General features: G+C 64.3%; 200 protein-coding genes, 1 rRNA gene, 3 other RNA genes, 2 pseudogenes and 2 riboswitches (1 of these 208 running past the window's edge). Of the genes and pseudogenes, 100 read left to right on the plus strand and 106 right to left on the minus strand.

What is annotated here, in order from left to right; genetic code table 11:
* Nucleotides 1-768, plus strand: the 3' portion of a protein-coding gene (pncB, locus tag ACZ2IA_RS03700; RefSeq protein WP_470291223.1) for a nicotinate phosphoribosyltransferase. Its footprint begins 444 nt before the window's first position; the window shows 768 of its 1,212 coding nt (coding positions 445-1,212); its start codon lies off the left edge, out of view; it ends in the stop codon at nucleotides 766-768.
* A 107-nt stretch (nucleotides 769-875) separates the two neighbouring features.
* On the opposite strand, the gene ACZ2IA_RS03705 is transcribed toward pncB, so the two are convergent.
* Entirely contained in the window at nucleotides 876-1,748 is an 873-nt protein-coding gene (locus ACZ2IA_RS03705) for a Rossmann-like and DUF2520 domain-containing protein (protein WP_470291224.1), read from the minus strand.
* A 196-nt stretch (nucleotides 1,749-1,944) separates the two neighbouring features.
* Nucleotides 1,945-2,559 (minus strand): TetR/AcrR family transcriptional regulator, encoded by a 615-nt coding sequence (locus tag ACZ2IA_RS03710; RefSeq protein ID WP_470291225.1) that lies wholly within the window; start codon nucleotides 2,557-2,559, stop codon nucleotides 1,945-1,947.
* Between the two features lie 310 nt (nucleotides 2,560-2,869).
* On the opposite strand from ACZ2IA_RS03710, the gene ACZ2IA_RS03715 reads away from it, so the two are divergent.
* From ACZ2IA_RS03715 to ACZ2IA_RS03735, 5 genes are all read left to right on the plus strand, one after another.
* Nucleotides 2,870-4,018: an ABC transporter substrate-binding protein gene (locus ACZ2IA_RS03715; RefSeq protein ID WP_470291226.1), complete on the plus strand. Its 1,149-nt coding sequence runs from the start codon at nucleotides 2,870-2,872 to the stop codon at nucleotides 4,016-4,018.
* A 79-nt stretch (nucleotides 4,019-4,097) separates the two neighbouring features.
* On the plus strand, nucleotides 4,098-5,108 hold the full coding sequence (locus tag ACZ2IA_RS03720; protein ID WP_470291227.1) for an ABC transporter ATP-binding protein: 1,011 nt from the start codon (nucleotides 4,098-4,100) through the stop codon (nucleotides 5,106-5,108).
* A gap of 9 nt (nucleotides 5,109-5,117) precedes the next feature.
* On the plus strand, nucleotides 5,118-6,056 hold the full coding sequence (locus tag ACZ2IA_RS03725) for an ABC transporter permease (RefSeq protein WP_470291228.1): 939 nt from the start codon (nucleotides 5,118-5,120) through the stop codon (nucleotides 6,054-6,056).
* Complete coding sequence (locus ACZ2IA_RS03730) at nucleotides 6,046-6,864, plus strand: ABC transporter permease (RefSeq protein ID WP_470291229.1); 819 nt, start codon at nucleotides 6,046-6,048, stop codon at nucleotides 6,862-6,864. The genes ACZ2IA_RS03725 and ACZ2IA_RS03730 overlap by 11 nt, the downstream gene beginning before the upstream one ends.
* Nucleotides 6,865-6,890: 26 nt before the next feature.
* Nucleotides 6,891-8,321 carry a gamma-aminobutyraldehyde dehydrogenase gene (locus ACZ2IA_RS03735; RefSeq protein ID WP_470291230.1) on the plus strand — a complete coding sequence of 477 codons (1,431 nt, stop codon included), beginning with the start codon at nucleotides 6,891-6,893 and terminating at the stop codon, nucleotides 8,319-8,321.
* Between the two features lie 79 nt (nucleotides 8,322-8,400).
* On the opposite strand, the gene ACZ2IA_RS03740 is transcribed toward ACZ2IA_RS03735, so the two are convergent.
* The 7 genes from ACZ2IA_RS03740 to gluQRS all read right to left on the minus strand — a co-directional run bounded on the left by ACZ2IA_RS03740 (nucleotide 8,401) and on the right by gluQRS (nucleotide 15,973).
* Nucleotides 8,401-8,476: non-coding RNA, sX9 sRNA (locus ACZ2IA_RS03740), on the minus strand.
* A 62-nt stretch (nucleotides 8,477-8,538) separates the two neighbouring features.
* Nucleotides 8,539-11,400, minus strand: coding sequence for an aminomethyl-transferring glycine dehydrogenase (gene gcvP, locus ACZ2IA_RS03745; protein WP_470291231.1), 2,862 nt, complete (start codon nucleotides 11,398-11,400; stop codon nucleotides 8,539-8,541).
* A gap of 122 nt (nucleotides 11,401-11,522) precedes the next feature.
* Entirely contained in the window at nucleotides 11,523-11,909 is a 387-nt protein-coding gene (gene gcvH, locus ACZ2IA_RS03750) for a glycine cleavage system protein GcvH (protein WP_470291232.1), read from the minus strand.
* Nucleotides 11,910-12,035: 126 nt separating this feature from the next.
* A complete protein-coding gene (gene gcvT / locus ACZ2IA_RS03755) occupies nucleotides 12,036-13,127 on the minus strand; it encodes a glycine cleavage system aminomethyltransferase GcvT (protein ID WP_470291233.1) in 1,092 nt (363 codons plus the stop codon).
* 45 nt (nucleotides 13,128-13,172) lie between these two features.
* Nucleotides 13,173-13,280: riboswitch (glycine riboswitch) on the minus strand.
* Nucleotides 13,281-13,298: 18 nt separating this feature from the next.
* A riboswitch (glycine riboswitch) is annotated at nucleotides 13,299-13,401 on the minus strand.
* A 171-nt stretch (nucleotides 13,402-13,572) separates the two neighbouring features.
* The gene (locus tag ACZ2IA_RS03760) at nucleotides 13,573-14,418 is read right to left on the minus strand and encodes a DUF1700 domain-containing protein (RefSeq protein WP_470291234.1); all 846 of its coding nucleotides are present in this window, start codon (nucleotides 14,416-14,418) and stop codon (nucleotides 13,573-13,575) included.
* Nucleotides 14,418-14,780 (minus strand): PadR family transcriptional regulator, encoded by a 363-nt coding sequence (locus tag ACZ2IA_RS03765; protein WP_470291235.1) that lies wholly within the window; start codon nucleotides 14,778-14,780, stop codon nucleotides 14,418-14,420. Before ACZ2IA_RS03765 ends, ACZ2IA_RS03760 begins: the two co-directional genes overlap by 1 nt.
* A gap of 314 nt (nucleotides 14,781-15,094) precedes the next feature.
* Entirely contained in the window at nucleotides 15,095-15,973 is an 879-nt protein-coding gene (gluQRS, locus tag ACZ2IA_RS03770) for a tRNA glutamyl-Q(34) synthetase GluQRS (RefSeq protein WP_470291236.1), read from the minus strand.
* Between the two features lie 112 nt (nucleotides 15,974-16,085).
* Between gluQRS and fdxA the strand changes: the two genes are divergently transcribed.
* The gene (fdxA, locus tag ACZ2IA_RS03775; protein WP_470291237.1) at nucleotides 16,086-16,409 is read left to right on the plus strand and encodes a ferredoxin FdxA; all 324 of its coding nucleotides are present in this window, start codon (nucleotides 16,086-16,088) and stop codon (nucleotides 16,407-16,409) included.
* A gap of 144 nt (nucleotides 16,410-16,553) precedes the next feature.
* Here the strand turns inward: fdxA and ACZ2IA_RS03780 are convergent, their stop codons facing one another.
* A complete protein-coding gene (locus ACZ2IA_RS03780; RefSeq protein WP_470291238.1) occupies nucleotides 16,554-17,729 on the minus strand; it encodes a sensor histidine kinase in 1,176 nt (391 codons plus the stop codon).
* Between the two features lie 178 nt (nucleotides 17,730-17,907).
* Here ACZ2IA_RS03780 and ACZ2IA_RS03785 point away from each other — a divergent pair, with 178 nt between their 5' ends.
* Genes ACZ2IA_RS03785 through ACZ2IA_RS03825 form a run of 9 tightly spaced genes read left to right on the plus strand, consistent with a single transcriptional unit; the run spans nucleotide 17,908 to nucleotide 26,199 of the window.
* Nucleotides 17,908-18,849 carry a chemotaxis protein gene (locus ACZ2IA_RS03785; protein ID WP_470291239.1) on the plus strand — a complete coding sequence of 314 codons (942 nt, stop codon included), beginning with the start codon at nucleotides 17,908-17,910 and terminating at the stop codon, nucleotides 18,847-18,849.
* A gap of 54 nt (nucleotides 18,850-18,903) precedes the next feature.
* Nucleotides 18,904-19,839: a chemotaxis protein gene (locus ACZ2IA_RS03790; protein ID WP_470291240.1), complete on the plus strand. Its 936-nt coding sequence runs from the start codon at nucleotides 18,904-18,906 to the stop codon at nucleotides 19,837-19,839.
* A gap of 49 nt (nucleotides 19,840-19,888) precedes the next feature.
* Nucleotides 19,889-20,281 (plus strand): chemotaxis response regulator CheY, encoded by a 393-nt coding sequence (gene cheY, locus ACZ2IA_RS03795; RefSeq protein ID WP_470291241.1) that lies wholly within the window; start codon nucleotides 19,889-19,891, stop codon nucleotides 20,279-20,281.
* Between the two features lie 38 nt (nucleotides 20,282-20,319).
* On the plus strand, nucleotides 20,320-21,051 hold the full coding sequence (gene cheZ / locus ACZ2IA_RS03800) for a protein phosphatase CheZ (protein WP_470291242.1): 732 nt from the start codon (nucleotides 20,320-20,322) through the stop codon (nucleotides 21,049-21,051).
* Nucleotides 21,052-21,093: 42 nt separating this feature from the next.
* Nucleotides 21,094-22,986, plus strand: a complete 1,893-nt coding sequence (locus tag ACZ2IA_RS03805) for a chemotaxis protein CheA (protein ID WP_470291243.1) — start codon at nucleotides 21,094-21,096, stop codon at nucleotides 22,984-22,986.
* A 5-nt stretch (nucleotides 22,987-22,991) separates the two neighbouring features.
* On the plus strand, nucleotides 22,992-24,224 hold the full coding sequence (locus tag ACZ2IA_RS03810; RefSeq protein ID WP_470291244.1) for an EAL and HDOD domain-containing protein: 1,233 nt from the start codon (nucleotides 22,992-22,994) through the stop codon (nucleotides 24,222-24,224).
* A gap of 36 nt (nucleotides 24,225-24,260) precedes the next feature.
* Nucleotides 24,261-24,938, plus strand: a complete 678-nt coding sequence (gene tsaB / locus ACZ2IA_RS03815) for a tRNA (adenosine(37)-N6)-threonylcarbamoyltransferase complex dimerization subunit type 1 TsaB (RefSeq protein ID WP_470291245.1) — start codon at nucleotides 24,261-24,263, stop codon at nucleotides 24,936-24,938.
* Complete coding sequence (gene rimI, locus ACZ2IA_RS03820) at nucleotides 24,935-25,381, plus strand: ribosomal protein S18-alanine N-acetyltransferase (RefSeq protein ID WP_470291246.1); 447 nt, start codon at nucleotides 24,935-24,937, stop codon at nucleotides 25,379-25,381. Before tsaB ends, rimI begins: the two co-directional genes overlap by 4 nt.
* Nucleotides 25,378-26,199 (plus strand): uracil-DNA glycosylase, encoded by an 822-nt coding sequence (locus ACZ2IA_RS03825; protein WP_470291247.1) that lies wholly within the window; start codon nucleotides 25,378-25,380, stop codon nucleotides 26,197-26,199. Before rimI ends, ACZ2IA_RS03825 begins: the two co-directional genes overlap by 4 nt.
* 163 nt (nucleotides 26,200-26,362) lie before the next feature.
* Here ACZ2IA_RS03825 and rpmG read toward each other — a convergent pair whose 3' ends face one another.
* Together rpmG and rpmB are read right to left on the minus strand one after the other, a co-directional pair.
* On the minus strand, nucleotides 26,363-26,518 hold the full coding sequence (gene rpmG / locus ACZ2IA_RS03830) for a 50S ribosomal protein L33 (protein WP_289830123.1): 156 nt from the start codon (nucleotides 26,516-26,518) through the stop codon (nucleotides 26,363-26,365).
* A gap of 27 nt (nucleotides 26,519-26,545) precedes the next feature.
* Nucleotides 26,546-26,779 carry a 50S ribosomal protein L28 gene (gene rpmB, locus ACZ2IA_RS03835; protein WP_289830170.1) on the minus strand — a complete coding sequence of 78 codons (234 nt, stop codon included), beginning with the start codon at nucleotides 26,777-26,779 and terminating at the stop codon, nucleotides 26,546-26,548.
* A 278-nt stretch (nucleotides 26,780-27,057) separates the two neighbouring features.
* On the opposite strand from rpmB, the gene pyrG reads away from it, so the two are divergent.
* From pyrG to ACZ2IA_RS03860, 5 genes are all read left to right on the plus strand, one after another.
* Entirely contained in the window at nucleotides 27,058-28,695 is a 1,638-nt protein-coding gene (gene pyrG, locus ACZ2IA_RS03840; protein ID WP_470291248.1) for a CTP synthase, read from the plus strand.
* Between the two features lie 47 nt (nucleotides 28,696-28,742).
* Entirely contained in the window at nucleotides 28,743-29,594 is an 852-nt protein-coding gene (kdsA, locus tag ACZ2IA_RS03845) for a 3-deoxy-8-phosphooctulonate synthase (protein ID WP_470291249.1), read from the plus strand.
* Between the two features lie 94 nt (nucleotides 29,595-29,688).
* Complete coding sequence (gene eno, locus ACZ2IA_RS03850) at nucleotides 29,689-30,972, plus strand: phosphopyruvate hydratase (RefSeq protein ID WP_470291250.1); 1,284 nt, start codon at nucleotides 29,689-29,691, stop codon at nucleotides 30,970-30,972.
* 3 nt (nucleotides 30,973-30,975) lie between these two features.
* A complete protein-coding gene (gene ftsB / locus ACZ2IA_RS03855; protein WP_470291251.1) occupies nucleotides 30,976-31,260 on the plus strand; it encodes a cell division protein FtsB in 285 nt (94 codons plus the stop codon).
* Nucleotides 31,261-31,389: 129 nt separating this feature from the next.
* Nucleotides 31,390-33,204: a sensor domain-containing diguanylate cyclase gene (locus tag ACZ2IA_RS03860; RefSeq protein WP_470291252.1), complete on the plus strand. Its 1,815-nt coding sequence runs from the start codon at nucleotides 31,390-31,392 to the stop codon at nucleotides 33,202-33,204.
* A gap of 68 nt (nucleotides 33,205-33,272) precedes the next feature.
* On the opposite strand, the gene ACZ2IA_RS03865 is transcribed toward ACZ2IA_RS03860, so the two are convergent.
* Entirely contained in the window at nucleotides 33,273-33,590 is a 318-nt protein-coding gene (locus ACZ2IA_RS03865) for an RnfH family protein (protein ID WP_470291253.1), read from the minus strand.
* Complete coding sequence (locus tag ACZ2IA_RS03870) at nucleotides 33,583-34,020, minus strand: type II toxin-antitoxin system RatA family toxin (protein ID WP_470291254.1); 438 nt, start codon at nucleotides 34,018-34,020, stop codon at nucleotides 33,583-33,585. Before ACZ2IA_RS03870 ends, ACZ2IA_RS03865 begins: the two co-directional genes overlap by 8 nt.
* Before the next feature lie 156 nt (nucleotides 34,021-34,176).
* Between ACZ2IA_RS03870 and smpB the strand changes: the two genes are divergently transcribed.
* Genes smpB through guaA form a run of 3 tightly spaced genes read left to right on the plus strand, consistent with a single transcriptional unit; the run spans nucleotide 34,177 to nucleotide 36,604 of the window.
* Nucleotides 34,177-34,623, plus strand: a complete 447-nt coding sequence (smpB, locus tag ACZ2IA_RS03875; RefSeq protein ID WP_470291255.1) for an SsrA-binding protein SmpB — start codon at nucleotides 34,177-34,179, stop codon at nucleotides 34,621-34,623.
* 3 nt (nucleotides 34,624-34,626) lie between these two features.
* On the plus strand, nucleotides 34,627-34,980 hold the full coding sequence (locus ACZ2IA_RS03880) for a hypothetical protein (RefSeq protein WP_470291256.1): 354 nt from the start codon (nucleotides 34,627-34,629) through the stop codon (nucleotides 34,978-34,980).
* A gap of 49 nt (nucleotides 34,981-35,029) precedes the next feature.
* The gene (gene guaA, locus ACZ2IA_RS03885; protein WP_470291257.1) at nucleotides 35,030-36,604 is read left to right on the plus strand and encodes a glutamine-hydrolyzing GMP synthase; all 1,575 of its coding nucleotides are present in this window, start codon (nucleotides 35,030-35,032) and stop codon (nucleotides 36,602-36,604) included.
* 705 nt (nucleotides 36,605-37,309) lie between these two features.
* Here guaA and ACZ2IA_RS03890 read toward each other — a convergent pair.
* Nucleotides 37,310-38,380 (minus strand): porin, encoded by a 1,071-nt coding sequence (locus ACZ2IA_RS03890; RefSeq protein WP_470291258.1) that lies wholly within the window; start codon nucleotides 38,378-38,380, stop codon nucleotides 37,310-37,312.
* A 568-nt stretch (nucleotides 38,381-38,948) separates the two neighbouring features.
* Here ACZ2IA_RS03890 and ACZ2IA_RS03895 point away from each other — a divergent pair.
* The 6 genes from ACZ2IA_RS03895 to ACZ2IA_RS03920 all read left to right on the plus strand — a co-directional run bounded on the left by ACZ2IA_RS03895 (nucleotide 38,949) and on the right by ACZ2IA_RS03920 (nucleotide 41,942).
* Nucleotides 38,949-39,263, plus strand: coding sequence for an ElaB/YgaM/YqjD family protein (locus tag ACZ2IA_RS03895; protein ID WP_470291259.1), 315 nt, complete (start codon nucleotides 38,949-38,951; stop codon nucleotides 39,261-39,263).
* 6 nt (nucleotides 39,264-39,269) lie between these two features.
* Complete coding sequence (locus ACZ2IA_RS03900; protein WP_470291260.1) at nucleotides 39,270-39,659, plus strand: phage holin family protein; 390 nt, start codon at nucleotides 39,270-39,272, stop codon at nucleotides 39,657-39,659.
* Nucleotides 39,656-39,931, plus strand: a complete 276-nt coding sequence (locus ACZ2IA_RS03905; protein WP_470291261.1) for a hypothetical protein — start codon at nucleotides 39,656-39,658, stop codon at nucleotides 39,929-39,931. Before ACZ2IA_RS03900 ends, ACZ2IA_RS03905 begins: the two co-directional genes overlap by 4 nt.
* An 87-nt stretch (nucleotides 39,932-40,018) precedes the next feature.
* Nucleotides 40,019-40,753, plus strand: a complete 735-nt coding sequence (gene tadA, locus ACZ2IA_RS03910) for a tRNA adenosine(34) deaminase TadA (protein WP_470291262.1) — start codon at nucleotides 40,019-40,021, stop codon at nucleotides 40,751-40,753.
* A 113-nt stretch (nucleotides 40,754-40,866) separates the two neighbouring features.
* Nucleotides 40,867-41,523, plus strand: coding sequence for a L,D-transpeptidase family protein (locus ACZ2IA_RS03915; protein ID WP_470291263.1), 657 nt, complete (start codon nucleotides 40,867-40,869; stop codon nucleotides 41,521-41,523).
* Nucleotides 41,524-41,534: 11 nt separating this feature from the next.
* Nucleotides 41,535-41,942: a DUF2721 domain-containing protein gene (locus tag ACZ2IA_RS03920; protein ID WP_470291264.1), complete on the plus strand. Its 408-nt coding sequence runs from the start codon at nucleotides 41,535-41,537 to the stop codon at nucleotides 41,940-41,942.
* A 71-nt stretch (nucleotides 41,943-42,013) separates the two neighbouring features.
* On the opposite strand, the gene ACZ2IA_RS03925 is transcribed toward ACZ2IA_RS03920, so the two are convergent.
* The 5 genes from ACZ2IA_RS03925 to ACZ2IA_RS03945 all read right to left on the minus strand — a co-directional run bounded on the left by ACZ2IA_RS03925 (nucleotide 42,014) and on the right by ACZ2IA_RS03945 (nucleotide 47,936).
* Complete coding sequence (locus ACZ2IA_RS03925; protein WP_470291265.1) at nucleotides 42,014-43,675, minus strand: methyl-accepting chemotaxis protein; 1,662 nt, start codon at nucleotides 43,673-43,675, stop codon at nucleotides 42,014-42,016.
* Between the two features lie 289 nt (nucleotides 43,676-43,964).
* Nucleotides 43,965-44,930, minus strand: a complete 966-nt coding sequence (locus ACZ2IA_RS03930) for a patatin-like phospholipase family protein (protein ID WP_470291266.1) — start codon at nucleotides 44,928-44,930, stop codon at nucleotides 43,965-43,967.
* A 211-nt stretch (nucleotides 44,931-45,141) separates the two neighbouring features.
* Nucleotides 45,142-45,609 carry a VOC family protein gene (locus ACZ2IA_RS03935; RefSeq protein ID WP_470291267.1) on the minus strand — a complete coding sequence of 156 codons (468 nt, stop codon included), beginning with the start codon at nucleotides 45,607-45,609 and terminating at the stop codon, nucleotides 45,142-45,144.
* A 228-nt stretch (nucleotides 45,610-45,837) separates the two neighbouring features.
* A complete protein-coding gene (gene ompA, locus ACZ2IA_RS03940) occupies nucleotides 45,838-46,878 on the minus strand; it encodes a porin OmpA (RefSeq protein ID WP_470291268.1) in 1,041 nt (346 codons plus the stop codon).
* 440 nt (nucleotides 46,879-47,318) lie between these two features.
* On the minus strand, nucleotides 47,319-47,936 hold the full coding sequence (locus ACZ2IA_RS03945; protein ID WP_470291269.1) for a 3'-5' exonuclease: 618 nt from the start codon (nucleotides 47,934-47,936) through the stop codon (nucleotides 47,319-47,321).
* A gap of 454 nt (nucleotides 47,937-48,390) precedes the next feature.
* On the opposite strand from ACZ2IA_RS03945, the gene ACZ2IA_RS03950 reads away from it, so the two are divergent.
* Nucleotides 48,391-49,635, plus strand: a complete 1,245-nt coding sequence (locus ACZ2IA_RS03950; protein ID WP_470291270.1) for a DUF937 domain-containing protein — start codon at nucleotides 48,391-48,393, stop codon at nucleotides 49,633-49,635.
* An 82-nt stretch (nucleotides 49,636-49,717) separates the two neighbouring features.
* Here the strand turns inward: ACZ2IA_RS03950 and ACZ2IA_RS03955 are convergent, their stop codons facing one another.
* Together ACZ2IA_RS03955 and ACZ2IA_RS03960 are read right to left on the minus strand one after the other, a co-directional pair.
* Nucleotides 49,718-49,918 carry a hypothetical protein gene (locus ACZ2IA_RS03955; protein WP_470291271.1) on the minus strand — a complete coding sequence of 67 codons (201 nt, stop codon included), beginning with the start codon at nucleotides 49,916-49,918 and terminating at the stop codon, nucleotides 49,718-49,720.
* A gap of 180 nt (nucleotides 49,919-50,098) precedes the next feature.
* Nucleotides 50,099-51,625 (minus strand): fumarate hydratase, encoded by a 1,527-nt coding sequence (locus tag ACZ2IA_RS03960; RefSeq protein ID WP_470291272.1) that lies wholly within the window; start codon nucleotides 51,623-51,625, stop codon nucleotides 50,099-50,101.
* Nucleotides 51,626-51,804: 179 nt separating this feature from the next.
* Here ACZ2IA_RS03960 and ACZ2IA_RS03965 point away from each other — a divergent pair, with 179 nt between their 5' ends.
* The 4 genes from ACZ2IA_RS03965 (at nucleotide 51,805) to ACZ2IA_RS03980 (ending at nucleotide 54,686) form a co-directional block, all read left to right on the plus strand.
* On the plus strand, nucleotides 51,805-52,086 hold the full coding sequence (locus ACZ2IA_RS03965; protein WP_470291273.1) for a BufA1 family periplasmic bufferin-type metallophore: 282 nt from the start codon (nucleotides 51,805-51,807) through the stop codon (nucleotides 52,084-52,086).
* Nucleotides 52,087-52,166: 80 nt separating this feature from the next.
* Nucleotides 52,167-52,763, plus strand: coding sequence for a TetR/AcrR family transcriptional regulator (locus ACZ2IA_RS03970; protein WP_470291274.1), 597 nt, complete (start codon nucleotides 52,167-52,169; stop codon nucleotides 52,761-52,763).
* A gap of 89 nt (nucleotides 52,764-52,852) precedes the next feature.
* Entirely contained in the window at nucleotides 52,853-53,947 is a 1,095-nt protein-coding gene (locus tag ACZ2IA_RS03975) for an alkene reductase (protein ID WP_470291275.1), read from the plus strand.
* 58 nt (nucleotides 53,948-54,005) lie between these two features.
* Nucleotides 54,006-54,686 carry a type 1 glutamine amidotransferase domain-containing protein gene (locus ACZ2IA_RS03980; RefSeq protein ID WP_470291276.1) on the plus strand — a complete coding sequence of 227 codons (681 nt, stop codon included), beginning with the start codon at nucleotides 54,006-54,008 and terminating at the stop codon, nucleotides 54,684-54,686.
* Between the two features lie 70 nt (nucleotides 54,687-54,756).
* On the opposite strand, the gene ACZ2IA_RS03985 is transcribed toward ACZ2IA_RS03980, so the two are convergent.
* Nucleotides 54,757-55,452 (minus strand): hypothetical protein, encoded by a 696-nt coding sequence (locus ACZ2IA_RS03985; protein ID WP_470291277.1) that lies wholly within the window; start codon nucleotides 55,450-55,452, stop codon nucleotides 54,757-54,759.
* Between the two features lie 387 nt (nucleotides 55,453-55,839).
* Here ACZ2IA_RS03985 and ACZ2IA_RS03990 point away from each other — a divergent pair, with 387 nt between their 5' ends.
* From ACZ2IA_RS03990 to ACZ2IA_RS04015, 6 genes are all read left to right on the plus strand, one after another.
* Entirely contained in the window at nucleotides 55,840-56,100 is a 261-nt protein-coding gene (locus ACZ2IA_RS03990; RefSeq protein WP_470291278.1) for a BufA1 family periplasmic bufferin-type metallophore, read from the plus strand.
* 170 nt (nucleotides 56,101-56,270) lie between these two features.
* The gene (gene bufB, locus ACZ2IA_RS03995; protein WP_470291279.1) at nucleotides 56,271-57,116 is read left to right on the plus strand and encodes an MNIO family bufferin maturase; all 846 of its coding nucleotides are present in this window, start codon (nucleotides 56,271-56,273) and stop codon (nucleotides 57,114-57,116) included.
* Nucleotides 57,113-57,853, plus strand: coding sequence for an HvfC/BufC N-terminal domain-containing protein (locus ACZ2IA_RS04000; RefSeq protein ID WP_470291280.1), 741 nt, complete (start codon nucleotides 57,113-57,115; stop codon nucleotides 57,851-57,853). The genes bufB and ACZ2IA_RS04000 overlap by 4 nt, the downstream gene beginning before the upstream one ends.
* A 13-nt stretch (nucleotides 57,854-57,866) precedes the next feature.
* Nucleotides 57,867-58,322: a DoxX family protein gene (locus ACZ2IA_RS04005; RefSeq protein ID WP_470291281.1), complete on the plus strand. Its 456-nt coding sequence runs from the start codon at nucleotides 57,867-57,869 to the stop codon at nucleotides 58,320-58,322.
* A 52-nt stretch (nucleotides 58,323-58,374) separates the two neighbouring features.
* Nucleotides 58,375-59,226, plus strand: a complete 852-nt coding sequence (gene serB / locus ACZ2IA_RS04010; RefSeq protein WP_470291282.1) for a phosphoserine phosphatase SerB — start codon at nucleotides 58,375-58,377, stop codon at nucleotides 59,224-59,226.
* Between the two features lie 10 nt (nucleotides 59,227-59,236).
* A complete protein-coding gene (locus ACZ2IA_RS04015) occupies nucleotides 59,237-59,749 on the plus strand; it encodes a PilZ domain-containing protein (RefSeq protein WP_470291283.1) in 513 nt (170 codons plus the stop codon).
* Between the two features lie 112 nt (nucleotides 59,750-59,861).
* On the opposite strand, the gene ACZ2IA_RS04020 is transcribed toward ACZ2IA_RS04015, so the two are convergent.
* Together ACZ2IA_RS04020 and ACZ2IA_RS04025 are read right to left on the minus strand one after the other, a co-directional pair.
* The gene (locus ACZ2IA_RS04020) at nucleotides 59,862-60,368 is read right to left on the minus strand and encodes a GNAT family N-acetyltransferase (RefSeq protein ID WP_470291284.1); all 507 of its coding nucleotides are present in this window, start codon (nucleotides 60,366-60,368) and stop codon (nucleotides 59,862-59,864) included.
* Nucleotides 60,369-60,408: 40 nt separating this feature from the next.
* Entirely contained in the window at nucleotides 60,409-61,785 is a 1,377-nt protein-coding gene (locus ACZ2IA_RS04025; protein ID WP_470291285.1) for an MFS transporter, read from the minus strand.
* Nucleotides 61,786-61,925: 140 nt separating this feature from the next.
* Between ACZ2IA_RS04025 and ACZ2IA_RS04030 the strand changes: the two genes are divergently transcribed.
* Nucleotides 61,926-62,831 carry a LysR family transcriptional regulator gene (locus ACZ2IA_RS04030; RefSeq protein WP_470291286.1) on the plus strand — a complete coding sequence of 302 codons (906 nt, stop codon included), beginning with the start codon at nucleotides 61,926-61,928 and terminating at the stop codon, nucleotides 62,829-62,831.
* A 77-nt stretch (nucleotides 62,832-62,908) separates the two neighbouring features.
* On the opposite strand, the gene mpl is transcribed toward ACZ2IA_RS04030, so the two are convergent.
* Nucleotides 62,909-64,282 (minus strand): UDP-N-acetylmuramate:L-alanyl-gamma-D-glutamyl-meso-diaminopimelate ligase, encoded by a 1,374-nt coding sequence (gene mpl / locus ACZ2IA_RS04035; RefSeq protein WP_470291287.1) that lies wholly within the window; start codon nucleotides 64,280-64,282, stop codon nucleotides 62,909-62,911.
* A gap of 216 nt (nucleotides 64,283-64,498) precedes the next feature.
* Here mpl and ACZ2IA_RS04040 point away from each other — a divergent pair, with 216 nt between their 5' ends.
* Nucleotides 64,499-64,825, plus strand: coding sequence for a cupin domain-containing protein (locus ACZ2IA_RS04040; RefSeq protein ID WP_470291288.1), 327 nt, complete (start codon nucleotides 64,499-64,501; stop codon nucleotides 64,823-64,825).
* A 49-nt stretch (nucleotides 64,826-64,874) separates the two neighbouring features.
* On the opposite strand, the gene ACZ2IA_RS04045 is transcribed toward ACZ2IA_RS04040, so the two are convergent.
* Nucleotides 64,875-66,284 (minus strand): sodium:proton antiporter, encoded by a 1,410-nt coding sequence (locus ACZ2IA_RS04045; RefSeq protein ID WP_470291289.1) that lies wholly within the window; start codon nucleotides 66,282-66,284, stop codon nucleotides 64,875-64,877.
* Nucleotides 66,285-66,662: 378 nt separating this feature from the next.
* On the opposite strand from ACZ2IA_RS04045, the gene ACZ2IA_RS04050 reads away from it, so the two are divergent.
* A non-coding RNA gene (locus ACZ2IA_RS04050) (sX9 sRNA) lies at nucleotides 66,663-66,737 on the plus strand.
* A gap of 14 nt (nucleotides 66,738-66,751) precedes the next feature.
* Here ACZ2IA_RS04050 and gloA read toward each other — a convergent pair.
* From gloA to ACZ2IA_RS04135, 17 genes and pseudogenes are all read right to left on the minus strand, one after another.
* On the minus strand, nucleotides 66,752-67,141 hold the full coding sequence (gene gloA, locus ACZ2IA_RS04055; protein ID WP_470291290.1) for a lactoylglutathione lyase: 390 nt from the start codon (nucleotides 67,139-67,141) through the stop codon (nucleotides 66,752-66,754).
* Between the two features lie 57 nt (nucleotides 67,142-67,198).
* A complete protein-coding gene (locus ACZ2IA_RS04060) occupies nucleotides 67,199-67,849 on the minus strand; it encodes a M48 family metallopeptidase (RefSeq protein WP_470291291.1) in 651 nt (216 codons plus the stop codon).
* A 7-nt stretch (nucleotides 67,850-67,856) separates the two neighbouring features.
* Nucleotides 67,857-68,624, minus strand: coding sequence for a lysophospholipid acyltransferase family protein (locus tag ACZ2IA_RS04065; protein WP_470291292.1), 768 nt, complete (start codon nucleotides 68,622-68,624; stop codon nucleotides 67,857-67,859).
* 43 nt (nucleotides 68,625-68,667) lie between these two features.
* Entirely contained in the window at nucleotides 68,668-69,210 is a 543-nt protein-coding gene (gene gmhB / locus ACZ2IA_RS04070; protein WP_470291293.1) for a D-glycero-beta-D-manno-heptose 1,7-bisphosphate 7-phosphatase, read from the minus strand.
* Nucleotides 69,211-69,279: 69 nt separating this feature from the next.
* Entirely contained in the window at nucleotides 69,280-71,340 is a 2,061-nt protein-coding gene (glyS, locus tag ACZ2IA_RS04075; protein ID WP_470291294.1) for a glycine--tRNA ligase subunit beta, read from the minus strand.
* 63 nt (nucleotides 71,341-71,403) lie between these two features.
* Nucleotides 71,404-72,294, minus strand: coding sequence for a glycine--tRNA ligase subunit alpha (gene glyQ, locus ACZ2IA_RS04080; protein WP_470291295.1), 891 nt, complete (start codon nucleotides 72,292-72,294; stop codon nucleotides 71,404-71,406).
* 337 nt (nucleotides 72,295-72,631) lie between these two features.
* Nucleotides 72,632-73,657 (minus strand): L-threonine 3-dehydrogenase, encoded by a 1,026-nt coding sequence (gene tdh / locus ACZ2IA_RS04085; RefSeq protein ID WP_470291296.1) that lies wholly within the window; start codon nucleotides 73,655-73,657, stop codon nucleotides 72,632-72,634.
* A 67-nt stretch (nucleotides 73,658-73,724) separates the two neighbouring features.
* Nucleotides 73,725-73,810, minus strand: a non-coding RNA gene (locus ACZ2IA_RS04090) — sX9 sRNA.
* 122 nt (nucleotides 73,811-73,932) lie between these two features.
* The gene (locus ACZ2IA_RS04095; protein ID WP_470291297.1) at nucleotides 73,933-75,138 is read right to left on the minus strand and encodes a glycine C-acetyltransferase; all 1,206 of its coding nucleotides are present in this window, start codon (nucleotides 75,136-75,138) and stop codon (nucleotides 73,933-73,935) included.
* A 257-nt stretch (nucleotides 75,139-75,395) separates the two neighbouring features.
* Nucleotides 75,396-76,397, minus strand: coding sequence for a porphobilinogen synthase (gene hemB / locus ACZ2IA_RS04100; protein WP_470291298.1), 1,002 nt, complete (start codon nucleotides 76,395-76,397; stop codon nucleotides 75,396-75,398).
* A gap of 92 nt (nucleotides 76,398-76,489) precedes the next feature.
* On the minus strand, nucleotides 76,490-76,675 hold the full coding sequence (locus ACZ2IA_RS04105; protein ID WP_470291299.1) for a hypothetical protein: 186 nt from the start codon (nucleotides 76,673-76,675) through the stop codon (nucleotides 76,490-76,492).
* Nucleotides 76,676-76,959: 284 nt separating this feature from the next.
* Nucleotides 76,960-78,096, minus strand: coding sequence for a molecular chaperone DnaJ (gene dnaJ / locus ACZ2IA_RS04110; protein WP_470291300.1), 1,137 nt, complete (start codon nucleotides 78,094-78,096; stop codon nucleotides 76,960-76,962).
* Nucleotides 78,097-78,218: 122 nt separating this feature from the next.
* Nucleotides 78,219-80,129 (minus strand): molecular chaperone DnaK, encoded by a 1,911-nt coding sequence (dnaK, locus tag ACZ2IA_RS04115; RefSeq protein WP_470291301.1) that lies wholly within the window; start codon nucleotides 80,127-80,129, stop codon nucleotides 78,219-78,221.
* Nucleotides 80,130-80,241: 112 nt separating this feature from the next.
* Complete coding sequence (grpE, locus tag ACZ2IA_RS04120) at nucleotides 80,242-80,790, minus strand: nucleotide exchange factor GrpE (RefSeq protein WP_470291302.1); 549 nt, start codon at nucleotides 80,788-80,790, stop codon at nucleotides 80,242-80,244.
* 184 nt (nucleotides 80,791-80,974) lie between these two features.
* Nucleotides 80,975-82,319, minus strand: a pseudogene (locus tag ACZ2IA_RS04125) (nucleobase:cation symporter-2 family protein).
* A 332-nt stretch (nucleotides 82,320-82,651) separates the two neighbouring features.
* Nucleotides 82,652-84,001 (minus strand): nucleobase:cation symporter-2 family protein, encoded by a 1,350-nt coding sequence (locus ACZ2IA_RS04130; RefSeq protein ID WP_470291303.1) that lies wholly within the window; start codon nucleotides 83,999-84,001, stop codon nucleotides 82,652-82,654.
* A 457-nt stretch (nucleotides 84,002-84,458) separates the two neighbouring features.
* Nucleotides 84,459-84,725 carry a hypothetical protein gene (locus ACZ2IA_RS04135; protein ID WP_470291304.1) on the minus strand — a complete coding sequence of 89 codons (267 nt, stop codon included), beginning with the start codon at nucleotides 84,723-84,725 and terminating at the stop codon, nucleotides 84,459-84,461.
* Between ACZ2IA_RS04135 and aceA the strand changes: the two genes are divergently transcribed.
* The 7 genes from aceA (at nucleotide 84,724) to ACZ2IA_RS04170 (ending at nucleotide 92,314) form a co-directional block, all read left to right on the plus strand.
* The gene (gene aceA, locus ACZ2IA_RS04140; RefSeq protein ID WP_470291305.1) at nucleotides 84,724-86,019 is read left to right on the plus strand and encodes an isocitrate lyase; all 1,296 of its coding nucleotides are present in this window, start codon (nucleotides 84,724-84,726) and stop codon (nucleotides 86,017-86,019) included. The two genes, ACZ2IA_RS04135 and aceA, sit on opposite strands and share 2 nt — an antisense overlap.
* 135 nt (nucleotides 86,020-86,154) lie before the next feature.
* On the plus strand, nucleotides 86,155-87,756 hold the full coding sequence (gene aceB, locus ACZ2IA_RS04145; protein WP_470291306.1) for a malate synthase A: 1,602 nt from the start codon (nucleotides 86,155-86,157) through the stop codon (nucleotides 87,754-87,756).
* Between the two features lie 241 nt (nucleotides 87,757-87,997).
* A complete protein-coding gene (locus ACZ2IA_RS04150) occupies nucleotides 87,998-88,978 on the plus strand; it encodes an ABC transporter substrate-binding protein (protein WP_470291307.1) in 981 nt (326 codons plus the stop codon).
* Nucleotides 88,979-89,079: 101 nt separating this feature from the next.
* Entirely contained in the window at nucleotides 89,080-90,006 is a 927-nt protein-coding gene (locus ACZ2IA_RS04155) for an ABC transporter permease (protein ID WP_470291308.1), read from the plus strand.
* Nucleotides 89,993-90,787 carry an ABC transporter ATP-binding protein gene (locus ACZ2IA_RS04160; RefSeq protein ID WP_470291309.1) on the plus strand — a complete coding sequence of 265 codons (795 nt, stop codon included), beginning with the start codon at nucleotides 89,993-89,995 and terminating at the stop codon, nucleotides 90,785-90,787. The genes ACZ2IA_RS04155 and ACZ2IA_RS04160 overlap by 14 nt, the downstream gene beginning before the upstream one ends.
* 147 nt (nucleotides 90,788-90,934) lie before the next feature.
* On the plus strand, nucleotides 90,935-91,627 hold the full coding sequence (locus ACZ2IA_RS04165; protein ID WP_470291310.1) for an SIMPL domain-containing protein: 693 nt from the start codon (nucleotides 90,935-90,937) through the stop codon (nucleotides 91,625-91,627).
* A gap of 75 nt (nucleotides 91,628-91,702) precedes the next feature.
* Entirely contained in the window at nucleotides 91,703-92,314 is a 612-nt protein-coding gene (locus ACZ2IA_RS04170) for a glutathione S-transferase (protein WP_470291311.1), read from the plus strand.
* Nucleotides 92,315-92,452: 138 nt separating this feature from the next.
* Here ACZ2IA_RS04170 and ACZ2IA_RS04175 read toward each other — a convergent pair whose 3' ends face one another.
* From ACZ2IA_RS04175 to rpsT, 3 genes are all read right to left on the minus strand, one after another.
* Nucleotides 92,453-93,595: a porin gene (locus ACZ2IA_RS04175; protein ID WP_470291312.1), complete on the minus strand. Its 1,143-nt coding sequence runs from the start codon at nucleotides 93,593-93,595 to the stop codon at nucleotides 92,453-92,455.
* 317 nt (nucleotides 93,596-93,912) lie between these two features.
* Nucleotides 93,913-95,814, minus strand: coding sequence for a molecular chaperone HtpG (gene htpG, locus ACZ2IA_RS04180; RefSeq protein WP_470291313.1), 1,902 nt, complete (start codon nucleotides 95,812-95,814; stop codon nucleotides 93,913-93,915).
* Nucleotides 95,815-96,071: 257 nt separating this feature from the next.
* A complete protein-coding gene (gene rpsT, locus ACZ2IA_RS04185) occupies nucleotides 96,072-96,338 on the minus strand; it encodes a 30S ribosomal protein S20 (RefSeq protein WP_470291314.1) in 267 nt (88 codons plus the stop codon).
* Between the two features lie 186 nt (nucleotides 96,339-96,524).
* On the opposite strand from rpsT, the gene murJ reads away from it, so the two are divergent.
* The 3 genes from murJ to ACZ2IA_RS04200 all read left to right on the plus strand — a co-directional run bounded on the left by murJ (nucleotide 96,525) and on the right by ACZ2IA_RS04200 (nucleotide 99,388).
* The gene (murJ, locus tag ACZ2IA_RS04190; protein ID WP_470291315.1) at nucleotides 96,525-98,060 is read left to right on the plus strand and encodes a murein biosynthesis integral membrane protein MurJ; all 1,536 of its coding nucleotides are present in this window, start codon (nucleotides 96,525-96,527) and stop codon (nucleotides 98,058-98,060) included.
* A 107-nt stretch (nucleotides 98,061-98,167) separates the two neighbouring features.
* Nucleotides 98,168-98,593, plus strand: a complete 426-nt coding sequence (locus tag ACZ2IA_RS04195; RefSeq protein WP_470291316.1) for a DUF2799 domain-containing protein — start codon at nucleotides 98,168-98,170, stop codon at nucleotides 98,591-98,593.
* A gap of 84 nt (nucleotides 98,594-98,677) precedes the next feature.
* Nucleotides 98,678-99,388, plus strand: a complete 711-nt coding sequence (locus ACZ2IA_RS04200; protein WP_470291317.1) for an alanyl-tRNA editing protein — start codon at nucleotides 98,678-98,680, stop codon at nucleotides 99,386-99,388.
* A gap of 95 nt (nucleotides 99,389-99,483) precedes the next feature.
* Here the strand turns inward: ACZ2IA_RS04200 and ACZ2IA_RS04205 are convergent, their stop codons facing one another.
* The 13 genes from ACZ2IA_RS04205 to ACZ2IA_RS04265 all read right to left on the minus strand — a co-directional run bounded on the left by ACZ2IA_RS04205 (nucleotide 99,484) and on the right by ACZ2IA_RS04265 (nucleotide 115,329).
* Nucleotides 99,484-102,609 (minus strand): efflux RND transporter permease subunit, encoded by a 3,126-nt coding sequence (locus tag ACZ2IA_RS04205; RefSeq protein WP_470291318.1) that lies wholly within the window; start codon nucleotides 102,607-102,609, stop codon nucleotides 99,484-99,486.
* Nucleotides 102,610-102,622: 13 nt separating this feature from the next.
* Nucleotides 102,623-103,714, minus strand: coding sequence for an efflux RND transporter periplasmic adaptor subunit (locus ACZ2IA_RS04210; protein ID WP_470291319.1), 1,092 nt, complete (start codon nucleotides 103,712-103,714; stop codon nucleotides 102,623-102,625).
* A gap of 34 nt (nucleotides 103,715-103,748) precedes the next feature.
* Nucleotides 103,749-105,008: a murein transglycosylase A gene (gene mltA / locus ACZ2IA_RS04215; RefSeq protein WP_470291320.1), complete on the minus strand. Its 1,260-nt coding sequence runs from the start codon at nucleotides 105,006-105,008 to the stop codon at nucleotides 103,749-103,751.
* Nucleotides 105,009-105,195: 187 nt separating this feature from the next.
* Complete coding sequence (locus ACZ2IA_RS04220; protein ID WP_470291321.1) at nucleotides 105,196-105,783, minus strand: glutathione peroxidase; 588 nt, start codon at nucleotides 105,781-105,783, stop codon at nucleotides 105,196-105,198.
* Between the two features lie 162 nt (nucleotides 105,784-105,945).
* Nucleotides 105,946-106,956: a hypothetical protein gene (locus ACZ2IA_RS04225; protein WP_470291322.1), complete on the minus strand. Its 1,011-nt coding sequence runs from the start codon at nucleotides 106,954-106,956 to the stop codon at nucleotides 105,946-105,948.
* Between the two features lie 168 nt (nucleotides 106,957-107,124).
* On the minus strand, nucleotides 107,125-107,481 hold the full coding sequence (gene trxA / locus ACZ2IA_RS04230) for a thioredoxin (protein WP_470291323.1): 357 nt from the start codon (nucleotides 107,479-107,481) through the stop codon (nucleotides 107,125-107,127).
* 139 nt (nucleotides 107,482-107,620) lie between these two features.
* Nucleotides 107,621-108,568: a class I SAM-dependent methyltransferase gene (locus tag ACZ2IA_RS04235; RefSeq protein ID WP_470291324.1), complete on the minus strand. Its 948-nt coding sequence runs from the start codon at nucleotides 108,566-108,568 to the stop codon at nucleotides 107,621-107,623.
* A gap of 161 nt (nucleotides 108,569-108,729) precedes the next feature.
* Nucleotides 108,730-109,257: a pantetheine-phosphate adenylyltransferase gene (coaD, locus tag ACZ2IA_RS04240; protein ID WP_470291325.1), complete on the minus strand. Its 528-nt coding sequence runs from the start codon at nucleotides 109,255-109,257 to the stop codon at nucleotides 108,730-108,732.
* A gap of 106 nt (nucleotides 109,258-109,363) precedes the next feature.
* Nucleotides 109,364-110,338 (minus strand): peptide ABC transporter ATP-binding protein, encoded by a 975-nt coding sequence (locus ACZ2IA_RS04245; RefSeq protein WP_470291326.1) that lies wholly within the window; start codon nucleotides 110,336-110,338, stop codon nucleotides 109,364-109,366.
* Nucleotides 110,335-111,333: an ABC transporter ATP-binding protein gene (locus tag ACZ2IA_RS04250; protein ID WP_470291327.1), complete on the minus strand. Its 999-nt coding sequence runs from the start codon at nucleotides 111,331-111,333 to the stop codon at nucleotides 110,335-110,337. The genes ACZ2IA_RS04245 and ACZ2IA_RS04250 overlap by 4 nt, the downstream gene beginning before the upstream one ends.
* 10 nt (nucleotides 111,334-111,343) lie before the next feature.
* Nucleotides 111,344-112,252, minus strand: a complete 909-nt coding sequence (locus ACZ2IA_RS04255; protein ID WP_470291328.1) for an ABC transporter permease subunit — start codon at nucleotides 112,250-112,252, stop codon at nucleotides 111,344-111,346.
* An 18-nt stretch (nucleotides 112,253-112,270) separates the two neighbouring features.
* Nucleotides 112,271-113,299, minus strand: a complete 1,029-nt coding sequence (locus tag ACZ2IA_RS04260; RefSeq protein WP_470291329.1) for an ABC transporter permease subunit — start codon at nucleotides 113,297-113,299, stop codon at nucleotides 112,271-112,273.
* A 434-nt stretch (nucleotides 113,300-113,733) separates the two neighbouring features.
* Nucleotides 113,734-115,329, minus strand: a complete 1,596-nt coding sequence (locus ACZ2IA_RS04265) for an ABC transporter substrate-binding protein (RefSeq protein WP_470291330.1) — start codon at nucleotides 115,327-115,329, stop codon at nucleotides 113,734-113,736.
* Between the two features lie 1,150 nt (nucleotides 115,330-116,479).
* Here ACZ2IA_RS04265 and ACZ2IA_RS04270 point away from each other — a divergent pair.
* Together ACZ2IA_RS04270 and ACZ2IA_RS04275 are read left to right on the plus strand one after the other, a co-directional pair.
* Entirely contained in the window at nucleotides 116,480-117,403 is a 924-nt protein-coding gene (locus tag ACZ2IA_RS04270; RefSeq protein ID WP_470291331.1) for a LysR substrate-binding domain-containing protein, read from the plus strand.
* 98 nt (nucleotides 117,404-117,501) lie between these two features.
* Nucleotides 117,502-117,747: a DUF2889 domain-containing protein gene (locus ACZ2IA_RS04275; RefSeq protein ID WP_470291332.1), complete on the plus strand. Its 246-nt coding sequence runs from the start codon at nucleotides 117,502-117,504 to the stop codon at nucleotides 117,745-117,747.
* Here ACZ2IA_RS04275 and ACZ2IA_RS04280 read toward each other — a convergent pair.
* A complete protein-coding gene (locus ACZ2IA_RS04280) occupies nucleotides 117,711-118,832 on the minus strand; it encodes a beta-ketoacyl-ACP synthase III (RefSeq protein ID WP_470291333.1) in 1,122 nt (373 codons plus the stop codon). The two genes, ACZ2IA_RS04275 and ACZ2IA_RS04280, sit on opposite strands and share 37 nt — an antisense overlap.
* A gap of 268 nt (nucleotides 118,833-119,100) precedes the next feature.
* Here ACZ2IA_RS04280 and iscR point away from each other — a divergent pair, with 268 nt between their 5' ends.
* From iscR to udk, 11 genes are all read left to right on the plus strand, one after another.
* Nucleotides 119,101-119,589, plus strand: a complete 489-nt coding sequence (gene iscR, locus ACZ2IA_RS04285; protein ID WP_470291334.1) for a Fe-S cluster assembly transcriptional regulator IscR — start codon at nucleotides 119,101-119,103, stop codon at nucleotides 119,587-119,589.
* A 23-nt stretch (nucleotides 119,590-119,612) separates the two neighbouring features.
* Nucleotides 119,613-120,830: an IscS subfamily cysteine desulfurase gene (locus ACZ2IA_RS04290; protein ID WP_470291335.1), complete on the plus strand. Its 1,218-nt coding sequence runs from the start codon at nucleotides 119,613-119,615 to the stop codon at nucleotides 120,828-120,830.
* A 72-nt stretch (nucleotides 120,831-120,902) separates the two neighbouring features.
* Nucleotides 120,903-121,289 (plus strand): Fe-S cluster assembly scaffold IscU, encoded by a 387-nt coding sequence (iscU, locus tag ACZ2IA_RS04295; RefSeq protein WP_470291336.1) that lies wholly within the window; start codon nucleotides 120,903-120,905, stop codon nucleotides 121,287-121,289.
* 63 nt (nucleotides 121,290-121,352) lie between these two features.
* Nucleotides 121,353-121,676 (plus strand): iron-sulfur cluster assembly protein IscA, encoded by a 324-nt coding sequence (gene iscA / locus ACZ2IA_RS04300; RefSeq protein WP_470291337.1) that lies wholly within the window; start codon nucleotides 121,353-121,355, stop codon nucleotides 121,674-121,676.
* Nucleotides 121,677-121,747: 71 nt separating this feature from the next.
* Nucleotides 121,748-122,284, plus strand: a complete 537-nt coding sequence (gene hscB, locus ACZ2IA_RS04305) for a Fe-S protein assembly co-chaperone HscB (RefSeq protein WP_470291338.1) — start codon at nucleotides 121,748-121,750, stop codon at nucleotides 122,282-122,284.
* A gap of 104 nt (nucleotides 122,285-122,388) precedes the next feature.
* Nucleotides 122,389-122,649 (plus strand): hypothetical protein, encoded by a 261-nt coding sequence (locus ACZ2IA_RS04310; protein ID WP_470291339.1) that lies wholly within the window; start codon nucleotides 122,389-122,391, stop codon nucleotides 122,647-122,649.
* A 2-nt stretch (nucleotides 122,650-122,651) separates the two neighbouring features.
* Nucleotides 122,652-124,508: a Fe-S protein assembly chaperone HscA gene (gene hscA, locus ACZ2IA_RS04315; protein WP_470291340.1), complete on the plus strand. Its 1,857-nt coding sequence runs from the start codon at nucleotides 122,652-122,654 to the stop codon at nucleotides 124,506-124,508.
* 12 nt (nucleotides 124,509-124,520) lie between these two features.
* Nucleotides 124,521-124,862 (plus strand): ISC system 2Fe-2S type ferredoxin, encoded by a 342-nt coding sequence (fdx, locus tag ACZ2IA_RS04320; RefSeq protein ID WP_470291341.1) that lies wholly within the window; start codon nucleotides 124,521-124,523, stop codon nucleotides 124,860-124,862.
* A 25-nt stretch (nucleotides 124,863-124,887) separates the two neighbouring features.
* Nucleotides 124,888-125,082 carry a Fe-S cluster assembly protein IscX gene (gene iscX / locus ACZ2IA_RS04325; RefSeq protein ID WP_470291342.1) on the plus strand — a complete coding sequence of 65 codons (195 nt, stop codon included), beginning with the start codon at nucleotides 124,888-124,890 and terminating at the stop codon, nucleotides 125,080-125,082.
* A gap of 147 nt (nucleotides 125,083-125,229) precedes the next feature.
* Nucleotides 125,230-125,874, plus strand: a complete 645-nt coding sequence (locus ACZ2IA_RS04330; RefSeq protein WP_470291343.1) for a glutathione S-transferase family protein — start codon at nucleotides 125,230-125,232, stop codon at nucleotides 125,872-125,874.
* Nucleotides 125,875-126,113: 239 nt separating this feature from the next.
* Entirely contained in the window at nucleotides 126,114-126,728 is a 615-nt protein-coding gene (udk, locus tag ACZ2IA_RS04335; RefSeq protein ID WP_470291344.1) for a uridine kinase, read from the plus strand.
* 79 nt (nucleotides 126,729-126,807) lie between these two features.
* On the opposite strand, the gene ACZ2IA_RS04340 is transcribed toward udk, so the two are convergent.
* Together ACZ2IA_RS04340 and ACZ2IA_RS04345 are read right to left on the minus strand one after the other, a co-directional pair.
* A complete protein-coding gene (locus tag ACZ2IA_RS04340) occupies nucleotides 126,808-127,374 on the minus strand; it encodes a BPSL1445 family SYLF domain-containing lipoprotein (protein WP_470291345.1) in 567 nt (188 codons plus the stop codon).
* A 272-nt stretch (nucleotides 127,375-127,646) separates the two neighbouring features.
* On the minus strand, nucleotides 127,647-127,829 hold the full coding sequence (locus ACZ2IA_RS04345) for a hypothetical protein (protein ID WP_470291418.1): 183 nt from the start codon (nucleotides 127,827-127,829) through the stop codon (nucleotides 127,647-127,649).
* On the opposite strand from ACZ2IA_RS04345, the gene ACZ2IA_RS04350 reads away from it, so the two are divergent.
* The 3 genes from ACZ2IA_RS04350 (at nucleotide 127,744) to ACZ2IA_RS04360 (ending at nucleotide 129,849) form a co-directional block, all read left to right on the plus strand.
* Nucleotides 127,744-127,974 (plus strand): DUF2798 domain-containing protein, encoded by a 231-nt coding sequence (locus ACZ2IA_RS04350; RefSeq protein ID WP_470291415.1) that lies wholly within the window; start codon nucleotides 127,744-127,746, stop codon nucleotides 127,972-127,974. The genes ACZ2IA_RS04345 and ACZ2IA_RS04350 overlap by 86 nt on opposite strands.
* 143 nt (nucleotides 127,975-128,117) lie before the next feature.
* Nucleotides 128,118-129,338, plus strand: coding sequence for an NO-inducible flavohemoprotein (gene hmpA / locus ACZ2IA_RS04355; RefSeq protein WP_470291346.1), 1,221 nt, complete (start codon nucleotides 128,118-128,120; stop codon nucleotides 129,336-129,338).
* Between the two features lie 67 nt (nucleotides 129,339-129,405).
* Entirely contained in the window at nucleotides 129,406-129,849 is a 444-nt protein-coding gene (locus tag ACZ2IA_RS04360; RefSeq protein WP_470291347.1) for an RrF2 family transcriptional regulator, read from the plus strand.
* Nucleotides 129,850-129,931: 82 nt separating this feature from the next.
* Here the strand turns inward: ACZ2IA_RS04360 and hemN are convergent, their stop codons facing one another.
* The gene (gene hemN, locus ACZ2IA_RS04365; RefSeq protein ID WP_470291348.1) at nucleotides 129,932-131,338 is read right to left on the minus strand and encodes an oxygen-independent coproporphyrinogen III oxidase; all 1,407 of its coding nucleotides are present in this window, start codon (nucleotides 131,336-131,338) and stop codon (nucleotides 129,932-129,934) included.
* A gap of 106 nt (nucleotides 131,339-131,444) precedes the next feature.
* Here hemN and fnr point away from each other — a divergent pair, with 106 nt between their 5' ends.
* Nucleotides 131,445-132,188: a fumarate/nitrate reduction transcriptional regulator Fnr gene (gene fnr / locus ACZ2IA_RS04370; protein WP_470291349.1), complete on the plus strand. Its 744-nt coding sequence runs from the start codon at nucleotides 131,445-131,447 to the stop codon at nucleotides 132,186-132,188.
* Between the two features lie 752 nt (nucleotides 132,189-132,940).
* Here fnr and ACZ2IA_RS04375 read toward each other — a convergent pair.
* Nucleotides 132,941-133,564 (minus strand): hypothetical protein, encoded by a 624-nt coding sequence (locus ACZ2IA_RS04375; RefSeq protein WP_470291350.1) that lies wholly within the window; start codon nucleotides 133,562-133,564, stop codon nucleotides 132,941-132,943.
* Nucleotides 133,565-134,204: 640 nt separating this feature from the next.
* On the opposite strand from ACZ2IA_RS04375, the gene ACZ2IA_RS04380 reads away from it, so the two are divergent.
* From ACZ2IA_RS04380 to ACZ2IA_RS04405, 6 genes are all read left to right on the plus strand, one after another.
* Complete coding sequence (locus ACZ2IA_RS04380) at nucleotides 134,205-134,687, plus strand: FapA family amyloid fibril periplasmic chaperone (RefSeq protein ID WP_470291351.1); 483 nt, start codon at nucleotides 134,205-134,207, stop codon at nucleotides 134,685-134,687.
* Between the two features lie 59 nt (nucleotides 134,688-134,746).
* Nucleotides 134,747-135,376, plus strand: coding sequence for a FapB/FapC family functional amyloid domain-containing protein (locus ACZ2IA_RS04385; protein ID WP_470291352.1), 630 nt, complete (start codon nucleotides 134,747-134,749; stop codon nucleotides 135,374-135,376).
* A gap of 53 nt (nucleotides 135,377-135,429) precedes the next feature.
* Nucleotides 135,430-136,494: a FapB/FapC family functional amyloid domain-containing protein gene (locus ACZ2IA_RS04390; protein ID WP_470291353.1), complete on the plus strand. Its 1,065-nt coding sequence runs from the start codon at nucleotides 135,430-135,432 to the stop codon at nucleotides 136,492-136,494.
* Between the two features lie 68 nt (nucleotides 136,495-136,562).
* The gene (locus tag ACZ2IA_RS04395) at nucleotides 136,563-137,267 is read left to right on the plus strand and encodes a C39 family peptidase (RefSeq protein ID WP_470291354.1); all 705 of its coding nucleotides are present in this window, start codon (nucleotides 136,563-136,565) and stop codon (nucleotides 137,265-137,267) included.
* 155 nt (nucleotides 137,268-137,422) lie between these two features.
* Complete coding sequence (locus tag ACZ2IA_RS04400; protein ID WP_470291355.1) at nucleotides 137,423-138,145, plus strand: hypothetical protein; 723 nt, start codon at nucleotides 137,423-137,425, stop codon at nucleotides 138,143-138,145.
* 344 nt (nucleotides 138,146-138,489) lie between these two features.
* A protein-coding gene (locus ACZ2IA_RS04405) for an IS3 family transposase (protein WP_470291356.1) occupies nucleotides 138,490-139,610 on the plus strand; the annotation gives its coding sequence in 2 pieces (ribosomal slippage) (nucleotides 138,490-138,742 and nucleotides 138,742-139,610; 1,122 coding nt in all).
* Nucleotides 139,611-139,720: 110 nt separating this feature from the next.
* Here ACZ2IA_RS04405 and ACZ2IA_RS04410 read toward each other — a convergent pair.
* Complete coding sequence (locus tag ACZ2IA_RS04410) at nucleotides 139,721-142,057, minus strand: glycosyltransferase family 2 protein (RefSeq protein WP_470291357.1); 2,337 nt, start codon at nucleotides 142,055-142,057, stop codon at nucleotides 139,721-139,723.
* 341 nt (nucleotides 142,058-142,398) lie between these two features.
* Between ACZ2IA_RS04410 and ACZ2IA_RS04415 the strand changes: the two are divergent.
* Nucleotides 142,399-143,138, plus strand: a pseudogene (locus tag ACZ2IA_RS04415) (IS5 family transposase).
* A gap of 122 nt (nucleotides 143,139-143,260) precedes the next feature.
* Here the strand turns inward: ACZ2IA_RS04415 and ACZ2IA_RS04420 are convergent.
* The 4 genes from ACZ2IA_RS04420 to ACZ2IA_RS04435 all read right to left on the minus strand — a co-directional run bounded on the left by ACZ2IA_RS04420 (nucleotide 143,261) and on the right by ACZ2IA_RS04435 (nucleotide 148,171).
* Nucleotides 143,261-144,598, minus strand: coding sequence for a sigma-54 dependent transcriptional regulator (locus ACZ2IA_RS04420; protein WP_470291358.1), 1,338 nt, complete (start codon nucleotides 144,596-144,598; stop codon nucleotides 143,261-143,263).
* Between the two features lie 22 nt (nucleotides 144,599-144,620).
* Nucleotides 144,621-145,922, minus strand: coding sequence for a transporter (locus ACZ2IA_RS04425; protein WP_470291359.1), 1,302 nt, complete (start codon nucleotides 145,920-145,922; stop codon nucleotides 144,621-144,623).
* A 571-nt stretch (nucleotides 145,923-146,493) separates the two neighbouring features.
* On the minus strand, nucleotides 146,494-147,408 hold the full coding sequence (locus ACZ2IA_RS04430) for a DUF1853 family protein (RefSeq protein ID WP_470291360.1): 915 nt from the start codon (nucleotides 147,406-147,408) through the stop codon (nucleotides 146,494-146,496).
* Nucleotides 147,409-147,412: 4 nt separating this feature from the next.
* Nucleotides 147,413-148,171, minus strand: a complete 759-nt coding sequence (locus ACZ2IA_RS04435) for an RNA methyltransferase (RefSeq protein WP_470291361.1) — start codon at nucleotides 148,169-148,171, stop codon at nucleotides 147,413-147,415.
* A 142-nt stretch (nucleotides 148,172-148,313) separates the two neighbouring features.
* Here ACZ2IA_RS04435 and ACZ2IA_RS04440 point away from each other — a divergent pair, with 142 nt between their 5' ends.
* The 3 genes from ACZ2IA_RS04440 to ACZ2IA_RS04450 all read left to right on the plus strand — a co-directional run bounded on the left by ACZ2IA_RS04440 (nucleotide 148,314) and on the right by ACZ2IA_RS04450 (nucleotide 152,495).
* Entirely contained in the window at nucleotides 148,314-149,105 is a 792-nt protein-coding gene (locus ACZ2IA_RS04440; protein WP_470291362.1) for an inositol monophosphatase family protein, read from the plus strand.
* 196 nt (nucleotides 149,106-149,301) lie between these two features.
* Entirely contained in the window at nucleotides 149,302-151,824 is a 2,523-nt protein-coding gene (gene mutS, locus ACZ2IA_RS04445; RefSeq protein WP_470291416.1) for a DNA mismatch repair protein MutS, read from the plus strand.
* A 233-nt stretch (nucleotides 151,825-152,057) separates the two neighbouring features.
* On the plus strand, nucleotides 152,058-152,495 hold the full coding sequence (locus ACZ2IA_RS04450; protein WP_470291363.1) for a hypothetical protein: 438 nt from the start codon (nucleotides 152,058-152,060) through the stop codon (nucleotides 152,493-152,495).
* Nucleotides 152,496-152,549: 54 nt separating this feature from the next.
* On the opposite strand, the gene aceK is transcribed toward ACZ2IA_RS04450, so the two are convergent.
* The 3 genes from aceK to ACZ2IA_RS04465 form a co-directional block, all read right to left on the minus strand.
* Nucleotides 152,550-154,310: a bifunctional isocitrate dehydrogenase kinase/phosphatase gene (aceK, locus tag ACZ2IA_RS04455; protein ID WP_470291364.1), complete on the minus strand. Its 1,761-nt coding sequence runs from the start codon at nucleotides 154,308-154,310 to the stop codon at nucleotides 152,550-152,552.
* A 39-nt stretch (nucleotides 154,311-154,349) separates the two neighbouring features.
* The gene (locus tag ACZ2IA_RS04460) at nucleotides 154,350-155,012 is read right to left on the minus strand and encodes a pseudouridine synthase (protein ID WP_470291365.1); all 663 of its coding nucleotides are present in this window, start codon (nucleotides 155,010-155,012) and stop codon (nucleotides 154,350-154,352) included.
* Nucleotides 155,013-155,232: 220 nt separating this feature from the next.
* Entirely contained in the window at nucleotides 155,233-155,502 is a 270-nt protein-coding gene (locus ACZ2IA_RS04465) for a hypothetical protein (protein ID WP_470291366.1), read from the minus strand.
* On the opposite strand from ACZ2IA_RS04465, the gene ACZ2IA_RS04470 reads away from it, so the two are divergent.
* Together ACZ2IA_RS04470 and icd are read left to right on the plus strand one after the other, a co-directional pair.
* The gene (locus ACZ2IA_RS04470) at nucleotides 155,477-157,714 is read left to right on the plus strand and encodes an NADP-dependent isocitrate dehydrogenase (RefSeq protein ID WP_470291367.1); all 2,238 of its coding nucleotides are present in this window, start codon (nucleotides 155,477-155,479) and stop codon (nucleotides 157,712-157,714) included. The two genes, ACZ2IA_RS04465 and ACZ2IA_RS04470, sit on opposite strands and share 26 nt — an antisense overlap.
* Before the next feature lie 290 nt (nucleotides 157,715-158,004).
* Nucleotides 158,005-159,249 (plus strand): NADP-dependent isocitrate dehydrogenase, encoded by a 1,245-nt coding sequence (gene icd / locus ACZ2IA_RS04475; protein ID WP_470291368.1) that lies wholly within the window; start codon nucleotides 158,005-158,007, stop codon nucleotides 159,247-159,249.
* Between the two features lie 159 nt (nucleotides 159,250-159,408).
* On the opposite strand, the gene ACZ2IA_RS04480 is transcribed toward icd, so the two are convergent.
* A complete protein-coding gene (locus tag ACZ2IA_RS04480; RefSeq protein WP_470291369.1) occupies nucleotides 159,409-159,612 on the minus strand; it encodes a cold-shock protein in 204 nt (67 codons plus the stop codon).
* A gap of 226 nt (nucleotides 159,613-159,838) precedes the next feature.
* Here ACZ2IA_RS04480 and clpS point away from each other — a divergent pair, with 226 nt between their 5' ends.
* Together clpS and clpA are read left to right on the plus strand one after the other, a co-directional pair.
* Complete coding sequence (gene clpS, locus ACZ2IA_RS04485; RefSeq protein WP_470291370.1) at nucleotides 159,839-160,147, plus strand: ATP-dependent Clp protease adapter ClpS; 309 nt, start codon at nucleotides 159,839-159,841, stop codon at nucleotides 160,145-160,147.
* Entirely contained in the window at nucleotides 160,147-162,426 is a 2,280-nt protein-coding gene (gene clpA, locus ACZ2IA_RS04490) for an ATP-dependent Clp protease ATP-binding subunit ClpA (RefSeq protein ID WP_470291371.1), read from the plus strand. Before clpS ends, clpA begins: the two co-directional genes overlap by 1 nt.
* Before the next feature lie 78 nt (nucleotides 162,427-162,504).
* Here the strand turns inward: clpA and xerD are convergent, their stop codons facing one another.
* The 7 genes from xerD to ACZ2IA_RS04525 form a co-directional block, all read right to left on the minus strand.
* Nucleotides 162,505-163,422 carry a site-specific tyrosine recombinase XerD gene (gene xerD, locus ACZ2IA_RS04495; protein WP_470291372.1) on the minus strand — a complete coding sequence of 306 codons (918 nt, stop codon included), beginning with the start codon at nucleotides 163,420-163,422 and terminating at the stop codon, nucleotides 162,505-162,507.
* On the minus strand, nucleotides 163,419-163,913 hold the full coding sequence (locus ACZ2IA_RS04500; RefSeq protein WP_470291373.1) for a methylated-DNA--[protein]-cysteine S-methyltransferase: 495 nt from the start codon (nucleotides 163,911-163,913) through the stop codon (nucleotides 163,419-163,421). The genes xerD and ACZ2IA_RS04500 overlap by 4 nt, the downstream gene beginning before the upstream one ends.
* Before the next feature lie 43 nt (nucleotides 163,914-163,956).
* Nucleotides 163,957-164,328 carry a 50S ribosomal protein L19 gene (rplS, locus tag ACZ2IA_RS04505; RefSeq protein ID WP_289831197.1) on the minus strand — a complete coding sequence of 124 codons (372 nt, stop codon included), beginning with the start codon at nucleotides 164,326-164,328 and terminating at the stop codon, nucleotides 163,957-163,959.
* A 1-nt stretch (nucleotide 164,329) separates the two neighbouring features.
* The gene (trmD, locus tag ACZ2IA_RS04510) at nucleotides 164,330-165,100 is read right to left on the minus strand and encodes a tRNA (guanosine(37)-N1)-methyltransferase TrmD (RefSeq protein WP_470291374.1); all 771 of its coding nucleotides are present in this window, start codon (nucleotides 165,098-165,100) and stop codon (nucleotides 164,330-164,332) included.
* A complete protein-coding gene (rimM, locus tag ACZ2IA_RS04515; RefSeq protein WP_470291375.1) occupies nucleotides 165,100-165,606 on the minus strand; it encodes a ribosome maturation factor RimM in 507 nt (168 codons plus the stop codon). The genes trmD and rimM overlap by 1 nt, the downstream gene beginning before the upstream one ends.
* A 34-nt stretch (nucleotides 165,607-165,640) precedes the next feature.
* Nucleotides 165,641-165,889, minus strand: coding sequence for a 30S ribosomal protein S16 (rpsP, locus tag ACZ2IA_RS04520; protein WP_470291376.1), 249 nt, complete (start codon nucleotides 165,887-165,889; stop codon nucleotides 165,641-165,643).
* 219 nt (nucleotides 165,890-166,108) lie between these two features.
* Entirely contained in the window at nucleotides 166,109-168,814 is a 2,706-nt protein-coding gene (locus tag ACZ2IA_RS04525) for a bifunctional acetate--CoA ligase family protein/GNAT family N-acetyltransferase (RefSeq protein ID WP_470291377.1), read from the minus strand.
* A gap of 527 nt (nucleotides 168,815-169,341) precedes the next feature.
* Here ACZ2IA_RS04525 and nadA point away from each other — a divergent pair.
* The 6 genes from nadA to ACZ2IA_RS04555 all read left to right on the plus strand — a co-directional run bounded on the left by nadA (nucleotide 169,342) and on the right by ACZ2IA_RS04555 (nucleotide 175,114).
* On the plus strand, nucleotides 169,342-170,259 hold the full coding sequence (gene nadA, locus ACZ2IA_RS04530; RefSeq protein ID WP_470291378.1) for a quinolinate synthase NadA: 918 nt from the start codon (nucleotides 169,342-169,344) through the stop codon (nucleotides 170,257-170,259).
* Between the two features lie 128 nt (nucleotides 170,260-170,387).
* A complete protein-coding gene (surE, locus tag ACZ2IA_RS04535; protein WP_470291379.1) occupies nucleotides 170,388-171,131 on the plus strand; it encodes a 5'/3'-nucleotidase SurE in 744 nt (247 codons plus the stop codon).
* On the plus strand, nucleotides 171,116-171,787 hold the full coding sequence (locus tag ACZ2IA_RS04540; RefSeq protein ID WP_470291417.1) for a protein-L-isoaspartate(D-aspartate) O-methyltransferase: 672 nt from the start codon (nucleotides 171,116-171,118) through the stop codon (nucleotides 171,785-171,787). Before surE ends, ACZ2IA_RS04540 begins: the two co-directional genes overlap by 16 nt.
* 75 nt (nucleotides 171,788-171,862) lie before the next feature.
* The gene (locus ACZ2IA_RS04545) at nucleotides 171,863-172,957 is read left to right on the plus strand and encodes a peptidoglycan DD-metalloendopeptidase family protein (RefSeq protein ID WP_470291380.1); all 1,095 of its coding nucleotides are present in this window, start codon (nucleotides 171,863-171,865) and stop codon (nucleotides 172,955-172,957) included.
* Nucleotides 172,958-173,011: 54 nt separating this feature from the next.
* A complete protein-coding gene (gene rpoS / locus ACZ2IA_RS04550; RefSeq protein WP_470291381.1) occupies nucleotides 173,012-173,959 on the plus strand; it encodes an RNA polymerase sigma factor RpoS in 948 nt (315 codons plus the stop codon).
* A gap of 195 nt (nucleotides 173,960-174,154) precedes the next feature.
* Nucleotides 174,155-175,114 carry a histone deacetylase family protein gene (locus ACZ2IA_RS04555; RefSeq protein WP_470291382.1) on the plus strand — a complete coding sequence of 320 codons (960 nt, stop codon included), beginning with the start codon at nucleotides 174,155-174,157 and terminating at the stop codon, nucleotides 175,112-175,114.
* 66 nt (nucleotides 175,115-175,180) lie between these two features.
* Here the strand turns inward: ACZ2IA_RS04555 and plsY are convergent, their stop codons facing one another.
* Nucleotides 175,181-175,810, minus strand: a complete 630-nt coding sequence (plsY, locus tag ACZ2IA_RS04560; protein WP_470291383.1) for a glycerol-3-phosphate 1-O-acyltransferase PlsY — start codon at nucleotides 175,808-175,810, stop codon at nucleotides 175,181-175,183.
* Between the two features lie 73 nt (nucleotides 175,811-175,883).
* Between plsY and folB the strand changes: the two genes are divergently transcribed.
* Nucleotides 175,884-176,243 (plus strand): dihydroneopterin aldolase, encoded by a 360-nt coding sequence (gene folB / locus ACZ2IA_RS04565; RefSeq protein WP_470291384.1) that lies wholly within the window; start codon nucleotides 175,884-175,886, stop codon nucleotides 176,241-176,243.
* A 16-nt stretch (nucleotides 176,244-176,259) separates the two neighbouring features.
* Here the strand turns inward: folB and ACZ2IA_RS04570 are convergent, their stop codons facing one another.
* From ACZ2IA_RS04570 to mutY, 13 genes are all read right to left on the minus strand, one after another.
* The gene (locus tag ACZ2IA_RS04570; protein WP_470291385.1) at nucleotides 176,260-176,568 is read right to left on the minus strand and encodes a hypothetical protein; all 309 of its coding nucleotides are present in this window, start codon (nucleotides 176,566-176,568) and stop codon (nucleotides 176,260-176,262) included.
* A 114-nt stretch (nucleotides 176,569-176,682) separates the two neighbouring features.
* The gene (locus tag ACZ2IA_RS04575) at nucleotides 176,683-177,054 is read right to left on the minus strand and encodes a group II truncated hemoglobin (protein WP_470291386.1); all 372 of its coding nucleotides are present in this window, start codon (nucleotides 177,052-177,054) and stop codon (nucleotides 176,683-176,685) included.
* 110 nt (nucleotides 177,055-177,164) lie between these two features.
* Nucleotides 177,165-177,965, minus strand: a complete 801-nt coding sequence (locus ACZ2IA_RS04580) for a hypothetical protein (protein WP_470291387.1) — start codon at nucleotides 177,963-177,965, stop codon at nucleotides 177,165-177,167.
* Entirely contained in the window at nucleotides 177,959-178,294 is a 336-nt protein-coding gene (locus ACZ2IA_RS04585; RefSeq protein ID WP_470291388.1) for a hypothetical protein, read from the minus strand. Before ACZ2IA_RS04585 ends, ACZ2IA_RS04580 begins: the two co-directional genes overlap by 7 nt.
* Nucleotides 178,215-178,544, minus strand: a complete 330-nt coding sequence (locus ACZ2IA_RS04590) for a hypothetical protein (protein ID WP_470291389.1) — start codon at nucleotides 178,542-178,544, stop codon at nucleotides 178,215-178,217. The genes ACZ2IA_RS04585 and ACZ2IA_RS04590 overlap by 80 nt, the downstream gene beginning before the upstream one ends.
* Nucleotides 178,545-178,664: 120 nt before the next feature.
* Nucleotides 178,665-179,921 carry a D-amino acid dehydrogenase gene (locus tag ACZ2IA_RS04595; protein WP_470291390.1) on the minus strand — a complete coding sequence of 419 codons (1,257 nt, stop codon included), beginning with the start codon at nucleotides 179,919-179,921 and terminating at the stop codon, nucleotides 178,665-178,667.
* 86 nt (nucleotides 179,922-180,007) lie between these two features.
* Nucleotides 180,008-180,859 carry a CheR family methyltransferase gene (locus ACZ2IA_RS04600; RefSeq protein WP_470291391.1) on the minus strand — a complete coding sequence of 284 codons (852 nt, stop codon included), beginning with the start codon at nucleotides 180,857-180,859 and terminating at the stop codon, nucleotides 180,008-180,010.
* 64 nt (nucleotides 180,860-180,923) lie between these two features.
* Entirely contained in the window at nucleotides 180,924-181,274 is a 351-nt protein-coding gene (erpA, locus tag ACZ2IA_RS04605; protein WP_470291392.1) for an iron-sulfur cluster insertion protein ErpA, read from the minus strand.
* A 153-nt stretch (nucleotides 181,275-181,427) separates the two neighbouring features.
* Entirely contained in the window at nucleotides 181,428-182,471 is a 1,044-nt protein-coding gene (gene argC, locus ACZ2IA_RS04610; protein ID WP_470291393.1) for an N-acetyl-gamma-glutamyl-phosphate reductase, read from the minus strand.
* A gap of 204 nt (nucleotides 182,472-182,675) precedes the next feature.
* Nucleotides 182,676-183,068, minus strand: a complete 393-nt coding sequence (gene rpsI, locus ACZ2IA_RS04615; protein ID WP_470291394.1) for a 30S ribosomal protein S9 — start codon at nucleotides 183,066-183,068, stop codon at nucleotides 182,676-182,678.
* Nucleotides 183,069-183,084: 16 nt separating this feature from the next.
* A complete protein-coding gene (gene rplM / locus ACZ2IA_RS04620; protein ID WP_289831178.1) occupies nucleotides 183,085-183,513 on the minus strand; it encodes a 50S ribosomal protein L13 in 429 nt (142 codons plus the stop codon).
* Nucleotides 183,514-183,989: 476 nt separating this feature from the next.
* A complete protein-coding gene (locus tag ACZ2IA_RS04625) occupies nucleotides 183,990-186,197 on the minus strand; it encodes a RelA/SpoT family protein (RefSeq protein ID WP_470291395.1) in 2,208 nt (735 codons plus the stop codon).
* Between the two features lie 92 nt (nucleotides 186,198-186,289).
* Nucleotides 186,290-187,330: an A/G-specific adenine glycosylase gene (gene mutY, locus ACZ2IA_RS04630; RefSeq protein ID WP_470291396.1), complete on the minus strand. Its 1,041-nt coding sequence runs from the start codon at nucleotides 187,328-187,330 to the stop codon at nucleotides 186,290-186,292.
* 105 nt (nucleotides 187,331-187,435) lie between these two features.
* Here mutY and ACZ2IA_RS04635 point away from each other — a divergent pair, with 105 nt between their 5' ends.
* From ACZ2IA_RS04635 to ACZ2IA_RS04665, 7 genes are all read left to right on the plus strand, one after another.
* A complete protein-coding gene (locus ACZ2IA_RS04635; RefSeq protein ID WP_470291397.1) occupies nucleotides 187,436-188,611 on the plus strand; it encodes a THUMP domain-containing class I SAM-dependent RNA methyltransferase in 1,176 nt (391 codons plus the stop codon).
* 75 nt (nucleotides 188,612-188,686) lie between these two features.
* Nucleotides 188,687-189,298, plus strand: coding sequence for a MarC family protein (locus ACZ2IA_RS04640; protein ID WP_470291398.1), 612 nt, complete (start codon nucleotides 188,687-188,689; stop codon nucleotides 189,296-189,298).
* 135 nt (nucleotides 189,299-189,433) lie between these two features.
* Nucleotides 189,434-190,240 (plus strand): TOBE domain-containing protein, encoded by an 807-nt coding sequence (locus tag ACZ2IA_RS04645; RefSeq protein ID WP_470291399.1) that lies wholly within the window; start codon nucleotides 189,434-189,436, stop codon nucleotides 190,238-190,240.
* A gap of 37 nt (nucleotides 190,241-190,277) precedes the next feature.
* The gene (gene modA, locus ACZ2IA_RS04650) at nucleotides 190,278-191,033 is read left to right on the plus strand and encodes a molybdate ABC transporter substrate-binding protein (RefSeq protein ID WP_470291400.1); all 756 of its coding nucleotides are present in this window, start codon (nucleotides 190,278-190,280) and stop codon (nucleotides 191,031-191,033) included.
* A complete protein-coding gene (locus tag ACZ2IA_RS04655) occupies nucleotides 191,030-191,452 on the plus strand; it encodes a TOBE domain-containing protein (RefSeq protein ID WP_470291401.1) in 423 nt (140 codons plus the stop codon). The genes modA and ACZ2IA_RS04655 overlap by 4 nt, the downstream gene beginning before the upstream one ends.
* Nucleotides 191,442-192,122 carry a molybdate ABC transporter permease subunit gene (modB, locus tag ACZ2IA_RS04660; protein ID WP_470291402.1) on the plus strand — a complete coding sequence of 227 codons (681 nt, stop codon included), beginning with the start codon at nucleotides 191,442-191,444 and terminating at the stop codon, nucleotides 192,120-192,122. The genes ACZ2IA_RS04655 and modB overlap by 11 nt, the downstream gene beginning before the upstream one ends.
* Nucleotides 192,119-193,006, plus strand: a complete 888-nt coding sequence (locus tag ACZ2IA_RS04665; protein ID WP_470291403.1) for an ABC transporter ATP-binding protein — start codon at nucleotides 192,119-192,121, stop codon at nucleotides 193,004-193,006. Before modB ends, ACZ2IA_RS04665 begins: the two co-directional genes overlap by 4 nt.
* A gap of 67 nt (nucleotides 193,007-193,073) precedes the next feature.
* On the opposite strand, the gene ACZ2IA_RS04670 is transcribed toward ACZ2IA_RS04665, so the two are convergent.
* The 10 genes from ACZ2IA_RS04670 to ACZ2IA_RS04715 form a co-directional block, all read right to left on the minus strand.
* Nucleotides 193,074-194,078, minus strand: a complete 1,005-nt coding sequence (locus ACZ2IA_RS04670) for an NAD(P)H-dependent glycerol-3-phosphate dehydrogenase (protein WP_470291404.1) — start codon at nucleotides 194,076-194,078, stop codon at nucleotides 193,074-193,076.
* A gap of 118 nt (nucleotides 194,079-194,196) precedes the next feature.
* Nucleotides 194,197-194,637, minus strand: coding sequence for an SH3 domain-containing protein (locus ACZ2IA_RS04675; protein ID WP_470291405.1), 441 nt, complete (start codon nucleotides 194,635-194,637; stop codon nucleotides 194,197-194,199).
* Between the two features lie 4 nt (nucleotides 194,638-194,641).
* The gene (gene secB, locus ACZ2IA_RS04680; protein ID WP_470291406.1) at nucleotides 194,642-195,088 is read right to left on the minus strand and encodes a protein-export chaperone SecB; all 447 of its coding nucleotides are present in this window, start codon (nucleotides 195,086-195,088) and stop codon (nucleotides 194,642-194,644) included.
* 86 nt (nucleotides 195,089-195,174) lie between these two features.
* Nucleotides 195,175-195,432, minus strand: coding sequence for a glutaredoxin 3 (grxC, locus tag ACZ2IA_RS04685; RefSeq protein WP_470291407.1), 258 nt, complete (start codon nucleotides 195,430-195,432; stop codon nucleotides 195,175-195,177).
* Nucleotides 195,433-195,509: 77 nt separating this feature from the next.
* Complete coding sequence (gene dacB, locus ACZ2IA_RS04690) at nucleotides 195,510-196,889, minus strand: D-alanyl-D-alanine carboxypeptidase/D-alanyl-D-alanine endopeptidase (protein ID WP_470291408.1); 1,380 nt, start codon at nucleotides 196,887-196,889, stop codon at nucleotides 195,510-195,512.
* 1 nt (nucleotide 196,890) lies between these two features.
* Nucleotides 196,891-199,059: a primosomal protein N' gene (locus tag ACZ2IA_RS04695; protein WP_470291409.1), complete on the minus strand. Its 2,169-nt coding sequence runs from the start codon at nucleotides 199,057-199,059 to the stop codon at nucleotides 196,891-196,893.
* Nucleotides 199,060-199,474: 415 nt separating this feature from the next.
* Entirely contained in the window at nucleotides 199,475-200,539 is a 1,065-nt protein-coding gene (gene hemE, locus ACZ2IA_RS04700; RefSeq protein ID WP_470291410.1) for a uroporphyrinogen decarboxylase, read from the minus strand.
* A gap of 158 nt (nucleotides 200,540-200,697) precedes the next feature.
* Nucleotides 200,698-201,912, minus strand: a complete 1,215-nt coding sequence (locus ACZ2IA_RS04705) for an MFS transporter (protein ID WP_470291411.1) — start codon at nucleotides 201,910-201,912, stop codon at nucleotides 200,698-200,700.
* 144 nt (nucleotides 201,913-202,056) lie between these two features.
* Complete coding sequence (gene parE / locus ACZ2IA_RS04710) at nucleotides 202,057-204,021, minus strand: DNA topoisomerase IV subunit B (RefSeq protein ID WP_470291412.1); 1,965 nt, start codon at nucleotides 204,019-204,021, stop codon at nucleotides 202,057-202,059.
* 121 nt (nucleotides 204,022-204,142) lie between these two features.
* Complete coding sequence (locus ACZ2IA_RS04715) at nucleotides 204,143-204,679, minus strand: RNA pyrophosphohydrolase (protein WP_470291413.1); 537 nt, start codon at nucleotides 204,677-204,679, stop codon at nucleotides 204,143-204,145.
* A gap of 456 nt (nucleotides 204,680-205,135) precedes the next feature.
* Between ACZ2IA_RS04715 and ACZ2IA_RS04720 the strand changes: the two genes are divergently transcribed.
* Entirely contained in the window at nucleotides 205,136-206,236 is a 1,101-nt protein-coding gene (locus ACZ2IA_RS04720) for a polyamine ABC transporter substrate-binding protein (RefSeq protein ID WP_470291414.1), read from the plus strand.
* A 265-nt stretch (nucleotides 206,237-206,501) separates the two neighbouring features.
* Here the strand turns inward: ACZ2IA_RS04720 and rrf are convergent.
* Nucleotides 206,502-206,616, minus strand: a 5S ribosomal RNA gene (gene rrf / locus ACZ2IA_RS04725).
* Between the last annotated feature and the right edge of the window lie 152 nt (nucleotides 206,617-206,768).

Genomic DNA, 206,768 nt, shown 5'->3' on the forward strand with positions numbered 1-206,768 from the left:
GGCCAGAGCCGCCTCACCGACAAGATCGCCCGGCTGCTCAAGTTCGAGGCGGAACAGGTCCACCGGCACAACGGGCCGCTGTTGCTCGCCGATTTCGGCACCCGACGCCGCTTCAGCCGCCACTGGCACCACCAGCTGGTCGCCCAGCTGCACGCGGCCGTGCCGGCCATCTTCCGCGGCACCAGCAACGTCTACCTCGCCTGGAAACTCGGCGTCACGCCGATCGGCACGATGGCGCACGAGTTCATGCAGGCCTATCAAGGGCTCGGCGTGCGGCTGCGCGACTTCCAGAAGGCCGCGCTGGAGGCGTGGGTGCAGGAGTACCGCGGCGACCTGGGCATCGCGCTGACCGATGTGGTCGGCATGGACGCGTTCCTGCGCGACTTCGACCTGTACTTCGCCAAGCTGTTCGACGGCCTGCGCCACGACAGCGGCGACCCGTTCGACTGGGGCGAGAAGGCAATCCGTCACTACAAGACGCTGCGCATCGACCCGATCACCAAGATGCTGACCTTCAGCGACGGCCTCGACATCGACAAGGCGATCGAGCTGTACCGCCACTTCGACGGACGGATCCAGACCAGCTTCGGCATCGGCACCAACCTGAGCAACGACATGGGGCTGGAGCCGCTGCAGATCGTGATGAAGCTGGTCAGCTGCAACGGCCAGCCGGTCGCCAAGCTGTCCGACAGCCCGGGCAAGTCGATGTGCCGCGACGAGACCTTCCTCGCCTATCTGCGCCAGGTGTTCAACGTGCCGGAGCTGTAAACAGCCATCCCGGAAACGACAACCCCACGCCGCGACGTGGGGTTTGTGTTTCCGCCCTAGGGCGAGCAAAGCTTGGCCGACGCCTCACAGTGCTTCGGCCAAGCTCGCTAGCCGACGACACCGTTTTGCAACACGCCCAACAGCGTCGCCCGTTGGGTAGCGTCGAGCCGCGAACCGGCCAGCTCGACGGTACGCTCGCCGAGCCGCCGGTAGACCGCTTGCGCATCGTCGGCCAGCACCGCCAGGTGCCGTGCCACCGTGCCGGCGTCGCCGCGCACGATCGGCCCGGTCAACGCCGCGGCCGGCCCGAGTACCAGTGCGTTGTCGAGCGTCTGGCGCATCAAGGGGCCGATCAGCCCGGCGACCTCCTCGTCCGGCACCCCGGCCTGGCGTGCCAGCTGGCCGGCCAGCTCGGTCAGCGTCACCAGGTAGTTCGACGCCACCGACAGGGCCGCATGGTAGGCCGCCTTGCCGCCGACGGCCAGCCGAAACGGCCGGCCGCCGATCGCGTCGGCCAGGTGGGCGAGCCGCGCGCAGGCCGCCTCGCCGCCGTCGAGCGCACACGGCGTGCCGGCAAAACCGGCCACCGCCCGCGCCGGCTCGGCGAACGAGAACGCGGGGTGCAGGCCGCCGGTGGCGACACCGCCTTCGGCCAGCGCCGCCAGCAGGTCCAGTTCGCCGGCGCCGCTGGCGTGAAACACCAGCGAGTCCGCGCCGAACCGGCCGTCGCGCGCCAGCGCGTGCGCCACCTCGGCGATCGCGCCGTCCGGCACCGACAGCAGCGTGTAATCCGCCACCGGCAGCGCGGCGATGGCGGTGACCACCTCGCCCTGGCCGATGAACGCCACCGCCCGCGCCGCCGACGCCGGATGCGCCGACAGCACGCCGGCGATCCGGTAACGGCCCGAGTCGGCCAGCAGCCGGCCTAGGCTCTGCCCCAAGCGGCCGGCGCCGACGATATTGATGGTTTCGCTGATCATTCCTTCTCTCCCGACCAAAACAGGGCGGCATCTCGCCCGCATGGCGGCGACTCTACAACGCCGCCGCACCGACCACAACGTGAAGGTGGTGGGCGTCGACATGACTCCCAATGCCTAGGAATCCGTCAGCGCGACGACAAAGGGCTACCCGAAGGTAGCCCTTTGTCTAGCGAACCGCCAACGTTGGCCGAATCCCTCAGCCCTGCTGGTTGCGCGCCAGCTGTTCGTGAATCTGCCGGCTGATCCAGGCGAGCCGGCTCGGGTCGGCCGGCGCACGGCGCTCGCCGCCGGCGCTGAAATGGAAGAACGCCATGCCGTGGAACAGCGAGATCAGCGAATACACCAGCCCACGGCCCTGCTCGTCGTCGAGCGCGCCCGGCATCAGCGTGTCCATCAGCTCGAGGAAGCGGTCGCGATAATCCATGCCGATGCCGGACAGCCGCTCGCGCAATTCGTCCGAGTAGCGGATCGCCAGGAAGATCTCGAACAGCACCGCCTCCTTGTCCGAGTAGCACAGCAGTTCGGCCAGGATCGCCACCGCCTCGTCGGGGTTGCGCGCCTTGGTGAGCTCCGCCCGCGCGGTCGCGAACAACTCGTCGACCAACTTCACCGCCAGCGCGGCGACCAGGTCGTTCTTGGTCTTGAAGTGACGGAACAGCGCCCCCTGCGACACCCCGGCGCGGTCGCAGATCATCTGGACGCCCGCCTGGCTGAAGCCGACCTCGACGAAACAGGCTTCGGCGGCGTCGATCAGCTTGGCGATAGTGCCTTCGCGGCGGCTTTGCTGGGTACGGCGAGGCAGGTCTGGCATGACGGCAGGAAGGCGTAAAGAGTTAGAAAGCACTTACATTACATTATGCCACCGGCCTTGCCCACCCCTGCAACGACGACCATATTGCGCCGGCCAAGCTCTTTCGCAAACGGCGGGTGTGCCCGTTCAGCCTACCCCGCTCTTCAGCACCCTAAAGTCAGAAAAACGCCAAGCCGGCCCGAAGCCACGCCGTTACCCGATTTGAATTAGCGGCCGATATCGCCAATAACTTGAACGAATACCCCCCCCAACGATAAGAAGGCCGCCGTTCGGCCGACCTTCGCCGCCCGATCGAGAGAGGAGCCAGACCGTGAGAGCCACCACACCGCTGCTGTCCATTTCACTCGCCGTTTGCTGTAGCACCGCGCTCGCCGCGCCACCGACCAAGCTCGGCGCCCCCGAAGGGCGGCTCGACATCATTGCTTGGCCGGGCTACATTGAGCGCGGTGACAGCGACAAGAAGTACGACTGGGTCACCGACTTCGAAAAGCAGACCGGCTGTAAGGTCAACGTGAAGACCGCCGCTACCTCGGACGAGATGGTCGCGCTGATGAACCAGGGTGGCTACGACCTGGTGACCGCCTCCGGTGACGCCAGCCTGCGCCTCGTCTATGGCAAGAAGGTGCAGCCGATCAACACCACGCTGATCCCCAGCTTCAAGAACATCGACCCGCGGCTGCAGAAGGCACCGTGGTACTACGTCAACGGCCAGACCTTCGGCGTGCCCTACCAGTGGGGACCGAACGTGCTGATGTACAACACCCAGGTGTTCAAGAGCCCGCCGAGCAGCTGGTCGGTGGTGTTCGAGCCGCAGAACCTGCCCGACGGCAAGCCGAACAAGGGCCGCATCCAGGCCTATGACGGGCCGATCTACATCGCCGACGCCGCTCTGTATCTGATGAGCAAGAACCCGGCGCTCGGCATCAAGGACCCGTACGAACTGAACGACAAGCAGTACGCCGCCGCGCTGGTGCTGTTGCGCCAGCAGTACCAGCTGAAGCACCGCTACTGGCACGACGTGACGGTGCAGATGAACGACTTCAAGAACGAGGGCGTGGCCGCGTCGAGCTCCTGGCCCTATCAGGTGAACGCGCTCAAGGGCGAGAAGCAGCCGATCGCGTCGGTTATCCCGAAGGAAGGGTCCACCGGCTGGGCCGACACCACGATGATGCACGCCGACGCCAAGCACCCGAGCTGCGCCTACAAGTGGCTGGAGCACTCGCTCAACCCGAAACTGCAGTCGGCGCTGTCCGAATGGTTCGGCGCCAACCCGGTGGTGCCCGCCGCCTGTAAGAGCGCCGCACCCGGCGGCAGCAACTTCTGCCAGAGCAACGGCTTCGAGCGCTTCACCCAGGTGCGCTTCTGGAAGACCCCGCAGGCCAAGTGCGCGAGCCAGGGCAGCTGCGTGCCGTACAGCGTCTGGACCCGCGACTACATCGCGATCATGGGCGGCAAGTAAGCCGGTTCGGCCAACATAACGACTAGACCCCGGCGTTCCAGAGCCGGGGCGATGCCGCACGATCAGTCCAGGGGGACGCATGGACACGGCAGTGCAATTCGAGCAGGTCAGCCGGGTGTATGGCAACGTGCGCGCGGTCGATGCGGTATCGCTGGCCATCCGCGAGGGGGAGTTCTTTTCGATGCTCGGGCCGTCCGGCTCGGGCAAGACCACTTGTCTCAGGTTGATCGCCGGCTTCGATCTGCCGAGCAGCGGCCGCATCCTGATCCACGACCAGGACGCCACCGGCACCCCGCCCTACGAGCGCGACGTCAACACGGTATTCCAGGACTACGCGCTGTTCCCATTTCTGAATGTGCTCGACAACGTCGGCTACGGCCTGCGGGTGAAGGGCGTTGGCCGCGGCGAGCGCGAGCGGCGCGCCCGCGAGGCGCTCGAGCTGGTCGCACTCGGCGACTTCGGCGCGCGCAAGCCCGGCCAGCTGTCCGGTGGGCAACGCCAACGGGTGGCGCTGGCGCGCGCCATCGTCAACCGGCCGCGAGTGCTGCTGCTCGATGAACCGCTCGGCGCGCTCGACCTGAAGCTGCGCGAACAGATGCAGGGCGAGCTGAAGGCACTGCAGAAGCAGTTGGGCATCACCTTCGTGTTCGTCACCCACGACCAGAGCGAGGCGCTGTCGATGTCCGACCGGGTGGCGGTGTTCGCCAGCGGCCGGATCGAACAGCTCGACACGCCGGAGCGGCTGTACGCCGAGCCGGCCACCCGCTTCGTCGCCGACTTCGTCGGCACCAGCAACCTGATCGACGCCGAGTTGGCCGAACGGCTGACCGGGCGCGCCCAGGCGTTTTCGGTGCGGCCGGAACGCATCGGCCTCGCCAGCGACGCCGCACCGGACGACATCCGCGTAGCCGGGCGGCTGCGCGACCGGCAGTTCCTCGGCGCGCAGCACAAGCTCGAGGTCGATCTGGACGCCGGCCAGCGGCTGACCGCCACGCTGCCGAGCTACCCACCGCGCGTCGACCGCCTGCAGCCCGGCGACAGCGTCACGCTTAGCTGGCCGGCCAGCGCGATGCACTGGTTCGAGCGCTAGGAGCCCATAATGACCGCGTCGCTGCAGCCCACCACCCGCCAGCCGGTGCGCACGCTGCTCGGCGCGCTCTACCGTCGCCCGACGCTATGGCTGGCGCTGCTGCTCGGCCCGCCGCTGGCGTGGTTCCTGGTCGTCTACCTCGGCGCGCTGCTGGCGCTGTTGCTGCAGAGCGTCTACACCTTCGACGACTTCACGATGGCGGTCACCCCGGAGTGGACGCTGGCCAACTACCGCGCGCTGTTCGATTCGGCCAACCTCGACATCGTGCTGCGCACCCTCTCGATGGCCGTCGCGGTGACGCTGGCCTGCGCGATCACGGCGTTTCCGATCGCCTACTATATGGCGCGCTACGCGCGCGGCTGGGAGAAGGGCTTCTTCTACGTGGCGGTGATGCTGCCGATGTGGGCGAGCTACATCGTCAAGGTGTACGCCTGGACGGTGGTGCTGGCCAAGGGCGGCATCGCCTGGTGGTTCATCCAGCGGCTCGGCCTCGTGCCGCTGTACGACGCGCTACTGACCTTGCCCGGCGTCGGTGGCACCACGCTCGCCACCTCCCACTTCGGCCGCTTCCTGGTGTTCAGCTATATCTGGCTGCCGTTCATGATCCTGCCGATCCAGGCGGCGCTGGAGCGGGTGCCGGACAACCTGCTCGCCGCGTCGGCCGACCTCGGTGCCCGGCCGGCGCAGACCTTCCGGCTCGTGGTGCTGCCGATGGCGATACCGGGCGTGGTCGCAGGCTCAATCTTCACCTTCTCGCTGACGCTCGGCGACTACATCATCCCGCAGCTGGTCGGGCCGAGCGGCCTCTACATCGGCACGATGGTCTACACGATGCAGGGCTCGGTCGGCAACATCCCGCTCGCCGCGGCGTTCACCGTGGTGCCGATCGTGCTGGTCGGGCTGTATCTGGCCTGGGCGAAACGGATGGGGGCTTTCGATGCGCTCTGACGACGCCGCGCCGCGCGCGCCCTGGCTGCTGCGGCTCGCCGCCTACGGCGGCCTGCTGTTCCTGCACTTCCCGATCGCGGTGATCATCGCCTACGCATTCAACACCGAGGAGAGCGCGTTCTCCTTCCCGCTGCAGGGCTTCACGCTGCACTGGTTCGCCGACGCCTGGGCGCGCGACGACATCTTCGCCGCCGCCTGGCTGTCGGCCAAGGTCGCGCTGATCGCCACTGCGCTCGCGCTACTGCTCGGCAGCATGGCGGCAGGCGCCCTGTACCGGCGCCACTTCTTCGGCAAGGAGGGCATCACGCTGCTGTTGATCCTGCCGATCGCGCTGCCCGGCATCATCACCGGCATCTCGCTGCTCGCCGCGTTCCGCAGCGCCGACCTGACGCCGGGCGTATTCACCATCGTGATCGGCCACGCCACCTTCTGCGTGGTGATCGTCTACAACAACGTGATCGCGCGGCTGCGCCGGATGCCGCCGTCGCAGCTCGAGGCGTCGATGGACCTCGGTGCCGACAGCCTGCAGACCTTCCGCCACGTGGTGCTACCGAATATCGCCACCGCCCTGCTCGCCGGCGGCATGCTGGCGTTTGCGCTATCGTTCGACGAGATCATCGTCACCACCTTCACCGCCGGCCACGAGAAGACCCTGCCGATCTGGCTGCTCAACCAGTTGGGCCGGCCGCGCGACGTGCCGATCACCAATGTGGTCGCGATCATGGTGATGCTGTTCACCAGCCTGCCCATCCTCGCCGCGTACTTCCTTACCCGAGACACCACCGACACCGCCGGCGCGGGCAAGTAGCCGGCCCCGAACCGAAAGGAACTGCCATGCCATTTGCCAATGCAATGCTGATCAACGGCCAGCTGGTCGAGGGCCACGGCGCAGCGACGCCGGTGCTAAATCCGGCCAGCGGCGAGGAGATCCTCACCATCGCCGAAGCGGACGAGCAGCAGGTCGCGTCCGCAGTGGCCGCCGCCGAGGCGGCATTTCCCACCTGGCGGCTAAGCGCGCCGAAGGATCGCGCCGCGCTGCTGTTGCAGCTGGCCGACCGGATCGAGGCGAACGCCGAACTGCTCGCCGGCCTTGAGTCGCTCAACTGCGGCAAGCCGTACGCGGCGGCGCTCGGCGACGAGATCCCGGCGATCGCCGACGTGTTCCGCTTCTTCGCCGGCGCGGCGCGCTGCCCAACCGGCTCGGCCGCCGGCGAATACCTGCCCGGCCACACCAGCCTGATCCGCCGCGACCCGATCGGCGTGGTCGCATCAATCGCGCCATGGAACTACCCGCTGATGATGGCGGCGTGGAAGCTCGGCCCGGCGCTGGCGGCCGGCAACACCGTGGTGCTGAAGCCGTCCGAGCTGACGCCGCTGACCACGCTGCAGCTGGCCGAATGGTTGGCCGAAAGCGTGCCACCCGGCGTGGTCAACATCGTGCACGGCCGCGGGCAGAGCGTCGGCAGCCCGCTGATCAACGATGCGCGGGTACGGATGATCTCGATCACCGGCAGCCCAGCCACCGGCCGCAAGGTGATCGAGGCGGCGGTCGCGACGATGAAGCGCACCCACCTGGAACTCGGCGGCAAGGCGCCGGTGATCGTGTTCGACGACGCCGACCTGCCCGCCGCGATCGACGCGATCCGCGCGTTCGGCTTCTACAACGCCGGCCAGGACTGCACCGCCGCCTGCCGGATCTACGTGCAGCAGGGCGTGTACGAGTGCTTCGTCGCCGACCTGTCCGCCGCGGTGTCGTCGATCAGGGTCGGCGCGCAGCGCGACGACGGCGTGGAGATGGGGCCGCTGATCAGCGCCGAGCATCTGGCGCGGGTCGAAGGCTACGTCGAGCGCGCCCGCTCCCTCGCGCACATCCAGTGCGTCAGCGGCGGCAGCCGCCTCACCAGCCCCGGCTTCTTCTTCGCGCCGACGCTGCTGGCCGGCGCACGGCAGCAGGACGAAGTCGTGCAACGCGAGGTGTTCGGCCCGGTGGTCAGCGTCACGCCATTTCGCGACGCCGACGAGGCGATCCGGCTCGCCAACGACAGCGACTACGGCCTCGCGTCCAGCGTCTGGACCAGCCATCTCGGCCAAGCGATGCAGGTGTCGGCGCAGCTGCAGTACGGCTGCTGCTGGATCAACACCCACTTCATGCTGGTCTCGGAAATGCCGCATGGCGGACTGAAGCAGTCGGGCTACGGTAAGGACATGTCGGTGTACGCGATGGAGGACTACAGCGTGGCGCGCCATGTGATGATCAAACACTGAGCGTTCCGCCACGACGCAAAAAAACGGCTCCCCAAAGGGAGCCGTTTTGCCGTGCCGAGTTGGCCGAATGCGTAGAACCTGTCCTCAAAGTGTAGCGAGCGGGCGTCAGCGAGGGGCGGACGGAGCGCAGGAACCGGAATGTACATGGAGTACATGAGGATTCCGAGCACCGCCCAACCCGAGATCACGTCCGCGCAGTAACTTTGAGGGCCGGTTCTTACAGATACGCGTCAGTACTCGGGCAGCTGCACACCAGGTTGCGGTCGCCGTACACGTCGTCGATGCGGTTCACCGACGGCCAGAACTTGTTCTCGGCCACGTACGGCAGCGGGAACACCGCCTCCTCGCGGCTGTACGCGCGGTTCCACTCGCCGTGGATCACGTCGGCCTGGATGTGCGGCGCGTTCTTCAGCGGGTTGTCGTCCGCCGGCCACACGCCCTGTTCGACCTTGGCGACCTCCGCGCGGATCGCAATCATCGCGGCGATGAAGCGGTCAAGCTCGACCTTCGACTCCGACTCGGTCGGCTCGATCATCAGCGTGCCCGGCACCGGGAAGCTCATCGTCGGCGCATGGAAGCCGTAGTCCATCAGGCGCTTGGCGATGTCGACCTCGGTGATGCCCGACGATGCCTTCAGCGGGCGCAGGTCGATGATGCACTCGTGCGCGACGCGGCCGTTCTTGCCGGTGTACAGCACCGAGTAATGGCCGGCGAGCTTGGTGGCGATGTAGTTGGCGTTGAGAAGCGCCGCCTCGGTCGCCTCGCGCATACCGTCGGCGCCCATCATCGTGATGTACATCCACGAGATCGGCAGGATCGACGCCGAGCCGAACGGCGCGGCCGACACCGCGCCCTCGCCCGGCTGCGCGCCCGGCACTTCGGCGACCACGTGGTTGGCCATGAACGGCGCCAGATGCGCCTTCAGGCCGATCGGGCCCATGCCCGGGCCGCCGCCGCCGTGCGGGATGCAGAAGGTCTTGTGCAGGTTCATGTGCGACACGTCGGCGCCGATGTCGGCCGGACGGCACAGGCCGACCTGCGCGTTCAGGTTGGCACCGTCCATGTACACCTGGCCGCCGTGGCTGTGCACCAGGTCGCAGATCTCGCGCACCGCCTCCTCGAACACGCCGTGCGTCGACGGGTAGGTCAGCATCAGCGCGGCCAGATCCGCGGCGTGCTCCTCGGTCTTCGCCTTCAGGTCGGCGATGTCGATGTTGCCGGCGTCGTCGCAGTCGACCACCACCACCCGCATCATCATCATCTGCGCGGTGGCCGGGTTGGTGCCGTGCGCCGAGCGCGGGATCAGGCAGACGTCGCGCTGGCTCTCGCCGCGGCTGTCGTGGTAGCGGCGGATCGCCAGCAGGCCGGCGTACTCGCCCTGCGCGCCGGAGTTCGGCTGCATCGAGATCGCGTCGAAGCCGGTGATCGCCTTCAGCTGCTCGGCCAGGCCGTCGATCATTTCCAGGTAGCCGACCGTCTGCTCGCGCGGCGCGAACGGGTGGATCTCGGAGAATTCCGGCCAGGTGATCGGCAGCATCTCGCTGGTCGCGTTCAGCTTCATTGTGCAGGAGCCGAGCGAGATCATCGAGTGATTCAGCGCCAGGTCCTTGTTCTCGAGCTTCTTCAGGTAGCGCAGCATCTCGTGCTCGCTGTGGTGCGTGTTGAACACCGGGTGCGTCAGGATCGCGCTCTCGCGGCGCAGGCCGGCGAGGAACGCGTCATCGCGCACCGACTGCTCGAGCGCCGGCAGATTGGCCGGGGCACCGGTGACGAGTTCGATCAGCTTGATCAGGTCCGCCTCGGTCGCCTGCTCGTGGAACGCGACGCCGAGCACGCTGCCGTTGACGCGACGCAGGTTATAGCCGGCGGCGATCGCGTCGTTGTAGACCTTGTCGACCTTGGCGCCCAGCTCGACCTGCACGGTGTCGAAGAAGCGGTGGTACGCCAGCTTGAAGCCGGCATTCTTCACCGCGTGCGCGAAGATCGCGGCCAGGCGGTGGATGCGCTCGGCGATGCGCTTCACGCCGGCGGCGCCGTGATAGACGGCGTAGAAGCCGGCGATATTGGCCAGCAGCACCTGGGAGGTGCAGATGTTCGAGTTGGCCTTCTCGCGGCGGATGTGCTGTTCGCGGGTCTGCAGCGCCATGCGCAGCGCCGGCCGGCCCTTGGCGTCGACCGACACGCCGATGATGCGGCCCGGCGCCGAGCGCTTCATCTCGTCCTTGAACGCAAAGTAGGCCGCGTGCGGGCCGCCGAAGCCCATCGGCACGCCGAAGCGCTGGGTCAGGCCCACCGCCACGTCGGCGCCCATCTCGGCCGGCGATTTGAGCAGCACCATCGCCATGATGTCGGCGGCGACGATCGCCACCGCGCCGCGCGCCTTGGCGGCGGCGATGTGCGGGGTCAGGTCGACCAGATCGCCCGCTTCGCCCGGGTACTGGAAGATCGCGCCGAAGTAGTCACCGTTGCCGGCCTCTTCCGGGTGGCCCAGCACCAGCTCGAAGCCGAAGTGCGCGGCGCGGGTCTTGATCACGTCGAGCGACTGCGGCAGCACGCGGCTGTCGACGAAGAACTGGTTGGACTTCGTCTTGGACACGCGGCGCGCCATTGCCATCGCCTCGGCGGCGGCGGTGGCCTCGTCGAGCATGGAGGCGTTGGCGACGTCCAGGCCGGTCAGGTCGATCACCATCTGCTGGAAGTTCAGCAGCGCTTCCAGGCGGCCCTGCGCGATCTCGGCCTGGTACGGGGTGTAGGCGGTGTACCAGCCCGGGTTTTCCAGCACATTGCGCAGGATCACGGTCGGCAGGCGGGTCGGGTGGTAACCGAGGCCGATGTACGACTTGTTGACGGTGTTCTTCCTGGCGATGGCTTTGAGCTTGGCCAGCGACTCGATCTCGGACAGCGCGTCCGGCAGCGCCAGCTTCTTGCCGAAGCGGATGTCGGCCGGCAGGGTCTGGTCGACCAGTTCGGCGCGGGTTTTCAGGCCCAGTTCGGCCAACATCGCGGCCGCGTCGGCGTCGTCGATGCCGATGTGGCGCGATACGAATTCGTTGTGATTAAACAGTTCAGAGAGCGTCATGGTGCGTGCGTCCGGTGATTCCAGAGGGCGAGCAAACCAGGTCTACGAAACCGGTGTCTCAGCCACTCCAACAACATGGCAAAACGCCCCGTGCGGACACAGGGCGTTTGACTAAATCTGGCTCAGGCGCCGATTTCCTTGGCGTACTGTTCGGCGGTCCACAGGCCGTCCAGGTCGGCGACGTTGGCCGGCTTGATCTGGAAGAACCAGCCATTGCCGTACGGCGCTTCGTTGGCCTGCTCCGGCGCGGCTTCCAGGCCTTCGTTGACGGCCACGACTTCACCGGCGATCGGACAGTACACGTCCGAGGCGGCCTTCACCGACTCGACCACGCCGGCCTGCTCGTCGCGGGCGAGCGAGGCGCCGACCTTCGGCAACTCGACGAACACCACGTCGCCGAGCAGCTCCTGCGCGTGGTGGGTGATGCCGACGGTCACGGTGCCGTCAGCTTCGAGACGCAGCCACTCGTGGCTTTCGACGTATTTCAGTTCGGCGGGGATCTGGCTCATGGATAGTTTCTCTCTCTCTCAAGATGACGGAACGGTCCGACCGAATCCGGCAACCTTGAAAAGCCTGCCTCACGGCGGTTTTTCAAGGTTTCCTGCGGTGTTCGGCCAACCTCGGTTCGATCGGGATTATTCGTAGACTTTTTTGCCGTTGCGCACGAACGGCAACTTGACGACACGCACCGGCGTCAGCGTACCACGCAGATCGACCGCGGCGACATCGCCGGTCGCCTTCGGCACGCGGGCGATCGCGATCGACAGCTTCAGCGTCGGCGAGAAGGTGCCGCTGGTGATCACGCCTTCGCCGGCGCCATCCACCACTACGCGCATCCCTTCGCGCAGCACGCCGCGGCTTTCCATCACCAGGCCGACCTGCTTCATCGCCACGCCGGCGGCCTTCTGCGCTTCCAGCGCCTTGCGGCCGATGAAGTCGCGATCAAGAGGTTCCCACGCCACCGTCCAGCCCATGCCGGCTTCGAGCGGCGAGACGCCTTCGTCCATATCGTGGCCGTACAGGTTCATGCCGGCCTCGAGGCGCAGCGTGTCGCGGGCGCCTAGGCCGGCCGGGGCGACACCGGCACCGATCAAGGCGGTGAAGAAGCCCGGCGCCTCATTGGCCGGGATCATGATTTCCAGGCCGTCTTCGCCGGTGTAACCAGTGCGGGCGACGAACCATTCACCGAACGGCAGGCCCTGGAATACCTTCAGGCCACGGATCTGTTCGGCCCAGTCGGGGTTCACCGCGCAGACCTTGTCGATCGCGTTCGGGCCCTGCACCGCCAGCATCGCCAGGTCGTCGCGCACGGTAAGCGTCACGTCGCGGCCTTCGCTGGTCTCTTTCAGCCAGGCGATGTCCTTGTCGCGGGTGCCGGCGTTGACCACCATGCGGTAGCCGTGTTCGGCCAGGTAGACGATCAGGTCGTCGATCACGCCGCCCTGTTCATTGAGCATGCCGGAATAGAGCGCCTTGCCGACGAAGCCGAGCTTGGCGACGTCGTTGGCGAGCAAGCCGCGCAGCCAGTCGCGCGCGTCGGAGCCAGTGATGTCGAGCACCACCATGTGCGAGACGTCGAACATGCCAGCGTCGCTACGGACGATTTCATGTTCTTTGAGTTGGGAGCCGTAATGGATAGGCATAGACCAGCCGGCGAATTCGACGATCTTGGCGCCGGCATCGACGTGCGACTGGAACAACGGGGTACAGCGGGGTGCTTGTGTCATCGGGGCAGATCCTTGGGCAGCCTATGGGTGCGTGCGTTTCCCTCAACACACCCCTCTGTCCTTGGCCACCTGAGATTTTCAGGTGGCGCTCGCCACCCTTAGCCCCTTCGGTGGGCGCCGTGTTGCCACGCGCCGCTCTCCAGAGTTTGGTCGGTCGGCCGAATGGCCACCGGGTCCCATACAGTCCTTTTGCCTGAGCGATTGCGGGTGCGCTTGCGCCTTCGGCGGCCGCCTATTCCTTCGAGAAAAGGCGGCTCTCTCCTGCATGTTGGCCGGATTATCGTGGCTGGCCGGCCGAATGGCAAGCCGGTTTTAGCTTCGTGTCAAGCGACATCCCGGCAGATTGCCGGCTTGTCATTCGGCCTCGATCAAGCCGCCGACGAACGGCGGCCATCACGGCGCCAAGCTTGGCCGAAACCGCCCTGCTTCGGCCAACCTTGCCCTGTCAGGCCCGCGCCAAACCGTCGCGCTCGCCCGACAGCAGCGCCAGCTGGTAACGACCGAAGCGCGCCAGCGCCCGCCAGGTCGCCCGCGCCAGCACCACCACGATCAGCAGGCCGACCCCGCCGGCCAGCAGCAGCCCCAGGCCGGTCATCAACAGCGCCGAGCGGTCGGAAATCCCGCCCAGCCCCTGCAGCTCGACCACGCCGTCCTCGCCGGACAACTGCAGCCGGCTGACCGAGCCGTCTGCGCTGCGCTCCAGCCGCACCGAACCGTCGGCGCCGGACGCCTCGACCAGCGTCTTGCCGGTGCTCGGGTCGCGGAGGATCACTACCTTGTCGCCCTGCCCGCCCTGGATGTTGACCAGCGGCCGGCCGCTATTTGGTGCACCGACGATCAGCGCCGGGCCGGCGCCCTGGTTGAACAGGATAGGCTCGATCGTCGGCCAGCCGAACAGGCTGTTGCTGACCCATAGCCCGGTCAACAGCACCCCAGCGAACAGCAGCGAACCCGACACCACGAAACCGAGCGTCAACACACCCAGATAGACCATGAACGGGATCGCCAGCACGAAGTTGAGCACGCCCAGCCCCGCCATGGCACCAACCACGCCGAACAGATTGCCGACCGAGCGGCGCGACTCCCACGCCTGCAGCCGCGCCTTCGCCTGCAGCTCGCGGGCCAGGCGCTGCGGGTCGCCGAGCGACGCGGCCACCTCCTCCTCGCTGCGGCCATCGGCCAGCGCGTCGCCGAAATACTCCGCGTAGTCGGCGAGGATCTCCTGCCTCTCGGCGGTCGGCAGCCCGGCCAGCGCCGCCTCCAGTTGCTGCATGAACGTCTGCTGATTCATCACACCTCTCCCTGCGGATTGTTCTGTCTGGCGCGCTGCGCGTCGTTCGCCGCGTGCGGCGCCAGCACGCTGTTGACTTCGCTGACGAACTCCTGCCACTCGGCCTGCATCTCGACCAGGCTCTGCCGCCCGGCCGCCGTCAGCGCGTAGTACTTGCGCGACGGCCCGCTCGGTGACTCGACCAGATAGGTCGTCACCCAGCCCTCGGCCTGCAGCCGGCGCATCAGCGGGTAGATGGTGCCCTCGCTGATTTCCATGCAGTCGGCCAGCCGGCTGACCAGCTCGTAAGCGTAGCTGTCGGCGCGGGCCAGCAAGGCCAGCACGCACATCTCCAGCGTGCCCTTCTTCAATTGTGTCTTCACTCGCCTTTCCCGGTTTGGCTGTCGCTGCCGTGTTGCCATACTACCTTGCACTACACGATAGTCGGCCGGAATCACGACGCGGGTTCACTGACAGCAGCAGTATATGAACAGGTACCTTGCATTGCAATACACCATTTTCAGCGACGCCCTGCAAGGTTGGCCGAAGCATGCCTGTCGAGCCATCTAAAATCCCCGCTAGTGCGGGAAACATTCCTCGGCGGCGGCCTTGACGGTTTCGCCGACGGAGTGGTTCAGCCGCCGATCAGGTGTTCGGCCAGTCACGCCGACGTTCAATCGGGTCGGGGGGCGCCGACTTACGCCACCACCGGCGCCGGCGCCACCTGTGCCAACTGCCAGTGAGCCCTCGCCCACTGCCACAACTCGGCGACGCTCTGGCAGGTCGGGTCGGGCTCGTGGCCCAGCCGGCTCAGCGCCAGACGCAATTCGGCAGCGGCGCCGGCCGGCTCGATCGCCGGCGCCAACGTCTGTTTCGACAACTTCTCGCCGGCGGCGTTGACCAGCAGCGGCAGGTGGCAGTAGCCCGGCGTCGCCACGCCCAGGCAACGCTGCAGCCAGATCTGCCTCGGCGTCGACACCAACAGGTCGGCGCCGCGCACGATGTCGGTGATGCCCTGCTCGGCGTCGTCGACCACCACCGCCAGCTGATAGGCCCAGAAGCCGTCGGCGCGCAGCAACACGAAGTCGCCGATGTCGCGCGCCAGGTCCTGTGCATAAGGCCCTTGCAGGCGGTCGACGAAGCCGGTTTCGCCGGACTCGACCTTGAGCCGCCAGGCGCGCCCCTCCCGGCCCGGCGGCAGGCCGTGCCGGCAAGTGCCCGGATAGACCGGGCCGTCGACACCCGGACGCGCCGCCAGCGCGATCTCGCGCCGGGTGCAGGTGCAGGGATAGGCCAGCCCGCGTTCGGCCAACGCCTGCAAGGCATCGCGGTAGCGATGATGGCGCCGGCTCTGGTACACCACCTCACCATCCCATTCGAAACCGAACGCCGCCAGCGTGGCGAGGATGTGCTCGCTCGCGCCGGGCTGCTCGCGCGGCGGGTCGAGGTCCTCGATGCGCACCAGCCACTCGCCGCCGCGGCAGCGCGCCTCGAGGTAGCTGCCGACCGCGGTCGCCAAGGAACCGGCGTGCAGCAGACCGGTCGGGCTGGGGGCAAACCGGCCACGGTACGGCATCGTGAAAAGGGGGTCAGAAACGGCAGCAGCGTCGACGGTCATGAAAAGCAGGGGCAAACTTGGCTAAAATTGGGGTCGAGACCACGACACCATTACATACAGAGGGAAAACCATGGCCTACGTTGTAACCGAAGCCTGTATCAAATGTAAATACACCGACTGCGTCGACGTCTGCCCGGTCGACTGCTTCCACGAGGGGCCGAATTTCCTGGCGATCGACCCGGACGAATGCATCGACTGCACGCTGTGCGTCGCCGAGTGCCCGGTCGAGGCGATCTACGCCGAGGAAGACGTGCCGGCCGGTCAACAAGAATACATTGAGCTCAACGGCAAACTCGCCAAGGTCTGGCCGGTGATCGTGGCCCGCAAGGACCCGCTGCCGGATCACGCCGACTGGGCCGAGGTCACCGACAAGCGGCAGTACCTGGAAGAATAAGAGCCGCTAACAAAACCCTCCCGGCGTAGTTCGCTGCCTTGCCGTACGACTTGTACTGTCTGCGACAGCGCGCCTAGCCGGGATCGCTTCGCTGGGTTTTGTCAGCGACGCTAAGTCTGCACGGGGCGCTGCCAGGCCGCCGGCTCACATCGGTTCGCAGGCCAGCGGCAACGCCAACTCGAACAGTGCCCCGCCCTGCGGCCGGTTGCCACAGGCGACCCGCCCGCCCAGCTCCTCGGCCACCTTCTTCACGATCGCCAGCCCCAGCCCGGTGCCGCCGGGACGGCGGGTAAAGAACGGCTCGAACACCTGATCCAGCACATCGTCGGGCAGGCCCGGCCCCTGATCCGCCACCTGCCAGACCACCTCGCCCCCCACCTGTCGCACCCGCAGTTCGACCACGCCGTCGGTCGGCGAGTGCTGCAACGCATTGTCGAGCAGATTGGACAGCGCCCCGCTCACCGCCTTGCGGTCACCGTGGATCTGCGCGGCCCCGGCCAGCTCGGACACGCCCTGCAGCAGCACCCCGTGCGCAGGCGGCGGCAGCGCCTGCAGCGTTTCCTCGGTCAGCGTCGCGACGTCGAGCTGCTCGCGCCGCGTCACCTGGCCGCGCACGAAATCGAGCATATTGTGGATCAACCCCTCCAGCGCCCGCAGCCGGTCCAGCGACTTGTCGGCAAAGCGCGCCCGCGCCTCCGGCGTCAGGCCGCCCTCGCGCAAGTTGGCCGCATACAACATCGCGGCCGACAACGGGGTGCGCAGCTGATGCGCCAGCGACGCCGCCATGCCGCCCATCGCCGCCAGCTTCTGCTGGTGGGCGAGTTCCGCAGTCAATTCGTACTGGCGCGTCACGTCGTGCACCAGCACGATCCGCCCGCCCAGCTCCGGCAAGTCCTGGTATTGCAGCACCACCCGTGCCCCCGGCTGGCCGTCCACCAGCAAACGGTAGCTGTGCTCCAGCGAGCCCGGCTCGCAATCGGCCAGCACCTCCGCCCAGCGCTGTCCGACTAAGGGACGGCCAAACAACGCGCTGGCGGCCGGGTTCTCACGCCTCACCACCCCGTCCGCGTCCAGCTCCACCACCCCGCCGGGTAGTGCCGCCAGCAACTGGCCGAGCCGTTCGGCCAAAGCCGCGTTTTCCGCCCCCTGCACCCGCAAGCGCTGATTCGCTTCTTCCAGCTGCTGGTTGAGTTGCGCCGCCTGTTGCTCGAGCAGATGGTAGGCTTCGATCAGTTGCCCGGACACGGTATTGAACTGGGCAAACGCAGCGGTCAGCTGCTGGTGATCATGCTCAGATGCAATTAGGGAATGATTTGCCATACTGTAGCGATTTGTAAAAAGATTCTTAAACGGTATGATAGATACAAAATGTTCCACTTACAGGCTCGTGACGATGCTTTTGCTTCACGCAATTGTCATGACTACACTTGCATAGTGGCGACGTTTGACTGGCAGCCCATCGCACTTCGATACATGAACAGGTTTCCTGGAGGTAACCGTGTCCGAGCTCCTGAAAAAAATTGACGCCCGTACCAAACTGGCCGGTACCAACAATCTCGAGATTCTGTTGTTTACCCTGGGGCACGACCAGCGCACTGGACGCAAGGAAACCTTCGGTATCAACGTGTTCAAGGTGCGTGAGGTGATGCGCACCCCACCGATCACCTCCGCGCCGGAAATGCCCGACACGGTCGAGGGCATGGTCAGTCTGCGCGGTGCGCTGGTGCCGGTGATCGACCTGGCCAAGTATGCCGGCATTGTGACCGAGAAGACGCCGGAAATCATGATCGTGACCGAGTATAACGGCCACACTCAGGGTTTCCTCGTCGAAGCGGTCGACACCATCCTGCGTCTTGACTGGTCGGCGATGCGCGTCCCGCCCGACATGATCAACCACCGCATGGGCGGCCTGGTCACCGCCGTCACCGAGCTGGAAAACAACACTCTGGTGATGATGATGGACGTGGAGAAGGTGCTTGCCTCGACCACGCCGATCGACGACTCGCACTTCTTCGTCAATATCGAGCCGGTCAAGGAAGAGCGCATGGTGTTCTTCGCCGACGACTCGGCCGTTGCCCGCAAACAGATCGAGCGCACCCTTGACGCGATGCAGATTCGCCACATGTCATCGGCCAACGGCCTGCGCGCCTGGGAAGACATCCAGCGCCTCGCCACCCAGGCCGATCTTGCCGGCAAGAAGCTCAAGGACTCGCTGCACCTGGTGCTCACCGACGTGGAAATGCCGGAGATGGACGGCTACATGCTCACCCGGATGATCAAGTCCGACCCGCGCTGCGAGGGCATTCCGGTGCTGATGCATTCATCGCTGTCCGGCCAGTCCAACCAGAAGCTCGGCGAGTCGGTCGGTGTCGACGCCTACGTCTCGAAGTTCGAACCGCACAAGCTCTCGAGCAAGGTGCGCGAACTGCTCAAAATATAAAAAAACAATCCTACAGAACAACGCAGAACGACCTGTCGCTAAGGTAAACAGACCATGACGGCAACCAACGCCTCTTTGCTCGCCTCGGTGGACGGCCGCACTATGCTCGCCGGCTCCAACAAGATGGAAATCCTGCTGTTCTCGCTGGGCACCCGTGAGACCTTCGGGATCAACGTATTCAAGGTACGGGAAGTCTCGCAGACCCCGAGCATCACCCGTTCGCCCAATATGCCGTTTGGTGTCGAAGGGGTTCTGTCGCTGCGCGGCAACATCATCCCGGTCATCTCGCTCGCCAAATTCATCGGCGCCGAAACCCAGGGCCAGCGTTACGAAACCATGATCGTCACCGAGTTCAACAAGAGCTCGCAGGCCTTCCTGGTCGAATCGGTCGACCGCATCATCCGGGTCGACTGGGACAAGGTTCGCGCGCCGGAAAACATGGCCGGCGGCGCCAATCAGACGCTGATCACCGCCATCACCGAACTGGCGAACGGCAAGCTCGTGTCGATCCTCGACGTCGAGCAGATCCTGTCGAGCGTGGTCGGCGACCCCCACGTGCCGGACATCCCGACCGCCTCGCTCGAAGCCGACCAGTACGTCTACTTCGTCGACGACTCGGTGGTGGCGCGCAAGGAAATCACCATGGTGCTCGACAAGATGAGCGTCAAGTACCAGCAGGCCAACAACGGTCGCGAGGCCTGGGATCGCTTGCAGATGCTGGCCGCCCGTCACCGCGAAGACAGCAACCCGCTCAGCAATACGCTCAAGTTAATCCTGGTTGATGCCGAAATGCCGGAGATGGACGGATACGTGCTCACCCGACTGATCAAGGCCGAACCTGCCTTCCGCGGCATTCCAGTAGTGATGCATTCTTCGCTGTCGTCCAACGCCAACCGGGCGATGGGCGCCAGCGTTGGGGTGGACGCCTACGTCGCCAAATTCGACCCGGCCGTACTGGCCGAAACTCTGATCCCATTCCTGCAGCGTTAACCGCCGGCCGGCGCTGTAGCCTCAGGGATTACATTAGGAATCACGTTTCATGGCAGAAAAAAACCTCCGCTTTCTTGTGGTCGACGACTTTTCCACAATGCGACGCATCGTGCGAAACCTGCTGAAAGAGCTCGGCTACACCAACGTCGACGAAGCCGAAGATGGCCAGGTAGCGCTGCACAAGCTGAAGACGCAGCACTTCGACTTCATCGTGTCCGACTGGAACATGCCGAACATGACCGGCATCGAACTGCTGCGTGCCGTACGTGCCGATGCCCAGCTGCGCACGCTGCCCTTCCTGATGATCACCGCGGAAGCCAAACGCGAGAACATCATCGAAGCGGCCACCGCCGGCGCCAGCGGCTACATCGTCAAGCCGTTCACCGCCGCCACGCTGGAAGAGAAGCTCAACAAGATCTTCGCTACCCTGACTACCGCCTGAGTCCCCCCTCGGGTTTTTAGCATTGCAGGAGACGTATTGTGCCGGATCACTTACTGGAAAGCGGCGACTCGCCCGAACTGGAAGCCCTGTTCAACAGCATTTTGTCCCAGCAGCCCATGGTCAACGCGGCGGGCCCCGTTGCGGCCGAACCGGCTGCGCTCGCCCCCGGCGGCGATATCTATCGCCAGGTCGGCCAGCTGGCGCGCAAGTTACACGACACGCTGAGCGAGCTGGGCTACGACAAGTCGCTGGAAAAAGTGGCCGAAGCGATCCCCAATACCCGCGACCGTCTCGCCTACATCGCCGAGCTGACCGAGAAAGCCGCCGAGCGGGTGCTGAACGCCGCCGATATCGCCAAGCCGCTGCAGAACGATCTGGAACACCAAGCTACCGGCCTGGCGGCACGCTGGGAGCAGCTCTACGCCAATCAGCTCAGCCCCGAGCAGTTTGCCCAGCTCGCCGGCGAAACCCGCCAGTACCTGCAGAAAGTGCCGGAGCGCACCCAGGCCACCAATAGCCAGCTGATGGAAATCATCCTGGCCCAAGATTTCCAGGATCTGACCGGCCAGGTGATCAAGAAGATCATGGACGTCGCCAAGGTGCTGGAAAGCGAATTGCTGGCCCTGCTGATCCAGCACCTGCCGTCGGACAAGAAGGCCGAGCTCGACCCGAGCCTGCTCAACGGCCCGGTCGTCAACGCCCAGGGCAAGAACGACGTCGTGACCGACCAGGCGCAGGTTGACGAACTCCTGGGAAGCCTCGGCTTCTGAACGCCGAACAGCCCTTGATCCCCACAGTGAAACGAGCCGAACATGAGTGAATTCGCGGGAATGGAAGAACTGCTGCAGGACTTCATTCTGGAGTCCTGCGACCTGTTATCCGATGTCGACAACAAGCTGGTCGAACTCGAGAAGCAGCCGAACAACCCTGCCCTGTTGAACGACATCTTCCGTGGTTTTCACACCATCAAGGGCGGGGCCGGCTTCCTCAACGTCAAGGCGATGGTCACCTTGTGCCACCGCACGGAAAACCTGTTCGACCTGCTGCGCAACGGCGAGCTCACGCTGAACAGCCGCGTGATGGACGTGATCATGGACGCGACCGGCGTCGTGCGCGACATGTTCGGCCCCTTGTCGCAGCGCCAACAGCCGGTGTCGGCCGATCCGGCGCTGCTAGCCGCGCTCGACGAAGCGCTGGCCGGCTCCATCGAGCCGCAGAGTGCCGCTCCGGCGGCCCCGATGACGGCCGTCACCAATACAGTCGCGGCAGCGACTCCGGAGGTGGCCAGCAGCGCCACACCGGATTGGGCCACACTGATGCAGGTCATCGTGCCGGCCGCCACTGCCGCCGCGCCGAGCAGCGCCAGCTCCCCGGCGGTCAGTCAGCCGGCTCCGACCGCCATCAGCGGTGAGGTTCTACCCGCCGTCACCGCCCAAGCCAAGTCGCCGGCCAAAGCGGCTCCGGCCAAGGCCAACACGCCGGTCAGCAGCGGCCAGCAGGAAAACACCATCCGGATCGATACCAATCGTCTCGACATGGTGCTCAACCTGTCGGGTGAAATCGGCCTGACCAAGAACCGCCTGACCACGCTGCGTACCGAAATCCTGCAAGGCCACAGCGACCCGAACACCCTGCGTTCGCTCGACGAGGCGGTCAGCCAGCTCGACCTCTTGGTTAGCGACCTGCAGAACGCGGTGATGAAGACCCGCATGCAGCCGATCGGCCGGCTGTTCCAGAAGTACCCGCGCCTGGCCCGCGACCTGGCCCGCCAGCTCAATAAGGAAGTGGAACTGATCATCGTCGGCGAGGAAACCGAGCTCGACAAGACGATGATCGAAGACCTCAATGACCCGCTGGTGCACCTGGTCCGCAACGCGGTCGACCATGGCATCGAACTGCCGGAGGAACGCCTCGCGGCCGGCAAGCCGGCCAAGGCGGAGGTACACCTCACCGCCGAACAGGTCGGCGACCACATCCTGATCGAGATCCAGGACGACGGCAAAGGGATGAACCCCGACGCGCTGCGCCGCAAGGCGATCGACAAGGGGCTGATCGATCCGGAAGCGGCCAATGCGCTGGACGAGAAACAGTGCCTGCAGCTGATCTTCCTGCCGGGCTTCTCGACCAAGGACCAGATTTCCAGTGTCTCCGGCCGCGGCGTCGGCATGGACGTGGTCCGCACCAATATCCAGAAGTTGAACGGCCGCATCGACATCAACTCGGTGCCGGGCGAAGGCACCCGGATCAGCATTTCGCTGCCGCTGACGCTGGCCATCCTGCCAGTACTGGTGGTGCGTGCCTGCAGTCAGGCATTTGCCGTACCGCTAGCCATGGTGCGCGAGATCATTCCGATCGACCCGAACGTGATTCAGGAAGTCTCCAATAAGCCGACCATCGTCGTGCGCGATGAAATCCTGCCGCTGAAGTCGCTATCGCACCTGCTCGGCTGGGAGCCGACCGACAAACCGGCGTTCGGTGTGTTGATGCAGTCGGCGGCGCACTCGTTCATCCTGGCGATCGACTCGTTTGTCGGCCGCGACGACGTGGTGATCAAACCGCTGCAGAACATCCGCCCGAAAGGCGTCGCCGGCGCCACCCTGTCCGGCGATGGGTCGGTGGTATTGGTCCTCGACATGGAAGATCTGATGAACAACAAGGACGTCGCGGCAACCGCAGTGCGTGCTGCCGAGTTCTACCCAGGGTAAGCCAGATGGAGGATGTGACAGCGAGCGACGCCTATATCGGACGACAAGCGGTACTGAACCGCAACCAGCAACTGATCGGCTATGAGCTGTTCTTTCGCGCCGGCTCCCACAGCGGCTCGGCCGAGCAGCATGCCCAGCTGGACGCCGACACCCAGGTGCTGCTGAACACCCTCAACCACATGGGCACCCAGTGGCTGGTCGGCAACCGTCTCGCCTTCATGAACGTTGGTGAGGCGATGCTGACCAGCGACTTTCTCGAGCTATTGCCGGCCCGCCGCGTAGTACTGGACATCCCGTCGACACTGGTGCCAACCGGCGAGCTGGTCTCGCGCATCCGTCACCTGCGCGCCCTCGGTTTCAGTATCGCCCTCGACGACTTCAGCTTCGACGCCCCGTCCGCCTCGCTGCTGGAGCTGGCCAGCTACGTGAAGCTCGACGTCCAAAGCAATGATGCCACGACCTTGCGCGCCATCAACGCCCGGTTGCGGCACCATCCGGTACTGCGGATCGCCGAGCGGGTCGAGGAGCACGAGCACTACCACCGTTGTCGCGAGCTCGATCTCGACGGCATGCAGGGCTTCTACTTTGCCCGGCCGGAGACGCTGTCGGCCAAGGTGATCGACCCGAGCTTCTCTAACACCCTGACCCTGCTCAACCTGCTGCGCCAGGACGCGCCGATCGGCGAGGTCGAAGAGGTGCTGAAACACGACGTGGCGCTGTCGTACCAGCTACTGCACTTCGTCAACTCGGCCGCCGCCGGTCTCAACACCACCATCGGTTCGTTCGGCCATGCGGTGACCGTGCTCGGCTACCAGAAGCTCTACCGCTGGCTGATCCTGCTGCTGATCAGCCGCAAGCCGGGCAGAGACAGCAGTTCTGCACTGGAAAAGACCGCCCTGACTCGCGGCCGCTTGATGGAGCTGGCCGGGCGCGAAGCCGGCCTGACCGGCGAAAGCCTCGACAACCTGTTCATCGTCGGCCTGTTCTCCCTGCTCGATGCGGTATTTGACATGCCGATGGACGCGGTGCTGCAACACTTGCACCTGCCGGACAACATCACCGCGGCGCTGATCGATGCTACCGGCCCGTGCGCCGCCTTCCTGCAGCTAGCCCGGGCCTGCGAAACCAGCCAACTCGACGGGGTTGAACGACTGTGCAACGAGGTCGGCATCGGTCCGATCGCGCTCAACCACGCCCACGTCGCCGCGCTCGCCTGGGCAGAACAACTGCGCGTATAATTCGGCGCTTTCCCGCCCCTGCCGTTACGCCCCTCGATGAAGCTGCTCGCCCTCGACACCTCGACCCAGGACCTATCCCTCGCCATCCAGAACGGCGAGCAACGGGTCGAATTCCACGAGACCGTCGGCCAGCAACACGCCGAGCGTGCCCTGCCCGAGCTGCAGCGTCTGCTCGACGCGGCCGGTCTCAAGCTCACCGAGCTCGACGCCATCGTCTACGGCCAGGGTCCCGGCTCGTTCACCGGCCTGCGCATCGGTGCCGGCCTCGCCCAGGGGCTGGCGGTATCGGCCAAGCTGCCGCTGATCGGCATCCCGACCCTCGACGCGGTGGCCTCACAGGCCCCGGCCACCGAGCGGCTACTGGTCTGTCTCGATGCCCGGATGCAGCAGATCTATCTCGGGCATTACGACACCCGACACGGCGTACGACGCCTGGGGCCGATCGAACTGCTCGACCCGGCAGAGCTGCTGCTGGAAGGCCGCGACTGGATTGCCGCCGGCAACGGCCTGTCCGTCTACGCCGACCGCCTGCCGGCCGGCTTGGCCGCCCAGCTGACCCAGCAGTGGCCAGCGTTGCGACCGAGCGCGTCGGCTTATCTCGATCTCGCCATCAGCGGCACCTACCCTAGCCACGACGCGGCGTCCGCCGAGTTGCTCTATGTACGCAACAAGGTGGCGCTGACCGCGCGCGAACAACAGGCGCAGCGCCGATGAGCACGCTGACGCTGCGTGCCGCCTCCGGAACCGATCTGTCCTTGATGGCAGCACTGGAGTCGCGCAGCACCGCTCACCCCTGGAGCGAGGGCCAATACCGCGGCTCCTTCGAGTCCGGCCACCAGTTGATCATCGCCCAGCGCGGCGCCGAGGTCATTGGCCTGGCCGTGATCATGCAGGTACTCGACGAGGCGCACCTGTTGAACATCGTCATCGATCACGACTGCCAGGGCCAGGGGCTGGGCCGCCAGCTGCTGGGCGAACTGATGCAGCAGATGCGCCAGCAGGGCGCCTTGCGCATGTTCCTCGAAGTGCGCGAGAGCAATACTGTCGCGCGCGCGCTATACGAATCGATGGGGTTCAGCGAGTGCGGCATCCGCAAGCACTACTACCGCGCCGAACAGGGCCGCGAGCACGCGATCCTGATGGAGGCGTCGCTGTGAGCCGGTCGTGGCAACGACTCGAGGCGATGGGGCTGGGGCCGCTGTGGCAACGGCGCTCGCTACCGCTGCCTAGCGTTCACAGCGTAGCTCCAGCGGCCTTGGTCGACGCCGTCGTCTCGCCATCGGCCACCCCGCCCGCCCGCCCCGTTCGGCCGACCTTGGCCGAACGCCCGGCTGTTGCACCAACTCCGACGCCGCCTGTCGAGCCGCGCCCTATCGTGCCGCCGGTCCAACTGCCCGGCGCCGGCGAGCTGCTGCCGTGGCCGGAGCTGGAAGCTGCCGTTGCCGCCTGCCGCCGCTGCCGGCTGTGTGAAACCCGCACCCATACCGTATTCGGTCGTGGCCGGCCGGGCGCACGCTGGCTGCTGGTCGGCGAGGCGCCGGGCGAGAACGAGGACCGTCAGGGCCTCGCCTTCGTCGGCCGGGCCGGTCAACTGCTCGACAGCATGCTGGCCGCGATCGGTCTCGACAGCGAGACCGATGTCTTCATCACCAACGTGCTCAAATGCCGACCGCCGGGCAACCGCAATCCGTCCGGAGACGAAATCGCCGCCTGCCAGGATTATCTGCTGCAACAGATCGCGCATCTGCAACCGACGCTGATCATCGCGCTCGGCCGCTTCGCCGCGCAGACGCTGCTGCAGAACAGCGATAGCATCGCCCGACTGCGTGGCAAGGTGCACCGCTACCACGACATCCCGCTGATCGTCAGCTTCCACCCGGCCTATCTGCTGCGCAACCTGCCAGACAAGGCCAAGGCCTGGCAGGACCTAGTGCTGGCGCAGCGCACCCAGCGTGCGCGGGAACAAACGCACTGAGTCCTCCTGACAAGAAACAAAAAAGGTTGGCCTTTCGGCCAACCTTTTTGCTATCTGCTATCTGTTATCGCCCGGCCACCAGCTCACACCCTGGCACCGGACAACAAAAAACCCTTCGCCGTGCACCAGCGAAGGGTTCTTTGGACCAGAACTCGGAAACCGCTTATTTCAGCTTGGTTTCTTTGTAGATCACGTGCTTGCGGACGACGGGATCGTACTTCTTGATCTCCATCTTTTCCGGCATCGTGCGCTTGTTCTTGGTGGTGGTGTAGAAATGACCGGTACCAGCGGTCGATTCCAGTTTGATCTTGTCGCGCATGATCTTTTATACCTCGTTACTCGTCGCTTAGATTTCGCCGCGGGCGCGCAGATCGGCCAGCACTGCTTCGATACCGACTTTGTCGATAGTACGCAGGCCGGCGTTGGATACGCGCAGACGAACCCAGCGGTTTTCGCTCTCTACCCAGAACTTGCGATATTGCAGGTTCGGCAGGAAACGACGTTTAGTCTTGTTGTTGGCGTGGGACACATTGTTCCCGGTCACCGGACGTTTGCCAGTGACTTTGCAAACACGCGCCATGGTTGAACTCCCAAAACCGGATAAAAGGGGCTTTATAACACAAAAACAGCAGGATACTCAAGTCGACCACGCTCCGCCCCCTGCCCGGCGAGACGCAGGACGCGCATCATACCGGAGCCGGACCGGCTTGTGGCAAGCTTCGTGGCGACAACGGCAGCGACTGTGGCCATAACACCACCATTCGGCGCGGCGACACGCCGACAAGCGGCGAGATGTCAACGGTTCAAACTGGACCGGTTTCGGGTTAAAATCCCGGATTCCCACGGATCAATATTCCCATGACCAAGTACATCTTCGTGACTGGCGGCGTGGTGTCCTCTCTCGGCAAGGGCATCGCCGCTGCGTCCATTGCGGCCATTCTTGAATCGCGCGGGCTGAAAGTCACCATGCTGAAGCTCGACCCCTACATCAACGTCGACCCGGGCACGATGAGCCCGTTCCAGCACGGTGAAGTGTTCGTCACCGAAGATGGCGCCGAAACCGACCTGGACCTTGGCCACTACGAGCGCTTCATCCACGCCAAGATGAAGAAGTCGAACAACTTCACCACCGGCCAGGTGTATGAGGCGGTGATCACCAAGGAACGTCGGGGCGACTACCTCGGCGGCACCGTGCAGGTGATCCCGCACATCACCGATGAAATCAAGCTGAAGATGGGCGAAGGCGCCGGCGACGCCGATGTGGCGATCGTCGAGATCGGCGGCACCGTTGGCGACATCGAGTCGCTGCCGTTCCTGGAAGCGATCCGCCAGATGCGCTCCAACCTCGGCCGCAAGAACACCCTGTACGTGCACCTGTCCTACGTGCCGTACATTGCCACCGCCGGCGAGATCAAGACCAAGCCGACCCAGCACTCGGTGAAGGAGCTGCGCGAGATCGGCATCCAGCCGGACGTGCTGCTGTGCCGGATGGACCGCGAGCTGCCGGAAGACGAAAAGCGCAAGATCGCGCTGTTCTGCAACGTCGAAGAAAACGCCGTGATCGGCTGCTACGACTCGGACAGCATCTACAAGGTGCCGGCAATGCTGCACGCGCAGGGCATCGACGAGATCATCTGCGAACATCTGCAGCTTCAGTTGCCGCCGGCCGACCTGTCGGTGTGGAGCCGCATCATCGACGCGATCGAGCACCCGGACCACGAGATCAACATCGCGATGGTCGGCAAGTACGTCGACCTGACCGAGTCGTACAAGTCGCTGTCCGAAGCGCTGAAGCATGCCGGCGTGCACACTCGCAGCCAGGTCAACATCCACTACGTCGACTCGGAAGAAGTCGAGCGCGACGGCTGTGCCGTGTTGAAAGGCATGGACGCGATCCTGGTGCCGGGCGGCTTCGGCAAGCGCGGCGTGGAAGGCAAGATCAAGGCGGTGAAGTTCGCCCGCGAGCACAACATCCCGTACCTGGGCATTTGCCTCGGTATGCAGATCGCGCTGATCGAGTACGCCCGCGACGTGGCCGGCCTGACCGGCGCCAACTCGACCGAATTCGATCTCGAAACCGAATACCCGGTGGTGGCGCTAATCGACGAGTGGGTCAACCACGACGGCAAGATCGAGACCCGCGACGAAAACTCCAACCTGGGCGGCACGATGCGCCTGGGCGGCCAGGCCTGCGACCTGGAAGCGGGCTCCCTGGCCGCGGATATCTACGGCGCCGCACAGATCGTCGAGCGTCACCGTCACCGCTACGAAGTGAACAACTACTACGTACCGCGACTCGAAGCCGCCGGCCTGACCATCAGCGGCCGCTCGGCCGGCCACGAGAAGCTGGTGGAAACCGTCGAGCTGAAGGACCACCGCTGGTTCTTCGCCTGCCAGTTCCATCCGGAATTCACCTCGACCCCGCGTGACGGCCACCCGCTGTTCATCGCCTACGTCAAGGCGGCGCTCGCCCATCAGGCCGAGAAGGCCCAGTAATCACCAGCACGGGCGGCTTGCCGCCCGTTTTTGCTAGGGAGCAGAACATGAAACTGTGTGGATTCGACGTCGGTATCGACCAGCCGTTCTTCCTGATCGCCGGCCCGTGCGTGATCGAGAGCGAGCAGATGGCGCTGGATACCGCCGGGGCGCTGAAGGAAATCACCAGCGAACTCGGCATCAACTTCATCTACAAGTCGAGCTTCGACAAGGCCAACCGCTCGTCGGGCAAGTCGTTCCGCGGCTTCGGCATCGACGAAGGCCTGCGCATCCTGTCGGAAGTGCAGCGCCAGATCGGCGTGCCGGTGCTGACCGACGTGCATACCGAAGAGCAGGTGCCGGACGTGGCATCGGTGGTCGACGTGTTGCAGACCCCGGCCTTCCTCGCCCGCCAGACCGACTTCATCCGCGCGGTGGCGATGTCCGGCAAGCCGGTCAACATCAAGAAGGGCCAGTTCATGGCGCCGGGCGACATGAAACACGTGATCGACAAGGCGCGCGACGCGGCCCGCGAAGCCGGGCTCGATCCGGACAGCTTCATGGCCTGTGAACGCGGCGCCTCGTTCGGTTACAACAACCTGGTGTCGGACATGCGCTCGCTGATGATCATGCGCGAGACCGGCTGCCCGGTGGTATACGACGCGACCCACTCGGTGCAGCTGCCCGGCGGCCAAGGCACCAGCTCCGGCGGCCAGCGCGAGTTCGTGCCGGTACTGGCGCGCGCCGCGATCGCCTCCGGCGTCGCCGGGGTGTTCATGGAGACCCACCCGAACCCGTCCGAAGCGCTGTCCGACGGCCCGAACGCCTGGCCGCTCGGCCGGCTGAAAGAGCTGTTGACCACGCTGAAGGCGCTCGACGCGCTGGTCAAGGCGCAACCGCTGCCCGAACATTCGTTGTAAGCTTTGCTAGACCCTTTCGGCCAACCTTCCCGGATTGGTCGAAAGCGTAACGCCCTACACTGACGATATCCTGAGACTAATAAGGGGAGATGGAATGAGTTCGATCATCGACGTAGTCGCGCGCGAGATTCTGGATTCGCGTGGCAACCCGACCGTGGAAGCCGACGTGCTGCTGGAATCCGGCGTGATGGGCCGTGCGGCCGTGCCGTCCGGTGCGTCCACCGGCGAGAAGGAAGCGCTGGAGCTGCGTGACGGCGACAAGGCCCGTTACCTCGGCAAGGGTGTGCTGCAGGCGGTGGAAAACATCAACACCGAAATCTGCGAAGCGATCATCGGCCTCGACGCCGCCGACCAGGCGTTCATCGACAAGACCCTGATCGAGCTGGACGGCACCGAGACCAAGAGCCGCCTTGGCGCCAACGCGCTGTTGGCCGTGTCGATGGCCGTGGCCCGTGCCGCCGCCGAAGACGCCGGCCTGCCGCTGTACCGCTACATTGGCGGTGCCGGCCCGATGAGCCTGCCAGTGCCGATGATGAACGTGATCAACGGTGGCGAGCACGCCAACAACAGCCTGGACATCCAGGAATTCATGATCATCCCGGTCGGTGCCCCCACCTTCCGCGAAGCGCTGCGCTGCGGCGCCGAGATCTTCCACGCGCTGAAGAAGCTCTGCAACGACAAGGGTTACTCGACCACCGTCGGCGACGAAGGCGGCTTTGCGCCGAACCTGGCTTCGCACGAAGACGCGATCAAGCTGATCCTGGAAGCGATTGACCAGGCCGGCTACGTGGCCGGTGAAGACGTGATGCTGGCGCTCGACTGCGCCTCGAGCGAGTTCTACAAGAACGGCCAGTACCACCTGTCGGCCGAAGGCCTGTCGCTGTCGAGCGAGCAGTTCGTCGACTACCTGGAAACGCTGGTCAACAACTACCCGATCATCTCGATCGAAGACGGCATGAGCGAGCACGACTGGGCCGGCTGGAAGATCCTGACCGACCGTCTGGCCGGGCGCGTGCAGCTGGTCGGCGACGACCTGTTCGTGACCAACCCGACCATCCTGGCCGAAGGCATCAAGGCCGGCCTCGCCAACGCGCTGTTGGTGAAGGTAAACCAGATCGGCACGCTGTCCGAAACGCTGAAAGCCGTCGATCTGGCCAAGCGCTCGGGTTACACCAGCGTGCTGAGCCACCGCTCCGGCGAAACCGAGGACAGCACCATCGCCGACCTCGCCGTCGCCACCAACTGCATGCAGATCAAGACCGGCTCGCTGTCGCGTTCGGACCGCATGGCCAAGTACAACCAGCTCCTGCGCATCGAAGAAGAGCTCGGCGACGCCGCGTTCTACCCGGGCAAGGGTGCGTTCTACCAGTTGAAGTAAGCGATGCGCTGGCTCACCCTGACCCTGGTTGTCCTGATCCTGGCCTTGCAGTACCCGTTGTGGTTCGGCAAGGGCAGTTGGTTCAGGGTGTGGCAGCTCGACCGCCAGGTCGCCGAACAGCACATCAGCACGCAACAGTTGCTGGCGCGCAACGGCGCGCTGTCGGCCGAAGTGCGCGATCTGAAGCTGGGTAACGACGCCATCGAGGAGCGGGCCCGCAACGAGCTGGGGATGATTCGCAACGGCGAAGTATTCTTCCAGCTGCTCGAGCCCGCCCGCGCCGGCTGACCGGCATTATCGACAAACGACGAGTGGGCCGCTGGCCCACTTGTTTTTGCCAACCTCCGATTTCACCCCGTCCGGCCCCTCCTCCGGAACCGTTCCGGCCAGATGGGCCCGACCTACCAGTCCATACCGATGGCACGCACAAAAGGTCTTTCCCGCGTCTGGTCGCCCCCTCCGCACAACCCGACCGAGGTTGCCCGCGAGACACTCAAGCAGTTAGCGCTGCAGAGGCTGACGCCGACCCCGGACAACTACGCCCGCGTCTACCATGAGATCCTGCAGATGCCGGCCGATCCGGAGCTCAAGCTCGCCGGCGAGCTGTACCGCGCGCTCGAGGCGCTGCCCGGCCAGGCGCCGAGCCAGCAGGCGTTGCTGACCCGGTTCCGCCAGGAGACCGACAAGGGCCATTGGGACACGCTGCCGGCCATCGCCATCGACTACGTCACGCTCAGCCGCAACGGCACCGCGCTGGCCGAGCCATGGGGCGCGTTGCTGCAGCAGCTGATCAAGCAATGGGACGTGGAGCACTGGGATCGCGGCCACCTCCACCGCCGCGCCGCCTTGGAACGGGTACTGCTCGCCTTCGGCAACCAGCCCGAGGAGCTTAACCGCACCCTCGGCAATCTGGTCAAGCAGTGGGCCAGCCAGTCCGGCGGCGACGACGACGCCCGTTCGGCCAACCCGCCGGCCCCGCCGGGTGCCGACTGGCAGCAGCTGCGCCGCCTCCTGCAGCTGAGCTTCAAGTACGGCATCGAGCCGCGCGTGCAACTGCACCCGGCGCTTGCCGAGCCGTATCAGGCGCTACTCGCCGACATCGCCGAACTCGACGACGACCTCGCCCTCGACAGCTTTACCACCCGGCTGCGCAGCTTCTTCTTCAGCCTGGAGCTGCACAACAAGGGCGAGGAGAGCCTCGCCGCAGCGCTGCGCGGCGTGCTCGGCCTGCTACTGGAAAACATCGCCGAAATCTACCGACCGGACAGCTACCTGACCGGCCAGATCAGCGCGCTGCAGGGCCTGCTCGCCGACGAGCCGCTGACCCTCGACAGCGTCGGCCGGCTCGAAGCCAGCCTGAAGGAAGTGATCTACCAGCAGGGCATCCTGAAGAGCTCGCTCGACGAGGCCGCCAACGAGCTGCGCAGCTTGCTCGACCGCTTCATCGACCGGCTGTCGATGATGACCGAAAGCGCCGACAGCTTCCAGGAAAAGCTGACGCAGCACCGCACCCAGATCAGCCAGGCCGGCGACATGAGCGAGCTGACCCATATCGTCGCCGCGCTGATGGACGACACCACCAGTCTGCAGCTGAACCTGGCCGAGTCGCGCGACGAACTCACCGCCACCCGCACCCAGATGCAGGCGGCCGAACTGCGCATCTCCGAACTGGAAGCGGCGCTGGCCGCCGCCAGCAGCCGGGTGCAGGAAGACCAGCTGACCGGCGCGTTCAACCGCGACGGGCTGGCCGAACGGCTGGAGCAGGAAATCCTGCGCGCCGAACGCAACGGCCAGCCGCTGTGCCTGGCGCTGCTCGATCTGGATGACTTCAAGAAGCTGAACGACAACTACGGCCACCTGGCCGGCGACGAGGCGCTCAAGCACCTGGTCGATACGCTGCGCCGCGAAACCCGGCCCTGCGACGTGGTCGCCCGCTTCGGCGGCGAAGAGTTCGTGCTGGTGCTGCCGTCCAGCGCCGAGCACGAGACGCTGCGCACCATCCAGCGGTTGCAGCAGTCGCTGGCGCGCGCCCCGCTGCCGGTCGGCCAGGAGCGGGTGGTGATGACGTTCAGCGCCGGCGTGGCGCGCTGGCAGCCGGGCATGCTCGACGTCGAACTGATCGACCGCGCCGACCGGGCGATGTATCTGGCCAAGCTGGCCGGCAAGAACCGGGTGTTCCTCGCCGATGACGGCAATGCACCGACTATCTCGGACGAGGTGCCGCTCGGCTGAGCACGCCGACACGCCATGCAAACAGGCCGCTTCCGCGGCCTGTCTTGTGTCCTACGGGTGGGCAATGTTCACTCCTCGAGCGAACCGCCGCCTTTCTTCAGCACCTTGCCGGCCTCGGCGCGCCGCCGGCGCACCTCTTTCGGGTCGGCGATCAACGGCCGGTAGATTTCCACCCGGTCGTGCTCGCGCAGCACCGTGTCGGGCTTCACCGCCTTGCTGAAGATGCCCAGCTTGAGGTCGGCGAGGTCGATGTCTGGAAACTGTTCGGCCAACTTCGACAGCTGCACCGCCTGGAGGGCACTGGTGCCGGATGGCACGGTCAGCTTCACGATCAGCTGGCGTTCCGGTCGGGCGTAGGCCACCTCCACCTCGATCACCTCAGTCATCGCCGTAGACCCGGTCCGCTTCCTTGATGAAGGCGTCGACCAGCGTCCCGGAAATATGGCCGAACACCGGGCCGATCAGCTTCTCCAGGATCTTGCTGGAAAACTCGTAGGTCAGCCGAAACTCGATCTTGCAGCCGAAGTCGCCGACCGGGTGGAACTGCCACACCCCTTTCAGGTGCTGGAACGGCCCCTCGACCAGCTCCATGGTGATCTTGCGGTCGGCGACATTGCTGTTGCGGGTGGTGAAGTGTTGGCGGATCTTCAGGTAATCGATGGTCAGGCTCGCCACCACCTCGGCGCCGTCGCGCGAATGCACCTCGGCCTTGCCGCACCACGGCAAGAAGCGCGGGTAATGCGGCACGTCGTCGACCAGCGCGAACATTTGCGCCGGCGTGTGGGTAACCAGAACGTTCTTTTCTACTACGGACATGGCGATAGGCTAGGGATCAGGTTGCCCGGCGGGCCGGGCAAACCGCCATTGTGCCATCGCCCGCCCCGCGGGTCACCCGCCCGGCGAGCGCTGCGCGGACAGTCGGCCGGCAAATCTGGTAAAATTATTGATTCCCCGCACAAACTCGCCGCTTCCATGAGCATTTCGCAAAACCGCAAGGCCTTCCACGACTACTTCATCGAGGACAAGCTCGAGGCCGGCCTGGTGCTGGAAGGCTGGGAAGTGAAAGCCATCCGCGCCGGCCGGGTGCAGCTCAAGGAAAGCTACGTCAACTGGAAGAACGGCGCGTTCTGGCTGGTCGGCAGTCACATCACCCCGCTGCCCACCGCCTCCACCCACATTCATCCCGACCCGGTTAGGCCGCGCAAGCTGCTGATGAACCAGTCGGAGATCGACAGGCTGATCGGCAAGGTGGAACGCGCCGGCTACACCATCGTGGCGCTCGATCTGCACTATACCAAGGGCCGGATCAAGGCCGAAGTCGGCCTCGCCCGCGGCAAGAAGCAGCACGACAAGCGCCAGAGCGAGAAAGAGCGCGAGTGGGATCGCGAAAAGCAGCGCCTGATGCGCGACAAGGGCTGAGCGATGCGTAGCGCCGCCCTGCCACTGCTGCTGATCCTGCTCGGTGCCCTATGGTTTCTGAAAACCACCGCGCTGCTACCGAATACCAGCACCCTGCTCGCCTTGCTGCTGGTGGTCGCCGGGATCGCGCTGTTGCTGCTCGACGGCGTCAACAAGTCGTCACTGGTTAGTTCACCGCTGTTGATCTATAGCGGCGCGGTGGTCTACCTCTACGACGCCGCCGAGTGGCGACTGACACCGCTGCTGGCGCTGGGCATGGTGCTCGCCGGCGTACTGATGCTGATTGCCCGCAGCCCGCGCATCCCGGAACGACGCCTACAGCTGCCGCACCGAACCGATCACCCCCCCTCCCCGTAACGGCCTGGCCGGCAGCTCACGACGCCGGCTGAGGACACAAAGGACGAACATGGACAAAATCCTCATTCTCGACTTCGGCTCCCAGGTGACCCAGCTGATCGCCCGCCGTGTGCGCGAAGCACATGTCTACTGTGAATTGCACCCGCACGACGTCGATGACGACTTCATCCGCACCTTCGCCCCGACCGGCATCATCCTGTCCGGCGGCCCGAGCTCGGTGTACGAAGACGACACCCCGAAGGCGCCGCAGGCGGTGTTCGAGGCCGGCGTGCCGGTGTTGGGCATCTGCTACGGCATGCAGACGATGGCCGAACAGCTCGGCGGCAAGGTCGATATGGGCCACGTGCGCGAGTTTGGCAGCGCCGAAGTGGCGACCATCGCCAGCCGGCTGTTCGACGGCATCGTCGACCGTATCTCCGACAACGGCGAACACCTGATCGAAGTGTTGATGAGCCACGGCGACAAGGTCATCAAGCTGCCGGACGGCTTCCACGTGATTGGCAGCAACGACGCCTGCCCGGTCGCCGCAATGGCTGACGAGAAGCGCCACTTCTACGGCGTGCAGTGGCACCCGGAAGTGACCCACACCAAGCAGGGCCGCGCGATGCTGAACCGCTTCGTGCTGGAGATCTGCGGTGCCAAGCCGTCGTGGACCATGCCGAACTACATCGACGAAGCGGTGGAGAAGATCCGCGAGCAGGTCGGGGACGAGGAAGTGATCCTCGGCCTGTCCGGCGGCGTCGACAGCTCGGTGGCCGCCGCGCTGATCCACCGCGCGATCGGCGACCAGCTCACCTGCGTGTTCGTCGACCATGGCCTGTTGCGCCTTAACGAAGGCAAGATGGTGATGGAGATGTTCGCCGACAACCTCGGCGTCAAGGTCGTCCACGTCGACGCGTCGACCGAGTTCATGGGCAAGCTCACCGGTGAAACCGACCCGGAGAAGAAGCGCAAGATCATCGGCGCCGAGTTTGTCGAAGTGTTCCAGGCCGAGTCGCAGAAGCTCAGCAACGCCAAGTGGCTGGCGCAGGGCACCATCTACCCGGACGTGATCGAGTCGGCCGGCAAGGGCAAGAAGGCCGCGCACACCATCAAGAGCCACCACAACGTCGGCGGTCTGCCGGAAACGCTGAACCTGAAGTTGCTCGAGCCGCTGCGCGAGCTGTTCAAGGACGAGGTGCGCGAACTGGGCGTGGCGCTCGGCCTGCCTCACAGCATGGTCTACCGCCACCCGTTCCCGGGCCCGGGCCTGGGCGTGCGCATCCTCGGCGAAGTGAAGCAGGAGTACGCTGAACTGCTGCGTCGTGCCGACGCGATCTTTATCGAAGAGCTGCGCAACACCCGTGACGAAAAAGGCGTGTCCTGGTACGACAAGACCAGCCAGGCGTTCGCTGTGTTTCTGCCGGTGAAGTCGGTCGGCGTGATGGGCGACGGCCGCACCTACGACTACGTGGTCGCGCTGCGCGCCGTGGTGACCAGCGACTTCATGACCGCGCACTGGGCGGAACTGCCGTACAGCCTGCTCGGCCGCGCGTCGAACCGCATCATCAACGAAGTGCGCGGCATCAACCGCGTGGTCTACGACGTGTCGGGCAAGCCGCCGGCCACGATCGAGTGGGAGTGATCATCACGACGTGGTGACAGCATTTATCGAACCCCGGTCCACAGACCGGGGTTTTTTGTTCCCACGGCGAGTTCGGTTCCGCACATTGGCTGCCCAACGCGGGCGTCGGCAACCAATTCGAATTCAAACAGAGGTAAGCGTACACTTCGACGTCGGCGTGGGCGTAGGCCGGGAACGCCGGCGTCTATTTCCAGCTTTCAATGAGACGTTCTGAGGTCAGCGTGCCGTAGCGGCACGCTCTATCGCACCATCTTCGCCCCGACTTCCTCCCCACCGTCCGGCCGTATCCAATAGCCAACCTATCGTTCCAAGCACTTGAATCTGCCCCGCACAGCGGTGGCTCGACCCATATCGGGCTCAATCTCCCATACTGCCAAGTGCCTCGTCCTATTATATTAATTGAAGCGCGACAAGAAAATGATATTTGGGCAAAACCACCAGGTACTTGAACTAGATATCCATATTCCAATGCGAGCACAACTAATAGGCATTTTCATATTGAATATCTTCCGAAAGAGAGGTTTTTTTATTATTCATAATATGAAAAACATCATATTAAAATTATTCGGAACAGAATTTAAATATGCCTGCCAATGTTAATTTTCGAACCAACCTTGCGTGTCACTATTTTCGGAACAAAAAAAAAGCCGCTGGTTCCCCAGCGGCTCAACGACTGAATGATTGGAAATCGCGTGATGAGGCGATTTAGAAGTTGGTCTTCATGTAGACGCCGAAGCTGTTCGACTTGTCGGTGGCGTTACCGTTAGCCACTTGGAAGCCGTGGTTATCCTTGATCTGTGCGTACTGTGCGCCGACCAGTGTGCGCTTGGACAGCGAGTAGTCGAGGCCGACGGCCACCTGCTTGCGGCCGAAGTCGACGGTCTGGCCGTCCAACTTCGGGTTCTTGTACTGCGAGTAGGTCAGCTTAGGCTTGAACGCGCCGATTTCGTAGGACCCGGTCACCGCCCAGGTCTCGCTCTTCAGCTCGGCATTGGTGTTGGTGCTGCCAATGCCAAGACCGGTGGCATCGCCATAGCCTTTGAACCAGTTGTAGGTCGCGGCCAGGTACAGGTTGTTGGCGTCGTAACCGGCTTCAATCCGGTTGATCGTACTGGTCTTGTCGTTGTTCGCACCCTGATGCTGCTTGGCCTGGTAGGCGTAGGCACCGAAGAAGCCGGAGTAAGTGTAGCCCAGACGCGCGCCCAGCTGGGTCGCCTTCGGCTTGCCAGCAGTGGCGGTCTCGTCCGCGCCGTACTGCAGGACGCCGCTGAAGCCGGCCAGGTCCGGGGTGTCGTAACGGATCGAGTTCTTGTAGCGGCCGTCACCGAAGGAGCCGATCACGTCGCTCTGACCTTCGTACAGCGGGAAGGTGTAGCCTGTCTGGCGCGAGTCGTACCAGATATCGGTCGCTTCCGTATCGTTGGTCACGTCGTTCAGGAAGCCGAGGCGGACCTTACCGAAGCCGCTATCCAGGCCGACGAAAGTTTGACGGTTGGCGAAGGTGCCGGACGAGGAGCCGGTGGCCTTGCCGGTGCCATCGATAGCGAAGCCGTTTTCGACCTGCCAGATGGCCTTCAGGCCATTGCCCAGATCCTCGTTACCCTTGAAGCCGATACGGCTGGAGTAGTCATCCACGCCGGTGATGGACTGGTTAGTGTGCGCGTCTTTGTACCAGTTCACACCGCCACGGATCGAGCCGTAAATGGTGACGTCGGCGTGAGCGAGCATCGGAGCCGCAGCAGCGACCAGAGCAGCAATGAGCTTCAGCTTTTTCATTCTTTCCCTCGGTATATAGGCAAGCTTTTATTTGATGTGACGCAGCACTGCCATGAATTAAACCAGCCGGATTTTGTCCAATCGATTTATAAAGCGGCATGCACGTGGGAAAAGAGTTTGCAAACCATCCGTGACACTGTCAAAAAGCCAACACACCAGCTCAAATTGGTAGTAAGCGAAAAAGCGACTGGTATTTTTGTATTGCATACAGATAATAAATTGCGTTACAAAAAATAGAAACGCAGAACATTGATTTATATACAGAAATCTTTCTGCAATAAGCACGTAACTTGCATTTGTCAAAAAAATACATGTTGTAGATTCGTCACAGAAACACAACTGGTATTATCTACGACAGACGAATTTATGTTGTCTACAATCATCAAATTGCATGCCGCAGGCATTTTCATGGCATGCGCACGCTCGTGACGGGCCAAGCCACGCCGCGGTTTGACGCCAGTTGCATCACCCTGCTAGGGTTCAGCTAGCATGCTGTTTCTTTAAGAACTAAAGAACGTAGCTGGCCTGACGCCAGCCCTCTTGATGTCTCAACCACGAAGGAGGTCCTATGCCCGAAAATACATTCGCTGCCGAAAAAGAACGGTTGTTGCAAGACGTTCGTCAGGTGCTGTCCAGCACCGAAGACCTGCTGTCCACCGCCAGCGACGAGGGTGGCGAGAAGGCCCGCGTGCTGCGTCAGAAGGTCGCGGAAAATCTCAAGCTCGCCAAAGATCGGCTCTACGATGCCGAACAGGTCGTCGTCGGCAAGGCCAAGGAAGCCGCCAAGGTCACCGACCAGTACGTACACGACAATCCCTGGAAGTCGATCGGCGTCGCCGCCGGCGTCGGTCTGTTGTTGGGTCTGTTGATTTCCCGTCGCTGATCCTGCATGGCTGACCACACCACTTCACCCCGCCCGGGTTCGCTCCGTTCGCTCCTGGGCGGTCTGGTATCTCTACTGCTGACCCGTGCCGAGCTGCTCGGTCTGGAGGCCCAGGAACAGCAAGAAGCACTGCTCTATAACGTGCTGTCCGGTGTCGCCGCGCTGGTCGCGCTGCTGGTCGGCCTGCAGGCGTTGCTGCTGTTCATCATGGTGCTGTCCCCGGAACCATGGCGCGCGCTGGTGCTCGGCCTGTTGGCGCTGTTCTTCTTGTTGGGCGGGATGCTTGCGCTGTACCGGATGCGCCGCCGTCTGCACTACCAGCCGGCCCCGTTTGCGGCCAGCCTGGCCGAAGTGCGCAAGGATTGGGACTGCCTGAACGGAAAGGGACCGCAATGAGCCCGCACGAGCGTGCCGTCAAGAAAGAGCTGCTGCTGATGAAGGGCGAGGCGCTGCGGGTGAAGCTGCGCATGGAGCTGAACCTGCTGCAACGCCCGCTGAGCAAGGTCGCCGACGACATCGATGCCTGGAAGAAGGCCGGCAACTGGCGGCTGCTGAGCGGCGTACTGGCAACCGTCCTGCCCAGTCATCGGCTGCGTGGCGTGCTGCGCAACGCCAGCCGCGCATTCATCGTCTGGCAAGCCGCCCGGCGAATCTGGTCGCATCGCTGATCGCCTGGCTCCCCTGATCGCCCCAACCCTGCCCGCCATTCCCCGTCGGCCGTTCGGCCAAGCCGGGGACGACGCTATAATCGCGCCATGACGCCGCTGACCTCCCCCCCTCTGCCGCCCAGCGCCATCGCCGCGCTGGCCGAACTCGGCATCGGCAGCCGTGAGCAGCTCGCCGCGACCGGCGCGGTCAGTGCCTTCCTGCTCATGAAGGCCGCCGGGCAGACCGCCACCGAGCGGCTGCTGTTCGCGCTGGCCGCCGCCGAGAGCGGCCTCCACTGGCAACAGCTAACCGACCACGACCGCGCATTGCTGCGCCATGCGCTGCGCGCGCATCCGCCGGTGCGACTGGCGCCGCCGCTGGCCGAGCAACAACGCTATATGGACGAGGCGCTGGCCTTGGCCGAACAGGGAGCCCGCGAGGGTGAGGTGCCGATCGGCGCGGTGGTGGTCTACCGGGGCGATATCGTCGGGCGCGGCTACAATCAACCGATCGGCCGGCACGACCCGTCGGCGCACGCCGAGATGCTGGCGCTGCGCGAGGCGGCAGCGACACTCGGCAACTACCGGCTGAGCGGCTGCGACCTGTACGTCACGCTCGAGCCGTGCCCGATGTGTGCCGGCGCGATCGTTATGGCGCGGTTCGACCGGCTGCTGTACGGCACGCGCGAGCCGAAAACCGGCGCGGCCGGCAGCCAGCTCGACCTGTTCGCCAACCGCCAGCTCAACCCACACACCGCGGTGTTCGGCGGGTTGGCCGCCGAACGCTGCCGCCAGCAATTGAGCGACTTCTTCCGCTTGCGGCGCCAGCAGGACGAGGAATGAGTTGGCCCCTCTGCCCTGTTCGGCCAAGCCTTTTATCTTCGACACCACCGCCCTATGGATCGGCGATACTGGAAGCAGCTCCTACCTGTCGTTACTTCATGCGAGCCTTCTCCATGCTCCCCCGCTCTGACTACCGGCTGATCCTGGCCGGTCTGATCGCGTTGCCGTTGGCCGCGTTCGCCACCCCAAGTTACAACCCGCTGGCCGTCGCCGACTGGCTGCAGGCCGAACAGCGCGCCGCACCGCTGATCCCGACCCACCCCAACCCGTTCGCCTATGGCAAACCGTGGCTGCTGGTCGGGGTGAAGAGCCAGACGCTGACCTACTACGACGGTTACGGACTGCCGGAACGGCAATACTCGGTATCGACCGCGAAGTACGGCGTCGGTGAGCAGAAGAACAGTTACCAGACGCCGCGCGGCTGGCACCGGGTGTGCGAGAAAATCGGCGACGGCGCCGAGAAGGACACGATCATCTTTCGTCAGCAGGTGACGCCGTGGAAGTACACCGAGGCACTGCACCAGCAGTACCCGAACAAGGACTGGATCCTGACCCGGATCCTGTGGCTGTGCGGGATGGAGCCGGGCCGGAACCAGGGCGGCGACGTCGACAGCTTTGAGCGTTTCATCTACATTCACGGCGCCGGCACCCACGTGCCGTTCGGCTTCCCCAGCTCGCTCGGCTGCGTGCGGATGAAGAACGACGACGTGATCGAGCTGTTCGACCAAAGCGCGATCGGCACCGACGTCTACATCGACGAAAATTCCTGATCCATTGATCCATGAACGAACTGTCACTAACGACTCCCGCCCTGCTGTTTCCCGCCGTGTCGCTGCTGCTGCTCGCCTACACCAACCGCTACCTCGGCCTCGCCGCGATCATCCGCCGTCTCTACGACGATCACCGGGCCAGCCCGAGCGCCAACCTGCTCAAGCAGATCGGCTCGTTGCGCCAGCGCATCCGGCTGATCCAGTGGATGCAGAGCGCCGGGGTGCTGAGCCTGTTCCTGTGCGTGCTGGCGATGTTCGAGATCTACGTCGGCGCGCACCAACTGGCCGGCTTGACCTTCGGCATCAGCCTGGTCGGCATGATCCTGTCGCTGGCGCTGTCGCTACTGGAGCTGAAGAACTCCAGCGAGGCACTCAACATCCTGCTGTCCGACCTGGAACGCGAGTCGGCCGAACGCTGAACGACTTGGGCCGACCCGCCAAAACAGACAGGCCGCCCGAAGGCGGCCTGTTGTCATGTCCGGAGTAGCGCTTACACCCGGAAGCGGGCCAGGGCGCTGGTGACGTCGCTCGCCAGCTGGTCGAGCTGGCGCGAACTGTGCGCCGCGCTGCCCGAGGCGGCGTGATTGTCCTCGGCCATCCGCGAAATCGTGCCGACGTGGCCGGCGATATCGTGGCTGGCGGCGCTTTGCTGACGCAGCGAGGTGGTGATCTCGGCCACCGCGTCGGCGACCTTCACCGAACGGTCGCGGATGTCGCTCATCCGGCTGCCGGCGTCGCTGGCCAGCGTGCGACCGCCACCGACCCGCTCGACCACCTGCTGCATCTCGGCCACCGCGCCCTGCGCCGCCTGCTGGATCTTCGCCACCATCTGGCCGATGTCACCGGTGGACGAGGCGGTGCGTTCGGCCAACTTGCGCACCTCGTCGGCCACCACCGCGAAGCCGCGCCCCTGCTCGCCGGCGCGCGCCGCCTCGATCGCGGCGTTCAGCGCCAACAGGTTGGTTTGCTCGGCGATCTCGCGGATCACCTGCACCACGCTGGAAATCTGCTGCGATTCCTGGCCGAGCACCTCGATTACCTGCGCCGCTGCGCTGACGCTGCCGGCGATCTGGTCCATGCCGTCGACTGTCTGCACGATGATCTCGCCGCCTTGCTGCGACACGTCGCCGGCATCGCGCGACAGCGCCATCACCGAATTGGCGTGACTGGCGATGTGGTTGATGCTGGCGGTCATCTGCTCCACTGCCGCGGCCATCGACTCGGTCGAGCCGCGCTGCTGCGCCGAGCCCTGGGCAACGTTCTCGGAGGCGCCGGCCAGTGTGCCGACCGCGCCGCGCACCGTGTCCATGTCGTCGCGGATGCGGCGCAGTGTGTCCTGCAACCGGGCGAGCAGCGCGTTCAGCGCCCCGACCATGTCGCCGACCTCGTCCTTGCCGGCGGCGTCGATGCGCAGCGTGAAGTCGTTGTGCTCGGCGATCTGCAGCACGGTGTGACGGGTGCGCAGGATCGGCCCGAGCACCGCCCGATACACCGCCACGCCGACCAGCAGCAGCAGCAGCGCCGCCAGCGCGATCACCGCCACGATCGCCAGCTGCGCGCGCTCACCGTCGGCGTGCGCGCCGGCGACGCTCTCCTTAGCTAGGCGTTCGTTTTCCTCGACCAGCTGCCAGAGCTGGGCATCCAGGCGCTCGACCAACTGCTGCTCGCTCAGCAACTGCTGTTCGAGCTGGTGAAACAGTAGCTCCTGCTGGTTGCCACCGGCGCCCTGCGCAAGCCGGGTCAGGATCTCGGTCAGCTGGGCGTCGTGCTGCAGCCACTGCTCGGACAGGCCGCGGAAGCCCTGCCAAATCCGCGTCTCTTCCGCTCCCTGCGGGTAGCCGGCGTACTGCTTGATCGCCGCCTGGTAGAAGCCGAGCGCGGCCTGCTTGCTCTTCAACAGCTCGGCAAAGAACTGCACCGTCTCGGGGCCGCCGTCGCGTTGGTGCAGCAGCGCCTGGGTGTTCCACAGCCTCGCCCGGTTGAAGTTGGAGCGCGCGTCGAGCAAGGCCACCACCGACGGCATGTTATTGCCGCCGATTTCGTCGATCGCCACGCGGCTGCTGGCGATCCCCCGATAGCCAAAGAAGCCGACAGACAGCAAGGCAAGTACAGCACAGCCGATCAATAGGATCAGCTTGGCGCGGATGGTCATGACGTTGTTCCCCGATACGCATTGGTTTTGTTAGGTGATGGCAGGCGAACTCGCCGGGCCCGTTCCGGACGGAGTTCTCGCCGTCGGTCGACCCACTAGATTGCTATCAACTCGCTTGAAGAAAAATTAACAGAAGTAAAGATACTGTTAATGCTCGACATGAAGAAATCACCACCGACCAAGTGGTCGAGCGACGGGAAATACAACAATGAGGACTTTATTGGCATCGAATGATGCCAGCAGGTAGGTGGCCGCGACGGTCAGCCGCGTCCCGCGGGGCGATCGCCGTTCAGGCGGCGATGGTGTCGGACTCGTGCCGCTCGGCCATCTCGTGACGGGGCTGCAACAGCGGGGCGATGTGTTTCAGGAAGCGCTGGCCGTACTGGCGGCCGATCCGGTAGTCGCGGAGCAGCGCGTCGGGCGAACTGCCCAGCAGCTTGCTCGCCAACGGGGTACTCGGCGCGATTTCCAGGATGCGCAGTCCCTCGGGCGGCTGGTCGATGAAAGCCTGGGTGGCGAGATAGCTCGACTCGTGCGTTTCCACCACGTCGACCATCTCCTTCAGCCGGCTCTGCGACAATAGCTGCTGCATCCGGCGCCGCCAAGGCGGCGGCTCGTCGAAACCGGACGGCATGGTGCGGATCACCACGATCAGGTCCGCGCCGCGCCGGTACGCCTCGCGGACCGGGATCGCGTCGCGCACCCCGCCGTCCAGATACCGCACGCCGTCGAGCTCGACGCCGTTGCGATAGAACAACGGGATCGCGCTCGATGCCTTGATCGCGTCCAGCCAGTTGTCCTGTGCCGCCGGAAAGTACACCGGCTGGAAGTCGTCGCTGCGGCAGGCGCACAGCAGCAGCTCACGACCGATCAGCCGCTCCCGCGCCCGCGCCATGTCGAGCGGAAAGTCGCGCGAGGTTGCCTCGACCAGCCAGTCGAGGTCGATCAGATGGCCGCCGCGCAGGAAGCGCATCGGGTTGAAGAATTCGGGCGAGGTCGTGAAACGGGTGATGACGTGACGTCCGTAGCCCTTCTGCCCGCAGGCGTAGGCCGACAGGTTGTGCGCGCCGGCCGAGCTGCCGATCATCAACTGGAACGGGAAGAAGTCGGCGCGAATAAATTCGTCGAGCAGGCCGGCGGTGAAGATGCCGCGCTGGCCGCCGCCCTCGCACACCAGCGCGATCTTGTTGTATTCGAGCGGATGCGGGTTGGCGAGCACCTTGGACCCCGCCGCAAAGGAAATCTTGTAACCCATTAGCACCGCCTCGGGAACGTCGAGTAAAACGGGGAAACTGGGGCACAAGCCGACGCCGCTCGCATTCGCAAGCGCCTGCCATCCCACGCTCCAGATACTATGGCAAGATAATAACAAGCGAGATAATTCGCCGATTCACTATATAGATTCTAGAAGAAAACCACCGCCGCCTGTACAAAAATGCGACGGTTTTGACCGCTGTTTCGCACACTTAGTCGCCGCCGTACAACGCCTCGGCACGACGCTGGATCTCGTCTTCGGCGACGTCCTCGATGTGGCTTGCCAGCCACCAGTCATGGCCGAACGGGTCGCGCAGCTTGCCGCCGCGGTCGCCGTAGAACTGGTCTTCGACCGGACGCATCAGCGTTGCACCGGCCGCCAGCGCCCGTGCAACTACCGCGTCGACATCGTCGACGTACAGCATCAGGCAGACCGGTGAGCCACCGATCGTGTGCGGCCCGCGCACGTTCATCTCCGGAAATTCATCGGACAGCATCAGCGGCGCGCCACCGAGCAACAGCTCGGCGTGGCCGACCTTGCCGGCGGTGGCGATGCGCATCGTCTCGGTAGCGCCGAACACTTGCCGGTAAAACGCGATCGCCGCGTCGGCGTCGCTGACCGTCAGGTACGGCGTTACGCCACGGTAGCCGGGCGGAATGGGATGGACCGGGGTCGCCATGAGGCCTCCTAAACATAGGGCGGGAAAAACAGTTCCAGCATAGAAGAACAGGCCGTGCGCCACCCGTCGGCTTAGCCCGGCACGCCGTGCCGGTGACACTCAGGCAGCGGCACCTGGGCGGTCCGGCACAAGCAGGCACAATCGGCAAAAACAACTTGGCCGAAAGCGCCCACGGCGCTTTCGGCCAAGCAGGAGCCGCGGCGGCGGCTCCGTTTCCATCCCGATGACTTACTGCGGCTTCGGTGCGGCCTGCCCGCTCACCTTCACCACCACGCGGCGATCCGGCGCCAGGCAGCTGATCAGCTGCGCGCGCTTCTTGATGCCGTCGCACTGGCTGCCGGTGACCGGCTCGGCCTTGCCGACCCCCTCGACGCTGACCAGGTTGGCCGGCACGCCATGGCCGATCAGGTAGTTCGCCACGGTCTGGGCACGGCGCTTGGACAGGGCGAGGTTGTACTTCTCGGCGCCGAGCTTGTCGGTATGACCGACCACGTTGATATTGGCATCCTTCGGCGTTTCGGCCTGCAGCTGCTTGAGCAGATCAGCCAGCGCGGTCTGCCCGCCTGGCTTCAGCGTGGCCTTATTGAAGTCGAACAGCACGTCGGAGCTCAGGTTGAACTCGCGCGGCGCCGCCGGGGCCGGCGCCGGGGTCGGCGCCGGTGTCGCTACAGGCGCGGGCGCCGGGGCACCGCCGAACTTGTAGAGCAGGCCCAGGCTCACCAGGTTGTTGTCGGCGCGGACGCCCACCTTGTCCTTGTCGCCGATGTTACCGGCCCACTGGTACTCGAGGCGGGACGCCCAGTTGCGGTTGAACGCGTACTCGAGGCCGAGGGCGGCCAGCGGCGAGAAGCCGTTGTCGGTGTTGCCTAGGCCCTTGGCGCGGGTGCCCATCCCCCCCAACCGGGTGTAGAGGTCCAGCCCTTCAGTAAGCGGCAGGCCGAGCTTGGCGGTCAGCTGGATGCCCTGGCCGGTGAAATCCTGGCGGCCGGAGAGATTGCTGGCATCGTACTTGAGCTTGTCGAGGTAGTCGTAACCGCCCTCGATGCCCAGCCACTGGTTGATCTGGTAACCGAGGAGCAGGCCGCCGCCCACTGTGTTGCGATCCAGGTTAGTCGGGTTCTGCACCCCGCCTCCGAACTCCTCGCTGCGCCATCCCGACCAGCCCACCTTGCCACCCACGTACCACGGCTCATCGGTCGATGCCGCCATCGCGGCGGGAACACTCACCAGCCCCGCCACTACCAATGCAATCTGGATGCTTTTGTGCATGATTCACTCCGTTTGTCGAAACCGTGGCGCGGTCGCTGCCGGCCGTGTTGCAACCTGGCCAACGCTAGGGAGAGCAGGGTTTTGCTCTGTGTCTCAATTCACACAGTCGGCAGCAACCCCGGAACCAGCGAGGTTGAACTGTGGCGTAGATGGCCCTGGCACCATTTCGGTCTAAGCAAGTTTTGCGCGCTGTTCAAGGGAATCTGGTAGCGCAATATGCAACACCATTGGTGTCAGTTCATGCAAATAGGCAGCAGGTGCCAGTCGCCCGGCTACTAGCTATGGCGACAGCCAATCCATCTGCCGGCTTATTTGCCATTTTATGATGCTGATGCGCCAAACCAATAAAGCCGGAAATATGTCGTGGATTGGCCACAGAAAAAGCGGCGGAGTGGGAGCGCAGCAAGCCCGAGCGTGGCTCCGGCAAGCGAAGCGGTCGATTAGCGCAACGGGAGCCGACCGGCGACGTGCAGCGCCTCGTAGACCTGCAGCGCGACGTGGGCGTCGTTGGCGGCGTAGAGCTGCTGCGCGTCGGAGAGCTGGGCACTCGCCCAGTTCGAGGTCGACACCCGTTTCGACTTGCGAAAATGTTGGCCGAACACCCGCGCCACCGCCTGCACCGCGCCGACGGTATGGTGCTCGTCCTCTTCGCGGCACAGGTCGCCGACGTCGACCAGCCCGGCGCATTCGATGCCGAGCTTGTCGCGCAGCCGCCGGGTGTCCGACTTCAGGTCGAAGCCGACCTTGAGGATGGTGGCCGACTCGAGCAGCGCCTTGAGCGGCGCGACGTCGCCGAGCAGCGCCACCGGGATCAGCCAGGCGCGCTCGCGGCTGGCGAGCTGGATCAGGTGCGGGCCGCTCGACTCCTCACCCTTGCGGAAGGTGGGGCGCGATTCGGTATCGAAACCGACCGTGCCGGCGGCGCTCAGCGCCTGGCAGGCGCTGGCCAGCGTGGCCGGGTCGCTGACCACGTGCACGGCGCCGAGCCCCAGGCCCGGATACGATGGCAGGGTCTTGATGGTGTCCTTGGACAGCTGGGAACGGGAGGTTCTGGTCATCGGTGATACGCGGCAAGTGGCAACAGCCGCCATGGTGACAGCAATCGGCCCGGCCACGCCACACCGGCTTTCGGCAAGCCCCCCGTTCGGCTCGGCCCGGTACTGCCAGCTGATAACGGGCGACGTACCAGGGGTGGGCCAACCAATCGGCCGCTTCGCATAACACGGCGGCGACCCGCTTGGTTTCGGCCGACGTGGCCATTTCGATACACACGTGGATGAACGCCTCGTAGTGCTGGGTACCGCGCCATCGCAGCCCGGTTTTTCACGCATCAGACATTTTCGCCGCACCCGCCGTTTTCCGGCCTTTCCCTGCCAATTGCGGCCGCTTGCGGAGAACGGATTCCCGGTACAAAACAATCAATTGAAAAAACACTGCCTATACTGCGCCTGAACAGGCCACCGCCTTGTCAGCGCTATCTCACTGTCCCGGCAACATGTACGGAGGAAGGGTATGAGCATCAATCTGCTTGAGTTGACCAGCAGTGCGCTGGGGGGCGACTTCGTCCAGCAGGCGAGTTCTCTTTTTGGCGAAGACCCCGGCAAGATCGGCAAGGGCATCTCCGCCCTGGTGCCGGCGGTGCTGGGCGGGATCGCGCAGAAGGGCGCCACGACCGATGGCGCGCAAAGCCTGCTCGGAGCGCTGGACAACGTCCCGGCCGACAGCCATCTGCCCGAGCAGTTCGGCAAACAGCTGGCCACGCCGGAAAGCCGCGACGAACTGCAGCAGATCGGGCACGGCCTGCTGACCCAGCTGTTCGGCGACAAGGTCGACGCGCTGGCCGATGCGATGTCGTCGATCAGCGGTATCGGCCGGACGGTATCGGGCCACGCCGGGGAACAGGCGGCGATCGCCACCGGCAACGGCATCAGCCACGAGGTATCCGGCGGACTGCTGGCACTGGTGACGCCGGCGATCGTCTCGGTGCTGAAGAAAGTGATCGCCGACAACAAGCTCGACGCCGGTGGCCTCTCCACCCTGCTGTCCGGCCAGCTCGGACAGCTGCAGGAAGCGCTCAGCCCGCAGCTAACCAGTGCGCTCGGCTTCGCCAGCCCGGCAGCCTTCCTCGGCGGCCTGGCCGGCAAGCTCGGCGACGCGGGTGCGGCGGTCAGCAAGGCGGCAGCGCCGGTGGCGGACCCCGTCAGCACCGTCGTCGCCGAGGCCAGCACCACGCGCCGCTGGTGGCCGTGGCTATTGTTGGCGGTCGTAGCGCTGGCCGCGTTCCCGCTGCTGCGCACCAAGCCGCCGGTAGAGAAAGCGAGCCCCACGCTGGACGAAAACGCGTCGGCCGGTAACGGCAGCGCTGCGGTCACCACCAGCAGCACCTCGGCACCGGCGGCGGCGGTCACCGCGTCGGCAGCTTCGGCTCCGGTCGGCGCAACAGCGGCCGGGCCGGCCAAGGTCTACTTCGCCACCGGCAAGGCCGACATCGACGCCGATGGTCAGCAGGCGATCAAATCGGCCGTCGACGCGGCCAAATCCGGCGGCGGCGGGGTCGACGTGACCGGCTACACCGACAAGACCGGCGACCTGCACGCCAACGAGGAGCTGGCCAAGAAACGCGCGTTGGCGGTGAAGGACGCACTGCTGGCGGCGGGCCTCGCCGATGACAAGATCCACATGAAGCCGCCGCTGAGCACCACCGGCGCCGGCAACGACAGGGAAGCGCGCCGCGTCGAGATCAGCCCGGCGCACTAGCCATGCCTCCCTGAAACGACAACAGGCCAGCCCGAACGGGCTGGCCTGTTTGTTTGGGTCGTGCCGACGAGCGGCGCGGCGCTCAGTGCAGCTTTTTCGGCGCGAGCTGCTGCTTTTCGCTGGCGGCCAGCTTGGTCTGCTTGTCCATATAGGCGCGAAACTCGGCCTCGACCGGCCAGCGGGCGCGCAGCATCGCGATCACCTGCTCGCGGTTCATGCCGGAGCTTTTGCCCTCGGGGCTGAACAGGAACAGGTCGGCGGCAATTTCGTAGATGGAGCGCATGGCGATGACAACGGAAGGTGGAAATGCGCCCTTTATACTGGCCCCACCGGCGGCTGTAAATCACGCTCGCGACAGGCGGTGGCGCGATGCCCCCCGTCACTCATGAAAAAGCCGGCCTCGTCGAGACCGGCTGTTTTTGCCCAGTGGCCGTTCGGCCAACCCTAGATGATCAGAAGGTGATCAGGCGACGTTGATCGAGATCTTGGCGATTCGTTCGCGCCATTCGGCCGGACCGGTGTTGTGCACCGACACGCCACAGGAGTCGACCGCCACCGTCACCGGCATGTCCTGCACGTCGAACTCGTAGATCGCCTCCATGCCCAGGTCTTCGAACGCCACCACTTTGGACGCCTTGATCGCCTTGGACACCAGGTAGGCCGAGCCGCCCACCGCCATCAGGTACACCGCCTTGTTGTCGCGGATCGCCTCGATCGCCGTAGGTCCCCGTTCGGCCTTGCCGATCATGCCGAGCAAGCCGGTGGTTTCCAGCATCTGGCGGGTGAACTTGTCCATCCGCGTCGCGGTGGTCGGGCCGGCCGGGCCGACCACTTCATCGCCGACCGGATCGACCGGGCCGACGTAGTAGATGAAGCGGTTGGTGAAGTCGACCGGCAGATTTTCACCCTTGTTCAGCATGTCGATCATGCGCTTGTGCGCGGCGTCGCGGCCGGTCAGGATCTTGCCGTTGAGCAGCAGCACGTCGCCGGGCTGCCAGCTCGCGACTTCTTCCGGGGTGATCGCGTCGAGATTGACGCGCTTGCCCTTGGAGCTGTCGTAGGTGATCTTCGGCCAGTCGTCGAGGCTAGGCGGGGTCAACTTGACCGGGCCGCTGCCGTCGAGGTGGAAGTGCACGTGGCGGGTCGCGGCGCAGTTCGGGATCATCGCCACCGGCAGGCTGGCGGCGTGGGTCGGGTAGTCGAGCACCTTGACGTCGAGCACGGTGGTCAGGCCACCCAGGCCCTGGGCGCCAATGCCGAGCGCGTTGACCTTCTCCAGCAGTTCCAGGCGCAGCTCTTCGGCCCGGGTCAGCGCCTCGCCGCGCGCCTTCTTGTCGCGCACCAGGTGGATGTCGGCCGGCGCCATCAGCGATTCCTTGGCCAACAGCATCGCCTTCTCCGGCGTGCCGCCGATGCCGATGCCGAGGATGCCCGGCGGACACCAGCCGGCGCCCATCGTCGGGATGGTCTTCAGCACCCAGTCGACGATGCTGTCGGACGGGTTGAGCATCACCATCTTCGACTTGTTTTCCGAGCCGCCGCCCTTGGCCGCACAGATCACTTCCACCTCGTCGCCCGGCACGATCTCGTAGTGCACCACCGCCGGGGTGTTGTCCTTGGAGTTCTGGCGCTTGCCGGCCGGGTCGAGCAGCACCGAGGCGCGCAGCTTGTTGTCCGGGTGGTTATAGGCGCGGCGCACCCCCTCGTTGACCATCTCCTGCACCGACAGGGTCGCGTCCCAGCGCACGTTCATGCCGACCTTCAGGAACACCACGGCGATGCCGGTATCTTGGCAGATCGGGCGGTGGCCCTCGGCGCATAGGCGGCTGTTGATCAGGATCTGCGCCATGGCGTCCTTGGCCGCCGGGCTCTGTTCCTTCTCGTACGCTTCGCTCAGCGCCTTGATGTAGTCGACCGGGTGGTAGTAGCTGATGTACTGGAAAGCATCGGCGATGCTCTGGATGAAATCGTCCTGGCGGATAGTGCTCATCAATGGTCTTCCATGAGGGGTCTCAGGGGGTATCTCCGTGGATACGGATCGCTTCTTCGGCGCTTATATCGCGCACATTGTAAACCGGGTGACGACAGGGCGTCACCGCGGCAACCGGGCGATGACGGGCGTGGGGCTTTACACTGGCCATCTTGCCAATTGCATGAAATGGAACCCCGATGAAGCGCCGCCACGTCCTGATCGCCTCGGCGCTGACCGCGCTGCCGGCCGACGCCGCCCGGGTGCTCGGCCCGAAGGAGCAGTGCTTCGGCATCGCCAAGGCAGGACAGAACGACTGCGCCGCGATGGACAGCCGTCACGGCTGCCACACGCTCGCCCGGGCCGATCACGACCCGAACGACTGGGAATACGTGGCGCAAGGCAGCGGCGAGAAACTCGGCGGCTCGCTGACGTCGGGCGTGGCACGCGAGCAGGCGGCAAAGAGCGGCGGCGGCAGCTAGGACTGCCACTCGAATAGGCATGATACCCTTGGGGATATAAATTCTTGCCTTAGACCGACTGGTCTATTACTATTCCGATCATGAACAAGCCAGCAAGCCATCCCGATACCCGTGAACACATCCTCGCCGTCGGCGAGATGCTGATCCTCAGCCGTGGCTTCACCGCCATGGGCCTGGCCGAACTGTTGTCGACCGCCGGGGTACCGAAGGGCTCGTTCTACCACTATTTCAAGTCGAAGGAAGCGTTCGGCGAAGCGCTGCTGAACCGCTACTTCGACGACTACGACGCGCGGATGCGCGCGCGCTTCGGAACCGACGGCGGCCCGATGCGCGCCAAGCTGCTCGACTACTTCGAACAATGGCTCACCAACGCCTGCGATACCGAACGCCACGGCAACTGCCTGGCGGTGAAGCTGGCCGCAGAGGTCTGCGACCTATCCGAGCCGATGCGCGCCGCGCTCGACTCGGGCATGGGTCGGATCGTCGGACGAGTGGCCGACGCGATCGCCGCCGGCGTCGCCGACGGCTCGCTCGCATCGGTGGCCGAGCCGCGGATGCTGGCCGAGGCGCTCTACTCGACCTGGCTTGGTGCCGCCTTGCGCGCCAAGGTTGGCCGAACGCTGGCACCACTCGAAGCGGCGCGCGCCGACACCGAGCAGCGCCTGCTGCCGGGTTGAGGCTTTCCCAGTTGCAAGACCGCCCGTGTCCCCACGGGCTTTTATTGACGCACTTTTTGAGACGACCGGTCTATTCGAAAGGAAACATGATGGCGCTGGACAAACTGCTCTCCCCCCTCAACGTCGGCACCGTGACGCTGCCCAACCGCGTGTTCATGGCCCCGCTCACCCGCCTGCGCAGCGTCGAACCGGGCGACGTGCCCACCGCGCTGATGGCCGAGTACTACGCCCAGCGCGCCAGCGCCGGCCTGATCATCGCCGAGGCGACGCAGATCTCGCCGCAGGGCAAGGGCTACGCCGGCGCGCCGGGCATCTATAGCGAAGAACAGGTGAAAGCCTGGCAGCCGGTCACCGCGGCGGTGCACGCCCAGGGTGGCCGCATGGCGCTGCAGCTGTGGCACGTCGGCCGCATCTCGCACACCAGCCTGCAACCGGACGGCCAGCCGCCGGAAGCGCCATCGGCGATCGCCGCCGACACCCGCACCACCGTGCGCAACGCGCAGGGCGAGCTGGTACGCGAGCCGACCTCGACGCCGCGGGCGCTCGAGCTGTCCGAGCTGGACGACCTGATCGAGGACTACCGCCGCGCCACCGACAACGCGCGCCGCGCCGGCTTCGACTTCGTCGAGATCCACGCAGCGCACGGCTATCTGCTCAACCAGTTCCTGTCGCCGGAAGCGAATCAACGCACCGACCAGTACGGAGGCAGCGTCGAAAACCGCGCCCGGCTGACGCTGGAGGTGCTCGACGCGGTGATAGCCGAATGGGATGCCGCCCACGTCGGCATCCGCATCTCGCCGCTGGGCGTGTTCAACGGCCTGTCCGACGTCGGCCAGGAAGAGACCGCCTATTATTTGGTCAGCGAGATCGCCAAGCGCGGCATCGCCTTCCTGCACGTGTCCGAGCCGGACTGGGCCGGCGGCCCGGCATACAGCGAGGCGTTCCGCCAGGCGCTGCGCGCGCGCTTCCCTGGCGTAATCGTCGCCGCCGGCGGCTACAGCGGTGACAAGGCCGAACAGCTGATCTCGGCCGGCCTGATCGACGCCACCGCCTTCGGCCGCAGCTATATCGCCAACCCGGACCTGGTGCAAAGGTTGGCCGAAGACAGCGAGCTTAACGAGCCGAACCCGGACACCTTCTACGGTGGCGGCGCGGCGGGCTATACCGACTACCCAACCTTGTGAGTCAAGACGGCCCGGCCCTCCCGCCGGGCCGTTTTGCCCACGCTGAAAGGAATCCCCCATGAAGAACGTGCTGTTCGTGCTAACCAGCCACGACCGCCTCGGCGACACCGGCCACAAGACCGGCTTCTGGATCGAGGAATTCGCCGCACCCTACTATGCTCTCGCCGACGCCGGCGTCGAGATCACGCTGGCCTCGCCCAAGGGCGGCCAGCCGCCGATCGACCCGAAGAGCGCGCTGCCCGAGTCGCAGACGCCGGCCACCCGCCGCTTCAACGCGGATAGCGCGTTGCAGGCCAAGCTCGCCGACACGCTGATCCTGGTCGACGTCAACGCCGACGCGTTCGACGCGGTGTTCTACCCGGGCGGCCACGGCCCGATGTGGGACCTGGCCGACGACGCCGACTCGCAGGCGCTGATCAACACCTTCCTGGCGCAGCAGAAGCCGGTGGCGGCGGTCTGCCACGCGCCGGCGGCGCTGGTGAAGGTGCGCGACGCCGCCGGCCGGGCCATCGTGGCCGGCCGCCGGGTCACCGGTTTTTCCAACAGCGAGGAAGCCGCGGTCGGGCTCGCCGAGGTGGTGCCGTTCCTGCTCGAAGACGCGCTGAAGGCCAAGGGCGGCTTGTATCAGAAGGGCGCCGACTGGCAGTCGCACGTCGAGGAAGACGGCCTGCTGATCACCGGCCAGAACCCGGCCTCATCCGAGGCGGTGGCCGAGCGGCTGCTGGCGCGCTTGCAGTAAGCGGCCCGAATCATGCCGACGAAAAAGGGGACCCGCTCGGGTCCCCTTCGTATTGCCGCTTCGGTGTTACTTACTGGAAGCGGTAAGCGACGCCTAGCGACACCGCCGGCCACACCTTGTACTTACCGACGTCGTCGTTGAGCTTCTGCTGCTGCGCGGCGACGTCGTTCTGCAGCTGCGCGCAATCGGCCTGGCTCAGCGCACCGCAGGTCGCGTTCAGCCGCGCCTTCGGCGAGGTGTTAACCAGCACGCCGATATCGGCGACGAAGCTCAGCCCCTTGCCGCTGGCAGTCGGGTTGCCCCAACCGATACTGAGGTAAGGCGACACCTTGTTGAAATCGACCCGACCCTGCAGCTGGCCGACTTCGCTGGCGTTGTAGGTGTGGCCGTTGATGGTGAAGCTGCCGTTGTTCGGCTTGCCGTTCAGGTCCAGCTTGTTGCCGTTGTAGACCACGCCGCCCGACAGGCGGAACGCGCCGCCCAGCGGGTAGTAGTCGGCCAGCAGCTCGGTGTTGAACAATTTCAGCTTGGCATCGTAGTTGATGCCCGAATTGCTGCGCTCGGCCGACCAGGACGCGCCGAACACGCCGAGGCGCGCGTTTAGCGTGTCCTGGATCAGCGATTTGTGCACTTCCACCCCGACACCCTGTGCCAGGCTCAACCGCGCCGCGGCCGCGTAGCCGTCGGTCAGCGGGCTGAACTCGGCGGCCTGCGCCACCCCCGTGGCAGCAAACAGCGAGGCAGCGAGCAAGACGATTCTTTTCATTATGATTTCCTGTGATCTGACGCTTCGACTATGAAGCGAATGCTTTATATTCGATTCATGTAACTCATGCAATCTGGGTTGTCTTACAATCTCCGTTTTTTCTACGGCACTGTGGCAAAGGCGCCGCAGCAAGGCGGCTCTCGAACTGTCCCGCTGGTTTTGCTGCACCGAACCACTCCGTTATGCCGAGGTCTTACGCGAGATAGGCTGTCTCATCGGAGTGCACAGCGCGCGTCCATCGGCTTTAACCGCTGTGACGATTGCTTGGAGCAATCCCCCCCGACTTGCCTATACTCGCGTCGCGCTGTAAGAAAAGTCGGCCTACGCCGACTGACTCAGCGGAAACGGCCTTCGCCGTCCACCACCACCACCACAGGAGAAACAACCATGAAAGCATCCCGCACCCTGATCGCCTCTGCCCTCGGTGCCGTCGTTGCGCTGGGCGTTGTTGCCGCACCGGCCGCCCAGGCCGCCGAAAAAGACAAGTGTTATGGCATCGCCACCGCCGGCAAGAACGACTGCGCGTCGGCGACCGGCCTGCACAGCTGCGCCGGCCAAGCCAAGACCGACAAGGACCCGGGTGACTTCAAATACGTCGCCAAGGGCAGCTGCCAGCAGATGGGCGGCATGCTGCAGCCGAAGAAGTAAGCAATATCCCGTCGTAGCGGGCGGGGTTGGCCGAAGGGCCACCCGGCCCCGGCCCTGACAGGAGGGCCATCATGAACGCCTCCCGAGCGCGGATTGCCTCGTCGCCATTGGCATGATCGCGGCGCCGACGCGACCTGCTGCAAGCCGGCACCAGCAAGAAATAAGCCGACATGACCAAGACCCCGACCCAACTGCCCGTCAACGCCGGCATCGGGCTGCGCGCCCCGCACTACCAGCTGGTGCTCGACAGCCACCCGGCCACCGGCTGGCTGGAAGTACACAGCGAGAACTTCTTCGACGGCGGCCTGCCGCTGGCGATGCTGCAACGCGTCGCGGCGAGCTACCCGCTGTCGCTGCACGGCGTCGGCCTGGGGCTGGGTTCGGCAAGCCGGCCCGATCCGGACCACCTCGCGTCGCTCGCGCGGCTGGTCGACGCGGTCGACCCGGCGGCGGTGTCGGAACACCTGGCGTTCAACCACGCCGGCAGCCGCTACACCAACGACCTGTTGCCGATCCCGTACACCCGCGCCGCGCTCGACACCATCGCCGGCCACGTTGCCGAGGTGCAGGACGCACTCGGCCGCCCCATCCTGCTCGAGAACCTGTCGAGTTACCTCGAATACCCGGCCAATGAACTGACCGAGGGCGAATTCCTCGCCGGCCTGGTCGAGCGTACCGGCTGCGGCCTGCTGCTCGACGTCAACAATCTGTACGTCAACCAGCAGAACCTCGGCACCGACGTCGACGCCTTCCTCGCCGCGCTGCCGGCCGACGCGATCGGCGAGTACCACCTGGCCGGCTACTCGACGCGCGGCGACCTGCTGGTCGATACGCACAGCCGGCCGGTGCACGAGGCGGTCTGGGCACTGTTCGAGACGGTACTGCAGCGCTTCGGCCCGCGTCCGACGCTGATCGAGTGGGACATCGACATCCCGCCGCTCGACACCCTGCTCGCCGAATCGAGAGAAGCGCAGCGCCGGCTCGACGCCTGGACAGCCATGGAGGACGGGCGATGAGCGACTGGCAGCACTGGCAGATTCGGCTGATAGCCGCGATCCACGCCCCGACCGCCCCCGACGACGGCTTCGCCGCCGACGGCCTCACGGTGTACCGCAACAACTACCGGGTCGGGCTGATCGACACGGTCAAGGTGATCTACCCGGTGATCGGGCAGCTGGTCGGCGATGAATTCCTCACCGGCCTGGCGCGCGAATACGTGAAGCGCACCCCGTCGGCGAGCGGCAATCTGCATCGCTACGGCGAAGGCTTCGGCGACTTCCTCGACGGTTTCGAGCCGGCCAAGACGCTGCCCTATCTGGCCGAGCTGGCGCGACTCGAGTGGGCGCTGCATCGCGCCTACTACGCCGCCGACGCCGCGCCGTTCGACCCGACGACCTTGGCCGAAACCGACCCGGAACGCTGGGGCGAGCTGTGCTTCGTGTTCCAGCCGGCCTGCGCGCTGGTCCGTTCGGCCAACTGGCCGATCGTCGAGATCTGGCAGGCGCACCGCCCCGGCGGCGACCCGAGCCGGGTCGACCTCGGCAGCGGCGGCGAGAACGCGCTGGTCTACCGCCAGGCCGATCTCGAAGCCGGGTTGATTGCGCTCTCCGACGCCGACGCCGCATGCACCGCCGCGCTGATTGAAGGCGCGACGCTGGAGGCGGCGACCGATGCCGCGCTCGCGCTAAACGCCGATTTCGACCTGCAGCCGCTCTTGGTGACGCTGCTACAGTTGGGGGCACTGGCCGCCTGACGGGAGAACCACCATGAAAGCGCTGTGCCGCCTGATCGCCGCCTTCGCCGCGCCGATCCGCCTCGCCGACTCACTGCGGCCCTTGCTGCTCTTGGGGCTGCGGCTGTTCCTCGCCAGCGTGTTTTTCAAGTCGGGGCTGACCAAGATCGACGACTGGGACACCACGCTGACGCTGTTCACCGAGGAATACCATGTGCCGCTGCTGCCGCCGGCGGTAGCGGCGGTGCTGGCAACCTGCGGCGAGCTCGGGCTGTCGTCGCTGCTGGTGCTGGGACTCGCCGGCCGCTTCGCCGCCACCGGCCTCTTCATCCTCAACGCGGTAGCGGTGATCAGCTACCCGGCGCTGAACGAGATCACCCGCTCCTACCACTACTACTGGGGCAGCGAACTGTTGGTGCCAATGCTGTTCGGGCCGGGGCTGCTGTCGCTCGACGCCTGGGTCGTGCGCCGCTGCCGCAGCGGCGGCTGAGCGTGCATGGCATAATCGGGGCATCCACTCAACACCAGCGCTGCCCCGAACCATGCCGAACACCTCCTACACCCTGGTGGTCCAGTCCGCCGAACTCGATACCGTCGACCTGTCCGAACTGGCCGAGCTCACCGAAGCCGGCGGGATCGACCGCCCCGCCGCCGGCGTGGCGCGGCTGGTGTCGGCCAGCCCGGCCAACCGCGACGCGGTGCTCGAATGGTGCGAGGGTCACGAGCTCGACGCGGCGTACGTGCCGAGCGAGCGCTACTTCGCCGACTTCGGCCTGATCGTGTCCGACATGGACTCGACGCTGATCACCATCGAGTGCATCGACGAGATCGCCGACCGGCTCGGCGTGAAGGACAAGGTCGCCGCGATCACCGAGCGCTCGATGGCCGGCGAGCTGGACTTCGCGGCGTCCTTGCGCGAGCGCGTCGCGCTGTTGGAAGGCCTGCCGGAGCGCGAGCTCGAAACGGTGTACAACGACAAGGTGGCGCTGACGCCTGGCGCGCGCGAACTGTTGGCCGCCTGTCGCCAGCACGGCCTGCGCTTCATGCTGGTGTCGGGCGGCTTCACCTTCTTCACCGAGCGCCTGAAGGAAGACCTTGGCCTCGACTACGCCTTTGCCAATACTCTGGAAGTGAAGGACGGCAAGCTCACCGGCCGCCTGGTCGGCGACCTCGTCGACGCGGCCGCCAAGGCGCGGCTGCTGATCGAGGTGCGTGACGAATTGGGTCTGAGACCCGAGCAGGTGATCGCGATGGGCGACGGCGCCAACGACCTCTTGATGTTGGCCGAAGCCGGCGTCGGCGTCGCGTTCCGCGCCAAGCCGGTGGTGCGCCGTCAGGCCGACGTGGCGATCAACCATGTCGGACTCGACGGCGTCCGCCATCTATTCCTGTAAGGAGAACCCTATGCCGCCGACCCTGCCCCCGCTCGACACGGTCAGCTTCGACGCCGAACTGCCGCTAATCAGCCGTCCGCTCGACGCGCTGCCGGCCCGGCTCGACCGCGAGACCCGATTAGCGCTGCGCCTGTTGGCGGCACCGACCGAGACCCGCGACAACAGCGACCCGCTGCTGTTGCGCGTCGAGGCCAAGCTGGACCTGGCGCTGGAGCTCGGCCTGCTGGCGCGCCACCACGAGCGCCCGCCGCAATGCACCAGCCGGGTCGGCCTGGAGGCGCTGGCCTGGCACGACCCGACCGCCCTGCCGGCCGGCGAGCGGCTGTTGCTGACGCTGTTCCCCAACCTCGACTCGGCACTGGCCCTGAACCTGCCGATCGAGATCAGCCACAGCCAGGACGACGGCCAGGGCGGCAGCGTGGTCAGCGCCCGGCTGATCGCGCCGTTCGACGACGGCAGCCGCGAATGTTGGGAGCGCTGGGTGTTCCGCCGCCACCGCCTCGGCCTGCAGAGCCGCGGCTGATTGCGGTAAACGGCGGCTTCGGCGGCCGAAACAAAAAACCCGGCGCACGGGACAGCGCCGGGTTTTTTGTCGCCTGGACATCGGGGTGAGCGTACGGCGTTGAGCAGCCGCATCAGGCCGGCCCGTTCAGATCGCACCACATATGCAGCTTCGCCACGAACTCGCTGCCCACCATGACGGCCAGCGGCTCCAGCCCGAATTCGACGAAACCGCAGCGTTCGTACAGTCGGCGCGCCGCGGCATTGCCGTCGGTGACGGTGAGCTGGACGGTTCGGATGCCGCCGCGCCCTCGGGCATGCTCCAGCACCGCCTCGACCAGGTAACGCCCCAAGCCTGTCTGACGGAATCGCGCCGGGACGTACATGCCGAACAGCGTGGCCTTGTGGCGGGCCTTCTCGCGCGTGTCGAAGGCGATGCCGGCAACGCCGGCGAGCAGTTCGCCGTCGAACGCGCCGAAAACGGTCTCAGATTCGGCTAGACGCGACTCCCACCACGAAATCGGCAGCACCGAGCGTTCCGAAACGCTCGAGGTAAACGCGTCGGGATGACGCTCGTACGCTTCCAGCATCAGCTGCCGGTAGGTAATGGCATCGGCGGGGACAAGGCGGCGTATGTTCATCCCGACACCTTAGCCCACGTTGGCCGAACAGGCTCAGTGCTCAGTGGCTAGCCACCACCCGCCCGACCCCGTTCGCCATCCGCAAGCAGCTCACCCCGGCCGCACCGAGCGCAAACACCGCGCCGACAATCAGCGCCATGCTCGTGCCGTTATGCGGAAACAGATTGAACAGCAGCGCCACCAGCGACGCCCCGGTGGTCTGCCCCAGCAGCCGCGCGGTGCCGAGCATGCCGCTGGCGCCGCCGCTGCGGTGCGCCGGCGCGGCCGACAGCATCGCGTAGTTGTTCGGCGACTGGAAGAAACCGAAGCCGATCCCGCACAGCGCCATCCGCCAGACGATGTCGAGGTGGCTAGGCTGCGCCGGCAGCAGCGACAGCGACAGCAGGCCGGCCGCGAACAGGGAGAGGCCGATCGCGCCGAGCAGGCCCGGCGAGTACTTTTCCACCAGGCGGCCGGACAAGGGCGCGACCACCATGATCACCAGCGGCCACGGCGTCATCAACAGGCCGATCTGGGCCGGGCCGTAGCCGAGCGACTGCAGGTAGAACGGCAACGACACCAGCGCCAGCATCTGCGCGGTGAACGAGCAGATCGAGGTGCCGACCGACAGGCCAAATAAGGGAATACGCAGCAGGTCGACCGGCAGCAGCGGCGCGGCGAGATCGAGCTGGCGGCGCACGAACACGTAGCCGATAGCCAGCGCGACGACGAGCAGCGCGCCGACCAACAGCGGGCTCTCGCCGTGGCCGAAGCCGTCGACGCTGAAGATCAACAGGCCGAAGGTCAGCGCGTTCAAGAGCGCGCTCTTGATGTCGAAGCGGTGGCTGACCTGGTGCGGGTTGGCCGGCAGCGCGCGCAGCGCGATCAGCCAGGCGATCAGGCCGATCGGCAGGTTGATCGCAAACAGCCACTGCCACGAGGTCACCGACAGGATCGCCGCGGCGATGGTCGGGCCGGCCGCCGACGACAGCGCCACCAGCAGCGAGTTGTAGCCCATGCCGCGCCCCAGCTGCGCCTTCGGGTAGATCACCCGGATCAGCGCGGTGTTGACGCTCATGATCGCCGCCGCGCCGAAGCCCTGCAACACACGCGCAACGGTCAGCGTCATCAGCGAATCGGACAGCGCGCACCCCACCGAGGTGACGGTGAATACCGCGAGGCCCCACTGGTAGATGCGCTTGTAGCCGACGATGTCGCCGAGCGAGGCGAACGCCAGCAACGAGATGGTGATCGCCAGCTGGTAGGCGTTGACCACCCAGATCGACGCGGCCGGGCTCGCGTTCAGGTCGCGCGCGATGGTCGGCAGCGCCACGTTGGCGATCGCGCCGTCGAGCACCGCCATGCTGACGCCGAGCGCGATCACCAGGATCGCCCCATAGCGCTGCGGCAACGGCACGCCGTCGATATTTCTACTCATAGCTTTCGGAACCGGGAGGAGCCCGACGCACCAAGGCGGCGTCAGGCCATAACAGGGATATTCAAGCTCAGTGTAGAAAGGCCATTGATTGCTGTCGATAATAGTAATCGACCTATTTGATAGCTTTTACGACTCAATCCATGGAACTGCGCCAGCTGCACTATTTCATCGCCGTCGCCGAGGAGCTGCACTTCGGCCGCGCCGCCGAACGGCTCGGCATCACCCAGCCGCCGTTGAGCCAGCAGATCCGCGCGCTGGAGGATGGCATCGGCGCGCGGCTGTTCAACCGCACCAACCGCCGCGTCGAGCTGACCGAGGCGGGCCGGCTGTTCCTCGCCGAGACCCGCGCGATCATCGCGCGGCTCGACAGCGCGGTCGAACAGGCGGCGCGCGCGCACCGCGGCGAGATCGGCGAGCTGCGGCTCGGCTTCACCGTGTCGGCGCCGTTCACCGCGGTGTTCTCGCGCTCTATCTACGCCTTCCGGCAGAGCCACCCGGACGTGCGCTTGGCGCTGCAGGAACTGAACACCGTCGACCAGATCGACGCGCTGATGGAGCGACGCCTGCACGTGGGCCTGATCCGCCCGGCCGAGCTGCCCGAGGCGCTGACCGCGATCGAGCTGATGCACGAGCCGATGGTGATCGCGATGCGCAGCGACCATCCGCTGGCGCAGCACGCGCCGGGCGAGGCGCTGCCGCTCGATGCGTTCGCCGGCGACGACTTCGTGCTGTTTCCGCGCACGATCGGCATCAGCCTGTACGAGCAGATCATCGGCCTGTTCCGCCACGCCGGCTTCACGCCGCGCATCGCGCAGGAAGCGCGCGAGGCGTCGACGCAGATCGCGCTGGTCGCCGCCGGCTTCGGCGTGTCCATCCTGCCGGCGCTGCAGCAACGCATCCAGCTCGACAACGTCACCTACCGCGCGATCGCCGACCCGGAGGCGCGCACCGCGGTGTGGCTGGTCTACCGAGAAGAGGATCATTCGCTGCTGGTGCAGGACTTCGTGCGCCAGGTGAAGGCCGAGGTAGCGCGGGCGGCAGCGTAGCCGCAAAAAAAAAAAAAAAAAGTTGGCCGAACCGGCACATGCCCGGTTCGGCCAACCTTGTCGCGTGGTGCAGTTACTTAAGCCAACCTGTCCAGCAGCTTGCCGTGGATGCCGCCGAAGCCGCCGTTGCTCATCACCAGCACCTGATCGCCCGGGCGCGCCTCAGCGACCACCGCCGCGATCAGCGCGTCGAGGTCGTCGAAGGTCTGCGCCTGGTCACCGAGCGGCAGCAAGGCGTCGGCCGGGTTCCAGCCCAGGTTCGCCGCATAGCAGAACACCTTATCGGCGGCGGCGAGCGAACCGGGCAGCGCGTCCTTCATCGTGCCGAGCTTCATCGTGTTCGAGCGCGGCTCGAGCACCGCCAGGATGCGCGTGCCGGCGCCGACCTTGGCGCGCAGCCCGGCGACGGTGGTCGCGATCGCGGTCGGGTGGTGGGCGAAGTCGTCGTAGACGGTGACGCCGTTCACCACGCCCCTCACCTCCATGCGCCGCTTCACCGTGCGGAAGCGGCCGAGCGCCGCGATCGCGTCGGTCACCTTGACGCCGACATGGCGGGCGGCGGCGATCGCGGCCAGCGCGTTCAGGCGGTTGTGCTCGCCGAGCTGCGACCACTCGACCCGGCCCTGCAGCGCGCCGTCGAGCCTCACCTCGAAGCTGCCGTCGGCGTCGACCGCACCGACCTGCCAGCCGGCGTCGCCGCCGAAGCGCTCGACCGGCGTCCAGCAGCCGCGCGCCAGCACCCGCTCGAGGCTGGCCTCGCGGCCGTTGGCGACGAGGCGCCCGTTGCCCGGCACGGTGCGCACCAGGTGGTGGAACTGGGTCTCGATCGCGGCGAGATCGGCGAAGATGTCGGCGTGGTCGAATTCCAGATTGTTGAGGATCGCGGTGCGCGGCCGGTAGTGGACGAACTTGCTGCGCTTGTCGAAGAAGGCGGTGTCGTACTCGTCGGCCTCGATCACGAAGAACGGGCTCTCGCTCGCCGGGTCCTGCGCCGGCACGCCCGGCAGCCGCGCCGACACGCCGAAGTTTTCCGGGATGCCGCCGATCAGGAAACCGGGCGCGAGGCCGGCGTCTTCCAGGATCCACGCCAGCATCGAGCTGGTGGTGGTCTTGCCGTGCGTGCCGGCCACCGCCAGCACCCAGTGGTCGTGCAGCACGTTTTCGGCCAACCATTGCGGGCCGGAGATATACGGCAGGCCGCGGTTGAGGATCTCCTCCATCAAGGGCTTGCCGCGGGTGACCACGTTGCCGATCACGTAGATGTCGGGATTGAGTTCGATCTGCTCGGCGCCGAAGCCCTGGGCCAACTCGATGCCCATCGCCTCGAGCTGGGTACTCATCGGCGGGTAGACGTTGGTATCGCAACCGGTGACGCGGTGGCCGGCCTGCTTGGCGATGGCGGCAAGGCCGCCCATGAAAGTGCCGCAGATGCCGAGAATGTGGATGTGCATGACTGTCAAAAACGTGAAAACGGCAAAGGAGTAAGGATACCGCAAAGCGGTGGCGCGGCGCTCAGGCGACGCGCTACCGGCGCGGACCGGACAGGAAACGGCGCATCAGCCTGGTCGAAGCCACTGTCGCCGCGGCCACCGACACCCGCTGTCACTGTCGAGCCATCAGCCTGGCGGCTAGAGTGAGGGTCCCTCTTTCGCCGCCGGAATACCGCCATGGAACAACGTCTGACCCTCGCCAACGCGCACGCCGCGCTCGCCGGCCACGATGCGCCGTTCATCACCCTGCTGCGCCACGGCACGCTGGAGGTCGAGCTGTACCGCCCTATCGGCGTCAACAGGCAGCAGCCGCATCGCCGCGACGAGGTGTATCTGATCGCCAGCGGTCACGGCGAGTCCATCTGCGGCGACACCCGCCAGCCGTTCGAACCGGGCGAGCTCTTGTTCGTACCGGCCGGGGTCGAGCACCGCTTCGTCGACTTCTCGGACGACTTCGCCTGCTGGGTGCTGTTCTACGGCCCGGACGGCGACGAGGCGCGATGAAAAACGCCCGCCGGGTGGCGGGCGTTTCGGCCAACGTCGCGGTGCGGTATCAGACGCGAAAGAACAGCACCGTCAAAAGCGCGAACAGCGGCAGCAGGAACGCGCACGACCAGGCGAGGAAGCCGAAGAAGCTCGGCATCGCAATGCCGCGCTGCTCGGCGATCGCCTTGACCATGAAGTTCGGCGCGTTGCCGATATAGGTCATCGCGCCCATGAACACCGCGCCCATCGAGATCGCCAGCAGCGTCTGCGGCAGCTGGGTCATCAATGTCGTGGCGTCGCCGGCGGCCAGGTTGAAGAACACCAGATAGGTCGGCGCGTTGTCGAGGAAGCTCGACAGGATGCCGGTCATCCAGAAGTACATCGCATTGATCGGCATGCCGTCCTCGCCCGACACCATGCCGACCAGCGCGGCGAGCTGGCCGTCGCTGCCGGCGCGCAGGATCGCGATCGCCGGCGCGATGGTGATGAAGATGCCGGCGAACAGCTTGCCCACCTCCAGGATCGGGTCCCAGTTGAACTCGTTGCCGGCGCGGACCTGCTTCGGCGTCAGCGCCAGCGAGGCGAACGCCAGCACCAGCAGCAACAGGTCGCGCACCAGGTTCTGCAGCTCGAGATGGGTGCCGACGATGTCGAAGCTGACGCCCGGCTTCCAGAAGCCCGACAGCAGCACCGCGCCGATCACGCCGGCCAAGAGCACGAAGTTGAAGGTGCCGTACAGCTTGATCGGCGTATCGTGGCTCGGGTCGCGCGGCTCGACGCCTTCCTTCTTGAAGTAGTAGCTGTCCACGACGTAGAAGATCGCCAGCAAGGCCAGCGACAACAGCAGCACCGGCAGCGCCATGAACTTCATCGTCCAGAAGAAATCGACGCCCATCAAAAAGCCGAGGAACAGCGGCGGGTCGCCGAGCGGGGTCAGGCCGCCGCCGACGTTGGCGACCAGGAAGATGAAGAACACCACCACGTGCACATTGTGCTTGCGGTTGTCGTTGGCCTTCAGCAGCGGACGGATCAAGAGCATCGCCGCGCCGGTGGTGCCCATCAGCGACGCGAGCACGGTGCCGATCGCCAGGATGCCGGTGTTGAGCTTGGCCGAGCCGTGCAGATTGCCCCACACCAGGATGCCGCCCGACACCGTGTAGAGCGAGAATAGCAGCACGATGAACGGGATGTACTCGGTCAGCAATGCGTGCACCAAGAGCGCGAGAGTGGTGTGGCCGCCGAACGCAAACGCGAACGGCACCAGGAACAGCACGGTCCACAGCGCGGTGATCTTGCCGAAGTGGTGGTGCCAGAAGCCCGGCGCAAAGATCGGGAACAGCGCGATCGACAGCAGGATGCCGGCGAACGGGATCGCCCAGGCGAGGCTCAGCGTGGCGCCGTCGAGGTCGGCCGCCTGGGCAAGCCCGGGCGCCAGCAACAGCAGCGGCAATAGGGTCCTCAGGATGGTTTTTTTCATTGTTTCTCCTGTCTCGGGGAACGGGCCGTTCGGTCAACCAGGACGGGCGGTGCGCGTTAAACGTTCCGTCGCTGTCCAGTCGTGTTCGGCGAAGCGACCCCAGCGGGCAAGGCCCGATTGCAAAAAAGGACGGACAGACCGCCCCAAGGACGGGTCCGGCAGCTGCCGCCGGCACCCGTACAAAACACGGCAGTCGACACTAGCACGCCCCTCGGACGGGGGCTTTGTGGTTTCGCCAACTGTCGTGCTACTGCAGCTGGCGACGCCCCCGCGTCACCGGCTCTCTGAACCAGTCCTCAAAGTTACTGCGCGGACGTGATCTCGGGTTGGACGGTCGGCGTGCGAATCTATTGATTCGCCCAGCGATCAGGAATCCTCATGTACTCCAGTACATTCCGGTTCCTGCGCTCCGTCCGCCCCGAGCTGACACCCGCTCGCTACACTTTGAGGGCTGGTTCTCACACCGCTTAGCGGCTGCGCTTCTGGATGAACTCGATCTTGTAGCCGTCCGGGTCCTCGATGAAGGCGATCACGGTGGTGCCGTGCTTCATCGGGCCGGCCTCGCGCACCACCTTGCCACCCTTGGCGCGCGCCGCGTCACAGGCGGCGGCAGCGTCGTCGACCTCGACCGCGATGTGGCCGTAGGCGTTGCCGAGCTCGTACGACTCGGTATCCCAGTTGTGGGTCAGCTCGAGCACCGCGGTGTCCTTCTCGTCGCCGTAGCCAACGAACACCAGCGTGAAGCGGCCCTCCGGGTAGTCGGTTCTGCGCAGCAGCTTCATGCCGAGCACATCCTGGTAAAACGCCAAGGAACGCTCGAGATTGCCGACCCGCAGCATGGTATGCAACAGACGCATGGTGATTCTCCTTGTCTTGCCAACGACCGCCGCCAACCGACGCGGCAGCGGCAGGGTTCAGCCGATTCGGAACAGCTCGGCCGAATGCTGTTTGAGCCAGTCGCGCCGGGCCTGCCAAGCGGGGCAATGGCGCCCGACCAGCGCCCAGAACGCGGCGGAATGGTTCATGTGTTGAAGATGCGACAGCTCGTGGACGATCACGTAATCGATCACAGCAGGCGGCGCCTGGATCAGCCGCCAGTTGAGCCGCACCACACCGGCGCTGGTGCAGCTGCCCCAGCGGCCGCGCGCGTTGGCGAGCTTCACCTCGCGCGGCAGCAGGCCGGTGTGGCGCGCCAGCGCCGCGGTGCGCGCCGGCAGATACAGCGCCGCCTCGCGTGCCAGCCACTGGGCCAGCGCAGTGCGCTGTTCGGCCGGCTCGGCCGCGCCGGCGATCAATAGGCTATCGCCATCGCGCCGCACGCTGCGCCGCCGGCCGTCGACCGGCTGCGGCGTCAGCGCTTGGCCGAACAGGTTGATGGTCGCCGGCACGCTGTCGGTCGCGCGCGGCGCGGCCCGCCAATGCAAGGCAATCCAGTCGCGGCGAAGTTCCAGGATGCGCTGCAGTTCGGCCAGCGGCACGCCGGGCGGCGCCGCCAGCCGCACCTCGCCGTCGGCGATGCGCAGCGAGATGCGCGTGCGCGCCTTGCGCGACACGCGAACCGGCACCCTGCCCTCAGGCAGAGTGAGATGCAAGACGTCGGGCACGCTCGTCCGGGTTGGCAAACGGGCCGACGCCGCCGATCTCGCGCTGGCGCGCTTCGATCCACTCCTCGGCTTCTTTCATCGTTGCCTCGGGGCCGCGCTCGCCCGGGTAGATCGGCGTGCCGATCACCACGGTGATCTCGCCCGGCTGCTTGATGAAGGCGTTGCGTGGCCAGAATTCGCCGGCGTTATGCGCCACCGGCACCAGCGGGATCTCCAGCGTCTTGGCCATCCGTGCTGCGCCGAGCTTGTACTTGCCGCGGCTGCCCGGCTTGATCCGGGTGCCTTCCGGGAACACGGTGATCCAGAAACCGTGGCGCAGCCGCTCACGGCCCTGCTCCAGCAGCCGGTCGTTGGCGCGGCTGCGGTCGGAACGGTTGATCGCGATCGGGTTCATCAGCGCCAGCCCCCAACCGAAGAACGGAATCCACAGCAGTTCGCGCTTGGCGACGTAGATCTGCGCCGGGAAGATCGCCTGCAGCGCCAGCGTCTCCCAACCGGACTGGTGCTTCGAGCAGATGATGCCGGGGCTGTCGATGATGTTCTCGCGGCCGATCACCCGGTACTTCAGGCCGACCACGTGCACCAGCGTCCAGGTCAAGAGGCGGGCCCAGCTCTGGCCGACCACGTGACGGGTACGGCGCGGCAACGGTGCGGCGATGAACAGGGCAAGAAAGAACAGCGGCGTGATGACGATCAGCACCAGCCAGTAAATCAGGTTGCGAATCAGAATGGACATTTTCGGGTTTCGGCCGACGTCGCCGCCGGCCGGCGTCTCCAGTTCAGTGGGCCGTGTCGATCAGATAGTCGGCGGCGGCGTACAGGTCGTCGAACACCAGCGTGCCGTCGGGCAGGCCGCCGGCGGCCAGTGTCTTCGCGCCCTTGCCGGTCTTCACCAACAGCGGTTGGCCGCCGACCGCGGCGATCGCCTGCAGGTCGCGCAGGCTGTCGCCGATCAGCGGCAGGCCGTCGGTGTCGGCGTTGAAGCGCTGGGCGATCTCCAGAATCATGCCGGGCTTCGGTTTGCGACAGTCGCAATTGTCGTTGGCGGTGTGCGGGCAGAACAGCACCGCGTCGATGCGGCCGCCGGCTTGGTTGACCAGCCGGTGCATCTTCTCGTGCATCGCGTTGAGCGCCTGCACGGTATAGAGCTTGCGGCCGATCCCCGATTGGTTGGTCGCCACCACCACGCGCCAGCCGGCCTGGGTGAAGTTGGCGATCGCCTCCAGGCTCTTGTCGATCGGCACCCATTCGGCCGGGCTTTTCACAAAATCGTCGCGGTCGTGATTGATCACGCCGTCGCGGTCCAGAATCACCAGTCTCACAGCTTCCCCCCGAGAAACACGAAAGGCGCACGCTCCGGCTCGGGAGTCGTGCGCCCGCTTGCGGCGACCTTACTCGGCCAGCAAGGAAATGTCGGCCACGCGGTTGAACAGCGCCGACAGGCGCGCCAGCAGCGCGATGCGGTTGGCACGCACGGCTTCGTCGTCGACCATCACCATCACAGAGTCGAAGAACGCGTCGACCGGCGCCTTCAGGCCCGCCAACAGCGACAACGCGGCGGTGAAGTCGTGCGCGGCGAACTTGGCCTCGACCTGCGGCGCCAGCGCTTCGACCGCGTCGTACAGCGCCTTCTCGGCGTCCTCGGCGAACAGCGCCAACTTGACCGCACCGACCTCGCCCTCGGTCTTTTTCAGGATGTTCTTCACCCGCTTGTTGGCGGCCGCCAGCGTCGCCGCTTCCGGCAGGCGCTTGAACTCGGCCACCGCGGCCAACACGGCGCGCACCTCGTCGAGGCGGTTCGGCGCCTGCGCCAGCACCGCATCGATCTCGTCGCCCTGGAATTCGCCGGCGAGGTAGTTCTTCAGCCGGTCGAGCATGAAGCCGTACACCTCGTCGACCACAGTGGCCGACAGCTTGCCGGCCGGGAACACGCCGGCGACCAGCGTCAGCAGCGCCTTCAGCTCGAGCGGAGTTTCCAGCACCATGCGCAGCACGCCGAGCGCGGCGCGGCGCAGCGCGAACGGGTCCTTGTCGCCGGTCGGGATCAGGCCGATGCCCCAGATGCCGACCAGCGTTTCCAGCTTGTCGGCCAGCGCCACCGCGGTGGCGATCGGGCCCTGCGGCAGCGTGTCGCCGGCGAAGCGCGGGTGGTAGTGACCCTCGATTGCGGCGGCCACGTCCGGGTGTTGGCCGTCGTGCAGCGCGTAGTACATGCCCATCACGCCCTGCAGCTCCGGGAACTCGCCGACCATGTCGGTGACGAGATCCGCCTTGGCCAGATACGCGGCGCATTCGGCCAACGCCTGGTCGGCGCCCATCTGCGCGGCGATGCCGCCGGCGATCGCCTGCAGACGCTCGACGCGTTCGAGCACGGTGCCGATCTTGTTGTGGTAGACCACATGCGCCAGGCGCGACAGCCGCGTGTCGAGGCGCTGCTTCTGGTCCTGCTCGAAGAAGAACTTGGCGTCGGACAGGCGGGCGCGCAGCACGCGCTCGTTGCCGTGGACGATGTTCGACGTGTCGCTCGCCTCCAGGTTGGACACCAGGAGGAAACGGTTCATCAGCTTGCCGTTGCCGTCGAGCAGCGGGAAGTACTTCTGGTTCTGCTGCATGGTCAGGATCAGGCACTCCTGCGGCACGCGCAGGAATTCGGAGTCGAAGTTCGCCTCCAGCACCACCGGCCATTCGACCAGGCCGGTTACCTCGTCGAGCAGTGCGTCGTCGGCGGCGATGGTCGCGCCGAGCTTGGCGGCGTGGTCGTCGAGGCGACGGCGGATCAGGCTGCGGCGCGCGTCGAAGCTCGCCACCACGTAGCCCTGCTCGAACAGCGCGGTCGGGTACTGGTCGGCGTCGCCGAATACCACCTCGTCCAGCGACAGGAAGCGGTGACCGCGGGTGGCGTTGCCGCTAGTCAGGCCCAGCACCTCACCGTCGATCAGCTCGCTGCCGTGCAGCATCACCAGGCCGTGCACCGGGCGGACGAACTGGTAGTCGAGGTCGCCCCAGCGCATCAGCTTCGGCGCCGGCAGCTTCTTCAGCGCGGTCGCGACGATGCCGGACAGCACCGCGGACAGCGCCTCACCGGCCTTGGTCGACTCGTAAGCGTAGACGTCCTGCTTGCCGTCGTTGGAGACGGTCAGCTCGCTCACCGCGATGCCGCAGGAGCGGGCGAAGCCTTCCAGCGCCTTGGTCGGCACGCCGTCCTTCATGCCGGCGGCGAGCGACGGGCCCTTCTTGACGATGTGCTGGTCCGGCTGCAGCGCGAGCACGCCCGGGATCTGCACCGCCAGGCGGCGCGGGGTGGCGAACACGTGGATGACGGCGTCGGCGGCGGCGAACTGCAGTTTCTTCAGCTCGTCGCTAATCGTGTCGGCGAAACTGGCCGCGAGCTTCGGCAGCGCCTTCGGCGGCAGTTCCTCGGTTAAAAGTTCAATCAGCAGGGTTGCGTTCATGGTGTCTGTTCTGTTCGGTCGCACGAATGCGCCGCAGGCCAAAGGCCGACGGCGCGGCTCGGGTCAGTCGCGTTTGAGCATCGGGAAGCCGAGGGCTTCGCGCGAATCGTAGTAGGCCTGCGCCACACCGCGTGCCAGGTTGCGGATGCGGCCGATGTAGGTGGCGCGCTCGGTCACCGAGATCGAACCGCGCGCATCGAGCAGGTTGAAGGTGTGGCCGGCCTTGAGGATCATCTCGTAGCCCGGCAGCGGCAGACCGGCGTCCAGCAGGCGACGGGCTTCCGCCTCGTAATCGTTGAACTGGCGGAACAGCAGCTCGACGTTGCTGTGCTCGAACGCGTACTTCGACTGCTCGACCTCGTTCTGGAAGAACACATTGCCGTAGGTGACCGGCGTGCCGTCCGGCAGGTAGGTCCACACCAGCTCGTAGACGTTTTCGATGTTCTGCAAATACATCGCCAGACGCTCGAGACCGTAGGTGATCTCGCCGAGCACCGGCTTGCAGTCGAGACCGCCGACCTGCTGGAAGTAGGTGAACTGGGTCACCTCCATGCCGTTCAGCCACACCTCCCAACCGAGGCCCCAGGCGCCGAGCGTCGGGTTTTCCCAGTCGTCCTCGACGAAACGGATGTCATGCACGGTCGGGTCGAGGCCCAGCTCCTTCAGCGAGCCGAGGTACAGATCCTGGATATTCGGCGGCGACGGCTTCAGCACCACCTGGAACTGGTGATGCTGGAACAGTCGGTTCGGGTTCTCGCCGTAGCGGCCGTCCTTCGGCCGGCGCGACGGCTGCACGTAGGCGGCGTTCCACGGCTCCGGGCCGAGCGCGCGCAGGAAGGTCGCTGTGTGCGAGGTGCCGGCACCGACTTCGGTATCGTAGGGCTGCAGCAAGGCGCAACCCTGGCGATTCCAGTAGTTCTGCAGCGTGAGGATGATTTCCTGAAAAGTCAGCATGTCACGTGAATGAGTAATGGACAAAATTGGATCGATTTTACTTGCCTTTACCGACGCGGGAAAGCAAGCAGTCGGCCGGTCGCCGCGATTAGGCGGCGCGGGCAACGCTTCCCGGCCCGGTCCGCGCCGTTATCGCGGCACGCAGCAAGCAGGCTGCGTTCAGATTACCTGAGGATGGCCGATGCGGAGCGAGTCTGTTGCGTCCGTCCCGCGGCGAGGTCGCGGGCCGAACCAGGGTGTGCGAGATATAGCCCGGACGAGCAAAACGGGCCGGCCCCCAGAGGGAACCGGCCCGTTCGGCCAAGCGTTAGCATACGGCATTGCCGGCCGGCAACGCTCACTGCCAGTCGAGAATCACCTTGCCGCTCTGCCCCGACAGCATCGCCGCGAAGCCGGCCTCGAAGTCGTCGACCTTGTAGTGGTGGGTGATGATAGCGCCGATATCGAGGCCCGACTGCAACAGCGCCACCATCTTGTACCAGGTCTCGAACATCTCGCGGCCGTAGATGCCCTTGATCTCCAGGCCCTTGAAGATCACCTGGTTCCAGTCGATCGCGGTGTCGGCCGGCGGGATGCCGAGCAGCGCGACCTTGCCGCCGTGGTTCATCACATCGAGCAGCTGGCGGAACGCCTGCGGGTTGCCAGACATCTCCAGACCGACGTCGAAGCCCTCGTGCATGTTCAGCTCGGCCATCACCGCCTTCAGGTCCTGCTTGGCGACGTTGACCGCGCGGGTCGCGCCCAGCTGCTCGGCCAGGCCGAGCCGGTAGTCGTTCACGTCGGTGATCACCACGTGGCGCGCGCCGACGTGGCGCGCGATCGCCACCGCCATGATGCCGATCGGGCCGGCGCCGGTGATCAGCACGTCTTCACCGACCAGGTTGAAGCTCAACGCGGTGTGCACCGCGTTGCCGAACGGGTCGAAGATCGACGCCAGGTCGTCGGAGATGTCGTCCGGAATCGGGAAGGCGTTGAACGCCGGGATCACCAGGTATTCGGCGAACGCGCCGGGGCGATTGACGCCGACGCCGACGGTGTTGCGGCACAGGTGGCGGCGGCCGGCGCGGCAGTTGCGGCAGTGGCCGCAGGTGATGTGGCCTTCGCCGGAGACGCGCTGGCCCAGCTTGAAGCCCTGCACCTCCGAGCCGATGCCGGCGACTACGCCGACGTACTCGTGACCGACGTGCATCGGCACCGGGATAGTTTTCTGCGCCCAGTCGTCCCAGTTCCAGATGTGGATGTCGGTGCCGCAGATCGCGGTCTTGCTGATCTTGATCAGCAAGTCGTTGTGGCCGATTTCCGGCTTGGCCACGTCGGTCATCGTTAGACCCTTGGCCCGTTCGAGTTTTGCCAGTGCTTTCATGAAGCTGCCTCTATCTTAGGGTTGGCCGAAGGATCGCCCCGGCCAACGGAATACCTTCAATTCGACCGGCTCAGAACCAGTCCTTAAAGTGTAGCGAGCGGGCGTCAGCGAGGGGCGGATGGAGCGCAGGAACCGGAATGTACTTAAGTACATGAGGATTCCCGATCGCTGGGCGAATCTCTGCGTGCGTATCTGCGATACGCCCAGCGATAGATTCGCACGCCGACCGCCCAACCCGAGATCACGCCCGCGCAGTAACTTTAAGGACTGGTTTCTCAGGCCGGGATCACGCCGAGCTTACGCCCCACCTTGATGAACGCCGCCACCGCCTGCTGCACCTGCTCGGTGCTGTGGCCGGCCGACATCTGGGTGCGAATGCGCGCACGGCCCTTCGGCACCACCGGGTAGGAGAAGCCGATCACGTACACGCCTTCCTTGAGCAGCTCGGCGGCCATCTCGCCGGCCAGGCGCGCGTCGCCGAGCATCACCGGGATGATCGGGTGTTCGCCCGGCACCAGCTCGAAGCCGGCCTCGGCCATCTCATTGCGGAACAGTTCGGCGTTGGTCTTCAGGTGATTGCGCAGCCGGCGGCCCTCGTCGGATGCCAGGATCTCGAGCACCTTCAGGCTGGCCGCAGTCAGCGCCGGCGCCAGGCTGTTCGAGAACAGATAAGGGCGCGAACGCTGGCGCAGCAGCTCGACGATAGGCTTGTGCGCCGACACGTAACCGCCCGACGCGCCGCCGAGCGCCTTGCCGAGCGTGCCGGTGTAGATGTCGACCCGGTCGGACACACCACAGTATTCCGGCGTGCCGGCACCGGTGTCACCGATGAAGCCGACCGCGTGCGAGTCGTCGACCATCACCAGCGCGTCGTGGCGCTCGGCGATATCGCAGATGCCCTTCAGGTTGGCGATGATGCCGTCCATCGAGAACACGCCGTCGGTCACCACCAGCTTGAAGCGCGCACCGGCCGCCTCGGCCGCCTTGAGCTGCGCCTCGAGGTCGGCCATGTCGTTGTTCTTGTAGCGGAAGCGCTTGGCCTTGCACAGCCGCACGCCGTCGATGATCGACGCGTGGTTCAGCTCGTCCGAGATCACCGCGTCGGCTTCGGTCAGCAGCGTCTCGAACACGCCGCCGTTGGCGTCGAAGCAGCTCGAATAGAGGATGGTGTCGTCGGTGCCGAGAAAGCGCGACAGCGCCGCCTCCAGCTCCTTGTGCACGCGCTGGGTGCCGCAGATGAAGCGCACCGAGGCGCAGCCGTAACCGTACTCGTCGAGGCCCTGCTTGGCGGCGGCGATCAGCCGCGCGTCGTCGGCGAGCCCCAGGTAGTTGTTGGCGCAGAAGTTCAGCACCGGCGCGCCGTCGGCAAGGGTGATGTCGGCGCGCTGCGGGGTGGCGATGACGCGTTCCGGCTTCTCGAAGCCGTCGGAGCGAATCTCGTTGAGCGTCGCTTCCAGGTGGGCAAGATAGGTGTGGTTCATGAATGACTCTGTACGTGTCGGTTACACAAGCGAGTGCACCGCCGTCGGGGTGGCCGGACGGCGGCGTTCAGAAACGAGAGCGTGCGAGGATCCTGCCCGGCACCACTACAAGGTTGGCCGAACAGACGGCCGGCAGCCCCTGTCAGCGTCGATTTTAGCCAAAGCCGGCCACTTTAGCCGGACCGTCGCCGCTGCACCGCAACAAAAACCCCGCCGGCATGGGCAAGCGGGGTGGTTTTGACTAAATCGGTTACGGCTCAGCGCTGCAACGCGCGCGCCGCGTCGAGCGCGAAATAGGTCAGAACGCCGTCGGCGCCGGCGCGCTTGAACGCGACCAAGGCTTCGAGCATGCAGGCCTCTTCGTTCAGCCAACCGTTGGCGAACGCCGCCTTCAGCATCGCGTATTCGCCGGACACCTGGTAGGCGAAGGTCGGCACCTTGAATTCGTCCTTCACGCGGCGGATCACGTCCAGATATGGCATGCCCGGCTTGACCATCACCATGTCGGCGCCTTCGGCGAGATCGAGCGCGATTTCCTGCAGCGCTTCGTCGCTGTTGGCCGGGTCCATCTGGTAGGTGTTCTTGTCGGCCTTGCCGAGGTTGGCCGAGCTGCCTACCGCGTCGCGGAACGGGCCGTAGAACGCCGAGGCGTATTTGGCCGAGTACGCCATGATGCGGGTGTGGATCAGCCCGGCCTCTTCCAGCGATTCGCGGATCGCGCCGATGCGGCCGTCCATCATGTCGCTCGGTGCCACCACCTCGGCGCCGGCCTCGGCGTGACAGAGCGCCTGGCGCACCAGCACGTCGACGGTCTCGTCGTTGATCACATAGCCGGACGCGTCGAGCAAGCCGTCCTGGCCGTGGATGGTGTACGGGTCGAGCGCCACGTCGGTCATGATGCCGAGCTCCGGGAAGCGCTGCTTCAGTTCGCGGATCACCCGTGGCACCAGGCCGTCCGGGTTGTACGCTTCTTCGGCCAACTCGGTCTTGCCCGACTCGATCACCGGGAACAGCGCCAGCATCGGGATGCCGAGCTTCACCGCTTCCTCGGCGGTGTAGAGCAGCTTGTCGAGGCTCTGGCGCGCCACGCCCGGCATCGACGGCACCGGCTGCTCGCGCTTGTCGCCGTCGAGCACGAACACCGGATAGATCAGGTCGTTGCTGGTCAGCACGTTTTCGCGCATCAGCCGGCGCGAGAACTCGTCGCGGCGCATCCGGCGCATCCGGGTCGACGAGGCGTAGCGGTTGGCAAAAATCATGATCACTCCCGTTATTAAAAATCGGTGCTTCTACAGACCATTGTCCTGCGGCGCGGTTCACTAAAGAGTGAGTGAACCGCGAAAAAAGAGATTCAGGACTGGCGCGGTGGCTCGTCGTCTTCCGGCGGATCGTCGTCGAAGCGGCGATAGCTGCCGGGCGAGACGCCGTCGGGCAGCTTCAGCGGCGGCTCGCGCTTGGCCAGCCGAGCCAATGTGCCGACCATGGTGACGAGCGGCGTGGCGATGATCACGACCCAGAACCAGATCGAATGCAGCATCGGAGCGGTCCTTCAGGAAAAGCGGCAGTCTACTCCTCGGCGCCGGCAGCGGCAAAACCGGGCCGGCCCGGGGCCAAACGGCCAGATAGCGGCCAGGAGTCGACAAATTGCCGGCAGTTATAAAAACGGGAACCGTTAGCTTCTTCACTAAGAAATATAGGAGAGCGCATAACCATTCCGGCGAAGAGCATTGCGATCCCGGCCACGGCCGAGCGTGCGGTAACGAACGCGCACAAAAAACGGCAGCCCGCGGGCTGCCGTTTGTGATTACTCGCGGACGCGGCTCAGTCGAAGAACTCGCGCAGCTTGTCCATGAACGACTTGGCGCGCGGGTTGTGGGTGGCCTTGTCGCCCTCGCCCACCGTTTCGAACTCGCGCAGCAATTCCTTCTGGCGGTCGGTCAACTTCACCGGGGTTTCCACCACCACGTGGCACATCAGGTCGCCGTAGTCGTTGCCACGCACCGCCTTGACGCCCTTGCCGCGCAGCCGGAACACCTTGCCCGACTGGGTCTCGGCCGGGATCTTCATCTTGGCCATGCCGTCGAGCGTCGGGATCTCGATCTCGCCGCCCAGCGCCGCGGTGGCAAAGGTGATCGGCATCTCGCAGTGCAGGTCCATGCCGTCGCGCTGAAACACCGGGTGCGCCTTGATGTGCGCGACCACGTACAGGTCGCCGGTCGGGCCGCCGTTGCTGCCCGGCTCGCCCTCACCCGCCAGGCGGATGCGGTCGCCCTCGTCGACGCCGGCCGGGATCTTCACGTTCAGCGTCTTGTGCGTCTTGACCTGGCCGGCACCGTGGCACTTGCTGCACGGGTCGGTGATCTGCTTGCCGCTGCCGTGGCAGGTCGGACAGGTCTGCTGGATCGAGAAGAAGCCCTGCGACACGCGCACCTGGCCGTGGCCGCCGCAGGTCGAGCAGGTCTTCGGACTGGTGCCCGGCTTGGCGCCAGTGCCGTGGCAGACATCGCACTCGTCATGGGTCGGAATGCGGATCTGCCGCTCGCAGCCCTTGGCCGCCTCTTCGAGCGTGATCTCCATGTTGTAGCGCAGGTCGGCGCCGCGGTAGACGTTGGAGCGCCCGCCGCCGCCGGCACGGCCGCCGAAGATGTCGCCGAAGATGTCGCCGAACGCGTCGGCGAAGTCGCCGAAGCCGCCCGGGCCGCCGCGGAAGCCGCCGCCGGCGCCCATATTCGGGTCGACACCGGCGTGGCCGAACTGGTCGTAGGCGGCGCGCTTGTCCGACTCGGACAGGATCTCGTACGCCTCCTTGATTTCCTTGAACTTGTCCTCGGATTCCTTGCTGTCCGGATTGCGGTCCGGGTGGTACTTCATCGCCAGCTTGCGGTACGCCTTCTTGATGTCGTCGTCGGACGCATCGCGATTGACGCCGAGCGCGTCGTAATAGTCACGTTTGGACATGGTGTCTTACCTTGGTGGCCCACTGCACAGGTTGGCCGAAAACAGGAATTCCGAAACAGCAAAGGCACAGAGGCCGGCGGGGTTGCCCCAGCCTGTCCCTGTGCCCCTCAGGACAACAACGCTTACTTCTTGTCCTTCACTTCTTCGAACTCGGCGTCGACCACGTTGCCGTCGTCCTTCTTGGCGTCGGCCGCAGCTGCTTCGCCTTCCGGCTGCTGCGCGTACATCTGCTCAGCCAGCTTGTGCGACGCTTCCATCAGCGCCTGCACCTTGGCGTCGATCGCTTCCTTGTCCTCGCCCTTGACCACCTCTTCGGCGTCCTTCAGCGCGGCTTCGATCTTGGCCTTGTCGTCGGCACCGATCTTGTCGCCGTATTCGGTCAGCGACTTCTTCACCGAGTGGATCAGGCCTTCGGCCTGGTTCTTCGCTTGCACCAGCTCAGCCAGCTTCTTGTCTTCCTCGGCGTTGGCCTCGGCGTCCTGGACCATCCGCTCGATCTCGGCTTCGGACAGACCCGACGACGCCTGGATGGTGATGTTGGCCTGCTTGCCGGTGCCCTTGTCCTTGGCCGATACGTGCAGGATGCCGTTGGCGTCGATGTCGAAGGTCACTTCGATCTGCGGCATGCCGCGCGGTGCCGGCGGGATGTCCGCCAGGTTGAACTGACCGAGCGACTTGTTGGCCGACGCGCGCTCGCGCTCGCCCTGCAGCACGTGGATGGTCACCGCGTTCTGGTTGTCTTCGGCGGTCGAGAAGGTCTGCTGCGCCTTGGTCGGGATCGTGGTGTTCTTCTGGATCAGCTTGGTCAGGATGCCGCCCATCGTCTCGATGCCGAGCGACAGCGGGGTCACGTCGAGCAGCAGCACGTCGGTACGGTCACCGGCCAGCACCGAACCCTGGATCGCGGCGCCGACGGCGACCGCTTCGTCCGGGTTCACGTCGCGGCGCGCTTCCTTGCCGAAGAATTCCTTCACCTTCTCGATCACCATCGGCATGCGGGTCTGACCGCCGACCAGGATCACGTCGTGAATGTCGTTGATCGACACGCCAGCGTCCTTCAGCGCCACGCGGCACGGCTCGATGGTGCGCTGCACCAGCTCGTCGACCAGCGACTCGAACTTGGCACGGGTGATCTTCATCGCCAGGTGCTTCGGACCGCTCGCGTCCATGGTGATGTACGGCAGGGTCACCTCGGTCTGGGTCGCGGACGACAGCTCGATCTTGGCCTTCTCGGCCGCTTCCTTCAGGCGTTGCAGCGCCATCACGTCGTTCTTCAGGTCGATGCCCTGTTCGCGCTTGAACTCGGTGACGATGTAGTCGATCAGGCGCTGGTCGAAGTCTTCGCCGCCGAGGAAGGTGTCGCCGTTGGTGGCGAGCACTTCGAACTGCTTGTCGCCGTCGACGTCGGCGATCTCGATGATCGAGATGTCGAAGGTACCGCCGCCCAGGTCGTACACGGCGATCTTGTAATCGCCCTTGTCGTGCTTATCCATGCCGAACGCCAGCGCCGCGGCGGTCGGTTCGTTGATGATGCGCTTCACTTCCAGGCCGGCGATGCGGCCGGCGTCCTTGGTGGCCTGACGCTGGCTGTCGTTGAAGTAGGCCGGCACGGTGATCACCGCCTCGGTCACTTCTTCGCCGAGGTAGTCTTCGGCGGCTTTCTTCATCTTGCGCAGCACTTCGGCCGAGATCTGCGGCGGCGCCAGTTCCTGGTCGTTCACCTTCACCCAGGCGTCGCCGTTCTTGGCCTTGGTGATCTCGAACGGCATCAGGTCGATGTCCTTCTGCACTTCCTTGTCTTCGAAGCGGCGGCCGATCAGGCGCTTCACCGCGTACAGGGTGTGCTTCGGGTTGGTGACCGCCTGGCGCTTGGCCGGGGCGCCGACCAGGATCTCGCCGTCGTCCATGTAGGCGATGATCGACGGGGTGGTGCGCGCGCCTTCGGCGTTCTCGATCACCTTCGGCTGGCCGTTTTCGATCACGGACAGGCAGGAGTTGGTGGTGCCCAGGTCAATACCGATAATTTTGCCCATATTCTGTCTTCCTTTATTCCTTGTATCTCGATCTTGTGCCGCTCTTGCCGGGCGGCATCGTCTGTCATGTTTTGCTACATCGTGGCCGGTCGCCACGTTTTCAAGAGGGGATTTAAGCCTTTGCCTTGGCTACCACCACCATCGCCGGGCGCAGCACGCGGTCGGCCACCGTATAGCCCTTCTGCATCACCCGGATCACCGTGTTCGGCTCGGCGTCCGACTCTTCGGCGCTGATCGCCTGGTGCTTGTGCGGGTCGAGCTTCTCGCCGACCGGGTTCACTTCGCTGATGTGGGCCTTGTCGAAGGCGGCGGCCAGCTGCTTCAGCGTCAGGTCGACGCCGAACTTCAGCGCGTCGAACTGGCCGCTCTGGTCGGCCAGCGCCATCTCCAAGCTGTCCTTCACCCCGAGCAGTTCGCCGGCAAACTTGTTGATCGCAAACTTGCGGGCGTTGTGCACGTCTTCGGCGGCACGGCGGCGCAGGTTGTCGGCGTCGGCGCGAGCGCGCAGGAAGTTGTCCTTCAGTTCGGCCACTTCCTTTTCCAGCTCGGCGATGCGGGCCGCGTCACCGGTCGGCTCGACCCCGGCCGCTTCGGCCAACTTGTCGACGGCGATGTCCGCTGCATCCACCGACTCATTCTTGCTGTTCTGGTTTTCCTGCATGACGATCCCTTAACTGAATCCGACAATGGTAAAGACCGAAACAAAGGTAGGGTCTTTAACCGGCAATTCAAGAGCGATCGCTGCCGATCGCCTCGTTTTCTGTCGGAGCGCCCCGGACAACCATAAAAAAAAGGCCCCCGATCACCATCGGGAGCCATTTGACTCATTTATATGAAGAAGTCATTCACACCGCTTCGCGGGCGGTCTCCCCGATGAACTCGCCCTCGTGGGCGTCGACGATCTCGGTCGGCCGACCCGGCAGCACCAGGTTCAGCAACAGCGCCACCAGCGAACCGACGGTGATGCCCGAGCCGAAGATCTCCTTGACGAACGCCGGCAGCTTGGTCAGCAGCTCCGGGCGCACCGTCACCGCCACGCCGCAGCCGATCGCCACCGCGATGATCAGGCCGTTGCGCTTGTTGTGCTCGACCCGGCCGAGCATCTGGATGCCGGCGGCGATGATCATCGCGAACATCATCAGTCCGGCGTCGCCGAGTACCGGCAGCGGAATGGTCACGATCAGCGCGCCCAGCACCGGGAACAGCCCGGCCAGCACCAGCAGGCCGCCGGTCATCGTCACCACGTGACGGCTGGCCACGCCTGTCAGCGACACCACGCCGATGTTCTGCGCGAACGACGAGAACGGGGTGGTCGACATCAGCGCCGCCAGCGCCGACCCCACGCCGTCACAGAGGATGCCGCTGGCGATCTTCTTGCCGGTCATCGGCGTCTGCGTCGCGGCCCAGCGCCAGGAAGTTGCCGGTCGACTCGACGATGGTCACCAGGTACGCGATCGACATGCCGATGATGCCCGAGATCGGGAAGGTCATGCCGTAATGCAGTGGCTGCGGCACCGCGAACGCCTGCGCGTTCTTCACCGCCGAGAAGTCGACCAGGCCCAGCGCCAGGCAGATCAGGTAGCCGACGAACATGCCGATCACGATCGCCGCCGCCGAGATGATGCCCTTACCCCACTGCACCAGGCCGATGACCAGCGCCAGCACGAACAGCGCGATGCCCAGGTTGGCCGGATCGGCATAGTGCGCCGAGCCGACCTGGCCGCCGGCGAACCAGTCGATCGCCACCGGGATCAGCGACAGGCCGATCATCGTCACCACCGTGCCCGTGACCACCGGCGGAAACAGCTTGCGGATCTGCGGCATGAAGAAGCTGCCGACGATCATCACGAAGGAGCCGACCAGCGACGAGCCGAGAATCCCCGCCACGCCATGCTCGAAGCCGATCGCGATGGCGGCGGCGACGAAGGTGAAGCTGGTGCCCATCACACAGGGCAGCTTGATGCCGATCGGGCCGACACTCTTGCACTGGATGATCGTCACCACCCCCGACACCAGCAGCGCCGCGTTGACCAGCGCCACCACCTGGTCTGTCGGCAGCTTCAGTACGCCGCCCACCACCAGCGGCACGGCGATGATGCCGCCCAGTGCTGCCAGCAGGTGTTGGGCGGCCAGCAAGAGCGACGTCGCCAGCGGCGGCCGGTCCTCCACGTTGTACAGCAACTGTTCCATCCTGTTTCTCCTCAATCGAAGTGGGCACGACCGACTAGCGCCAGCCTAAGAGTCTTGTTCTTAAATATTCTGCGCGGCAATCATGTCAATTCTAGATAATGGATGTCAATTCCATTTTTTGCTTAATTTCACTGGCAAGAATTTTTCCCAAGCAAAACCGGCTATTACCTGATAACAAGCCGAATTTGTCTCGGTAAAAAGCCATTTCAATTGTCTAACAATTAATTATTGGAAATGAATTCCAACTTTATTCGCGACAACCGTCGCAACAGCAAATGCAAACGGCCCACCTCAAGGGTGGGCCGCTTTGATCCGCTCATACATCAGTCGATTCAGGCGACCTCGCTGGCAATCTCTTCAATGTAGCGGGCCTGCTGCTCTTCCTCATGCTCGGTCTCGACCGGACGCCCCGGCAGCACCAGGTTGAGCAGCACCGCTACCAGGGCGCCAACGGTGATCCCGGAGCCGAACACTTCCTTCACGAAGGCCGGCAGCTTGGAGAGCAACTCCGGACGCGCCGTCACGGCCAGGCCACAGCCGATCGCCACCGCGATGATCAAGCCGTTGCGCTTGCTGTGTTCGACCTTGCCTAGCATCTGGATGCCAGCCGAAATGATCATCGCGAACATCATCAGCCCCGCCCCGCCCAGCACCGGCTTCGGCACCGTCACCACCAGCGCCCCCAGCACCGGGAACAGGCCGGCCAGGAACAGCATCACACCGGTAAACGCCACCACATGGCGGCTGGCTACCCCGGTAAGCGATACCACGCCGACGTTCTGGGCAAAGGTGGACACCGGCGGGCTCGACATCAGTGCGGCAAAGGCCGAGCCGACACCATCGCACAAGATGCCACGCGACAGGCACTTGCCAGACACCTCGGTCTGGGTCGCCGAGCCGAGCGCCATGAAGGTGCCGGTGGTCTCGACGATGGTCACCAGGTAAGCGATCGACATCGCGACGATGCCCGAGATCGGGAAGCTCAGCCCGAAGTGCATCGGCTGCGGCACCGCGAACACCGCGGCGTGGCGCACCTGCGAGAAGTCGATCATGCCCAGCGCCAGGCAGACCAGATAGCCGACGAACATGCCGATCACGATCGCCGCCGCCGAGATGAGACCCTTACCCCACTGCACCAGGCCGATCACCAGCACCAGCACGAACAGCGAGATACCCAGATTGGCCGGCGCGCCGTAGTTGGCGCTGTGAGCACCACCGGCGGCCCAATCGATCGCCACCGGCACCAGCGACAAGCCGATCATCGCCACCACCACACCGGTGACGGCATGCGGAAACAGCTTGCGAATGGTCGGCATGAAGTAGCTGCCAATGATCATCACCAGCGAGCCGACCAGCGAGGAACCGAGAATGCCGGGCACGCCGTGTTCGACGCCGACACTAATCGCCGCGCCGACAAAGGCAAAGCTGGTGCCCATCACACAGGGCAGTCGGATGCCGACCGGCCCCACGCCCTTGCACTGGATGACCGAGACGATGCCCGAACCGAGCAGGGCAGCGTTAACTAGGGCCACGACCTGGTCGGCCGGCAGTTTGAGAGCACCGCCAATCACCAAGGGCACGGCAATGATGCCGCCCAAGGCGGCCAACAGGTGCTGCGCGGCAAGTAGGACGGTGGTCAACGCAGGCGCGCGATCCTCCACCGAATAGTGCAACTGATTCATCTAGCTTCTCCTCACTCTTAGCCGATGTGCCCCAGCTTTAAAGAATGCTTATCTGTCTCTTAAACTGCCGCCATACTGGCAATTCCACATGGTGGATGTCAATTCCATTTTTACGATTCACAATAAAATCAATCACACACAGCCAGACCATTGTTTCTGCTGAAAATCCCGACAAATCAAGCTATGACAAAGAAATTGCCAGTAATTTATTGAAATTTGGAAACAATTTCTTTTCTATTCTTGGTATTTCCTACCATGTGTAGCGCACATCTCGGCCATATCTTCTGCACGAGATTCTTCATCGCCCAACCCAACCCTACCCCCGACTAACGGTCATGCCCGGTGCAGCGTCGCCATCACACCACAGCCTTATTCAACCCAAAGTGTCGACACTTTTTCATTGTGACACTTTTTTGTTCGCATCCGCAGCAAGGATGAAAGCCAAAGTTGTTCATTTTCAAACAGCGCTGTCATCTTGCGAAACACCGTGATTTCTCGGTGAATTTAGCGCTTCACCGCCGGTTTTTTTGTGATTTAATGGAAACACAACAGCACGGAAACCGGCGCCGGATTGACGCACTGCAAACAAGGCACCACCGTCATACTGGCGACACATTGCCGGTTTGACTAGCGGATAAGCCCGACAGCGGGCCACAAAGCAGAAGGCAGCGCCGGCCTGACCGCCGGCACCGAGGAAACCTACCAAGTAGAGGGAAAACACCATGACCACTCGCGAACAGCGTATTGCCGCCATCCAGCACGACTGGGACACCAACCCGCGCTGGAAGGAGATCACCCGCACCTACACGGCCGCTGACGTGGAGCGCCTGCGCGGCTCCCTGCAGATCGACTACACCCTGGCCCGCCGCGGCGCCGACAAGCTCTGGCAGCACATCACCACCAGTCCGTTCATCAATGCGCTCGGCGCATTGACCGGCGCCCAGGCGATGCAGCAGGCCAAGGCCGGCCTGAAGGCGGTGTACCTGTCCGGCTGGCAGGTGGCCGCCGACGCCAACATCGCCGGCCAGATGTACCCGGATCAGTCGCTCTATCCGGCCAACTCGGTGCCGTCGGTGGTCGAGCGCATCAACAATACCTTCCAGCGCGCTGACCAGATCCAGCACTCGGAAGGCGTGGACGAGGGCGATGCCAACTTCATCGACTACTTCCTGCCGATCGTGGCCGACGCCGAAGCCGGTTTCGGCGGCGTGCTGAACGCGCACGAACTGATGAAGGCGATGATCGAAGCGGGCGCCGCCGGCGTACACTTCGAAGACCAGCTCGCCTCGGTGAAGAAATGCGGTCACATGGGCGGCAAGGTGCTGGTGCCGACCCGCGAGGCAGTGGAAAAACTCTCCGCGGCACGCCTGGCTGCCGACATCATGGGCGTACCGACGGTGATCATCGCCCGCACCGACGCCGAGGCAGCCGACCTGCTGACCAGCGACGTCGACGAGCGCGACCTTCCGTTCTGCACCGGCGAGCGCACCATCGAAGGCTTCTACCGCGTGAAACCGGGCGTCGAGCAGGCGATCGCCCGCGGCCTCGCCTACGCCCCGTACGCCGATCTGATCTGGTGTGAAACCGGCACGCCGGACCTGGAGTACGCCCGCCAGTTCGCCGAGGCGATCCACGCCGAGTTTCCGGGCAAGATGCTGGCGTACAACTGCTCGCCGTCGTTCAACTGGAAGAAGAACCTCGACGATGCCACCATCGCCAAGTTCCAGCGCGAACTGGGTGCGATGGGTTACCGCTTCCAGTTCATCACGCTGGCCGGTTTCCATAGCCTCAACTACTCGATGTTCGACTTGGCTTACGGCTACGCTCGTGAGAACATGACAGCGTTTGTGGAACTGCAGCAAAAAGAATTCACCGCTGCGGAACGCGGTTTCACTGCGGTAAAGCACCAGCGTGAAGTGGGTACCGGCTATTTCGACGCCGTCACCCAGACCATCCAGGGCGGACAATCGTCCACCACGGCACTGAAGGGTTCCACAGAAGAAGCCCAGTTCCACTGAGCACTGCCTGCCCAGTGCAGGCCACGCCGCGACGTAAGGTATTGTTTTACCGAGCGTTGCGGCGTTCGCATTGCTTATCTGCCAACCATTGAGAAAGAGGCGGACAACCGCCCGCGCATTAATCCAGGAAAACGCATGATGACTCGACCAACCTACCCTGCCGGTATTGAGATCGAGGGCTCGATCACGCCGGAATTTGCCGAGATCTTGACCCCCGAGGCAATGGAATTCGTTTCCAAGTTGCACCGAAAGTTCGAGCCGCGCCGCCGCGAATTGTTGCAGGCGCGCATCGTTCGGCAAAAAGCCCTTGACAGCGGCAAGCTGCCGGGCTTCCTGCCGGAAACGGCGGACATTCGCAACGGCAACTGGAGCATCGCCCCGCTGCCGAAGGATCTGCTCGACCGTCGCGCCGAGATCACCGGCCCGGTAGAACGCAAGATGATGATCAACGCGCTCAACTCCGGCGCCAAGATCTTCATGACCGACTTCGAAGACGCCAACTGTCCGAGCTGGGAAAACCAGATCCAGGGCCAGATCAACGTCCGCGACGCCTACCGCAAGACCATCAGCTTCACCTCGCCTCAGGGCAAGGAATACAAGCTGAACGACCAGATCGCCACGCTGCTGGTGCGCCCGCGCGGCTGGCACCTGATGGAAAAGCACGTGACGATCGACGGCGACATCGTCTCCGGCGCCATCTTCGACTTCGCGCTGTCGTTCTTCCATAACATCAAGCACCTGGTCGCCAACGGCAGCGCCACCTACTACTACCTGCCGAAGATGGAGTCGCACCTCGAGGCGCGGCTCTGGAACGACATCTTCTGCTTCGCGCAGGACGAGCTGGGCATCGCCCGCGGCACCATCAAGGGCACCGTACTGATCGAGACCATCCTCGCCGCCTTCGAGATGGACGAGATCCTGTACGAACTGCGCGAACACTCGGCAGGCCTGAACGCCGGCCGTTGGGACTACATCTTCAGCTGCATCAAGAAGTTCAAGACCAACAAGGACTTCTGCCTGGCCGATCGCGCCCAGATCACCATGTCCGTGCCGTTCATGCGCGCCTACGCGCTCCTGCTGCTCAAGACCTGCCACAAGCGCCAAGCGCCGGCGATCGGCGGCATGAGCGCGCTGATCCCGATCAAGAACGACGAAGCGGCCAACGAGCAGGCGCTGGCCGGCGTGCGCGCCGACAAGGACCGCGACGCGGCCGACGGCTATGACGGCGGCTGGGTCGCACACCCGGGCCTGGTGCCGGTGGCGCTGGCCGCGTGGGACGCGGTACTCGGCGACAAGCCGAACCAGATCGACAAGCAGCGCGACGACGTCAACGTCAGCTCAACCGATCTGTTGGACTTCCAGCCGGAGACCCCGATCACCGAGCACGGCCTGCGCATGAACATCAACGTGGGCATCCAGTACCTGGGCGCGTGGATTTCCGGCTCCGGTGCGGTGCCGATCCACAACCTGATGGAAGACGCGGCCACCGCCGAAATCTCGCGCGCGCAGATCTGGCAATGGATCCGCAGCCCGAAAGGCGTGCTGGAAGACGGCCGCAAGGTCACCCACGAGCTGTTCGCCGAACTCGCGGCCGACGAAGTGGCCAAGCTGCGAGCCGAGTACGGCGCGAAGTGGAGCCAGCAGTACGAAGACGCCGCCAAGATGTTCAACCTGTTGACCACCTCGGACGACTTCGTCGAATTCCTGACCCTGCCGGGTTACGAATACCTCGACTAAGCGGCGCGATGGCGCAATTCGCCACGTTGCACCCCAAAGCGGCCCCAAGCGGGCCGCTTTCTTTTTGCCATTCGCTTAATGTTGAAATATTTTGCCTACAATATACAGTTGTTGAAATAATATTTCGTAGAATGGCGAAAATTTTTTCCCGCTTTGCAATAAAATTGCGAACATGCGCCGGCGCCAGACGCGCCGCCGTGCTGTGCCTTATAAAGATCAGACAACACCAAAAGGAGAAAGCATGAGACACCTGTCGCGCCGCCTGTTCGTAACGACCGCACTCGCCAGTCTGGTTGCCAGCGCCTTCGCCGTGCCGGCCAGCGCTGCCGAAATGAAGTCGGTGGCGGTCACCGCCATCGTCGAACACCCGGCGCTCGACGCGGCCCGCAAGGGCATCGAGGATGAACTCAAGGCCGCCGGCTACATCCAGGGCAAGAACCTCAAGTACCAGTTCCAGAGCGCGCAGGGCAATACCGCCACCGCCTCGCAGATCGCCCGCAAGTTCGTCGGCGACAGCCCGGACGTGATCGTCGGCATCGCCACCCCGAGCGCGCAGGCGCTGGTCGCCTCGACCAAGTCGATCCCGGTGGTGTTCTCCGCCGTCACCGACCCGGTGGCCGCCAAGCTGGTGAAAGACTGGAAACCGTCCGGCACCAACGTCACCGGCGTGTCCGACGCACTGCCGCTGGCGCCGCAGATCGAACTGATCAAGAAGGTGAAGCCGGGCGCCAAGCGCGTCGGCATGGTGTACAGCCCGGGCGAAGTGAACTCGACCATCGTCGCCAAGGAGCTGAAGGCGGAACTCGCCAAGCAGGGCATGACGCTGGTGGAAGCGTCGGCGGCCCGCACCGTCGATGTCCCGTCGGCGGCCAAGAGCCTGATCGGTAAGGTCGACGTGATCTACACCACCACCGACAACAACGTCGTGTCGGCCTACGAGTCGCTGTACAAGGTCGCCATCGACAGCAAGCTGCCGCTGATCGCCGCCGACACCGATACGGTAAAACGCGGCGCGACCGCCGCGCTCGGCCAGAACTACTACGATATGGGTCGCCAGACCGGCAAGCTGGTGGTGCGCATCTTGAAGGGCGAGAAGCCGGGCGCGATCGCGCCGGAAGTCGGCACCAAGCTCAATCTGGTGGTCAACCCGACCGCCGCCGAGAAACAGGGCGTCAAGCTGTCGCCGGAACTGATCAAGACCGCCAAGGAAGTGATCAAGTAAGTTCGTACCGCGACCTCGGCCAACCCTGAGGTCCCGACCCTGCTCCCCGACCGGGCCACAAGCCCGGCCCGGGGAGTTAACGTTGCACGAGGTGTAGTTTCATGTCCCTGATCGCCTTGCTGGGCGCCACGGAAATCGGCCTGATCTTCGCGCTGGTGGCGCTCGGCGTGCTGATTTCGTTTCGCATCCTGAATTTTCCCGACCTGACCGCCGACGGCAGCTTTCCGCTCGGCGGCGCGGTCGCCGCCACGCTGATCGCCGGCGGCCACGACCCGTGGATGGCCACGCTGGCCGGCACCGCCGCCGGCGCCTTGGCCGGCCTGACCACCGCCTGGCTGAACGTGCGGCTCAATATCCTGCAGTTGCTCGCCAGCATCCTGGTGATGATTGCGCTCTATTCGGTCAACCTGCGCATCATGGGCGCGCCGAACGTGCCGCTGATCGGCGCCGACACCGTATTCAGCCCGTTCATCGCCCATGCGCCGGAGTCCCAGTACCTGATCCAGCCGATGGTGCTGGCGGTAGTCGTGGTAATCGCCAAGCTGGCGCTCGACGCCTTCTTCGCCTCGCAGGCGGGGCTGGCGATGCGCGCCACCGGCGCCAACCCGCGCATGGCGCGCTCGCAAGGCATTGCCACCGACCGGATGGTACTGATCGGCATGGCGATCTCCAACGCGCTGATCGCGCTGGCCGGTGCGCTGTACGTGCAGACGCAGGGCGGCGCCGACATCTCGATGGGCATCGGCACCATCGTGGTCGGCCTGGCCGCGGTGATCATCGGCGAGACGCTGATCCCGGGCCGCACCATCATGGTCGCGACACTCGCCGCCGCGCTCGGCGCGCTGATCTACCGCCTGTTCATCGCACTGGCGCTGAATGCCGACTTCATCGGCCTGAAGGCGCAGGACCTGAACCTGATCACCGCGGTGCTGGTCGGCTTCGCGCTGGTGCTGCCGACGATCAAACGCAAACTCGCCGCCAAACGCTCGGCATCGTCCAAGGAGAGCACCGCTCATGATGCGCGCTAACGGCCTCTACAAGACCTTCAACCCCGGCACGCCGATCGAGAACCCGGCACTACGCGGCGCCTCGCTCGACATCCCGCAGGGCCAGTTCGTCACCGTGATCGGCTCGAACGGCGCCGGCAAGTCGACCTTCCTCAACGCACTCAGCGGCGACCTGATCGTCGACCGGGGCGAGATCGAGATCGCCGGCCAGAACGTGACCCGCCTGGCCGCCTGGCAACGCGCCGGGCTGGTGGCTCGGGTGTTCCAGGACCCGATGGCCGGCACCTGCGAGGCGCTGACCATCGAGGAAAACCTAGCAATCGCCTGGCAGCGTGGCGACGGCCACGGCCTGAAGGTGTCGCTGAACGCGTCGCTGCGCAGCCTGTTCCGCGACAAGCTCGCCACGCTGAAGCTCGGCCTGGAAAACCGCTTGACGGACCACATGGGCCTGCTCTCCGGCGGCCAGCGCCAAGCGGTCAGCCTGCTGATGGCATCGTTGAAGCCGTCGCGGATCCTGCTGCTCGACGAGCATACCGCGGCGCTCGACCCGAAGACCGCCGCCTTCGTGCTGGAGTTGACCAACCAGATCGTGCACGAGAACAAGCTGACCACGATGATGGTGACCCACTCGATGCGCCAGGCACTCGACCACGGCGATCGCACCGTTATGCTGCACCAGGGCAAGGTAGTGCTCGACGTGGCCGGCGAGGAGCGGGCGAAGATGGACGTGCCCGACCTGTTGGCGATGTTCGAACGCACCCGCGGCGAAGCGCTCGCCGACGACGCACTGCTGCTCGGCTGACCCTCCCACACGCCGTCCCCGCCACCCGGCGGGGACGTTGCCTCCCTCTTCCCGCACACAAGCCACACAAAACTCAGACGGCACTAGGTTGGCCGAACGCCGCCAACGGCGTATCGTTAAGCACCCCTGACCCACAAGGAGTGCTCCATGCGTCCGTTTTATCCCGTGCTGTTATCCGCCGCCCTGCTCGCCCCCGCCTACGTCGTCGCCGCCGAAGCGACCGTGGTCAACCTGAGCGGCCAGGCGCAACGCGAAGTCGACAACGACGAGACCAGCGTCGTGTTGTACGCACAGGAAAACAACGCCAATGCCGCTCGACTCGCCGACAACCTGAACCGCACGCTGAAGCGCGCGCTCGCCGACGCCAACGTGGTCAAGGCGGTCGAAGCCAGCGGTGGCCAGGTCAACACCTGGCCCAGCTACGACAAGAGCGGCAAGATCAACGGCTGGCAGGGGCGCGGCGAAATCCGCCTGAAGAGCCGCGACAGCGCGGCGCTCGCCGAGCTGACCGGCAAGCTGCAGAGCTACCTGCAGCTGGAGAGGGTCAGCTTCAGCGTCTCCGAAGCGGTGCGCCGCCAGACCGAAGCGGCGCTGATCCCGGAGGCGATCCGCGAATTGAACGGCCGTGCCACCGCGGTCGGCAAGGCGATCGGCAAGCCGGCGCTGACCGTCAAGGAGCTGAATATCGGCGAGAGCCGCGACATCGGCCCGCGCCCGATGATGGCGATGACCAAGTATTCGGTTGGCAACGCGGCGGAAGATCGCGTCACCGCGCCGAGTTGGGAAGCCGGCAAGAGCGTGATTTCCGTGCAAGTGTCCGGCAAAGTAGAATTGCGCTGATTGAGCGGCTTGATCGGGCGCTAGCCCGAATATAATGAAACAAGCCTGCCCCCGTGCAACCGACCCCGGACCATCATGAGACTGATTGCTTCGCTGACCAGCCCGTTCGCCCGCAAGGTGCGCATCGTGCTGCTGGAGAAAAAGATCGACTGCCCGCTCGAGCAAGTGCAGCCGTGGGTGGCGGACAGCCATGTCATCGACCACAATCCGCTCGGCAAGGTGCCGGTGCTGGTGCTGGATGACGGCAGCAGCCTGTTCGACTCGCGGGTAATCGTCGAGTACCTCGACACCATCTCGCCGGTGTCGCGCATCTTTCCGCAGGAGAAGCGCGCGCTGATCGCCACCCGGCGCTGGGAGGCGCTGGCCGACGGCGTGTGCGACGCGGCCGCGGCGATCGTGGTCGAGCAACGCCGGCCGGCGGCGCTGCAAAGCGAGGAGTGGATTCGGCGCCAGATGCAGAAGGTGGAACGGGGCCTGGCCATGTTGGCGCACGACCTGGCCGAACGGCACTGGTGCAACGGCGAGGGCTACAGCCTGGCCGACATCGCGCTGGGCGTTTGCCTTGGCTACCTCGACTTCCGCTTCCCGGCGCTGAACTGGAAAGACCGCCATCCGAACCTGGCCGCGTTGCAGCTGCGCCTCGCCGCGCGGCCCTCGTTCAGCGATACCGTGCCGCCGGCCGCGTAGGTAGGCTGGTGCACGCCAGCACGACAACAGCCGGCCCGAGGGCCGGCTGTTTTATTGCCATCAGCCAATGAAAAAACGGAGGGGGAAGCCCCCCTCCGACAAATGACTGACTTGCCTTACAACAGTAAACGGTACGGCTTAGAACCAGTGCTGCAGCGAGATCGAGGTGGTGCGCTGCTTGTTGATTCTGTTGATAGGGTTGCCGTTGGTGTTGCTACCGTCAACATAGCCGTTACCGACGCCAGCTACGTTGTTGTAGCCCTTGTTGACCTGCAGCGAGCCGAATTCCAGCGACGCGGTGGTGCGCTTCGACAGCGCGTAGTCGAGGCCGAGGATGTACTGCCAGTAGCCGCTGTTGTCGATGGTGGTATCACCCTGCTTCACGTCCCAGCCCTTGGCGTAGCTCGCGCGCGGGGTGAACGGGCCGAAGCTGTACGCGACGGTGATACCCGCTTCGCGGGTCTTCAGATTGTTCGGCTGATTCGGGAAGAAGGTGCCGGCGGTATCTGCCGCACCGGTCTTCTCGTTGTAGTAGTAACGATCGCCCCAGCCGTAGCCGCGTGCCTGCTGGTAGCCCAGGGTCACCAGCAGGTTGTTGGCGTTGTAACCGGCGTTCAGGGTGCTGGCGTACGCGTCCAGGCCCGAAGAGTTCGAGTTGGTGCGACGATCGTAGCCGTACTGAGCGAAGAAGCCCGAGTTGCGGTAGGTCAGGCCGGCCGCCCACATATCGCTGGCCTTGCCGGCGGTACCGGCGACACCGGCCGTCTTGTTCTCGCCGAAGCCGTACTGCAGGATGCCGCTGAAGCCGGCCAGGTCCGGGGTATCGTAGCGGATGCTGTTGTCCGGACGACCGGCGGTGCGCATGAAGATGTCCAGCGCGTTGGCGCCGTTGCTGTTGCTGCCGACGTCGAGGTCGAACATGTCGCGCTGCGGATTCGGCAGTTTGCCGAGGCGGACCTTACCGAAGTTGCCCTGCAGGCCGACGAAGGTGTCGCGGGTCGCGAAGGTGCTGTTGCCGTTCTTCGGATCGCCGGTACCGTCCATGATGATGTAGTTCTCGACCTGCCAGATCGCCTTCAGGCCGCTGCCGAGGTCTTCGTCACCCTTGAAGCCGATCCAGGACAGGTAGTCTTCGACGCGGTTGGTCGACAGGGTCGTGCCGTCCAGCGTTTTAACGTGGTCGTTTTCCAGACCGACGTTGAGACGGCCGTAAATCGTTACATCGGCCATCGCTGCCATCGGCAGCGCCATCACCGCCAGAGCCAGAATGCGTTGCTTCATCTCCACTTCCCTCCAATGTGTCATCGTTGTGCTCGGTCCTATTACTACGCCCAGAATTCTTCAGGCATAACTTAAGACGTCTTGGACACTATAGAGCGATGGTGAAAATCGCTTCAACTGAAGCGTTTCCAAACAGCAACAAAGTATTTTCCATTTATCGAAATGCAATGGGATTTACATAAATATCAATCGCTTACAAAAATTGCATGTGATGCATAATCACAACACATTGCAACAATTTGAAACACGATTCCATATAACGGAAACAAGAAAGCCTCCCAATCGGGAGGCTTTGACGAGCCGGTTGTGCCGGTTTGTCAGACAGACAGCTCGAGCATCAGGCTGTTGATGCGCTTGACGAAGCCGGCCGGGTCGTCGAGCTTGCCCCCCTCGGCGAGCAAGGCCTGGTCGAACAGTACGTGGGCCAGATCGCTGGCGCGCGCCTCGTCCCGCTCCTCGGCCAAGCGTTTCACCAAGAGGTGCTGCGGGTTGATTTCCAGCGTCGGGCGGCTGGCCTGCGGCAGCGCCTGACCGGCGGCCTTCAACAGCCGCTCCAGATGCGCGCTCATGTCGTTCTCGCCGACCACCAGGCAGGCGGGGCTATCGGTCAGGCGAGCGGTGGCACGCACTTCGGCGACCTTGTCGGCAAGCGCGGACTTGAGCCTGTCGAGTACCGGGCGAGCGTCCTGTTCGGCCGCCTGCTGCGCCTCTTTGTCGGCCTCGTCGTCGAGCGCGCCCAGGTCGAGCGCGCCCTTCGCCACCGACACCAGCGCCTTGCCGTCGAACTCGGTCAGCGACGCGGCGAGCCATTCGTCGACGCGGTCGCTCAACAGCAGCACTTCGACGCCCTTCTTGCGGAACACTTCCAGGTGCGGGCTGTTCTTCGCCGCGGCATAGCTGTCGGCGGTGATGAAGTAGATCTTGTCCTGACCGTCCTTCATTCGGCCAACGTAGTCGGCCAGGCTAACTAGCTGCGCGTCGCTGTCGGCGTGCGTGGAGGCGAAGCGCAGCAGTTTGGCGATGCGCTCCTTATTGGCGAAGTCCTCGCCGACGCCTTCCTTCAGCACCTGGCCGAATTCCTGCCAGAACGCTGCGTAGTCGTCGGCGCGGTTGGCGGCCAGGTCTTCCAACAGGCCGAGCACCTTCTTCACGCAGCCGGCGCGGATCGTGTCGATGTCGCGGCTTTGCTGCAGGATTTCGCGGCTGACGTTGAGCGGCAGGTCGTTGCTGTCGATCACCCCGCGCACGAAGCGCAGGTAGTGCGGCATCAGCTTTTCGGTGTCTTCCATGATGAACACGCGCCGCACGTAGAGCTTGATGCCCTGCTTGCGTTCGCGCTCGTACAGGTCGAAAGGCGCGCGTGCCGGGATATACAACAGCTCGGTGTACTCCTGGCGGCCTTCGACGCGCGCGTGGCTCCACGCCAGCGGGTCGGTGAAGTCGTGCGCGACGTGCTTATAGAACTCCCGGTATTGCTCGTCGCTGATGTCGCTCTTGCTGCGCGTCCACAGCGCCGAGGCCTGGTTGACCGCTTCGAGCTCGTCCGATTCGACCGGCTGGCCGTCTTCGCCGTAATTCGGCGCCTTCTTCATCTCGATCGGGATCGAGATATGGTCGGAATAGGTGCGCACGATCTGGCGCAGCTTCCAGTCGGACAGGAACTCGTCCTCGCCGTCCTTCAGGTGCAGCACGATCTCGGTGCCGCGACCGGCCTTGTCGACGCTCTCGATGGTGTAGTCGCCCGCGCCGGCCGACTCCCAGCGCACGCCGTCGCTGGCGGCAAGGCCGGCGCGGCGTGTGGTGACGGTGACCCGGTCGGCGACGATGAACGCCGAGTAGAAGCCGACGCCGAACTGGCCGATCAGGTTGGCGTCCTTCTTGTCATCGCCGGTCAGCGAGTCGAAGAACGCCTTGGTGCCGGACTTGGCGATGGTACCGAGATGGTCGATCACCTCGTCGCGGCTCATGCCGATGCCGTTGTCGGCGATGGTAACGGTACGGGCTTGCGGGTCGACACTGACGCGGATCTTCAGCTCGGCGTCGTTCTCGAACAGCGCCGACCGGGCGATTGCTTCGAAGCGCAGCTTGTCGGCGGCGTCGGACGCGTTCGAAACCAGTTCGCGCAGGAAGATCTCCTTGTTCGAGTACAGGGAGTGGATCATCAGCTGCAACAGCTGTTTGACCTCGGTCTGAAAGCCCAGGGTTTGTTTTTCGCTCATGGACGTTGAGACAGGTTGGTTGACGATGTCAGAGAGATAGGGACGGAAACGCGCATTTCAATGCCGGGGTTGAAGCGCGGGTTCGGCCAACGTCGCGCCGGCCTGGGCGGCGATAGAAGAGAAAGCAGCGCGAAACGGAGCGTTGTCGTCATCGACAAGCGGTGGGAACTCTTGAGGGATCGGCCGGCATCATCGCGGCCCAAAGACAAAGGGCCCCGCCGTAGCGGAGCCCTTTTGCGTAACCTTGCCAGCGGCGATTAGACTGCCATGGCCTTGATCTGAGCGGACAGACGGCTCTTGTGGCGAGCAGCCTTGTTCTTGTGGAACACGCCTTTGTCAGCGATGCGGTCGAGCACTTTGGTCGACTGCTGGAAAACGACCTGAGCGGCGGCCTTGTCGCCGGCTTCAACGGCCTTGATCACTTTCTTCACTGCGGTGCGGAACGCAGTACGCAGGCTGGCGTTGTGCGCGCGCTGCTTGAGAGCCTGGCGTGCACGCTTGCGAGCTTGTGCGCTGTTTGCCATGGAAAATCTCCTGATGAGCGGAATCTGAAACGGCCGATTTTAAGCCCTAAACCAAGGTTTTGCAACAACAAACCCGGGCGCGTAAACTCACGCGCTTGTCTGGCGTTAAGAGCCTGTCGGGCGGCTGCGCGAGCAGGCCCGCCGACACCGTGCCAACCCTCTCTCCCAACGCAATCGGGACCCTGCATGAATCTACTCAAGGCGCTGGCCACGGTCAGCAGCATGACACTGGTGTCGCGCATCCTCGGCTTCATCCGCGACGCCATCATCGCCCGCGTGTTCGGCGCAGGCTTTGCCACCGATGCCTTTTTCGTGGCGTTCAAACTCCCCAACCTGTTGCGCCGGGTATTCGCCGAAGGCGCGTTCTCGCAGGCGTTCGTGCCGGTGTTGGCCGAATACAAGCACCAGAAGAGCGACGCCGAAACGCGCGACTTCCTCGCCCATGTCGCCGGCCTGCTGAGCCTGGTGCTGCTGGTCGTCACCGTGATCGGCATGCTCGCCGCGCCGGTGGTGATCTGGGTGTCGGCGCCGGGCTTCGCCAGCGAGCCGGACAAATTCGCGCTGACGGTGAAGCTGTTGCAGATCACCTTCCCGTACATCCTGTTCATCTCGCTGTCGTCGCTGGCCGGCAGCGTGCTGAACACCTGGAACATGTTCTCGGTGCCGGCGTTCACGCCGACTTTCCTGAACCTGTCGTTCATCGCCTGCGCGCTGCTGCTCGCCCCCTACTTCCACCCGCCGGTACTGGTGCTGGCGTGGGCGGTATTCCTCGGCGGCCTGGCACAGCTCGCCTACCAGCTGCCTTACCTGAAGAAGGTCGGCATGCTCGCCTGGCCGCGGCTGAACCTGAAGGATGCGGCGGTGTGGCGCATCGTCAAACAGATGGGCCCGGCGATCTTCGGCGTGTCAATCTCGCAGATTTCCCTGGTGATCAACACCATCTTCGCGTCGTTCCTGGTGTCGGGTAGCGTGTCGTGGATGTACTACGCCGACCGGCTGATGGAATTCCCGACCGGCATCCTCGGCGTGGCGCTCGGCACCATCCTGCTGCCGTCGCTGTCCAAGCACGCCGTCAACAAGTCGACCGAGGAATACAGCAAGCTGCTCGATTGGGGCATCCGCCTGTCGCTGTTGTTGGCGCTGCCGGCATCGGTCGGCCTGGCGATCCTGTCCAAGCCGCTGATCGCCACGCTGTTCATGTACGGCAAGTTCAGCGCCTTCGACGCCTTGATGACGCAGCGCGCGCTGATCGCCTATGCGATCGGCCTGGTCGGCCTGATCCTGGTGAAGGTACTGGCGCCGGGCTTCTACGCGCGCCAGAACATCAAGACCCCGGTGCGGATCGCCATCTTCACGCTGGCGATGACCCAGCTGATGAACCTGGCGTTCATCTGGCAGCTGAAACACGCCGGCCTCGCGCTGTCGATCGGCCTGGGTGCCTGCCTGAACGCCGGCCTGCTGCTGACGCTGCTGATCCGCCACGGCGCCTATAAGCCGCAGCCGGGCTGGAAGGCGTTCGGCAGCAAGACGGTGCTGGCGGTGATCGGCATGGCGCTGGTGCTGGTGGCGCTCGACCACGTCCTGCCGACCGACTGGCACGGCCACTCCTACGTGCGGGTCGGCTGGCTCTCCGCGCTGATCGTCGCCGGTGCGGCGAGCTACTTCGGCCTGCTGTTCGCCTTCGGCTTCCGCTTTGGCGACTTCGCCCGGCGCGAACACTGACCTCCCGAAGGGTGGCGGCGCCACCCTTCGTCCCCCTTCCCGTTTGCCCCCGTCCCGGTGACGTATCATCAAAGCAGGCTTTCGGCCATCCTGTCGAAGGAGCCGCCATGCGTATCCTGCTGCTATCACTTGTCCTGTTGCTGTCCGCCTGCGCCACCCTCAACGAGCAGCAATGCCGCACTCAGTCCTCCACTACGATCGGCGAGCAGGATGGTCGTGCCGGTTACCCGGTCAGCCGCTTCGACGACAACCAAAAGGCCTGTTCCCGCTACCATCTTGCGCTCGACCGCGACGCCTACCTCGCCGGACGCAGCCACGGCCTGGAAAACTACTGCACGCCGGACAACGGCAGCCGGGTCGGCCTGCGCGGCGAGCGCTACTACGGCGTCTGCCCGCGAGAGAGCGAAGACGCCTTCCTGCTGCACTACTGGCCGGCCTACGTCCAATACCAGCGACAACGCCTCTACGACGACTATTGGGCGTGGTCGCACCGCTACTACCCTTACTGGAGCCGTCCCTATTGGTGGTATTAAGAGGCACTGAGCCTTGCCCCGGCCTCCCGCGCGCGGCATGCTTGCTGCACCCGACTTGATGCATCCGAACAGCGGAGCGACCCCATGCCAGAACAGTTCTACCAGAACGCCTACCTCACCCGACTCGACACCCGCGTCGTCCGCCACGACGAGGCCGGACTGGTACTCGAAGACACCATCTTCTACCCGATCGGCGGCGGCCAGCCGGGCGATACCGGACAGGTGCGCGACGCGGCCGGCGTCACGGTCGAGATCACCGACACCCGCCGCGACCGCGCCAGCCGCGAGATCGTTCACCTTACCGCCTCGGACAAGCCGCGCTTCGCGCCGGGCATGCCGGTGACGCTGGAGCTCGACTGGACGCGCCGCTATCGCCATATGCGTCTGCACACCGCGCTGCACCTGCTCAGCTGCGTGATCCGTGCCGGCGTCACCGGCGGCAACCTCACTGCCGAGTCGGCGCGGCTGGACTTCGACATCGGCGACGACTGGGTGCTCGACCGCGAGCAGATCGAGCAGGCTTTGAACCGGCTGATCGCCGACGACTCCCCGGTCCGCATAGAAATGACCAGCGGCGCGGCGCTGAAGGCGCAACCGGAACTGATCAAGACCATGTCGGTGACACCGCCGCTCGACCTGCCGGAAATCCGCCTGATCCGCATCGAGGGCACCGACCTGCAACCCTGCGGCGGCACGCACGTGGCGCGCACCGGAGAGATCGGACCGGTCCGGGTGAAGAAGATCGAAAACAAGGGTAGCCGCAATAAGCGGGTGGTGATCGCGCTGGCCGATTGAGAACCCGGCGCCTGACGACGGGCTTAAGCGACGCCGGACACAGAACAGGGCTGCCCACGGGCAGCCCTGTTCGATAATCAACGTTGGCCGAAGCGCTAGGTCTTGTCGGCCTGCGGCGTGCCGTTCAGCCGCGCGAACAGCCGATGCACCCGGCCGCGCAGGCCGTCGAGGTAGGTGTACACCACCGGCACCACGATCAGCGTCAACACCGTCGAAGTGACCAGGCCGCCGATGATCGCGTGTGCCATCGGCGCGCGCGTCTCCGAGCCCTCGCCACCGCCGATCGCCAGCGGCAGCATGCCGAAGATCATCGCGAGGCTAGTCATCATGATCGGCCGCAAGCGCACCCGGCCGGCCTCGACGATCGCGTCCTCGCGGCTCATGCCCTCGCGGCGTGCCTGGTTGACGAAGTCGACGAGCAGAATGCCGTTCTTCGCCGCGAGACCCATCAGCATCACGATGCCGATCACCGAGAACATGTTCAGCGTGCTGCCGAACAAGAGCAGCGCGACGAACACGCCGACGAAGGCCAAGGGCAGCGCCATCATGATCGTCACCGGCAGGGTGAAGCTGCGGAACTGCGCGGCCAGGATCATGTAGATGAAGATCACCCCCATCGCCAGCGCCTCGATCGCGAAGGTAAGCGACTCTTCCATGTCGCGCCGCTCGCCTTCCTGCGCCAGCGTCACGCCCGGCGGCAGCTTAAGCGAGGCGGTGACCTTGCTGATGTCGGCGAACACATCGCTGTTGTCGCGGCCGCTGATGTTGGCGGTCAGCGTGATCTCGCGCTGCAGGTCGACCCGGTCGATCTGGCGCGGGCTGGTCGCGTCGCGCAGCTGCGTCACCGACGACAGCGGCACCATCGCCGCGCTACCGTCGTCGCCACGCTTGCCCGGCACGGTGATCACGTCGAGCAGCTCGTTCTGGCGCGCCAGCTTCGGGATCTGCAGCTTGACGTCGTAGTTCTCGCCGTCCGGCGCCTCCCAGGTGGTGGTGGTCTCGCCGGCGAGCAGGATCGACAGCGTATTGCCGACCTTGGCGAGGTCCACCCCCAGGCTCGACGCGGCGTCGCGGTTCACCTCGACGTTCAGCGCCGGGTCGGCGTCGGCGAGGCTGCTCTGCAGGTCGCTGACGCCCTTGATGCGCCGGACCTTGTCGCCGACCTCGTCGGCCGCCTGCTCCAGCAGGCGGATGTCGCCGCCGCGCAGGCCGATATTGACCGGCTTGCCGCTCGGGCCGTTCTTGCCCAGCTCCTCGATCGAGACGATCTCGACACCGGCGACGCGCGCCACCTGGGTACGCGCGACGTCCATCAGCACGAACAGGCTGCGCTTGCGGTCGCGCTTCTTGCCGACGTCGACGACCAGCTTGCCGTCGGTCTTGCCGGCGCCGAACTTGCCGCCGCCCACCGAGATGCTGACCGACTTCACTTCGGGCAGCTGCTGACGCAGCAGCTTCTCGATCTCGCCGGCCTTGGCGCTGGTGTACTCCAGCGACGAGCCCGGCGCGGTCTTGAAGCTGACCGAGAGCTCGCCCTTGTCGGTGCGCGGGATGAACTCGCCGCCGATGGTCGGCACCAACATGAAGCTGCCAACGGTCAGCCCCAGCGCCAGCGCGATCACCGTCTTGCGGTGGTGCAGCGACCAGCGGATCACCCCGCCGTAGCGTTCGGCCAAGCGATCGAGCGAGCCCTCGAACCAGTCGAGGAAACGGCCGACCGGGCCCTTGTGATGGTCGCCGTGGTGGTGCGGGTCGTGCCAGATCGATGACAGCATCGGGTCGAGCGTGAAGCTGACCAGCATCGAGATCAGCACCGCCACCGTCACCGTCAGGCCGAACTGGTGGAAGAACTTGCCGATGATGCCGCCCATGAAGCCGACCGGCAGGAACACCGCGACGATGGTCAGGGTGGTGGCGAGCACCGCCAGGCCGATCTCGGCAGTGCCCTCCATCGCCGCCTGGTAATGGCCCTTGCCCATCGCGGCGTGGCGGACGATGTTCTCGCGCACCACGATCGCGTCGTCGATCAAGAGGCCGATCGACAGCGACAAGGCCATTAGCGTCATCAGGTTGAGCGTGAAGCCGAGCGCCTGCACCGCGAACAAGGTGCCGATCAGCGCCACCGGCAGGGTCAGGCCGGTGATCACCGTGCTGCGCCAACTGCCGAGGAACAGGAACACGATCAGCACCGTCAGCAATGCGCCCTCGATCAGCGTGCTCCTGACGTCGGCGAGCGAGTTCTTCACGTCCTCGGACTTGTCGTAGGTGTACTTCACCGAGGTGCCGAGCGGCATCTGCGACTGCATCTCGTGCATCACCCGCTTTACGCCGCCGGCCACGTCGACCACGTTGGCGCCGCGCGCCGCGCGCACGTCGAGGCCGACCGCCAGCTTGCCGTCGAGCAGCGAGATGCTGCTCTGCTCGGCCTCGCCGTCGATCACCTCGGCGACGTCGGATAGCAGGATCGGCCCGCCGGCGCGGTAGGCGATCACCAGTTTGGCGAAGTCGTCCGGCGACTTCAGCTTACCGGCCACCCGGATCGCCAGCTCATTGCTGGCGGTGCCGACTTCGCCGGCCGGGTAGTCGCGGTTGGCCGCGCGCACCGCGTCGGACACGTCGCTCGGCGACAGGCCGAGCGCTTCGAGCCGGTAGGGGTCGAGATTGATGCGGATCGCCCGGCTCACTCCGCCGATCACCTTCACCTCGCCGACGCCGGACACGGTCTGCAGCCGTTTCTTCAAGGTGTTGTTGACCCAGCTGGTCAGCTCGCGCGGGCTGACCTCGCTGGAACTCAGGGCCATCGACAGCAGCGGCTGATCGTTCGGGTTGAACTGCGACACGCTCGGCGTGGATATCTCGCGGCGGAAGCGGCCCTGCACGCCGCCGACCCGGTCGCGCACGTCCTGCACCGCGACGTTCGGATCGACGGTCAGCTCGAACTCGACCACGATGGTCGAGTTGCCCTCGAACGAGTACGAGCGGATGTGCTTAATGCCGCTGATGGTGTTGAGCGCCTCCTCGAGCGGCTTGCTGACCTCGCTCTCGACCACCTCGGGCGAGGCGCCCTCGTAGTTGGTGCTGACCACCGCCACCGGGAAGCGGATGTCGGGGAATTCCTCGACCGGCAGGCTTTTCATCGCGAACAGGCCGAGCACCACCAGCGCCAGCATCAGCACGGTGGCGAAGTAGGGATTCTTGATGCTGATCCGGGTTAGCCACATGGCAGCGTTCCCCTCAGCGTGCGCGCGGTAGCGTGACCGCGTCGCCCGGCTTCACCCCAAGCAGCGCCGCCGACAGCAGCGTCTCGCCGGCGGCGATGCCGTTGACCGCGGCCTGCCGTTCCGACTCGGAGGTCAACAGCAGTTGCACCGGGCGCTTCTCAAGCTTGCCACCGTTCACCCCCATCACCCATGGCTTGCCGGCGCGGTCGTTGATCGCCGCGAGCGGCAGCGCCACCTTGTCGGCGATCTCGCTGAGCACCAGTGCGCCCTTGACGAACTGGCCGCCCTTCAACACGCCGTTCGGGTTCTGCACCCGCACGTAGACGGTGAAGCTGCGCGTGCTCGCCGACGCGACCGGATTGATCCGCACAAGCGTGCCCTCGAAGCGTTCGGCCAACCCTTCGACGCTGAAACGCGCCGGCAGCCCGGTCTTCACCTGCGAGATCAGCCGCGACGGCAGCGTGGCGGCGATCTCCAGCACCGACAGGTCGGCCACCGCGAACAGCCGGGCGTTCTTGACGATCTGCTCGCCCGGGTTGATCTTGCGCTCGTACACCACGCCGGCTATCGGCGCGTGCACCACCGTGTACGACAGCTGCTTGCGCGCGCGCGCCAGCTGGCTGCGCTGCGCCTCGAGCTCGCCGGACTTCACGACAAAGGCGCTTTCCGCCTCGTCGAGCGCAGTCTTGGAGATGAAGCCCTTGCCGGCCAGTTCGCGCTGCTGGTCGAGCTTGAGACGGGCAAGCTTCAGCTGCGACTCGTTGTTGCTGAACCGGGCGCTCTGCTCGGCGACGCTCTGACGCAGCTCCTCGCTGTCGATCACCGCCAGCACCTGGCCCGCCTTGACCCGCTCGCCCTCGCGCACCTTCACCTCGCTAACGGTGCCGTCGATCTGCGAGGCGAGCACGCTGCTCGACAGCGCCGACAGGGTACCGGTGAACGGCAGGCTGTCGGCGACCGGCGCGACGCGGGCCGTCAGCACGTCGGCACTGGCGAGCTCGCGCGCACTGTCTGCCGGCTTGGCATCGACGGCCGAATGGGTTTTGCCGCAGGCGGCGAGCAGTGCCACGCTGGCGATGATGATCAGGCGGAGGGTAAGAGTCATAAAGATCGATGAATGTGTTGATCGGCAAGCCGGCTCAGGCCGGCGGGTTGACGCCCTTGGGCAGCAGCAGCCACAGGCTGCCCTGCTGCTTCATCCGGCCGGCGTACATGCCAGCCTCGGTGCCGTAACCCCAGAAGAAGTCGGCGCGCAGCGCGCCGCGGATCGCGGTACCGGTATCCTGCGCATGCATCAGCCGGTTGAGCGGCTGGCTCGACAATGGATAGCTGGTCGACAGGTAGACCGGCGAGCCGAGCGGAATGTAATGCGGGTCGACCGCGATGCTGTAGCCGTCGGTCAGCGGCACGCCCATCGCGCCGAGCGGGCCGCCCTCGGCATGCCCCAGCACCTTGAAGAAGATGTAGCTCGGGTTGGCGTTGAACAGCTCGTCCTGCCGCGACGGGTTGCGCGCGACCCAGTCCTGGATGCCCTGCATCGACGCGTCACCGAGCGTCATCTGCCCCTGGCCGACCAGCCACTTGCCGATCGACTGGTAGGGGTAGCCGTTCATGTCGGCGAAACCGACGCGCAGGAAGCTGCCATCGTCGAGCTGGATGCGACCCGAGCCCTGCACCTGCAGGAAGAACAGCTCGACCGGGTTTTCCACCCAGGCGAGCACCTGCGCGTTACTTACCCCCAGGCCCTGGGCGATTTGCGCGCGGGTGTAGTACGGCACGAAACGGTTGCCGTCGATACGACCCTTCAGCGCCTTGCTGCGGCCATCGTTGGCGAAATCGGCCGGACGCAGTTCGAATTCGCCGGCGCCGGCGCTCGTCTTGCCCGGCACCAGCACCAGCCGCTTGGCGCCACTGCGGCGGGCAACCAGCACCGACTTGCCGCGATCCGACGAGGCCACGTCGAGCGACAGCAGGTCGGCCGGCGCCCCGTAAACCGGGTACGGCGTGCGCGCGCTCTTGCTGCGACTGCCGGCGAGCAGCGGCTCGTAGTAGCCGGTGATCAGGCCGGTGTTGCTGGCGCCGTCTCGGATCTGCCACGGCACGAAGCGGGTCTCGAAGAACTGGCGCACCGCCACGGCGTCGTTCGGCGACAGGCGGCCGGCGTCGCGGCACACCGACTCCCAGCCGGCGCGGCGAACCAGTGTCTTGCAGCTTTGCTGCAGCGCCAACAGGGTGGAGCCGGACTGCTGGGCGTTCCAGTCGGGCAGCTGGTCGAAACCGACCGAGGCGTAGCGGGCATTGCCGCTGGCGGTGCCGCCGCTGCTGCTCGGAGTGCGCGGTGCGGTGGAGCAGGCTGCCAGCCAGATCAGCGGCAGCAGGAAAAGAAGCCGTTTGAACATGCGAATACCGTCAACAAAATCGGGGCGTGGCTCGGGTCTAGAGCCGCTCATTGTACGACGGCTGTGACAGGATGACAGCGGCGCAGTTCAGCGGGCCCTAATGTTTTAGCGGGCATAAAAAGCGCCACCCGCGTGAGGCATGAGGCCCGGATGGCGTTTACCCACGAGGTGGCGCAAGGCTCAACGGCTACTGGCCCAGCGACTTCAGTCGCGGCGGTGCGGTAGGCGGCACGCTCGGCGCCGGCGCGGCCGTGCCGTTCAGATAGCCCTCGATCTGGCCGACCAGCTTCGGATCGTCCGGCTCGGTGCGGGTGCCGTAACTGGTCACCGTCGCACCGCCCGGCGCGATCAGGTATTTGTGGAAGTTCCAGCGCGGCGCGTCACCGCTGAGGGTGATCAGCTGACGATACAGCGGAATCGCGTCTTGGCCGACCACGTGCGATTTCGTCGCCATAGGGAAGCTGACGCCGTAATTGGCTAGGCAGAACTTGCCGATGTCGCTGTCTTTCTCGAGTTCCTGGTGGAAGTCGTTCGACGGCACCCCGACGATCACGAGGCCGCGAGCACGGTAGCGCTGGTAGAGCGCCTCGAGCTTGGTGAACTGCGGGGTGAAGCCGCAGTGACTGGCGGTGTTCACCACCAGCACCGGCTTGTCGGCGTACTGGCACAGATTGACCGTACCGCCCATCAGTCCGGGCAGTTGCTGGTCGAGCAGCGCCGGGCAGGCCGCCTGCGCCGCAAGCGGCAGCCAGTAAAGCAACAGGAACTTGTTCATCGGCGTCATCTTTAAAGTGCGGAAGGTTAGGCTCTTTTGACTCTAGCTACCGTTCCTGCTGGCAACAATCGTCACGACTTGACACAAACAAAACAGGTTGACCGCCAATGTTCCTAGTGTGAGCTACTGACACAGCGGCGTAGAGTCTACTTTCTCGATAAACTACATGCTGCTCTTGGGAACAGGCTGACCGGCACTTTCCAACAGACGCCGGAAGGCTGCAATAGTGGTAAGCGGCAGGCCATTGGGCGTCACCAATGCACCTTTCCAAAGTAGCTCTCTTTCCCTGCCAACCATCACGTCACGTGCCCAGGAACGGAAGGTGCAACGCGAATTGGTAACCACTTTCTCTTTAGTGTTACAAGAGTAGCTGCTGAAATCGCTGAGCCATGACTGCAGCTGACCAGTCTGCATTTCCTTCCAATCAAGCCCATGGCTGCGGGCCAACTTGCTTAGAGCAGTAGCCTCCTGAATGGCCTGTACACGTTCTCTCTCCAGCTCCTTATCCCAATTAATGTGAGACACACGCTGGCGAATCTCCGCATTGCGCTGGGCCTCAACATCACGTTTTTGCTTTTCACGAGCATCATAGGTGCCGCGGATGCCCTGAATATCTTGGAAAACACTGTCGGGCAGCTTAGCAGACCGGATCACTGTCCAGACCCGGTTCGTACCAATTTCTAACTCACCTTGCGCCGCCCCGGCTGCCATCGCCACCGCACCGAGGCCAACGGTGACCACAGTCGCCAACGCCTTGCCCATCGCTTCCCCGGCATTATCAACCGCCGCAAGACTCTTACCGAAATACGAGGAACAGCGCGTGTAAGGCGTTAGCTGTTGCGCCTGCTCGGCGCTGCACTTCATAAACCCACCTTGAGTTAATATTTCTCCATAAAAGGCCGGTGCAGCATTTCTTAAATCCTTATCGATAAAGATAGTTTCCTGATTAAGATTGGAGCGCACAGGCCGTTTCTCGTAGGCGCCAATTGCATGCCACCCCGAATCTTGCTTCTCGACTAGCGCATAGAAACCTGGCTGTTCGGGAAGACTCTTGTAGACAGTTTGGATAGAGGTAGTGTTAGCTTGTTTTGAAGCAGTGGCACAACCAGACAACAGGGCAATGGTCAGGCAGGAAGTAGTAAGCAGCCGACTTGATTGGGGCATAGTCCACATGAGGAATTATCTGCAACTTTGTTTGAAGAGTTATATTTGATGCATTTTGCATCAATAGCCTCATGTGGGGCAACCCTCTATAACTGTCAAGCATATTTACGTTATCCAATGCAAACGGGAAGGCTAATGCCTTCCCGTTTGCATTGGATACTTTATGACATGTGCTTACTACTGTTCGACCAACTCGGCCTTGACCTTGTCCATGTCGAGCGCCCGCACCTCGCCGATCAGCTGTTCGAGCTGCCCCGCGCTCAGCGCGCCGGCCTGGTTGAACAGCAACACATTGTCGCGCAGCACCATCAGCGTCGGGATCGAGCGGATGTTGAAGTGCGCGGCGAGGTCCTGCTCTTCTTCGGTGTTGATCTTGCCGAACACGATGTCCGCGTGCTTGTCCGAGGCCGCCTCGAACACCGGGCCGAACGACTTGCACGGCCCGCACCACGGCGCCCAGAAGTCGAGGATCACGATGCCGTCGTTCTCGACGACGCTGTTGAAGGTGGAGGCGCTAAGGTTGACGGTCGCCATGGCGGTTTCTTTCCTGTTGGTTGCTCGTACCCGCCGCGAGCGGGGGTCGTGTGGCAAGGATAGGGGCGCACCACGGCTTTTGAAAGAGATAGCGCCGGTTGTATTTTCCTACTTGGCCGATAGCTTTTTCGAATGCCGCTCAGCGCAGATGATTAATCTGCCAGCACTGGTGGATCTTCTTGTTGCGGAAGTCGTCCGGGATCGACTGCGCAGTGATGTCGCGCACGCTATAGCGTTCGGCCAACTCGGGCGCCAGCGTAAAGCTGCGCAGGTTGTTGGAGAAGTACAGCGTGCCGCCCGGCGCCAACAGCGCCATCGCGCCGTCGATCAGCCGCTCCTGGTCGCGCTGCACGTCGAGGATCTCGAGCATCTTCTTCGAGTTGGAGAAGCTCGGCGGGTCCATCACGATCAGATCGAAGCGCTTGCCGGCGGCGCGCGCGTCGTCGAGGTACTGGAACACGTCGGCGCGCACCAGCTGATGGGCTGCCAGATCCAGGCCGTTCAGCTCGAAGTTGCGGCGCGACCAGGCCTGGTAGGTATTGGACAGGTCGACCGTCTCGCTCGACACCGCCCCGCCCGCCGCCGCGTAGACGGTGAAGCTGCCGGTGTAGGCGAACAGGTTGAGGAAGCGCTTGCCAGCCGCCTCGTCGCGCACCCGCTTGCGGGTGTTGCGATGGTCGAGGAACAGCCCGGTGTCGAGGTAGGCGTCGAGGTTGACCCAGAAACGTTGGCCGAACTCCTCGACGATAAAGTCCTCGCCGCGCTCGCCGGTCTTCTCGTACTGGTGCTCGCCCTTCTGGCGGCGGCGGGTCTTCACCGCTACTGCCTCCTTGCCAAGGCCGGTGACGAAGGCGATCGCCTCGACCACCTCGGCCAACCAGGCGTCGTGCTCCTCGTCCGGCAGCAACCAGCCGGTGTCGAACTCCTGCAAATGGACGCGTTCGCCGTAGAAGTCGACCGCGAACGGAAACTGCGGCACGTCCCGGTCGTAGGCACGCCAGGCGTCGATGCCCTGGCGGCGCGCCCATTTGAGGTAATGCTTGATGTTCTTGCCGAGCCGGTTGGCGAAAGGACTGACGTCCACCATGACAGCGCTTACTCCTGAATCAAAACGGTACAAATGCACTGGCGCCGCTCCGTCCCGAAAGGGCCGGTGGCAGCGCCAAGTATGGATAAGGGGATAGAACCCCTCTGATTGTAAGCCAGCCGGGCCGCGCGGCGAAATGCCGGGCCGGCGTTCGGCCGACCTTACAGGCTCTTCTGGTAGGCGATCAGCTTGCGGTACACCGGCTCCGGCAGGTACTGGCGGATCACCTCTTCCCAGCCCTGTGGCCCGACCAGGCCCTTGACCATCGTCGACGACACCTCGGCGTACTCGCGCGGCGGCAGCAGGAAGATGGTGGTGATGTCGGGGTGCAGGTCGGTATTGATGTAGCGCATGGTGCGCTCGTACTCGTAGTCGCTGGCGGTACGGATGCCGCGCACGATGTAGTTGGCACCGATGCTCTGCGCGTAGTTGACCAGGAACTGGTGCTCGAACACCTCGACGCGCAGCTTGGAAAAACCGCGCGTCACCGCCCTCAGCATCTCGGCGCGCTCGTCCACGCTGAAGGTGCAATGCTTGTCGGGGTTGACCCCGATGGCGACCACCAATTCGTCGAACAGCTCGACGGCTTCGCGGATCATCCACAGATGACCGTTGGTCGGTGGGTCGAAGCTACCGGCGTACACGGCACGTTTCAATTCTCGTCTTCCTCGATAGTGGATCTGGTTCATGGTGACTGTACCCCGCGTGACAGAAGACGGACAAGACGTTTTTTTGCAGTGCAATAAAAAAACCCCGCCGGGGCGGGGTTCAGTCGGGCGGCACGCTCTGAGTCTATCAGACGTTGATTTCCTCCACCCGGTGGCAAGCCACCAGGCGGTCGCCGATCGGGCGCAGCTCGGGCACCTCCTGTTTGCAGCGCTCGACCGCGTACGGGCAGCGCTTGTGGAAGGTGCAGCCGGAGGGCGGGTTGAGCGGGCTCGGCAGCTCGCCGACGATCTTGATCTTGATCTTGCGGTCTTCCGGATGGATCGATGGCGTGGCCGACAACAGCGCCTGCGTGTACGGGTGCAGCGGGCGGCGATACAGATCGGCCTTGGCGCCGACTTCGACCGCGCGGCCCAGGTACATCACCATCACGTCGTCGGCCACATGCTCGACCACCGACAGATTGTGCGAGATGAACACGTAGGCGGTGCCGAACTCCTGCTGCAGGTCCATGAACAGGTTGAGCACCTGCGCCTGGATCGACACGTCGAGCGCCGAGGTCGGCTCGTCGGCGACCACGATCTTCGGGTTCAGCATCATCGCCCGCGCGATCGCGATGCGCTGGCGCTGGCCGCCGGAGAACATGTGCGGATAGCGGTAGAAGTGCTCCGGGCGCAGGCCGACCTTGGTCATCATCGCCTTGACCTTGGCCTCGCGCTCGCCCGCCGACAGGTCGCTGTTGATCGCCAGCGGTTCGGCCAACTGCGTGCCGATCTTCTGGCGCGGGTTGAGCGAGGCGTACGGGTTCTGGAACACCATCTGCACCTTGCGGCGCATCGCCTTCAGGTCGGCGTGGCCGACGCGGGTCAGCGACACGCCGTCCAGGCTCAACTCGCCCGAAGTCGGCTCCTCGATCAGCGTAAGCTGACGCGCCAGCGTCGACTTGCCGCAGCCGGACTCGCCGACCACCGCCAGCGTCTTGCCGGCGGCCAATTCGAACGACACGCCGTTCAGCGCCTTGACGGTGGCGTGCCCCTTCAGAAAACCGCGCGACACCGCGTAGTGACGGGTCAGGTCGCGGGCGGACAATACGATGTTGCTCATTGGGCGACCCTCTGCTTGCGGAGTTCGACGGGCTGGGCGACCAGCGGGAAGTGGCAGCGCACGCTGCCGTTGGCCGACGGCGTCAGCAACGGTCGCTCGGCGCGGCAGCGCTCCTGCGCGTACGGGCAGCGCGGCGACAGCAGGCAGCCGCTCGGCCGGTCGTACTGGCCCGGCACGATGCCCGGCAAGGTCGACAGGCGCTCGGCGCCCTTGCTGTGCTCCGGGATCGACGCCAGCAGTGCCTCGGTATACGGGTGCGCCGGGGTGCGGAACAGCTCGGGCACGCGACCGAGTTCGGCCACCTGACCGGCGTACATCACCGCCACCCTATCGGCCACCTCGGCGACCACCGCCAGGTCGTGGGTGATCATGATCAGCGCCATGTTCTGGCTCTTCTGCAAGGACACCAGCAGTTCCATGATCTGCGCCTGGATGGTCACGTCGAGCGCGGTGGTCGGCTCGTCGGCGATCAACAGCTTCGGGTTACAGGCGATCGCCATCGCGATCACCACCCGCTGGCTCATGCCGCCGGACAGCTGGTGAGGGTAGGCGTCGAGCCGGCTCTTCGCCGCCGGGATCTCGACCATCTCCATCAATTCCAGCGCGCGCTGCTTCAACGCGGCGCCACGCAGGCCCTGGTGCACCTTCAGCACTTCCATGATCTGGTAGCCGACCGTGTAGCTCGGGTTCAGGCTGGTCATCGGGTCCTGGAAGATCATCGCGATGTCCTTGCCGACGATGCGGCGGCGCTCGCGGGCGCTGATCTTCAGCAGGTTCTTGCCGTCGAAGCTCAGCTCGTCGGCGGTGACGCGGCCCGGGGCGTCGATCAGCCCCATCAGCGCCATCATCGTCACCGACTTGCCCGAGCCGGACTCACCGACGATGCCGACGATCTCGCCCTGCTCGACGCTCAGGTCCATGTTCTCGACCGCGCGGAACGGGTTGGCCGGGTTGCCGAACGCGACCGAGAGGTTCTTGATTGTTAACAGGCTCATCATTTTCCCCTTAGGCGGCGCGTTTCAGTTTCGGGTCGAGCGCATCGCGCAGCCCGTCGCCCATCAGGTTGATCGCCAACACCGACAAGAGAATGGTCAGGCCCGGCAGCGTCACCACCCACCAGGCGCGTTCGATGTAGTCGCGGGCCGAGGCCAGCATGGTGCCCCATTCGGCCAGCGGCGGTTGCACGCCCAAGCCCAGGAAGCCGAGCGCGGCGGCGTCGAGGATCGCCGACGAGAAGCTCATCGTCGCGTGCACGATCAGCGGTGCCATGCAGTTGGGCAAGACGGTGACGAACATCAGCCGCACCAGCCCCGCACCGGCGACGCGGCTGGCGGTGACGTAGTCGCGGTTCAGCTCGGTCATCGCCGACGCGCGGGTCAGGCGGACGTACGCCGGCAGCGCGGTGATCGCGATCGCGATGATGGTATTGATCAGGCCCGGCCCGAGGATGGCGACGATTGCCACCGCCAACAGCAGCGACGGCAACGCCATCATGATGTCCATCAGCCGCATGATCAGCGGGCCGAGCACCTTCGGGAAGAACGCCGCCAACAGGCCAAGGATAATGCCCGGGATCAGCGCCATGGTGACCGACGACAGGCCGATCAACAGCGACAGCCGCGCGCCGTAGATCAGCCGCGACAGGATGTCGCGACCGAGCTCGTCGGTGCCGAGCAGGAAGCCGGCGCTGCCGCCGTCCAGCCAAGACGGCGGCGTCAACAGATGGTCGCGGAACTGTTCGATCGGGCTGTGCGGTGCCACCAGCGGTGCGAACACCGCGGCGAGCAGCACCAGCACCATGAACACCAGGCCGGCGACGGCACCCTTGTTGAACGAGAAGCCCTGCCAGAACTCCTTGAGCGGCGAGGGGTATGTGAGCGCGATGTCTTCGCGGGCTTGTACGGTATTCGCCATCTTGTCTCTCCTTGCGGCTTATTTGGCGTGGCGGATACGCGGGTTGGCGATACCGTAGAGGATGTCCACGATAAAGTTCACCACGATGATCAGGGTGGCGATGATCAGGATGCCGTTCTGCACCACCGGATAGTCACGGCGCGAGATCGCGTCGATCAGCCACTTGCCGATGCCCGGCCAGGAGAAGATGGTCTCGGTCAGCACCGCGCCACCCATCAGCGTGCCCACCTGCAGGCCAACCACGGTTAGCACCGGGATCAGCGCATTGCGCAGCGTGTGGACGAAGATCACCCGCGCCGGCGACAGGCCCTTGGCGCGCGCGGTACGCACATAGTCCTCGCGCAGCACTTCGAGCATCGACGAGCGGGTCATCCGCGCGATCACCGCGAGCGGAATGGTGCCGAGCACGATGGCCGGCAGGATCAGGTGCTTCAAGGCATCGAAGAAGGCGCCGGCGTTGGCCGACGGGTCGGCCCGTTCGGCCAACCAGCTGTCGATCAGCATGAAGCCGGTGCGCGGCGCGATGTCGTAGGCGAGGTCGAGCCGGCCCGATACCGGGGTCCAGCCGAGCTTCACCGAGAAGAACATGATCAGGATCAGGCCCCACCAGAAGATCGGCATCGAGAAGCCGGTCAGCGAGATGCCCATCACGCCGTGATCGAAGATCGAGCCACGTCGGATCGCGGCGATCACGCCGGCCAACAGGCCGACCACCACGGCGAAGATCATCGCCGCGGTCGCCAGCTCCAGCGTGGCCGGGAACAGCGTGGTGAACTCGTGCCAGACGCTGTCGCGGGTAATCAGCGATTCGCCGAAATTACCGTGCGCCAAGTTGGTCACATAGTCGAAGTATTGGGCCGGTAGGGGCTTGTCGAGGCCGAGCCGGTGCATCGCCTCGGCGTGCATCACCGGATCGAGCGTACGCTCGCCCACCATTACCTCGATCGGGTCGCCCGGAATCATCCGGATCAGGCCGAAAGTCAGCAGCGTGACACCCAGGAAAGTGGGGATCAGCACGCTCAGTCGTCGGAAAATGAACAACAGCATGGGACTTCTCTCGTTTTCGGGTTGTCCGAAATGGCGGCGAGGTCGCCGGCGATGCCGGTGGATCGGCACGCGACACGCACAAGACCCCGTCGCCGCATTGCTAGGCAGGGCGAAGTCGGTCGGGAACACGGGAGAAAACGGGGAAGGAATGCGTCGAGAGGGGTCGGGCAACAGCAACAACCGAACCACCCACCTAAACCGGTCATTGCTGCTGCCTCGACGTGATCAAGATAACAGCCGGCGCCAGAATCACTGTTGATTCAGGTCAAACCGATCGACCGTTCCACCCACTATTTCCACCCTACCCGCCGGCTTCACGCTGTCCGGGCCGGCATTCCACCAGAAAAATGCTTTCTGGATAAATGCCCGTCCCTTAACGCGCATCGGGGGCCAGGCCCCCGACGTGCGTGCGTTACAGCTTCAGCTGGCTGGCCTTACTTCAGGCTCACCCCGTAGAACGAGTTCAGACCGAACGGGCTGACCTTGAAGCCTTGCACTTCCTTGCGCATCGGCTGGTTCACGGTAGAGTGGGCGATAGTGGTCATCGGCACCTGCTGCTTCACGATTTCCTGCGCCTTCATATAGAGCTTGGTGCGCTCGGCCACGTTGGTGGTCGCCTTGCCCTTCTGGATCAGGTCTTCGAACGGCTTGTAGCACCACTTCGAGAAGTTGTTGCCGTTCATCGCGTCGCAGCCGAACAGCACGCCCAGCCAGTTGTCCGGGTCGCCGTTGTCGCCGGTCCAGCCGATCAGCATCGAGTCCTGCTCGCCCTTCTTGGCGCGCTTGATGTACTCACCCCATTCATACGACTGGATCTTGGCCTTCACGCCGATCTTGGCCCAGTCGGACTGGATCATTTCGGCCATCAGTTTGGCGTTCGGGTTGTACGGACGCTGTACCGGCATCGCCCACAGGCCGATGTCCATGCCGTTCGGGAAGCCGGCCTTGGCCAGCAGCGCCTTGGCTTTTTCCGGGCTGTACGGTGCGTCTTTCAGCGACTTGTTGTACGACCACTGGGTCGGCGGCATCGGGTTGGTGGCCGGCTGGCCGGCGCCCTGGTACACCGCATCGATGATGGCTTTCTTGTTGATCGCCATGTCGAGCGCTTCGCGCACTTCCAGCTTGTCGAGCGGCTTATGCTTCACGTTATAGGCGAGGTAGCCGAGGTTGAAACCCGGCTGGCTGATGATCTTCAGCTTCGGATCGGCCTTCATCGCCGGCAGGTCGGCCGGACGCGGGTAGGCGGTCACCTGGCACTCGCCGGCCTTCAGCTTCTGGAAGCGCACCGACGGGTCGGTGGTGATCGCGAACACCAGGTTGTCGACCTTCGGGCCGTCCGCCTTGTTCCAGTAATCCTTGTTGGCCGCAAAGCGGATCTGCGAGTCCTTCTGGTAGCGCTTCAGGATAAACGGGCCGGTGCCGACCGGCTGCTGGTTGATCAGCTGCGGCTTGCCTTCTTTGAGCAGCTTGTCGGCGTATTCGGCCGACTGGATCGAGGCGAAGCTCATCGCCAGGTTCTGCACGAACGCGGCGTCGATCTTCTTCAGGGTGAACTTGACGGTGTTGGCGTCGACCTTCTCGACCTTGGTGATGTTCTCGTCCATACCCATGTCGGTGAAGTACGGGAACTCGGTCGGGTACGCCTTGCGGAACGCATTGTTCTTGTTGAGCATGCGGTCGAAGGTGAACACCACGTCGTCAGCGTTGAATTCGCGGGTCGGCTTGAAGTAGTCGGTGGTCTGGAACTTCACGCCCTTGCGCAGGTTGAAGGTGTAGGTGAGGCCATCCGGGGCCACTTCCCATTTTTCGGCCAGGCCCGGCACCACCTTGGTGCTGCCGCGCTCGAACTGGGTCAGGCGGTTGAACACGGTTTCGGCCGATGCGTCGAAGTCGGTACCGGTGGTGTACTGGCCCGGGTCGAAACCGGCCGGGCTCCCCTCGGAACAATAGATCAAGGTGCCGGCAGCCTGCGCCATCGAGGCAGCGGTCAGCAGGCCGGCAGAAATCAGCAGCGTCTTGGCAGCGCGCATTGATAGTTTCCTTCTTCTCTGTTTATAAACGGTAATTATTCTTATATAACCTGGCGCTCTATGGTGTCGCCAGGATACATTATGCACGCAGCGGGAAAATGGCAAGCGTAATCCGCGCTGCCGTCTGTATCGTTGGCGACCGCGCGTGACAAATCAATATTTGTTCAGATCCGCGGCGGGTCCGACAATCTGACAGCGAGTATTTCAGAAGCTTTTCCACGCATCTACTCATAAAAATTTATGTTGGATGCGGTTTTGTTATAGGGGTTTTCGGACTCGAAGCGGAAGGCGCTGAAGGCCTGTCAGACGAGTGTGGCGTATCTTGGAATCGAAAGAAATGTCGGGCGCTGGGCGGGCAAATCCCTATTGGGAAAAGCAGGATGACCAGCGCTAACCAAGCCCCGAGGATGAGGGAGTGACCGTCGATCAAGATCCCCCGAACGCCGGCAAGGGGGGTCGACGCGGGAAGGCGACGAGCGGTTCCTGACCTGTTAGGCCAACGTCACCGCCGGCGATCACTGATGTAGCCATTGATCGATTTGTCATGCGAGGCATCAAGCGCCGAAGCCCGACCATATTGGTCAGGCTTTTTATTAGCTATGTCCCAATTACGTGTTGGTCCGTAGCGAGAAATCGCTGGAAGCCTCGCGACTATTGGCTTGGTGGCATTTCCAAGAATCCAGTAATGGCAGGCCTTTCCAAGGGCGTAACACCAAATGTGACAGAGCCTTTTTATTCGTCTCTTTTAGCGCCGCTAACAAAATCCTCTCGGTGATGTTGTGCCGCCTTGCCGTACTACTTGTACTGTCTACGGCAGCGGCGGGCAGGATCGCTTCGCTGGGTTTTGTTAGTGGCTCTTAATGTATCGACTGCTGAAGGCCGCCATGGCCGGACGAGAGGTGTTCCTGACCGTGGTGCGAGCAGCTCGACGACCGAGGGTGGTCAGCCGGATGAGCCGCTCCCTGCTCCTGCAACACCGGGGTAACGGTGCGGATCGCCATTTCTTTCGACCCTTGAAGATCGCCTTGAATGGCATTGGCATGGCGGAGAGGCAGTATGGCAGGGCCTTACGCTCACATCTACTTATATATATTTATCTTCAATGCGGCTTTGTTATATGCTGACGCATACCCCAGCCAGGAAGCCCGCCATGATCCGGTTCAGACAGATCGAAGCCTTTCGTTGCCTGATGATTACCGGCACCAGCGTTGGTGCCGCGCGCAGGATGCACGTCACCCAGCCAGCGATCAGCCGGCTGATCGCCGACCTGGAAGTGGACCTGGGCTTTCGGTTGTTCAACCGTTCGAAGGGGAGGCTCGAGCCGACCGTCGCTGGTGTGCGCTTCTACAAGGCGGTGGAGGAGAACTTCCTGGGACTGGAGCGGCTGAAGCAGGAAGCTACCAATATTCGCAACGCCGCGGCAGAAGGACTGACGGTGTCCTGTCTGCCAGTGCTGGCCGCGTCGGTGTTGCCACTGGTGCTGAAGGAGTTCTTCCGCTACCACCCCGACGTGCCGATCAAGGTCGATTCGCGTAACGGATCGGAGATCATGGTGTCGCTGCAGGACCTGAGAACCGACGTGGCGCTGAGCTTGGCCTTTCCGCCGATTGCCGGCATCGAGATCGAACCGTTGCTGACGGTGCGGCTCTTGTGCGCGATGCCGGCCGGGCACCGCTTGGCCGCGAACGAGGTCGTCACTCCGGAAGACTTGCATGGTGAAGACGTGATCGGCTGGCTGCCCAACGGCGCGCAGTCATACGGGGCAGAGCAGGCGAGTCTGGAAGACGCGGGCATCAACCCGCGTTACCGGGTCAAGACCCATACCGCGCACACCCGCTACGCGATGGTCGCCAACGGTCTGGGGGTGTCGATTGTCGAGCCGTTTGCGGCCAAGGTCTGGCAGGCGCATGGCGTAGTGCTGCGGCCCTTCCAGCCGGACATCCGCCTAGATTACGTGCTGGCCTGCCCGAGCAACGGCTTGCGCTCGGAGCTGGTGCAGGACTTTCGCGAGACGGTGATGAAAGTGATACGGAACTACGACTTCGGGGTCGGTACCGAGGTGGTCTGCGGCTGAGCCGGGTTCGGGGCCCGCTCGCGTGCCGATCCATAACAGGCTCTAGTCCAGAGATGTGGAACGCGCCAGAATAGCGGTGCCCCATCAGGAACCGCCCCATGCCATTGCCGCAAGCCGACTCGCCCCGCGAACGACGGCACACCCGCCAGATCCGCATCGAAGGCTACCGCCATGCCGACGGGCTGTGGGACATCGAAGGCCATCTCACCGACACCAAGGACGACGATGTGATGCTGGCGTCGGGGCTGCGCCCGGCCGGCGAGCCGATCCATGAAATGTGGCTGCGCCGGCGACCTCGCGTGACAAATCAATATTTTTTCAGAATGACCGAACCGACCGAATAACCGGCGCCGAACGACGACAGCACGCCAACCTGTCCCGCCGCCATGTCGCGGTTGAACAGGTGGAAGGCGATCACCGAGCCGGCCGAACTGGTATTGGCGTACCGATCAAGAATCACCGGCGCCTCGTCGCGGCTGGCGTCACGGCCGAGCACCCGGCGCGCGATCAGCTCGTTCATGCCGAGATTGGCCTGGTGCAGCCAGAACCGACGCACCGCGGCCGGCTCGAGCGCCAGCTCGGCCAGGTGCGCGACGATGTGCTCGCCGACCAGCGGGCAGACCTCCTTGAACACCTTGCGGCCCTGTTGCACGAACAGCTTGTCCGGCGCACCGACGCCGCGCTCGTCGCAGCGGTTTAGGAAACCGGCGTTGTTGCGGATGTTGTTGGAGAACAGCGTGGCCAATTTGCAACCGAGCACCGCGAAACGCTGCGCCGACACCGCCAGATCGGCGCGCTCCAGTACCACCGCGGTGCAGGCATCGCCGAAGATGAAGTGACTGTCGCGGTCGCGGAAATTCATGTGCGCGGTGCAGATTTCCGGGTTGACCATCAGTACCGCGCGCGCCTGGCCGCTGGCGATCGCGTTGACCGCGGTCTGGATCCCGAAGGTCGCCGACGAGCAGGCGACATTCATGTCGAAGGCGTAGCCGGCGATGCCCAGCGCGCCCTGCACCTCGACCGCCATCGCCGGATAGGCGCGCTGCATATTCGAGCAGGCGACGATCACCATATCGATGTCGGCGGCCGAGCGACCGGCGTTTTCCAGCGCCTCGCGCGCCGCGATCACCGCCATCTCGGCCTGGACCGACAATTCGTCGTTGCCGCGCTCGGGCAGGAACGGTTTCATCCGCTTAGGATCGAGCACACCGTCCTTGTCGAGCACGAAGCGGCTCTGGATGCCCGACGCCTTGACGATGAACTCGGCGCTCGATTCGGCCAACGGTTCGAGTTCGCCGGTGGCGATCTGGTTGGCGTGCTCGGCGTTGTAGCGGTTGACGTAGCTATTGAACGACGCCACCAGCTCCTCGTTGCTGATGGCGTGCGGCGGGGTGAACAGCCCGGTGCCGCTGATAACGACCTGATTCATTGATGAGTTTTCCTGTAGTCGCTCCGGGCAGGGCTGCCAGAGCAGATCCGTCGATCCAAACAAATGTTTGCTTGAATAATACACCAAGCATCTCCTTGCCATTCATCACTGTCCGCAGAAAAGCATGCCAAATTCCGGCTAAACCCAGTAAAATAGTCGGGTTTGTCTAGGCCGGCTTGGGTAAGCCCGAAACCGCCGGCCACGAATAGTTGACTAAAATACTCGGAAATATGATACTGGTCGGCAACCACCCAAGGGGAACCCGACCATGCGACTGACCACCAAAGGCCGCTTTGCCGTCACGGCCATGCTCGACCTCGCGCTGCGCGAGGGCAACGGCCCGGTAACGCTGGCCGGCATCAGCGAACGCCAGAGCATTTCGCTCTCCTATCTGGAGCAGCTGTTCGGCAAACTGCGCCGTGCCAACCTGGTCGAGAGCGTGCGCGGCCCCGGCGGCGGCTACACGCTGGCCAAGGAGTCCGACGAGATCTCGGTAGCCGACATCATCGTGGCGGTCGACGAACCGGTCGACGCCACCCAGTGCGGCGGCCGCGAGAACTGCCTTGGCACCAACCAGCGCTGTATGACCCACGACTTGTGGACCAGCCTGAACACCACCATTTTCGATTACCTGTCCAAGGTCAGCCTGGCCAGTCTGGTCAACAGCCAGCGCACCAAGGACGTTAACGTATTGCAGGATCAGCGCGAGGCTCGCCCCACCCGCCGCAGTCGCGCCGAATCCATCACCGGCCTGTAACCGGACCCTGTGGAGAACCCGTAATGAGCCAGCCCAAGCTTCCGATCTACCTTGATTACTCCGCCACCACGCCGATCGACCCACGCGTCGCCGAGGTGATGATTCCCTACCTGACCGAGAAGTTCGGCAACCCGGCAAGCCGCAGCCACAGCTTCGGCTGGGACGCCGAAGAGGCGGTGGAGAACGCGCGTGCCGAGGTAGCAAAGCTGCTCAACTGCGATGCCAAAGAAATCATTTGGACCTCGGGTGCCACCGAGTCGGACAACCTGGCGATCAAGGGTGCGGCCCAGTTCTACAAGAGTAGAGGCAAACATCTGATCACCGTCAAGACCGAACACAAGGCGGTGCTCGACCCGATGCGCGAGCTGGAACGCCAGGGCTTCGAGGTGACCTACCTCGACGTCAAGGACAACGGCCTCGTCGACATCGACGCATTCAAGGCGGCGATCCGTCCGGACACCATCCTGGCGTCGGTGATGTTCGTCAACAACGAGATCGGCGTGATCCAGGACATCCCGCAACTGGGCGAGATCTGCCGTGAAAAAGGGATCATCTTCCACGTCGACGCCGCCCAAGCGACCGGCAAGGTCGAGATCGACCTGGAAACGCTGAAGGTCGACCTGATGAGCCTGTCGGCGCACAAGACCTACGGCCCGAAAGGCATCGGCGCGCTGTACGTGCGCCGCAAGCCGCGCGTACGCCTCGAAGCGCAGATGCACGGCGGCGGTCACGAGCGCGGCTTCCGCTCCGGCACGCTCGCGCCCCACCAGATCGTCGGCATGGGCGAGGCGTTCCGTATCGCCCGCGAAGAGATGGCCTCCGAGAACGAGCGCATCCGTATGCTGCGCGACCGGCTGTGGAACGGCCTCAAGGACATGGAAGAGGTGTACATCAACGGCGACCTCGAGCACCGCGTGCCGCACAACCTGAACGTCAGCTTCAACTTCGTCGAAGGCGAATCGCTGATCATGGCGGTGAAGGACCTGGCGGTGTCGTCCGGTTCGGCGTGCACCTCGGCCAGCCTCGAGCCGTCGTACGTGTTGCGCGCCCTGGGCCGCAACGACGAGCTGGCGCACAGCTCGATCCGCTTCACCATCGGCCGTTTCACCACCGTCGAGGAAGTCGACTACGCGGCCGCGCTGATGCGCGCGAAGATCGGCAAGCTGCGCGAACTGTCGCCGCTGTGGGAAATGTTCAAGGAAGGCGTCGACCTGAACAGCGTGCAGTGGGCCGCACACTAAAATGGAATAAAGAGAATCGGGTTTGCGCCAAGCGGCGTCGGCCGGGTTCCGCACCGAGATCGGAGAGATAAAATGTCTTACAGCGCAAAGGTCCTGGACCACTACGAACATCCCCGCAACGTCGGCGCCTTCGAGAAGGGCGACGATTCGGTCGGTACCGGCATGGTCGGCGCCCCGGCTTGTGGCGACGTGATGAAACTGCAGATCAAGGTCGGCGAAGACGGCGTGATCGAAGACGCCAAGTTCAAGACCTACGGCTGTGGCTCGGCGATCGCCTCGTCCTCGCTCGTGACCGAATGGGTGAAGGGCAAGACGCTCGATCAGGCCATGTCGATCAAGAACACCGCGATCGCCGAAGAACTGGCGCTGCCGCCGGTGAAGATCCATTGCTCGATCCTCGCCGAAGACGCGATCAAGGCGGCGGTGTCCGACTACAAGAAAAAGCACGGCCTGGAATAAACCACGCCGTCTGGGTATTCGGCCCGGCAGCGGTTCCGCCGGGCGCAGCAAAGAGACTCGATCATGGCAATTTCTCTGACCGAACGTGCCGCGGAGCATATCCGCAGCTTTCTGACGCGTCGCGGCAAGGGCTTGGGCATCCGCCTCGGGGTGAGAACCTCGGGCTGCTCGGGGATGGCGTACAAGCTGGAGTTCGTCGATGTCGCCAACGGCGACGAGCTGACCTTCGAGAGCCACGGCGTGACGGTGTTCACCGACGCGAAGAGCCTGGCCTACCTCGATGGCACCGAACTCGACTACGCCAAGGAAGGCCTGAACGAAGGCTTCAAGTTCAATAATCCGAACGTGAAGAACGAATGCGGCTGCGGCGAGAGCTTCCACGTCTGAAGCCCGGCGACGCCAGTCGACCACGCGCAGCGCCTTTGAGCCTGCGCGTTTTTGTTAGCCATGCAGACACGATGACACTCGATTTCAGCCAGGATTTCTTCGCCCTGTTCGGCCAACCGCGCCGCTTCGTGCTCGACGCCGCGGCACTCGATGCCGCCTACCGCGCGATTGCCGCCGAGGTGCATCCGGACCGTTACGCCAGTGCGCCCGACAGCGAGCGGCGCCTCGCGCTGATGCACGCGACCCGGGTGAATGAGGGCTACCAGACTCTGAAGCAGCCGCTGACGCGCGCCCGCTACCTGCTGAAGCTCGCCGGGGTCGATACCCAGGAAGAAACCAACACCTGCATGCCGGCCGACTTCCTGATGGAACAGATGGAATGGCGCGAGGCGATCGCCGACGCGCGCGCCGACAGCCATGTCGAGGCATTGGAAAAGCTGGCGCGTGAATTGGCCGGCGAGCTGACGGCACTGGAAGCCGAGCTGGCCGAAGCGCTCGACAGCACCGAGCCGGACTTGGACGTCGCCGCCCAGCTGGTGAGAAAATGGCGCTTTATGGAAAAGCTCGATCAGGAAATCGGCGACGCGATCGAGGCGCTGCTGTACTGAGCCACGGACCGCCCTGCCGTACCGCGAGATCGTCGCCCCTCCCTGTTTTGTTGCTTACTTGAGTGTCCTGCCGCGCACGACACACCGGACCATTAGAGCCTGTTATGAAGCTGATCACGGCCGCGTTGGCGGCAAAAAAGCCGCATGGCAAGGCGCGAGTCGCGCCGCTGTGCGGGCACAGCAAGCGGGGAGCAACGCCGCCATGCGGCTTTTTTGCCCCAACCCAAAGGGCCAAGCGTCCAGGCCGCCGTCTGCGGCGTTGCGGCGCTTGGTCAATGAATGACATTGACCTGCGCGACCGCGCCTTGCATCCAGCACCCTGGACGCTTGGCGCGGCTCGCGAGCAGCTTCATAACAGGCTCTAACGATGGCTCTACTGCAAATCGCCGAACCCGGCCTCTCCACCGCCCCACACCAGCACCGTCTGGCGGTCGGCATCGACCTGGGCACCACCAACTCACTGGTCGCCACCGTGCGCAGCGGCAGCGCCACCTGTCTGCCCGACGAGTCGGGCCGCACGCTCTTGCCGTCGGTGGTGCACTACAGCAAGGCCGGCACCGTGGTCGGCCACGTCGCGCAGGCCGAGCAGAGCCGCGACCCGCACAACACCGTCGTGTCGGTGAAACGCTTCATGGGCCGGGGTCTCGCCGACCTGCCGGACGCGAGCGCCCTGCCCTACCGCTTCGTCGACGCGCCGGGCATGCTGCAGCTGTCCACCCGCGCCGGCATCAAGAGCCCGGTCGAGGTGTCGGCCGACATCCTGCGCACCTTGAAGAAGCGCGCCGAACAGAGCCTCGGCGGCGAGCTGACCGGCGCGGTGATCACCGTGCCGGCCTACTTCGACGACGCGCAGCGCCAGGCGACCAAGGACGCGGCGCGCGTCGCCGGCCTGAACGTGCTGCGCTTGCTCAACGAGCCGACCGCTGCGGCGATCGCCTACGGTCTCGACAACGGCTCGGAAGGCGTCTACGTCGTGTACGACCTGGGCGGCGGCACCTTCGACGTGTCGATCCTGAAGTTGTCGCACGGCGTGTTCGAGGTGCTGGCCACCAGCGGCGACTCGGCACTCGGCGGCGACGACTTCGACCACCGCATTTACAGCTGGATCCTGTCTTCCGCCGGCCTGTCCGGCCTCGGCGCGCACAACGCGCGGCTGTTGCTGACTCGCGCCCGCGAGGCCAAGGAGGCGCTGACCGAACACGCCGAGACACGCATCAGCGCGGTCCTGTCCGACGGCGAGAGCATCGACCTGACGCTCGACCAGGCCACCTTCTACGAGATCACTCAGACGCTGGTCGACAAGACGTTGCTGCCGGTGCGCAAGGCGTTGCGCGACGCCAAGATCGGCGTCGACGACGTGAAGGGCGTGGTGATGGTCGGCGGTGCCACCCGGATGCCGCAGGTACAGAAGGCGGTCGGCACGCTGTTCGGCCAAGCGCCGCTGACCAACCTCGACCCGGACAAAGTGGTCGCGCTCGGCGCGGCAATGCAGGCCGACGTGCTGGCCGGCAACAAGGGCGACGACGACTGGCTGCTGCTCGACGTGATCCCGCTGTCGCTGGGTCTGGAAACGATGGGCGAGCTGGTCGAAAAGGTCATCCCGCGCAACAGCACCATCCCGACCGCGCGCGCACAGGAATTCACCACCTTCAAGGACGGCCAGACCGCGATGTCGATCCACGTGCTGCAGGGCGAGCGCGAACTGGTCTCCGACTGCCGTTCGCTCGCCCGCTTCGTGCTGCACGGTATCCCGCCGATGGTCGCCGGCGCCGCGCGCATCCGCGTCACCTTCCAGGTCGACGCCGACGGACTGTTGTCGGTGACCGCGCGCGAACAGTCGTCCGGCGTCGAAGCCAGCATCGAGGTGAAACCGTCGTACGGTCTGTCCGACGATGAGATCAGCCGGATGTTGAGCGAATCGCTCAGCCACGTGCAGGAAGACATCGAGGCACGCAAGCTGCGCGAGGCGATCGTCGACGCCGAGAGCCTCGCCGAGGCGACGCGCTCGGCACTCGTGGGCGACGGCGACCTGCTCGACGCCGCCGAGCGCGCCGCGATCGACGCGGCGCTCGCCGTCGTCGATGCGGCCGTCCAGGGCAGCAACACCCCCGCCGTCAACGCCGCCACCGCCGCGCTGTCGCGCCTCACCGACCCGTTTGCCGAACGCCGCATGAACCGCAACATCCAGCGCGCGCTCAAAGGCCACAACATCAGCGAATTGTAAGGAGTCACCCCCATGCCGCAAATCATCGTGCTGCCGCACCCCGAGCTGTGTCCGGAAGGCGCGGTCATCGACGATGCCGCGCCTGGCGAAAGCATCTGCCAGGTCCTGCTCGACCATCACATCGAGATCGAGCACGCCTGCGAGATGTCCTGTGCCTGCACCACCTGCCACGTGGTCGTGCGCGAAGGTTTCGGGTCGCTGGAGGAGGCGGACGAACTGGAAGAAGACATGCTCGACAAGGCCTGGGGTCTCGAGCCAAACTCGCGGCTGTCCTGCCAGGCGATCATCGCCGACGACAACCTGGTCGTGGAACTGCCGCGCTACACCATCAACCTCGCCCGCGAACAGCACTGAGCGCCCTGACACAGGAGACCCTGCCATGAAATGGACCGACATCCTCGACATCGCCATCGAGCTGAGCGAAACGCACCCGGAGGTGGACCCGAAGCGCGTCAACTTCGTCGACCTGCACAACTGGGTGATCGATCTGCCAGGCTTCGACGACGATCATCAGCGTGGCGGCGAGAAGATCCTCGAAGCGATCCAGCAGGCCTGGATCGACGAGCTGGAATAAGCGCCTGCCCTGTCGGCCGAACGCCCCGCCCCGCGCGGGGCGTTGTCGTTTCCGGGAACGGTCTTGCGCTGTCCGACCCCTGACATGCCACGATGACGATGAACTACACTGAAACCAGTCCTTCGGCCAACCTGTTGGGGTCCCGTCATGTTCAAACTGATCATCGGCAACAAGAACACCTCGTCCTGGTCGCTGCGCCCCTGGCTGATCCTGGCAATGCTCGACGAACCGTTTACCGAGATCCTGATCCGGCTCGACCAGCCGGACACCAGGGAAAAGATCCTGGCGCTCAACCCGGCCGGCAAGGTGCCGCTCTTGATCGACAACCACCTGAAGGTGTGGGAGTCGCTAGCGATCTGCGAGTACCTGAACGAGTGCTTTCCCCGTGCGCAACTGTGGCCGGACGACCCGGCCGAGCGCGCCCACGCCCGCTCGCTGGCGGCCGAGATGCATGCCGGCTTCGCGGCGCTGCGCCAGCATCTGCCGATGGACGTCTGCGGCCGTTACCCGCGTGAAGACAGCAATCTGCAGGTCGACATCGAGATCGCCCGGATCATCGCGATCTGGGAGGGGCTGCGCGCCGAGCACGTCAGCGACGGACCGTTCCTGCTCGGCCGCTTCGGCATCGTCGACGCGATGTTCGCACCGGTCGCCTGCCGCTTCGTCACCTACGACATCGCGCTGCCGCCGGCGTCGCAGGCCTGGGTCGATCACCTGCTCGCCACGCCGGCGATGCGGCGCTGGATCGCCGGTGCCGCCGCCGAAGTGGCGCACACCGAGGCGCAGCACTGAGGCGTCGCCAAACCGGCCTAAGAGCCGCTAACAAAACGAGGCATTGCCGAGTTTCTGCGAAGCTAAAACCCAGCGTAGCGATCCCAGCTAGGCGCTCTGCCGCAGACAGTACGAGTAGTATGGCAAGGCAGAGCAACAACGCTGGGAGTGGTTTGTTAGCGGCTCTAAACTGGCTCATGGGCGGATGGCAAAATCTACCCAAGTCATTAGAATGGCGGGTTTTTTCTGGCGGAACACCCATGAGCACCCCCTTCATCATCGGCGTGGCCGGCGGCAGCGGCAGCGGCAAGAGCACGGTCACCCGCAAGGTGGTCGAGGCGATCGGCGCGGACAAGGCCGTGGTGATCATCCAGGACAACTACTACCGCGACCAGGGGCAGCTGTCGTTCAGCGAGCGGCTGCGCACCAACTACGACCACCCGCACGCGTTCGACTGGCCGCTGTTGATCCAGCACATCGACGACCTGCGCAACGGCGTGCCGATCGAGATGCCGATCTACAACTTCGCCGAGCACACCCGCGCCGCCCACACGGTGGCCGTGATGCCGGTGCCGGTGATCGTGGTGGAAGGGATTTTCGCGCTGTACGACGCGGCGCTGCGCGACATGATGTCGCTGAAGATCTTCGTCGACACCGACGCCGACGTGCGCTTCATCCGCCGCCTGTCGCGCGACATCGAGGAGCGCGGCCGCACGATGGACAGCGTGATGGAACAGTACCAGGCCACGGTGCGGCCGATGCACAACCAGTTCGTCGAGCCGACCAAGCGCTTCGCCGACGTGATCCTGCCGCACGGCTGCAACGAGCCGGCGATCGACTTGATCACCGCGCGTATCGAACGGCTGATGCACTGAGGTCCTGCTAGCCGCAAAGCAACAAAAAAGCTTGGCCGAACCGGCAACGGTTCGGCCAAGCTTTTTGCGCCCACCGGCGCTACAGATTCAGCTTGCTGACCTTGGTGCCCTCGAGCGACAGGTTCGCCATCAGGCCGGCGTTGGTCATCACGAAGCCGAGCACCGGGCCCGTCGCGGTGGTGGTGTCGATATTTCCGTTGGCGCCGACCTTCAGCAGCGCCACCGAGGCGTCCGCACCGGCGGTCCAGCCATTGCTGCTCTTGAACTTGTTGAGCGCGTCCTGCGTCATGAACAGGAACACCACGGTCTTGGTCTGCGCGCCGATCTGCAGACCGAACGAACCGGTCGCGGTGCTGTAGTAGCCGGTGGTCTGGCCGCCTTCACGCAAGGAGCCGGTGCCGTATTCGCCGCCGACCACCAGGCCGGCCGCCACCACCGACGGGAACACCAGCACGCCACGCGCCTTGGCGACCAGCTCACGCGAACCGTTCACATTGCTGTAGAGCCGCGTCATCGCACTGTCGACGCCGGCGTCGATCTCCTGCCGCTTGGCACTGGCCGCTCCCGGGCTGGAGGTGGTGGTACAACCGATCAGGCTGGTGGCGCCAACCGCCAATGCCGCCAGGATAAACATCCGTCTTTGCATCTCGTCCTCCTCAAGATTCGCGGCCCGAAATTGGCCGTCTTGACGAACACAGTGGCGTCGATACGCCAGCACGCGCTCCCGAAACCAACAGGGGCTCGCCCTGTCCCAAGGCTACTTTCTAGGTATACCGTAGGCGTTCGCATGGACCAAGAATTAATCCATTGCCTTAAATAATCGGCCGCGCTTTGCCAAGCCGCCGCCGAAGGCTGGGCCAGCAAGGCATTCCCGGCATCGCGCCGGCTCGGAACAGCCCGCTTCAGATTGAATAAAATTCACAAAATACAGCAAAAACATCCCATTACCCGGACGTCTACCAAAAAACACAAACGGCTCTTTGCCATCCTGATGTCCTGCTCTGTGTCGATGCTGATGTCCGGCGTGCTGACCGCACTCAACACCGGCTTCGACGAAGGTTTCCCGCTGCGCTGGCTGGCGTCTTCGGCGTGTCGATCCATGTGGCGTTCCCGCTGTCGCTGTTTGCGCCCCGCGCCTGCATGCACTGACGCTGCGCCTGTTCAGCCGCCCGGCGGCGGCTCAAAGTACCCCGACCAGCCCCGCTCGAACCGGTTTTCCGTTCCCCTGCTCGCCCAGACGAGATGAAGAGTTGGCCCGACGACACAAAAAATGTATTATTTGCACATCTTAAAGAACACCAGCCGAACAGCCACAGGCCGATTGCCGACCCGGCCAGGTTTTCCATCGCAACAAAACGTGAATTTTTAAAACGCCATAAGGAGCCCAGCATGCTCGACGCGACCACCCGCCAACTCGTCAAAGCCACCGTCCCGGTCCTGAAGGAACACGGCGTAGCGCTGACCAGCCATTTCTACCAGCGCATGTTCCGTCACAACCCGGAACTGAAGCATCTGTTCAATATGGGCCACCAGGCCAGCGGCCAGCAGCAGACCGCGTTGGCGCTGGCGGTGCTCGGCTACGCCGAGAATATCGACGACCCGTCGGTGCTGATGCCGGTGGTCGGCCGCATCGCGCACAAGCACGCCAGCCTCGGCATCCGCGCCGAACACTACCCGATCGTCGGCGGCCACCTGCTCGCCTCGATCCGCGAGGTGCTCGGCGACGCCGCCAGCGACGAGCTGATCGCCGCCTGGGCCGCCGCCTACGGCCAGCTGGCCGACATCCTGATCGCCGCGGAGGCGGAGCTGTACCGCAACGCCGCGCTGGCCGAAGGCGGCTGGTCGGGCTGGCGGCCGTTCAAGGTTGGCCGAAAGGTGCGCGAGAGCGACGAGATCACCTCGTTCTACCTGTACCCGGTCGACGGCGCACCGGCGCCGGGCTTCGTGCCGGGCCAGTACGTCAGCGTGCGCGGCCGCGCCGCCGGCGGTGCGCTGATCCAGCCGCGCCAGTACAGCCTGTCGGACGCGCCGAACCCGGACTATCTGCGCCTGTCGATCAAGCGCGAACAGGGCGACGCCAGCCGGCCGGACGGCTTGATCTCCAACTGGATGCACGACGAGGTAGAAGAAGGCGCGCTGGTCGAGCTGGCGCCGCCGTTCGGCGACTTCGTGCTCGACAGCGACAAGAGCAACCCGGTGGTGCTGATCAGCGGTGGGGTCGGCCTGACGCCGATGGTGGCGATGCTGAACCAGCTGGTGAAGGAACAACCGCAGCGTCGCGTCAGCTTCGTCCACGCGGCCCGTCACCGCGGCGTGCACGCGCTGAATGGCCACGTGCGCCAGCTGGCCGAGCGGCACGAGGCGCTGTCGGTCCACGTGTTCTACGAGACGGTGGGAGAAACCGACCGCCAAGGCGTCGACTACGAGCACCGGGGCCGCATTGACCTCGCGGCGATCCGTGAGCAGGCGCTGCCCGCCGACGCCGACTACTACGTCTGCGGTCCGGTGCCGTTCATGCGGGCGCAGCTCGCGGCACTGGCCGCCGAGGGCGTGCCGGCCGAGCGCGTCCACTACGAGGTGTTCGGCTCGCACGTACTGGCCGCGGCATAAGCCACGGTGATTGAGCGGGCAGCGGCGACACGCTATGCTGCCCGCGACTGCATTTAACGGCCCTGCCATGCAACTGACCCGTTTTACCGACCTCGGTCTGCGCGTGCTGATGTATCTGACCTTCAGCGAGCGCGACACCCCCGTGACCATCGGCGAGATCGCCGAGCGCTTTGCGGCGTCGCGCAATCATCTGGTGAAGGTGGTGCATTTCATGGCGCAGCAGGGCTGGCTCGCCACCAGCCGCGGCAAGGGCGGCGGTCTGGCGCTGGCGCGCCCGCCGGCCGACTACCGGCTCGACGTGCTGATCCGCACGCTGGAGGGCGACCGCGACCTGATCGACTGCGCCGAGCCGCCCTGCGCGCTGCGCGGCGGCTGCCTGCTCAAGGGGGCGCTCGACGCCGGTCGCGACGCGTTCTACGCCACGCTCGAGCGCTACACGCTGGCCGACCTGTCCGCCGCGCCGACCGGCCCGGCCATCGTCCGGCTGCACCAGCACCGCCCCGGCGCCTGAACGCCCCCCCCCCCCGAGCCCCCCTCAGTTCTTCCCCTGCACTAAACCGCTAACCGCGCCGTTTCGGCCAACGTCGCGCGACTCAGATCGTCTTCGAGTAACGCGCCGTGCCCTGCTTCTCGCGCAGATGGAGGTCAAACACCATCGCGATGTTGCGAATCAGGAAACGCCCATTCGGCGCGACCATCAGGAAGTCGCCGTCGAAGCTGAGCAGGCCGAGCCGCTCGAACTCGTCGAGTCGTTCCAGTTCGGCCGCGAAGTAGTCGGCGAAGTCGATGCCGAACACCTGCTCGATCGCCTCAACCGACAGGGAGAAGCGGCACATCAGCGCCTGGATCACGCTGCGGCGCAGGATGTCGTCCTGGCTCAAGGTCATGCCGCGCAGTACCGGCAAGCGGCCCTCGTCGAGCGCGGCGTAGTAGGCGTCGAGCTCCTTCTCGTTCTGGCTGTAACAGGCTCCGATCTTGCCGATCGCCGACACGCCGATGCCGATCAGGTCGCAGTCGGCGTGCGTCGAATAGCCCTGGAAGTTGCGCTGCAGCCGGCCCTGCCTCAACGCAACGGCCAGGTCATCGTCCGGCTTGGCGAAGTGGTCCATGCCGATGAACACGTAGCCGGCGTCGGTCAGCTGCGCCACCGACTGCTGCAGGATGTCGAGCTTCTCGGCCGCACTCGGCAGTTCGGCCTCGTCGATGCGCCGTTGCGGCAGGAACAAGGTCGGCAGATGCGCGTAGTTGTAGAACGCGATCCGGTCCGGGCCGACGGCGATCACCTTGGCCAGGGTACGGCGCACGCTGGCACAGGACTGCCGCGGCAGGCCGTAGATCAGGTCGACGCTGACCGACTTGAAACCGGCATCGCGGGCGGCTTGAATGACCTCAAGCGTCTCGGCCTCGCCCTGTACCCGGTTGACGGCGCGCTGCACTGCCGGCTCGAAATCCTGGATGCCGACGCTGATCCGGTTGAAGCCGAGGCTCGCCAGGTGGAACACCGTGGCGCGACTGACCTTGCGCGGGTCGATCTCGATCGAATACTCGCCCTCGGGCAGGAAGTCGAACTGCCGGTGCAACAGCCCCATCAGCCGGGCGAGCTGCGCGTCGGACAGAAAAGTAGGAGTACCCCCACCAAAATGCAGCTGCGCCAGCCGCTCGCGACGGCCGAGCGCCTCGCCGATCAGCGCCAGTTCCTTCTCGAGGTAATCGAGGTAGGTATCGGCGCGCGCAGTGTCCTTGGTGATGATCTTGTTGCAGCCGCAGTAGTAGCAGACAGTGTTACAGAATGGTAGATGAGCATATAATGATATTTTTTTGTGATTGGCGCCGATCCGGCGTTGTTTCAGCCAGTGCCGATAATCGGCGTCATTGAAATCGGTCACGAAGCGATCCGCCGTCGGGTACGAGGTATAGCGCGGCCCGGCACCATCGAGTTTTTCGATCAACTCGCGGTCGAACTCCAGTCGCTCGGGCGAATACGGGTGGGTGGTGGTCATGTGCTGCTCCGGTTGAGAAGACCTACGGTAGACTGCAACCTTTGCTCAACACCGGCTTTTTCGCTTTGATGCGCATCAAGCCATCAAAGATTCACGGGTTTCTGGCATGAACGATCAACCTCTGCACCACCACTCGCTCAAGGTCTCCTGCTCCAGCTGCAGCCTGCGGGAGCTGTGCCTGCCGGTCGGCCTGAACCACGAGGAGCTGGCGCAACTGGACGCGGTGATCCGGCAAAGCCGGCGCCTGAAACGCGGTGACTACCTGTTCCGCAGCGGCGAAGGCTTTCGTTCGCTGTTCGCGGTGCGCACCGGCTTCTTCAAGACCAGCGTCGCCAGCCAGGACGGCCGCGAGCAGGTCACCGGTTTCCAAATGTCGGGTGAGCTGATGGGGCTCGACGGCATTTCGGCCAACGTGCACGGCTGCGACGCGATCGCACTGGAAGACAGCGAGGTGTGCGAGCTGCCGTTCAACCGGATGGAAAGCCTCGGCCGCGAGATCCCCAGCCTGCAGCACCACTTCTACCGGCTGATGAGCCGCGAGATCGTGCGCGACCAGAACGTGATGCTGCTGCTCGGCAATATGAAGGCCGAGGAGCGCCTGGCCGCCTTCCTGCTCAACCTGTCGGGCCGGCTCGCCTCGCGCGGCTTCGCCGCCAACGACTTCATCCTGCGGATGAGCCGCGAGGAGATCGGCAGCTTCCTGGGACTCAAGCTGGAAACGGTCAGCCGCACCCTGTCGAAATTCGCCCAACAGGGGTGGATCAGCGTCGATCACAAGCACATCAAGCTCGATCAGCCGGAGTCGCTGAAGGCATTAATATCCGGCTGCGCGCAGGCGCACAGCGCCTGAGCTGTAGCCCCACCTGCTCAACGGCACAGAGCCGGTCATCACGACCGGCCTTTTTTATGGTTCTTCACAGAGTTTAGGGGATACGAGTTTGGACTGTGGCTTTGTCGGTCTCGCCCGACTGGCGAGGTACTTTCTTTTGTCTCGCCAAAAGAAAGTACCCAAAGAAAATGCGACCCCAATGCACTGGCCTTCGGCTTCCCTCGCGCCTGCCAAGCGGCCAGGCGCCGCCGAACTCGCGGGCGGCTAACGTCCGCCCGCTCGAACAAGCGGCGGCTTAAAACCTGGCCGCTTGACGATCGCTCGGCAGCGCAAAGGGGATGGGCAGGATGATTGCAGCGGATGTGGATTTGAATGGTTAAAAAAAAACCGGCGGCCAGTTTATGAGCTAAATTACCCGCAGATTTTCAAACCAAACAATGTCGTGAATATCGCCTACGGTCACCCATTCCCCTTCGACGCCGCCGAGGACGGCACGGCCAACGGGGGTAGTCGGCGAGCACTGTCCGAGTGCCGACATAGTCGGCGCGAGTTGCGCAGCCGCCCGTTGGCCGTGGCGCCCGCAGGGCAGCCCGCGTAGCGGGCCGGTGTCGCAGGGTCACCTTTTCTTTGGGTACTTTCTTTTGGTGAGGCAAAAGAAAGTACCTCGCCGGTCGGGCGAGACCGACAAAGCCTCCATTCACAGAAACGTGCCCTACGGCATCCCTCCCCGAATTCCCTAAATTCCGTGAAGAACCTTTTTCATTCCTGCTCCATCAGCGGCTGCGCAAACGGCCGAGCCACTCCGGCCGGCCGCGGAACGCCAGTGGCTCGCCCCTGAGCGGCGCCAGCACCCGTTCGTAGCGCTCCAGCCATTCGCCCCGCCCGGCATGCGCCGCGCCGGCCTCGAGCAGGCTGGCGTTGTCGCGCACCAGCACCTGCCACAGCCGTGCGTCGTCCGGCCGCTCGACGAGCGTCGCGTAGTCGGCGATCAGCGACGCCTGTTGCTCCAGGCCGTAATCGGCCAGCGTCGCCGTCGCGTCGAGCCGGTAACGGTACGGCTCGCGGCGCAGCCGCAACGCCCGGGTCACGACGATCAGCGCGCCGCGCCAGCACACCGGGCAGCCGTTCTGGTATTGCCAGGCGTGCACCAACTCGTGGACGAAGGTATTGAACAGGCGCAGCCCGGAAGCGTTGGCCGAATCGGCCAGCGGCACCGCGCAAAAGTCGCGGCAGTACCAGCCGCGCGGGAAGTACAGTTTGCCGAACGGCGCCATCGGCACCCGTGCCAGGTGCAGCCAGCCGCGGTCGTGCACCCCTACCCTGCCGGGGTCGAACGAGGCGCCAAACAACCGCCCTGCCAGCGCGCGCTCGGCGGCGGTCAACGGCCGGCCACTCACGTTCGCGCGTCGAGACCGAGGGTGCGGATCAAACGGGACATGGGCTTGCTCCTCGGAAGAGCCTGTTCATAATCTTGCTGCGCGGCCCTGATCGGGGCTCATGCGCTCGGCGTGCGAATCTAGTGATTCGCTCAGCGATCGGAAATCCTCATGGACACCACGTCCATTCCGGTTTCTGCGCTGCTCTTCACCCCGCTGAGGCCCGCTCGCGACAGATTCTGAACAGGCTCTAAGAACGGGGGGCATCGGATAAAGGAACTTCTTTCGTTCGCTATAGCCCAAGCCACAGCTCTTATCGAGAGGCGCGTTCAAGCCGCGGTCATGCCATTGCAGCCAGCGCCGAGGGCATCTTCTGCGTTGCGCTCAAGTATCTGATTCTCATCCTTGAAACACAAACGCCCACCTGTACGCCCCCTCAAACCCGCGCCAAATCAACACGCCGCACTCTAAGCCAACGCGTCTGAAGCCTTGCCGGAGCATTGCCCCCCCCAATTGCCCCGAAAGTTGTTTCAAAAACGGCACAAAACCACCCCACCCCAAATTCTCGCTATTCACCCGTCCTTACCGGATAAGGCTTCCGAATGGCTGGCACGGCACATGCATAAGAAGCAGCAGGAAAAATGCTTCTTGGGAGTGTGAGATGAACCAGCGCAGAACCGGGCTCGTCGCCTTGTCCATGCTGTTTGTGCCGCTCTGCCAGTCCGTGCTGGCCGCGCCGGGCAGCGGCGATAACTATTCGGCGCCGATCGTCATCACCAGACCAGTTGCCGACCGCATCGCCTATCGCCCGGACTTGCCCCGTAGCACTCACCCATCGACGGTGGAGACCTCGCCGGCAGCAACCGTCTTATCGGCCACCGATAAGTTCGCAGCCCAGACCCGGGCGCTCGACGAGGCCCTGCTGGCCAGCACCAGCACGGGCCACCCGCCCAGGTCTGCCGGTATGGCCGACTCGGGCATCGCCTCGCTGATTACCAGCGCCACAGGCTCCAATGCCGGCTCGCTGCCCCAAAGCCCGCTCGGCTCCAGTTTGGGCGGTTCTGGCGGCGGCAGCATAAGTCATTCCATTACGGCGGCTACCTCAACCATATCGAATACCCTCACTCAGGCATTCGGCAGGTAATAACGCAACCAAGTCAGCGGGATGGCAGCATCATTGCGCGCCGCCGACCGGAGAATATCATGACACGCACGCTTATTATTTTACCAGTCTTGATGGCCGCGACCTGCTGCTTTGCCGACGACACGGCCAACATTATTAATAGCGGCGAAAGCAATACCGGGATTACCTCGCTAAACCAGGCAGCGGGCGTCGGCAATCAGCAACTCAACCTGCGCAGCCTGGCAATAGGCGGCGAAGCAGGCCTAGCGTTATCGGAGGCCAGCCAATCGATCTTCTTGGACAAAGAGGCCTTGGCCGTCGTCGACGCGATAAAAAAATACCCGCATAGCGCCATTATTGGCGGCAGCTCCTTTTCCCATAGCCACGGCATCCTCGGCATCAACCAGAGTGCCGGCGCATTTAACCAAACCAACAATCAGGCCACGATTAATTTCACCACCGGAAAAAGCACTGGCAATACCCAAAACACGATCTATACCTTGGATAACGCCGCCCTGCTAAAAGCTAATGCCACCGGTGAAAGCAAAACCGCACAGAATAAACTAGCACGCAACAATAAAACCTTTATCGCCGATACAGCCTTTCAGGACACCTCGGGCATTGTTCAAATAAATCAAGTTGCCGGGGTAATGAATCAAGCCGTCAACGCGGTGACGGTGAATGTAGTTGCCCAGCCTCTGGGCCATTAACCCACGCACCCGCGCCTGGTGTGTGGTCTTCTAAAGCAAACTGGAGAAATAACATGAAATGCTCGCTTCAATACACTCTGCTCTTCAGCGCCTTGCTCGGCATCTACGGTGCTGCTCATGCTGAGACAAGTACCAACCTTAACGTCAACAACAACATTACCGTCAACAACGACCCGTCCTACAACTTCGAGGACACCAGTGAAACCGAGATCAATAATGAGCTGACGGTCGACGTCGAATTGAACATCGAGAAGGAACTCACGACCGACGAGGGCGCGGTCGCGTCCGCCCGCGATACGCAGAAACTGCTCAATTTCGAAGGGGGTGGTGGCGGCAACGACCCGGCTACCGCCTCCGTCGAAGACAGCGTGAATGACAACTCGGGCGTTGCCGCTCTGAACGTCGCCGGCGGCGTTGCCAACCAGCAGGCCAACGAGGTGGCCATCGCGTCCAACAACAACTCCATGGAAGATGATGATTCTGCTAGGGTCGCCGCCGCCGATTCGGGCTTCGAGCAAATGATCCAGAGCAGTAATCAAGACTTCGGTAGCGATACAGGCACGGCCGAGATCGAGGACGGCTCGGTTTCTAGAAACGCGGGCAACGCCACTGTCAACGCCGCGGCCGGCGTCGGCAACCAGCAGAAGAACACGCTCGCCCTCGCCTATCAAGCCAGCTTCGCAGGCGACGAGGAGGAAAAAGTGGACCCGATCGAGCTGATCGACGCTCACGCCGCCAGTGCCCAAATCATGACCGGTGTTAGTTGGGATCAACAAGGCGATGAGGAGGCTTCGGCAGAATATACGGCCACCCTGGAAGAGTCGGCCAACGACAACACCGGCGTTGTCGGGGTGAACATCGCCGCCGGCATGAACAACCAGCAGGGCAACGCGGTGGCCATTGCCAGCACCGAGATGACCGATCTGGCGAAGGCCATCGCCGGTGGCTTCCAGGTGATCGATGGCTGGGACTATGAATTCCACGATGTGACTAACACCGCCACTGTAGACGGCTCGATGAACAGCAACACTGGCAATATCGGGGTGAACGTGGCCGCCGGCTTCGGCAACCAGCAGGCTAACCTGCTGGCCATCGCCTCCTCATCCTCATCGAAATAAGAGTGCCCCTTTGAACGATGCTTATCTCGAGGAGGACCCGGCCTCATGATTGGGGCCGGGTATTTACTATGACACGACGCGTTCTGCCGCCCCATTTCTTGCTGGCTTTGACCCTGCTGGCGCACTCCGCCCTGGCCGTTTCGGCCAGCATGATCGTTCCGGGCTACACCGGGCTGGATCAGCCGGTAAAACGGGTGAAAAGCCTGCGCGACCTTCGCTTTACCAACGTCGTCGAACAGAAAACCGATTTCAGCTGCGGCGCCGCGACCATGGCGACGCTGCTTCGTTATGGCTTCAACCGGCCGGTCAGCGAAGAAGAAGTGATCGCCGGCATGATGGCCGGCGCCAATCCGGAAACGGTGCGCAGGGACGGCTTCTCGATGCTGGACATGAAGCACTACGCCAATCACATCGGCCTGCGCGCCAGCGGCTTTCTGCTGGACGCGAGCCGCTTGGCCCAGTTGAAACTGCCGGCCATCGTCCTGATCGACATCGGCGGCTACAAGCACTTCGCCATTCTGAAGTCCTACACCAGAGACTGGGTGTATCTGGCGGACCCGGCGGTTGGCAACCGGACCGTAGCCACCGACACGTTCAAGAAGCAATGGAACGGGGTGTTGCTGGTCTTGGCCGGAAAAGGTTACCGCCTGGACACCCCCCTGCTGGGGGCATCAAGCACTCTGTCGGCACGCAACGCGATTACGAACATGGGCCAACCGGTGCCGATCGCCGAATTGCTGGAATTCGGCTTCCAGCACAGCGACTTTTTCTAGACGGATTCTTTACACGTCCAGCTAAGGGCCGCTAACAAAAATCAGCGTAGCGACCTTGGTTAGGCGTGCTGCCGCAGACAGTTACGAGTAGTACGGCAAGGCAGCACAACAACGCCAAGGGATTTTTGTTAGTGGCTCGAAGGGAGGAGACCATCATGCGACGGTTAATATTAGTGCATGGACTGCTAGTGGCACTGGGCGGAATCGGGACGGCGAATGCCGGCCTACTCGAGCCGATCGCCTATGTCAGCGACCAGGCACTCGACACCCTGAGAGGCCGTTACATCGATGCCGGGGAAATTATGCACTTCGGCATCGAAATGGCTTCCACCTGGAGCGCTCCGGACGGCACGCAACGTGGCACCGCCGTGGTCCTGGAAGGCACGCCGAGCGCCCGCTTCTCCCCCACGGTGACGACCTACAGCTTGAACGGATCGGGGACACCATCGGGGAACTCCGGCTCACAAGGCGGGCTGACGGTGACCAACAACACCGTTCAAGGCGTCACCCAAGTCAACCAGATCGGCGGCAATAACAACAACTCCGGCAACCAGGTGAGCATTACCATTCGCACCGGGGACGCCGGGAACACCGCACAGTCGACCCCGGGTGCGGGTTGGAAGCCCTCGCAAGGCGAGGGGGTGACGCTGTCGGGCAACAAGCTGACCAGCCAGGTCGACATGGGAGACAAGGGCAGCCTGACCCAGAGCATCGGCCAGGGCCAGCTTCAGCAATTCACCCGGATCAATACCGACGGGACGGTGACCCGCAACAACCTGAATATCTCCGTCACGCTCAATCCGAACGCGATCAGCGACATTCACTCCAGCACCGCCAACGCCCAACACATGCTCATAGGGCTACCCGGCATGCATTAAGATCCGGTAAACAAAGCCAGCAAAAACCAAAAGCGCGGCATCTTGTTTAGAGCCGCTAACAAAACCCTCCCAGCGTTGTTGTCCTGCCTTGCCGTATGCCTTGTACTGTCTGCGGCAGGACGCCTAGCTGGGACCGCTTCGCTGAGTTTTGTTAGCGACTCTAAGTTTCGCTAAAAAGACAAAGCCTTGTTCAGTTCTACTCCCACATAAACGATCGGGGCTGACCATTTGTCTTCCTTGCACCGCTACTAAATCCAAAGGTAAGCCCCCCAGTTTTTATCCTATTGACCTTCCCCCATCCAGATATACCAAGAATTAGTTAGCATGACGGCCAAGGAGCCAGCATGCGCAAGTCCCATTTTACCGAAGAACAGATCATCGCCGTCCTCAAAGAAGCAGAAGCCGGCCTTTCTGCTGCCGAGCTGTGCCGCAAGCACGGCATCTCCGACGCTACCTTCTACAAGTGGCGCGCCAAGTTCGGCGGCCTGGACGTGTCCGAAGCGCGCCGTCTCAAGCGGCTCGAAGAGGAGAACAACCGGCTCAAGCGGCTGGCCGCCGATCAGGCCCTCGACATTCAGATGCTCAAGGAAGTCCTGGCAAAAAACTGAGCCGGCCCGCCCAACGTTGTGCCGCAGCCCGCCAGCTCATGGCCACGCACGGTATTTCGGAACGACGGGCCTGTGCCTTGGTGCAGATCGCTCGCAACACACTGCGACGCCCACTTTCACCCGATCCCAATGCGGCATTACGTCAGCGCTTGCGTGAACTGGCCGAACAACGACGGCGCTTTGGCGCACCACGTTTGCACGCGTTGCTGCAGCGAGAAGGTTGGCGCATCAACCACAAGCGGGTGGAACGGCTTTACCGCGAAGAAGGTTTGTCGCTGCGCTTGCGTCGGCGCAAGAAGCGCCCTAGTCATCTGCGCGTGGTGCTGCCACTGGCTGCCGGGCCCGATCAGCGTTGGGCGATGGACTTCGTGGCCGACTGCCTTTGGAATGGTCGACGCATCCGGATACTGACCATCGTGGACACATGGCATCGAGAGGCGGTCTGGATTGAAGTCGACCATTCGCTGTCGGGAGCCAGAGTGCCGCGGATACTGGAACAGCTACGCGTGTGTGGGCGTCGTCCGGCATTGATCCAAGTCGACAACAGCCCGGAATTTACTAGTCGGGTATTGGATGAATGGGCACATCGCCACGGCGTGACGCTGCAATTCATCCGCCCTGGCAAGCCGGTGGAGAACGCCTTCATTGAGAGCTTTAATGGTCGGTTGCGCGAGGAGTGTCTGAATCAGTCGGTGTTTCACAATCTGAATCACGCAAGGGCCACCATCGAGCACTGGCGGCAGGACTACAATCATGTCCGGCCACATAGTGCCTTGAACTACCTGGCCCCGGTGCAATACCGGGAACAACATCAACCCCAAGTCGACCAGATTGCTAACTTATCTCTGGTTCCCTGAATGGGGGAAGGTCACTATGAGAATAAGCTCCCCTTCAAGCGATAGTAGTAGTCGCTAATCACAAGCCGCTTCGTCAGAGACTGGCTTGAAAAAAGACATATTCGTAACGCTCACCTTGCTCGGCGAATGATGCGCCTGCAAAAACTAATGGTTGGACTGCCATTGCAGTGCTGTTGAACGGCAGTACGCAAGTGGTGGCCGTGATTTCTAATCCATAAAAAAACAATTGATTGGTCGTTTTTTTGCAGAGCATATTGTCTTCCTGTGTCTGTGTGGTTATCGCGAGCGAAGCAATGTTGAGAAGCAATACTGTAGAGATGAATTTGCCCGGTAGGGGTTTCCAGCTTGCCGCAAGGGCTCAGGCTGATGAGCTGGTCACTGTGACTGTCAAGCAGCCCCTGTCTGAGTAGTCCCTTGGTGTTTTTGCCGAGATCGACGTGACTAACAACCATGTATGGCGCATCACCTGAGACTCTTTGGGTATAAGCAACAGCTACTGGTACCTGGGGCTCGCTTCGTACTCGGACTAGCAAGCCGGGTGCCCATCGCAGCTGAGAAGCCAGGGGTTCGACGCCTTGCTGGTGCGCTTCAATTAACCGCACCAACGGCGGGGGGTGAAGCTCTCTGAGTTGTCCCAATTCGAACTGAAGGCTGTTGCCAAAAAGAAACTGCTCTAATGAATGGTGCGCTTCCGCAGAGCTCCATTCAAAGTGCAAGCCAAGATGGTTGTCGCTTCTCTGTATCGGAGAATCGTCGGTATTGATAAAGGTGACAACTGCCTCGCCTTGAACAGCAACACCGGGAAGATGGATTTTCACACCGACTCTGTCATTGAGCGATACGGTCGGGGCAGCTTCGCCCCTATATAGGGCTCCATCCGAGGATAAGTTGGAAGTCAGCCCCAAATAATGTTGACCGTGTAGTGTCAGTGTAATGGGAATGTGCAGCGGGAAGCGGTACTCGTTTCGTTTATTTTTCGCGCGTCGACAACTGAACCAACTAAGGGCTAATCCAGTTGTCACTGTAGTGGCTGCCCAAAAAATGTTTGCGACTCCAGCCCCCACAGGAATGGTGCCATTTTTCATCCTGAACAGCCCTACTGGAATGCTGATAACAGCAAGTAGTGCAACAAAGAGTGATGGGAAAAGCCAAAGCCATGTTTTCCCGGTTTTCGATAGATCTTTGCTGGTTATGGAGAAGTCCATTTTCTTACGGAAAAGTCCTGCGACCGTCGATATATACGCAAAAAAGCGCACCATCGAGTACTGTTCGCTTAGAAAAATCGCACCGTAGCCTCTTCCTAACTCGAGGTATAAGAGTATTGACAGGAGATAATACAATGAGAAAAAAGCGATGAATTTTCCTATCGGTGCAACGATAGGGAGTACGCCAAAAAAGGATACGACTGGTGAGGTCAGGAAAAAGATTAGCTTTTGCCACCCCTCGAAGTAAATAAGTATTGATGCCAAATAGCTTATTTTTTGCGCAAGCGATAGGCCTTGGCCAAATATGATGCGCTCCTTCCTCCATACCTGCATGCCTCCCGTGCCCCAACGTATTCTTTGTTTGAGGAACGGTTCGATGCTGTGGGGCGCCAGTCCGTACGCCAATGTTTCGGCATGGTACACCGAGCGGTAACCTAGCTTATGAAGTTTTATGGAAGTGTGAACATCCTCTGTGACCGTCCCAGTAGCAAAACCATTGATGGCATCGAGCGAGGACCTCCGTATTAACGCACAGCTGCCACAGAAAAACGCGGCATTCCAAGTGTCCTTGCCTCGTTGGATAACTTTAAAAAACAGCGATTGCTCGTTCCAAAATCTTTCGCCTATTAAGCGGTGATTGAACGAATCAACGTTATAACAGTCTTGTGGCGTTTGCACGAACGCTACTTTTGAGTCGTGGAAATAACCCAAGGTCTTCAACAAGAAATCCCTGCGCGGTGCATGATCCGCATCAAAAACGGCTATGAACGCTGCTGCACTGTATTTCAGAGCGTTGTTTAAATTTCCAGCTTTCGCATTAATGTTTTCACTTCGCGCCAAATACTCACAATCCAGCTCTGCGGCAAGGGTGCGCATCTCTTCGCGATTGCCATCGTCTAAAAGCCATGTGACATGTGGGTGCTCCATGTTCCTTGCGGCGAGGAGCGTTCGACGGACCAAATCGACAGACTCGTTGTAAGTCGTTATGAATACATCGACCACCGCGTCAGACATAGGAGGGGGGGAATGGCGAACGCTTAGACGGTAGGTCATCATGACATACATTAAGCCGCTGACGAAGCCGAATAGCTCGGCGACATACAATGGAACAGAAATCAGTATGGCGTTCCAATTAATTGTGGTTGCACGCCAGCCGAGATACCAAAGCCCGCTTACTATGTATGCAGCAACCAGGCAGGTGACGTAGCAGGGTGGCCGCTCAATGATAATGGTCCTGTTCATTTCCCTAAGCTCCCATCCGTGAAGCGAGTGAGGCCCATAACCGCTAATCTTTTCGTCTTTAAGCTGTATGGTAAATTGCTAACCAAATGGATGCAGTTACTTAGACACACCCTCTTTGGGTGTGGTGAACTCGACGGGCATGCGGCAACCCAAGCACAATCTTTTATGCAATAACACTGCCAAATTGGTTTCGAAATACTTTTCTTAATAATTAGTGCTGCCATTCATCATTTTATGGCGCTTAATATTGCCACTAATGACATATTGCTGATTGGACGGCATTCTTAGAGCCGCGAACAAAAATCGGCAGGACAAGTTGGCGCTAAGCCTTGTAGATGGGCATGAGACGTCAACTTGTCACCCAGAAACTGTGGAAATCGCTACAACCGCTGCTCCCCATGCCACCTCGCCGTCGTGGCAAAGGTCGTCCCCGCCTGGATGATCGAGCCGCCCTCAACGGCATCCTGTTCGTGCTCACCACCGGCATCCCTTGGGAAGACTTACCAAGGAACTGGGGTTCGGCAGCGGCATGACTTGCTGGCGACGGCTGCTGGATTGGCAGGAGCAAGGCCTCTGGGACCAGCTCCATCTGGCGTTGCTCACCCAGCTTCGGCAATGCGACCAAATCGATTGGAGCCGAGCCAGCATTGACGGGGCCAGCGTTGCCAGCCCCCGGGGGCCAACAAACCGGCCCCAACCCCACCGACCGTGGCAAGCTCGGCAGCAAACGGCACATTGTTGTAGATGGCCGAGGTCTCCCCTTGGCGCTGTGTATTCCCGGCGCCAACCGGCATGCCTCGATGGTGTTTGAGTCATTAGTTGATGCCATCCCGGCCGTTCCCGGCTTACCGGGCAAACCTCGACAGCGGCCAGACCGACTGCATGCGGACAAGGGCACGATTACTTCCGTTGTCGCGACCATCTTCGACGACGGGGCATCAAAGCGCGCATTACCCGTCGTGGCGTCAACCGCCGTGAACGGCCTGGCCGTCACCGTTGGGTGGTCGAATGAACTCATGCTTGGTTGGCGGGGTTCGGCAAGTTGCGCATCCGCTTCGAACGACGGCTGGATACGCATTAAGCTCTATTGAAGCTCGCCTGCTCCTTGATTTGCTTACGGTTTGTCGAGAAATTTTGTTAGCGGCTCTTAACACAAGGTGCCGCGCTTTTATTCCCTCCTCAGGCCGTATTCGCCAGCTAGTCTTATGTCGCATCAATGGCATCAAGCAGCTGGTGCTTATTCAGCAAGCGGTACAGCGTCGCCCTCGACACCCCCAGCGAACGCGCCACCTTGCTACGGTTACCCTGATTGAGCGCCAGGGCTATCCGCAGCACCTCGCGTTCGGCACTTTCTCTTTCCTTACCCAGCGGGTAAATCAGCGGCTCATTACCCTGCCCCAGTCCCATATCTTTTGGCTTGATAAACCGTCCGGTACTCATGACCAGGCCTTGGCTGAGCCGATTGGTCAGCTCTCGGACATTTCCTGGCCAGGAATGGTTGAGTAGCGCCTGAGCACTCTCACTGCTAAGGCGGCGCTTTGGCACCCCGAGGTTCTCGGCGTGGCGGGCAATCAGGTGCTGCGCGATCGGCATGATGTCCGAAGGGCGCTCACGCAACGGCGGAATATGGATAGTGCAAACGTTGAGCCGATAATAAAGATCCTCGCGAAACTCGCCACGCTTGACCTTCTCAATCAGATCAACGTGCGTGGCCGCCACCACCCGCACATCCACCCCGATTGGATGGGGCGATCCAAGCCGTTCGATCGTCCCTTCCTGCAAGAAGCGCAGCAGATTGGCCTGGGCTTCCAGCGCCATGTCGCCGATTTCATCGAGAAACAGCGTGCCGCCCGAAGCGACTTCGATACGGCCCAGCCGTCGCTCGTTGGCACCGGTAAATGCGCCCTTCTCGTAACCGAACAATTCGGATTGGACGAGGCTTCCCGGCAACGCGCCGCAATTGACCGCTTGGAAAACGGCATGGCTGCGATCCGACAGCCGATGAATCGTCCGAGCCACCAGCTCTTTACCCGTCCCGCTTTCCCCGGTGATCAGCACGTTTGCATGGCTACGGGCAATTCTTTGCGCGTTTCGTCGTAACTGCACCATGACCGGATGCTCACCGATCAATTCACCCACCGGGACTTCTACGTCGTATTGCCGGTGTCGCAGCAACGCCTTGCCACGCAAACGCCCCAGCGTGACCAGTAGCCGCTTCGCATCGATAGGGCGATGATGAAAGTCGTAGCAGCATTCATCAACAAACTGCCTGACTTCCGGCATTTCCAGCTGGTGCTGCTCCAGTAGCACTACCCATTCGAATTCCGTCGACAGCAACACATTACGCAAGCGAGGCAACTGCTTCTCAAACCGTGAGTCGACCAGGAGTAGGCCGCACGCCGTGCTATCGGTATGACGGTTCAGCGCACTGAGGTTGGCGAGGTTACGGACAAGCTGGACACTCCAACCCTCACTCGCCAACGTCTCAAGAAAATCAGGCTCATTTTCGCCCCCTATCACCACGATCTGTTTGGGCAACATAACTACCTCACTTCCTTTCACGCTAGAACGTATAAGGAAACTTCATCGAGACCGAGTAATTCGGCGAGTCAGGCGTCAAGCCAAAGGCCACCGTAGGGATGATGGAGAAATGTCTACTTATCGCATAAGTCAGGCCAAGGTTTATATTGGCCGCGTTCGCCTGGCTACCCGCTACGCTATGCCAACTTCCACCATCCACCTTGGTTTTGCTCCGTTCCCCCAACTGCTGAGCATAAGACATGCCGATACTTAACCGATCGTTGAGGGCAAAGGCCACACCGGCACCCAATTGCCAGCTATTGCCCAACTTAATCGAACCGCCAATATGTTCCTTAGGGTTCGAGCTGATATCCTCGAAATGCTTGTCAAAATAATACGTGTAACCCAGATTAGCAAATACAACGGCCGGATCAGCTGTCTTGACAAACGACACCCCTGTCGTAACTCCCCACAAACCATTCCCGGTTGGCATTTCGTCCGGAACGGAGAGATTGTTGTTACCGGGGGTTGGCCTGACCTTAATCCCGTAAGGTTCTTTCCCGGTTGGCGCCTTCACTCTGACACTGCCGACGATGTCAGGCCTATCGACGTTCTCTTTAACCAACTTGTAAGAAATACCCACCGAAACGTCGCCGAGCCTTGGATCCTGATTCCGTTTGGCTTCTGACAAGGTTGTGGATGACCCTCCTGCTCCTCCAGAGAAATACGAGGCGTCCCTACCGACCATGGGAACATTGATGTCAAACTGCCAACGGGGGGAGGGTGAATAACGGGTTGTCACGTCGAAGGTATAGGTATTGCTTTTGATACGATCGATATTGATACTTCCCAAAAAGATCGAATCTAATGCGAGAAAGCCATTCAGCTTTAGCTCGTGCGTATCATAGTAGCTATAGGAAAAACCCGGCTCGATCGAGAATTTGCCGGACTCAAAAAATCCGCTGGCATTCTGATAGATGTCTTCAACGCTTTTCGGCACCTCATCGACTGTTTTGGTCGTTGATGCGGCAGCACTGTGGATGACGGCCGGTGTTGTCTCAGTGCCTGGCGCAGCAGCGGCGCTCGCTACCGCGCCAGCAGCCGCAGCCGCAGGCGCGGCCGCTGGCCTAACTGTCTTTTGAGGGCTGGAGGTCATGGCAGCCCAGCGACTTTCGAGTGCTTTGAGCCTGGCTTCCAGCGTCTGATTCTCGGACTGCAGGGCCGCCATTTCTTTTTCCAGCTGCGCGACGGTTTTTCCCGCCGCCCCAGCGATGACGGGGGTCGCCGCCAGCGGCGCGAGCAACGCTAGCTGCCATGCAGAATACTTAAGATTCCTGTCCTTCATTGCTCCCCCTCCACCATCAAACAAGAAAAGCCGCCCACAAGAGCATCTCGGCATTACTGTCCTAAACTGCCGTATGCCTTGTTCTGTCTGCGGCTGCATGCCTAACCGGGATCGCTACGCCGGCTTTGTTAGCGACACTACATTCTCACATTGAGAATTATTCTTCTTGCAAATCAAATTAGATGCTGACAATTCATAGTTGTAGGAGAAACCAGATCAATATCAAGCCCAAGAACCACGTACTACCCGGCCGTCGTACGGACCGTTAAGCGATGCTTAAAAACCCCAGCGGAGCGATGCCGTTGGGCTTACAGCCGCTGACAGAACAAGGCGTGATGCAGGACAGCAACGTCGGGATGGCTAGGCTAGGCGTGAAACAGTCGTGCCCGGGAAGGCCCATAGGGATCCAACTGCATCGCAATGTAGGAAGGCGGCAGTGCCTGCCGCGTGGGAAGGGAAGTGAGACCAAAGTTGGCCGAACGGGCGGCCTATAGAGTCAGCCGCGTGCATGCCCGGCTCGGCAGAGAACGAAGCCTGGCTAGCAGCTAGGCGGCCGACTGCGACAGGCCGCTCAGGCCAGCGTGCCGGCGCGGCGCAGCAGCGCGTCGAGCCGCTCCGGGTTGGGCCAGCCGATCGGCACCACGAAGCCGCGCGCGATCTCATGCCAATGGCCGTCCGGGCGCTTCTCGCATTCGGCGACCAGCTGCGGCACGTCGTTGCCGGCCAGTTGCGCCTGCAGCGCCGGCATCGTCTGCACAAACGCCTCGTCGACCCGCGCCGGCGATAGCCAGCGCAGCCGCGGCAGCCACACCCAGCGGCTGTCGTCGCGGCTGACCGGCCACGCCTCGCCGAGCGGGCGCCACCAACCGTGCCACTGCAACGGCGACAGCGGTTCGGCCAACCACGGGCCGTCGCGGTAGCAGAGCGTGCCGCGCAGCACCGAGGCGCAGCGCGCGCCGGCGAAACCGTCCGGCAGCGCCGCCCGGCCCGGCCCGCGCCCGGACAGGCCGAGCTGGTGGTGCAGCTTGTGGTACTTCATGCGCCAGGCGTCGCGCAGGCTCGGCCCGACCAGCGTATCCGGGCCGTCGCCGAGCATCATGTAGTACTTGCAGGCCAGCTCCAGATGCCACGGTTCGCCGTCGATGCGCACCAGGAAGTCGTACTCGCCGACGGTGTCCTTGCCGTCGTGCACCGCCAGGTTGGCCGACACCAGCTGGCAATGCGGCGCGTTGGCGAACCAGAACATCAACAGCCGTTCGGCGTAGCGGCCGAGCCGGCTTACCGGCTCTTCGGCCAGCCAGGCGGCGAGCGGCGCCGAGTCGGCGTCGAGCGCCAACAGGTAGCGGAAGCCGTGCTCGCCCAATAGCGTCGGCAGCGACAACTCGCGCCCGGTCAGCCACGGCGCCGGCGCGGTCAACAGCGCCGCCAGATCGCGAACCTGCTGGTGCTGCAAGCGCCACCACAGCGCGTCGAGCGCGACGTTCATCGGCTTAGTCCTTATCGTTAGCCTTGTCGGCGGTACGTTCGACCTGCTTCCAGAAGCCGCGCAGGATGTCGATTTCCTCGCGTTCGACGCTGGCGCGGCCGAACAACCGGCGCATCCTCCGCATCAGTCTCTCGCTGTTGCGGCGCTCGAAATAGCCGCTCTTGGCCATCGCGCTTTCCAGGTGGCCGAGCATGCCTTCCACCTCGTCGTGCGTCGCCGGCAGCGATTCCTGCTCGAGGTGCGGCAGCGGCATCTCGACCTGGCTGAACAGCTCGTAGCACAGCACCTGCACCGCCTGCGACAGGTTCAGCGAGAAATAGTCCGGGTTACCCGGGATCGTCACCAGCCGGTTGCACAGCTCGACCTCGTCGATCGACAGGCCGAAGGTCTCGTTACCGAACACCAGCGCCACCTGCTCGCCGGCCTTGGCGCGCGCCAGCAATTCCGGCACCGCCTCGCGCGGGGTGGCGAGCGGGGTGGTCAACTCGCGGCGGCGGCTGGTCAGCGCGCAGGCGATGGTGACGCCGGCCAGCGCTTCGGCCAAGGTCGGGACGACGGTGGCACGCTGCAGCACGTCGACCGCGCCGGAGGCGAGCGTGTCGGCCTCGGGATGCGGGAACGCCTTGGGCTCGACCAGATACAGGTTGGTCAGCCCCATGGTTTTCATCGCGCGGGCGGCCGAACCGACGTTGCCGGGGTGGCTCGGGCGTGCCAGCACGACGCGAATGTTCTTTAAAAAATCAGGGACTTCGGGTTTATTCATGAGTGATTGTCGCGTACAATGTCGGCCATATTACAAAGACCCGCGCCAGCGCGGGTTTTATCGTTCCTTAACCCGTATTGTAACGACGCAGGCCGCCCGACGCTCGGGCCGGCGGCGTCAGACCGTGTAGAAAAGGCCAGACATGCATCCCATGCTCAATGTCGCGGTGAAGGCCGCGCGCCGTGCAGCCACCGTGATCCAGCGCGCTTCGCTGAACGTCGACGTGATCCGCTTCGAAAAGAAGAAAGCCAACGATTTCGTGTCCGAAGTCGACCGCAATGCCGAAACGGCGATTATCGAGACCATTCTCGAAGCGTATCCGAAGCATGGCGTGTTGGCCGAAGAATCCGGCGCGCAAGGCATGGGCCAGTCCGAATACGAGTGGATCATCGACCCGCTCGATGGCACCACCAACTTCCTGCACGGTCACCAGCAATACGCGGTCTCGATCGCCCTCGCGCATAAGGGCCAGATCCAGCAAGCGGTCGTCTACGATCCGAACCGCAACGACCTGTTCACCGCCAGCCGTGGCGTCGGCGCGTTCCTGAACGACCGCCGCATCCGCGTCTCCAAGCGCATCAACATGAACGAATGCCTGATCGCGACCGGCTTCCCGGTGGTCAACCAGTCGATGATGGACACCTACCTCGCGATGCTGAAGGACGTGCTGGCGAAGACCGCCGGCGGCCGTCGCGAAGGCTCGGCCGCGCTCGATCTGGCCAACGTGGCCTGCGGCCGTGTCGACGGCTTCTTCGAATTCAACCTGAAGCCGTGGGACATCGCCGCGGGCGCACTCTTGGTACAGGAAGCCGGCGGCATCGTCACCGACCTCGCCGGTGAAGACAGCTGGCTGGAGACCGGCGACATCGTCGCCGCCAACCCGAAGGTACTGGCCCAGCTGCTGCACACCTTCGCGCCGCACTTGAAGGGCTGACCGCTTCACCCTTCCCCAATCGCAACGCCCTGCCCCGTGCAGGGCGTTGTTGCTTGTGGCTTCGGCCAAGCCCGCCGATGCGCGCTACAGCCATCCGGCCCGCGAGCTCCGGTAGAATGGCCGGCTATCGAAATCAAACCGCTTTCAAGCCATGGACCGTGCAGTGAACAAAGACAAGGCCCCCGCCCATACCCCGATGATGGCGCAATACTTCTCGCTCAAGCGGGACCATCCGGACAAGTTGCTGTTCTACCGCATGGGCGACTTCTACGAGCTGTTCTACGAGGACGCGGAGAAAGCCTCGCGGCTGCTCGACATCACGCTGACCACGCGCGGCGCCACCGCCGGCGTCCCGATCAAGATGGCCGGCGTGCCCTACCACGCGGCCGAGGGCTACCTGGCGCGCCTAGTGAAGCTCGGCGAGTCGGTGGCGATCGCCGAGCAGATCGGCGACCCCGCGCTCGCCAAGGGGCCGGTGGAGCGCAAGGTGGTGCGGGTGGTAACGCCGGGCACGCTGACCGATGCAGCCTTGCTCGACGATAAGCGAGACAACCGCGTGCTGGCGTTGAACAGCATCCGCGGCACGCTCGGCCTCGGCTGGATCTCGCTCGCCAGCGGAGAATTCCGCCTGCAGCAGACCAGCGTCGACGAGCTCGCCAGCGAGCTGGAGCGACTGCGCCCGGCCGAGATCGTGCTGCCGGACGGACTGGAGATTCCGCTGCTGGCCCAGTTGGGCATCCCCAGCCAGCGCCTGCCCGCCTGGCAGTTCGACGCCGAGTCGTCGACCGCCACGCTGACCCGCCACTTCGGCACCCGCGACCTGGCCGGCTTCGGCGTCGACGGCATGCATGTCGCGATCGGCTGCGCCGGCGCGCTGCTCGAGTACGTCAAGTCGACCCAGGGCGTGCAGCCCAGCCACATCGCCACGCTGGCGGTCGAGGACGCGCGCGAGCTGATCCGGCTCGACGCCGCCACCCGCCGCAACCTGGAGCTGACCGAGACCATCCGCGGCGAGGCGAGCCCGACGCTACTGTCCCTGCTCGACAGCTGCGCCACCAGCATGGGCAGCCGCCTGTTGGCGCACTGGCTGCACCACCCGATCCGCCGCCACGGCAAGTTGGCCGAACGGCTGTCCGCGGTGCGCGTGCTGCGCGACGCTTGGCAGGAGGTGCGTGGCAGCCTCGCCGAGGTCGGCGACGTCGAGCGCATCACCGCCCGCGTCGCGCTGCGCAGCGCCCGGCCGCGCGACCTGGCCGCCTTGCGCGACAGCCTGACCGCGCTGGAGGCCACTCGGACCTTGGCCGAACGGCTCGACAGCCCGCTGCTGCAACAGCTCGCCGCGGTGCTGCCGCGCGAATCGGAGGTCGCCGCGCTGCTCGCCCGCGCGGTGCTGCCGGAGCCGGCCACCTTCCTACGCGACGGCGGCGTGATAAACCACGGCTACTCGCCGACGCTCGACGAATTGCGCGCGATCCAGCAGAACTGCGGTGACTTCCTCTTGCAGCTCGAGGCGCGCGAAAAGGAGCGCACCGGCATCAGCACGCTGAAGGTCGAGTACAACCGGGTGCACGGCTTCTACATCGAGGTGACCAAGGCGCAGGGCGACAAGGTGCCGGACGACTACCGCCGCCGCCAGACGCTGAAGAACGCCGAGCGCTACATCACCCCGGAGCTGAAGGAATTCGAGGACAAGGCGCTGTCGGCCAACGACCGCGCGCTGATGCTGGAGAAGCAGCTGTACGAGGCGCTGCTCGATACGCTGGCCGTGCATATCGCCGAGCTGAAGCTGGTCGCGCAGGCCACCGCCACGCTCGACGTGCTGGCCACCTTGGCCGAACGCGCCGACACGCTCGGCTACGTCGAGCCGGAATTCGTGCCTGGCGTCGAACTAACCATCGAGAACGGCCGCCACCCGGTGGTCGAGGCCGAGGTCGACCGCTTCATCGCCAACGACACGCTCCTGTCCGACGAGCGCAAGCTGCTGTTGATCACTGGCCCGAACATGGGCGGTAAGTCGACGTATATGCGCCAGGTGGCGCTGATCACGCTGCTCGCGCACATTGGCAGCTTCGTGCCGGCTGACCGCGCGGTGATCGGCGTGGTCGACCGCATCTTCACCCGGATCGGCGCGTCGGACGACCTGGCCGGCGGGCGCTCGACCTTCATGGTCGAGATGACCGAGACCGCCAACATCCTCAACAACTCGTCCGAACACAGCCTGGTGCTGATGGACGAAGTCGGTCGCGGCACCTCGACCTTCGACGGCCTGGCGCTGGCCTGGGCGATCGCGCGCGCGCTGATCGACAAGAACCGCGCCTACACCTTGTTCGCCACCCACTACTTCGAGCTGACCCGGCTCGCCGACGAGTTCGAACAGGTCGCCAACGTGCACCTGTCCGCGGTCGAGCACAAGGACAGCATCGTGTTCCTGCACCATGTCGAGGACGGACCGGCGAGCCAGAGCTACGGCCTGGCGGTGGCGCAACTGGCCGGCGTGCCGGGCAAGGTGATCCGCGAGGCGCGCCGGCACCTGGCCGAACTGGAGTCGCAGGCGGCCAGCGCGCATCGCCAGCCCGACCTGTTCGCCATACCGGTGATCGAGCCTGTTGCCGACGAGCCACACCCGGCGCTCGAGCGCCTCGCCGACCTGGACCCGGACAGTCTCAGCCCACGCGACGCGCTGGCGCTGCTCTACGAACTGAAGAAACTAGCCGTCTAAGCCGCTGTTTAAAAAGCACTTCTGCACTTGACAATGACCGAGCCGACCGCTCGGTCATTTTTTCATTTCAATCTGTAAAATATGTCTTATTTTTAAAACATGGCGCGAGTGATAACGCACGTTATCAATTGCAACCGTTCGTCATCAAGTCGTAAAAAAGCCCGGCATCCGAATCGGGATTTTCTATAGTCAACATCGGTTCGTCGTTAAAAGAAAAGCAGGAGTTTTACGTCATGCAGATCAGTTTGAGTGCTAAGAATCCCGGGCTGGAACGTTTATTCGGTCAGGGCAATAAGGACGGCCGCTTGACGCTGGCCGCCATCCGCGCCCGCGCCAGCCGCCAACTGGCCAAGTTCAGCAACGAGGCTGAGCAGCAGTTGGCCGAGAACACCATTTCGATTCCGCCCGCCGTCGGCCTGGTCAGCTGCCCCAGCTGCGAGCTGACCATCGACAACGAGCACCCGCAGGCCGAGGCGATCCGCGCCTGGCTGACCGGCAACGTCAAGATCGCCAAACGCTTCAAGGAAGTGGAAGTGCTGTTCGAGATCGTCCGCGCCGCCGAGCAGCCGGGCGTGACCCTACCGAGCACATCGTGCTTCCATATCGGCCTGACCAGCGCCGGCCCGGTCGCCTACTTCGAAGACCATCGCTGTGAGGAGCCCGCCCGCTAACAAGGGGGCGGTCGCCAGCACACAAGGGGAACCACGAGGTTCCCCTTGTCGCGTTCAGGCCGCCCGGCCGCTGCGAGGTTGGCCGAAGCGCAGCTGCTGCGGATAGGGGAAGAAGTCCTCGATGAAGCCGGCACGGATCCGCTCCTGCCGGGACTGCCAGAACTCCGGCGTCAACAGGTCGCCGTGATGCTCGAGGAACACCCGGCGTACCGCGGGGTCGCCGAGCAGGAAGGTAGCGAACTCCTCCGGGAACACGTCGGTGCGCGCCACCGGGTACCACACCTCCCCGGACATCTCCATCTCGGGATTCGGCGCCTCGGGGATGCGCCGGAAATTGCAGTCGGTCAGGTACTCGATCTCGTCGTAGTCGTAGAAGATCACCCGGCCATAGCGAGTCACGCCGAAGTTCTTGTAGAGCATGTCGCCGGGGAAGATATTGGCTGACGCCAGCTCCTTGATCGCGTTGCCGTAGTCGCACACCGCGCGCGCCTTCTCCTCGGCGTTCACCTGCGCGAGGTACAGGTTGAGCGGCTTCATCCGCCGCTCGATGTACAGGTGGCGGATCACGATGCGTTCTTCGTCCTCCTCGAGCAGCGACGGCACCTGCGCGCGCAGTTCGGCCAACAGCTCGGCGGTGAAGCGCGCCTTCGGGAACGCCACGTTGGAGAACTCCAGCGTGTCGGCCATCCGCCCGACCCGGTCGTGCTGCTTCACCAGCTGGTACTTGCGCATCACCGTGGCGTGGTCGATTTCTTTCGGCCCGCCGAACACGTCCTTGATCAGCTTGAACACATAGGGGTAGGACGGCAAGGTGAACACCAGCATCACCAGCCCCTTGATGCCCGGGGCGATGATGAAGTTGTCGTTGGAGTGCTGCAAGTGGTGAATGAAGTCGCGATAGAAGATGTTCTTGCCCTGCTTCTGCAGGCCCAGCATCGTGTACAGCTCGCCCTTGCTCTTGGTCGGCATCATCGAGCGCAGAAACTGCACGTAGCCGGACGGCACTTCCATGTCGACCAGGAAGTAGGCGCGGCTAAATGAGAACAGGATGCCGATCCGCCACGGCTCGAGCAGCACCGTGTCGAGCGTCAACCGTCCCTCACCGTCGTGAAACACCGGCACCGCGAACGGGTAGCTGGTGCCGCCGTTCACCACCTTGCCCAGGATCCACGCCGCCTTGTTGCGGTAGAACGGCGTCGCCAGCACCTGGATCTGCAGGTTCGCCTCGAGCACCGGCCACTCGCCGCCCAGATGGGTCAGCGCGGCGCGCAGCACGCAGCCGATGTCGTGCGCCAGGTGCGCGAACGGCGTGTTCCAGCCGAAGTCGCGGACGATCTGGCGCAGCGTCTGGCGCAGCCCGGCGGTGCGCGGGTAATAGCTGCGGTAGGTCGGCGGATCGGATTCGATGTAGTCGGTGGCGATCGCCGGCCGCACGAAGATGAAGTCGTTGTTGAAGTAGTCGCGGTGCAGGATGCGGCAGAACACCGAGTTGAAGAAGGTCTCGGCGCACTCCGGCTGCTTGTGGTTGGTCAACAGGCCGATGAAGTACAGCTTGCTCTGCTGCCAGATCTCGTCGTCGAGCAGGTCGGCGTGGAACTCCTGGCGCAGGCGCAGCACCGTTTCGCTGACCCGGTCGTCGTAGAACTGGATGCGGTCGCGGATGGTCTGCTGGATGCCCGGCCAGTCCTGGTTCTCGAACAGCGTCTTGGCGTAGCGCCCGGTCTCGCGGAACAGCCGGTAGTGCTTGTTGAAGCCCTCTACCAGCACCTGCGCGATGTCGCGCGCCACCGGGTTGTAGTATTCCGGAATCTGCATCGACCTCGTTTCTCCCTTGTGCGTGGCCGACGCATGTCTTTATGGTTTGCGCCTGCGCGTCGACGGAGAATGACCCGATGGCTTTTTCCCGGTCGAGCGTGGCGGCGTTCGGCCAACGTTTGCCTGCGTCATAGCTTGCCTGCCCCCCGGCAAATCGGCAAGGTCCACCGACAGCACCCGGTGTTCGCCCGGCTGCAGGCCTTCCAAGTGCCACGGCCCGATCGCTACCCGCACCAGCCGCAGCGTCGGCAGGCCGACCTTGGCGGTCATCCGCCGCACCTGGCGGTTCTTGCCCTCGCTGATCACGATCTCGAGCCAGCAATCCGGCACGCTCTTGCGAAACCGCACCGGCGGGTTGCGCGGCCACAGCTGTGGCGGCTCGAGCCGGCGCACCGTCGCCGGGCGGGTAACGAAATCGCCCAGGTCCACCCCCGCCTCCAAGGCCGCCAACTGCTCAGCGGCGGGCTCACCCTCCACCTGCACCCAATAGGTCTTCGGCAGCTTCCAGCGCGGATCGGCGATCCGGTGCTGCAGCGTGCCGTCGTCGGTCAGCAGCAGCAGCCCCTCGCTGTCGGTGTCGAGTCGCCCGGCCGGGTAGACCCCCGGCAATGCGATACAGGATTTGAGCGTAGGGTGCAGCGGATGCTCGGAAAATTGACAAATCACGCCATACGGCTTGTTGAGCAAAATCAGTTGGGGCATGGCCAGACCGGCAGCAGGAACAATTCCCCGGATGATAGCAAGGCTGGACACAAGCCGTCGGATAGCCAGACATGCCCCCTCCTCCTGCGGCGCCGGCCAGAGCACCAACGTCCCCAGACCCACTGCCGTTCATAGAGCGGGCAGGCAAGTTAGCGTTTTCACCAACGCCGCGCGGCGGTCGAAGCGCGATATAATTCGCAATTGAAAATTTGCCCGGCAATCAATGGGCATAAACGGTTCGGGTGCGCTTCGAGCGGGGCGGTCGAGGCGCGATATAATTCGTATTTGAAAAGCCAACCGGCAGCCCGCGGGCTTCATCGCTCGCTGCGCCGCAGGCAAAGCGTTGCGCCTGATAGGCCGGTTTTTCCAATACCGTTTCAACACGCCAGCACGGGATGTCGCCCAGCGCCGCAGCCTCCTCGCGCAATCGTTCAATCGTCGCAAGACAATCATGGAGTAAAGTAATGCCATCGCAACAGCCGACCATCATCTACACTCTGACCGACGAAGCACCCGCGCTGGCAACCAACGCCTTCCTGCCGGTCATCGAAACCTTTGCGGCCCCGGCCGGCATCAATATCGCCACCGCGGACATCTCGGTGGCCGCGCGCATCCTGGCCGAGTTTCCCAATTATCTGACTGACGAACAGAAGGTCCCGAACACCCTGGCCGAACTCGGCCAGCTGACCCAGGACCCTGATGCCAACATCATCAAGCTGCCCAACATCAGCGCCTCCGTATCCCAGCTGCAGGCCGCCATCAAGGAGCTGCAGTCCAAGGGCTACGCCATCCCCGACTACCCGGAAAACCCGAGCAGCGACGAAGAGAAGGCGATCAAGGCCCGCTACTCCAAGTGTCTGGGCTCGGCGGTGAACCCGGTGCTGCGCGAGGGCAACTCCGACCGCCGCGCCCCCGCCGCCGTCAAGAACTACGCCAAGAAGCACCCGCACTCGATGGGCGAGTGGAAGCCGTGGTCGCAGACCCACGTTTCCCACATGGAACACGGCGACTTCTACCACGGCGAAAAGTCCATGACCCTGGACCGCGCCCGTGACGTGAAGATGGAACTGGTCACCAAGAGCGGCCAGAGCATCGTGCTGAAGCCGAAGGTTTCGCTGCAGGAAGGCGAGATCATCGACTCCATGTTCATGAGCAAGAAGGCCCTGTACGAGTTCTACGAGAAGGAATTGGAAGACTGCCGCCAGGCCGGCATTCTGTTCTCGCTGCACGTGAAGGCCACCATGATGAAGGTGTCCCACCCGATCGTGTTCGGCCACTGCGTGAAGATCTACTACAAGGAAGCCTTCGAGAAGCACGGCAAGCTGTTCGACGAGCTGGGCATCAACGTCAACAACGGCATGGCCACCCTCTATGAAAAGATCGAGACCCTACCGGCCTCCAAGCGCGAAGAGATCATCCGCGACCTGCACGCCTGCCAGGAACACCGCCCTCGTCTGGCCATGGTGGACTCGGCCAAAGGCATCACCAACTTCCACTCGCCCAACGACATCATCGTCGACGCCTCCATGCCGGCGATGATCCGCTCCGGCGGCAAGATGTGGGGTGCAGACGGCAAGCCGTACGACGCCAAGGCCGTGATGCCGGAATCGACCTTCGCCCGCATCTATCAGGAGATGATCAACTTCTGCAAATGGCACGGCAATTTCGATCCGAAGACCATGGGCACCGTGCCCAACGTCGGCCTGATGGCGCAGAAGGCTGAGGAATACGGTTCGCACGACAAGACCTTCGAAATCACCGAAGACGGCGTCGCCAACATCACCGACCTCGTCACCGGCGAAGTGCTGCTCTCGCAGAACGTGGAAGAAGGCGACATCTGGCGCATGTGCCAGGTCAAGGACGCGCCGATCCGCGACTGGGTCAAGCTGGCCGTCACCCGCGCTCGCAACTCCGGCATGCCGGCGGTGTTCTGGCTCGACCCCTACCGCCCGCACGAAAACGAACTGATCAAGAAGGTCGAGACGTACCTGAAGGATCACGACACCACCGGCCTGGAAATCCACCACATGTCGCAGGTGCGCGCGATGCGCTTCACCCTCGAGCGCGTCGCTCGCGGCCTCGACACCATTTCGGTGACCGGCAACATCCTGCGCGACTATCTGACCGACCTGTTCCCGATCATGGAACTGGGCACTTCGGCCAAGATGCTGTCCATCGTCCCGCTGATGGCAGGCGGCGGCATGTACGAAACCGGCGCGGGCGGCTCGGCGCCGAAGCATGTGCAGCAGCTGCTCGAGGAAAACCACCTGCGCTGGGATTCGCTGGGCGAATTCCTCGCCTTGGCAGTGTCCCTAGAAGAGCTGGGCATCAAGACCGACAACGACAAGGCGAAGATTCTCGCCAAGACGCTGGACGCGGCCACCGGCAAGCTGCTCGACAACGACAAGTCGCCGTCGCGCCGCACCGGTGAACTCGATAACCGTGGCAGCCAGTTCTACCTCGCGATGTACTGGGCGCAGGCGCTGGCTGAGCAGACGGACGACAAGGAGTTGCAGGCCCACTTCGCGCCGCTCGCCAAGACGCTGGCCGACAACGAGCAGAAGATCATCGACGAGTTGAAGGCCGTCCAGGGCAAACCCGCCGACATCGGCGGCTACTACCTCGCCGACGCCGAGAGGTGCAAGGCGGTGATGTGTCCGAGCGCCACCCTCAACGCCGCGCTGGCCGCAGCGCGCGTCTGAGCGACGCAGCGCAAGCGCTAGAAAGGGGCGGCACAGCTCAAAGTGCCGACACTTTACGCCAACTGAAAATGCCAAGGCCCTGCCCTGGCATTTTTGCTTTCCGGCTTGTCGCAGCGGTATTACACCGCTCTCGCGGCGCCTCGAAGATGACGGGATTTTCGTAGATAATTACAAAGCAGTCTTGGCGCAATCTGCCTTGGCACTGCCACAACAGGTTAGAATGCGGGATATCAGACGCCGCAGACCGGTGACTGCAACGACAAATCTGTCTCAACCAGAAGGGAGCAGCAATGAGCGCATCTCACATCCAGGTTCCAGCAGGCGGTCAGAAAATCGTTCCTGGGCAGCCGATCCCGAACAATCCGATCATCCCGTTCATCGAAGGCGATGGCATTGGTGTCGACATTACGCCGGTCATGAAGGAGGTGATCGACGCCGCCGTTGCGAAGGCTTACGGCGGCCAGAAGCAGATTCACTGGATGGAAGTGTACGCCGGAGAGAAGGCCACCCGGCTGTACGGCAGCGACGAGTGGCTGCCGGAAGAGACCTTCGGCGCGCTGAAGGAATACGCGGTGTCGATCAAGGGCCCGATGACCACCCCGGTCGGCGGCGGCATCCGCTCGCTGAACGTGGCGCTGCGCCAGGAACTCGACCTGTACCAGTGCGTGCGTCCGGTTCGCTACTTCAAGGGCGTGCCGTCGCCGCTGAAGCAGCCGGAACTGACCGACATGGTGATCTTCCGCGAGAACACCGAGGATATCTACGCCGGCATCGAGTGGCAGGCCGAGTCCGACAGCGCCAAGAAGGTGATCGCCTTCCTGCAGGACGAAATGGGCGTGAAGAAGATCCGCTTCCCAGAAACCTCGGGCATCGGCATCAAGCCGGTGTCCAAGCAGGGTACCGAACGCCTGGTACGCGCCGCGATCCAGTACGCGATCGACAACGACCGCAAGTCGGTGACCATCGTGCACAAGGGCAACATCATGAAGTTCACCGAGGGTGGCTTCCGTGATTGGGCGTACGCGCTGGCCAAGAACGAATTCGGCGCCGCCCCGATCGACGGCGGCCCCTGGTGCTCGTTCAAGAACCCGAAGACCGGCCGCGAGATCATCGTCAAGGATGCGATCGCCGACGCCTTCCTGCAACAGATCCTGCTGCGTCCGGCCGAGTACGACGTGGTCGCCACGTTGAACCTGAACGGCGACTACATCTCCGACGCGCTGGCCGCCCAGGTCGGCGGTATCGGCATCGCCCCGGGTGCCAACATCTCCGATAACTACGCGATCTTCGAAGCCACCCACGGCACCGCGCCGAAATACGCCGGCCAGGACAAGGTGAACCCGGGTTCGCTGATTCTGTCGGCCGAAATGATGCTGCGTCACCTCGGCTGGACCGAAGCCGCCGACCTGGTGATCAAGTCAATGGAAGCCGCGATCAACGACAAGCAGGTGACCTACGACTTCGCCCGTCTGATGGACGGCGCGACCGAAGTCAGCTGCTCGGCGTTCGGCAAGGCGATGATCGCCCGGATGTAACCGGCTGCATCAAACTGTTAAAAACCCGCCAGTGGCGGGTTTTTATTTGCTTATCGATCTATAATAAAAACACCAAAATAAAAAACCCGCCAGCGGCGGGTTTTTTACGGTTCTATCTGGCAAGTCATGACAGCTGGCCAGACTGCACATTCAAACCGGTTAAGCGGCCTGGATGTTCGACGCTTGCTTACCCTTCGGGCCGTTCACGATGTCGAACGAGACACGCTGGCCTTCCTTCAGGGTCTTGAAACCCGGCATGTTGATCGCCGAGAAGTGTGCAAACAGATCCTCACCACCTTCATCCGGGGTAATGAAACCGAAGCCTTTAGCGTCGTTGAACCATTTGACGATACCAGTTGCCATCTTACTTCCTATGCATAAATCAAGGCTGGTGAGGCCGAACTATAAAGCTTAAAGCGCTGCATGACAATGTCGTTGACACCGGCAGAAACTGTAAGCCCAGCACCTGACTGCATTTCTACGCAACCATCGCGGGAACGTCAAGTCATAGACCGTTACAGCTCCTCACTTGAAAAACCCGCCATCGGAACCAAAATTGAAGTAGTCCGCAATTTTGCCCAAGGCCCAAATGTCAGCGCAGTTTCAGGATGATGCCCAGCTAGAGGCATCGCGGGTACGGATTGCCCCGCCGCCGCTCTATAAGGTCTTGTTACTAAACGACGATTTCACACCGATGGACTTCGTCGTGGAAGTTTTGCAGACCTTCTTTTTTATGGACCGGGAAAAAGCCACCCGGGTGATGCTGCAGGTGCATACACAGGGCCGCGGTGTGTGTGGCGTTTATACCAAAGATGTAGCCGCAACCAAGGTTGAGCAGGTGCAGGTCTTTGCCAAGGCCAACCAGCATCCGCTTCAGTGTGTGATGGAGGAAAACTGATGATTGCCCAAGAGCTTGAAGTAAGCCTGCACATGGCGTTCATGGACGCCAGGCGCAAACGGCACGAGTTCATCAGCGTTGAGCATCTGCTCTTGGCGATGATCGATAACCCGTCGGCGGCGGAGGTGCTGCGCGCCTGCGGAGCCAACCTCGACCAGCTGAAGAAACAGTTGTCGGACTTTATCGACGAGCATACGCCGACCGTGCCCGGCGATAACGAAGTGGAAACCCAGCCGACACTCGGCTTCCAGCGCGTGATCCAGCGCGCGATCCTGCACGTCCAGTCGTCCGGCAAGAAGGAGGTCACCGGCGCCAACATCCTCGTCGCGATCTTCGGCGAGAAGGACTCGCATGCGGTCTATTACCTGCACCAGCAGGGCATTTCGCGGCTTGACGTGGTGAATTTCATCTCGCACGGCATCACCAAACAGCGCTCGCAACCGTCCGCGTCGGGCGAGCCGCGCGAGCAGGGTGAAACCGAGTCCGACGAGGCCAGCGGCCCGGGTGGTGCACTGGAAAACTACACCCAGGACCTCAACCAGCTGGCGCGCGACGGCCGCATCGATCCCTTGATCGGTCGCGAGCAAGAGGTGGAACGGGTAATCCAGGTGCTGTGCCGCCGCCGCAAGAACAACCCGCTGCTGGTCGGCGAGGCCGGGGTCGGCAAGACCGCGATCGCCGAAGGGCTGGCGCGTCGCATCGTCACCGGCGAAGTGCCGGAGGTACTGGCCAAGGCGAGCGTCTACGCGCTCGACATGGGGGCGCTGCTCGCCGGTACCAAGTACCGCGGCGACTTCGAGCAGCGCCTGAAGGCGGTGATCAAGCAGCTGACCGACGACGAGCACGCCATCCTGTTCATCGACGAGATCCACACGCTGATCGGCGCCGGCGCCGCGTCGGGCGGCACGCTCGACGCGTCCAACCTGCTGAAGCCGGCGCTGTCTAACGGCACGCTGCGCTGCATCGGCGCGACCACCTATAACGAGTATCGCGGCATCTTCGAGAAGGACAACGCGCTATCGCGTCGCTTCCAGAAGATCGACGTGAACGAGCCGACGGTGGAACAGACGATCGAGATCCTCAAGGGGCTGAAGAGCCGCTTCGAGGAGCACCACGGCGTGAAGTACACCCAGGCGGCGCTGTCGACCGCGGCCGAGCTGTCGGCGCGCTTCATCAACGACCGTCACCTGCCGGACAAGGCGATCGACGTGATCGACGAGGCCGGTGCGGCGCAGAAGATCCTGCCGAAGTCGCGCCAGAAGAAGACCATCGGCAAGCCGGAGATCGAGGACATCGTCGCCAAGATCGCGCGGATTCCGCCGAAGACGGTGTCGTCCGACGACAAGAACGCGCTGAAGAACCTGGAGCGCGACCTGCGCAACGTGGTGTTCGGCCAGGACAAGGCGATCGAGGCGCTGTCCGGTGCGATCAAGATGGCGCGCTCCGGCCTCGGCAACCCGCAAAAGCCGATCGGTTCGTTCCTGTTCTCGGGTCCGACCGGGGTCGGCAAAACCGAGGTCGCCCGCCAGCTGGCGTTCAGCCTCGGCGTCGAGCTGATCCGCTTCGACATGTCCGAGTACATGGAGCGCCACGCGGTCAGCCGCCTGATCGGCGCGCCGCCGGGCTACGTCGGCTACGAGCAGGGCGGCCAGCTGACCGAGGCGATCACCAAGCATCCGTACGCGGTGTTGCTGCTCGACGAGATCGAGAAGGCGCACCCGGACATCTTCAACGTGCTGCTGCAGGTGATGGACCACGGCACCTTGACCGACAACAATGGGCGCAAGGCCGACTTCCGCAACGTGATCGTCATCATGACCACTAACGCGGGCGCCGAATCGTTGGCCAAGCCGTCGCTGGGCTTCACCTCCAGCAAGGCGGCCGGCGACGAAATGGCCGACATCAAGCGGCTGTTCAGTCCGGAGTTCCGCAACCGCCTGGACGCGATGATCCCGTTCTCGATGCTCGACGAAACGATCATCCTGCGCGTGGTCGACAAGTTCCTGCTGCAGCTCGAACAGCAGCTGGCCGAGAAGAAGGTCGAAGCGCACTTCACCGAAGCGCTGCGCGCCTTCCTGGCCAAACGCGGTTTCGACCCGCAGATGGGCGCTCGTCCGATGGCGCGCCTGATCCAGGACACGATCCGCAAGGCGCTGGCCGACGAGCTGCTGTTCGGCAAGCTGGTCGACGGCGGCGAGGTGACGATCGACGTCGATGCCGACAACAAGGTGCAGTTGCGCTTCAACGAGCCTGTGGCGGCGGCACCCGAACCGGTGTGACCCTGCTCGCTCCCAGCAAAAAGCCCGGCCTTGGCCGGGCTTTTTCTTTGTCCGCATTCTCAGGGTTGGCCGAACGGCTCAGCCGCGCGGGTGGTGCCGGGCGTGCAGCTGCTTCAGCCGCTCGCGCGCCACGTGGGTGTAGATCTGGGTGGTCGAGATATCGGCGTGGCCGAGCAGTAGCTGCACCACGCGCAGGTCGGCACCGTGGTTGACCAGGTGGGTCGCGAAGGCGTGCCGGAGCGTGTGCGGGCTGACCTTGAACAGGCCGAGCCGACGGGCGTAACCGGAGATCAGGTACCAGGCCATCTGCCGGGTCATGCCGTCCTTGCGCTGCGTGACGATCAGCGCGTCGCTCTGCGCTCCGGCGAGGATAACGGGCCGCGCTTCCAGCAGATAGCGGGTCAGCCATTCCTGCGCCACCTCGCCGATCGGCACCAGTCGCTCCTTATTGCCCTTGCCGATCGGTTGCACCAGCCCGTTGACGAGATCCAGCTGGTCGCGGCGCAGCGCCACCAGCTCGCTGATGCGCAGGCCGGTCGCGTAGAGCAATTCGAACAGCGCCCGGTCGCGCAGACCGAGCGGCGTATCGACGTCCGGCGCGGCCAGCAGCGCCTCGACGTTGGCCTCGGACAAGGTTTTCGGCAGACGCTGGCCCAGGCGGGGCGCGGCCAGCCGGGCGCTCGGGTCGTCGGCGCGCAGCCCTTCCGCACACAGATACTGGTAGAAGCGGCGCAAGGTCGATACCTGGCGCGCCCGGGTGGCGGGCTTTTCGCTGTCGCTGGCAGCGAGCAGCGCCTGTTCCAGCGCATCGCGATCGGCTTCGGCCAAGCGCGCCCCCGCCCCGACCAGCCGCAGCGCAAACTTGCGCAGGTCGCGCCGGTAGGCGGCCAGGGTATTGCGCGCCAAGTTGTCGCTGAGCCACAACTGGTCGAGGAACTGGTCGATCAGCGTGTCATCGGCCGCGGCGATCACGACGGGGGGGCTCGCGTCGCTCACAACAGCAACGCCCCCTCGTGCACCAGCAACCAGTGTTTGATCGACACCGTCGGCGACTCGACCGAGCGGTTGAAGCCCCCGAGACCGCGCTGCGCCAGCACCCGATGGCACGGAATGACGATCGGCAGCGGGTTGCGCCCGCAGGCGCCGCCGACCGCGCGGGCGACCGAACCGGTGCGTTCGGCCAGCTCGCCGTAGCTGCGCGTCTCGCCGCACGGAATCGCGGCGATCTCCCGCCATATCTGCAGCTGGAACGGCGTGCCAATCGGGCGCAGTGGCAAGTCGAAGCGGAACGTCGGATCGGCGAAATAGGCGTTCAGCTGACGCGCCGCTTCGGCGGCCAGCGAACCAGCCGGCGGCTCGAGCAGGGGTTGCGGCTCGGTCAGGAAATGGACGGCGAGCAGTGCGTCGGCGTCGGTGCAGAGGCCCAGTTGGCCGAACGGTGCGGCGAGTATCGCGTGGTAGGTCATCAGCGCATAAAAAAAGCGCAAGGCACATGCCTTGCGCTTTTCATCATAAGCGAAAACGCTGGAATCAGGCCGAAACCTTGCGAGCCGGCAGCTTTTCCTTGATACGAGCCGATTTGCCGGTACGACCACGCAGGTAGTACAGCTTGGCACGACGCACGTCACCGCGACGCTTCACTTCGATCGAAGCAACCAGCGGGGAGTGGGTTTGGAAGGTACGCTCAACGCCTTCACCGGCGGAGATCTTGCGCACGATGAACGAGCTGTTCAGGCCGCGGTTACGCTTGGCGATCACCACGCCTTCGTAAGCCTGCAGACGTTCGCGGTTACCTTCCTTTACCTTCACCTGAACAATCACGGTGTCACCCGGGGCGAATTCAGGGATGGTCTTGCCGATGCGAGCGATTTCTTCTTGCTCGAGGATTTGGATCAGATCCATGTCAGGACTCCAGTTTTTCTACGGGGTCTTGTTCCTGCTGATACTCAGTCAGCAGCCGAGACTCCAGTTTTGTCAAAGGACGGTGGGCCAGAAGTTCCGGCCGACGCCGCCAGGTGCGCCCCAGCGACTGTTTCAGTCGCCAGCGAGCTATCAGGGCATGATTGCCGGACATCAAGACATCCGGCACCCGCATGCCCTGGAATTCTTCGGGACGGGTGTAATGCGGACAGTCGAGCAGGCCGTTGACGAACGAGTCCTCGTAGGCCGACTGCGCGTCGTTGAGCACGCCGGGCAACAGCCTCAGCACCGCGTCGGTCAGCACCATCGCCGGCAATTCACCGCCGGACAGCACGTAGTCGCCGACCGAGATCTCCTCGTCGACCTGACGTTCGATCAGCCGCTCGTCGACGCCTTCGTAGCGACCGCACAGCAGGATCAGGCCCGGCCGCTGCGACAGCTCGACCGCCTTGGCATGATCGAACTGACGGCCTTGCGGCGACAGGTAGACCACATGACTCTGTTCGACACCGGCGTCGCGCTGACGCTGCCGGGCGGCGTCGATCGCCTTCTCCAGCGGCTCGATCAGCATCACCATGCCGGGGCCGCCGCCGTAGGGGCGATCGTCCACCGTGCGGTAGTTGTTGCTGGTGTAGTCGCGTGGATTCCAGCCGGCAAAGCCCCAGATGCCGGTTTCCAGCGCCCGCCGGCTGACGCCGAAACGGGTGATGGAGTCGAACATTTCCGGGAACAGCGAAACGACGTCGATCTGCATCAGTAGTCGAGGCCCCAGTCGACCAGCACCTGTTTCTGCTCGAGGTTGACCTCGAGCACCACGTGCCCGACGAAGGGGATCAGCCGCTGCTCCTTGCCATCCCGCACCACCAGCACGTCGTTGGCGCCGGTTTCCATCAGGCTGGCAATCGTGCCGAGCGACTCGCCGGCGCGGTTGACCACCGCCAGACCGATCAGGTCGGTCCAGTAGTACTCGTCCGCGTCGGGTTCGGGCAGCTCGCTGCGCGGTACGGCAATCGACATGCCACGCATCGCAAACGCGACATCACGATCGTCCACCCCTTCGAGCTTGGCAGCGACGGCTTTAGGTTGCACCATGCCTTCGACGAAGGTGTAGGGTTTCCAGCTGCCGTCCTTGCCGAGCCACCAGGTCGGGTAGTCGAACAGGCTGTCGCTATATTCGGTATCGGCATGGATCTTGATCCAGCCGCGTATACCATGGGCGCCGCTGACATAGCCCATGATCACCAGATCATCGTCGCGCATGCGCCCTGCTTTCTACTGTTAAAGCCAGCTGCAATTAGGCAGCGACTTTCTGTTCTTTCATCAGCTTGGCAACCGCATCGGTCACTTGTGCGCCAACGCCGATCCAGTGGTTCAGGCGGTCGGCGGCCAGACGGACGCGCTCTTCCTTCTCGTTGGCAACCGGGTTGTAGAAGCCGACGCGCTCGATGAAACGGCCGTCGCGGCGGTTGCGGGAGTCAGTCACCACGATGTTGTAGAACGGACGGTTCTTGGAGCCACCGCGAGCAAGACGAATCACTACCATTGTCGATGATCCTTAAATTCGGTATCAAGAAAAGTGGGCGATTTTAGGCCAGTTTTCCCTTATCTGGCAAGCGCTTATTCGGCGTCGCCGGGCGTGCGGCGGCGGGACCGCGCATGCCCCTACGAGCGGGGCACGGCGTTAGCGGGGACGGTCGAGGTCGGCCGAACCTGGAATCCTGGCCGACGAACGGCAGGATTCGGTCCGGCTTGAGCTGACCGGCTAGCCGGCGGCGACCGGCGCCGCAGCCGGCTGCAGCGCCTTGCTGACCAGGGTGAGCGAGCGGTCCTCCGGGTGCGACTCGATCGTGAAGCCGAGCCGGTGCATCAATTTCAGCATGCCCTTGTTGGCCGCCAGCACCTCGCCGCGCATCGTGGTCAGCCCCTGCTCGCGTGCCGCCTCGAACAAGGCTTCCATCAACACCGGGCCGATGCCCTTGCCCTGCCAGCGGTCGGCCACCTCGAGCGCGAACTCGCACGCCTCGAAGTCCGGGTCGGTCATGAAGCGCGCCACCGCCAGCATTTCCTCGCCATCGTCGGTGGCGCGGGTCATCGCCAGCGCCATCTCGCGGTCGTAGTCGAGCTGGGTGAAGCGCACCAGCACCGGCTGCGACAGCTGCTTGATGCTCGACATATAGCGGTTGTAGCGGCTTTCCTCGGACAGGTTGCGCACGAAGTCCTGTTGCATTTCAGCGTCTTCGGGCCGCACCGGCCGGATCGTCACCCGGGTGCCGTCCTTCAGCGTCGCGCAGTGCAGCATGTGCGTCGGATACGGCATGATCGCCATGTGGCTGTAGCGGCGCGGGCTGCCGCGGGCAGCACCGACGATCATCCGCGCGTCGAGCGCCAGCACCCCATCCTCGTCGACCATCAGCGGGTTGATGTCGAGCTCGCGGATTTCCGGCAGCTCGCAGATCATTTCCGAGACGCGCAGCAGCACGTCCTTCAGCGCCTCGCGCCTGATCGGCGGCAGGTTCTTGAACGCGCCGAGCGTCTGGCCGACCCGGGTCTTGGTGATCATGCTCTCGACCAGGTAGTCGTTGAGCGGCGGCAGCGAGATTGCCAGGTCGTCGATCACCTCGACCGCGATGCCGCCGGTGCCGAAGGTGATCACCGGGCCGAAGGTGGCGTCCTGCGCCACGCCGACCATCACCTCGCGCGCGGTGCGACGCTTCATCATCGGCTGCACGGTGATGCCGTTCAGCCGCGCCTCGGGGCGTTTCTCGCGGGCGCGCTGCAGGATCGCGGCGAACGCCTGGCGCAGGGTGTTCTCGTTGCTGATGTTCAACTCCACGCCGCCGACGTCCGACTTATAAATGATGTCGGGCGAGTCAACCTTCAGCACCACCGGATAGCCGAAGCGTTCGGCCAGGCTCACGGCCCCGTCGACGTCGGTCGCGAGCTCGGTCGGGTTGACCGGGATGTTGAACGCGGCCAACACCGCCTTGGACACATATTCGGACAGGATCGGTCGGTTGTCAGTCAACGCCGCGGCGACCAGCGCCCGGGCACGCGCCACGTCCGGCTCGGTGCGCACACCCTCGAGCGGCCCCGGCGTCTGCAGCAGCAACTGCTGGTTGTGGTGATAGGCGGCCAGATTGCGGAACACCTCGATCGCGTATTCCGGTGCCCGGAAGTGCACGCACTTGGCCTTGGTGAACAGTTCGCGGCTGGTCGACACCTTGGCGTCGCCGAGCCAGGACAGCAATAGCGGCTTGCCGGTCTCGCGCTGCAGCCCGACCATCAGCTGCGCGGTGGTCAGGTGGTCGGTGCCGGCCTGCGGGGTGAAGATCACCAGCACGCCGTCGACCCCCGGGTCGTCGAGGCAAATCTTGACCGCGGTACGGAAACGCATCGGGCTGGCGTCACCGATGATGTCGACCGGATTGCCGCGCGACCAGTTGCGCGGCAGGCTGTCGTTCAATAGCGCCATCGTGTCCGGCGCCAGCGTCGCCAGCTCCACCCCGTTGGCGTAGGCGCTGTCGGCGGCCAGCACACCCGGGCCGATGCCGTTGGTGACGATCGCCAGGCGCTTGCCGATCACCCGATAATTGGCCGCCAGTACCTTCACCGCGGTGAACAGCTGGGCGATCGTCGCCACCCGCAGCACCCCGGCACGCGCCAAGGCGGCGTCGAACACGTCGCCGCTCTCGACCAGGTGGCTGGTATGGGTGAGCCCCGTGACCAGGTCTTCGAAGCGCCCCGACTTGATCACCACCACCGGCTTGCTGCGCGCGGCGGCGCGCAGCGCGCTCATGAACTGGCGCGACTGATGGATGTGGTGGATATGCAGCAGGATGCCTTGGGTCGAGCGATCGGCGACCAGGAAGTCGAGAATCTCGCCGAAGTCGACGTCGAGCGCCTCGCCGACCGACACCACACTGGAGAAGCCGATCGCCTTGGTGTCGGCCCAGTCGAGCATCGCCGCGCACAGCGCCGACGACTGCGACACCAGCGCCAGGTTGCCCGGGCGCACCGTGCCGGTGTAGTTGCTGGCGTTGAAGCCGGCCACCGGTCGCATCAAGCCCAGCACGTTCGGGCCGAGCACGCGGATGCCGTGATGGCGCGCGATCGCCATCGCCTCGCCGAGGATCTCCCGCTCCAGTTCGTCGCTGTCGGAAAAGTCCTTGCCGAGCAGCACCGCCTTGACGCCCTTCTTGCCGCAATCGCGTATCACCGCCGGCAAGGTGCGCAGCGCGGTGACCACTACCGCCAGGTCGACCGGCTCGCCGACCAGCCGCACCGAGGCGAATGCCGGCTTGCCGCCGACCATGCGCCGGTTCAGGTTGACCGGAAACAGCTTGCCCTGAAAGTTGCCCGCCAGCAGGTTGGCGAACACCGCCTGGCCGAGCGAGCCGGGGGTGTCGCTGGCGCCGATCACGGCCACATTGCGCGGGGAAAACAGCGGGGTCAGGTAATGCGGTTTCATCGCTGGCATCCGAAACGGGTTGATCGGTCGGCGCGTGGCCATCGGCGAGCCCTTCGGCCAACCTTGGCACGGCGCCGTATAGCGCTCACCCCTGCTGCCCGGCTGCACTCGGCACGCTAAGGGGTGCGCATATCGATCGCATTTATATAAGGTTGCAGTCCTGCCGACGAGATATACCACAGCCTCGTGGCGGCCGCGTTGACAGTGCGCCGCCCGGGCGGCAGGCCGGCAGCGCAGGCCGCACGGGTCTATGCTGGGGTTGCCCACGCGGGGTCGCTTCCCCGTCCCCCGCCCGAACACCGTCCAGCCCTGCACCCCGTTGCAAAAGCGCACCGCCGCATGCCCGTTGTGCCGTCTTGCATTTGCGCCGTTTGGCGCCAGATTGGCAGGAGTTATGGTGCGACACCGGCAATATTGATAAGCTGCGCGTTTTCGTTTTAACGTTTTTTGCGTCGCATCATAAAGACGGTCGTGTCATTCTATTGACGATAGCCGCCTGGCCATGGACACGACAGGAGACAGACATCATGACCCAACGCGTCGTCACCCTCGCTCATTACTATACGCAACCGGAAATCCAGCAGATGGCCGACAAGGTCGGCGACAGTCTGGAATTGTCGTTGTTCGCGCGCGAGGCAGAGGCCGACATCATCGTGTTCGCCGGCGTGCGCTTCATGGCCGAGACCGCCAAGATCCTCAACCCGAACGCCACCGTGATCCTGCCGGACGCCGGCTCGACCTGTTCGCTGGTCACCCAGACCGACGTCGGTGCGCTGAAGACCTGGCGCGAGAGCTACCCGGACCACGTGCACGTGTCGTATATCAATTCCAGCGCCGAGCACAAGGCGCTGTCCGACTGGATCGTCACCAGCCGCAACGTCGACGACATCATCGGCCACCTGTACGAACAGGGCCAGAAGGTGATCTTCTCGCCGGACCGCAATATGGGCGCCTACCTGAATTACCAGTACGGCTACGACATGCCGCTGTGGTCGGCGGTGTGCGAGGTGCACGACAAGTTCAACGAGGCGGCGCTGAACGAAGCGCTCGGCGCGGTGAACGGCGAAGCCTTCCTGATCGCCCACCCGGAGAGCCCGCTTCCGGTACTGAAGCGCGCCGACTACGTCGGCTCGACCTCGGGCATGCTTAACTGGGTGAAGCAGTTCGGCGGCAACCCGGAGGCGGTGATCTTCGTCGCCACCGAAGACGGCATCCTCTACAACATGGGACTCGCCCGTCCGGACCTCGACCTGCGCCAGGCGCCGATCTACGCCGGTTGCCAGTGCAACTCCTGTCCGTACATGAAGATGAACACCATCGAGGCGGTGAAGCGCGCGCAGCAGGGCATCGGCCTCAAGATCGACTACCTGACGCGGGCTCAGATGGACGCGGCGCGGATACCGATCGAGCGTATGCTCGACTTCAGTCAGCGCTACTACGCCTGACCGTTTTCAACCCCGCCCACCGGCGGGGTTGCTGCTTTCGGCCAACCTTATTCCCACGGCTTGGCCGAAGCCGCTTTTCGATCGGGATTTCATGGGGCTACAATCGGTAGCGTTGGCACGGAGACCGTATGAAATTCCTGATCAGTAACGACGACGGCTATTTTTCCCCAGGCATCGAACAACTCGCCGCCATCCTGTCCCGGCATGGCGACGTGGTGGTGGTCGCCCCCGAACGCGACCGTAGCGCGGCCAGCAACTCGCTGACGCTCGATAGGCCGCTGACCGTGCGGCGCGCCGCCAATGGCTTCCAGTTCGTCAACGGCACGCCGACCGACTGCGTACACCTGGCCGTCACCGGCCTGCTCGACTTCCGCCCGGACATGGTGTTCTCCGGCATCAACCACGGCCCGAACATGGGCGATGACACGCTGTATTCGGGCACCGTCGCCGCCGCCACCGAGGGTTTCCTGCTCGGCATTCCATCGGTCGCGGTGTCGCTGGCCGGCAAATCCGGCCAGCATTTTGCCAGCGCCGCCCCGGTGATCGACCAGCTGGTCGAACGGTTCCGGGCCCGGCCGCTGCAGCAACCGGTGCTGCTCAACGTCAACGTGCCCGACGTGCCGGCGGACGCGCTCGGCCCGATCCAGATCACCCGGCTGGGACGGCGCCACAAGGCCGAGCCGGTGATCAAGACGCAGAACCCGCGTGGAGAGACGGTGTACTGGGTCGGCCCGGTCGGGCACGCGCAGGACGCCGGCAGCGGCACCGACTTCGCCGCCATCGCCGCCAATGCCGTGTCGGTCACCCCACTGATGATCGACCTGACCGCCGCCGCCCAACTGACCCAGATCGAGGACTGGCTGTGTCGCTGACCCCCGCCCTGCCCGCCTCGGGCATGCTGTCCGACCGTACCCGGCGCCGGATGAGTGAACGTTTGCGCCAGGCCGGCATCGAAGACCCTAGGGTACTCGCCGCGATGGTCGAGGTGCCGCGCCACCTGTTCATCGACCAGGCGCTGGCCACCCGCGCCTACGACGACGTGTCGTTGCCGATCGGCCACGGCCAGACCATTTCGCAACCGCTGACCGTGGCACGGATGACCGAGCTGCTGTTCGCCGGCCGCGCACCGGGCAAGGTGCTGGAAATCGGTACCGGCTGCGGCTATCAGACCGCGGTCCTGCTCAAGCTCGGCGCCGAGGTGTACTCGATCGAACGGCTGGCCGCCCTGCTAGAAATCGCCCGCCGCAATCTGCGCGCGACCAAGCTGGTCCACGCCCGACTGGTCCACGGCGACGGTCACCTCGGTCTGCCCGAGGCCGCTCCGTTCGACGGCATCATCATGACCGCCGCGGCGCGCCAGGTACCGGAGGCGCTGATCGAGCAGTTGGCCGAAGGCGGCCGGCTGGTGATGCCGATCGGCGACGAACAGGCCCAGCACCTGTGGCGCTTCGAGAAAACCCAGCAGGGCATCCAGCAAAGCCGGCTCGACCCGGTCAAGTTTGTGCCACTGTTGCCAGGACGCTCCTGAGCACGCACAAAACACCGTCAGTACTTGTCAGACAATTTACAACTGCTACCCGCTCCTTTATAAAGTCAACACGGCATGCGAAACGCATTCATCGCTTCATCCCGCTCCCTGGCCAGCCTGGCGGTACTCGCTGCGCTGGCCGGCTGCAGCTCGCTGACGCAGGCACCCGCCCAAATCGAGTCCGGCCAGCGCAGCACGCCGGCACCGATCCCCACCCCGAACCGTGGCAACGCCACCCCGGGTGACAGCGGAGACGGCGCCGTCGTCACGCCGCTGACGCCGAGCGCGCCGGTCCGCCCGAACGGGGCGGGCGCCAGCGGCACCCATGTGGTCCAGCCGGGCGAGACGCTGTACCGCATATCAGTGACGAATGGCTTGAAGTATCAGGACGTGGCAGCATGGAATCAGCTGAGCGACTTCAACATCAAGGTCGGTCAGGTATTGCGGTTGACCCCGCCGGACGGCAGCAATGCCCCGGCCCCGGTGGCAGCCGCCGGCAGCAGCACAACAAGCACCGACGCACCGGTGGTCTCCGGTGGTAACAGCAGCGCCACGCTGAAGACCTATCCGAAGGCGCTGAAGCAGCCGTACTCGGAAAGCGCCGCCCGTAACCTGGCCGCGCAGAGCGAAGGCAGCAACGGCGGCAGTGCAACGACCAGCAGCAAGCCGGCGGTGATCGCCGCGGCGACGGCAGCGGGGGGTGCCGTCAGCAAGCCAGCCAAAACCGACAGCTCGGCCGCCAAGGGCGAGAACAGCACCAGCGCCAGCGCCGTCAGCAAGCCGGCGACCAAGGCCTCCGACAGCACCGTTGCCTGGGGCTGGCCGACCGACGGCAAGGTCAGCCGCGGCTACTCGGACAGCAACAAGGGCATCGACATCCCCGGCAAGCTCGGCCAGCCGGTACTCGCCGCCGCCGACGGCAAGGTGGTGTATAGCGGCAACGGATTGCGCGGTTATGGCAAGCTGATCATCATCAAGCACGACAAGACCTTCCTGTCGGCTTACGCACATAACAGTTCTTTGTTGGTCAAAGAAGGACAGACCGTAAGGAAAGGGCAGAAGATCGCCGAAATGGGGAATACCGACGCGGATCAGGTGAAGCTGCATTTCGAGATCCGTCGGTTTGGTAAGCCGGTCGACCCGGCGCAATATCTCGACAGTCCGTCCTAAGTCAGGGGACCGCTCCCTGGTCAGGACACACAATACATGGAGAGGGGGCTAGCCATGAGTGATGAGATCGAAATCCTCGACGAAGAAGACGTGGCCGACGAGGAGCGCGCGCAGGAAGAAGCGACGGAGGCCGAGGCCGAGGAAAGCCAGGAAGCGGCGACGCCCTACGAGGACATTGCCGATGTCACCCAGATCTATCTGAACGACATCGGCAACAACGCCCTGCTTACCCCGCCGCAGGAGCTGGCGCTGGCCCGGCGTGTGGTGCAGGGCGACTTCGACGCCCGCCAGAAGATGATCGAGCACAATCTGCGCTTGGTCGTGAACATCGCCAAGCACTACATCAACCGCGGCCTCGCCCTGCTCGACCTGATTGAGGAAGGCAATATCGGCCTGATGCACGCGCTGGAAAAGTTCGACCCCGAGCGCGGTTTCCGTTTCTCGACCTACGCCACCTGGTGGATCCGCCAGAGCATCGAGCGCGCGATCATGAACCAGTCGCGCACCATCCGCCTGCCGGTGCATGTGATCAAGGAGTTGAACGTCTACCTGCGCGCCTCGCGCCACCTGGAGGCACAGGCCGGTCGCGAACCGACGCTGGAGGAAATCGCCCACCTGGTCGGCAAGTCGGTCGACGATGTCCGCCGGGTGCTGACGCTAAACGAGCGGATGGCCTCGCTCGACGCCCCGCTCGATATCGATCCGATGCTGTCGATCGGCGAGTCGATCCCCGACGAGCAGACCGAAGAACCGGAGATCCAGCTGCACAACGCCCAACTGGAGCGCTTCGTGCATGAATGGCTGGCGCAGCTGAACGAGAAGCAGCGGCTGGTGATCGAACGGCGCTACGGCCTGAACGGCCACGAGATCTGCACGCTGGAGGAACTGGCCGCCGCACTGTCGCTGACCCGCGAGCGGGTGCGACAAATCCAGATCGAAGGCCTCGAGCAGCTGCGCCGCATCCTGCGCCGCAAGGGGATAGCCAAAGACTTTCTGCTCTAGGCCGAAGCTGGCCGACACCGTGCGCAAGCCGTCCGATTGGACGGCTTGTTTCGTTTCCGGCAGCGCCCCCCCTTCGGCCAAGCACCACAGCCCTGCCCGGTTGCATTTCAGTCCGGTTACGCGCAGACTGGAACGATTACATCATCCATGCTGGCAGCATCCTGCCGACCACCCGCCACGCAAGGGGAAGCACGCGTGTTCACCTGGTTGAAAACCCGCTGGCACCGGACCGGACTGACCGCCTACGTCAGCCATGCGGACTGCCTGCAACACAATATGGGCGTGGGCCACCCCGAGTGTCCGGAGCGCCTGACCGCCATCCGCGACCAGCTGATGGCCTCGCAAATCTTCGACAGCCTGCAGGAAGTCGACGCCCCGCTGGTCACTCCGCAGCAGCTGGCCCGCATCCACCCGCCCCGCTACATCGAATACTTGGAATCCTGTGCCCCCAGCGTCGGCAGCTACCGCATCGACGCCGATACCGCGATGTCACCGGGCACGCTGGTCGCCGCGCAGCGCGCCGCCGGCGCGGTGGTCAAGGCGGTGGAACTGGTCTGCGAGGACAAGGCGCCGAACGCGTTCTGCGCGGTGCGCCCGCCCGGCCACCACGCCGAAAGCGCACGGGCGATGGGTTTCTGCTTCTTCAACAATCTGGCGGTCGGCGTCGCGCACGCGCTCGCCACCTACAAGTACGAGCGGGTGGCGATCGCCGACTTCGACGTGCACCACGGCAACGGCACCGAGGAGATCTTCAAGGACGACCCGCGAGTGATGATGGTGTCGACCTTCCAGCACCCGTTCTACCCCTACTGCGGCGACGAACCGCTCGGTCCGAACATGCACAACGTGCCGCTCAAGGCCGGCAGCGGCGGCCGCGAATTCCGCGAGGCGGTGGAAACCGTCTGGCTACCGCAACTGCACGCGTTCCAGCCGCAGATGCTGTTCATCTCGGCCGGCTTCGACGCGCATCGCGAGGACGATATGGGCTCGATGGGGCTGGTCGAAGCCGATTACGAGTGGGTAACCCGCCATCTGGTGCAGATTGCCGACCTGTACTGCCAGGGCCGGCTGGTTTCGGTGTTGGAGGGCGGCTACGACCTGTCGGCGCTGGGCCGCAGTGTGACCGCACACCTGCGGGCGCTGTCCGACCTGTAGGCCTGGCCGAAGTCCAAGAAAAAATCCGGCCTGCCAGCCGGATTTTTTCATGGGCAAGAGCACGACTCAGGAATTGCGCGAGCCATTGGCCTTGTCGCCGATCTTGCCCTCATGGCCGCCGAGCAGCTTCAGGATGTTCGACTTGTGGCGCTGCACCACCAGGAAGGCGATGACGATACAGGTGCCGAAGTAGACGCTGTGCGGCCCGATGATGAAGAAGGCGTACACCGGCGCCAGCACCGCCGCGATCAGCGCCGACAGCGACGAGATGCGCAGCACCAGCGCGACGAACAGCCAGGTCGCGACTGCCGCGAGCGCCAGCCACAGGTTGAAACCGAACAGCACCCCAACCGCGGTAGCGACCCCCTTACCGCCCTTGAAACCGAAGAACAACGGCCACATGTGGCCGACCAGCACCGCGATCGCCACCATAGCGATCACCTGCTCGCCGAGGCCGTAATGCGGCGCAAAGTAGGCGGCCAGCGCCACCGCCACCCAGCCCTTAAGCCCGTCGCCGAACAGCGTCAGCACCGCGGCCAGTTTCTTGCCGCTACGCAGCACATTGGTCGCGCCCGGGTTACCCGAACCATAGCTGCGCGGGTCGGCCATGCCCATCAGGCGGCTGACGATCACGGCGAACGACAGTGAACCGATCAGGTAGGCGGCGAGAACAAACGCAAACGCTATCGTGGTCATGACGATTTCACTAGAATATGGGGTTTTGGATTTTACGGTATCGAGCGGCGAAAACCCACTCTGCCGCTGACACATGGACATCATTTTCCTGCGTGAGGTGCGCGTCGACACCATTATCGGCGTGTACGAATGGGAGCGGAAAGCCCCGCAAGCGATCGAACTGGATCTGGAGATCGGCATCCCGAGCGAGACGCCCTGTCATTCGGACAACATCCGCGACACCATCCACTATGGCGTGGTGGTGGACCGGCTGCGCGAACTGTTGGCAGAACAGCACTTCCTGCTGATCGAGGCGTTGGCCGAACATATCGCGAAGATCATCCGCGAGGAATTCGGCGCACCGTGGGTCAAGGTCGGCGTGACCAAGCTGGGCATCCTCCCCGGCGTGAAACGGGTCGGCGTGATCATCGAGCGCGGCCACCGGCCACACTAAACGCGACTGGGTGGCGTCAGTAGAATTTCCACGCGGCTCTCAGCTCGCCCTTGTTTCTGCCGGCCCTGATCGAGAGCTTGCCGCTTTCGCCCAGCTTGAACGACGGCCTCAGATTGAGTCGATTGCCCTGACCGTTGTCGATACTCTCGAGTGCAAACGAGCCGGACTGAAAGACCGTGGATTCTTTCTCGTTGCCAGCAAAAGGCTGCGTCGAATAGCCGTCGGATGGCGAAGAGCAGCTGACGGCCCCGGGCAGACAGCCGCCGGCGGCGAACACTGGCCAGACAAATAACCAGAACAGAATAAAAAGGCACAGTATCTTCACGATTACCTCCCTAGGGGGTAAACGGATGGGCCACCATGCCTTCAGAATGACTCATTCCCGCCGCGGTGCAAGGCCGATTCGGGGTAAAACCGGGTAGTAACGCGCGGTCGCCGACTAGCGGTTACGCATGAAGTCAGCAGTGTTTAAAAAAGCGTCCAATAATTGCTGTTTTAACGCCTCCTCACAGATCAACTCGCTCACGGCCTGCCGCATGCAATGCATCCACTGATCACGCGCCTGCTCGTCCACCGCGAACGGCAGGTGACGCGCCCGCAGACGCGGGTGACCGAAGGTTTCCATATAGAGCGGCGGCCCACCGAGCCAGCCGGACAGGAACATGTAGAGCTTCTCGCGCGAGCCGGCGAGGTCGACCGGGTGCATGTCGCGCAGCGTCTTCATCGCCGGGTCGGCGTTCATGATGTCGTAGAAGCGATCGGTCAGCCAGCGCACCACGCCGGCACCGCCGAGAAGTTGGTAGGGGGTCATCGACTGCATCGTGATTAGGCCAAGCTTGGCAATGAAAAAAACCGGGGCATGATAACAAGCCCCGGTTCCATCGCCTATGCGCCGCCGACCGGCGCGCACTTCGGCCCGGCTTACCAGCCGCCGTTCGCCCGCTGCTGATAACCGGCCAAGCGCGCCGCCAGCTGCTGCTGGCGCTCCGCCGCCGTGACGTAGCGGGTGCCTGCCGGCAGCACGCTTGCCAGGTTCGCGAGCTTCACCACCTGCGACGTAATGGTCGGCCCGCCGTTGACCGGACGGTTGGCCGGCAGGTTCTGCCAGCGCACCATGAGGGTGCCCTCGTGCAGGCCGACGGTGTCGACCCAGTTGGCGACGCCCGGATCCTGCCGCGCCACCACGAAGGTATAGCTGCCGTCGGCGTTGGCCGTCGCCTGCCGGTTGTTCAGGCTCGACTGGTGGCGAATCGGATCGACGGTCACCGACCAGGGGTCGGTCACCGGGAACACGAAGTAACCGGCCCCACCGGTGGTCAGCGTTGCGACCAGGGCCTCGTCGTCGGCCAGCTTGAAGTGGCCGAACGAGCTCGCCTGGCTCACCAGCGTGCCGAGCGTGCTCGAGCTCGTCGGGTTGGGCAGCGTGTTGAGCGGGTTGCTATAGGTCTTGATGCCCAGCGCGCCGACGCCGTAGTCGACGATCGATTCCTGCAGGTTCAGCCACGCTTCGCTCGACACGGTCCAATCGCCCTTCGGCCCGCGGGTCGGCGCCGGGCCGAGCCGCTCGACGCGCAGCGTGTCCGGCGCCTCGCGGTTCCAGTCACCGAGGTTGTTGCGCACGAATAGCTGCCGGGCCTGGGCGTTCGACTGAATATGGTTGACCCGGCCGTTGGCCAGCTGGCTGTCGACGGTGATGGTGTAGCTGCCGTCGGCGTTCACCACCAGGCCTTGCCGGCGAGGATCGCCACCGTCTGCTGCGAATTGGGATTGCTGATCAGCGAGAAGGTCACGTCGGTCGGGCCGCTACCGCGACGCTGGCCGCGGATCACATAGCGCGACGCACCGTCGATAGGGATGGTGCGGTAGATATTGTCCGGGTTGTCGTAGGAGTAGCGTCCGCCCGGCACGTTGACGCCCGGCCAGCCGCGCGGCGGCGCGTCGACCCAGTACACCTTGGGATAGAGCGGGTCGTTATTGACCGCCTTCTGGATCGCGCTGAACGCCAGCTCGTTGATCGCGTTGTCGAGCCGCGCCTCCGCCTCCCGGCTCACCAGGCAGGCCGTGCGCCAGCTTGTAGGCGGCCTTCGCTTCGGCCTTCAGCACCGGGAAGCCGTTGGCCTGGTTCAGCGCCACCGCCCGCGCGTCCAGCGCGCGCTGCTCGTCGCTCGCCAGCGGCGACGGTGTGGCCCAGGCGCTGGCGAGCGGCAACGCCGCGACAAAGGCCGCCAGTACGGCGAGACGCCGCCGGCCTGGCGTAGCCGGACCCACCGCGCCCGAGTTTCTGACTAGAGACTGCTGCATTACCATGCCCTTCGTTTGTTTAAGACAAAGGCATGGTAGTTCGGCGTTTATATAACCAGAAATGATTCGTTTTACTTACTTTATATGAAGATATACTTAGCGCACCATGGCCCGCTCGGCCTAGCGGCCGGTGAACTCGAAGCCGATCTCCGGCGCCCGCCCGGCCATCAGCTCGGCCAGCGCCTTGCCCGAGCCCGGCCCCTCGGTCCAGCCGAGCGTGCCGTGACCGGTATTCAGGAACAGGTTGGCGATGCGCGAGCGGCCGATCAGCGGCACATTGCCCGGCGTGGCGGGCCGCAGACCGGTCCAGAAGCGTGCCGCGTCCCAATCGCAGGCATCGGGGAACAGCGCTCGGGCACGATCGGTCAGCAGCCGGCAACGGCGCGGATTGAGGGTGCTGGAGTAGCCGGCGAGCTCGGCGGTGCCGGCGACGCGTAAGCGGTCGCCGAGTCGCGACATCACGATCTTGCCGGCCTCGTCGGTCAGGCTGACCGTCGGCGCGGCGGCCGGGTCGCACACCGGGATGGTGGCCGAATAGCCCTTGGCCGGATAGACCGGCAGCCGCAGGCCGGCGCTGGCCGCGATCAGCGGGCTGTGGCTGCCGAGCGCCAACACGTAGGCGTCGCCGTGTACGGTAGCGAAGGCGCCGTCCGGGTCGGTCACCGACACGGCGCTGATCCGCCCGCCCGCCGTCTCCAGCGCGTTGATGCGGGTGGCGAAGCGGAACGCCACGCCCAGCGCCGCGGCCTGCTCGGCAAGACCGGTGGTGAAGCGGTGCACATCGCCCGACTGGTCGCTCTCGCAATAGGTCGCGCCGGCAAACTGGCCCGCCACCGGCGCCAACGCCGGCTCCAGCCGCGCCAACTCGGCGCGATCGATCACCCGCTTGTCGATGCCGTAACCGGCCATCAGCTGCGCTATCGCGGCGGCGGCGTCGAGCTCCTGCTGGGTCTCGTATAGGCTGAGGATGCCGCGCTGCAGATGGTCGAAGGCGATCCCAGTGTCAGCGACGATCTCGGCAATCGCCGCTCGGCTGTAGCCGCCGATCGCCAGCATCTGGCGCATATTGTGCTCGGCGCGGTCACGCCGGCATTCCATCAGGAAGCGCAGCCCCCACGCCCACTGCGCCGGGTCGAGGCGCAGCCGAAACAGCAGCGGCGCGTCTTCCTGGAACAGCCAGCGCAGCACCTGGAGCGGCGCCCCCGGCTGCGCCCACGGCTCGGACTGACTGACCGATAGCTGGCCGCCATTGGCGAAGCTGGTCTCGCGTGCCGCACCGGCACCGCGGTCAATCACCGTCACCTCGTGGCCGTCGCGCGCCAGAAACCAGGCGGTCGACACCCCCACAATGCCCGCCCCGAGTACCACCACCTTCATCTGCGTTGTCCCATGAAAACGCGGGCGACATGGGCCCGCGCGATTATTATCGTTATCCGATTCGGCCGGCCGAATCGTGCCAAGCTTCAGCGCGGCTTGGCGTGTTCGTACACCGTCTTGCCGCGCAGCTTGAACAAGTCGGCGGCGAAGTAGACGTTTTCCGAATGGCCGACGAACAGCAGGCCGTCCGGCTTCAACAGCGGTGCGAACTTGCGCAGCACCGCGTACTGCGTTTCCCTGTCGAAGTAGATCATCACGTTGCGGCAGAAGATCGCGTCGAACTGCTGGCGCACCGGCCAGCCCGACTCGACCAGATTCAGCGGCGAGAAACGGATCAGCTGGCGCAGTGCCGGCTTGGCCAGGTACTGGCCGTCCGGCTGACGGTCGAAGTAGCGCGCCGCGTAGCCTTGCGGCAGCTTGGTGATCTTGTCGGCGCCGTACAAGCCCTTTCGGCCAACCTCGAGCACGCTGGTATCGAGGTCGGTCGCCAGCAGCGACATGCTGCTGCGCCCTGGCAGCGCCTCGAGCGCGGTCATCGCGATCGAATACGGCTCCTCGCCGGTCGATGCCGCCGCGCACCACAGGTGGATGTCACCCTTGCCGGCCCGGCCTTTCAGATGCTCGGCCAGGATCGGGAAGTGGTGCTCCTCGCGGAAGAAGAACGTCAGATTGGTGGTCAACGCGTTGACGAACTGCTCGAACTCGCCGCGCCCGGTCGCAGACTCCAGGTAATCGACGTAGGCGGTGAAGCTGGTCAGCTTCAGCGCGCGCAGCCGGCGCACCAGCCGGCCGTAGACCATGTCCTTCTTCGACGGATTGAGCGCGATGCCGGCCTTCTGGTAGATCAGCCGGCGGATGCGTTCGAAGTCCGCCTCGGAGAACACGAACTCACGGGTAAACTCGAAACTCGGCAGCGTAATCGGCGGAATTTTATTCATGCAGGCGTCCGGTCAGCGCAAAAAAACCCGGGCGCTGTCGCCCGGGCTTGTCGGAGTCTGGCCGTTACGCCGAGAACGAGGACCCGCAGCCGCAGGTGGTGGTCGCGTTCGGGTTCTTGATCACGAACTGCGAGCCCTCCAGGCTTTCCTGGTAGTCGATTTCCGCGCCGACCAGGTACTGGTAGCTCATCGGATCGACCAGGAAGGTCACGCCGTCACGCTCGATCGGCGTGTCGTCGTCGTTGGCGATTTCGTCGAAGGTGAAGCCGTACTGGAAGCCCGAACAGCCACCACCGGTAACGAACACACGCAGTTTCAGGTCCGGATTGCCTTCTTCGGCAATCAGGTCGCGCACCTTGGCGCAGGCGCTGTCGGTGAAGTTGATCGGGGACGGCATTTCGGTCGCTGTAGTCATTTGGCTTGCCTCAAACTGGAAACATGGTGCCGCGGGGTACACGGCAAAACACCTCACTATTTTAGTCGGGAATGGGGGCGGCTGGCGAGCCTTCAAGCCCCCTCTATCATTTCGACGGCCAATTGCGCAACAGGTTCCGCCTCGAAGCGCCGCTTACGGCAGCAGCGGCACCACCTTCAGGCCGGCGTCCTCGGCTTGGCCGAACATCAGATTCATCACCTGTACCGCCTGGCCGGACGCCCCCTTCACCAGGTTATCCTCGACCACCAGGATCACCAGCAGGTCGCCGTTGCCAGGCCGATGCACCGCGATCCGTGCCGTGTTCGAGCCGCGCACGCTGCGGGTTTCCGGGCAGCTGCCGGCCGGCAGCACATCGACGAAGCGCTCGGCGGCGTAACGCTCTTCGAACAGCGCCTGGAAGTCGGTGTCGCGCCCTTCCGGGGTGATGCGCGCGTAGATGGTCGAGTGGATGCCGCGGATCATCGGCGTCAGGTGCGGCACGAAGGTCAGCTTGACCGGTGCGCCGTGGATCGCCGACAAGCCCTGCTCGATTTCCGGGCCGTGGCGATGGCCCTTCACACCGTAGGCCTTGAAGTTGTCGCCCGCTTCGGCGAACAGCGTACCGACCTCGGCCTTGCGCCCGGCGCCCGACACGCCCGACTTGCAGTCGGCGATCAGCGTCTGGGTGTCGATCAGCCGCTTGCCGCCCTCCAGCAGCGGCAACAGGCCCAGCTGCACCGAGGTCGGGTAACAGCCGGCCATGCCGATCAGCCGCGCCTGCTGGATCGCGGCACGGTTCACCTCGGGCAGGCCATACACCGCTTCGGCCAACAGGTCGGTACAGCAGTGCTCCATCGCGTACCAGCGCTGAAACTCGGCCGGATCCTTCAGCCGGAAGTCGGCGGCCAGATCGATCACCTTCACGCCGGCGGCGAGCAACTCGCGCGCCTGCGCCATCGCCACGCCGTGCGGGGTGGCAAAGAACACCACGTCGCAGTCGGTCAGCTTGGCGTCTTCAGGCGTCGAGAACGCCACGTCGACGTAGCCGCGCAGGCTCGGGAACATCTCGGCGACCGGCATGCCGGCTTCCTTACGCGAGGTAACCGCGATGACGCGCGCGCCCGGGTGCCCCGCCAGCAAGCGCAACAGTTCCACCCCGGTGTAACCGGTGCCGCCGACGATGCCTACCTTGATCATGACCTTCCCCAACCGTAAAAAAATGTCGCAAAGACGACATGTTAAGACTCGACCGGGTGCACCGCAACAATGAAACGTACCAACGGCGCCCAACTCGCTTCGACGAGCTGGCGGCCACCATCCTCGGCCCGGTGGAACCCGCGCCAAACAGGCAAGAAAAAAGCCGCCCGAGGGCGGCTTTTTTGGACCAGCAGGTTCCAGCGATTAACGCTTCGAGAACTGCTTGGCGCGGCGTGCTTTGCGCAGGCCGACTTTTTTACGCTCGACTTCACGGGCATCGCGGGTAACGAAGCCTGCGGTCGACAGAGCCGGCTTCAGCTCGGCGCTGAAGTCGATCAGTGCACGGGTGATGCCGTGACGGATCGCGCCGGCTTGGCCGGTCTCACCGCCGCCCAGAACGTTGACTTTGATGTCGAACGATTCGAGGTGTTCGGTCAGCGCCAGCGGCTGGCGGATCACCATGCGGCCGGTTTCGCGAGCAAAGTATTCGTCAACCGGCTTGCCGTTGACGATGATTTGGCCGCTGCCCTTTTGCATGAACACACGAGCTACCGAGCTCTTGCGACGGCCGGTGCCGTAGTAGTATTTACCGTTCATCGTGTTGCCTCAGAAATCAGATTTCCAGCGCTTTTGGCTGCTGGGCGGCGTGCGGGTGTTCGCCACCGGCGTACACCTTCAGCTTCTTGATCATCGCGTAGCCCAGCGGGCCTTTCGGGAGCATGCCTTTTACGGCCTTCTCCAGAACGCGTTCCGGGAACTGGTTCTGCAGTTCGGTGAAGGTGCGCTGGTAGATACCGCCCGGGTAGCCGGTGTGGCGGTAGTACACTTTGTCCTGTGCCTTGGCACCGGTCACGCGCAGTTTGTCGACGTTGATCACGACGATGTAATCGCCGGTGTCAACGTGCGGGGTAAATTCCGGCTTGTGCTTGCCGCGCAGACGACGGGCGACTTCAGCAGCGACACGGCCGAGAACCTTGTCGGTTGCATCGACCACGAACCACTCGCGCTTAACCTCATGCGGCTTGGCAGAAAAGGTCTTCATGGAACTCTTCCATCGTAATTCTTGAAAGTTCCGGATTCTATTACAGGGGGTTGACCGTGTCAAACCACTGGGAAAGAAAGGAAAATTACGGGCGCCGGACGGGTGCAAATGAGACAAAAAAAGAGCGCAATCAGGGTCGATTGCGCTGAATTCCACCTTAGTTTAGAAGGAGGATGGAGGAGACAACACCAAAACGCGAGCTGTGCCTTCAACGTCCTGATGCACTACGGATTATCCGCACGGCTTTCCCGATTTGCAAGATTTTTTGTGCAGCGCAGTATAAACACCCGTCAACAGAGCGCTTCCGGACACACCTCACCCCGCCCGAGGCTGCAACGACAACCGACTCCAAGCAGGATGACGGGAATGGCTTTAGCCAACATGTCATGATGCAGCGCAATGTCGGCACGTCAAAACGGCTGCCGGCAGACCCGGCTGCGGCAGCCGCTTCAACCATTGCGCTAGGGGTCGGGCGCTCAGACGCGGTGCGCTTCCTGCACGCCGGGCACGTCGAGAATCTGGTTGATCACCCGGTTCAGATCGAGCACGTTGCGCACCTCGACGGTGAAGCGCATATGCGCGCGCTGGTCGCGGCTCAGCGTGTTGAACGCCACCACGTTGAGCTTGGCGCGCGACAGCGCATCGGAGATGTCGCGCAACAAGCCGGGGCGGTCGCGCGCACTCACCTCGATGTCGATCGGGAACACGCTGTTCTTCTGCTCGCCCCAGTCGGCGGCGATCAGCCGCTCCGGCACGCTGGCCGACAGTCGCTTCAGCGTGGTGCAGTTGGCGCGGTGGATCGAGATGCCACGCCCCTTGGTGACGAAGCCGACCACCGCGTCCGGCGGCGCTGGCTTGCAGCACTTGGCGAGCACCGTCATCAGGTTGTCGACGCCCTCGATCAGGATACCGCCGGCGTCGTGGCCGCCCTTGCTGCGCTTGACCAGGTCTTCCGGCGCGACGTCGGCCGGCGGCGGCGGCGCCAGGCTGACGATTGCCTTGGCGACCGCGCGCAGCGACAGCTCGCCGTGGCCGAGCGCGCTATAGAGCTCGTCCGGCTTGGCGAAGCCGAGCGATTCGGCCAACGCTTGCAGATTGGGCTGGACGCTGGGGTGACGTGCCAGCTCGCGCTCGAACAGCTGGCGGCCGGTCTCGCGCACCACGTCGGCGTTCTGCAGCCGGATGTACTGGCGCACCTTGGAGATCGCGCGGGGACTCTTCACCCAGCCGTCGTGCAGCCAGTTGACCGACGGCCCGCCCTCCTTGGCCGCCAGGATCTCGACCCGCTGGCCGTTCTCCAGTGGCGTGGACAGCGGCACGATCTGACCGTTGACCTTGGCGCCGCGGCAGCGGTGGCCCAGATCGGTGTGGATCGCATAGGCGAAGTCGATCGCGGTGGCGCCGACCGGCAGCGCCATCACCCGGCCCTGCGGGGTCAGCACGTAGATGGTGTCGGAGAACAGTTCGGTCTTGAACGCGTCGGCCAGGCCCTCGCGGTTGGCGTCGGATAGCTCCTCGCGCCAATCGAGCAATTGGCGCAGCCAGGAGATCTTCTCCTCGTAGGCGGCGTCGCCCTTGCCGCCTTCCTTGTAGCGCCAGTGCGCGGCGACGCCGAATTCGGCGTGCTCGTGCATCTCGAAGGTGCGGATCTGCACCTCGATCACCCGCTCTTCCGGGCCGACCACGGCGGTGTGCAGAGAACGGTAGTCGTTGGCCTTAGGGTGCGAGATATAGTCGTCGAACTCGCCCGGGATCGGCTGCCAGATACTGTGGATCAGGCCGAGCACGGTGTAGCAGTCTGGCAGCTTCTCGACCAGGATGCGCACCGCGCGGATGTCGTAAAGTTCGGAGAAATCGAGCTTCTTCTTCCGCATCTTCTTCCAGATGCTGAAGATGTGCTTCGGCCGACCGGCGACCTCGCCCTTGACGCCGGCGCGCGCCAGCTCGCCACGCAGCGTCTCGAGCACCCGAGCGATGTAGCCGATCCGCTCCAACCGCCGCTCGTCCAAGAGCTTGGCGATCTTCTTGTAGTTGTCCGGATCGAGGTGGCGGAACGACAGATCCTCGAGCTCCCACTTGATCTGCCAGACGCCGAGGCGGTTGGCGAGCGGAGCGAAGATGTCCATCGTCTCCTGCGCGATGCGGCGCCGCACCGGCTCGTCGCACTCGGTCAGGTAGTGCATGGTCTGGGTGCGCCAGGCGAGCTTGATCAGCACCACGCGGATGTCGGCGACCATCGCCAGCAGCATCTTGCGCATCGTCTCGGCCTGGCGGGCACGCTCTTCCGGGGTGTCGAGCTTGTCGATCCGGGCGAACTCGGTCAGCCGCTTCACCCGACCGACGCCGTCGACCAGCATCGCGACGGTCTTGTTGAAGTTCTGACTCAGCCAGTCTTGCCAGTCGTCGCGGTAGTCGGGCACGCCGAACAGCAGCGTCGCGGCGATCGCGTCGGGCAGCAGATTCAGGTCGGCGACGATCGCCGCGGCCGACACCGAGTGCGCGAACAGGTTCTCGCCGGTAACCGGCAGCGTGTCGTCGCCGTACAGGTCCTGCGCGACGCTGAACGCGCGCGCCAACAGCGCCCGGTCGCTGTCGGGCAGCGTGGCGGACAGTTTGGCGAGCCAGCGTTGCGGCTCGGCGGCGTCGGCGAGGGTATCGGCGACGGTTCTGACTACGGAGACCATACGGCGTTATGCTCTATTTCAGGCGGGCGTGCCCGCGTTTTTGCGTGGAGTCTGCGCTATCAATGGGGGCGATCACCGGCCAGACAAGTCATCTAGGCCAGCCGCTGCAGCAGCCGTTTCACCGGCGCCGGCAGGCCGGCGTCGAGCGCGGCGTCGAGCGCCCACCACTGCCCACCGCCCTCGCGGGCGACCGTGCCACGCAGACCACTCAGCCGCGCCGGCTGCGGGGTGATGATCAGCCGGTAATGGCTGAACACGTGCTCCAGCTCCGGCCAGGTCGGCAGCAATTCGCCGTCGCCCTGTTCGGCCAACCACGCCTCGGCGGCGGCGCTGTCGGCGAACTCCGGCAGCGACAGCAGCCCGCCCCAGATGCCGGTCGGCGGGCGGCGCTCCAGCCAGACCTTGTCGTCGTGGAGCGCGATCAGCATCAGCGTGTCGCGGGTCGGCGTGGCCTTCTTCGGCTTCTTGGTCGGCAGCTCACTGGTTAGGCCGTCGCGGGCGGCGACGCAGCTGTCGACCATCGGGCAGACGGTACAGGCGGGCTTCGAGCGGGTGCAGAGCGTGGCGCCGAGGTCCATCAAGCCCTGGGTGTACACCGGCATCGCGGCCGCATCGGCCGGCAGCAGGCTTTCGGCCAGGTCCCACAAGCGGTTTTCCACCTTCTTCTCGCCGGGGAAACCGGCTATGCCGTACACCCGGGTCAGCACCCGTTTGACGTTGCCGTCGAGAATGGCCTCGCGTTGGCCGAAGGCGAAGCTGGCGATCGCCGCGGCGGTCGAGCGGCCGATGCCGGGCAAGGTTTCGATGTCCTCGCGACGGGACGGGAACACGCCGCCGAATTCGCTCATCACCTGCTGTGCCGCCTTGTGCAGATTGCGTGCCCGGGTGTAGTAGCCCAGGCCGCTCCACAAGGCCAGCACGTCGTCCTGCGGCGCGGCGGCGAGGCTCGCCACGTCGGGGAAGTGCGTGAGGAAGCGCGCGTAGTAGCCGAGCACGGTCGACACCTGGGTCTGCTGCAGCATGATTTCCGACAGCCAGATCCGGTACGGGTCGCTGACCTGCCACGGCAGGTCGTGGCGGCCGTGGCCCTGCTGCCAGGCGATCAGGCGTTCGGCAAAACGTAATTCGGGCATGACGGAATCTATTATCGCGGGGGTCAGTCGAACCGGACATGGTAGCGCAAAGCCGACAGGGGGGAAATCCGCTAAAATGGCGGGATTGTTCATAAGGAGTGTCCCTTGACTCAGCTTGCCCTGTTCGCCCCCTGCCCACGCGGTCTGGAATCCGTGCTCGCCGATGAACTGGCCGCGCTCGGTGCCGAGCGCATCGAGCCGATCGACGGCGGGGTGGGCTTTACCGGCGACACCCGGCTGATGCTGCGCGCCAACCTGGAATGCCGTACCGCCAGCCGCGTGCTGCTCAAAGTGACCGAGGGCCGCTACCGCTACGAGAAGGACGTGTACGCGCTGGCCAAGCACGTCGACTGGTCACAGTACTTCACCGTGTCGAACACCATCAAGGTCAAGACCGATGGCATCGGCTCCAAGGTGAAGAGCCTCGACTTCGTGTCGCTGACCGTCAAGGACGCGGTCTGCGACGTGTTCCGCGCCGCCTGCGGCGATCGCCCGAGCGTCGACACCCGCTTCCCGGACGTGCGCCTGCAGGTGTTCCTGTCGCCAGAGCTGGCGACGATCTACCTCGACACCAGCGGCGAGCCGCTGTTCAAGCGCGGCTGGCGCGACGATACCGGCGAGGCACCGATCCGCGAGAACCTGGCCGCCGGCATCCTGCTGCTCGCCGGTTACGACGGCAGCCAGCCGCTGCTCGACCCGATGTGCGGCAGCGGCACCTTCCTAGTCGAGGCGGCCGACATCGCACTGAACCGCGCGCCGGGCCGCCGCCGCGAGTTCGCCTTCGAGCGCTTCGCCGACTTCGACGCCCGGCTGTGGGACGAGGTGAAGCAGGCCGCCAGGTCGGCCGAGAAGCCGCTCGGCGATGCGCCGCTGCCCATCGTCGGCCGTGACCGCTCGCGCCAGATGATCGAGACCGCGCACCGCAACCTCAAAAGCGCCGGCCTCGGCGGCGCGATCACCCTCGGCTGCGGCGACGTGCTCGACGCTAAGCCGCACGCCGAGTCGGGCCTGATCGTCACCAACCCGCCGTACGGGGTGCGTCTGGACGAGCAAGACGCGCTCGCCGCGCTGTATCCGGAGCTCGGCCACTGGCTCAAAAAATTCTTCTCCGGCTGGACCGCCTTCTTCTTCACCGGCGACCTGCGCCTGGCCAAATTGATCCGCCTGAGCCCGAAGCGCCGCACCCTGCTCTACAACGGCGCGCTCGAATGCCGGCTGTTCATGATCCCGCTGGTCGCCGGCTCCAACCGTCGCGAGAAAAGCGACACCGCCGATCAGTAATGCCCACGCGGCCGCCTGCACGGCGGCCTGCGTGGCATCATCGCGCCCTTACCCCTAACCACCCGAGCCGGCCGCATGGAAACCTCCTTCCTTTCCGCCACCATCCTGCTGATCCTGATCACCGACCCGCTCGGCAATATTCCGCTGTTCATCGCGGCGCTGAAGCAGGTGAAGCCGGAGCGGCGCCGCAAGGTGGTGCTGCGCGAATGCCTGATCGCCTTCGTAGTGCTGCTGCTGTTCCTGTTCTTCGGCAAGTCCTTCCTCGAGGTGATGCACCTCACCGACGAGAGCCTGCGCATCGCCGGCGGCGTAATCCTGTTCCTGATTGCGATCCGGATGATCTTCCCGTCCGAGGGCGCCAGCCTGTTCTCCGGCAAGCTCGGCCAGGAACCGTTCATCGTGCCGATCGCGATCCCGCTGATCGCCGGCCCGTCGGCGATGGCGACGGTGCTACTGCTGTCGACCCGCGAACCGGCGCGGATGTTCGAGTGGGTCGGCGCACTGACGATCACGATGGCGGTGACCACCGTAGTGTTCCTGTTTGCCGGCCGCCTCAACCGCCTGCTCGGCGAGCAGGTGATCTCGGCGCTCGAGCGGCTGATGGGCCTGGTGCTGACCGCGATCTCGATCGAGATGCTGATGGGCGGCATCGCCTCGTACATCCACCACGTCGGCAACGCCGGCTGAGACGCCACAACCGATCGTGCCCCAGACCCGGCTAGGCCGGGTTTTTTATTGCCATCCGTTATATCAAACAAATAATAGCGACCGGCCGAGCTCAGCGTTATACTCGATTCGATATAACACTTGAAAGCTAATGTCATGCCAGCTTCCCGCCACGACGCCTTACGTCTGAACGCCCAGGTCTGGTTCGAACAGGGCGAGGCCAACCTGGCCGGCCGCGCCGAGGTCGGCCTGCTCAGCGCGATTGCCGACACCGGCTCGATCAGCCAGGCGGCCAAGGCGCTCGGCCGCAGCTACAAGTGGGCGTGGGACACGGTCGAGGCGATGAACCGTCTCGCCGACCAGCCGCTGGTAATCCGCGAGACCGGCGGCAAGCACGGCGGCGGCACCCGGCTGACCGAGCGCGGCGAACAGCTGGTCGCCGGCTACCAGGCGGTCGAACGCGCGCACGCCGCCTTCGTGCGTGCGCTGTCCGACGAGGCAGCCAGCCTCGCCGACCTGCCGCTGTTGAAGAAGCTGGCGCTGAAGACCTCGGCGCGCAACCAGCTGTTCGGCGCGGTCCGCGCGATCCGCAGCGGTACCGTCAACGACGAGGTGGAGCTGGCGCTGTCCGGCGGCGAGAAACTGTCGGTGCTGATCACCCACCGCAGCACCGAGCGGATCAACCTGGCGCTCGACCAGGAGATCGTCGCGCTGATCAAGGCGCAGTGGGTGGCGATCGTGCCGCCCGACAGCGACCTGCCGGCGCCGCCCGCCAACCGGCTGCCCGGCACCGTCGGCGAGATCATCGTCGGCCCCAACGACGCCGAGGTGGCGCTGCAGCTGTCCGGCAGCGACGTGCTGTACGGCATCGTCACCTTGGCCGAAGCGGCCACGCTGCGCGTCGGCGCGCCGGCGCTGGCGGTATTCGACGCCAAGAGCGTGATTCTCGGCGTGCCGTTCTGATTTCTGCCCCACCCATAACAACAAGGAGACGCTATACATGAAACCCCAACACCTGCTCATCGCACTCGGCCTGGTCGTGCTGCCGTTCGGCGCACTGGCCGAAACGATCAACGTCGCGGTCGCCGCCAACGTGCAATACGTGTTCGACGACCTGGCGCGCGAATTCCACAAGGAAAGCGGCATCGAGGCCAAGGGCGCGTTCGGCCCGTCCGGCAAGTTCGCCACCCAGATCGCCAACGGCGCGCCGTTCGACGTGTTCCTGTCGGCCGATATGGACTTCCCGCAGAAGCTGCACGAACAGGGCCTGGCCACCGCCGCGCCGAAGCCGTACGCCTACGGCACGCTGGTGCTGTGGACTACCCGCGGCGTCGACCTGAAGAGCTGGCAGAAGACGCTGGCGTCGGCCAGCGTCAACAAGATCGCCGTCGCCAACCCGAAGACCGCGCCGTACGGCCGCGAGGCGATGCGCGCGCTGAACTACTACAAGCTGACCGAGACGCTGACGCCGAAACTGGTGTACGGCGAGAGCATCGCCCAGGCCAGCCAGTACATCGCGTCGGGCGTGGTCGACGCCGGCTTCACCGCCAAGTCGGTGGTGGTCGCGCCGGAAATGAAGGGCCAGGGCCAGTGGGTCGAGGTGCCGAAGGCCGCCTACGAGCCGATCGCGCAAGGCGCGGTGGTGCTCAAGCACGGCCAGGACAGCGCCCCGCAGGCGTCGAAGAAATTCTACGACTTCCTCTACAGCGGCAAGGCGCGCAGCATCTTCGAGCGCAACGGCTACACCCTGCCATGAACCAGCTGCCGGCCACCGTCTGCGGCGTGACCGCCTGCGACGGCATCGCGCTCGTCGACGTGCGCGTCGGCGAGCTTGGCTGCACCGCGATGCTGGTCGGCGAGCCGGAGCCGGCGCGCCACTACCCTGTCGGCAGCCGCGTGACGCTGGCGTTCAAGGAGCTGGAGGTGTCGCTCGCCAAGCGGCTGGCGGGCGAGATCAGCCTGCGCAACCGGCTGCCATGCCGGGTCACCGCCCTGCACCAGGGCGAGCTGCTGACCCGTGTGGACCTCGCCTTCGGCCAATACGCGCTGTCGGCGCTGATCACCAGCCGCTCGGCGCGCCAGCTGGCGCTCGCGCCGGGCGACGCGGTCGAGGCGCTGATCAAGGCCAACGAGATGACGCTGCTCGCCGATGATGGGAGCGCCGATGTTCGCTGAACTCGACTGGGGGCCGCTGTGGCTGACCGCCGAGCTCGCCGCGCTCACCACCGTCATCCTGTTCGTGCTCGGCGTGCCGCTGGCCGGCTGGATCGCCCACTCGCGCTCGCGCGCCAAACCCCTGGTCGAGACCCTGGTCAGCATGCCGCTGGTGCTGCCGCCGTCGGTGCTCGGCTTCTACCTGCTGTTGACGCTGAGCCCGAACAACGCCTTCGGCGCCTGGCTCGCCAGCGCCTTCAACCTGCGCCTGGTGTTCACCTTCGAAGGTCTGGTGGTCGGCTCGGTGCTGTATAGCCTGCCGTTCATGGTGCAACCGGTGCAGGCGGCACTATCCAACCTGCCACCGAGCCTGCGCGAGGCGTCGTACACGCTCGGCAAGTCGCGGCTGGCGACCTTCTGCCGCGTCGAGCTACCGAGCGTGCGCCCGGCGCTGTTGGTCGGCACGGTGATGGCGTTCGCGCACACCGTCGGCGAATTCGGCGTGGTGCTGATGATAGGCGGCAACATCCCCGACCAGACCCGCGTCGCCTCGATCGCGATCTACAACGAGGTGGAGGTCCACAACTACAGCGCGGCGCATGGCTACTCACTAATCCTGTTCGCGTTCTGCTTCGCCATCGTGTTCGTGCTCAACTGGCTGAACCGCCGGCATAAGGTGGTGCTGCGATGATCGCCTTCGACCTGACCCTGTCCCGGCCGGGTCGCAGCGCTGGCAGCGCGTTCACGCTGGCAATGGCAGGCGAAATTGGCGACGGCGAATTCCTGACGCTGTTCGGCGCGTCCGGCGCAGGCAAGAGCACGCTGCTGCGCCTCATCGCCGGGCTGGAGAAACCCGACAGCGGCACCCTCGTCGTCGACGGCGAGACCTGGTTCGACACCGCGCGCGGCGTCTACAAGCCGCCGCAGCAGCGCACCGTGGGTTTCGTTTTCCAGGACTACGCGCTGTTCCCGGCGATGTCGGTGCGCGACAACATCGGCTACGCGGTCGGCCGCGGCGAGTCGGCCTGGGTCGACGAACTGCTCGAGTTGACCCGGCTGTCGGGCCTCGCCGACCGGCGCCCGCACGAGCTGTCCGGCGGTCAGCAGCAGCGCGTCGCGCTGGCGCGCGCGCTGGCGCGGCGGCCGCGGCTCTTGCTGCTCGACGAGCCCTTGTCGGCGCTCGACCTGTCGCTGCGCCTCAAACTGCAGCAGGAGCTGCTGGCGCTGCACCAGCGCTTCGGCCTGACCACGGTGCTGGTCTCGCACGACCTGTCGGAAGTGTTCCGACTGTCACACCGGGTGGTGGTCTGCGAGCACGGCCGCATCGTCCGCCATGGCCACCCGCGCGATGTGTTCATCGGCCAGGCGCCGAGCCGCGACCGGCTGTCGCTGTCCGGCGAACTGCTGGCGAAACGCCGCAGCGACGTGGTGTGGATCCTGACGCTACTGGTCGGCCAGGACATCGTCGAGGTGATCGCCACCGACGACGAGGCGGCACCGCTCGAGCCGGGCGCGCGGCTGGCGATCTCGACCCGGGCGTTCAGCCCGCTGCTGATGCCGGCCGGCGCCGGCTGACACAAGGCCCGGACGCAAAAAAGCCGGCTCCGCGGAGCCGGCTTTTTTGTGGCGGTTCGGCCGGGACTCAACCCAACGCGTCGCCGGACTCCGACTTCGGTTCCCGCCCCATCAACCCGGCCACCACCTGCTGCGGGTCGGCGCTGCCGGAGAGCAGCTGGCAGACCGCGTCGGTGATCGGCATCGCGACGTTCAGCTCGCGGGCCAAGCGCTGCACCTCGTACGCGGTCGGCACCCCCTCGGCGACGTGACCGAGCTCGTGCAGGATCACCTCCAGCGGCTTCGCTTCGGCCAGCTTCAGGCCGACCTGGCGGTTGCGCGACAGCGCGCCGGTGCAGGTCAGGATCAGGTCGCCCATGCCGGCGAGACCCATCATCGTCTCGACCTTGCCGCCGAGCGCCACCACCAGCCGGGTCACCTCGGCGAGGCCGCGGGTGATCAGCGCGGCGCGGGCGTTCAGGCCGAAGCCCAGCCCGTCGGCGACGCCGGTAGCGATCGCCATCACGTTCTTCACCGCCGCGCCGACCTCGACACCGACCAGGTCGTCGTTGGCGTATAGGCGCAGCCGCGCGCTGTTCAGTTGTTTGGCGACGCGTTTGGCGAAGCCGTAGTCGTCCGACGCCACGGTCACCGCCGCCGGCAGGCCGAGCGCCACCTCGCGGGCGAAACTCGGCCCGGACAGCACGCCGAATTCGGCAAGGCCCGGCAGCTCTTCGGCCAACACCTGGTGCGGCAGCAGGCCGCTGCCGGCCTCGAAGCCCTTGCACGCCCAGAGGATAGCCGGCACCGGTCGGCCGAGCGCGGCCAGCGCCTGCAAGGTCGGCCGAAAGCCGGCGATCGGCGTCACTAGCAGGATCAGCTCGGCGTCGGCCACCGCTTCGGCCAGATCGGCGCTGAGCACCAGCGCCGGCGGGAACTCGGCGTCCGGCAGGTAGCGGCTGTTGACCCGGTTGTCGGCCATCTCGGCCACCTGCTCGGCGTTGCGCGCCCACAGCGTCACCTGGTGGTCCCGCGCGTAATCGATCGCGAGCGCGGTGCCCCAGGCACCGGCACCCAAGACGGCAAGCTTCACGCACACTCCTTGTTCGCAGCACCCCGCCGCGGTTGGCGGCAGGGCGACAAAAAACGGGCCGGCGTGGTACGCGGCCCGTTGACCCAATCCCGATCCGCTGCAGAGGCAGCGGGGCCGCTCACAGCCCCCACAGATCGTTGATCTTGGCGTAGCCCTCGCTGCCGTCGCGGTGACGCACCTTCACCCAGCCGGCGCGCGGCGGTTCGAGCAATTCGACTACGCCGTCCTTCGGCACGATGAAGCGGGCCGGCGCGGTGTCGGCGGCGGTCTCGTGCACCGCGGCGCGTTCGGCGATCACCAACAGCCAGCGCTGGTTCGACAGCGCCGCCGCCGGAATCCAGGCGATCCCGCCGGTGGCGTCGCGCACCCGCGCCCACTCCTTCTGGGTCGACAGCACCTCGACCGGGTAGTAACGGCTGACCACGAACAGCTTCTTGGCGGTGATCGACGGCGACTCGTACAGCGCGACGCCGGTCTCCTTCACCGAGCGAAACTCCAGCGCGTGGGCCAACGGTGCGATCAGCGCCAGCGCGAGCGCGGCGAGAGCGAGGCGCTTCATCGGTTTACGCCTCGGCGACCTGACCGCGCTGCTGCAGATACAGCGCTTCGAAGTTGATCGGGGTCAGCAGCACCGGCGGGAAGCCGGCACGGTTCACCACGCTCGACACGGCTTCGCGCGCGTACGGGAACAGGATGTTCGGGCAGGCCACGCCGAGGATCGGGTCGAGGTCTTCCTGCGGCACGTTGCGGATCTGGAAGATGCCGGCCTGCGCCACTTCGACCAGGAACATCGTCTTGCTGTCCGGCAGCTTGGCGGTGACGGTGACGGTCAGCGAGCACTCGTAGAAGCCTTCTTCGACCGGCTTGCCTTCCGAGGCGATCTGCATGTCGATCTCGGGCTGCGCCTGCTCCAGGAACACCGCCGGGGCGTTCGGCACTTCCAGCGACATGTCCTTGACGTAGATTTTCTCGATCGAGAAGACCGGTTGCAGCTCTTGTTGTTCGCTCATGTTTACTCTCAAGAAGACCCGCGCCGACGGCACGGGACAGGTTAAGGGGTGAAAACGGCCATCATCGCACGGCCGTGTGACAGCGGCTAGTCGGCCAGCAGCACGTCCAGCTTGCCGGCGCGGTTGAGCGCGTCCAGGTCGTCGAAGCCGCCGACGTGGGTGTCGCCGACGTAGATCTGCGGCACGGTGCGGCGGCCGGTGATCTGCATCATGCTGGCGCGCTCGGCCGGGTCGAGGTCGATGCGGACCTCCTCGATCTCGGTAATGCCCTTGGTCGCCAACAGGCGCTTGGCCATCGTGCAGTATGGGCAGACGGCGGTGGTGTACATCTTGACCGGTTTCATCACAACTCTCGCTATTCAACGTTCGGGCCGATTATACCGGCTGGCGCGCGCCACCGCTCTCGCCGCGCAAAAAGGCGTCAACGCATCGATCCCGCGCCGCCGATGATGTCGGCGACGATCTCGTCGATCGGCGCGGCAAGCTGCGGCGCCCGCGGGCTGTTGACGATCACCACGATCGCCAGCCGCCGCCCATCCGGCGCCAGCCAGTAGCCGGCCAGCGCACGCACGTCCCTGAGGGTGCCGGTCTTCATCCTGAGCCGCGCACCGACGTCGGCGAAGCGCTTCTTCAGCGTGCCGTCCTCGCCGGCGATCGGCAGGCTGGCAAGAAACTCGCCGGCGTACGGGCCGCGCGCCGCGGCGAGCAGCAGCTGCCCCATCAGCCGCGCCGACACCCGCTCGCGCCGCGACAGGCCGGCGCCGTTTTCCAGCACCAAGGGCTCGTCGGAGATATGCGCTGCGGCCAAGGTCCTGCGCACCGCGCGCTCGGCGCCGGCCGGGGTGTCGCTGCCCGGCGCCTCCTCCTTGCCGAGCGTCAGGTACAAGGTGCGCGCCATGGTGTTGTTGCTGTACTTGTTGGTGTAGTAGAGCGCATCGAGCAACGGCTCCGAGTCATGGCTTGCCAGCAGCGCCGCGCCGGCCGGGGCCGTGCCGACGCCGAAGCCGGCCGGCCCGGCGCCGCCCTGGCCGCGCCACGCGGCGACGAAGCTCTGCTGCGAGAACGCCTGCGGGCTCAGCACATTGACGAAGGCGCGCGCGCCGTCGCAGCCCTGCGGCAGCTTGCCTGTCACGCTGATGCTGTCGCCGGCGACGCGGATCGCCACCCGGTTGCGCACGTCGCCGCAGGCACCGGCACCGCCGTCGCTCAGCTTGGCCAAAAGATTGACTCCCGGCAGCGCCGGGTCGAGCGCCACGCGCGGGCCGAGGCCGTCGTTATAGAACGCCAGCCAGGCGACCTTCAGGCTGGTCAGCTGCGGATCGGGCGCGACCATGAACGCGCGCTCGGCGTCGCCGTCGAAATCGTCGGCGCGGCCCACGCCGCTCCACACCGAGCGGTCGAACAGCAGCCGCCCGGCGATCTCGCGGATGCCGCGGCGGCGCAGCTCAGCGGAGAGCTCGACCAGATCGCGCTGGTCGAAACGCGGGTCGCCGCTGCCGACCCAGTACAGGTCGCCCCTGAGCACGCCGTCGACGATCGGCGCCGACGACACCAGCCGGGTGGTCCAGCGGTAGCCGGGGCCGAGCCGGGACAGCGCCGCGTACGAGGTCACCAGCTTCATCGTCGACGCCGGGTTCACCGCCACGTCGGCGCGGTGTTCGATGAGCGGCGCGCCTCCCTCCACCGGCGCCGCCCACACCGCCACCTCGCCGGGCGCCAGGCCGTGCAGGTCGAGCGCCTGCGCCAGGCCGGCACAAAGAACAAGGCCTCCGGCCGCGAGCCGGTTCAAGAAACGAGTCATCTCAGAAATCCTGCGGGTCTACGTCGATCGACCAGCGCACCGCGCGGTGCGCCTGCTGCAATCCTGCCAGCCGCGGCAGCCAGTCGTCGAGAAAGGCATGCAGCCGGGCGCGCTGCGGCGCCTCGACCAGCAGATGGGCGCGCTCGCGGCTGGCGAGCCGCACCATCAGCGCCGGCGCCGGGCCCGCCAGCGTCACGTCGTCGGGCGGCTCGGCCAGCGCCGCGGCGGCGTCGAGAAAGGCGCTCGCCTCGGCCAGCGTCCTGGCATCGGCGCGCAGCGAGACCTGGAACGCCGCCGGCGGGAAGCCGGCGTCGCGCCGTTCGGCCAACTGCTGGCGGGCGAAACCGGCGACGTCGTGCGCGAGCAGCGCCTGGTAGAGCGGGTGCTCCGGCCACTGCGTCTGAACCAGCACTTCGCCCGGCGTGTCGGCGCGGCCGGCGCGGCCGGCCACCTGCGACAGCTGCGCGAACAGCCGCTCGCCGGCGCGAAAGTCGGCCGAATACAGCCCGCCGTCGGCGTTCAGCACCAGCACCAGCGACAGCGCCGGGAAGTCGTGGCCCTTGGCGAGCATCTGCGTGCCGATCAGCACGTCGACCTCGCCGCCGTGCACCTTGCGGTAGATCGCCTCCCAGGCGTCCTTGCGGCTGACCGTGTCGCGATCGATGCGCAGCAGCCGCGCGCCCGGCAGCAAGCCGGTCAGCGCCTCCTCGACCCGCTGCGTGCCCTGCCCCAACGGCTTCAGATCGCTGTTGCCGCAGTCTGGGCAGGCGCGCGGCGGCGCCTCGTGGTAGCCGCAGTGGTGGCAGTGCAGACGCCGGTCGGTCACATGCCAGACCAGCCGTGCCGAACAGTGCGGGCAGCCGGACAGCCAGCCGCACTCGGTGCACGCGATCACCGGCGCGTAACCGCGCCGGTTCACATACACCAAGCTCAGTTCCTTGCGTGCCACCCGGGCTCGCAGCGCCGCGATCGCCGGTTCGGCCAAGCCTTCGACCAGCTTCTGACGGCGGATGTCGATCAGCCGTACCGCCGGCAGCTCGGCGGCGCCGTGCGCGCGCCGGCTCAAGGTGAGTTCGCGGTAGCGGCCGGCGTCGACGTTGGCGACGCTCTCCAGGCTCGGCGTGGCGCTGCCGAGCACGATCGGCACGCCGGCCTGGCGGGCGCGCCACACAGCCAGGTCGCGGGCGTGGTAGCGCAGCTCGTCCTGCTGCTTGAACGAGCCGTCGTGCTCCTCGTCGACGATGACCAGCCCCAGCCGCGCCAGCGGCGTGAACACCGCGAGGCGCGTGCCGATCACGATGCCGGCGCAGCCGCGCCAGGCGGCCAGCCAGCCGGCCAGGCGTTCGCCGTCGGCGAGACTGCTGTGCAGCGCGGCCAGCGGCGTCGCCGGGAAGCGGCGCGCGAAGCGCTCGACCAGCTGCGGCGTCAGGTTGATTTCCGGCACCAGCACCAGCACCTGGCGGCCGGCGGCCAGCACCCGCTCGATCAGCCGCAGGTAGACCTCGGTCTTGCCGCTGCCGGTGACGCCGTTGAGCAGCCACGGCGCGAAGCCGTCGAACGAGCCGGCCACCGCCTCGACTGCCGCCGCCTGCTCGTCGTTGAGCTCCGGGCCGTCGGCCACTATCAGCGAAGGCACCGCCTCGACCCGCTCGACCAGCCCTTCGGCCAACCACTGCTTCAACAGCGCCGGCGCCTGCGGCGTCAGCGCCTTGGCCTCGGTCAGCGACAGCGGTGCACCGAGCGCGTGCCACAGCGCGTGACGCGCCTTCTGCCGTGGCGGCGGCCCTTCCGCATCGTGTGCCGCCAGCGTCAGCTGCCAGCTGCGCTCGTCCGGCCAGCGCGCCGGCTGCGGCCGGCGCAATGGGCCTGGCAAGGCAGCGAACAGCGTCTGGCCGATCGGGTGACGGTAGTACTGCGAGGTGAAGCGGATCAGTTCGAGGAAATCGGCGGGCAGTGGCGGCACTTCGTCGAGGCAGGATTCGACGCTCTTGAGCTTGTGCGCAGGCACCGCGACCGGGTGTTGGTCCTCCACCACAACGCCGGTCTGCTCGCCGCCGCGAAACGGCACCCGGACTCGGCATCCCACCGGCAACGACTGTTCGGCAAGGTAGGTAAATGTCATGGCAAGTGGCACGTTGATCGCCACCTGCAGCGAAACCGGATTGGCCATGCGGACGGATGCTCTCCTGAAAAGCCGGGCCGGCAAGGCTTTGCGGCGGGTGTACACAGATACTGTGGATAACTTTGTGGACAAACGCTGAATCTGCCGGTCCGGGGCCGGCAGATCGGCCCTGCCATTGGCTTGCACAAAAAATGAACAACGAAATAAATCGTTATAAATCAACTAGCTATGCTTACCACAAAAAAACCGTGACTACTTCTTGACAGCGAGAATCCGAGCCGCTAGCGCTTGTGCATAACCGTGAGAACGACTCGGCAAAATCCTGTCAACCCCCATTCAAAGCGGATACAAAGACCCGCCAGCGCCCGGGCGGGCATCCGCACCGTCTCAATCCGATCAGGGACTTAGACGCGGCGCGGTCCCACCGTCTGCCCGACAAAAACCAATCGGTCGAGCGGCGACTTCAGGCGTGGTAAGGGCGGGACAAGCGATGCACCGCCTCAACCAGCGCGGCGGCGTGCGCCGGATCGGCGAACTGCGAGATGCCGTGGCCGAGGTTGAACACGTGGCCGCTGCCGTGGCCGTAGGCGGCCAGGATGCGCGCGGCTTCCAGCTCGATCGCCGCCGGGCTGCCGAACAGCGCGTTCGGGTCGAAGTTGCCCTGCAGCGCCACCTTGTCGCCGACGCGCGCACGCGCCTGGCCGATGTCGGTGGTCCAGTCGAGGCCGACCGCGTCGGCGCCGATCGCGGCGATGTCTTCCAGCCACTGGCCGCCGCCCTTGGTGAACACGATCACCGGCACCTTGCGGCCGTCGGCCTCGCGGTTCAGCCCGGCGATGATCTGCTGCATATAGGCGAGCGAGAACTCACGGTAGGCCGGCAGCGTCAGCGCGCCGCCCCAGGTGTCGAAGATCTGCACCGCCTGCGCGCCGGCGGCGATCTGCGCGTTCAGGTACTCGATGACCGCGCGGGCGGTCACGCCGAGGATGTGATGCAGCAGGTCCGGGCGGCCGTACAGCATCGCCTTCAGATGACGGAAGTCGGCCGAACCGCCACCCTCGATCATGTAGCAGGCCAGCGTGAACGGGCTGCCCGAGAAGCCGATCAGCGGCACCCGGCCGTCCAGCGCCTTGCGGATGCTCGCCACCGCGTCGATCACGTACTGCAGCTTGTCCTCGATATGCGGCACCGCCAGCGATTTGATCGCCGCCTCGTCGCGCAGCGGGCGTTCGAACTTCGGCCCCTCGCCCTCGGCGAAATACAAGCCCAGCCCCATCGCGTCCGGCACGGTCAGGATGTCCGAGAACAGGATCGCGGCGTCGAGCGGGAAGCGCTCGAGCGGCTGCAGCGTCACCTCGGTGGCGTAGTCCGGGCTGGTACACAGCCCCATGAAGCTGCCGGCCTTCGCGCGGGTGGCGCGGTATTCCGGCAGGTAGCGGCCGGCCTGGCGCATCATCCAGATCGGGGTGTAGTCGGTCGGCTCCTTCAACAGAGCGCGCAGGAAAGTGTCGTTCTTCAGCGGCGTCATCGGTGCAGTCTTCCTCATCTATTTGGCCGGGATTATACCCGAGCGGCCGGCTTCCCGCCGGGGGCGGCGCCTTGCACCCGGCACCGACACGGCGCTACCGCGCAGCAAAAAAGCGGCCGGGCGGCCGCTTTCCAATCCAACGTTGGCCGAACAGCCGCCTAGCCCCGCGCCGCCCGGCGCCCGCCTTCCAGGTCCGGCAGCAACACCGTCAGCACGCCGATCAGCGGCAGGAACGCGCACAGCTTGTAGACATACTCGACGCTGCTCAGGTCGATCAGCTGGCCGAGCGCCGCCGCGCCGACACCGCCCATGCCGAATGCGAAGCCGAAGAACAGCCCGGAGACCATCCCGACCTTGCCGGGGATCAGCTCCTGCGCGTACACCAGGATCGCCGAAAATGCCGAGGCGATCACCACGCCGATGATCACGCTCAGCACGCCGGTCCAGAACAGGTTGGCGTACGGCAACAGCAAGGTGAATGGCGCGACGCCGAGGATCGACCCCCAGATCACGTACTTGCGACCGATCCGGTCGCCGACCGGGCCGCCGATCAAGGTGCCGGCCGCCACCGCGAACAGGAACACGAACAGGTAGACCTGCGCGCTCTGCACCGACAGGCCGAAACGATGGATCAGGTAGAAGGTGTAATAGCTGTTCAGGCTGGCGAGGTAGAAGTACTTGGAGAACACCAGGATTATCAGGATCGCCAGCGCCAGCATCACCTTGTTGCGCGGCAGGCCGTTATCGGGACGCACCGCCTTGCGACCCTGCTTGCTTGCCAGGTGCGCGCGATACCAGTGGCCGACCTTGAGCAAGACCGTCATCGCCAACAGCGCGGCGACCGAGAACCAGGCGATGCTGCCCTGGCCGAACGGCACGATGATCAGCGCGGCGAGCAAGGGCCCGAGCGCAGAGCCGAGGTTGCCGCCGACCTGGAACAGCGACTGCGCCAGGCCGTGCTGGCCGCCCGACGCCAGCCTTGCCACCCGCGACGACTCGGGGTGGAACACCGACGAGCCCATGCCGACCAGCGCCGCGGCGACCAGGATCAGCCCGAAACTGGCCGCCTGCGACAGCAGCAACAGCCCGGACAGCGTCAGCCCCATGCCGAGCACCAGCGAGAACGGCTTCGGCCGCTTATCGGTATACAGGCCCACCACCGGCTGCAGCAGCGACGCGGTCAGCTGGTAGGTCAGCGTGATCAGGCCGATCTGCGCGAAGCTCAGCGCGAAGTCGTGCTTCAGCATCGGATAGATCGCCAGGATCAGCGACTGGATCATGTCGTTGAGCAGGTGCGAAAAGCTGATCGCACCGAGCACGCGGAACGCGGTGCGCTCCTCGCGGGCCGGCAGCGTGGTGGACATCCCCGACATGCTTTACTCCTTGATGGTTTCTCTCGTGATGACAAGCAGATTGTAGCAAGCCAAGGACGCCAAGTGTCCGCCGACACCCGGCCGAACGCCGGACAAAAAAAAAATCGGCCGCAGGCGCGGCCGATGCGGGGCGGACGGGCAGGCTCAGATATCGGCCTCGACCTCGTTGCCGCGCGCCTCCATCCAGCTGCGCCGGCTCGCCGCCTCGCCCTTGCCCATCAGCATCACGAAGGTATCGATGGTCGCGGCGTGCGCGCCGCTACGCACCCGCACCTGCGACAGCCGGCGGGTATCCGGGTGCATCGTGGTGTCCTTCAGCTGTTCCGGGTTCATTTCGCCCAGGCCCTTGAAGCGGCTGATGCTCCAGGCGCCCTCGCGCACGCTCTCGCTGCGCAGCCGGTCGAGCATCGCCTCCAGCTCGCCCTCGTCGAGCGCGTACAGCTTCTTCGGCGGGCGGTTCTTGCCCTGCCCTGGCACGTCGACGCGGAACAGCGGCGGCTGCGCCACGTAGATGTGGCCGGCGTCGATCAGCCGCGGGAAATGCTTGAAGAACAGCGTCAGCAGCAGCACCTGGATATGCGAACCGTCGACGTCGGCGTCGGACAGGATCGCGATCTTGCCGTAGCGCAGCCCGGACAGGTCCGGCGCATCCTTCGGCCCGTGTGGGTCGACGCCGATCGCCACCGCGATGTCGTGGATCTCGGCGTTGGAGAACAGCTGGTCCTTGTGCGTCTCCCAGCTGTTCAGCACCTTGCCGCGCAAGGGCAGGATCGCCTGGTACTCCTTGTCGCGTGCCAGCTTGGCCGAACCGCCGGCCGAGTCGCCCTCGACCAGGAACAGCTCGTTGCGCTCGATGTCCTCGCTCTCGCAGTCGGTTAGCTTGCCCGGCAGCACCGCCACGCCCGAGCCCTTCTTCTTCTCGACCTTCTTCACCGACTTCAGCCGGCTCTGCGCCTGGCGGATCGCCAGCTCGGCGATCTTCTTGCCGGCCTCGACGTTCTGGTTCAGCCACAGCTCGACCGGGTCGCGGCTGATCGTCGCCACCAGCTTCAGCGCGTCGCGGCTGGTCAGCTTGTCCTTGGTCTGGCCCTGGAACTGCGGGTCGAGCACCCGTGCCGACAGCACGAAGCGCACCCGGCTCCACACGTCCTCGGCCTGCACCTTCACGCCGCGCGGCAGCAGGTTGTGGTGCTCGATGAAGCTCTTCACCGCGTCGAACACGCCGGAGCGCAGCCCGGCCTCGTGGGTGCCGCCAACCGGGGTCGGGATCAGGTTGACATAGCTCTCGCCGCCGGCCGTCTCGTCGAACCAGGCCAGCGCCCAGCTGGCGCCCTCGCCCGGCGCGAAGCTGTCGTGCTCCGGGCCGATGTAGGACTCGCCGGCGAACACCGGCGCGACCGGCTCGTCGCCGTCGAACAGCTCGACCAGGTAGCTCTTCAGGCCGTTCGGGTACTGCCACTGCTTGACCTCGTCGCCGCCGGCCTTCTCGAGCGTCAGCGACACCGCCACACCCGGCAGCAGCACCGCCTTGGCGCGCAGCAGCCGCTCCAGCTCCGGCATCGAGTAGCGCGGGCTCTCGAAATAGCGCCCGTCCGGCCAGACCCGCACCCGGGTGCCGCTGGTGCGCGGGCCGCAGTCGCCGACGCGGGCGAGCGGCTCGATCACGTCGCCGCCGGCAAATACGATACGGAACACGCCGCCGTCGCGCTTCACCTCGACTTCCAGACGGGTCGACAACGCATTGGTCACCGACACACCGACGCCGTGCAGGCCGCCGGAGAAGGCATAGGCGCCGCCGTCCTTCTTGTTGAACTTGCCGCCGGCGTGCAGGCGGGTGAACACCAGCTCCACCACCGGCACGTTCTCGGCCGGGTGCAGGCCGACCGGAATGCCGCGGCCGTCGTCCTCGATCGACAGCGAACCGTCGGCGTGCACGGTCACCGCGATTCTTTTGGCGTAGCCGCCGAGCGCCTCGTCGGCGGCGTTGTCGATCACCTCCTGGCAGATATGCGTCGGGTCGGTGGTGCGGGTATACATGCCCGGGCGCTCTTTGACGGGCTCCAGGCCCTTGAGCACCCGAACGGAAGATTCGTCGTACTGTTGTGTCATGCTGTGTCGGCGATCCGGAATGAAAACACGCCCGTGCGGGCGGGCGTGTCAGGCCCGGCGGGCCAGCCAAGGTTGGCCGAAACCGGGTCAAAAAACAAGAAAATCGCGGCTTCGGTGCCGCTCAGTCGTGCGCCGCACCGGAAGCCGGCGGTACCTGCCGCTCGAGAAAGTCGTTACGCGACTCCACCCCCTTGAGGAAGCGCGACAGCTCCAGCAGCGCCAACTCGTAGACGTTGCGCTTGAAGTCGATCACCTCGTCGACCGGCGCCCAGTAGTCGTGCCAGCGCCAGGCGTCGAACTCCGGGTGGCTGGTCGCGCGCAGGCAGACGTCGCTCTCGCGCCCGGTCAGCCGCAGCAGGAACCAGATCTGCTTCTGGCCCTTGTAGCTGCCGCGCCACTCGCGCCGCACCCAGTGGGTCGGCACCTCGTAGCGCAACCAGTCGCGGGTGCGGCCGAGAATTTTCACGTGTTGGGGCAACAGCCCCACTTCTTCGAGCAGCTCGCGGTACATCGCTGCTTCGGGGCTTTCGCCCGGTTTGATGCCGCCCTGCGGAAACTGCCACGAGTGCTCGCGCACCCGCTTTCCCCAGAACACCTCGTTGCGGTGATTCGTGAGGATGATTCCGACGTTCGGGCGGTAGCCGTCCCGGTCCAGCATAGGAAACCTGCAAAATTCGTTGATTAATGAAATTCTTGCACATTTCGCCCGGCGGTGCCATCCGGCCCCGAGCCCACCCTCGCCCACGTCCGTTCAAGAAAATTTACAAATCACCACGGATCAAGGACTTGCCGCTGCCCAATCGAGAATCGGCCCAACTCACTGCACCTATCATCTCATCAGCGATCCGAGCTCCCCTCCCTAAAGTCGATTGCCATGCCATCAAAGCCAGCGGCAGTCATCCTGTATGGCACCACCGTCGCTACGGTGCCAACCCCCTCACAGCACCAGGGAAATTTCGCCGGCCAAGACAGAAAGTGCTTGTGCTGACGAACAAGTTCTGTTTAATTATTTCAACATCTTGAACGTCTGAATCAACAAGACGAGTGATGCCCCACCACATGGCAGGCGGCATGCAAGGCCGGCTGAATAGAGGTTAATCGGAGGAAAAGAGAGATGAAGCGTTTTGTAGCACTGGCTGCAGCAGGCAGCGCACTGGTCGTGGCAAGCGGCACTACACTGGCCGCCCCGACCAAGGAATTGAACATCTATAACTGGTCGGACTATATCGCCGAGAGCACCGTCCCGAACTTCCAGAAGGAAACCGGCGTCAAGGTCCGCTACGACGTCTACGACAGCAACGAGATCCTGCAGGCCAAGATGCTCACCGGCAAGACCGGCTACGACATCGTGGTGCCGTCCAACACCTTCCTCGCGCGCCAGATCCCGGCCGGGCTCTACCAACCGCTCGACAAGAGCAAGATAGCCAATTACAAGAACCTCGACCCTGCCATCATGAGCATGATCGCGCAGGCCGATCCCGGCAATAAATACGCGGTACCGTATTTCTGGGGCATCAACACCATCGGCATCAACCCCGACAAGGTCAACAAGGCGCTCGGCGGCAAGCTGCCGGCCAAACAGTGGGACCTGCTGTTCAACCCGCAGACCGTCTCCAAGCTGAAGTCCTGCGGTGTCAGCATGCTCGACGCGCCGTCCGAGGTGTTCCCGATCGCCCTCAAATACCTCGGCAAGGACCCGAACAGCCACAACGAAGCCGACTATCAGGAAGCCGCCAAGCTGCTCAAGAGCATCCGGCCGTATGTCACCCGCTTCTCCTCGTCGGGCTATATCAACGAAGTGGCCAACGGCGACCTGTGTCTGGTGCTCGGCTACGGCGGCGACCTCAACATCGCCAAACGCCGCGCCGCCGACGCCAAGAACGGCGTGAAGGTCGACGTACTAGTACCGAAGGAAGGCGTCGAGCTGTGGGTCGACAGCATGGTGATCCCGAAAGACTCGAAGAACATCGACAACGCCTACAAGTACATCAACTACAACCTCGACCCGAAGGTCGCGGCGAACAACTCCAACACCGTCACCTACGCTCCTGGCAGTCTGCCGGCCCGCCAGTTCGTCAATCCGAAATACCTGCACGACCGCTCGATCTTCCCGTCGGCCGAAGACGTGAAGAACGGCTTCCTGGTCAAAGCACTCGACCCGAAGATCCAGCGCCTGAGCACCCGCCTGTGGCAGGAGTTCAAGACCGGGAAGTAACCCGCCCCCGCTGCACAAAAAGGCCGGCAATGCCGGCCTTTTTTCTTTGGAGACGTCGCAGTCCCTCAGCCCATTCACAGCCGAGAATATCTCTGTGCCATAAACGCCCAAGCCCCGAGCTAACGCTCGGGGGCTTGGGCTCGGGGCTTTAAACAGATTTCGCTTTGCCAGGCGGTGGTTTGCTCTGCTTTGAAATGCCCAAAGCCCCGGCTCGAAGAGCCGGGGCTTTGGGTGCTTCGCAGCCGAGCTGCAAAGCGAATGGGGAGTCTGGCGGTGACCTACTTTCACATGGCGAATGCCACACTATCATCGGCGCAGAGGCGTTTCACGGTCCTGTTCGGGATGGGAAGGCGTGGGGCCACCTCGCTATGGCCGCCAGACATAAACTGGTACAAACTGTCGAAGCCGGGTACCGCCGTTGGCAGTACCGTAGTGAATTCAAGCATACTTGGTAATTGATTGCGTCTCGTCGCACTCACTCGGTCACTTTGCACCGCAAAGTACCTCAAATGATAGGATCAAGCCTCACGAG

It is taken from the genome of Crenobacter sp. CS_VA4 (assembly GCF_055597485.1).

What these genes read in the sequence shown, in the direction of transcription:
- ACZ2IA_RS03705 (WP_470291224.1), bottom strand. Translation starts at nt 1,748, where the DNA reads ATGATCAGCGAAACCATCAATATCGTCGGCGCCGGCCGCTTGGGGCAG.
- ACZ2IA_RS03710 (WP_470291225.1), bottom strand. Translation starts at nt 2,559, where the DNA reads ATGCCAGACCTGCCTCGCCGTACCCAGCAAAGCCGCCGCGAAGGCACT.
- ACZ2IA_RS03720 (WP_470291227.1), top strand. Translation starts at nt 4,098, where the DNA reads ATGGACACGGCAGTGCAATTCGAGCAGGTCAGCCGGGTGTATGGCAAC.
- ACZ2IA_RS03725 (WP_470291228.1), top strand. Translation starts at nt 5,118, where the DNA reads ATGACCGCGTCGCTGCAGCCCACCACCCGCCAGCCGGTGCGCACGCTG.
- ACZ2IA_RS03730 (WP_470291229.1), top strand. Translation starts at nt 6,046, where the DNA reads ATGCGCTCTGACGACGCCGCGCCGCGCGCGCCCTGGCTGCTGCGGCTC.
- ACZ2IA_RS03735 (WP_470291230.1), top strand. Translation starts at nt 6,891, where the DNA reads ATGCCATTTGCCAATGCAATGCTGATCAACGGCCAGCTGGTCGAGGGC.
- gcvP (WP_470291231.1), bottom strand. Translation starts at nt 11,400, where the DNA reads ATGACGCTCTCTGAACTGTTTAATCACAACGAATTCGTATCGCGCCAC.
- gcvH (WP_470291232.1), bottom strand. Translation starts at nt 11,909, where the DNA reads ATGAGCCAGATCCCCGCCGAACTGAAATACGTCGAAAGCCACGAGTGG.
- gcvT (WP_470291233.1), bottom strand. Translation starts at nt 13,127, where the DNA reads ATGACACAAGCACCCCGCTGTACCCCGTTGTTCCAGTCGCACGTCGAT.
- ACZ2IA_RS03760 (WP_470291234.1), bottom strand. Translation starts at nt 14,418, where the DNA reads ATGAATCAGCAGACGTTCATGCAGCAACTGGAGGCGGCGCTGGCCGGG.
- gluQRS (WP_470291236.1), bottom strand. Translation starts at nt 15,973, where the DNA reads ATGCCGTACCGTGGCCGGTTTGCCCCCAGCCCGACCGGTCTGCTGCAC.
- fdxA (WP_470291237.1), top strand. Translation starts at nt 16,086, where the DNA reads ATGGCCTACGTTGTAACCGAAGCCTGTATCAAATGTAAATACACCGAC.
- ACZ2IA_RS03780 (WP_470291238.1), bottom strand. Translation starts at nt 17,729, where the DNA reads ATGGCAAATCATTCCCTAATTGCATCTGAGCATGATCACCAGCAGCTG.
- ACZ2IA_RS03790 (WP_470291240.1), top strand. Translation starts at nt 18,904, where the DNA reads ATGACGGCAACCAACGCCTCTTTGCTCGCCTCGGTGGACGGCCGCACT.
- cheY (WP_470291241.1), top strand. Translation starts at nt 19,889, where the DNA reads ATGGCAGAAAAAAACCTCCGCTTTCTTGTGGTCGACGACTTTTCCACA.
- ACZ2IA_RS03805 (WP_470291243.1), top strand. Translation starts at nt 21,094, where the DNA reads ATGAGTGAATTCGCGGGAATGGAAGAACTGCTGCAGGACTTCATTCTG.
- ACZ2IA_RS03810 (WP_470291244.1), top strand. Translation starts at nt 22,992, where the DNA reads ATGGAGGATGTGACAGCGAGCGACGCCTATATCGGACGACAAGCGGTA.
- tsaB (WP_470291245.1), top strand. Translation starts at nt 24,261, where the DNA reads ATGAAGCTGCTCGCCCTCGACACCTCGACCCAGGACCTATCCCTCGCC.
- rimI (WP_470291246.1), top strand. Translation starts at nt 24,935, where the DNA reads ATGAGCACGCTGACGCTGCGTGCCGCCTCCGGAACCGATCTGTCCTTG.
- rpmG (WP_289830123.1), bottom strand. Translation starts at nt 26,518, where the DNA reads ATGCGCGACAAGATCAAACTGGAATCGACCGCTGGTACCGGTCATTTC.
- rpmB (WP_289830170.1), bottom strand. Translation starts at nt 26,779, where the DNA reads ATGGCGCGTGTTTGCAAAGTCACTGGCAAACGTCCGGTGACCGGGAAC.
- pyrG (WP_470291248.1), top strand. Translation starts at nt 27,058, where the DNA reads ATGACCAAGTACATCTTCGTGACTGGCGGCGTGGTGTCCTCTCTCGGC.
- kdsA (WP_470291249.1), top strand. Translation starts at nt 28,743, where the DNA reads ATGAAACTGTGTGGATTCGACGTCGGTATCGACCAGCCGTTCTTCCTG.
- eno (WP_470291250.1), top strand. Translation starts at nt 29,689, where the DNA reads ATGAGTTCGATCATCGACGTAGTCGCGCGCGAGATTCTGGATTCGCGT.
- ftsB (WP_470291251.1), top strand. Translation starts at nt 30,976, where the DNA reads ATGCGCTGGCTCACCCTGACCCTGGTTGTCCTGATCCTGGCCTTGCAG.
- ACZ2IA_RS03860 (WP_470291252.1), top strand. Translation starts at nt 31,390, where the DNA reads ATGGCACGCACAAAAGGTCTTTCCCGCGTCTGGTCGCCCCCTCCGCAC.
- ACZ2IA_RS03865 (WP_470291253.1), bottom strand. Translation starts at nt 33,590, where the DNA reads ATGACTGAGGTGATCGAGGTGGAGGTGGCCTACGCCCGACCGGAACGC.
- ACZ2IA_RS03870 (WP_470291254.1), bottom strand. Translation starts at nt 34,020, where the DNA reads ATGTCCGTAGTAGAAAAGAACGTTCTGGTTACCCACACGCCGGCGCAA.
- smpB (WP_470291255.1), top strand. Translation starts at nt 34,177, where the DNA reads ATGAGCATTTCGCAAAACCGCAAGGCCTTCCACGACTACTTCATCGAG.
- ACZ2IA_RS03880 (WP_470291256.1), top strand. Translation starts at nt 34,627, where the DNA reads ATGCGTAGCGCCGCCCTGCCACTGCTGCTGATCCTGCTCGGTGCCCTA.
- guaA (WP_470291257.1), top strand. Translation starts at nt 35,030, where the DNA reads ATGGACAAAATCCTCATTCTCGACTTCGGCTCCCAGGTGACCCAGCTG.
- ACZ2IA_RS03890 (WP_470291258.1), bottom strand. Translation starts at nt 38,380, where the DNA reads ATGAAAAAGCTGAAGCTCATTGCTGCTCTGGTCGCTGCTGCGGCTCCG.
- ACZ2IA_RS03895 (WP_470291259.1), top strand. Translation starts at nt 38,949, where the DNA reads ATGCCCGAAAATACATTCGCTGCCGAAAAAGAACGGTTGTTGCAAGAC.
- ACZ2IA_RS03900 (WP_470291260.1), top strand. Translation starts at nt 39,270, where the DNA reads ATGGCTGACCACACCACTTCACCCCGCCCGGGTTCGCTCCGTTCGCTC.
- ACZ2IA_RS03905 (WP_470291261.1), top strand. Translation starts at nt 39,656, where the DNA reads ATGAGCCCGCACGAGCGTGCCGTCAAGAAAGAGCTGCTGCTGATGAAG.
- tadA (WP_470291262.1), top strand. Translation starts at nt 40,019, where the DNA reads ATGACGCCGCTGACCTCCCCCCCTCTGCCGCCCAGCGCCATCGCCGCG.
- ACZ2IA_RS03915 (WP_470291263.1), top strand. Translation starts at nt 40,867, where the DNA reads ATGCTCCCCCGCTCTGACTACCGGCTGATCCTGGCCGGTCTGATCGCG.
- ACZ2IA_RS03920 (WP_470291264.1), top strand. Translation starts at nt 41,535, where the DNA reads ATGAACGAACTGTCACTAACGACTCCCGCCCTGCTGTTTCCCGCCGTG.
- ACZ2IA_RS03925 (WP_470291265.1), bottom strand. Translation starts at nt 43,675, where the DNA reads ATGACCATCCGCGCCAAGCTGATCCTATTGATCGGCTGTGCTGTACTT.
- ACZ2IA_RS03930 (WP_470291266.1), bottom strand. Translation starts at nt 44,930, where the DNA reads ATGGGTTACAAGATTTCCTTTGCGGCGGGGTCCAAGGTGCTCGCCAAC.
- ACZ2IA_RS03935 (WP_470291267.1), bottom strand. Translation starts at nt 45,609, where the DNA reads ATGGCGACCCCGGTCCATCCCATTCCGCCCGGCTACCGTGGCGTAACG.
- ompA (WP_470291268.1), bottom strand. Translation starts at nt 46,878, where the DNA reads ATGCACAAAAGCATCCAGATTGCATTGGTAGTGGCGGGGCTGGTGAGT.
- ACZ2IA_RS03945 (WP_470291269.1), bottom strand. Translation starts at nt 47,936, where the DNA reads ATGACCAGAACCTCCCGTTCCCAGCTGTCCAAGGACACCATCAAGACC.
- ACZ2IA_RS03950 (WP_470291270.1), top strand. Translation starts at nt 48,391, where the DNA reads ATGAGCATCAATCTGCTTGAGTTGACCAGCAGTGCGCTGGGGGGCGAC.
- ACZ2IA_RS03955 (WP_470291271.1), bottom strand. Translation starts at nt 49,918, where the DNA reads ATGCGCTCCATCTACGAAATTGCCGCCGACCTGTTCCTGTTCAGCCCC.
- ACZ2IA_RS03960 (WP_470291272.1), bottom strand. Translation starts at nt 51,625, where the DNA reads ATGAGCACTATCCGCCAGGACGATTTCATCCAGAGCATCGCCGATGCT.
- ACZ2IA_RS03965 (WP_470291273.1), top strand. Translation starts at nt 51,805, where the DNA reads ATGAAGCGCCGCCACGTCCTGATCGCCTCGGCGCTGACCGCGCTGCCG.
- ACZ2IA_RS03970 (WP_470291274.1), top strand. Translation starts at nt 52,167, where the DNA reads ATGAACAAGCCAGCAAGCCATCCCGATACCCGTGAACACATCCTCGCC.
- ACZ2IA_RS03975 (WP_470291275.1), top strand. Translation starts at nt 52,853, where the DNA reads ATGGCGCTGGACAAACTGCTCTCCCCCCTCAACGTCGGCACCGTGACG.
- ACZ2IA_RS03980 (WP_470291276.1), top strand. Translation starts at nt 54,006, where the DNA reads ATGAAGAACGTGCTGTTCGTGCTAACCAGCCACGACCGCCTCGGCGAC.
- ACZ2IA_RS03985 (WP_470291277.1), bottom strand. Translation starts at nt 55,452, where the DNA reads ATGAAAAGAATCGTCTTGCTCGCTGCCTCGCTGTTTGCTGCCACGGGG.
- ACZ2IA_RS03990 (WP_470291278.1), top strand. Translation starts at nt 55,840, where the DNA reads ATGAAAGCATCCCGCACCCTGATCGCCTCTGCCCTCGGTGCCGTCGTT.
- bufB (WP_470291279.1), top strand. Translation starts at nt 56,271, where the DNA reads ATGACCAAGACCCCGACCCAACTGCCCGTCAACGCCGGCATCGGGCTG.
- ACZ2IA_RS04000 (WP_470291280.1), top strand. Translation starts at nt 57,113, where the DNA reads ATGAGCGACTGGCAGCACTGGCAGATTCGGCTGATAGCCGCGATCCAC.
- ACZ2IA_RS04005 (WP_470291281.1), top strand. Translation starts at nt 57,867, where the DNA reads ATGAAAGCGCTGTGCCGCCTGATCGCCGCCTTCGCCGCGCCGATCCGC.
- serB (WP_470291282.1), top strand. Translation starts at nt 58,375, where the DNA reads ATGCCGAACACCTCCTACACCCTGGTGGTCCAGTCCGCCGAACTCGAT.
- ACZ2IA_RS04015 (WP_470291283.1), top strand. Translation starts at nt 59,237, where the DNA reads ATGCCGCCGACCCTGCCCCCGCTCGACACGGTCAGCTTCGACGCCGAA.
- ACZ2IA_RS04020 (WP_470291284.1), bottom strand. Translation starts at nt 60,368, where the DNA reads ATGAACATACGCCGCCTTGTCCCCGCCGATGCCATTACCTACCGGCAG.
- ACZ2IA_RS04025 (WP_470291285.1), bottom strand. Translation starts at nt 61,785, where the DNA reads ATGAGTAGAAATATCGACGGCGTGCCGTTGCCGCAGCGCTATGGGGCG.
- ACZ2IA_RS04030 (WP_470291286.1), top strand. Translation starts at nt 61,926, where the DNA reads ATGGAACTGCGCCAGCTGCACTATTTCATCGCCGTCGCCGAGGAGCTG.
- mpl (WP_470291287.1), bottom strand. Translation starts at nt 64,282, where the DNA reads ATGCACATCCACATTCTCGGCATCTGCGGCACTTTCATGGGCGGCCTT.
- ACZ2IA_RS04040 (WP_470291288.1), top strand. Translation starts at nt 64,499, where the DNA reads ATGGAACAACGTCTGACCCTCGCCAACGCGCACGCCGCGCTCGCCGGC.
- ACZ2IA_RS04045 (WP_470291289.1), bottom strand. Translation starts at nt 66,284, where the DNA reads ATGAAAAAAACCATCCTGAGGACCCTATTGCCGCTGCTGTTGCTGGCG.
- gloA (WP_470291290.1), bottom strand. Translation starts at nt 67,141, where the DNA reads ATGCGTCTGTTGCATACCATGCTGCGGGTCGGCAATCTCGAGCGTTCC.
- ACZ2IA_RS04065 (WP_470291292.1), bottom strand. Translation starts at nt 68,624, where the DNA reads ATGTCCATTCTGATTCGCAACCTGATTTACTGGCTGGTGCTGATCGTC.
- glyS (WP_470291294.1), bottom strand. Translation starts at nt 71,340, where the DNA reads ATGAACGCAACCCTGCTGATTGAACTTTTAACCGAGGAACTGCCGCCG.
- glyQ (WP_470291295.1), bottom strand. Translation starts at nt 72,294, where the DNA reads ATGCTGACTTTTCAGGAAATCATCCTCACGCTGCAGAACTACTGGAAT.
- tdh (WP_470291296.1), bottom strand. Translation starts at nt 73,657, where the DNA reads ATGAAAGCACTGGCAAAACTCGAACGGGCCAAGGGTCTAACGATGACC.
- ACZ2IA_RS04095 (WP_470291297.1), bottom strand. Translation starts at nt 75,138, where the DNA reads ATGAACCACACCTATCTTGCCCACCTGGAAGCGACGCTCAACGAGATT.
- hemB (WP_470291298.1), bottom strand. Translation starts at nt 76,397, where the DNA reads ATGATTTTTGCCAACCGCTACGCCTCGTCGACCCGGATGCGCCGGATG.
- ACZ2IA_RS04105 (WP_470291299.1), bottom strand. Translation starts at nt 76,675, where the DNA reads ATGCTGCATTCGATCTGGTTCTGGGTCGTGATCATCGCCACGCCGCTC.
- dnaJ (WP_470291300.1), bottom strand. Translation starts at nt 78,096, where the DNA reads ATGTCCAAACGTGACTATTACGACGCGCTCGGCGTCAATCGCGATGCG.
- dnaK (WP_470291301.1), bottom strand. Translation starts at nt 80,129, where the DNA reads ATGGGCAAAATTATCGGTATTGACCTGGGCACCACCAACTCCTGCCTG.
- grpE (WP_470291302.1), bottom strand. Translation starts at nt 80,790, where the DNA reads ATGCAGGAAAACCAGAACAGCAAGAATGAGTCGGTGGATGCAGCGGAC.
- ACZ2IA_RS04130 (WP_470291303.1), bottom strand. Translation starts at nt 84,001, where the DNA reads ATGAATCAGTTGCACTATTCGGTGGAGGATCGCGCGCCTGCGTTGACC.
- aceA (WP_470291305.1), top strand. Translation starts at nt 84,724, where the DNA reads ATGACCACTCGCGAACAGCGTATTGCCGCCATCCAGCACGACTGGGAC.
- ACZ2IA_RS04135 (WP_470291304.1), bottom strand. Translation starts at nt 84,725, where the DNA reads ATGGTGTTTTCCCTCTACTTGGTAGGTTTCCTCGGTGCCGGCGGTCAG.
- aceB (WP_470291306.1), top strand. Translation starts at nt 86,155, where the DNA reads ATGATGACTCGACCAACCTACCCTGCCGGTATTGAGATCGAGGGCTCG.
- ACZ2IA_RS04150 (WP_470291307.1), top strand. Translation starts at nt 87,998, where the DNA reads ATGAGACACCTGTCGCGCCGCCTGTTCGTAACGACCGCACTCGCCAGT.
- ACZ2IA_RS04155 (WP_470291308.1), top strand. Translation starts at nt 89,080, where the DNA reads ATGTCCCTGATCGCCTTGCTGGGCGCCACGGAAATCGGCCTGATCTTC.
- ACZ2IA_RS04160 (WP_470291309.1), top strand. Translation starts at nt 89,993, where the DNA reads ATGATGCGCGCTAACGGCCTCTACAAGACCTTCAACCCCGGCACGCCG.
- ACZ2IA_RS04165 (WP_470291310.1), top strand. Translation starts at nt 90,935, where the DNA reads ATGCGTCCGTTTTATCCCGTGCTGTTATCCGCCGCCCTGCTCGCCCCC.
- ACZ2IA_RS04170 (WP_470291311.1), top strand. Translation starts at nt 91,703, where the DNA reads ATGAGACTGATTGCTTCGCTGACCAGCCCGTTCGCCCGCAAGGTGCGC.
- ACZ2IA_RS04175 (WP_470291312.1), bottom strand. Translation starts at nt 93,595, where the DNA reads ATGAAGCAACGCATTCTGGCTCTGGCGGTGATGGCGCTGCCGATGGCA.
- htpG (WP_470291313.1), bottom strand. Translation starts at nt 95,814, where the DNA reads ATGAGCGAAAAACAAACCCTGGGCTTTCAGACCGAGGTCAAACAGCTG.
- rpsT (WP_470291314.1), bottom strand. Translation starts at nt 96,338, where the DNA reads ATGGCAAACAGCGCACAAGCTCGCAAGCGTGCACGCCAGGCTCTCAAG.
- murJ (WP_470291315.1), top strand. Translation starts at nt 96,525, where the DNA reads ATGAATCTACTCAAGGCGCTGGCCACGGTCAGCAGCATGACACTGGTG.
- ACZ2IA_RS04195 (WP_470291316.1), top strand. Translation starts at nt 98,168, where the DNA reads ATGCGTATCCTGCTGCTATCACTTGTCCTGTTGCTGTCCGCCTGCGCC.
- ACZ2IA_RS04200 (WP_470291317.1), top strand. Translation starts at nt 98,678, where the DNA reads ATGCCAGAACAGTTCTACCAGAACGCCTACCTCACCCGACTCGACACC.
- ACZ2IA_RS04205 (WP_470291318.1), bottom strand. Translation starts at nt 102,609, where the DNA reads ATGTGGCTAACCCGGATCAGCATCAAGAATCCCTACTTCGCCACCGTG.
- ACZ2IA_RS04210 (WP_470291319.1), bottom strand. Translation starts at nt 103,714, where the DNA reads ATGACTCTTACCCTCCGCCTGATCATCATCGCCAGCGTGGCACTGCTC.
- mltA (WP_470291320.1), bottom strand. Translation starts at nt 105,008, where the DNA reads ATGTTCAAACGGCTTCTTTTCCTGCTGCCGCTGATCTGGCTGGCAGCC.
- ACZ2IA_RS04220 (WP_470291321.1), bottom strand. Translation starts at nt 105,783, where the DNA reads ATGAACAAGTTCCTGTTGCTTTACTGGCTGCCGCTTGCGGCGCAGGCG.
- ACZ2IA_RS04225 (WP_470291322.1), bottom strand. Translation starts at nt 106,956, where the DNA reads ATGTGGACTATGCCCCAATCAAGTCGGCTGCTTACTACTTCCTGCCTG.
- trxA (WP_470291323.1), bottom strand. Translation starts at nt 107,481, where the DNA reads ATGGCGACCGTCAACCTTAGCGCCTCCACCTTCAACAGCGTCGTCGAG.
- ACZ2IA_RS04235 (WP_470291324.1), bottom strand. Translation starts at nt 108,568, where the DNA reads ATGGTGGACGTCAGTCCTTTCGCCAACCGGCTCGGCAAGAACATCAAG.
- coaD (WP_470291325.1), bottom strand. Translation starts at nt 109,257, where the DNA reads ATGAACCAGATCCACTATCGAGGAAGACGAGAATTGAAACGTGCCGTG.
- ACZ2IA_RS04245 (WP_470291326.1), bottom strand. Translation starts at nt 110,338, where the DNA reads ATGAGCAACATCGTATTGTCCGCCCGCGACCTGACCCGTCACTACGCG.
- ACZ2IA_RS04250 (WP_470291327.1), bottom strand. Translation starts at nt 111,333, where the DNA reads ATGAGCCTGTTAACAATCAAGAACCTCTCGGTCGCGTTCGGCAACCCG.
- ACZ2IA_RS04255 (WP_470291328.1), bottom strand. Translation starts at nt 112,252, where the DNA reads ATGGCGAATACCGTACAAGCCCGCGAAGACATCGCGCTCACATACCCC.
- ACZ2IA_RS04260 (WP_470291329.1), bottom strand. Translation starts at nt 113,299, where the DNA reads ATGCTGTTGTTCATTTTCCGACGACTGAGCGTGCTGATCCCCACTTTC.
- ACZ2IA_RS04265 (WP_470291330.1), bottom strand. Translation starts at nt 115,329, where the DNA reads ATGCGCGCTGCCAAGACGCTGCTGATTTCTGCCGGCCTGCTGACCGCT.
- ACZ2IA_RS04270 (WP_470291331.1), top strand. Translation starts at nt 116,480, where the DNA reads ATGATCCGGTTCAGACAGATCGAAGCCTTTCGTTGCCTGATGATTACC.
- ACZ2IA_RS04275 (WP_470291332.1), top strand. Translation starts at nt 117,502, where the DNA reads ATGCCATTGCCGCAAGCCGACTCGCCCCGCGAACGACGGCACACCCGC.
- ACZ2IA_RS04280 (WP_470291333.1), bottom strand. Translation starts at nt 118,832, where the DNA reads ATGAATCAGGTCGTTATCAGCGGCACCGGGCTGTTCACCCCGCCGCAC.
- iscR (WP_470291334.1), top strand. Translation starts at nt 119,101, where the DNA reads ATGCGACTGACCACCAAAGGCCGCTTTGCCGTCACGGCCATGCTCGAC.
- ACZ2IA_RS04290 (WP_470291335.1), top strand. Translation starts at nt 119,613, where the DNA reads ATGAGCCAGCCCAAGCTTCCGATCTACCTTGATTACTCCGCCACCACG.
- iscU (WP_470291336.1), top strand. Translation starts at nt 120,903, where the DNA reads ATGTCTTACAGCGCAAAGGTCCTGGACCACTACGAACATCCCCGCAAC.
- iscA (WP_470291337.1), top strand. Translation starts at nt 121,353, where the DNA reads ATGGCAATTTCTCTGACCGAACGTGCCGCGGAGCATATCCGCAGCTTT.
- hscB (WP_470291338.1), top strand. Translation starts at nt 121,748, where the DNA reads ATGACACTCGATTTCAGCCAGGATTTCTTCGCCCTGTTCGGCCAACCG.
- ACZ2IA_RS04310 (WP_470291339.1), top strand. Translation starts at nt 122,389, where the DNA reads ATGAAGCTGATCACGGCCGCGTTGGCGGCAAAAAAGCCGCATGGCAAG.
- hscA (WP_470291340.1), top strand. Translation starts at nt 122,652, where the DNA reads ATGGCTCTACTGCAAATCGCCGAACCCGGCCTCTCCACCGCCCCACAC.
- fdx (WP_470291341.1), top strand. Translation starts at nt 124,521, where the DNA reads ATGCCGCAAATCATCGTGCTGCCGCACCCCGAGCTGTGTCCGGAAGGC.
- iscX (WP_470291342.1), top strand. Translation starts at nt 124,888, where the DNA reads ATGAAATGGACCGACATCCTCGACATCGCCATCGAGCTGAGCGAAACG.
- ACZ2IA_RS04330 (WP_470291343.1), top strand. Translation starts at nt 125,230, where the DNA reads ATGTTCAAACTGATCATCGGCAACAAGAACACCTCGTCCTGGTCGCTG.
- udk (WP_470291344.1), top strand. Translation starts at nt 126,114, where the DNA reads ATGAGCACCCCCTTCATCATCGGCGTGGCCGGCGGCAGCGGCAGCGGC.
- ACZ2IA_RS04340 (WP_470291345.1), bottom strand. Translation starts at nt 127,374, where the DNA reads ATGCAAAGACGGATGTTTATCCTGGCGGCATTGGCGGTTGGCGCCACC.
- ACZ2IA_RS04350 (WP_470291415.1), top strand. Translation starts at nt 127,744, where the DNA reads ATGTCCGGCGTGCTGACCGCACTCAACACCGGCTTCGACGAAGGTTTC.
- ACZ2IA_RS04345 (WP_470291418.1), bottom strand. Translation starts at nt 127,829, where the DNA reads ATGGATCGACACGCCGAAGACGCCAGCCAGCGCAGCGGGAAACCTTCG.
- hmpA (WP_470291346.1), top strand. Translation starts at nt 128,118, where the DNA reads ATGCTCGACGCGACCACCCGCCAACTCGTCAAAGCCACCGTCCCGGTC.
- ACZ2IA_RS04360 (WP_470291347.1), top strand. Translation starts at nt 129,406, where the DNA reads ATGCAACTGACCCGTTTTACCGACCTCGGTCTGCGCGTGCTGATGTAT.
- hemN (WP_470291348.1), bottom strand. Translation starts at nt 131,338, where the DNA reads ATGACCACCACCCACCCGTATTCGCCCGAGCGACTGGAGTTCGACCGC.
- fnr (WP_470291349.1), top strand. Translation starts at nt 131,445, where the DNA reads ATGAACGATCAACCTCTGCACCACCACTCGCTCAAGGTCTCCTGCTCC.
- ACZ2IA_RS04380 (WP_470291351.1), top strand. Translation starts at nt 134,205, where the DNA reads ATGAACCAGCGCAGAACCGGGCTCGTCGCCTTGTCCATGCTGTTTGTG.
- ACZ2IA_RS04385 (WP_470291352.1), top strand. Translation starts at nt 134,747, where the DNA reads ATGACACGCACGCTTATTATTTTACCAGTCTTGATGGCCGCGACCTGC.
- ACZ2IA_RS04390 (WP_470291353.1), top strand. Translation starts at nt 135,430, where the DNA reads ATGAAATGCTCGCTTCAATACACTCTGCTCTTCAGCGCCTTGCTCGGC.
- ACZ2IA_RS04395 (WP_470291354.1), top strand. Translation starts at nt 136,563, where the DNA reads ATGACACGACGCGTTCTGCCGCCCCATTTCTTGCTGGCTTTGACCCTG.
- ACZ2IA_RS04400 (WP_470291355.1), top strand. Translation starts at nt 137,423, where the DNA reads ATGCGACGGTTAATATTAGTGCATGGACTGCTAGTGGCACTGGGCGGA.
- ACZ2IA_RS04410 (WP_470291357.1), bottom strand. Translation starts at nt 142,057, where the DNA reads ATGAACAGGACCATTATCATTGAGCGGCCACCCTGCTACGTCACCTGC.
- ACZ2IA_RS04420 (WP_470291358.1), bottom strand. Translation starts at nt 144,598, where the DNA reads ATGTTGCCCAAACAGATCGTGGTGATAGGGGGCGAAAATGAGCCTGAT.
- ACZ2IA_RS04425 (WP_470291359.1), bottom strand. Translation starts at nt 145,922, where the DNA reads ATGAAGGACAGGAATCTTAAGTATTCTGCATGGCAGCTAGCGTTGCTC.
- ACZ2IA_RS04430 (WP_470291360.1), bottom strand. Translation starts at nt 147,408, where the DNA reads ATGAACGTCGCGCTCGACGCGCTGTGGTGGCGCTTGCAGCACCAGCAG.
- ACZ2IA_RS04435 (WP_470291361.1), bottom strand. Translation starts at nt 148,171, where the DNA reads ATGAATAAACCCGAAGTCCCTGATTTTTTAAAGAACATTCGCGTCGTG.
- ACZ2IA_RS04440 (WP_470291362.1), top strand. Translation starts at nt 148,314, where the DNA reads ATGCATCCCATGCTCAATGTCGCGGTGAAGGCCGCGCGCCGTGCAGCC.
- mutS (WP_470291416.1), top strand. Translation starts at nt 149,302, where the DNA reads ATGATGGCGCAATACTTCTCGCTCAAGCGGGACCATCCGGACAAGTTG.
- ACZ2IA_RS04450 (WP_470291363.1), top strand. Translation starts at nt 152,058, where the DNA reads ATGCAGATCAGTTTGAGTGCTAAGAATCCCGGGCTGGAACGTTTATTC.
- aceK (WP_470291364.1), bottom strand. Translation starts at nt 154,310, where the DNA reads ATGCAGATTCCGGAATACTACAACCCGGTGGCGCGCGACATCGCGCAG.
- ACZ2IA_RS04460 (WP_470291365.1), bottom strand. Translation starts at nt 155,012, where the DNA reads ATGCCCCAACTGATTTTGCTCAACAAGCCGTATGGCGTGATTTGTCAA.
- ACZ2IA_RS04470 (WP_470291367.1), top strand. Translation starts at nt 155,477, where the DNA reads ATGCCATCGCAACAGCCGACCATCATCTACACTCTGACCGACGAAGCA.
- ACZ2IA_RS04465 (WP_470291366.1), bottom strand. Translation starts at nt 155,502, where the DNA reads ATGATGGTCGGCTGTTGCGATGGCATTACTTTACTCCATGATTGTCTT.
- icd (WP_470291368.1), top strand. Translation starts at nt 158,005, where the DNA reads ATGAGCGCATCTCACATCCAGGTTCCAGCAGGCGGTCAGAAAATCGTT.
- ACZ2IA_RS04480 (WP_470291369.1), bottom strand. Translation starts at nt 159,612, where the DNA reads ATGGCAACTGGTATCGTCAAATGGTTCAACGACGCTAAAGGCTTCGGT.
- clpS (WP_470291370.1), top strand. Translation starts at nt 159,839, where the DNA reads ATGTCAGCGCAGTTTCAGGATGATGCCCAGCTAGAGGCATCGCGGGTA.
- clpA (WP_470291371.1), top strand. Translation starts at nt 160,147, where the DNA reads ATGATTGCCCAAGAGCTTGAAGTAAGCCTGCACATGGCGTTCATGGAC.
- rplS (WP_289831197.1), bottom strand. Translation starts at nt 164,328, where the DNA reads ATGGATCTGATCCAAATCCTCGAGCAAGAAGAAATCGCTCGCATCGGC.
- trmD (WP_470291374.1), bottom strand. Translation starts at nt 165,100, where the DNA reads ATGCAGATCGACGTCGTTTCGCTGTTCCCGGAAATGTTCGACTCCATC.
- rimM (WP_470291375.1), bottom strand. Translation starts at nt 165,606, where the DNA reads ATGCGCGACGATGATCTGGTGATCATGGGCTATGTCAGCGGCGCCCAT.
- rpsP (WP_470291376.1), bottom strand. Translation starts at nt 165,889, where the DNA reads ATGGTAGTGATTCGTCTTGCTCGCGGTGGCTCCAAGAACCGTCCGTTC.
- ACZ2IA_RS04525 (WP_470291377.1), bottom strand. Translation starts at nt 168,814, where the DNA reads ATGAAACCGCATTACCTGACCCCGCTGTTTTCCCCGCGCAATGTGGCC.
- nadA (WP_470291378.1), top strand. Translation starts at nt 169,342, where the DNA reads ATGACCCAACGCGTCGTCACCCTCGCTCATTACTATACGCAACCGGAA.
- surE (WP_470291379.1), top strand. Translation starts at nt 170,388, where the DNA reads ATGAAATTCCTGATCAGTAACGACGACGGCTATTTTTCCCCAGGCATC.
- ACZ2IA_RS04545 (WP_470291380.1), top strand. Translation starts at nt 171,863, where the DNA reads ATGCGAAACGCATTCATCGCTTCATCCCGCTCCCTGGCCAGCCTGGCG.
- rpoS (WP_470291381.1), top strand. Translation starts at nt 173,012, where the DNA reads ATGAGTGATGAGATCGAAATCCTCGACGAAGAAGACGTGGCCGACGAG.
- plsY (WP_470291383.1), bottom strand. Translation starts at nt 175,810, where the DNA reads ATGACCACGATAGCGTTTGCGTTTGTTCTCGCCGCCTACCTGATCGGT.
- folB (WP_470291384.1), top strand. Translation starts at nt 175,884, where the DNA reads ATGGACATCATTTTCCTGCGTGAGGTGCGCGTCGACACCATTATCGGC.
- ACZ2IA_RS04575 (WP_470291386.1), bottom strand. Translation starts at nt 177,054, where the DNA reads ATGACCCCCTACCAACTTCTCGGCGGTGCCGGCGTGGTGCGCTGGCTG.
- ACZ2IA_RS04590 (WP_470291389.1), bottom strand. Translation starts at nt 178,544, where the DNA reads ATGCAGCAGTCTCTAGTCAGAAACTCGGGCGCGGTGGGTCCGGCTACG.
- ACZ2IA_RS04595 (WP_470291390.1), bottom strand. Translation starts at nt 179,921, where the DNA reads ATGAAGGTGGTGGTACTCGGGGCGGGCATTGTGGGGGTGTCGACCGCC.
- ACZ2IA_RS04600 (WP_470291391.1), bottom strand. Translation starts at nt 180,859, where the DNA reads ATGAATAAAATTCCGCCGATTACGCTGCCGAGTTTCGAGTTTACCCGT.
- erpA (WP_470291392.1), bottom strand. Translation starts at nt 181,274, where the DNA reads ATGACTACAGCGACCGAAATGCCGTCCCCGATCAACTTCACCGACAGC.
- argC (WP_470291393.1), bottom strand. Translation starts at nt 182,471, where the DNA reads ATGATCAAGGTAGGCATCGTCGGCGGCACCGGTTACACCGGGGTGGAA.
- rpsI (WP_470291394.1), bottom strand. Translation starts at nt 183,068, where the DNA reads ATGAACGGTAAATACTACTACGGCACCGGCCGTCGCAAGAGCTCGGTA.
- rplM (WP_289831178.1), bottom strand. Translation starts at nt 183,513, where the DNA reads ATGAAGACCTTTTCTGCCAAGCCGCATGAGGTTAAGCGCGAGTGGTTC.
- ACZ2IA_RS04625 (WP_470291395.1), bottom strand. Translation starts at nt 186,197, where the DNA reads ATGGTCTCCGTAGTCAGAACCGTCGCCGATACCCTCGCCGACGCCGCC.
- mutY (WP_470291396.1), bottom strand. Translation starts at nt 187,330, where the DNA reads ATGCCCGAATTACGTTTTGCCGAACGCCTGATCGCCTGGCAGCAGGGC.
- ACZ2IA_RS04640 (WP_470291398.1), top strand. Translation starts at nt 188,687, where the DNA reads ATGGAAACCTCCTTCCTTTCCGCCACCATCCTGCTGATCCTGATCACC.
- ACZ2IA_RS04645 (WP_470291399.1), top strand. Translation starts at nt 189,434, where the DNA reads ATGCCAGCTTCCCGCCACGACGCCTTACGTCTGAACGCCCAGGTCTGG.
- modA (WP_470291400.1), top strand. Translation starts at nt 190,278, where the DNA reads ATGAAACCCCAACACCTGCTCATCGCACTCGGCCTGGTCGTGCTGCCG.
- ACZ2IA_RS04655 (WP_470291401.1), top strand. Translation starts at nt 191,030, where the DNA reads ATGAACCAGCTGCCGGCCACCGTCTGCGGCGTGACCGCCTGCGACGGC.
- modB (WP_470291402.1), top strand. Translation starts at nt 191,442, where the DNA reads ATGTTCGCTGAACTCGACTGGGGGCCGCTGTGGCTGACCGCCGAGCTC.
- ACZ2IA_RS04665 (WP_470291403.1), top strand. Translation starts at nt 192,119, where the DNA reads ATGATCGCCTTCGACCTGACCCTGTCCCGGCCGGGTCGCAGCGCTGGC.
- ACZ2IA_RS04675 (WP_470291405.1), bottom strand. Translation starts at nt 194,637, where the DNA reads ATGAAGCGCCTCGCTCTCGCCGCGCTCGCGCTGGCGCTGATCGCACCG.
- secB (WP_470291406.1), bottom strand. Translation starts at nt 195,088, where the DNA reads ATGAGCGAACAACAAGAGCTGCAACCGGTCTTCTCGATCGAGAAAATC.
- grxC (WP_470291407.1), bottom strand. Translation starts at nt 195,432, where the DNA reads ATGAAACCGGTCAAGATGTACACCACCGCCGTCTGCCCATACTGCACG.
- dacB (WP_470291408.1), bottom strand. Translation starts at nt 196,889, where the DNA reads ATGACTCGTTTCTTGAACCGGCTCGCGGCCGGAGGCCTTGTTCTTTGT.
- ACZ2IA_RS04695 (WP_470291409.1), bottom strand. Translation starts at nt 199,059, where the DNA reads ATGGCCAATCCGGTTTCGCTGCAGGTGGCGATCAACGTGCCACTTGCC.
- hemE (WP_470291410.1), bottom strand. Translation starts at nt 200,539, where the DNA reads ATGACGCCGCTGAAGAACGACACTTTCCTGCGCGCTCTGTTGAAGGAG.
- ACZ2IA_RS04705 (WP_470291411.1), bottom strand. Translation starts at nt 201,912, where the DNA reads ATGTCGGGGATGTCCACCACGCTGCCGGCCCGCGAGGAGCGCACCGCG.
- parE (WP_470291412.1), bottom strand. Translation starts at nt 204,021, where the DNA reads ATGACACAACAGTACGACGAATCTTCCGTTCGGGTGCTCAAGGGCCTG.
- ACZ2IA_RS04715 (WP_470291413.1), bottom strand. Translation starts at nt 204,679, where the DNA reads ATGCTGGACCGGGACGGCTACCGCCCGAACGTCGGAATCATCCTCACG.
- ACZ2IA_RS04720 (WP_470291414.1), top strand. Translation starts at nt 205,136, where the DNA reads ATGAAGCGTTTTGTAGCACTGGCTGCAGCAGGCAGCGCACTGGTCGTG.